General features: G+C 56.0%; 227 protein-coding genes, 5 tRNA genes, 1 pseudogene and 1 other annotated feature (2 of these 234 running past the window's edge). Of the genes and pseudogenes, 138 read left to right on the top strand and 95 right to left on the bottom strand.

Annotation, left to right across the window (positions count from 1 at the left end; all coding sequences use genetic code 11):
* The 3 genes from dgoD to IM304_RS12890 all read left to right on the top strand — a co-directional run.
* Positions 1-124, top strand: partial view of a galactonate dehydratase gene (dgoD, locus tag IM304_RS12880; RefSeq protein WP_176609130.1) — the 3' end only. It extends 1,025 nt beyond the left edge of the window; the window shows 124 of its 1,149 coding nt (coding positions 1,026-1,149); its start codon lies off the left edge, out of view; the stop codon is at positions 122-124.
* Between the two features lie 127 nt (positions 125-251).
* Positions 252-1,589 carry an MFS transporter gene (locus tag IM304_RS12885; RefSeq protein WP_161177384.1) on the top strand — a complete coding sequence of 446 codons (1,338 nt, stop codon included), beginning with the start codon at positions 252-254 and terminating at the stop codon, positions 1,587-1,589.
* A 51-nt stretch (positions 1,590-1,640) separates the two neighbouring features.
* Positions 1,641-2,870 (top strand): DUF3748 domain-containing protein, encoded by a 1,230-nt coding sequence (locus IM304_RS12890; protein ID WP_227009613.1) that lies wholly within the window; start codon positions 1,641-1,643, stop codon positions 2,868-2,870.
* On the opposite strand, the gene IM304_RS12895 is transcribed toward IM304_RS12890, so the two are convergent.
* On the bottom strand, positions 2,867-3,199 hold the full coding sequence (locus tag IM304_RS12895) for a YceK/YidQ family lipoprotein (protein WP_148420365.1): 333 nt from the start codon (positions 3,197-3,199) through the stop codon (positions 2,867-2,869). The genes IM304_RS12890 and IM304_RS12895 overlap by 4 nt on opposite strands.
* Positions 3,200-3,448: 249 nt before the next feature.
* Positions 3,449-3,522, top strand: a sequence feature (ROSE (Repression Of Heat Shock gene Expression) occurs in the 5'-region of heat shock genes and acts as an RNA thermometer to modulate expression.).
* Between IM304_RS12895 and ibpA the strand changes: the two genes are divergently transcribed.
* The 5 genes from ibpA (at position 3,516) to IM304_RS12920 (ending at position 7,083) form a co-directional block, all read left to right on the top strand.
* A complete protein-coding gene (gene ibpA, locus IM304_RS12900; RefSeq protein WP_006177605.1) occupies positions 3,516-3,926 on the top strand; it encodes a small heat shock chaperone IbpA in 411 nt (136 codons plus the stop codon). (Overlaps the previous feature by 7 nt.)
* A 136-nt stretch (positions 3,927-4,062) precedes the next feature.
* Positions 4,063-4,491 carry a small heat shock chaperone IbpB gene (ibpB, locus tag IM304_RS12905; protein WP_176609127.1) on the top strand — a complete coding sequence of 143 codons (429 nt, stop codon included), beginning with the start codon at positions 4,063-4,065 and terminating at the stop codon, positions 4,489-4,491.
* 153 nt (positions 4,492-4,644) lie between these two features.
* Entirely contained in the window at positions 4,645-6,306 is a 1,662-nt protein-coding gene (locus IM304_RS12910; RefSeq protein WP_193355445.1) for a putative transporter, read from the top strand.
* 92 nt (positions 6,307-6,398) lie between these two features.
* Positions 6,399-6,746: a YidH family protein gene (locus IM304_RS12915; protein WP_148420369.1), complete on the top strand. Its 348-nt coding sequence runs from the start codon at positions 6,399-6,401 to the stop codon at positions 6,744-6,746.
* Positions 6,736-7,083, top strand: a complete 348-nt coding sequence (locus IM304_RS12920; RefSeq protein ID WP_148420370.1) for a DUF202 domain-containing protein — start codon at positions 6,736-6,738, stop codon at positions 7,081-7,083. The genes IM304_RS12915 and IM304_RS12920 overlap by 11 nt, the downstream gene beginning before the upstream one ends.
* A 31-nt stretch (positions 7,084-7,114) precedes the next feature.
* On the opposite strand, the gene dsdA is transcribed toward IM304_RS12920, so the two are convergent.
* Positions 7,115-8,401, bottom strand: a complete 1,287-nt coding sequence (dsdA, locus tag IM304_RS12925; protein WP_193355444.1) for a D-serine ammonia-lyase — start codon at positions 8,399-8,401, stop codon at positions 7,115-7,117.
* A gap of 121 nt (positions 8,402-8,522) precedes the next feature.
* Here dsdA and dsdC point away from each other — a divergent pair, with 121 nt between their 5' ends.
* Together dsdC and IM304_RS12935 are read left to right on the top strand one after the other, a co-directional pair.
* Complete coding sequence (dsdC, locus tag IM304_RS12930; protein ID WP_255517729.1) at positions 8,523-9,437, top strand: DNA-binding transcriptional regulator DsdC; 915 nt, start codon at positions 8,523-8,525, stop codon at positions 9,435-9,437.
* An 84-nt stretch (positions 9,438-9,521) separates the two neighbouring features.
* Complete coding sequence (locus IM304_RS12935; RefSeq protein WP_193355442.1) at positions 9,522-10,610, top strand: cellulase family glycosylhydrolase; 1,089 nt, start codon at positions 9,522-9,524, stop codon at positions 10,608-10,610.
* Here the strand turns inward: IM304_RS12935 and emrD are convergent.
* From emrD to tisB, 4 genes are all read right to left on the bottom strand, one after another.
* Positions 10,513-11,697: a multidrug efflux MFS transporter EmrD gene (emrD, locus tag IM304_RS12940; protein WP_193355441.1), complete on the bottom strand. Its 1,185-nt coding sequence runs from the start codon at positions 11,695-11,697 to the stop codon at positions 10,513-10,515. The genes IM304_RS12935 and emrD overlap by 98 nt on opposite strands.
* Before the next feature lie 175 nt (positions 11,698-11,872).
* Positions 11,873-12,706 carry a DMT family transporter gene (locus IM304_RS12945; protein WP_193355440.1) on the bottom strand — a complete coding sequence of 278 codons (834 nt, stop codon included), beginning with the start codon at positions 12,704-12,706 and terminating at the stop codon, positions 11,873-11,875.
* 62 nt (positions 12,707-12,768) lie between these two features.
* The gene (locus IM304_RS12950) at positions 12,769-13,215 is read right to left on the bottom strand and encodes a GNAT family N-acetyltransferase (protein ID WP_193355439.1); all 447 of its coding nucleotides are present in this window, start codon (positions 13,213-13,215) and stop codon (positions 12,769-12,771) included.
* 64 nt (positions 13,216-13,279) lie between these two features.
* The gene (gene tisB, locus IM304_RS22425) at positions 13,280-13,369 is read right to left on the bottom strand and encodes a type I toxin-antitoxin system toxin TisB (RefSeq protein ID WP_047347446.1); all 90 of its coding nucleotides are present in this window, start codon (positions 13,367-13,369) and stop codon (positions 13,280-13,282) included.
* A 724-nt stretch (positions 13,370-14,093) separates the two neighbouring features.
* On the opposite strand from tisB, the gene IM304_RS12960 reads away from it, so the two are divergent.
* The 10 genes from IM304_RS12960 to IM304_RS13005 all read left to right on the top strand — a co-directional run bounded on the left by IM304_RS12960 (position 14,094) and on the right by IM304_RS13005 (position 23,949).
* Entirely contained in the window at positions 14,094-14,807 is a 714-nt protein-coding gene (locus IM304_RS12960; RefSeq protein WP_193355438.1) for a hypothetical protein, read from the top strand.
* A 196-nt stretch (positions 14,808-15,003) separates the two neighbouring features.
* The gene (locus tag IM304_RS12965) at positions 15,004-15,483 is read left to right on the top strand and encodes a type VI secretion system tube protein TssD (protein ID WP_193355437.1); all 480 of its coding nucleotides are present in this window, start codon (positions 15,004-15,006) and stop codon (positions 15,481-15,483) included.
* A gap of 107 nt (positions 15,484-15,590) precedes the next feature.
* Positions 15,591-15,689 (top strand): ilvB operon leader peptide IvbL, encoded by a 99-nt coding sequence (gene ivbL / locus IM304_RS12970; protein ID WP_071830013.1) that lies wholly within the window; start codon positions 15,591-15,593, stop codon positions 15,687-15,689.
* 104 nt (positions 15,690-15,793) lie between these two features.
* Entirely contained in the window at positions 15,794-17,482 is a 1,689-nt protein-coding gene (ilvB, locus tag IM304_RS12975) for an acetolactate synthase large subunit (protein ID WP_193355436.1), read from the top strand.
* Between the two features lie 3 nt (positions 17,483-17,485).
* Entirely contained in the window at positions 17,486-17,773 is a 288-nt protein-coding gene (ilvN, locus tag IM304_RS12980; RefSeq protein ID WP_148420378.1) for an acetolactate synthase small subunit, read from the top strand.
* A gap of 77 nt (positions 17,774-17,850) precedes the next feature.
* Positions 17,851-18,444 (top strand): transcriptional regulator UhpA, encoded by a 594-nt coding sequence (gene uhpA, locus IM304_RS12985; protein ID WP_176609115.1) that lies wholly within the window; start codon positions 17,851-17,853, stop codon positions 18,442-18,444.
* Positions 18,441-19,946 (top strand): signal transduction histidine-protein kinase/phosphatase UhpB, encoded by a 1,506-nt coding sequence (gene uhpB / locus IM304_RS12990; RefSeq protein ID WP_193355435.1) that lies wholly within the window; start codon positions 18,441-18,443, stop codon positions 19,944-19,946. The genes uhpA and uhpB overlap by 4 nt, the downstream gene beginning before the upstream one ends.
* Positions 19,939-21,258 carry an MFS transporter gene (locus IM304_RS12995; RefSeq protein ID WP_193355434.1) on the top strand — a complete coding sequence of 440 codons (1,320 nt, stop codon included), beginning with the start codon at positions 19,939-19,941 and terminating at the stop codon, positions 21,256-21,258. The genes uhpB and IM304_RS12995 overlap by 8 nt, the downstream gene beginning before the upstream one ends.
* Positions 21,259-21,390: 132 nt before the next feature.
* The gene (gene uhpT, locus IM304_RS13000; RefSeq protein ID WP_193355433.1) at positions 21,391-22,782 is read left to right on the top strand and encodes a hexose-6-phosphate:phosphate antiporter; all 1,392 of its coding nucleotides are present in this window, start codon (positions 21,391-21,393) and stop codon (positions 22,780-22,782) included.
* A gap of 162 nt (positions 22,783-22,944) precedes the next feature.
* Entirely contained in the window at positions 22,945-23,949 is a 1,005-nt protein-coding gene (locus IM304_RS13005) for an alpha/beta fold hydrolase (RefSeq protein WP_193355432.1), read from the top strand.
* On the opposite strand, the gene IM304_RS13010 is transcribed toward IM304_RS13005, so the two are convergent.
* Positions 23,937-24,839, bottom strand: coding sequence for a LysR family transcriptional regulator (locus tag IM304_RS13010; protein WP_193355431.1), 903 nt, complete (start codon positions 24,837-24,839; stop codon positions 23,937-23,939). The two genes, IM304_RS13005 and IM304_RS13010, sit on opposite strands and share 13 nt — an antisense overlap.
* Positions 24,840-24,938: 99 nt before the next feature.
* On the opposite strand from IM304_RS13010, the gene IM304_RS13015 reads away from it, so the two are divergent.
* The 3 genes from IM304_RS13015 (at position 24,939) to nepI (ending at position 27,274) form a co-directional block, all read left to right on the top strand.
* Complete coding sequence (locus IM304_RS13015) at positions 24,939-25,391, top strand: DUF1198 domain-containing protein (protein WP_193355430.1); 453 nt, start codon at positions 24,939-24,941, stop codon at positions 25,389-25,391.
* A gap of 97 nt (positions 25,392-25,488) precedes the next feature.
* The gene (locus IM304_RS13020; protein ID WP_003861040.1) at positions 25,489-26,016 is read left to right on the top strand and encodes an SRPBCC domain-containing protein; all 528 of its coding nucleotides are present in this window, start codon (positions 25,489-25,491) and stop codon (positions 26,014-26,016) included.
* A gap of 64 nt (positions 26,017-26,080) precedes the next feature.
* On the top strand, positions 26,081-27,274 hold the full coding sequence (gene nepI, locus IM304_RS13025) for a purine ribonucleoside efflux pump NepI (protein WP_193355429.1): 1,194 nt from the start codon (positions 26,081-26,083) through the stop codon (positions 27,272-27,274).
* 109 nt (positions 27,275-27,383) lie between these two features.
* On the opposite strand, the gene IM304_RS13030 is transcribed toward nepI, so the two are convergent.
* The 6 genes from IM304_RS13030 to IM304_RS13055 all read right to left on the bottom strand — a co-directional run bounded on the left by IM304_RS13030 (position 27,384) and on the right by IM304_RS13055 (position 33,287).
* On the bottom strand, positions 27,384-28,289 hold the full coding sequence (locus IM304_RS13030; RefSeq protein WP_193355428.1) for a DMT family transporter: 906 nt from the start codon (positions 28,287-28,289) through the stop codon (positions 27,384-27,386).
* A 124-nt stretch (positions 28,290-28,413) separates the two neighbouring features.
* Complete coding sequence (locus tag IM304_RS13035; protein ID WP_148420388.1) at positions 28,414-29,793, bottom strand: carbohydrate porin; 1,380 nt, start codon at positions 29,791-29,793, stop codon at positions 28,414-28,416.
* 140 nt (positions 29,794-29,933) lie between these two features.
* Positions 29,934-30,236 carry a PTS lactose/cellobiose transporter subunit IIA gene (locus IM304_RS13040; protein ID WP_014168006.1) on the bottom strand — a complete coding sequence of 101 codons (303 nt, stop codon included), beginning with the start codon at positions 30,234-30,236 and terminating at the stop codon, positions 29,934-29,936.
* A 5-nt stretch (positions 30,237-30,241) separates the two neighbouring features.
* Positions 30,242-31,618 carry a glycoside hydrolase family 1 protein gene (locus IM304_RS13045; protein WP_193355427.1) on the bottom strand — a complete coding sequence of 459 codons (1,377 nt, stop codon included), beginning with the start codon at positions 31,616-31,618 and terminating at the stop codon, positions 30,242-30,244.
* A 17-nt stretch (positions 31,619-31,635) separates the two neighbouring features.
* Positions 31,636-32,961, bottom strand: a complete 1,326-nt coding sequence (locus tag IM304_RS13050; RefSeq protein ID WP_176609107.1) for a PTS sugar transporter subunit IIC — start codon at positions 32,959-32,961, stop codon at positions 31,636-31,638.
* An 11-nt stretch (positions 32,962-32,972) separates the two neighbouring features.
* The gene (locus tag IM304_RS13055) at positions 32,973-33,287 is read right to left on the bottom strand and encodes a PTS sugar transporter subunit IIB (RefSeq protein WP_148386083.1); all 315 of its coding nucleotides are present in this window, start codon (positions 33,285-33,287) and stop codon (positions 32,973-32,975) included.
* Positions 33,288-33,580: 293 nt separating this feature from the next.
* Here IM304_RS13055 and IM304_RS13060 point away from each other — a divergent pair, with 293 nt between their 5' ends.
* Positions 33,581-34,531, top strand: a complete 951-nt coding sequence (locus tag IM304_RS13060) for a LacI family DNA-binding transcriptional regulator (RefSeq protein WP_148420391.1) — start codon at positions 33,581-33,583, stop codon at positions 34,529-34,531.
* Between the two features lie 85 nt (positions 34,532-34,616).
* On the opposite strand, the gene IM304_RS13065 is transcribed toward IM304_RS13060, so the two are convergent.
* The 4 genes from IM304_RS13065 to IM304_RS13080 all read right to left on the bottom strand — a co-directional run bounded on the left by IM304_RS13065 (position 34,617) and on the right by IM304_RS13080 (position 40,931).
* Positions 34,617-35,981, bottom strand: coding sequence for an efflux transporter outer membrane subunit (locus IM304_RS13065; protein ID WP_193355426.1), 1,365 nt, complete (start codon positions 35,979-35,981; stop codon positions 34,617-34,619).
* Complete coding sequence (locus IM304_RS13070) at positions 35,981-39,091, bottom strand: efflux RND transporter permease subunit (protein WP_193355425.1); 3,111 nt, start codon at positions 39,089-39,091, stop codon at positions 35,981-35,983. Before IM304_RS13070 ends, IM304_RS13065 begins: the two co-directional genes overlap by 1 nt.
* Positions 39,091-40,212, bottom strand: a complete 1,122-nt coding sequence (locus IM304_RS13075) for an efflux RND transporter periplasmic adaptor subunit (RefSeq protein WP_193355424.1) — start codon at positions 40,210-40,212, stop codon at positions 39,091-39,093. The genes IM304_RS13070 and IM304_RS13075 overlap by 1 nt, the downstream gene beginning before the upstream one ends.
* A 149-nt stretch (positions 40,213-40,361) precedes the next feature.
* The gene (locus IM304_RS13080; protein ID WP_193355423.1) at positions 40,362-40,931 is read right to left on the bottom strand and encodes a TetR/AcrR family transcriptional regulator; all 570 of its coding nucleotides are present in this window, start codon (positions 40,929-40,931) and stop codon (positions 40,362-40,364) included.
* Between the two features lie 186 nt (positions 40,932-41,117).
* On the opposite strand from IM304_RS13080, the gene IM304_RS13085 reads away from it, so the two are divergent.
* From IM304_RS13085 to nlpA, 4 genes are all read left to right on the top strand, one after another.
* The gene (locus tag IM304_RS13085) at positions 41,118-41,537 is read left to right on the top strand and encodes a GNAT family N-acetyltransferase (RefSeq protein ID WP_148420396.1); all 420 of its coding nucleotides are present in this window, start codon (positions 41,118-41,120) and stop codon (positions 41,535-41,537) included.
* A 179-nt stretch (positions 41,538-41,716) separates the two neighbouring features.
* A complete protein-coding gene (locus IM304_RS13090) occupies positions 41,717-41,977 on the top strand; it encodes an antitoxin (protein ID WP_148420397.1) in 261 nt (86 codons plus the stop codon).
* Positions 41,978-41,980: 3 nt separating this feature from the next.
* On the top strand, positions 41,981-42,379 hold the full coding sequence (locus IM304_RS13095; protein ID WP_176609103.1) for a type II toxin-antitoxin system VapC family toxin: 399 nt from the start codon (positions 41,981-41,983) through the stop codon (positions 42,377-42,379).
* A gap of 162 nt (positions 42,380-42,541) precedes the next feature.
* Positions 42,542-43,342: a lipoprotein NlpA gene (gene nlpA, locus IM304_RS13100; protein WP_193355422.1), complete on the top strand. Its 801-nt coding sequence runs from the start codon at positions 42,542-42,544 to the stop codon at positions 43,340-43,342.
* Positions 43,343-43,375: 33 nt separating this feature from the next.
* On the opposite strand, the gene IM304_RS13105 is transcribed toward nlpA, so the two are convergent.
* Both IM304_RS13105 and IM304_RS13110 read right to left on the bottom strand, forming a co-directional pair.
* On the bottom strand, positions 43,376-44,056 hold the full coding sequence (locus IM304_RS13105; protein WP_193355421.1) for an EAL domain-containing protein: 681 nt from the start codon (positions 44,054-44,056) through the stop codon (positions 43,376-43,378).
* A 73-nt stretch (positions 44,057-44,129) separates the two neighbouring features.
* Positions 44,130-44,750, bottom strand: a complete 621-nt coding sequence (locus tag IM304_RS13110) for a LuxR C-terminal-related transcriptional regulator (RefSeq protein ID WP_148420400.1) — start codon at positions 44,748-44,750, stop codon at positions 44,130-44,132.
* A 573-nt stretch (positions 44,751-45,323) separates the two neighbouring features.
* Here IM304_RS13110 and IM304_RS13115 point away from each other — a divergent pair.
* Positions 45,324-45,959, top strand: coding sequence for a LuxR C-terminal-related transcriptional regulator (locus IM304_RS13115; protein WP_193355467.1), 636 nt, complete (start codon positions 45,324-45,326; stop codon positions 45,957-45,959).
* Positions 45,960-45,978: 19 nt separating this feature from the next.
* Here IM304_RS13115 and IM304_RS13120 read toward each other — a convergent pair whose 3' ends face one another.
* From IM304_RS13120 to IM304_RS13135, 4 genes are read right to left on the bottom strand one after another with little or no spacing between them, the layout of a single operon-like run.
* On the bottom strand, positions 45,979-47,043 hold the full coding sequence (locus IM304_RS13120) for a fimbrial protein (protein WP_176609100.1): 1,065 nt from the start codon (positions 47,041-47,043) through the stop codon (positions 45,979-45,981).
* Positions 47,044-47,058: 15 nt separating this feature from the next.
* Entirely contained in the window at positions 47,059-49,551 is a 2,493-nt protein-coding gene (locus tag IM304_RS13125; RefSeq protein WP_193355420.1) for a fimbria/pilus outer membrane usher protein, read from the bottom strand.
* Between the two features lie 15 nt (positions 49,552-49,566).
* Positions 49,567-50,259, bottom strand: coding sequence for a molecular chaperone (locus tag IM304_RS13130; RefSeq protein ID WP_193355419.1), 693 nt, complete (start codon positions 50,257-50,259; stop codon positions 49,567-49,569).
* A gap of 52 nt (positions 50,260-50,311) precedes the next feature.
* Entirely contained in the window at positions 50,312-50,896 is a 585-nt protein-coding gene (locus IM304_RS13135; protein ID WP_148420404.1) for a fimbrial protein, read from the bottom strand.
* A gap of 374 nt (positions 50,897-51,270) precedes the next feature.
* Here IM304_RS13135 and IM304_RS13140 point away from each other — a divergent pair, with 374 nt between their 5' ends.
* The 14 genes from IM304_RS13140 (at position 51,271) to IM304_RS13205 (ending at position 65,472) form a co-directional block, all read left to right on the top strand.
* Positions 51,271-52,083 (top strand): winged helix-turn-helix domain-containing protein, encoded by an 813-nt coding sequence (locus IM304_RS13140; protein WP_193355418.1) that lies wholly within the window; start codon positions 51,271-51,273, stop codon positions 52,081-52,083.
* Between the two features lie 18 nt (positions 52,084-52,101).
* Positions 52,102-52,572: a hypothetical protein gene (locus IM304_RS13145; RefSeq protein ID WP_148420406.1), complete on the top strand. Its 471-nt coding sequence runs from the start codon at positions 52,102-52,104 to the stop codon at positions 52,570-52,572.
* A 227-nt stretch (positions 52,573-52,799) separates the two neighbouring features.
* Positions 52,800-53,423, top strand: coding sequence for a common pilus major fimbrillin subunit EcpA (locus IM304_RS13150; RefSeq protein WP_148420407.1), 624 nt, complete (start codon positions 52,800-52,802; stop codon positions 53,421-53,423).
* 45 nt (positions 53,424-53,468) lie between these two features.
* Complete coding sequence (locus IM304_RS13155) at positions 53,469-54,146, top strand: pilus assembly protein (protein WP_176609095.1); 678 nt, start codon at positions 53,469-53,471, stop codon at positions 54,144-54,146.
* Between the two features lie 6 nt (positions 54,147-54,152).
* Complete coding sequence (locus IM304_RS13160; RefSeq protein WP_193355417.1) at positions 54,153-56,747, top strand: CS1-pili formation C-terminal domain-containing protein; 2,595 nt, start codon at positions 54,153-54,155, stop codon at positions 56,745-56,747.
* A complete protein-coding gene (locus IM304_RS13165; protein WP_193355416.1) occupies positions 56,725-58,320 on the top strand; it encodes a receptor in 1,596 nt (531 codons plus the stop codon). Before IM304_RS13160 ends, IM304_RS13165 begins: the two co-directional genes overlap by 23 nt.
* Before the next feature lie 6 nt (positions 58,321-58,326).
* A complete protein-coding gene (locus IM304_RS13170; protein ID WP_148420411.1) occupies positions 58,327-58,980 on the top strand; it encodes a hypothetical protein in 654 nt (217 codons plus the stop codon).
* 73 nt (positions 58,981-59,053) lie between these two features.
* Entirely contained in the window at positions 59,054-59,248 is a 195-nt protein-coding gene (locus IM304_RS13175; protein WP_013094846.1) for a hypothetical protein, read from the top strand.
* A gap of 23 nt (positions 59,249-59,271) precedes the next feature.
* Positions 59,272-59,457: a hypothetical protein gene (locus IM304_RS13180; RefSeq protein WP_148420412.1), complete on the top strand. Its 186-nt coding sequence runs from the start codon at positions 59,272-59,274 to the stop codon at positions 59,455-59,457.
* A 67-nt stretch (positions 59,458-59,524) separates the two neighbouring features.
* Positions 59,525-61,621 (top strand): peptidase domain-containing ABC transporter, encoded by a 2,097-nt coding sequence (locus IM304_RS13185; RefSeq protein WP_193355415.1) that lies wholly within the window; start codon positions 59,525-59,527, stop codon positions 61,619-61,621.
* Positions 61,618-62,367: a hypothetical protein gene (locus IM304_RS13190; protein WP_193355414.1), complete on the top strand. Its 750-nt coding sequence runs from the start codon at positions 61,618-61,620 to the stop codon at positions 62,365-62,367. Before IM304_RS13185 ends, IM304_RS13190 begins: the two co-directional genes overlap by 4 nt.
* A gap of 6 nt (positions 62,368-62,373) precedes the next feature.
* Positions 62,374-63,624: an HlyD family secretion protein gene (locus IM304_RS13195; protein WP_148420415.1), complete on the top strand. Its 1,251-nt coding sequence runs from the start codon at positions 62,374-62,376 to the stop codon at positions 63,622-63,624.
* An 89-nt stretch (positions 63,625-63,713) separates the two neighbouring features.
* The gene (locus IM304_RS13200; protein WP_193355413.1) at positions 63,714-64,493 is read left to right on the top strand and encodes an MBL fold metallo-hydrolase; all 780 of its coding nucleotides are present in this window, start codon (positions 63,714-63,716) and stop codon (positions 64,491-64,493) included.
* A gap of 25 nt (positions 64,494-64,518) precedes the next feature.
* A complete protein-coding gene (locus tag IM304_RS13205) occupies positions 64,519-65,472 on the top strand; it encodes a GlxA family transcriptional regulator (RefSeq protein WP_193355412.1) in 954 nt (317 codons plus the stop codon).
* Between the two features lie 28 nt (positions 65,473-65,500).
* On the opposite strand, the gene IM304_RS13210 is transcribed toward IM304_RS13205, so the two are convergent.
* From IM304_RS13210 to IM304_RS13225, 4 genes are all read right to left on the bottom strand, one after another.
* The gene (locus IM304_RS13210; protein WP_176609088.1) at positions 65,501-66,589 is read right to left on the bottom strand and encodes an AAA family ATPase; all 1,089 of its coding nucleotides are present in this window, start codon (positions 66,587-66,589) and stop codon (positions 65,501-65,503) included.
* 145 nt (positions 66,590-66,734) lie between these two features.
* A complete protein-coding gene (locus IM304_RS13215; RefSeq protein WP_176609087.1) occupies positions 66,735-67,694 on the bottom strand; it encodes a DUF523 and DUF1722 domain-containing protein in 960 nt (319 codons plus the stop codon).
* A 102-nt stretch (positions 67,695-67,796) separates the two neighbouring features.
* Positions 67,797-68,207, bottom strand: a complete 411-nt coding sequence (gene uraH, locus IM304_RS13220) for a hydroxyisourate hydrolase (protein WP_148420420.1) — start codon at positions 68,205-68,207, stop codon at positions 67,797-67,799.
* Between the two features lie 101 nt (positions 68,208-68,308).
* Entirely contained in the window at positions 68,309-69,034 is a 726-nt protein-coding gene (locus tag IM304_RS13225; RefSeq protein ID WP_148420421.1) for a MerR family transcriptional regulator, read from the bottom strand.
* Between the two features lie 117 nt (positions 69,035-69,151).
* Between IM304_RS13225 and IM304_RS13230 the strand changes: the two genes are divergently transcribed.
* Positions 69,152-69,676 carry a lipocalin family protein gene (locus IM304_RS13230; RefSeq protein WP_148420422.1) on the top strand — a complete coding sequence of 175 codons (525 nt, stop codon included), beginning with the start codon at positions 69,152-69,154 and terminating at the stop codon, positions 69,674-69,676.
* A gap of 2 nt (positions 69,677-69,678) precedes the next feature.
* Here IM304_RS13230 and IM304_RS13235 read toward each other — a convergent pair whose 3' ends face one another.
* From IM304_RS13235 to IM304_RS13260, 6 genes are read right to left on the bottom strand one after another with little or no spacing between them, the layout of a single operon-like run.
* Positions 69,679-70,689 carry a fimbrial protein gene (locus IM304_RS13235; protein ID WP_193355411.1) on the bottom strand — a complete coding sequence of 337 codons (1,011 nt, stop codon included), beginning with the start codon at positions 70,687-70,689 and terminating at the stop codon, positions 69,679-69,681.
* Positions 70,689-71,207 (bottom strand): fimbrial protein, encoded by a 519-nt coding sequence (locus IM304_RS13240; RefSeq protein ID WP_193355410.1) that lies wholly within the window; start codon positions 71,205-71,207, stop codon positions 70,689-70,691. The genes IM304_RS13235 and IM304_RS13240 overlap by 1 nt, the downstream gene beginning before the upstream one ends.
* Complete coding sequence (locus IM304_RS13245; protein WP_193355409.1) at positions 71,198-73,723, bottom strand: fimbria/pilus outer membrane usher protein; 2,526 nt, start codon at positions 73,721-73,723, stop codon at positions 71,198-71,200. The genes IM304_RS13240 and IM304_RS13245 overlap by 10 nt, the downstream gene beginning before the upstream one ends.
* 23 nt (positions 73,724-73,746) lie before the next feature.
* A complete protein-coding gene (locus IM304_RS13250; RefSeq protein WP_193355408.1) occupies positions 73,747-74,424 on the bottom strand; it encodes a molecular chaperone in 678 nt (225 codons plus the stop codon).
* Between the two features lie 53 nt (positions 74,425-74,477).
* Positions 74,478-75,062: a fimbrial protein gene (locus tag IM304_RS13255; RefSeq protein ID WP_176609082.1), complete on the bottom strand. Its 585-nt coding sequence runs from the start codon at positions 75,060-75,062 to the stop codon at positions 74,478-74,480.
* Between the two features lie 53 nt (positions 75,063-75,115).
* A complete protein-coding gene (locus tag IM304_RS13260) occupies positions 75,116-75,718 on the bottom strand; it encodes a helix-turn-helix transcriptional regulator (RefSeq protein WP_148420428.1) in 603 nt (200 codons plus the stop codon).
* Positions 75,719-76,553: 835 nt separating this feature from the next.
* Between IM304_RS13260 and IM304_RS13265 the strand changes: the two genes are divergently transcribed.
* From IM304_RS13265 to IM304_RS13275, 3 genes are all read left to right on the top strand, one after another.
* Positions 76,554-77,357 (top strand): winged helix-turn-helix domain-containing protein, encoded by an 804-nt coding sequence (locus IM304_RS13265; protein ID WP_193355407.1) that lies wholly within the window; start codon positions 76,554-76,556, stop codon positions 77,355-77,357.
* A gap of 1 nt (position 77,358) precedes the next feature.
* Entirely contained in the window at positions 77,359-77,838 is a 480-nt protein-coding gene (locus IM304_RS13270; protein WP_193355406.1) for a hypothetical protein, read from the top strand.
* A gap of 352 nt (positions 77,839-78,190) precedes the next feature.
* Positions 78,191-78,961, top strand: a complete 771-nt coding sequence (locus IM304_RS13275) for a GlxA family transcriptional regulator (RefSeq protein WP_255517727.1) — start codon at positions 78,191-78,193, stop codon at positions 78,959-78,961.
* Between the two features lie 64 nt (positions 78,962-79,025).
* Here IM304_RS13275 and IM304_RS13280 read toward each other — a convergent pair whose 3' ends face one another.
* The 4 genes and pseudogenes from IM304_RS13280 to IM304_RS13290 form a co-directional block, all read right to left on the bottom strand.
* The gene (locus IM304_RS13280; protein WP_045335986.1) at positions 79,026-79,325 is read right to left on the bottom strand and encodes an XRE family transcriptional regulator; all 300 of its coding nucleotides are present in this window, start codon (positions 79,323-79,325) and stop codon (positions 79,026-79,028) included.
* Positions 79,322-79,672, bottom strand: a complete 351-nt coding sequence (locus IM304_RS13285; protein WP_176611153.1) for a type II toxin-antitoxin system RelE/ParE family toxin — start codon at positions 79,670-79,672, stop codon at positions 79,322-79,324. Before IM304_RS13285 ends, IM304_RS13280 begins: the two co-directional genes overlap by 4 nt.
* Before the next feature lie 148 nt (positions 79,673-79,820).
* A pseudogene (locus IM304_RS22280) lies at positions 79,821-80,239 on the bottom strand (hydroxyacid dehydrogenase); the annotation flags it as partial.
* Between the two features lie 59 nt (positions 80,240-80,298).
* Entirely contained in the window at positions 80,299-80,640 is a 342-nt protein-coding gene (locus IM304_RS13290) for a SymE family type I addiction module toxin (RefSeq protein WP_193355405.1), read from the bottom strand.
* Positions 80,641-80,765: 125 nt separating this feature from the next.
* On the opposite strand from IM304_RS13290, the gene IM304_RS13295 reads away from it, so the two are divergent.
* The gene (locus IM304_RS13295) at positions 80,766-80,957 is read left to right on the top strand and encodes a toxin-antitoxin system HicB family antitoxin (RefSeq protein WP_061066867.1); all 192 of its coding nucleotides are present in this window, start codon (positions 80,766-80,768) and stop codon (positions 80,955-80,957) included.
* A gap of 12 nt (positions 80,958-80,969) precedes the next feature.
* Here the strand turns inward: IM304_RS13295 and IM304_RS13300 are convergent, their stop codons facing one another.
* Complete coding sequence (locus tag IM304_RS13300) at positions 80,970-81,827, bottom strand: WYL domain-containing protein (protein WP_227009610.1); 858 nt, start codon at positions 81,825-81,827, stop codon at positions 80,970-80,972.
* 179 nt (positions 81,828-82,006) lie between these two features.
* On the opposite strand from IM304_RS13300, the gene IM304_RS13305 reads away from it, so the two are divergent.
* On the top strand, positions 82,007-82,177 hold the full coding sequence (locus IM304_RS13305; RefSeq protein ID WP_164725120.1) for a hypothetical protein: 171 nt from the start codon (positions 82,007-82,009) through the stop codon (positions 82,175-82,177).
* A 362-nt stretch (positions 82,178-82,539) separates the two neighbouring features.
* Here the strand turns inward: IM304_RS13305 and IM304_RS13310 are convergent.
* Positions 82,540-82,634 (bottom strand) — tRNA-Sec (locus tag IM304_RS13310).
* A gap of 288 nt (positions 82,635-82,922) precedes the next feature.
* On the opposite strand from IM304_RS13310, the gene IM304_RS13315 reads away from it, so the two are divergent.
* Positions 82,923-84,314 (top strand): glycoside-pentoside-hexuronide family transporter, encoded by a 1,392-nt coding sequence (locus IM304_RS13315; protein ID WP_193355404.1) that lies wholly within the window; start codon positions 82,923-82,925, stop codon positions 84,312-84,314.
* 12 nt (positions 84,315-84,326) lie between these two features.
* The gene (gene yicI, locus IM304_RS13320) at positions 84,327-86,645 is read left to right on the top strand and encodes an alpha-xylosidase (RefSeq protein ID WP_193355403.1); all 2,319 of its coding nucleotides are present in this window, start codon (positions 84,327-84,329) and stop codon (positions 86,643-86,645) included.
* A 61-nt stretch (positions 86,646-86,706) separates the two neighbouring features.
* Here the strand turns inward: yicI and IM304_RS13325 are convergent, their stop codons facing one another.
* Together IM304_RS13325 and xanP are read right to left on the bottom strand one after the other, a co-directional pair.
* Complete coding sequence (locus IM304_RS13325) at positions 86,707-88,410, bottom strand: AsmA family protein (protein ID WP_193355402.1); 1,704 nt, start codon at positions 88,408-88,410, stop codon at positions 86,707-86,709.
* Positions 88,411-88,529: 119 nt separating this feature from the next.
* On the bottom strand, positions 88,530-89,921 hold the full coding sequence (gene xanP, locus IM304_RS13330) for a xanthine/proton symporter XanP (RefSeq protein ID WP_176609074.1): 1,392 nt from the start codon (positions 89,919-89,921) through the stop codon (positions 88,530-88,532).
* A 225-nt stretch (positions 89,922-90,146) separates the two neighbouring features.
* Here xanP and gltS point away from each other — a divergent pair, with 225 nt between their 5' ends.
* The gene (gene gltS / locus IM304_RS13335) at positions 90,147-91,349 is read left to right on the top strand and encodes a sodium/glutamate symporter (protein WP_193355401.1); all 1,203 of its coding nucleotides are present in this window, start codon (positions 90,147-90,149) and stop codon (positions 91,347-91,349) included.
* A 3-nt stretch (positions 91,350-91,352) separates the two neighbouring features.
* On the opposite strand, the gene recG is transcribed toward gltS, so the two are convergent.
* The 5 genes from recG to gmk are packed head-to-tail and all read right to left on the bottom strand — an operon-like array spanning position 91,353 to position 97,219.
* Positions 91,353-93,434: an ATP-dependent DNA helicase RecG gene (gene recG, locus IM304_RS13340; protein ID WP_193355400.1), complete on the bottom strand. Its 2,082-nt coding sequence runs from the start codon at positions 93,432-93,434 to the stop codon at positions 91,353-91,355.
* 3 nt (positions 93,435-93,437) lie between these two features.
* Positions 93,438-94,127 carry a tRNA (guanosine(18)-2'-O)-methyltransferase TrmH gene (gene trmH / locus IM304_RS13345; RefSeq protein ID WP_193355399.1) on the bottom strand — a complete coding sequence of 230 codons (690 nt, stop codon included), beginning with the start codon at positions 94,125-94,127 and terminating at the stop codon, positions 93,438-93,440.
* Positions 94,128-94,131: 4 nt separating this feature from the next.
* Positions 94,132-96,246, bottom strand: coding sequence for a bifunctional GTP diphosphokinase/guanosine-3',5'-bis pyrophosphate 3'-pyrophosphohydrolase (gene spoT / locus IM304_RS13350; protein ID WP_148420441.1), 2,115 nt, complete (start codon positions 96,244-96,246; stop codon positions 94,132-94,134).
* Between the two features lie 19 nt (positions 96,247-96,265).
* A complete protein-coding gene (gene rpoZ, locus IM304_RS13355) occupies positions 96,266-96,541 on the bottom strand; it encodes a DNA-directed RNA polymerase subunit omega (RefSeq protein WP_000135058.1) in 276 nt (91 codons plus the stop codon).
* Between the two features lie 54 nt (positions 96,542-96,595).
* Positions 96,596-97,219 (bottom strand): guanylate kinase, encoded by a 624-nt coding sequence (gene gmk, locus IM304_RS13360; protein ID WP_148420442.1) that lies wholly within the window; start codon positions 97,217-97,219, stop codon positions 96,596-96,598.
* Positions 97,220-97,470: 251 nt separating this feature from the next.
* Here gmk and ligB point away from each other — a divergent pair, with 251 nt between their 5' ends.
* The gene (gene ligB / locus IM304_RS13365) at positions 97,471-99,141 is read left to right on the top strand and encodes an NAD-dependent DNA ligase LigB (RefSeq protein ID WP_193355464.1); all 1,671 of its coding nucleotides are present in this window, start codon (positions 97,471-97,473) and stop codon (positions 99,139-99,141) included.
* 2 nt (positions 99,142-99,143) lie between these two features.
* On the opposite strand, the gene IM304_RS13370 is transcribed toward ligB, so the two are convergent.
* The gene (locus IM304_RS13370) at positions 99,144-99,761 is read right to left on the bottom strand and encodes a trimeric intracellular cation channel family protein (RefSeq protein ID WP_023299016.1); all 618 of its coding nucleotides are present in this window, start codon (positions 99,759-99,761) and stop codon (positions 99,144-99,146) included.
* Positions 99,762-100,390: 629 nt separating this feature from the next.
* Here IM304_RS13370 and IM304_RS13375 point away from each other — a divergent pair.
* Positions 100,391-101,236, top strand: a complete 846-nt coding sequence (locus tag IM304_RS13375; protein ID WP_227009609.1) for a hypothetical protein — start codon at positions 100,391-100,393, stop codon at positions 101,234-101,236.
* Position 101,237: 1 nt separating this feature from the next.
* Here the strand turns inward: IM304_RS13375 and IM304_RS13380 are convergent, their stop codons facing one another.
* Genes IM304_RS13380 through IM304_RS13410 form a run of 7 tightly spaced genes read right to left on the bottom strand, consistent with a single transcriptional unit; the run spans position 101,238 to position 107,425 of the window.
* Complete coding sequence (locus IM304_RS13380) at positions 101,238-103,334, bottom strand: flagellar biosynthesis protein FlhA (RefSeq protein WP_148420444.1); 2,097 nt, start codon at positions 103,332-103,334, stop codon at positions 101,238-101,240.
* Positions 103,327-104,454: a flagellar biosynthesis protein FlhB gene (gene flhB, locus IM304_RS13385; protein ID WP_193355398.1), complete on the bottom strand. Its 1,128-nt coding sequence runs from the start codon at positions 104,452-104,454 to the stop codon at positions 103,327-103,329. Before flhB ends, IM304_RS13380 begins: the two co-directional genes overlap by 8 nt.
* Positions 104,454-105,227, bottom strand: coding sequence for a flagellar biosynthetic protein FliR (locus tag IM304_RS13390; protein ID WP_148420446.1), 774 nt, complete (start codon positions 105,225-105,227; stop codon positions 104,454-104,456). The genes flhB and IM304_RS13390 overlap by 1 nt, the downstream gene beginning before the upstream one ends.
* A 6-nt stretch (positions 105,228-105,233) precedes the next feature.
* Positions 105,234-105,506 (bottom strand): flagellar biosynthesis protein FliQ, encoded by a 273-nt coding sequence (fliQ, locus tag IM304_RS13395; protein WP_047347521.1) that lies wholly within the window; start codon positions 105,504-105,506, stop codon positions 105,234-105,236.
* A 2-nt stretch (positions 105,507-105,508) separates the two neighbouring features.
* Complete coding sequence (gene fliP, locus IM304_RS13400; RefSeq protein WP_193355397.1) at positions 105,509-106,264, bottom strand: flagellar type III secretion system pore protein FliP; 756 nt, start codon at positions 106,262-106,264, stop codon at positions 105,509-105,511.
* Entirely contained in the window at positions 106,261-106,659 is a 399-nt protein-coding gene (fliN, locus tag IM304_RS13405) for a flagellar motor switch protein FliN (protein WP_148420448.1), read from the bottom strand. The genes fliP and fliN overlap by 4 nt, the downstream gene beginning before the upstream one ends.
* Positions 106,652-107,425, bottom strand: a complete 774-nt coding sequence (locus tag IM304_RS13410; protein WP_227009608.1) for a FliM/FliN family flagellar motor C-terminal domain-containing protein — start codon at positions 107,423-107,425, stop codon at positions 106,652-106,654. The genes fliN and IM304_RS13410 overlap by 8 nt, the downstream gene beginning before the upstream one ends.
* A 630-nt stretch (positions 107,426-108,055) precedes the next feature.
* Between IM304_RS13410 and IM304_RS13415 the strand changes: the two genes are divergently transcribed.
* The 9 genes from IM304_RS13415 to IM304_RS13455 are packed head-to-tail and all read left to right on the top strand — an operon-like array spanning position 108,056 to position 117,070.
* Entirely contained in the window at positions 108,056-109,084 is a 1,029-nt protein-coding gene (locus IM304_RS13415; RefSeq protein ID WP_193355395.1) for a sigma-54-dependent Fis family transcriptional regulator, read from the top strand.
* A 19-nt stretch (positions 109,085-109,103) separates the two neighbouring features.
* Positions 109,104-109,472, top strand: a complete 369-nt coding sequence (locus IM304_RS13420; protein ID WP_193355394.1) for a flagellar hook-basal body complex protein FliE — start codon at positions 109,104-109,106, stop codon at positions 109,470-109,472.
* A 10-nt stretch (positions 109,473-109,482) separates the two neighbouring features.
* Entirely contained in the window at positions 109,483-111,162 is a 1,680-nt protein-coding gene (fliF, locus tag IM304_RS13425) for a flagellar basal-body MS-ring/collar protein FliF (protein WP_193355393.1), read from the top strand.
* Entirely contained in the window at positions 111,131-112,156 is a 1,026-nt protein-coding gene (locus tag IM304_RS13430) for a flagellar motor switch protein FliG (RefSeq protein WP_148420453.1), read from the top strand. Before fliF ends, IM304_RS13430 begins: the two co-directional genes overlap by 32 nt.
* Positions 112,157-112,159: 3 nt before the next feature.
* Entirely contained in the window at positions 112,160-112,918 is a 759-nt protein-coding gene (gene fliH / locus IM304_RS13435) for a flagellar assembly protein FliH (protein WP_193355392.1), read from the top strand.
* Complete coding sequence (fliI, locus tag IM304_RS13440) at positions 112,905-114,224, top strand: flagellar protein export ATPase FliI (RefSeq protein WP_193355391.1); 1,320 nt, start codon at positions 112,905-112,907, stop codon at positions 114,222-114,224. The genes fliH and fliI overlap by 14 nt, the downstream gene beginning before the upstream one ends.
* Positions 114,225-114,227: 3 nt before the next feature.
* Positions 114,228-114,674, top strand: coding sequence for a flagellar export protein FliJ (fliJ, locus tag IM304_RS13445; protein ID WP_193355390.1), 447 nt, complete (start codon positions 114,228-114,230; stop codon positions 114,672-114,674).
* A 5-nt stretch (positions 114,675-114,679) separates the two neighbouring features.
* Positions 114,680-116,101 (top strand): glycosyltransferase family 2 protein, encoded by a 1,422-nt coding sequence (locus IM304_RS13450; protein ID WP_193355389.1) that lies wholly within the window; start codon positions 114,680-114,682, stop codon positions 116,099-116,101.
* 27 nt (positions 116,102-116,128) lie between these two features.
* The gene (locus IM304_RS13455) at positions 116,129-117,070 is read left to right on the top strand and encodes a hypothetical protein (RefSeq protein ID WP_193355388.1); all 942 of its coding nucleotides are present in this window, start codon (positions 116,129-116,131) and stop codon (positions 117,068-117,070) included.
* 100 nt (positions 117,071-117,170) lie between these two features.
* Here the strand turns inward: IM304_RS13455 and IM304_RS13460 are convergent, their stop codons facing one another.
* The 5 genes from IM304_RS13460 to flgA form a co-directional block, all read right to left on the bottom strand.
* Positions 117,171-118,001 (bottom strand): FkbM family methyltransferase, encoded by an 831-nt coding sequence (locus IM304_RS13460; protein WP_193355387.1) that lies wholly within the window; start codon positions 117,999-118,001, stop codon positions 117,171-117,173.
* On the bottom strand, positions 117,998-120,475 hold the full coding sequence (locus tag IM304_RS13465) for a glycosyltransferase (RefSeq protein ID WP_193355386.1): 2,478 nt from the start codon (positions 120,473-120,475) through the stop codon (positions 117,998-118,000). Before IM304_RS13465 ends, IM304_RS13460 begins: the two co-directional genes overlap by 4 nt.
* Positions 120,476-120,518: 43 nt before the next feature.
* Positions 120,519-120,956, bottom strand: a complete 438-nt coding sequence (locus tag IM304_RS13470; protein WP_193355385.1) for a flagellar protein FlgN — start codon at positions 120,954-120,956, stop codon at positions 120,519-120,521.
* Between the two features lie 2 nt (positions 120,957-120,958).
* Positions 120,959-121,231: a flagellar biosynthesis anti-sigma factor FlgM gene (gene flgM / locus IM304_RS13475; protein WP_193355384.1), complete on the bottom strand. Its 273-nt coding sequence runs from the start codon at positions 121,229-121,231 to the stop codon at positions 120,959-120,961.
* 131 nt (positions 121,232-121,362) lie between these two features.
* Positions 121,363-122,148: a flagellar basal body P-ring formation chaperone FlgA gene (gene flgA, locus IM304_RS13480; RefSeq protein WP_193355383.1), complete on the bottom strand. Its 786-nt coding sequence runs from the start codon at positions 122,146-122,148 to the stop codon at positions 121,363-121,365.
* Positions 122,149-122,224: 76 nt separating this feature from the next.
* Here flgA and flgB point away from each other — a divergent pair, with 76 nt between their 5' ends.
* The 12 genes from flgB to IM304_RS13540 are packed head-to-tail and all read left to right on the top strand — an operon-like array spanning position 122,225 to position 131,993.
* Entirely contained in the window at positions 122,225-122,575 is a 351-nt protein-coding gene (gene flgB, locus IM304_RS13485; RefSeq protein WP_176609057.1) for a flagellar basal body rod protein FlgB, read from the top strand.
* Between the two features lie 23 nt (positions 122,576-122,598).
* Entirely contained in the window at positions 122,599-123,024 is a 426-nt protein-coding gene (gene flgC, locus IM304_RS13490; RefSeq protein WP_059310347.1) for a flagellar basal body rod protein FlgC, read from the top strand.
* Between the two features lie 8 nt (positions 123,025-123,032).
* Positions 123,033-123,707 carry a flagellar hook assembly protein FlgD gene (gene flgD / locus IM304_RS13495; RefSeq protein WP_148420487.1) on the top strand — a complete coding sequence of 225 codons (675 nt, stop codon included), beginning with the start codon at positions 123,033-123,035 and terminating at the stop codon, positions 123,705-123,707.
* Positions 123,708-123,741: 34 nt separating this feature from the next.
* Positions 123,742-124,944: a flagellar hook protein FlgE gene (gene flgE, locus IM304_RS13500; RefSeq protein ID WP_193355382.1), complete on the top strand. Its 1,203-nt coding sequence runs from the start codon at positions 123,742-123,744 to the stop codon at positions 124,942-124,944.
* A gap of 3 nt (positions 124,945-124,947) precedes the next feature.
* On the top strand, positions 124,948-125,679 hold the full coding sequence (locus IM304_RS13505) for a flagellar basal body rod protein FlgF (RefSeq protein ID WP_193355381.1): 732 nt from the start codon (positions 124,948-124,950) through the stop codon (positions 125,677-125,679).
* Positions 125,680-125,700: 21 nt separating this feature from the next.
* Positions 125,701-126,486, top strand: a complete 786-nt coding sequence (flgG, locus tag IM304_RS13510) for a flagellar basal-body rod protein FlgG (protein WP_148420467.1) — start codon at positions 125,701-125,703, stop codon at positions 126,484-126,486.
* A gap of 24 nt (positions 126,487-126,510) precedes the next feature.
* Positions 126,511-127,176 (top strand): flagellar basal body L-ring protein FlgH, encoded by a 666-nt coding sequence (flgH, locus tag IM304_RS13515; RefSeq protein WP_193355380.1) that lies wholly within the window; start codon positions 126,511-126,513, stop codon positions 127,174-127,176.
* A gap of 11 nt (positions 127,177-127,187) precedes the next feature.
* Positions 127,188-128,279 (top strand): flagellar basal body P-ring protein FlgI, encoded by a 1,092-nt coding sequence (locus IM304_RS13520; protein WP_176609053.1) that lies wholly within the window; start codon positions 127,188-127,190, stop codon positions 128,277-128,279.
* A complete protein-coding gene (locus IM304_RS13525; RefSeq protein WP_176609052.1) occupies positions 128,279-128,668 on the top strand; it encodes a rod-binding protein in 390 nt (129 codons plus the stop codon). The genes IM304_RS13520 and IM304_RS13525 overlap by 1 nt, the downstream gene beginning before the upstream one ends.
* A gap of 3 nt (positions 128,669-128,671) precedes the next feature.
* Complete coding sequence (flgK, locus tag IM304_RS13530; protein WP_193355379.1) at positions 128,672-130,039, top strand: flagellar hook-associated protein FlgK; 1,368 nt, start codon at positions 128,672-128,674, stop codon at positions 130,037-130,039.
* Between the two features lie 22 nt (positions 130,040-130,061).
* The gene (gene flgL / locus IM304_RS13535) at positions 130,062-130,976 is read left to right on the top strand and encodes a flagellar hook-associated protein FlgL (protein WP_193355378.1); all 915 of its coding nucleotides are present in this window, start codon (positions 130,062-130,064) and stop codon (positions 130,974-130,976) included.
* Positions 130,977-130,982: 6 nt separating this feature from the next.
* Entirely contained in the window at positions 130,983-131,993 is a 1,011-nt protein-coding gene (locus IM304_RS13540; RefSeq protein WP_193355377.1) for a hypothetical protein, read from the top strand.
* 25 nt (positions 131,994-132,018) lie between these two features.
* Here the strand turns inward: IM304_RS13540 and IM304_RS13545 are convergent, their stop codons facing one another.
* A complete protein-coding gene (locus IM304_RS13545) occupies positions 132,019-132,486 on the bottom strand; it encodes a hypothetical protein (protein WP_176609048.1) in 468 nt (155 codons plus the stop codon).
* Complete coding sequence (locus tag IM304_RS13550; RefSeq protein ID WP_193355376.1) at positions 132,458-133,390, bottom strand: transcriptional regulator; 933 nt, start codon at positions 133,388-133,390, stop codon at positions 132,458-132,460. Before IM304_RS13550 ends, IM304_RS13545 begins: the two co-directional genes overlap by 29 nt.
* 775 nt (positions 133,391-134,165) lie before the next feature.
* On the opposite strand from IM304_RS13550, the gene IM304_RS13555 reads away from it, so the two are divergent.
* The 12 genes from IM304_RS13555 (at position 134,166) to IM304_RS13610 (ending at position 143,903) form a co-directional block, all read left to right on the top strand.
* The gene (locus tag IM304_RS13555) at positions 134,166-135,050 is read left to right on the top strand and encodes a flagellin (protein WP_193355375.1); all 885 of its coding nucleotides are present in this window, start codon (positions 134,166-134,168) and stop codon (positions 135,048-135,050) included.
* A gap of 203 nt (positions 135,051-135,253) precedes the next feature.
* Positions 135,254-136,588: a flagellar filament capping protein FliD gene (gene fliD / locus IM304_RS13560; protein WP_193355374.1), complete on the top strand. Its 1,335-nt coding sequence runs from the start codon at positions 135,254-135,256 to the stop codon at positions 136,586-136,588.
* A 21-nt stretch (positions 136,589-136,609) separates the two neighbouring features.
* Complete coding sequence (fliS, locus tag IM304_RS13565) at positions 136,610-137,002, top strand: flagellar export chaperone FliS (protein WP_176609044.1); 393 nt, start codon at positions 136,610-136,612, stop codon at positions 137,000-137,002.
* 2 nt (positions 137,003-137,004) lie between these two features.
* Positions 137,005-137,304 carry a hypothetical protein gene (locus tag IM304_RS13570; RefSeq protein ID WP_227009605.1) on the top strand — a complete coding sequence of 100 codons (300 nt, stop codon included), beginning with the start codon at positions 137,005-137,007 and terminating at the stop codon, positions 137,302-137,304.
* On the top strand, positions 137,304-138,380 hold the full coding sequence (locus tag IM304_RS13575) for a flagellar hook-length control protein FliK (protein ID WP_193355373.1): 1,077 nt from the start codon (positions 137,304-137,306) through the stop codon (positions 138,378-138,380). Before IM304_RS13570 ends, IM304_RS13575 begins: the two co-directional genes overlap by 1 nt.
* 11 nt (positions 138,381-138,391) lie before the next feature.
* Entirely contained in the window at positions 138,392-138,862 is a 471-nt protein-coding gene (locus tag IM304_RS13580; protein ID WP_176609042.1) for a flagellar basal body-associated FliL family protein, read from the top strand.
* Positions 138,863-138,875: 13 nt separating this feature from the next.
* A complete protein-coding gene (locus tag IM304_RS13585) occupies positions 138,876-139,577 on the top strand; it encodes a FliA/WhiG family RNA polymerase sigma factor (protein ID WP_148420471.1) in 702 nt (233 codons plus the stop codon).
* A gap of 7 nt (positions 139,578-139,584) precedes the next feature.
* On the top strand, positions 139,585-140,448 hold the full coding sequence (gene motA / locus IM304_RS13590; RefSeq protein WP_193355372.1) for a flagellar motor stator protein MotA: 864 nt from the start codon (positions 139,585-139,587) through the stop codon (positions 140,446-140,448).
* A complete protein-coding gene (gene lafU / locus IM304_RS13595; protein ID WP_193355371.1) occupies positions 140,448-141,377 on the top strand; it encodes a putative lateral flagellar export/assembly protein LafU in 930 nt (309 codons plus the stop codon). Before motA ends, lafU begins: the two co-directional genes overlap by 1 nt.
* Before the next feature lie 207 nt (positions 141,378-141,584).
* Positions 141,585-142,181: a C40 family peptidase gene (locus IM304_RS13600; RefSeq protein WP_193355370.1), complete on the top strand. Its 597-nt coding sequence runs from the start codon at positions 141,585-141,587 to the stop codon at positions 142,179-142,181.
* Between the two features lie 41 nt (positions 142,182-142,222).
* Complete coding sequence (parM, locus tag IM304_RS13605) at positions 142,223-143,272, top strand: plasmid segregation protein ParM domain-containing protein (protein WP_193355369.1); 1,050 nt, start codon at positions 142,223-142,225, stop codon at positions 143,270-143,272.
* Entirely contained in the window at positions 143,265-143,903 is a 639-nt protein-coding gene (locus tag IM304_RS13610; RefSeq protein ID WP_176609039.1) for a hypothetical protein, read from the top strand. Before parM ends, IM304_RS13610 begins: the two co-directional genes overlap by 8 nt.
* A gap of 83 nt (positions 143,904-143,986) precedes the next feature.
* Here the strand turns inward: IM304_RS13610 and IM304_RS13615 are convergent, their stop codons facing one another.
* Positions 143,987-144,850 carry a YicC/YloC family endoribonuclease gene (locus tag IM304_RS13615; RefSeq protein ID WP_148421678.1) on the bottom strand — a complete coding sequence of 288 codons (864 nt, stop codon included), beginning with the start codon at positions 144,848-144,850 and terminating at the stop codon, positions 143,987-143,989.
* A gap of 125 nt (positions 144,851-144,975) precedes the next feature.
* On the opposite strand from IM304_RS13615, the gene rph reads away from it, so the two are divergent.
* Complete coding sequence (rph, locus tag IM304_RS13620) at positions 144,976-145,692, top strand: ribonuclease PH (protein WP_148421677.1); 717 nt, start codon at positions 144,976-144,978, stop codon at positions 145,690-145,692.
* Positions 145,693-145,758: 66 nt separating this feature from the next.
* The gene (pyrE, locus tag IM304_RS13625) at positions 145,759-146,400 is read left to right on the top strand and encodes an orotate phosphoribosyltransferase (protein WP_148421676.1); all 642 of its coding nucleotides are present in this window, start codon (positions 145,759-145,761) and stop codon (positions 146,398-146,400) included.
* 68 nt (positions 146,401-146,468) lie between these two features.
* Here pyrE and slmA read toward each other — a convergent pair whose 3' ends face one another.
* The 3 genes from slmA to coaBC all read right to left on the bottom strand — a co-directional run bounded on the left by slmA (position 146,469) and on the right by coaBC (position 148,833).
* Entirely contained in the window at positions 146,469-147,065 is a 597-nt protein-coding gene (slmA, locus tag IM304_RS13630) for a nucleoid occlusion factor SlmA (protein WP_063868771.1), read from the bottom strand.
* Positions 147,066-147,185: 120 nt separating this feature from the next.
* Entirely contained in the window at positions 147,186-147,644 is a 459-nt protein-coding gene (gene dut / locus IM304_RS13635; RefSeq protein ID WP_015570042.1) for a dUTP diphosphatase, read from the bottom strand.
* Positions 147,622-148,833, bottom strand: coding sequence for a bifunctional phosphopantothenoylcysteine decarboxylase/phosphopantothenate--cysteine ligase CoaBC (coaBC, locus tag IM304_RS13640; protein WP_148421692.1), 1,212 nt, complete (start codon positions 148,831-148,833; stop codon positions 147,622-147,624). Before coaBC ends, dut begins: the two co-directional genes overlap by 23 nt.
* 173 nt (positions 148,834-149,006) lie before the next feature.
* On the opposite strand from coaBC, the gene radC reads away from it, so the two are divergent.
* The 4 genes from radC (at position 149,007) to mutM (ending at position 151,198) form a co-directional block, all read left to right on the top strand.
* Positions 149,007-149,672 carry a DNA repair protein RadC gene (radC, locus tag IM304_RS13645; protein ID WP_148421675.1) on the top strand — a complete coding sequence of 222 codons (666 nt, stop codon included), beginning with the start codon at positions 149,007-149,009 and terminating at the stop codon, positions 149,670-149,672.
* A gap of 217 nt (positions 149,673-149,889) precedes the next feature.
* Positions 149,890-150,126 (top strand): 50S ribosomal protein L28, encoded by a 237-nt coding sequence (gene rpmB / locus IM304_RS13650; protein ID WP_002436699.1) that lies wholly within the window; start codon positions 149,890-149,892, stop codon positions 150,124-150,126.
* A 22-nt stretch (positions 150,127-150,148) separates the two neighbouring features.
* A complete protein-coding gene (gene rpmG, locus IM304_RS13655; protein ID WP_003024094.1) occupies positions 150,149-150,316 on the top strand; it encodes a 50S ribosomal protein L33 in 168 nt (55 codons plus the stop codon).
* A 72-nt stretch (positions 150,317-150,388) separates the two neighbouring features.
* Entirely contained in the window at positions 150,389-151,198 is an 810-nt protein-coding gene (gene mutM, locus IM304_RS13660; protein ID WP_176609037.1) for a bifunctional DNA-formamidopyrimidine glycosylase/DNA-(apurinic or apyrimidinic site) lyase, read from the top strand.
* A 2-nt stretch (positions 151,199-151,200) separates the two neighbouring features.
* Here mutM and coaD read toward each other — a convergent pair whose 3' ends face one another.
* The 7 genes from coaD to rfaQ all read right to left on the bottom strand — a co-directional run bounded on the left by coaD (position 151,201) and on the right by rfaQ (position 158,093).
* The gene (coaD, locus tag IM304_RS13665; protein WP_148421673.1) at positions 151,201-151,680 is read right to left on the bottom strand and encodes a pantetheine-phosphate adenylyltransferase; all 480 of its coding nucleotides are present in this window, start codon (positions 151,678-151,680) and stop codon (positions 151,201-151,203) included.
* A 3-nt stretch (positions 151,681-151,683) separates the two neighbouring features.
* The gene (locus IM304_RS13670; protein WP_193355368.1) at positions 151,684-152,454 is read right to left on the bottom strand and encodes a glycosyltransferase family 2 protein; all 771 of its coding nucleotides are present in this window, start codon (positions 152,452-152,454) and stop codon (positions 151,684-151,686) included.
* Positions 152,454-153,728 (bottom strand): lipid IV(A) 3-deoxy-D-manno-octulosonic acid transferase, encoded by a 1,275-nt coding sequence (gene waaA / locus IM304_RS13675; RefSeq protein WP_148421671.1) that lies wholly within the window; start codon positions 153,726-153,728, stop codon positions 152,454-152,456. The genes IM304_RS13670 and waaA overlap by 1 nt, the downstream gene beginning before the upstream one ends.
* Positions 153,729-153,794: 66 nt before the next feature.
* On the bottom strand, positions 153,795-154,784 hold the full coding sequence (locus IM304_RS13680; protein ID WP_148421670.1) for a glycosyltransferase: 990 nt from the start codon (positions 154,782-154,784) through the stop codon (positions 153,795-153,797).
* An 11-nt stretch (positions 154,785-154,795) separates the two neighbouring features.
* Positions 154,796-155,896 (bottom strand): glycosyltransferase, encoded by a 1,101-nt coding sequence (locus tag IM304_RS13685; protein WP_193355367.1) that lies wholly within the window; start codon positions 155,894-155,896, stop codon positions 154,796-154,798.
* Positions 155,897-155,898: 2 nt separating this feature from the next.
* The gene (locus IM304_RS13690; protein WP_193355463.1) at positions 155,899-157,026 is read right to left on the bottom strand and encodes a glycosyltransferase family 4 protein; all 1,128 of its coding nucleotides are present in this window, start codon (positions 157,024-157,026) and stop codon (positions 155,899-155,901) included.
* Positions 157,026-158,093: a putative lipopolysaccharide heptosyltransferase III gene (gene rfaQ, locus IM304_RS13695; RefSeq protein WP_176609034.1), complete on the bottom strand. Its 1,068-nt coding sequence runs from the start codon at positions 158,091-158,093 to the stop codon at positions 157,026-157,028. The genes IM304_RS13690 and rfaQ overlap by 1 nt, the downstream gene beginning before the upstream one ends.
* Before the next feature lie 150 nt (positions 158,094-158,243).
* Here rfaQ and IM304_RS13700 point away from each other — a divergent pair, with 150 nt between their 5' ends.
* Positions 158,244-159,218, top strand: coding sequence for a polysaccharide deacetylase family protein (locus tag IM304_RS13700; protein WP_193355366.1), 975 nt, complete (start codon positions 158,244-158,246; stop codon positions 159,216-159,218).
* Positions 159,219-159,220: 2 nt separating this feature from the next.
* On the opposite strand, the gene IM304_RS13705 is transcribed toward IM304_RS13700, so the two are convergent.
* Genes IM304_RS13705 through rfaD form a run of 6 tightly spaced genes read right to left on the bottom strand, consistent with a single transcriptional unit; the run spans position 159,221 to position 165,342 of the window.
* Positions 159,221-160,384 carry an O-antigen ligase gene (locus IM304_RS13705; RefSeq protein ID WP_176609032.1) on the bottom strand — a complete coding sequence of 388 codons (1,164 nt, stop codon included), beginning with the start codon at positions 160,382-160,384 and terminating at the stop codon, positions 159,221-159,223.
* Entirely contained in the window at positions 160,371-161,228 is an 858-nt protein-coding gene (locus IM304_RS13710) for a sugar glycosyltransferase (RefSeq protein ID WP_227009604.1), read from the bottom strand. The genes IM304_RS13705 and IM304_RS13710 overlap by 14 nt, the downstream gene beginning before the upstream one ends.
* A 56-nt stretch (positions 161,229-161,284) precedes the next feature.
* Positions 161,285-162,373, bottom strand: a complete 1,089-nt coding sequence (locus tag IM304_RS13715) for a glycosyltransferase family 9 protein (RefSeq protein WP_193355364.1) — start codon at positions 162,371-162,373, stop codon at positions 161,285-161,287.
* A gap of 3 nt (positions 162,374-162,376) precedes the next feature.
* The gene (gene rfaC, locus IM304_RS13720; RefSeq protein WP_193355363.1) at positions 162,377-163,357 is read right to left on the bottom strand and encodes a lipopolysaccharide heptosyltransferase RfaC; all 981 of its coding nucleotides are present in this window, start codon (positions 163,355-163,357) and stop codon (positions 162,377-162,379) included.
* 3 nt (positions 163,358-163,360) lie between these two features.
* Positions 163,361-164,407 carry an ADP-heptose--LPS heptosyltransferase RfaF gene (gene rfaF, locus IM304_RS13725; protein WP_193355362.1) on the bottom strand — a complete coding sequence of 349 codons (1,047 nt, stop codon included), beginning with the start codon at positions 164,405-164,407 and terminating at the stop codon, positions 163,361-163,363.
* Between the two features lie 2 nt (positions 164,408-164,409).
* A complete protein-coding gene (gene rfaD, locus IM304_RS13730; RefSeq protein ID WP_148421661.1) occupies positions 164,410-165,342 on the bottom strand; it encodes an ADP-glyceromanno-heptose 6-epimerase in 933 nt (310 codons plus the stop codon).
* A gap of 215 nt (positions 165,343-165,557) precedes the next feature.
* Here rfaD and kbl point away from each other — a divergent pair, with 215 nt between their 5' ends.
* Both kbl and tdh read left to right on the top strand, forming a co-directional pair.
* Complete coding sequence (gene kbl, locus IM304_RS13735) at positions 165,558-166,754, top strand: glycine C-acetyltransferase (RefSeq protein WP_193355361.1); 1,197 nt, start codon at positions 165,558-165,560, stop codon at positions 166,752-166,754.
* 9 nt (positions 166,755-166,763) lie between these two features.
* A complete protein-coding gene (tdh, locus tag IM304_RS13740; protein WP_148421660.1) occupies positions 166,764-167,792 on the top strand; it encodes an L-threonine 3-dehydrogenase in 1,029 nt (342 codons plus the stop codon).
* A gap of 28 nt (positions 167,793-167,820) precedes the next feature.
* Here the strand turns inward: tdh and IM304_RS13745 are convergent, their stop codons facing one another.
* A complete protein-coding gene (locus IM304_RS13745; protein WP_193355360.1) occupies positions 167,821-168,918 on the bottom strand; it encodes a glycosyltransferase family 9 protein in 1,098 nt (365 codons plus the stop codon).
* 287 nt (positions 168,919-169,205) lie between these two features.
* Here IM304_RS13745 and IM304_RS13750 point away from each other — a divergent pair, with 287 nt between their 5' ends.
* Positions 169,206-170,006 carry a glycosyltransferase family 2 protein gene (locus IM304_RS13750; RefSeq protein WP_193355359.1) on the top strand — a complete coding sequence of 267 codons (801 nt, stop codon included), beginning with the start codon at positions 169,206-169,208 and terminating at the stop codon, positions 170,004-170,006.
* On the opposite strand, the gene IM304_RS13755 is transcribed toward IM304_RS13750, so the two are convergent.
* The 3 genes from IM304_RS13755 to gpmM are packed head-to-tail and all read right to left on the bottom strand — an operon-like array spanning position 170,007 to position 173,780.
* A complete protein-coding gene (locus IM304_RS13755) occupies positions 170,007-170,939 on the bottom strand; it encodes a divergent polysaccharide deacetylase family protein (protein WP_148421657.1) in 933 nt (310 codons plus the stop codon).
* A gap of 3 nt (positions 170,940-170,942) precedes the next feature.
* Positions 170,943-172,202, bottom strand: a complete 1,260-nt coding sequence (gene envC / locus IM304_RS13760; protein ID WP_242174457.1) for a murein hydrolase activator EnvC — start codon at positions 172,200-172,202, stop codon at positions 170,943-170,945.
* A gap of 33 nt (positions 172,203-172,235) precedes the next feature.
* Positions 172,236-173,780: a 2,3-bisphosphoglycerate-independent phosphoglycerate mutase gene (gpmM, locus tag IM304_RS13765; protein WP_193355357.1), complete on the bottom strand. Its 1,545-nt coding sequence runs from the start codon at positions 173,778-173,780 to the stop codon at positions 172,236-172,238.
* 250 nt (positions 173,781-174,030) lie between these two features.
* Between gpmM and IM304_RS13770 the strand changes: the two genes are divergently transcribed.
* The 5 genes from IM304_RS13770 (at position 174,031) to cysE (ending at position 177,141) form a co-directional block, all read left to right on the top strand.
* Positions 174,031-174,462 carry a rhodanese-like domain-containing protein gene (locus IM304_RS13770; RefSeq protein ID WP_003860840.1) on the top strand — a complete coding sequence of 144 codons (432 nt, stop codon included), beginning with the start codon at positions 174,031-174,033 and terminating at the stop codon, positions 174,460-174,462.
* An 11-nt stretch (positions 174,463-174,473) separates the two neighbouring features.
* The gene (grxC, locus tag IM304_RS13775; RefSeq protein ID WP_148421654.1) at positions 174,474-174,725 is read left to right on the top strand and encodes a glutaredoxin 3; all 252 of its coding nucleotides are present in this window, start codon (positions 174,474-174,476) and stop codon (positions 174,723-174,725) included.
* Between the two features lie 32 nt (positions 174,726-174,757).
* Positions 174,758-175,225: a protein-export chaperone SecB gene (gene secB / locus IM304_RS13780; protein WP_003860835.1), complete on the top strand. Its 468-nt coding sequence runs from the start codon at positions 174,758-174,760 to the stop codon at positions 175,223-175,225.
* The gene (gene gpsA, locus IM304_RS13785) at positions 175,225-176,244 is read left to right on the top strand and encodes an NAD(P)H-dependent glycerol-3-phosphate dehydrogenase (RefSeq protein ID WP_148421653.1); all 1,020 of its coding nucleotides are present in this window, start codon (positions 175,225-175,227) and stop codon (positions 176,242-176,244) included. The genes secB and gpsA overlap by 1 nt, the downstream gene beginning before the upstream one ends.
* 75 nt (positions 176,245-176,319) lie before the next feature.
* Positions 176,320-177,141 (top strand): serine O-acetyltransferase, encoded by an 822-nt coding sequence (cysE, locus tag IM304_RS13790; protein WP_012908151.1) that lies wholly within the window; start codon positions 176,320-176,322, stop codon positions 177,139-177,141.
* A gap of 52 nt (positions 177,142-177,193) precedes the next feature.
* Here the strand turns inward: cysE and ppiC are convergent, their stop codons facing one another.
* Entirely contained in the window at positions 177,194-177,475 is a 282-nt protein-coding gene (gene ppiC / locus IM304_RS13795) for a peptidylprolyl isomerase PpiC (RefSeq protein ID WP_006812396.1), read from the bottom strand.
* An 85-nt stretch (positions 177,476-177,560) separates the two neighbouring features.
* Between ppiC and rep the strand changes: the two genes are divergently transcribed.
* Complete coding sequence (rep, locus tag IM304_RS13800; protein WP_193355356.1) at positions 177,561-179,585, top strand: DNA helicase Rep; 2,025 nt, start codon at positions 177,561-177,563, stop codon at positions 179,583-179,585.
* Positions 179,586-179,627: 42 nt separating this feature from the next.
* On the opposite strand, the gene gppA is transcribed toward rep, so the two are convergent.
* Together gppA and rhlB are read right to left on the bottom strand one after the other, a co-directional pair.
* Positions 179,628-181,112: a guanosine-5'-triphosphate,3'-diphosphate diphosphatase gene (gppA, locus tag IM304_RS13805; protein WP_193355355.1), complete on the bottom strand. Its 1,485-nt coding sequence runs from the start codon at positions 181,110-181,112 to the stop codon at positions 179,628-179,630.
* A 6-nt stretch (positions 181,113-181,118) separates the two neighbouring features.
* A complete protein-coding gene (gene rhlB, locus IM304_RS13810) occupies positions 181,119-182,387 on the bottom strand; it encodes an ATP-dependent RNA helicase RhlB (RefSeq protein WP_148421650.1) in 1,269 nt (422 codons plus the stop codon).
* Between the two features lie 144 nt (positions 182,388-182,531).
* On the opposite strand from rhlB, the gene trxA reads away from it, so the two are divergent.
* The 17 genes from trxA (at position 182,532) to IM304_RS13895 (ending at position 197,689) form a co-directional block, all read left to right on the top strand.
* Positions 182,532-182,861, top strand: a complete 330-nt coding sequence (gene trxA, locus IM304_RS13815) for a thioredoxin TrxA (RefSeq protein ID WP_006812392.1) — start codon at positions 182,532-182,534, stop codon at positions 182,859-182,861.
* A gap of 341 nt (positions 182,862-183,202) precedes the next feature.
* Positions 183,203-184,462, top strand: coding sequence for a transcription termination factor Rho (rho, locus tag IM304_RS13820; protein ID WP_001054528.1), 1,260 nt, complete (start codon positions 183,203-183,205; stop codon positions 184,460-184,462).
* 242 nt (positions 184,463-184,704) lie between these two features.
* On the top strand, positions 184,705-185,808 hold the full coding sequence (gene wecA, locus IM304_RS13825) for a UDP-N-acetylglucosamine--undecaprenyl-phosphate N-acetylglucosaminephosphotransferase (protein ID WP_001050933.1): 1,104 nt from the start codon (positions 184,705-184,707) through the stop codon (positions 185,806-185,808).
* 13 nt (positions 185,809-185,821) lie between these two features.
* Entirely contained in the window at positions 185,822-186,868 is a 1,047-nt protein-coding gene (wzzE, locus tag IM304_RS13830; protein ID WP_148421649.1) for an ECA polysaccharide chain length modulation protein, read from the top strand.
* A gap of 56 nt (positions 186,869-186,924) precedes the next feature.
* Positions 186,925-188,055, top strand: coding sequence for a non-hydrolyzing UDP-N-acetylglucosamine 2-epimerase (gene wecB / locus IM304_RS13835; RefSeq protein WP_176609020.1), 1,131 nt, complete (start codon positions 186,925-186,927; stop codon positions 188,053-188,055).
* Entirely contained in the window at positions 188,052-189,314 is a 1,263-nt protein-coding gene (gene wecC / locus IM304_RS13840) for a UDP-N-acetyl-D-mannosamine dehydrogenase (RefSeq protein ID WP_193355354.1), read from the top strand. The genes wecB and wecC overlap by 4 nt, the downstream gene beginning before the upstream one ends.
* Positions 189,311-189,988 carry a dTDP-4-amino-4,6-dideoxy-D-galactose acyltransferase gene (rffC, locus tag IM304_RS13845; RefSeq protein ID WP_193355353.1) on the top strand — a complete coding sequence of 226 codons (678 nt, stop codon included), beginning with the start codon at positions 189,311-189,313 and terminating at the stop codon, positions 189,986-189,988. Before wecC ends, rffC begins: the two co-directional genes overlap by 4 nt.
* 4 nt (positions 189,989-189,992) lie before the next feature.
* Positions 189,993-191,123 (top strand): dTDP-4-amino-4,6-dideoxygalactose transaminase, encoded by a 1,131-nt coding sequence (rffA, locus tag IM304_RS13850; RefSeq protein ID WP_193355352.1) that lies wholly within the window; start codon positions 189,993-189,995, stop codon positions 191,121-191,123.
* A gap of 1 nt (position 191,124) precedes the next feature.
* The gene (wzxE, locus tag IM304_RS13855) at positions 191,125-192,375 is read left to right on the top strand and encodes a lipid III flippase WzxE (protein ID WP_148421644.1); all 1,251 of its coding nucleotides are present in this window, start codon (positions 191,125-191,127) and stop codon (positions 192,373-192,375) included.
* Positions 192,372-193,451 carry a TDP-N-acetylfucosamine:lipid II N-acetylfucosaminyltransferase gene (locus IM304_RS13860; RefSeq protein WP_193355351.1) on the top strand — a complete coding sequence of 360 codons (1,080 nt, stop codon included), beginning with the start codon at positions 192,372-192,374 and terminating at the stop codon, positions 193,449-193,451. Before wzxE ends, IM304_RS13860 begins: the two co-directional genes overlap by 4 nt.
* Positions 193,448-194,800 (top strand): ECA oligosaccharide polymerase, encoded by a 1,353-nt coding sequence (gene wzyE / locus IM304_RS13865; RefSeq protein ID WP_193355350.1) that lies wholly within the window; start codon positions 193,448-193,450, stop codon positions 194,798-194,800. Before IM304_RS13860 ends, wzyE begins: the two co-directional genes overlap by 4 nt.
* A gap of 12 nt (positions 194,801-194,812) precedes the next feature.
* Positions 194,813-195,553 carry a lipopolysaccharide N-acetylmannosaminouronosyltransferase gene (gene wecG / locus IM304_RS13870; RefSeq protein ID WP_148421641.1) on the top strand — a complete coding sequence of 247 codons (741 nt, stop codon included), beginning with the start codon at positions 194,813-194,815 and terminating at the stop codon, positions 195,551-195,553.
* A 198-nt stretch (positions 195,554-195,751) separates the two neighbouring features.
* Positions 195,752-197,137 carry an amino acid permease gene (locus IM304_RS13875; protein ID WP_176609013.1) on the top strand — a complete coding sequence of 462 codons (1,386 nt, stop codon included), beginning with the start codon at positions 195,752-195,754 and terminating at the stop codon, positions 197,135-197,137.
* 102 nt (positions 197,138-197,239) lie between these two features.
* Positions 197,240-197,316, top strand: a tRNA-Arg gene (locus tag IM304_RS13880).
* Positions 197,317-197,383: 67 nt separating this feature from the next.
* Positions 197,384-197,459 (top strand) — tRNA-His (locus IM304_RS13885).
* A 21-nt stretch (positions 197,460-197,480) separates the two neighbouring features.
* Positions 197,481-197,567, top strand: a tRNA-Leu gene (locus IM304_RS13890).
* A 45-nt stretch (positions 197,568-197,612) separates the two neighbouring features.
* A tRNA-Pro gene (locus IM304_RS13895) sits at positions 197,613-197,689 on the top strand.
* 538 nt (positions 197,690-198,227) lie between these two features.
* Here IM304_RS13895 and hemY read toward each other — a convergent pair.
* Genes hemY through hemC form a run of 4 tightly spaced genes read right to left on the bottom strand, consistent with a single transcriptional unit; the run spans position 198,228 to position 202,322 of the window.
* Positions 198,228-199,427 (bottom strand): protoheme IX biogenesis protein HemY, encoded by a 1,200-nt coding sequence (hemY, locus tag IM304_RS13900; protein ID WP_148421690.1) that lies wholly within the window; start codon positions 199,425-199,427, stop codon positions 198,228-198,230.
* A gap of 2 nt (positions 199,428-199,429) precedes the next feature.
* The gene (hemX, locus tag IM304_RS13905) at positions 199,430-200,623 is read right to left on the bottom strand and encodes a uroporphyrinogen-III C-methyltransferase (protein ID WP_148421637.1); all 1,194 of its coding nucleotides are present in this window, start codon (positions 200,621-200,623) and stop codon (positions 199,430-199,432) included.
* Between the two features lie 20 nt (positions 200,624-200,643).
* Positions 200,644-201,384, bottom strand: a complete 741-nt coding sequence (gene hemD / locus IM304_RS13910) for a uroporphyrinogen-III synthase (protein ID WP_193355349.1) — start codon at positions 201,382-201,384, stop codon at positions 200,644-200,646.
* The gene (hemC, locus tag IM304_RS13915; protein WP_148421633.1) at positions 201,381-202,322 is read right to left on the bottom strand and encodes a hydroxymethylbilane synthase; all 942 of its coding nucleotides are present in this window, start codon (positions 202,320-202,322) and stop codon (positions 201,381-201,383) included. Before hemC ends, hemD begins: the two co-directional genes overlap by 4 nt.
* Before the next feature lie 350 nt (positions 202,323-202,672).
* On the opposite strand from hemC, the gene cyaA reads away from it, so the two are divergent.
* Entirely contained in the window at positions 202,673-205,216 is a 2,544-nt protein-coding gene (cyaA, locus tag IM304_RS13920) for a class I adenylate cyclase (RefSeq protein WP_148421631.1), read from the top strand.
* Positions 205,217-205,293: 77 nt separating this feature from the next.
* Here cyaA and cyaY read toward each other — a convergent pair whose 3' ends face one another.
* On the bottom strand, positions 205,294-205,614 hold the full coding sequence (cyaY, locus tag IM304_RS13925; RefSeq protein WP_148421629.1) for an iron donor protein CyaY: 321 nt from the start codon (positions 205,612-205,614) through the stop codon (positions 205,294-205,296).
* Between the two features lie 135 nt (positions 205,615-205,749).
* Between cyaY and IM304_RS13930 the strand changes: the two genes are divergently transcribed.
* From IM304_RS13930 to corA, 8 genes are all read left to right on the top strand, one after another.
* Positions 205,750-205,953: a lipoprotein gene (locus IM304_RS13930; RefSeq protein ID WP_148421627.1), complete on the top strand. Its 204-nt coding sequence runs from the start codon at positions 205,750-205,752 to the stop codon at positions 205,951-205,953.
* A gap of 35 nt (positions 205,954-205,988) precedes the next feature.
* Entirely contained in the window at positions 205,989-206,813 is an 825-nt protein-coding gene (gene dapF / locus IM304_RS13935) for a diaminopimelate epimerase (protein ID WP_148421689.1), read from the top strand.
* Entirely contained in the window at positions 206,810-207,517 is a 708-nt protein-coding gene (locus IM304_RS13940) for a DUF484 domain-containing protein (RefSeq protein ID WP_148421625.1), read from the top strand. The genes dapF and IM304_RS13940 overlap by 4 nt, the downstream gene beginning before the upstream one ends.
* Complete coding sequence (gene xerC, locus IM304_RS13945; RefSeq protein ID WP_148421623.1) at positions 207,514-208,416, top strand: tyrosine recombinase XerC; 903 nt, start codon at positions 207,514-207,516, stop codon at positions 208,414-208,416. Before IM304_RS13940 ends, xerC begins: the two co-directional genes overlap by 4 nt.
* Positions 208,416-209,132 (top strand): 5-amino-6-(5-phospho-D-ribitylamino)uracil phosphatase YigB, encoded by a 717-nt coding sequence (yigB, locus tag IM304_RS13950; RefSeq protein WP_148421621.1) that lies wholly within the window; start codon positions 208,416-208,418, stop codon positions 209,130-209,132. Before xerC ends, yigB begins: the two co-directional genes overlap by 1 nt.
* A gap of 79 nt (positions 209,133-209,211) precedes the next feature.
* On the top strand, positions 209,212-211,374 hold the full coding sequence (gene uvrD, locus IM304_RS13955) for a DNA helicase II (protein WP_148421619.1): 2,163 nt from the start codon (positions 209,212-209,214) through the stop codon (positions 211,372-211,374).
* Between the two features lie 149 nt (positions 211,375-211,523).
* A complete protein-coding gene (gene ysgD / locus IM304_RS22285) occupies positions 211,524-211,580 on the top strand; it encodes a YsgD/CorL family protein (RefSeq protein ID WP_212743980.1) in 57 nt (18 codons plus the stop codon).
* 150 nt (positions 211,581-211,730) lie between these two features.
* Entirely contained in the window at positions 211,731-212,681 is a 951-nt protein-coding gene (corA, locus tag IM304_RS13960; RefSeq protein ID WP_003860807.1) for a magnesium/cobalt transporter CorA, read from the top strand.
* Between the two features lie 46 nt (positions 212,682-212,727).
* On the opposite strand, the gene rarD is transcribed toward corA, so the two are convergent.
* Positions 212,728-213,624, bottom strand: coding sequence for an EamA family transporter RarD (gene rarD, locus IM304_RS13965; protein ID WP_193355348.1), 897 nt, complete (start codon positions 213,622-213,624; stop codon positions 212,728-212,730).
* A gap of 51 nt (positions 213,625-213,675) precedes the next feature.
* Positions 213,676-214,143, bottom strand: a complete 468-nt coding sequence (gene yigI / locus IM304_RS13970; protein ID WP_006812366.1) for an acyl-CoA thioesterase YigI — start codon at positions 214,141-214,143, stop codon at positions 213,676-213,678.
* A 160-nt stretch (positions 214,144-214,303) separates the two neighbouring features.
* Between yigI and pldA the strand changes: the two genes are divergently transcribed.
* The 3 genes from pldA (at position 214,304) to rhtC (ending at position 217,775) form a co-directional block, all read left to right on the top strand.
* Complete coding sequence (pldA, locus tag IM304_RS13975) at positions 214,304-215,173, top strand: phospholipase A (RefSeq protein ID WP_148421615.1); 870 nt, start codon at positions 214,304-214,306, stop codon at positions 215,171-215,173.
* A gap of 90 nt (positions 215,174-215,263) precedes the next feature.
* Complete coding sequence (recQ, locus tag IM304_RS13980; protein WP_148421613.1) at positions 215,264-217,093, top strand: ATP-dependent DNA helicase RecQ; 1,830 nt, start codon at positions 215,264-215,266, stop codon at positions 217,091-217,093.
* A 61-nt stretch (positions 217,094-217,154) separates the two neighbouring features.
* Positions 217,155-217,775 (top strand): threonine export protein RhtC, encoded by a 621-nt coding sequence (rhtC, locus tag IM304_RS13985; protein WP_148421611.1) that lies wholly within the window; start codon positions 217,155-217,157, stop codon positions 217,773-217,775.
* On the opposite strand, the gene rhtB is transcribed toward rhtC, so the two are convergent.
* Positions 217,772-218,392, bottom strand: coding sequence for a homoserine/homoserine lactone efflux protein (rhtB, locus tag IM304_RS13990; protein ID WP_148421609.1), 621 nt, complete (start codon positions 218,390-218,392; stop codon positions 217,772-217,774). The genes rhtC and rhtB overlap by 4 nt on opposite strands.
* A gap of 110 nt (positions 218,393-218,502) precedes the next feature.
* Here rhtB and pldB point away from each other — a divergent pair, with 110 nt between their 5' ends.
* The 3 genes from pldB (at position 218,503) to IM304_RS14005 (ending at position 221,308) form a co-directional block, all read left to right on the top strand.
* Positions 218,503-219,495, top strand: a complete 993-nt coding sequence (gene pldB, locus IM304_RS13995) for a lysophospholipase L2 (RefSeq protein ID WP_193355347.1) — start codon at positions 218,503-218,505, stop codon at positions 219,493-219,495.
* Positions 219,496-219,525: 30 nt separating this feature from the next.
* Complete coding sequence (yigL, locus tag IM304_RS14000; RefSeq protein WP_148421605.1) at positions 219,526-220,326, top strand: sugar/pyridoxal phosphate phosphatase YigL; 801 nt, start codon at positions 219,526-219,528, stop codon at positions 220,324-220,326.
* Positions 220,327-220,408: 82 nt separating this feature from the next.
* A complete protein-coding gene (locus tag IM304_RS14005) occupies positions 220,409-221,308 on the top strand; it encodes a carboxylate/amino acid/amine transporter (RefSeq protein ID WP_193355346.1) in 900 nt (299 codons plus the stop codon).
* Here IM304_RS14005 and metR read toward each other — a convergent pair.
* Positions 221,196-222,149, bottom strand: a complete 954-nt coding sequence (gene metR / locus IM304_RS14010) for an HTH-type transcriptional regulator MetR (RefSeq protein ID WP_063868862.1) — start codon at positions 222,147-222,149, stop codon at positions 221,196-221,198. The genes IM304_RS14005 and metR overlap by 113 nt on opposite strands.
* Before the next feature lie 116 nt (positions 222,150-222,265).
* Between metR and metE the strand changes: the two genes are divergently transcribed.
* Complete coding sequence (gene metE / locus IM304_RS14015) at positions 222,266-224,527, top strand: 5-methyltetrahydropteroyltriglutamate--homocysteine S-methyltransferase (protein WP_193355345.1); 2,262 nt, start codon at positions 222,266-222,268, stop codon at positions 224,525-224,527.
* 53 nt (positions 224,528-224,580) lie between these two features.
* Here metE and IM304_RS14020 read toward each other — a convergent pair whose 3' ends face one another.
* Positions 224,581-225,387, bottom strand: a complete 807-nt coding sequence (locus IM304_RS14020) for a dienelactone hydrolase family protein (protein WP_176609002.1) — start codon at positions 225,385-225,387, stop codon at positions 224,581-224,583.
* 259 nt (positions 225,388-225,646) lie between these two features.
* Between IM304_RS14020 and udp the strand changes: the two genes are divergently transcribed.
* The gene (gene udp / locus IM304_RS14025; RefSeq protein WP_003860792.1) at positions 225,647-226,408 is read left to right on the top strand and encodes a uridine phosphorylase; all 762 of its coding nucleotides are present in this window, start codon (positions 225,647-225,649) and stop codon (positions 226,406-226,408) included.
* Positions 226,409-226,547: 139 nt separating this feature from the next.
* A protein-coding gene (rmuC, locus tag IM304_RS14030) for a DNA recombination protein RmuC (RefSeq protein ID WP_176609001.1) crosses the window boundary here: on the top strand, positions 226,548-227,634 show its 5' portion. Its footprint extends 371 nt past the window's final position; only the first 1,087 of its 1,458 coding nucleotides appear in the window; the start codon lies at positions 226,548-226,550; the stop codon falls past the right edge of the window.

A 227,634-nucleotide genomic window follows, 5' to 3' on the forward strand; every position in this document is an offset into this window, starting at 1 on the left:
GTTAACGAAGCCGGGCCTTGGCGTGGAAGTTGACGAAGCCAAAGTCATTGAGCTGAGTAAAAATACGCCGGACTGGCGTAACCCGCTGTGGCGTCATGAAGATGGCAGCGTAGCGGAATGGTAAATGCGCGTCATACTTCGCGCTGGTGATGCGTTGGCTGCGTTTTCTTACCCCAGCACGAATTACTTAGCGCATTCTGTTTACGTTTTTAATTAAAAAAACCAAATACACCCTCTGTAAATTACAGGGCATGGTGAGCGGCTTCGCTATGCCCAAAATCTGGAGACAGATTGCGATGGATATTCCAGTTACTGCTACAAAGACCGGGCGTCGCCGCTACCTGACGCTAATTATGATTTTTATTACCGTGGTCATTTGCTATGTAGATCGCGCCAACCTTGCCGTGGCATCGGCCCATATTCAGGAAGAGTTTGGGATCACCAAAGCGGAAATGGGCTATGTCTTTTCGGCGTTTGCCTGGCTTTATACGCTCTGCCAGATCCCCGGAGGCTGGTTCCTTGACCGCGTGGGGTCGCGTCTGACCTACTTCATCGCTATTTTAGGCTGGTCCGTGGCGACCCTGTTCCAGGGCTTCGCGACCGGGCTGATGTCGCTGATTGGCCTGCGCGCCATCACCGGGGTGTTTGAAGCGCCTGCGTTCCCGACCAACAACCGCATGGTGACCAGCTGGTTCCCGGAGCATGAGCGTGCCTCTGCCGTGGGCTTCTACACCTCCGGGCAGTTTGTTGGCCTGGCGTTCCTGACGCCGCTGCTAATCTGGATCCAGGAGCTGTTGAGCTGGCACTGGGTGTTTATCGTCACCGGCGGGATCGGCATTATCTGGTCGCTTATCTGGTTTAAGGTCTATCAGCCGCCGCGTCTGACCAAAAGCATCACCAAAGCCGAGCTGGACTACATCCGCGACGGTGGCGGTCTGGTGGACGGCGATGCCCCGGTGAAAAAAGAGGCGCGTCAGCCGCTAACCCGCGCGGACTGGAAGCTGGTCTTCCATCGTAAGCTGGTGGGCGTGTATCTGGGCCAGTTTGCGGTCACGTCGACGCTGTGGTTCTTCCTCACCTGGTTCCCGAACTACCTGACCCAGGAGAAGGGGATTACCGCGCTGAAGGCGGGCTTTATGACCACCGTGCCGTTCCTGGCGGCCTTCTTCGGGGTGCTGCTTTCGGGCTGGCTGGCGGACAAGCTGGTGAAAAAAGGTTTCTCACTGGGCGTTGCGCGTAAAACGCCGATTATCTGCGGGCTGCTGATCTCTACCTGCATCATGGGCGCTAACTACACCAACGATCCGGTATGGATTATGACCCTGATGGCGGTGGCGTTCTTCGGAAACGGTTTTGCCTCCATCACCTGGTCGCTGGTGTCGTCTCTGGCGCCGATGCGTCTGATCGGCCTGACCGGGGGCGTGTTCAACTTCGTAGGCGGTCTGGGCGGGATCACCGTGCCGCTGGTCATCGGCTACCTGGCGCAGGACTACGGCTTTGGTCCGGCTCTGGTCTACATCTCCGCCGTGGCGCTGATCGGTGCGCTCTCCTATATCCTGCTGGTGGGCGACGTGAAACGAGTAGGCTAATCCCTTCGGATGTTTTACCCTGATGCGAAAACCGCGCATCAGGGTACGTCCATGAAACAAATCACCTTCGCTTCCCGCAACCACCAGCTCACCAATACCAATACCTGGACACCGGACAGCCAGTGGCTTGCTTATGATGTGCGCCCGTCAGGCGCGTCGTTCACCGGTGAAACCATCGAGCGGGTAAACGTCTTTACGGGCGAGGTTGACGTGATCTACCGGGCCACTGACGGCGCGCACGTTGGCGTGGTGACCGTTCATCCGGCACAGGAGAAATACGTTTTTATCCACGGCCCGAAAAACCCGGACGCAGAGTGGCAGTATGATTTTCATCATCGTCAGGGGGTGATTGCGCACAATGGCCAGGTGAGCAACCTTGATGCGATGGATATCACCGCGCCTTACACGGCCGGCGCGCTGCGCGGCGGCAGTCACGTCCACGTCTTCAGCCCGAACGGGCAGTTCGTCAGCTTTACCTATAACGACCACGTGCTGCACGAGCGCGATCCGAAGCTGGATTTGCGTAACGTCGGGGTGGCAACGCCTTTTGGCCCGGTGCACCCGCAGGGGAACCATCCGCGGGAATATGCCGGCACATTCTGGAGCGTGCTGGTGAGCCGCACCACGCCGGATCCGAAACCGGGCAGCGATGAGATCGGCCGCGCCTATGAAGAGGGCTGGGTGGGCAACGGCAGGCTGGCGTTTATTGGCGATACCCTGTCTTCGAAAGGCGATAAGGTACCGGAACTGTTTATTGTCGATCTGCCCAAGGACGAGCAGGGCTGGAAGCGGGCGGGCGATGCGCCATTGCAGGGAACGCCGGAAACAATGCCCGCGCCTCCTGCGGGCATAACGCAGCGCCGCTTAACCTTCACCCATCACAAGGCGTATCCGGGGCTGGTTAACGTGCCGCGTCACTGGGTGCGCAGCAACCCGCAGGGGACGCAGATTGCGTTTTTAATGCGCGACGATAGCGGCGTTGTGCAGCTGTGGCTTATCGCACCTGATGGCGGCGAGCCGCGCCAGTTAACCCACAATGAGAGCGACATTCAGTCGGCGTTCAACTGGCATCCTTCCGGCAACGCGCTGGGTTTTGTGCTTGAAGGCCGCATTGCCTGCTGCGATGCGCGGACCGGAGAGGTCACGTTTTTGACGTCCGATCATGGCAACCCGCCGTCTGCTGACGCCGTCGTGTTTTCGCCGGACGGGCGTTTTATTGCGTGGATGGAGGATAAAGCGGGTTTCCGCCAGCTGTGGCTAACGGAAACCGCACGGGACTAGCGTGGAGGCATCGCGGCGGGCGGAATGACGGAGTTGGTCGCCAGATTTTCCTGCTCGCTTTTCTCCACGCGCGAGCGCACGGAGCTGTCGGTGCGGAACATGTCCCACGGCAGCAGAAGCGTATCGGCAACCGCAGTAAATGGCATATCAAGAATCGCCAGAGATTTGGTGCCCCAGTTCGTCTCATCGTCAGAGATCATTGCGGCGCTGGCGCGCGTCCCTGGATATGTTCCTTCTTTACCGCCGGTGTGAGACATCACGCTCGAACACCCGCAAAGTAAAACAACCCCGCTGAACGTCGCCAGCTTAATCAGAACATTTCTCATCATCACTCAGTCATCATTATTAGCACGGCATTGACCTGCAACTCAGGGTTATAGCGAGGCTGGTACAAAATGGACAGCGCAAAACGTCCGCACTGTGGAGGCCATCGCAATTTAACCCTTTGTGCTGTTGCCCCTGAGTCTATGCGACAACCAGCAAAGTGCAAAAAAATCTCACATAAATACGCTTGAAAAGCCCGTAACCAGACCCATTTTAAGAATGTAACCCGATAACGAACACGCCTGATGGGTGTTCGGGGAAACAGAAGCCTGTCCATGGTGGAAGGCTACATTTTCTCGCTGATTTCAGGAGTTTTAATCTATGCGTAATTTCGATCTCTCTCCGCTATACCGTTCTGCCATTGGTTTCGATCGCCTGTTCAACCACTTAGAAAACAATCAGAGCCAGAGCAACGGCTATCCTCCCTACAACGTTGAACTGGTAGACGAAAACCATTATCGCATCGCGATCGCTGTTGCCGGTTTCGCAGAGAGCGAACTGGAGATCACCGCGCAGGATAACCTGCTGGTGGTGAAAGGCTCCCATACGGCCGAGCAGAAAGAACGTACCTACCTTTACCAGGGCATTGCCGAGCGCAACTTTGAACGCAAGTTCCAGCTCGCTGAAAACATTCACGTTAAAGGCGCGAACCTGGTCAACGGCCTGCTGTTTATCGAACTGGAACGTGTGATTCCGGAAGAGAAAAAACCGCGCCGTATCGAAATCAACTAATTGTGCGGGTCGCGAAAGCGGCCCATCTGAAACTGCTTGCCGTAACGGGAGCATATGCGAATCCATAAGGATTTGCAGGAACAATTGTGCACAAAATTAAACTGTGCCGAACTCGCTTCTCAGAAGGAGATTTAGTATGCGTAACTATGATTTTTCCCCTCTGCTGCGTCAGTGGATTGGTTTTGACAAACTGGCTAACGCCCTGCAAAGCGCGACCGAACAGCAGACGTTTCCGCCGTACAACATCGAAAAAAGCGACGATAACCACTACCGCATCACGCTTGCGCTGGCCGGATTCCGTCAGGAAGATCTCGACATTCAGCTTGAGGGCACGCGCCTGACCGTGAAAGGGTCGCCGGAAAAACAGGAAACCGAGACCAAATGGCTGCACCAGGGGCTGGTAACTCAGCCGTTTAGCCTGAGCTTTACCCTGGCAGACCATATGGAAGTTTCTGGCGCGACGTTCACTAACGGGCTGCTGAACATCGATCTTACCCGTAACGTGCCGGAAGCCATTGCGCCCCAGCGCATCGCCATTAGCGAGCGTCCGGCGCTGAACAGCTAATAGCTGTGTCACACTGACCCTCTCCCCCAGGGAGAGGGTGAAAAGTTAAAGCCCTGCCCCGGCAGGGCTTTTTTGTGCGCCATCGCCCATACAGCCGCCGCCAGCTCTGAGAGAATCCTTGGTATACCTATGGTTATACACAGGAAGTGGATCATGAGTGATATCGCGTTAACCGTCAGCGTGTTGGCCCTTGTCGCGGTAGTGGGGCTGTGGCTGGGGAATATCAAAATCCGCGGCGTCGGGTTTGGCATCGGAGGAGTGCTGTTTGGCGGGATTTTCGTCGGCCATTTTGCCGACCAGCTTGGGTGGGTGCTCAGCGCCGATATGCTGCATTTCATCCAGGAGTTCGGCCTGATCCTCTTTGTGTATACCATCGGCATTCAGGTGGGCCCGGGTTTCTTCGCTTCGCTGCGCGTCTCCGGTTTACGGCTCAACCTCTTTGCTTTCGGCATTGTCGTGATGGGTGGGCTGGTCACCGCCATTCTGCATAAGCTCTTCGCCATCCCGCTGCCCGTGGTGCTGGGCATCTTCTCCGGGGCCGTCACCAACACGCCCGCGCTCGGGGCGGGGCAGCAAATTCTGCGCGATTTGGGTATCCCTTCCGACGTCGTCGATCAGATGGGCATGAGCTACGCCATGGCCTATCCGTTCGGCATCTGCGGCATTTTGCTCTCGATGTGGCTGGTGCGCGTGCTGTTTCGCGTTAACGTTGAGCAGGAGGCAAAGGACCATGAAAGCACGCTGACCAACGGCCATACGCTGATCAAAACCATAAACATCCGCGTCGAAAACCCTAACCTTAATAATATGGCGATTCAGGACGTACCCATCCTGAACAGCGCAACCATTATTTGCTCGCGTCTGAAACGCGATGAAACGCTGATGGTGCCCTCGCCCGGCACCCTTATTCAGCACGGCGATCTCCTCCACCTGGTAGGACAGCCGGCAGATTTAAACAACGCGCGGCTAGTGATTGGCCAGGAGGTGGATACCTCGCTCTCTACCCGCGGTACGGACATGCGCGTGGAGCGCGTGGTGGTCACAAACGAGAAAGTGTTAGGCAAGAAAATCCGCGATTTGCAGGTAAAAGAGCGCTATGACGTCGTGATCTCCCGGCTTAATCGCGCCGGCGTCGAGCTGGTCGCAAGCCAGGATGCCAGCCTGCAGTTTGGTGATATTCTCAACCTGGTCGGGCGTCCGGCCTCCATTGATGCGGTCGCGGACATGGTGGGCAACGCGCAGCAGAAGCTTCAGCAGGTGCAGATGCTGCCGGTATTTATCGGCGTCGGGCTTGGCGTCATGCTTGGCTCCATTCCGCTGTACGTGCCCGGCTTCCCGGTCGCGCTCAAGCTGGGTCTGGCGGGCGGACCGCTGATAATGGCGCTGATCCTTGGGCGTATCGGATCCATCGGTAAGCTTTACTGGTTTATGCCCCCGAGCGCTAACCTGGCGCTGCGCGAGTTAGGCATTGTGCTGTTCCTGGCGGTGGTAGGGTTGAAATCGGGCGGCGATTTTGTTGATACCCTGGTGAACGGCGACGGGATCAGCTGGGTAGGATACGGCATCTTTATCACCGCTATCCCGCTGCTAACGGTCGGGATACTGGCGCGAATGTTCGCTAAAATGAACTATCTGACGCTGTGCGGCATGCTGGCGGGCTCGATGACCGACCCGCCGGCGCTGGCTTTTGCAAATAATCTGCACGCCACCAGCGGCGCGGCGGCGCTGTCGTATGCCACGGTCTATCCGCTGGTGATGTTCCTGCGCATCATCACCCCGCAGCTACTGGCGGTGCTGTTCTGGGGAATAGGCTAGTTTCGCTGACCGGCATCGCCCGATGCCGGTCTCCTTGTCCCTGCCATTTTACGCTATGCTGAAGCCTGCCCGCAGCAAGACAAGGAGCCTTCATGAAACTTTCCCGCCTCGGTGAAGCACCGGACTATCGCTTCTCTCTGGCAAACGAGCGTACCTTTTTAGCGTGGATCCGCACGGCGCTGGGCTTTCTGGCCGCAGGCGTTGGGCTTGACCAGCTCGCTCCCGATTTTGCTACCCCGGCGATCCGCGAAGTACTCGCCCTGCTGCTGTGCCTGTTTGCGGGCGTACTGGCGATTTATGGTTATTTGCGCTGGCTGCGAAATGAAAAGGCGATGCGTCTGAAGCAGGATCTCCCCTATACGCGAGGCCTGCTCATCATCAGTACGATACTGCTGGCCGTCGCTGGCGTAGTGATGGTGCTGGTGTTCTATGCCGGATAGCCGCAAAGCGCGCCGCGAAGCCGATCCCGGCCTGCAGCCGGAGCGTACCTCGCTCGCGTGGTTGCGGACCCTGCTGGGATATGGAGCGCTCATCGCCCTGGCGATAAAGCATAACTGGCACCGCACGGGAGGGCCATTCTGGATCGCGCTGGTGGTGCTGGCGCTGGTGGCCCTCGTTTTATGGCGCTACACCCGCAGCCGTAACCTGATGGACGTGGCCCAGAGCGATTTTGTGCAGCCGAAGGCCGTGCGGGACAAGTTCCTGATCGCGCTGGCGGTATTGTTGCTGTCACTGCTGTTTGCGGTGACGCATATTCAGCAAATAGTGAGCCTGTAAGCCCGGTGGCTATGCCTTACCGGGCCTGCGATTATCGGCCTTTTGCTAAATATTTCGCCATCTCATCTTCCGGCACCATGCCGCCGCCGGTTGCCCATACCAGATGGGTAAAGCCGGCATCAGACTGCACGCGCAGCGGCCCGGCCATCCCCGCCAGCGCCGACGGCTCCAGACGGATCCCCTCCTCCTGTGCCAGCCAGCCGAGCATGTCGTACATGCTTTGATCGGACAGGGTATAGAACCCGTCAAGCAGGCGCTCCATCGCGCGGCCGACAAAACCGGACGCCCGACCTACCGCCAGCCCGTCAGCCGCCGTGACGTTGTCGATGCCCAGATCCTGCACGGCGATCTCGTCATGCAGGCCGGTATAAACCCCCAGCAGCATGCACGGCGAGTGGGTCGGCTCGGCAAAGAAGCAGTGCACGTTATCGCCAAAAGCCAGCTTGAGGCCAAACGCCACGCCGCCCGGGCCGCCGCCAACGCCGCACGGCAGATAGACGTTCAGCGGATGCTCCGCATCCACCACGCGTCCCTGTGCGGCAAACTGCGCCTTCAGGCGCTCGCCCGCCACCGCATAGCCCAGGAACAGGGTGCGTGAATTCTCATCGTCAATAAAGAAGCAGTTCGGATCGCTTTCCGCTGCTTTACGACCCTGCTCCACCGCCACGCCGTAATCCTGCTCGTACTCTACGACGGTCACGCCGTGGCCGCGCAGCCTGGCCTTCTTCCACTCGCGGGCGTCGGCAGACATATGCACCGTCACCCTAAAGCCAATGCGCGCGCTCATGATCCCGATGGACATCCCCAGATTGCCGGTTGAGCCTACCGCAATGCTGTACTGGCTGAAGAAGTCCTTAAAGCACGGCTCCAGCAGGATGCTGTAATCGTCTTCCACGCTCAGCAACCCGGCTTCCAGCGCCAGCTTCTCCGCGTGGGCCAGCACCTCATAAATGCCGCCGCGCGCTTTAATCGAGCCGGAGATCGGCAGATGACTGTCTTTTTTTAGCAGCAGCGTGCCGGGAACGGATTTGCCAGATTCTTTCTCCAGCCGCGCCTGCATTGCCGGAATGGCGACCAGCTCAGATTCAATAATCCCCTTCGTGGCGGCCGTCTCCGGGAAGGCTTTCGCCAGATACGGCGCAAAGCGGTTAAGGCGAGCGTGCGCGTCGTCCACGTCGGCTTTGGTCAGCCCGACGTAGGGCAACCCTTCGGCAAGCGTGGTGGTTTTCGGGTTTAGCCAGGTGGTCTCTTTCAGGGCAATCAGGTCCTCAACCAGAGGAAACTGTGCGGTTAACGCGTTGATCGTTGCGCTTTTCATCGTCCATCTCTTCGCAAGGGGTTTCATCCGGTATTAAGCAAAAAAAAGAGGCATACTGACAAATGATATAAATTACGTTTCAGGTGAACCAGATTGAACCAACCACGAAGAGATGAGGGCGATGGAGGAAGATAAGCGACGGCTAAACGGCTGGCAGCTGTCAAAAATGCACACCTTTGAAGCGGCGGCCCGGTATGAATCTTTTGCGCTGGCTGCCGCTGAGCTGTCCCTGACACCCAGCGCGGTGAGCCACCGCATCAGCCTGCTGGAAGAGGAGCTGGGCATTCAGCTGTTTATCCGCTCGCACCGTAAGGTGGAGCTGACGCAGGAGGGAAAGCGCGTTTACTGGACCCTTAAATCGTCCCTCGACACCCTGAATCAGGAGATCCTGGATATTAAAAACCAGGCGCTCTCCGGCACGCTGACGGTCTATTCACGGCCGTCCATCGCCCAGTGCTGGCTGGTACCCATGCTGGGCGACTTTACCCGCCGCTACCCGTCGATTTCGCTCACCGTCCTGACCGGCAATGATTACGTTAATATGCAGCGAACGGGGATCGATCTGGCGCTCTACTTCGACGATACGCCGCCAAACCACGTCTCTCATCACTTTTTGATGGACGAAGAGATTATGCCCGTCTGCTCGCCGACCTACGCCCGCGAGCATGCGCTGCAGGAAAACCCGGCGCAGCTCGGCCACTGCACGCTGCTGCACGACCGCCAGGCCTGGAGCAATGATACCGGCACGGATGAATGGCTAAGCTGGGCGCAGCATTTTGCGGTGAATATACCGCCATCGTCGGGGATGGGTTTCGATCGCTCAGACTTAGCGATTATCGCGGCCGTTAATCACCTGGGCGTGGCGATGGGCAGAAAGCGGCTGGTGCAAAAGCGGCTTGAGCGGGGCGAGCTCATCGCCCCGTTTGGCAGCAAGGCTCTCAAATGCCATCAGCACTATTACATCTCCACGCTTCCCGGCCGCCAGTGGCCGAAAATCGATGCCTTTATCGGCTGGCTGAGGGAGCAGGCAGGCTGAAGAATTATTACGCTTTGGCGCTACACCAAATGTGAAAAAGCGTGCTAAATACAGGTAATGCTATTGATGTGTCCTGGATAAACCGTGCTAAAGGCTTTTATTGTCACCCTGTTAGCGATCGCTTCCGGCTGGGCCTGTGCCGCTGAGCCGCCCCTCACGGCTGCCCGATACGCGCAGTTGCTGGGCGTGGGGATGGACGTGGACTGGGCGCGCACCGAGCGCGGCATCCGGGAGTTCGACCCGCTGGTGGTCCGCGATTTTCGGGTGAAGGGCATAACGCACGTGCGTATTCGTGTGGCGGGCGAGCCGACGGAAGCGCGGCTGATTCACCTGCGCAAGCTGGTGGAGGCCTGCAGGCAGTACGGCGTGATCCCGATCGTTGCTTATCAGGCCGATGAATATAAAAATGACCCGAAAGCCGATACCGAGAAAGAGACGATCGGCTGGTGGATTGCCGTGGCGCACTATTTTAGCCACAGCTACCCGCTGCTCGGTTTTGACCTCATTTACGAGCCAACCGACAGGCTGAACCACAACCTCGCGTCGTTAAACCGCGTCTATGAAAAAAGCATTAAGGCAATCCACGACATCGACCCGCAGCGCATGATCTTCATCGCACCGCGCCTGCGGGCCGCGCCGGAGGATTTATCCAGCCTGAAGCTGCCTGCCCATAGTCAGAACTACCTGCTGGCGGAGTGGCATATTTTTCCGTGGGGGCCGCTGAAAATTAACGGCAGATACCCGTGGACCTCCGGCACGGCGGCGGAGAAAGCGGCGATCCGTAACCGCATCACTACCGCGCTGCGCTGGCAGCAAAAAACCGGGCACGTCAGCTGGGTTGGCGGCTGGGGCGTGGGAGAATCACAAAGCCTGTCGCCAACCGCCTCGCAAATGGCGTTCGCGACGTTTATGGCCTGCGAGCTGCAGCAGGCGAAAATTCCGTATGCGCTGAACGCCGATTTCCAGTTTTACGACGGGGAAGAGGGTGCCTGGCGGCCTGCGCCAGAGCCGTTATTACAGGCGATGATTGCGCCCGTCTGTGAAAAGCCCGGCGAGAAGCCGGGCCATCGTGCGGTTAAACCGGCTGCTCGTGATGCGAAACACGCGACGCCAGCGGCAGCCAGCACAGCAAAATCAGCAGCCCCATCAGGGTCATCAGCAAACCTAAACTAGCCTGCCCGGTCTGCGGCATCATTGCCGACAGCCAGGCCAGCGCGCCGGAACCGATGTTCTGCAAACCGCCCACCAGCGCGCCCGCGGTGCCCGCCAGGAACGGGAACGGCTCCATCGCGCCGCTGGTGGCGAGCGGGAACAGCATGCCCGCGCCGAAGAAGAACAGCGCCGCCGGGACGAGTAGCGTCCAGACCGACATGACGTCAAACAGCCCCGGGATCCACATCATCAGCCCGGCCAGCAGGCAGCTAATGACCGATTGCCACATCAGCGTGGAGAAGCGCTTGTTCGGGCGACCGGCGAACCATGCCCCGAAGAACGCCGCCGGGATCGGCAGAATAAACAGAATGCTTACCACCATGCTGCTCAGGCCCAGACCCGCCCCCAGCAGCACGCCGGAGCAGGCCTCGAATACCGCGATACCCGCCAGTCCGCCGATCAGCATCAGCAGGTAGCACGTAAACGCCCCGTTGCCGAACAGCGTTTTGTAGCTGGTGATGAGCCGGGTGCGCGGCGCGTCCTGCGGCCGCGTTTCCGGCATCCAGCGCGCCATGCTGAAGGTGACAATCACGCACAGCACCAGCAGGAAGGCGTAGCAGGCGCGCCAGGACCATACGGTATCCAGCAGCCCCCCAATCAGCGGCGCGAGGAGCGGGCTGACCAGAATGCCCATGTTTAACAGGCTGTTGGCGTGACGAAGCTGGGTGCCCTGGTACATATCGCGCGGCAGGGTACGCGCCATGACTCCGCCGACGCCCGTGCCCACGCCCTGAAGGGCGCTGGCGGCAATCAGTACGGTCAGGCTATGGGTAGCAATGGCAATCACCGTCGCCACCATGAAAATGCTCATACCCACCAGGATCACCGGGCGACGCCCGACGCGATCGGAGAGCGGGCCGTAGATGAGTTGCGAAACGCCGTAGGTCAGCAGGTAGGCTGCCATCACGCTCTGAACCGCGCCTTCGCGAACGTTCAGGTCTTTTGCCATGTCGGCAATAGCCGGAATGTAGATCGTTTGCGCCATCTGACCGACGGCCACGAGTAACACCAGCATCAACAATAGGTTCACGTTCCGTTGCTTTTTCATGTCGCTGAATACTTTTGCCAAAAGAGAGAAATGAAGAATAAGTGACTACGCATTCCCATAAATGCGCGAGGAATCTACCACAGAGAGATGACAATTTAAGCATTGTCGTGGTGAATGGGAAAAGCGGAAAAGGCAGGATTTGTAAACAATATCGGCAACTAATGTTGCCAGTGGATTACGCGAGGCGTAACAGGATCGCGCCAGCGGCAATTCCCAGCGCCGCCGCGACGCGCAGGCCGCTAACCTTCTCTTTTAAAAGCACAAATGCAATGGCTGTGCCAAAGAGAATTGAGGTTTCACGCAGCGCCGCGACCACGGCCAGGGGCGCCTGCGTCATCGCCCAGAGCGCCAGGCCGTAAGAACCCATGGTGGCAATGCCGCCGGGCAATCCTTTTTTCCAGTGCAGGCGCAGGTAGCCGGACGCTTCACGGCGGCGCGCCACCATCGCCCAGCCCAGCAGGCAGGCGCCGTTCATGAAGAAGGTCCAGAGCGTGTAGCCCAGCGCGGAATCCGCTAACCGCACCCCGGTACCGTCCACCAGCGTATACCCGGCGATAAAACAGGCGTTCAGCAGGGCAAGCCAGATCCCCTTGCGTGAGTGCACGCGCCCATGCATCGACATCGCCAGAATAGAAAGGCAGATCGTGCCAATACCGGTCCAGGCGAGCCAGGAGAGGCTATCCCCGAGCATCAGCACGCTGGCCAGCGCCACCAGCAGCGGGGCGGTTCCGCGCATCAGCGGGTAGGTCTGGCTCATGTCGGAGACCTGATAGGTTTTTGCCACCAGCACCGTGTACACCACCTGTAAGGCGCAGGAGACGAACAAATATGGCCAGCTGGCGGCGGAAGGCTGCGCAGAGAAAGGCAGTAAAATCAGGGCAATAAGCGCGGCGGAGCCGCTGACGCTAATGGCGGAATAGAGCTTGTCCGTTCCGGCTTTTACAATGGCGTTCCAGCTGGCATGCAGCAGTGCGGCGAACAGCAGAATGCAGAAAACGGTGATGGTCATGGCGTACCGGATGGCGAAATGTCATCCAACTGTAACATTCACCCGTCGATGCTGCTACCCGTCTACACCGCGCAAAACAGGCGGTGCGTTACCCGGGGTTCGTCCGAGACCAGCGTAAAACCCGCCCGGTGATAGAACCCGAACGCAGCGTCCGGCGCATGGGTATTCAGAAAATCAAACCAGATGCTGGCGTCGGCCATCACCACGGTTAAAAGCTGTTTACCAATCCCCATCCCGCGGTACTTCTCGCTGACGTAGAGATGCCGAATGCGTCCGGCGCGCGGCTGCTGGCTGAACGGATCGCGGTTAAGGCCGCACACGCCCACCAGCCTGCCGTTGAGAAACGCGCCCAGCAGCTTTTCGCCCGGCGCGTTAAAACGATTTTCACCACGCTGCCAGTTTTCTTCCAGCCTGCGCAGCATGCTGAAATTTAAGGCGATACTCTCGGCCTTCAGGGCAATATACCCCGGCTCGTCCGGTGTGACAGGCTCAATTAACAGACGCGACATAGCATTCCCTCGTTATTAAAGAGGGGCGGTTGCCCGCCCCTCTCAGGTGCGACTTGAACCTGAATCACCGAATGAATTTCAGGACAGCATCAAGCAGTTGCAGTACAGCAACAATGAGTTTGAGGATAAGTATGACCATATCCACGACGCTCATACGCGTCTCCTTTTGGTTAAAAGGAGCACGATGCTGGCGTACCTTTCCGCCGCCTGTGGCCAGCACCTGGATTGACGTAACACAGTGTGCTCACTTCAGGGGTTAAGGCACTGACGGCACCACCCGTTTCAGCCAGGACTTCGTTGCGCCGGTAGAACTGCGGCCCCCTCGCTCACTGCGAACATACTCAGTATAGATAAATACTGTATGTATGAACAGTATTTTGTGGACAAAAAGTGGAAGGCAATCCATACTCAAAAACGTCAAAATCCGTGCCGGAATTGCGCGTTCGTGTTCGATCGCGTATACTTTTCGCGTTGACGTAACACAGTGTGTTCTGCGGCGACCAACCGCAAAACCCTGAAAAAAAACCTCGCTTAGGCGGGGTTTTTTGTTTTCTGGTCTGCTCAAAAAAGATGTCTGTTGACTTATTGGCAATGGACGCGGCTGGCATGCGATTTACTACAAATATATATTTTATAAATCCAAACTGTATATTATATATTTATTGCTCATGATTATAAGTTAACACCACTAACTGTGTAGCTTTATATAAATATTAATGTCCTGCGGGAAATTAAATTCCCTCTCATATAATCGATATAAATATAAATTAGCCAACTTATTTCTCATGTAAATATTTATATAAGTTCATCTTGCTAGTTTGAAATCCAGGATTTTTCAATGTATATTTTTTGTAGCCAACATATCGTATGGATACATTATGCAAGCATCTGATTATTTAAAGATGAAGTTTCAGAGTGACAGGCAGTTAGCTCTTTATGGACAGCAAGGCGTTGCAGGGACATGGAAAGCATTAAAGGGGATCGGTTCTGATATTTATTCAGGAATGGAGCGAGTAAGTTGGTACTCTTCATGCTTAATCCCCGGCTATCAAGATGTGTGTGATGAGCTTCTCTCAGAAGAAAAGAGAATGTACCTCTCAATTCTCTCGCTTTACCGTTATCGCGATGTAATAGCACATATGCTATACCTTTATTTTGAATGTGTTATTACCGATTCTGAAAATGGAAATGAAAAAAATCGCGTTCGTAAGATGGATTCAAAAGTAACGGGGCTTGTTAACAACATACCGACAAGCAAGGCCGCGCGTTTGGCGATAGCATGGGGGCTGGCCAAATTCCTTTCCGAATCTGGCATACTCTCTGAAATCGTCGTCGAACGGCTTGCACGCCGCGTACCTAATGTTGTCATGGCGCTTCAACTGATTGGAACGGAACAGAAGTGCGCTCTTGCTGCTCGTCGCCTGAAAACATTGGATTCTAAGTATTATGCCACCCTCTATGCCGCACAACTGGAGATGCTTTACTACTTTTTTGAGCCTTTCCTGTCTGAACTCATTAAGAAGGTGCAGATGGGATTCTATCAGGATTTCGATGCAATTTATAACGACTTAAAGGGTAAAGGGCATGTTTAAGAGCTTGTTGTCAATTCTGTTCTCGGATGTTTTATTCCCCTTTTATATTTTTGCGTGCGCCTCTTTGTTCCTGTGGTTGGTGCCTAACCACTGGGTATTACTAACATTCATTTCTATCATTGTATTTATTATTCTTCATCCGATAATTTTTGGCCGATTTGATAAGTACGATTAAATAGTATAAAAAGGATTTTTTATGTCAAACCCAGCTTATTTGTTTCTAACCGATGAAAACGGTTCTCCTATGGTTGGTCCTTGCCTTGTGTCAGGACGTGAAGGTGCAATTGAACTCAAATCGTTCACTCATAATGTCAACATCCCAGTCGACGGGAATACCGGGAAATTAACGGGCACGCGAATACACATGCCCATCATGTTCCAGAAAGAATTTGATCGTGTAACCCCACTTCTTTTTCGCGCACTGAGTACAGGAAGAACGCTCCAGTCAGCCACCATTAAGATGTATGAGATTAATGAGGTGGGTTTAGAGCAGGAATATTTTAATATTCTTCTGGAGAATGTGAAAATAACCTCAATCACACCAGACCTGTATCCTGGCGCAAACACCGGAACACACCTTGAAACGGTTCTTATACGCTACGAGAAAATCACCTGGAAGCATTGCGATGGGAATGTCATCTATAGTGACTCCTGGAATGAGCGAGCAACGTACTGAAACGTGATCCCTGACGCATTTTTGCGCAGATGAAAATATTTCCATTGTCACGTACGAAAACCTGTGTTTGTATAAATTCAATCAATGATTCCAAACACAGGTCCCCCATGACTGCATCCATGAACACCGCGACCCTACTAAAAACTGCGCAACCAGCCGCAGTGGTCGTCGTGCGTGTGGTGGTGGTCGTCGGCAATGCGCCGTAGGGACTGGATCAACACACGAATCCAAAACCCCGCCGGCGCAAACCGGGCGGGGTTTTTCGTTTAGGACCCCTCCCCGGAAAGTCGGCCCATAAAAGGACTGGAGCATGGCAAGTTCGGGCACAACATCCTTAAAGACGCGCTTTACAGGCGCGCAGCTGATTGTTCATTTACTGGAACGACAGGGCATTACCACGGTTGCGGGCATCCCTGGCGGCACGGTGCTGCCGCTGTACGATGCGTTAAGCCAGAGCACGCAGATCCGCCACGTGCTGGCGCGCCACGAGCAGGGGGCAGGCTTTATCGCTCAGGGCATGGCGCGTACGCAGGGCAAACCGGCGGTCTGCATGGCCTGTAGCGGGCCGGGCGCAACCAACCTGGTGACCGCCATCGCCGACGCGCGGCTCGACTCCATTCCGCTGATCTGCATTACCGGTCAGGTGCCGTCGTCGATGATCGGTACCGACGCGTTCCAGGAAGTGGATACCTACGGCATCTCTATCCCCATCACCAAACATAACTATTTAGTTCGCGATATCAGCGAGCTTCCTCAGGTTATCAGCGATGCGTTCCGCATTGCGCAGTCTGGCCGCCCGGGCCCGGTGTGGATAGACATTCCTAAGGATGTCCAGACCGCAGAAATTGAGATCGACGTGCTGCCGGAGCCGGGCGACCGCGCGCCCGCGCCCGAATTCAGCGCTGAATGCGTGCGCGACGCCGCGGCCATGATTAACGCAGCCAAACGTCCGGTGCTCTATCTGGGCGGCGGGGCAATCAACGCCGCGGATGAAATCCGTCAGTTCGCTGAAAAAGCTAACCTGCCCACCACCATGACCCTGATGGCGCTGGGCATGCTGCCCAAAGCGCACCCGCTCTCTCTGGGGATGCTGGGCATGCACGGCGCGCGCAGCACCAACTATATTCTGCAGGAGGCTGATTTGCTGATCGTGATGGGCGCGCGTTTTGATGACCGGGCGATCGGCAAAACCGAGCAGTTCTGCCCGAACGCGAAAATCATTCACGTGGATATCGACCGCGCCGAGCTGGGTAAAATCAAGCAGCCGCACGTGGCGATTCAGGGCGACGTGGCCGACGTGCTGGCGCAGCTGATCCCGCAGACGGACGCGACCGACCGCGCCGGGTGGCGTCAGCTGGTGGCCGATCTGCAGCGCGAGTTCCCGGGCGCCATCCCGTCCGAAGGCGACCCGCTGAGCCACTATGGCCTCATCAACGCCGTTGCCGCCTGCGTGGACGACAGCGCGATTATTACCACCGACGTGGGGCAACACCAGATGTGGACCGCGCAGGCCTATCCGCTGAACCGCCCGCGCCAGTGGCTGACTTCCGGTGGTCTGGGGACCATGGGCTTTGGCCTGCCAGCGGCAGTAGGGGCGGCGCTCGCCAACCCTGACCGCAAGGTGATCTGCTTCTCCGGCGACGGCAGCCTGATGATGAATATTCAGGAGATGGCCACCGCGGCGGAAAACCAGCTGGACGTCAAAATCATCCTGATGAACAACGAGGCGCTGGGGCTGGTGCACCAGCAGCAGAGTCTGTTCTACAAGCAGGGCGTGTTTGCCGCGACCTATCCGGGGACGATCAACTTTATGCAGATTGCCGCCGGTTTTGGCCTGCATACCTGCGATCTGAACGCGGAAGAGGACGCCCACGCGGCGCTGCAGGCGGCGATCTCCCGCCCTGGCCCGGCGCTGATCCACGTGCGTATCGACGCGCAGCAAAAAGTGTATCCAATGGTGCCGCCGGGTGCGGCAAATACTGAGATGGTGGGGGAATAAGCCATGCAGAAACAACATGAAAACGTCATTCTGGAACTCACCGTCCGCAACCACCCTGGCGTCATGACGCACGTCTGCGGGCTGTTTGCCCGCCGCGCGTTTAACGTGGAAGGTATTCTCTGTCTGCCGATTCAGGGCAGCGAGCACAGCCGCATCTGGCTGCTGGTCAACGATGACCAGCGTCTGGAGCAGATGATGGCGCAAATCGACAAGCTGGAAGACGTCACCAGAGTGGTGCGCAACCAGTCCGATCCCACCATGTTTAACAAAATTGCGGTGTTCTTCGAATAAATCGCTCATTGCTTGAACACCCGTGCGCTTATCGTTAAGGTAAGCGCGTTTTTTTATCCGCCCGCCAGGAACGCGCCATGACCACCATCGCCCTTATCGACGATCACCTAATCGTCCGCTCCGGATTTGCCCAGCTTTTAAACCTCGAACCGGATTTTCAGGTGGTGGCCGAGTTCGGCTCCGGGCGCGAGGCGCTGGCGGGCCTGCCGGGGCGCGGGGTACAGGTGTGCATCTGCGATATCTCCATGCCGGATCTCTCCGGGCTGGAGCTGTTAAGCCAGCTGCCAAAAGGGATGGCGACCATCATGCTCTCGGTTCACGACAGCCCGGCGCTGGTGGAGCAGGCGCTCAACGCGGGCGCGCGCGGGTTCCTTTCCAAACGCTGCAGCCCGGACGAGCTGATTGCCGCCGTGCGCACCGTCTCTACCGGCGGCTGCTACCTGACGCCGGATATCGCCATCAAGCTGGCGGCCGGACGGCAGGATCCGCTGACAAAACGCGAGCGTCAGGTGGCGGAAAAGCTTGCCCAGGGGATGACGGTGAAAGAGATTGCCGTAGAGCTTGGCCTGTCGCCAAAAACCGTTCACGTTCACCGCGCCAACCTGATGGAAAAACTGAACGTCAGCAACGACGTTGAGCTGGCGCGCCGCATGTTTGACGGCTGGCAATGAACCCGCTGATTTCGCGGCTGATCGCCGTCGTTGCCAGCTTTTTTATCTTCTCCGCCGCGTGGTTTTGCCTGTGGAGCATCAGCCTGCATCTGGTGGAGCGCCCGGAGCTGGCGGTGCTGCTGTTCCCCTTCGGCCTGCGTCTTGGATTAATGCTGCAATGCCCGCGCGGCTACTGGCCGGTGCTGCTTGGCGCGGAGTGGCTGATGCTGATCTGGCTGGCGCGGGAGGTGGCGCTGGCGCATCTGCCGTTATTGACGATCGGGAGCGTGCTCACGCTCCTCCCGGTTGCGCTTATCTCCCGCTACCGCCACCAGCGCGACTGGCGCACGCTGCTGCGTCAGGGTGCGGCGCTAATTGCCGCCGCGCTGCTGCAGTCCCTGCCGTGGGTGGGCGACAAGGAGATGCTCAACGCCCTGCTGCTGACCCTGACCGGCGGCCTGACGCTGGCGCCGACCTGTCTGGTTTTCTGGCACTACCTCACCAGCACCGTCTGGCAGCCGCTCGGCCCGGCGCTGGTGTCACAGCCCGTCAACTGGCGCGCCCGGCACCTCATCTGGTATCTGCTGCTGTTTGTGGTTAGCCTCTGGCTACAGCTTGGCCTGCCCGCTGAACTATCGCGCTTCACGCCGTTTTGTCTGGCGCTGCCGATCGTTGCCCTTGCCTGGCACTACGGCTGGCAGGGAGCGCTGATTGCGACCCTGATGAACGCCATCGCGCTGATCGCCAGCCAGACCTGGCACGACCATCCGGTGGATTTACTGCTCTCGCTGCTGGCGCAAAGCCTGACCGGGCTGCTGCTCGGGGCGGGCATTCAGCGTCTGCGCGAGCTGAACCTCTCCCTGCAAACCGAGCTGGCGCGCAACCGCCGTCTGGCTGAACGCCTGCTGGAGACCGAAGAGAGCGTGCGGCAGGAGGTTGCCCGCGAGCTGCACGATGATATCGGCCAGACCATTACCGCCATCCGCACGCAGGCGGGCATCGTCCAGCGTCTGGCGGCGGAAAACGCGGGCGTGAAGCAGGGCGGGGCGCATATCGAACAGCTTTCGTTAGGCGTATATGACTCGGTGCGCCGGCTGTTAGGGCGGCTGCGCCCGCGCCAGCTCGACGACCTTTCGCTGGCGCAGGCGGTGCGCTCCCTGATGCGCGAGATGGAGCTGGAAAGCCGCGGGATTGTCAGCCACCTCGACTGGCGCATTGATGAACCTGCGCTGAGCGAAGGCCAGCGCGTGACGCTGTTCCGCGTCTGTCAGGAAGGGCTGAACAATATCGTCAAACACGCCAGCGCCAGCGCGGTGACGATACAGGGCTGGCAGCAGGACGAGCGCCTGATGCTGGTGATTGAAGATGACGGCTGCGGCCTGCCGCCGGGCTCCGGCCAGCAGGGATTTGGCCTGGCGGGCATGCGCGAGCGCGTCAAGGCGCTGGGCGGCACGCTGAACATCTCCTGCACCCACGGGACGCGCGTCAGCGTCAGCTTGCCGCTTCGGAGTCACCATGTTTAACACCCCTGTCGACGCAGCCCCGATACGCGATAAGGCGGAAATCGACGCCCGCTACCGCTACTGGCGACGCCATATCCTCGTCACTATCTGGCTCGGCTACGCGCTGTTCTACTTCACCCGCAAAAGCTTCAACGCCGCCGCGCCGGAGATCCTCGCCAGCGGCGTGATGGCGCGCACCGATATCGGCCTGCTGGCGACGCTGTTTTATATCACCTACGGCCTGTCGAAGTTTTTCTCCGGCATCGTCAGCGACCGCTCCAACGCGCGCTATTTTATGGGATTCGGGCTGATCGCCACCGGCGTGGTGAACATCCTGTTTGGCTTCTCTACCTCGCTGTGGGCCTTTGCCCTGCTGTGGGCGCTGAACGCCTTTTTCCAGGGATGGGGCGCGCCGGTGTGTGCCCGCCTGCTCACCGCCTGGTACTCGCGCAACGAGCGCGGCGGCTGGTGGGCCATCTGGAACACCGCGCATAACGTCGGCGGGGCGCTGATCCCGATGGTGGTGGGCGCGGCAGCGCTGCACTACGGCTGGCGCGCGGGGATGATGATTGCCGGCTGTCTCGCGATCCTCGCCGGGCTGTTCCTCTGCTGGCGGCTGCGCGACAGGCCGCAAACCGTGGGGCTTCCGCCGGTAGGCGACTGGCGGCACGACGAGATGGAGATTGCCCAGCAGCAGGAGGGGGCGGGGCTGTCCCGCAAGGAGATCCTTACCAAATACGTGCTGAAAAACCCGTACATCTGGCTGCTGTCGCTCTGCTACGTGCTGGTCTACGTGGTGCGCGCGGCCATCAACGACTGGGGCAATCTGTACATGTCCGAGACGCTGGGTGTGGATCTGGTGACCGCCAACTCGGCGGTGACCATGTTCGAGCTGGGCGGGTTTATCGGCGCGCTGGTGGCGGGCTGGGGCTCGGACAAACTGTTCAACGGCAACCGCGGCCCGATGAACCTCATTTTTGCCGCCGGGATCCTACTCTCCGTCGGCTCGCTGTGGCTGATGCCGTTCGCCAGCTACGTGATGCAGGCGGCGTGCTTCTTCACCACCGGCTTCTTCGTGTTCGGCCCGCAGATGCTGATCGGCATGGCGGCGGCGGAGTGTTCGCACAAAGAGGCGGCAGGGGCGGCGACGGGCTTTGTCGGCCTGTTCGCCTACCTGGGGGCGTCGCTCTCCGGCTGGCCGCTGGCGCGAATAATCGACATCTGGCACTGGAGCGGATTCTTCGCGGTGATCGCCATCGCGGCGGGGATTTCGGCCCTGCTGCTGCTGCCGTTTTTGCATGCGCAGGCGCCGCGCGAGGTAAACGAAGCGTGATGCGCTTCACCTTTTGGTGCCGGGTGGCGCAAAACTAAGACATTTTCCCGGTTTTACCTGGACGCTGTCTCAGGCATCTCTCCCGGCTGATTTTTACAATGCGGTAAAAATCAGCTCAGGAGTAAACCAACCATGCTGGCCTTTCTCAATCAGGTGCGCAAGCCGACCCTGGATCTGCCGCTCGACGTGCGGCGCAAGATGTGGTTCAAACCGTTCATGCAGTCTTATCTGGTGGTCTTTATCGGCTACCTGACCATGTACCTGATCCGCAAAAACTTTAACATCGCCCAGAACGACATGATCTCAACCTACGGGCTGAGCATGACGCAGCTGGGGATGATTGGCCTGGGCTTCTCCATCACCTACGGGGTGGGGAAAACGGTTGTGTCCTACTACGCGGACGGCAAAAACACCAAGCAGTTCCTGCCGTTTATGCTGATCCTCTCCGCCATCTGTATGCTTGGCTTCAGCGCCAGCATGGGCGCAGGCTCCGTTAGCCTGTTCCTGATGATCGCCTTCTACGCCCTGAGCGGTTTCTTCCAGAGTACCGGCGGGTCGTGCAGCTACTCCACCATCACCAAATGGACCCCGCGGCGCAAGCGCGGTTCGTACCTCGGCCTGTGGAATATCTCCCACAACCTCGGCGGTGCCGGTGCGGCAGGCGTGGCGCTGTTCGGCGCGAACGTCCTGTTCGACGGCCACGTGATCGGCATGTTTATCTTCCCGTCGATTATCGCCCTGATCGTTGGCTTTATCGGCCTGCGCTACGGCAGCGACTCCCCGGAATCTTACGGCCTCGGCAAAGCCGAAGAGCTGTTCGGGGAGGAGATCAGCGAAGAGGACAAAGAGACTGAAGAGAACGAGATGTCCAAATGGCAGATCTTTGTTGAATACGTGCTGAAAAACAAAGTGATCTGGCTGCTGTGCTTCTCAAATATCTTCCTGTATGTGGTGCGCATCGGTATCGACCAGTGGTCAACCGTGTATGCCTTCCAGGAGCTGAAGCTCTCGAAAGAGGTGGCGATTCAGGGCTTCACCCTGTTCGAAGTGGGCGCGCTGGTCGGCACCCTGCTGTGGGGCTGGCTCTCGGATCTCGCCAACGGCCGTCGCGCGCTGGTGGCCTGCGTTGCGCTGGCGCTGATTATCGCCACGCTCGGCGTGTACCAGCACGCCAGCAACCAGTACGTCTACCTGGCGTCCCTGTTCGCGCTCGGCTTCCTGGTGTTTGGCCCGCAGCTGCTGATTGGCGTGGCGGCGGTCGGCTTCGTGCCGAAAAAAGCGATCGGTGCCGCCGACGGGATCAAAGGCACCTTCGCCTACCTGATCGGCGACAGCTTTGCCAAGCTGGGCCTGGGGATGATCGCCGACGGCACGCCGATTTTCGGCCTCACTGGCTGGGCGGGCACCTTCGCGGCGCTGGATGCGGCAGCGATTGGCTGTATCGTACTGATGGCGATGGTGGCGGTACTGGAAGAACGTAAAATTCGCCGTGAAAATCGTGCGCAGAAATTAAAAGCGGCCTGAGTGTGCAGGTAACTTCTTTGCCCGGCGTGTGATGCCGGGCTTTTTTGTTTTGAATCTCCAGTCTTTACCCCGCTTTACACACCCATTCCTCTCCTTGCTCTACAGTGTTTTTGCTGCCGCCTTTCGCGCAGCCTTAGCCCTTTTTGCTATTGGAGAGCTTGCATGTTGACCCGACGATTATCCTGCCTGGCGCTGCTGGTGGCGCTGTCAGCCCCCGCATTGGCTGCGGATGCCCCTACCTACGGCGAGAAGCTGGAAGGTTTCGACTACGGCTGGCCGGTAAAACACTTTACGTTTACCTCGCAAAACCAGTCTCTGGATATGGCTTATCTGGACGTGAAGCCGGAAAAACCCAACGGCCGCACCGCGGTGCTGATGCACGGCAAAAACTTCTGCGCCGGCACCTGGGACGGTACTATCCGCGCGCTGTCGGCGAGCGGATATCGGGTGATCGCCCCCGACCAGATCGGCTTCTGTAAATCCACCAAGCCGGAGCGGTATCAGTACACCTTCCAGCAGCTGGCGGATAACACCCACGCCTTGCTGAAAACCCTCGGCGTCGATCGCGTGACGGTTATCGGCCACTCGACCGGCGGCATGCTGGCGACCCGCTACGCGCTGATGTGGCCGCAGCAGGTGGAGCAGCTGGTGATGGTCAACCCGATAGGCCTGGAGGACTGGAAAGCGCGCGGCGTGCCGCATATTACGGTCGACCAGTGGTACCAGCGCGAGCTGAAGGTCAGCGCCGACGGCATTCGTCAGTACGAGAAAAATACCTACTATGCCGGAGAGTGGAAGCCGGAGTATGAGCGTTGGGTCACCATGCTCGCCGGGCTGAACAACGGGCCGGGAAAAAAACGTGTGGCCTGGAACTCGGCGCTGCTCTACGACATGATCTACACCCAGCCGGTGATCTACGAATTTAGTGAACTGAAGATGCCGGTATTATTGATGATCGGCACGAAGGACAACACCGCCATCGGGAAAGATCTCGCCCCGCCTGAGATCCGCAAAACGCTCGGCAACTATGCGGTGCTGGGAAAGGAGACGGCGAAGCGCATCCCGCACGCGACGCTGGTCGAGTTCAACGACATGGGCCACGCGCCGCAGATGCAGGATCCTGAGCGCTTCCACGAGGCGCTGCTTAAGGGACTTCAGGCCCGCTGACTGGTTTGCAGTAACAGCCCGCGCAGCCACGCCTGCGCGGGATTGCGGTGCGTTCTGCCGTGCCAGGCCATACTTTTGGTAAAGCCTGGCACGGGAACTGGCGTCTCGCAGATGAACATCCCCGTCTGATTTTCCGCGATGCGTGACGGCACGACGGCAATCATATCGCTGAGGGCCAGCACGTCCGGCAGAACCAAAAAGTGGCTCACCGAGAGACCCACGTGCCGCGTCCGGCCAATTTTCTCCAGCGCGCTATCGGTTACCCCGCGAAAGCCGTCTCCCTCGTAAGAGACCAGCACATGCTCAAGGGCGCAAAATCGCTCTAACGTCATTGGCTCTCCGGCGTTTGGATGGTCGGCGCGCATCATGCATACGTACCGTTCATCATAAAGCGCACGGCTGTGAAGCTCATCGGGCGTGGTGTGGGGGGTGATAAGCGCTACGTCAATAGCGCCCTGCTCAAGCTGGCTGACAAGGCTACCGGGGGTAACGGGCACCACGCGCACGCGTATGCCAGGCGCCTGTGTTTTAAGGGCGGCGATAAACGGCACAGCAACCGCCCGAAGTGCATAATCCGTAGCGGCAAGAGTGAAGGTGAGGCGAGCGGTATTAGGGTCAAAGGCAACGGGCTGAAGCAGCACGTCGATATCCGCGAGAATGCGCTTCACCGGAGCGGCCAGCGCTTCAGCGCGCGTGGTTGGCACCATGCCGTGCGGGGCGCGGATAAAGAGCGGATCGTCGAAGTAGTCCCGCAGGCGGTTGAGCATGCCGCTCACGGCGGGCTGGGTCAGAGCAAGACGCGCCGCCGCGCGGGTGACGCTGCGTTCATCCAGCAGAGCGTCGAGCGTTTTCAGCAGGTTTAGATCCAGCGTGCGCAGATCCGCTTTCATGGTGTTTTGCTACCTCTTTTCCGTTCACTATTATGGCGCTGCCCGCTGTCGACGCGTTGCGTTTCCCGCTATGATGGGCGGCTAGTCTAAGGAGAACGCATGGTCTGGATAATGCTGGCAACGCTTGCCGTGGTGTTTGTGGTTGGGTTTCGTGTCCTGACCTCGGATTCCCGCCGCGCCATCAAACGTTTAAGCGAGCGTCTGGGTATCACCCCGATGCCGGTAGAATCGATGATCGACCAGTTCGGTAAAACGCCGGGCAATGAGTTTATCCGCTACCTTGAGCGCCCAGACGAAGCGCATCTGCAAAACGCCGCCCAGGTCCTGCTTATCTGGCAGGTCTGCATCGTCGACGGGAGCGAGGAGAATCTGCATACCTGGCACCGCATGCTGCGTAAAGCCCGCCTGGCCGCACCGATCACCGATGCGCAAATCCGCCTCGCGCTCGGCTTCATGCGCGAGATAGAGCCCGATCCGCAGGATCTTAACGCCTTCCAGCTGCGCTATAACCAGCTTTTCCTCCCGGAAGAGGGCGTGTTTTATCTGCACTGATATCACGAAACGTGATGAAGAGTATAAAGCATCGTCATTAGATTTATATCTGCCGCAGGCGCACCATCACTTCATCCACTCGCTGATGAGGTGAACCATGAAACAATCCGCCATTATCTGGCCAAACGACTACCTGCCAGGCACAACCGATAACTTTGCATCCAACGAAATCATCGTCGCCGGGCTGAGCGCAAAAGAGATTTGGGCGCAGCTTAACGACACTACCCTGTGGCCGAACTACTACAGCAACGCCGAAGATATTCGTTTTCACGACGGCAGCGGTCCGGAACTGAGCGCCAACGCCCGCTTCCGCTTCACGACCTTTGGCTTCCCGGTTGAGGCGCAGGTCACGGAGTATGTTCCGCCCGTTGACGGCGAAGCCGCACGGATCGCCTGGCACGGCTGGGTGGAGGGCGATGCCAGCTCGCGTCTGGATGTGATCCACGCCTGGCTGTTTGAGGACTTGCCGGGAAATCGCGTCCGTATTCTGACTCAGGAGTCGCAGAAAGGCGTTCCTGCACAGGAACTTGCTCGCACCGTGCCGAATCCAATGATCAACGGGCACCAGGAGTGGATCGTCGGTCTGGCGAATGCAGCGATGCAAGAAAAGTTGTCGAAACGTTAAATTCGTCACACTTTTGATGATAAACTGCGCGACTTTTCCGCACGTTTTTATCTCAGGTGACGCCATGACAGAACATATCCAGCCCACGACCCCGCCGCAGGCCAAAGAGGTTTCACGCCCCAACTGGTCGGCGGTTTTCTCCGTGGCGTTTTGCGTAGCCTGCCTGATTACCGTTGAGTTTCTGCCGGTCAGCCTGCTGACGCCGATGGCGCAGGATCTGGGCATCTCCGAAGGCGTGGCGGGGCAGTCTGTCACCGTCACCGCGTTTGTAGCGATGTTCGCCAGCCTGTTTATCACCCAGGCTATTGGCGCGATTGATCGCCGTAAAGTGGTCATTCTGTTCAGCGTGCTGCTGACGCTCTCCTGCCTGCTGGTCTCCTTCGCTGAAAGCTTCACCCTGCTGCTGCTCGGCCGTGCCTGTCTGGGTCTTGGGCTTGGCGGCTTCTGGGCGATGTCGGCCTCGCTGACCATGCGCCTGGTGCCCGCGCGCACCGTGCCGAAAGCGCTGTCCGTTATCTTCGGTGCCGTCTCCATCGCGCTGGTGATTGCCGCGCCGCTGGGCAGCTTCCTCGGCGGGATTATCGGCTGGCGTAACGTCTTTAACGCGGCGGCGGTGATGGGCGTGCTGTGCATTATCTGGGTGTGGAAGGCGCTGCCGTCCCTGCCGGGTGAGGCGGCGCACCACAAACAGAACATGTTCAGCCTGCTTAAACGCCCGGGCGTGCTGGCGGGGATGACCGCCATCTTTATGGCCTTTGCCGGGCAGTTTGCCTTCTTTACCTATATTCGCCCGGTGTATATGACCATGGCGGGCTTTGACGTGGACGGCCTGACGCTGGTGCTGTTGAGCTTCGGTATCGCCAGCTTTGTCGGCACCTCGCTGTCGTCCCAGTTCCTGAAGCGCTCCCTGAAGGTGGCGCTGGCGGGTGCGCCGCTGGTGCTGGCGATAAGCGCGGCGGTACTGGTGCTGTGGGGCAGCGATAAGTGGGTGGCGTCTGCCATCGCGATTATCTGGGGCTTTGCCTTTGCGCTGGTGCCGGTGGGCTGGTCGACGTGGATCACCCGCTCGCTTGCCGATCAGGCGGAAAAAGCCGGGTCGATTCAGGTGGCGGTGATCCAGCTGGCGAACACCTGCGGTGCGGCAGTGGGCGGCGTTGCGCTTGACCACCTGGGGCTGACGTCACCGCTGGTCATCTCCGGCACGCTGATGCTGCTGACCGCGCTGCTGGTGGCGGGGAAGGTGAAGGCGAAGTCGTAAATTCCCCCCCTCACCCCGGCCCTCTCCCCAAAGGGGCGAGGGTGAAAAGACTGCACCGAGCCGTCCCCTCTCCCCTATGGGGAGAGGGTTAGGGTGAGGGGACATTCGCTTATGCCGATGTCTGAACCCGACTTCTCGAATCCATCGAAATCAACACCACCGACGACACGATCAGCAGCGTGCCCAGCCAGTCCGGCAGGGTAAACGCTACGCCAAGCAAAATCACCGACAGCAGCGCGCTGCTCAGCGGCTCGGCGCAGCTCAGAATGCTTGCCTTCGGCCCGCCGATCATCTGCGCGCCTTTCAGGTACAGGCTGAACGTCAGCGCGGTGCCGATCACCACCAGGTAAAAAAACGCCAGCAGCAGGCTGCCGTCAATGACGAAGGTGGTGCCGCGCCCGGCGTAGAACGGCGTCAGCATCACTCCCGCAATCAGCATACTCCAGCCGACAATCGGCAGCGTGCCGTAGCGGGCGATCAGGGTTGACGGATACGTCGTGTAAAACGCCGCGGCAAAGGCCGAGGCAATGCCGAAGAACAAAGCCGCAGGCGAGATGGAGAGTGAAGTGGGGTCGCCGTGGGTGACCAGCAGGAAGGTGCCGACCAGTGACGTCAAAATCGCCGACAGGACAAACACGCCGGGACGCTTCTTCCGCGCCAGGGCGAACCACGCCACGATAATTGTCGGAGACAGAAACTGAAGCACGGTCGCCGTAGCGGCGTTGGATTTTTCAATCGTCAGCAGGAAGGTGAGCTGCACGGTAAGCGCGCCGACCAGCGAGAAAAACAGCAGGCTGATGGCGTCTTTGCGGTTTTTGATGACCGAAAAAATCTTATCGCCGTGAACGAAGGAAAGCGTCAGGAGGATCACGCCGGTAAACAGCAGGCGAATCATGGTCAGGTAAGGCGAAGAAATGTGGCTTTTCTCCATGATGTACTGCGCGCAAACCCCGGAACTGCCCCATAAAACGGCGGCGATCAGGACGTTTAGCATCCCTTTACGTGTGGACCCCATGTTCTCCCCTGCGATGTTGTCGTTCATTGGCCAACAGCATAGCATGGTTGTGTGCGGCCTGATGCCCTCACCCCGACCCTCTCCCACGGGGAGAGGGGGAAACACCGTTTTGCTTCTACCTTGCTTAGAACCACGCCTCCCACATAGCCCCGACGTTGAAGTCGTCGAGCGTTTCGTCTTTGGTGTTGTTCACGCGCGCGGTGCGTTCGTTATCCACCTTGCCGCCGGTCACGTAGAAGCGCAGCATCGGACGGAACTCCGGCCCCATGGCGATAGACATGTTCTGGGATAGAGTCAGCTTCCAGCCCTTGTTGTCGCCGCCGTTATCGTAGTCAACGTGCTGCCAGCCCGCTTCCAGCCAGGTGGAGTGAACGTCGTTCCACCAGTGCATCGGGCGCACAATCGCGTTGTAGTTCTTACGATTGTCGGCGTCATCGCGGCTGTTGTCATAGTCGTGGAAGGCGAGAATGTACTCCACCTGCGTGGCCTGGGTGAATTTATACAGCCCTTCGAAGCTGGCGTAGACCGTGGTCAGATCCTCGGTCTTGTTGAAGACGCTGTTGTCCGCGTTATCAGAGTAACGGGCGATCACCTTGTTCACGCCGCTGTCGTTGGTGTGGCTCAGCACCACGCCGCCCTGCCAGGCATTCAGGCGCTCGTCGCTCTCGATCGCCTTAGAGTCGAAGCCGTAGTTGGCGTAAAGCTCCATGTCGATGGGGCCGAGCTTCATGCCGTGGATTTTAGAGGTGGCGGCGTAGTTGCCTTTATCGCCCGTGCCGGAACCGCCGGTACAGGTGATGCGCGACGGGTTCGCTTCGTCCTCCATCACTTCCGGGCTACAGGATTCCACCGCCGCCACGGCAGCGACGTCAAACTGCACGCCGCCGATGTCGAAGTTTTTCACCCCGGCGCCCTGGCCGTCGTGGTTCATCCAGAAGTAATCGTTAATGCCCTGCTGCGGACGCTGGTGGAAGTCACGACCGGCCCAGAAGTAGGCGTTCGGGTTAGACGCCATAATATTGGTCACCCCGGCGTAGGCTTTTTTCAGGTTAACTTCGTCACCCCAGTGGTCGATCATCACGTTGATGTCCCAGATGGCGCCGTTTTCACCCTTGAAGGCCTTGGAGAGCTGGAATTCGCCGCCGTTGCCTTCGTTACCCAGACGACCAATCGCGGAGGCGCCGTTGTAGGAGCCGTCTACCGCCACGTATTTCTGATCGGCGGCCTGGAAGTGCGCGCCGTAGCGGGCGTAGCCGGTAAATTTAACCCCGAACGGAATCGCCATATCCGGGGACTGCGCCGCGCTTTGCGGTTCGGTTACCACGTCCGCTTTTTTCGCGATCGCCGCGTCCATTTTCGCCTGCCGTTCGGCCAGCGCTTTATCCACCGCTTTCGCCACAATGGCGTCGATTTGCTCCTGCGTGAATTCTTGTGCGAGCACGGAAATTGGGCAAAGCGCGGCGATAACCGCCATGGTTAATGGAAGTTTTTTACTGTTTTTCATTGTCGTCTCTATTAATTTACATTTTATTCAGACAATAATCCTCTCGTTCCGATTAGACAGAATATGTCGCTATCATCAGAAACAGAGTGATTTATATTTTCAGGTACAGAGGTCTTACGGTAACGTTATTTCGTCATAGGCTATCTCTGATATAAATGAATAATCTCTTCGGATAATTCACGCGCCAGCAGGGAGTTCATTAAATGATCCTGCGCGTGCACCATGATTAACGTCATCGGCTGGCGGGCTTCGCCCGCGTCCTGCTCGATCAGTTTGGTCTGCATCTTGTGCGCCTGGCGCGCGTAGCCGTCGGCTTCGCGCAGCAGGCTTTTGGCTTCGTCAAGGTTGCCCTGGCGCGCCGCGTGCAGGGCTTCAAAGCACAGGCTGCGGGACTGACCGGCGTTGACGATAATTTCCATTACGGCTTCTTCTAGTGCGATCATCATGGTTACTCTTTATCAAAGCTATTATTTAAGGCGGTGGCGGCAAACCACTCTCCGCTTTTCTTTATGGTGCGCTGCTGCGTCTCCAGATCGAGCTGGATAAAACCGTAGCGGTTTTTATAGGCATTACACCATGACCAGTTATCAATAAACGTCCACATATGGTAGCCAAGGCAATTGCACCCTTCGCTAATGCCTTTATGCAGCCACGCTAAATGCCCGGAAATAAAATCGATGCGGTACCGATCGTTAATCTGGCCATTTTCAATAAAGCGCTGCTCATTTTCGACGCCCATGCCGTTTTCGGAAATAAAGCAGCGCGGGTTGCCGTAATTGTCGCGCAGGTTAACCAGAATATCGTAAATACCCGGCTCGTATATTTCCCAGCCACGGTACGGGTTCATCTTGCGGCCCGGCATCTCGTAATTATCGAAGAACCACTCCGGCATAAACGGCGCCTGCGGGTTTACCGCGCTGTCGCGACACTTGACGCGACGCGGCTGATAGTAGTTCACGCCGAGCAGGTCGATTTTCCCCTCCGCAATCAGGAAACCGTCTTCCGGTTTACAGGCGGGTAATTGATCGTAGGATTTCAGCAGCGCCACCAGATCCGCCGGATATTCACCGCGCAGGACCGGGTCCAGGAAGCTGCGGTTAAACATCAGGTCTGCGATGTGCGCCGCCTTCACGTCCGCCGGGTTCTGCGAGCGCGGATAGGATGGCGTCAGGTTCAGTACGATGCCGATCTCCCCCGCGTAATGCCCGGCGCGGTAAGCCTGAACGGCCTTCGCATGGGCCAATACGGTGTGATAGGCCACGGTCGCTGCCCGACGAAAATCCACCACGTTCGGATAGTGAAAATCGTACAGATAACCGCCCTCAACCGGCACAATCGGCTCGTTGAAGGTAAACCAGTGCAGCACGCGATCGCCAAACAGCTCGAAGCAAATCTGCGCATAGCGGGCGTAAGCGTCCACCACGTCACGATTTTCCCAGCCGCCGATCTCCTGCATCGCCATCGGCATGTCGAAATGGAACAGGGTAATAAACGGCGTGATGCCCTGTTCATTCAGCTCATCAATGACCTGATTGTAAAAATCGACCGCTTCCGGGTTCACTTCACCGATACCGTCGGGGATCAGGCGCGCCCAGCTAATCGAGGTACGAAAGCTGTTGTGGTTCAGCTGCTTTAACAGCTGAATATCCGTTTTCCAGTGCTGATAAAACGTGGAGGTGTGCTGCGGCCCCACGCCGTTGTGAAAACGGTTCGGCTCGCGGGCAAACCAGTAATCCCACGTGGTTTCGCCCTCTCGTGTCCCTTCGGTCTGGAGCGCGGAGCTTGCGCTGCCCCACCAGAAATTATCGGGAAATGCGTATTTCATGTCCTTTCCTCTTTGACTTATTGGCTTACGGTTTCAGCTGCACCGACGGTTGCCTGGGCTTTCTGCTCTTCGTTTTTCATCAGCGTACGCTCATAGGCGCGCAGGAACGGCAGGTACATCAGCGCGGACATCACCATACACACCAGGCACATAATCACCGGGCTGAGCGCCCAGTTTGCCGCCCACGAGGCGCCAATCGGCGCGGGCGTGGTCCACGGCGTTAACGAGACGACCTGTGCCAGCCAGCCGAGCTTTGTTGCGCCGTACGCCAGGCAGGCGTTGACCAGCGGAACGAACACGAATGGAATAAAGAGCATCGGGTTCATGATGATCGGCGCGCCAAACAGAATCGGTTCGTTAATGTTAAAGAAGCTGGGCACGACGCCCATTTTGCCGATGGTGCGCAGGTGCGTGGCGCGGCTGCGCAGCAGCAGGAACGCCAGCGGCAGCGTGGAGCCTACGCCGCCAATCAGCAGGTAGTGATCCCAGAAGCCTTGCAGATAAACGTGCGGGAGCGCTGCGCCAGCGGCCAGCGCCGCCTGGTTAGCAGAGAGGTTCGCCATCCAGAACGGGTTCATGATGCCGGTAACAATCAGCGACCCGTGAATACCGGCGAACCAGAAGATCTGGCACAGCAGTACGGAGAGCAGGATTGCGGGCAGGGAGTCTGACGCAGACACCAGCGGCTCCAGCAGGTGCATGATCGCCTGCGGGATAATCATTCCGGTTTGCGCTTCAATGAACAGGTTCAGCGGATGCAGCGTGCCGATCACCACCATTACCGGAATCAGGATCTCGAACGAACGCGCCACGCCGGTCGGGACTTCTTTCGGCAGGCGGATGGTCACGTTGTTCTGCTTCAGCCACGCATAGACGCGGGTGGAGTAGATAGCGGTAATCAGCGCGGTGAAGATGCCCTGGCCGGACAGATACTGCGTTGAGATCTTGCCGTCGGCATACGGCGCCGCCACCAGCAGGAAGGCCATAAAGGCCAGCAGGCCAGACATCACCGGGTCGAGGTTAAACTGACGCCCCAGGCTCGCCCCAATCCCCACCGAAATGAAGAAGGTCATGACGCCCATGCTGAGGTTAAACGGCAGCATCAGCTGCTCGCGGTAGGTCTCGGAGAAGTCCAGCCAGCCGCGGGCGAAGCTGTTGGTGGTATCCGCCGAGAACGGCGGGAAGATGAACACCAGCATAAACGAGCCGATGATCATAAACGGCAGCGCGGCGGTAAAGCCGTCGCGGATGGCAATCACATACTTTTGCTGGCCAAGCTTTGCGGCCAGCGGGGTAATTGACTGCTCAATAACCGCGACCATGGATTGATATAACGAACTCATGTGAACACCTTTTAGTGTGCCGCTTCGATGAGCGACAGAGCATAGTCCAGTACTTTATCGCCACGCTGCATGCCGTAGTCCATCATGTCGATGGGCTGCACCGGAATACCCTGCGTCGCCGCCTTGTCTGAGAGTGTCTTTAACATGTATTTCACCTGCGGTCCGAGAAGAACCACCTGGTATTGCGGAAACTGCGTATCAAATTCGGACACGCCGTACGCATCAATCTTCACGGGCAAGCCCCGCTCTTTAGCAACATCGATCATTTTGCTGACCAGCAGGCTGGTGGACATCCCGGCAGAACAGCACAGCATAATCTTGAACATCGACAACCATCCTCAAAATGTAAAAAGTTATTGCGAGGATGATTGGACATGATACGGAAACCGGTTTCCATTCATAAAAGACAGAAGTGTGACAACCATCAATATCCACTACTTATGACGCTAATTAACCGGATGTGGGTCACATAATTTGGCTGTTTTAACGTCAATTTGAGTGGAAACGGAAAATCGGTTTCCATGGAAAACGGAAACGGATATACTCCGTTCTGGCTATAATGTGAGCCGTAGCGGTTATGGAATTTGCAGGCGCGAGGATGGCCTGCCAGGGGAAAAAGATGTCGACAATCAATGATGTATCACGTCTGGCCGGGGTGTCTAAAGCCACGGTATCGCGAGTGTTGAGTGGGTCACGTGGCGTAAAAGAGGCCAGCCGTCAGGCCGTGCTGAAAGCGGTGGATGAGCTGAACTATCGTCCCAACGTGATTGCGCAGTCGCTGCTCAGTCAGTCGACGGGGTGCATTGGGGTGATTTGCGCGCAGGAAAATATTAACCAGACCACCGGTTACCTGTATGCGCTGGAAAAACACCTCAGCCAGCATCAAAAACACCTGCTGCTGCGTTTCGCGCACACCAAAACGGAAGTGATGAACGCCCTTGAAGAGCTCTCCTGCGGGCTCTGCGATGACATCCTGGTCATTGGCGCGCGTTTCCCGCTGGACGTCGACATGGACAACGTCATTCTGGTCGACTGTATGGAAGCCGATAACGCCAACAGCATCCAGTTCGATCACGCTTTCGCTGCTGAAACGGCGTGTAACTACCTCACCAGCCAGGGGCGTCGCCAGATTGCGCTGATCCACCCCCACGGCAGCGGGTTTGCCGACCAGGTGCTGCTCGGTTACAAACACGCGCTGGAGAAGAACTTCCTGCCCTTTAATCGCAACCTCGTGTTCATGGACGCAACCTCGTCGTCCGTTGCGCTTCAGGAGTTGCTCAACAACGCGTCGACGCTGAACTTCAACGCGCTGCTGGTGGCGGACGAGCAGGAGGCCCAGAGGGTGATCCCGCAGCTTCAGGCGTTTAATAAATCGGTACCGGAAGACATCATGGTGTTTAGCCTGGCCGGGTCGCTGCATCTGCCGGGAATTCCGGTGATCCCGGCTATCGAGTATTCCATGGACGCCATGGCTGCGCGCATCGTGACCTGGCTGAATCAAAAAACGCAGATGCTGGGATCTTACGTGCTGCGTGGGGATTTAATTATTCCGGACGTGCGGAAACGTTAAACGTGTGATGTAGGCCGGGTAAGCGCAGCGCCACCCGGCGAAAACTCAATAATCCTCCATATAATCCACTCGCCGCGTATCCGGTTTATTCAATCCCGCCGCCCAGCGACTGCCACAGCGTGATGCGGTTTTCCAGGTCGGTTTGCCGTAAGGCAATCAGTGATTCCTGCGCCGACCACAGCGACCGCTGCGCGGTGAGCACCGTCAGATAATCCCCGGCGCCCGCCTTATAGCTGCGGGTCGCCACGTCCAGCGTTTTTTGCTCCGCCGCCACGTATTCACGCTGGGCATCCAGCTGCTCGCTCAGGGTTTCACGGCGCGCCAGCGCGTCCGCCACGTCCTTAAACGCGCTCTGGATGGTCTTCTCATAGGTGGCGATCAGCCCCTTCTTCTCCGCTTCCGCGTAGCGCAGCTGTGCCATATTGTTGCCACCGCTAAACAGCGGCAGGGTGATGGACGGCGCGAACGACCAGACCTTCATGCCGTGGCTGAACAGGGATGACAGCGAATCGCTGCCGACGCCCGCGCTGGCGGTGAGCGAAATCGACGGGAAGAAGTTGGCTCGCGCCGCGCCGATACTGGCGTTGGCGCTCAGCAGGTTATGTTCCGCCTCCTGAATATCCGGACGACGCAGCAGCGCGCTGGAGCTGACCCCCGCCGGGATCGGCGTGATGGCGTTGTCGCCCAGGCTTTCCAGCGTGCCTGGCAGCAGGTTGTCCGGCACCGTGTCGCCCGCCAGCAGGTTGAGGGCGTTTTTATCCTGCATTACCAGCGTCTGGTAGCTCGCCACGCTGGCGCGCGCCTGCTGGTAAACCGCCATCGCCTCGCTGACGTCCGTGGCGGCCGCCACGCCCACCTCCTGCTGGCGCTTCACAATCCTGAGCGAGTTCGCCGCGCTCTCCATGGTGGATTTCGCCAGCGCCAGGTTGCTGTTATCCGCCGCCAGCGTCACCCAAGCCGTGGTCAGCTCGCTGACCATCGTCAGGCGCGTGTTCTGGGCGGTGAACTCGCTGGCAAGCCAGGTTTCACGCGCGGCGCGCGAGAGGCTCTGGTTACGGCCAAACAGATCCAGCTCGAAGCTGGAGACCGCGCCGTTGGCCTCGTCGCTTGTGGCGACGCCGCTTGCCAGCGTGCGGCTGCGGGTGTGGCTCAGGCCTGCGTCCACCGTCGGGAAGAGTGACGAGCGCGTTTCGCCATACTGGGCGCGGGCGGCGTCGATATCGGCAATCGCTTTTTGCACGTCGCGGTTGCTGTTCAGCGCCATCGTTACCACGCTTTTCAGCCGCGCATCGTTCATCACCTCCTGCCACTGGCTTACTACGGTGGTGGCTTCGCCGTGCGCGCCGGGCAAGGTTGCCGGAACGGGAGCGTCCGGGCGCTGATACGTTGGATCTAAAGACACGCAGCCTGCGCTCAGCAGCGCTAACGTTAATACGGTTACACGAAACATTATGACCTCCGGTTTGCGTGCTTACCGGAGAACAGACGTTTCACCAGTACGAAGAATAAGGGAACGAAGAAGATCGCCAGCAGCGTCGCGGCCAGCGTTCCGCCGATAATGCCGGTACCGATCGCCACGCGGCTGTTGGCCCCCGCGCCGGTGGCAATCGCCAGCGGCGTTACGCCTGCAATAAACGCCAGCGAGGTCATGATGATGGGACGCAGACGCGTCTGGGCGGCACGCAGGGCGGCGCGCGTCAGGGAGTAACCTTCGGCGACTTTGGCTTCGGCAAATTCAACAATCAGGATGGCGTTCTTCGACGACAGGCCGATGGTGGTCAGCAGCGCCACCTGGAAGTAGACGTCGTTGTTCAGGCCGCGCAGGGAGGCGGCCACGGCCGCGCCCAGCACGCCAAGCGGGATCACCAGGATGACCGAAATCGGTACTGACCAGCTCTCATACAGCGCCGCCAGACACAGGAACACCACGAGGATGGAAAGGGCGTAGAGGCTCATCGCCTGGCCGCTCGCCAGTTTCTCCTGTAAGGACAAACCGCTCCAGGCCCAGGTGCTGCCGGACGGCAGACTGTTTGCCAGCTGCTCCATTTTGCTCATTGCCGTGCCGGAGCTGGCCCCGCTGGCGTTTTCGCCCTGAATCTCATATGCCGCCGATCCGTTGTAGCGCACCAGGCTTTCCGGACCGTACTCCCAGCGCGTGGTAGCGAAGGCGGAGAATGGGGTCATGGTGCTGTCGCTGCCGCGCACGTACCATTTGTTAAGATCCGACGGGACGGCGCGATAGTCGCTGTCGCCCTGGATGTAGACCTTCTTCACGCGGCCGCGATCGATAAAGTCGTTCACGTAGGTACCGCCCCAGGCGCTGGAGAGGGTATCGGTGACGTCGCTCAGGGACAGCCCCAGCGACACCGCTTTGTTGTTATCAATATCGACCTGAAGCTGCGGCATCTGCGGCAGATCGTTGGCGCGCACCGCGTGCAGCGAGCTATCCTGATTAGCCCTGGCAATCAGCTGATTACGCATTTTCAGCAGCGTGTCACGGTCGGTGCCGCCGCTAGCCATGAGCTCAAAGGTAAAGCCGTTACTCTGGCCAAGGCCGTCTACCGCTGGCGGCGTCATCGCAAATATAGTGGCATCGCGGATGGCGCTCAGCTCCTGCGTGGCGCGCAGGGCAATGGCCTGGGCGGTGTTTTCATCACCCTTACGTTCGGACCAGTTTTTCAGGGAGACAAACGCCATCCCGGCGTTCTGGCCGCTGCCGCTGAAGCTGAAGCCCTCAATGGTGAAGATAACGTTGGTGTTATCTTTCTCTTTGGTGAGGAACCACTCTCGCACCTGACGGCTAACTTCGGCAGTACGTACCGCCGTTGCGCCGGCTGGGAGAGTGTACTGCACCATGATTTCGCCCTGGTCTTCCGTCGGCAGGAAGCTGCCCGGCAGCTTCAGCATGGCGAAGCCCATCGCGCCGCAGAGCAGAGCGTAGATGACCAGCATGCCGCCGGAGCGTCGCAGGGCGCGCAGCACCTTGTTCTGATAGCCATGCTCGGTTCTGCTGTAGAAGCGGTTAAACGCGCCGAAGAAACCTTTCTTGTGCGGGGGCGTGTGTCTCAGAATTGAGCCGCACAGCGCGGGCGTCAGGGTCAACGCCACGACCACGGAAAGGAACATCGCCGAAATAATGGTAACCGAGAACTGACGGTAAATTACCCCGGTCGAGCCGCCGAAAAAGGCCATCGGCAGGAATACCGCAGAGAGCACCAGCGCAATGGCGATCAGCGCGCCGGAGATTTCGCCCATCGATTTTTCGGTGGCCTCCCGGGCGGGCAGCCCTTCGTCGCGCATAATACGCTCGACGTTTTCCACCACCACGATGGCGTCATCCACCAGCAGGCCGATGGCCAGCACCATTGCAAACAGCGTCAGGGTGTTAATGGAGTAGCCGAACAGCGCCAGCACGCCGAAGGTGCCCAGCAGAACCACCGGAACGGCCAGCGCCGGGATCAGCGTGGCGCGGATGTTTTGCAGGAACAGGTACATCACTACGACCACGAGGATAATGGCTTCGAACAGGGTCTGAATCACGTCTTCAACGGAAATCTTAATGAACTCGGTGCTGTCCTTCGGGTAGGCCACGTCGTAGCCTTCCGGCATCGACTTTTTGAACTCGGCGATTTTATCCTTCACCGCCGTCGCGGTGTTGAGCGCGTTCGCGCCAGGTGAAAGCATCACCGCCATACCCGCCGCCGGGTGGCCGTTCAGCTTCGCGGTGGAGGTGTAATCCTCGCTGCCCATCTCCACGCGGGCGACGTCGCTGATGCGCACCACCGCACCGCTGGACTGGCTCTTCACGATGATGTTTTTAAACTGATCGACCGTCTGCAGGCGCGACTGGGCGCGCACGGTGGCGGTCAGCTGCTGGGCGTTCGACGAGGGCAGCGCGCCGATCTTACCGGCGGAGACCTGCACGTTTTGCGCTTCAATTGCGCTCTGCACGTCTGAAGGCATCAGCGAGTAAGAGGCCAGTTTTGCCGGATCGAGCCAGATACGCATCGCGTATTCCGCGCCAAACACCTGCAAACTCCCGACGCCATCCACGCGCGCCAGCGGATCCTGCATATTGCTCACCAGCCAGTCGGCGATGTCCGAGCTGCTGGCGGTGTCGGTTTTGTCATACACGCCCATGATCAGCAGAAAGTTGCTCTGGGACTTTTCAACGGTGATCCCGGACTGCTGCACCTCGGTCGGCAGGCGCGATTCCGCCTGCTGGACTTTGTTCTGTACCTGCACCTGCGCGGTGTCCGGGTCGGTTCCCTGCTCGAAGGTGACGGAGATGCTCACCGACCCGTCCGAACTGCTGGTAGAGGTGAAGTAGAGCAGGTTATCCAGCCCGGTGAGCTGCTGCTCGATCACCTGCGTTACGCTATTTTCCAGCGTCTGCGCGGAGGCGCCGGTGTAGGTGGCCGAGATTTTAATCGACGGCGGGGCAACGTCCGGGTACTGCGCCACCGGCAGCGTGCGGATCGCCAGTACACCGGCGAGCATGATGAGAATGGCGATCACCCAGGCAAAAACCGGGCGACGCACGAAGAAACGGGAAAACATCAGGCGTTCCCTCCGGCGTTTTTCATCTCTTCGGCCTTCACTTCCTGCCCGGCGGTGACTTTGTCTGTGCCTTCCACTATCAGCCTGTCACCGGCCTTCAGGCCGCTCAGCACCAGCCATTTGTCGCCGTAGGTCTCGCCCGTTTCGAGCTGGCGCTGCTCTACCTTGTTGCTGGCGTTCACTACCAGCGCGGTGGCGGTGCCTTTGGCGTCGCGGGTGATGCCCTGCTGTGGCGCGAGGATTGCGTCATTCATGATGCCTTCATCCACTCTGGCGCGGACGAACATGCCCGGCAGAAGCTGGTGCTGCGGGTTCGGGAAGACGGCGCGCAGGGTAACCGAGCCGGTAGACTCATCCACTGCCACTTCGGTCAGCGCCAGGCGGCCCTTTTCGCTGTAGGTGCTGCCGTCTTCGAGAATTAAGGACACGTTCAGCGTATCGCTGTTGCTGGCGAGGGTTTGCTTGCGTAATTGCAGCAGGTCGGCGCTGGAGCGGGTTAAATCAACGTACATGCTGTCCAGCCCGCGAATGGTCGCCAGCGCGGTATCCTGCTGGGCCGTTACCAGCGCGCCGGGGGTAACGGACGAGATCCCGATGCGTCCGGCAATCGGCGCGGTGATGGTGGTCCAGCTGAGGTTAATGCGCGCGCTCTCCTGCGCGGCCTTCTTTGACGCGACGCTGGCCTTGTCCTGCGCGCAGGTGGATTTAGCGTCTTCCGCATCCTGACGCGATACGCCGTCGTCTTTCACCAGCTGCGCATAGCGCTGGGCTTTCTGGCAGTCGGCCTGGACCAGTGCCTGCGCCTGCTTCAGCGCGGCGGCGGCTTCATCGTAAGCGGCGCGGTAGCTGGCAGGATCGATTTGATACAGCGCCTGCCCGGCTTTAACGGTATCGCCTTCGGTAAAAAGCCGCTTCTGGATAATGCCGCCCACCTGCGGGCGCACTTCGGCGCTCATCGCGGCGGTAGTGCGGCCGGTCAGCTCGCTGACGACGGACACGGGCTGGCTCATGAGCGTGACAATCCCCACTTCCGGTAGAGGATGCTGGGGAGCAGACGTTTGTGCATTATCGCACCCGGTCAGGAGGAGTAATGCTGCGATGGAGGTTGTTATGGTTTTCATAATCTTTTTCCAGGGTGAACGAAGCCTGCCCTGTTAAATGCTTAACAGGGAGGAGGGCTATTTAAAGGCACAGCGATACCGCATCTCTGGCTAAGCCAGAAATGTTAAAAACGAGAAATTACTTATCTCGTTTAATTATTCACATACGATTACTTCGCAGAGAAAAGCATATTTAAAATGTTCTGATAAATCGGCTCTAATTGTTCTGACGGTACTTTTAACGGCGTGAGCCGACGATAAATGGTGCCTTCGATCATCACGGCGGTAATCTCCACGCAGCAGCGAATATGTTCATCGCTCAGGTGGGGAAACTGCTTTTTCAGGTGCGCACAGGCGTTGGCGAACATACGTGATTCGGCTTCTGTCAGCATGGCGGCAACATGAGGGTTTCGCGTGGCCTCGGCGGACATTTCAAGCATTAGCGCATCGTCGTCTTCGTTGAGCGTCTGTCGCCAGGCAAGTGCCTGCGGCATCCCCTCTACCAGCGTTTTACCCTGCATCTCCTGGATGCGCGAGTCGATGATACGGCGGATCATCTCTTCAATAATCGCGTCTTTGTTACTGAAATAGCGGTAAATCTGCCCGACGCTGAGCTTCGCCTCGCTGGCGATCTGCGACATGCTGGCCGCGTGAAACCCGCTGGCGCGAAAGCAGCGGCGCGCGGCGGTGATGATCTCGTCCTGGCGCAGTTTTTGTCGTTCTTCCAGCGTTTTGCTCATCGTGTGCTACCGTGTAAAAGTGAGAATGATCGTTCTCATTATACGTTTCAGGAGTCTATTGGAAAGGCTTTTTTTATTTACATATTGAATAAATATTTCCTGGTATAAACAATGGAGAAAATAAGGAGTTTTTATGAACTTTAAACTGTGAGATATTCAGATTGCGCTGAAAATAAGGAGAGTATTATGCACCTGAGTATTACAGATAACGTTACTTCTGAAGAAAAAGAAGAATTATTAACGGGGCTGCGCGCCTATAACGCGCAGTTTTTAGATCTCTCGAACTTCAGCGGCGATACAGGCGTTTATGTACGAGACGATAACGGCGTTATGCTGGGTGGGCTGATCGGCGTGCGTAAAGGCGACTGGCTGAATATCGATTATCTGTGGGTCAGCGAGAGCGTGCGCGGTTCCGGCGTTGGCAGCCAGCTTATCAAGGCGGCCGAAGACGACGCCCGCCGCAAAGGATGCAGGCATGCGCTGGTGGATACGGTCAGCTTCCAGGCGCGTCCGTTCTATGAGAAACAGGGCTACCGTCTACAAATGTCTTTGCAGGACTACCCTTATGAGGGGATGCAAAGACACTATCTGACGAAAAACCTTTAGCCGCCGATCCCGTTGTCCATCACGGCCAGCGCGAGGCGCCGCTGCGAAAGCACCACCAGTAACGTTAGCGATACCGCTAATTATTGCGAGTCGCTTTCTGAATTTGAGATGTCTCCCTTGTCGCCTCCCGGGACGTTAGCGCATGCTGTGGGCTGGTCAAGAAACCTACAGAGGTTGCCATGGAGCGCACAGCGAAACTCGTTAAAAAAGGGCGAAACCAGGTCGTGGTCTTGCCGACGGAATTTGCGTTTGAAACGGAGAGTGTCTACATCAAACGGGATGCAGAGGGGAATGTGGTTTTGACGGCGAGGTCTGAGAAAGAACGGCACAGGGATAACTTTTTACGTATGCTCAAACAAACGCATGTGCCTGATTCTTTTCTAAGTAAAGAGGAGCGCAATCAAAGCTATACGACAAGAGATCCTCTCGAAGGGCTGTAGAAGATGCTGCATATGCTGGACACTAACATCGTAAGCCATCTGGTGAGGCAGCATCCTGAGGTTGTAAACCGATATTCGCACATCACGCCAGAAAAGATGTGTATTTCAAGCGTAACGGAGGCTGAATTGCTTTATGGCGTAGCCAAAAAGCAAAACAACAAGCTGCACGAAACCATAATGGAATTTCTTAAAACCATCACTATCTGCGACTGGGATAGCGCAGCCGCGGCCACCTACGGTGAACTTCGTGCAGCAATGGAAAAAAAAGGGAAAGTAATGGGCGATTTGGATCAGCTTATTGCGGCACATGCCATCAGCCGTGGCACAACGATTGTTACGAACGACCGCGCGTTCGGGATGGTGCAAAACCTTACCGTAGAAGACTGGACGGTAGCTTCGTAAGCGTCATCGCCCGGAGGCGCTACGCTTACCGGGCCTGCATCCTTCCTAATACGTTGCAAAAACACATATAACTTATCCCTCTTACTGATTCCTTTTCGTTTTTTAGCCTGCCGCCTCGTTGTCGATATAGTCTTTAAAACGTTTATCAAAAGGAACTGTCTCGTGAAACTTCGACTGGGTGCGCTTCTCCTGACTGGCCTGCTGCTCGCGGGCTGCGATCAAAGCAGCAGTGATGCCAGACACATTAAGGTCGGCGTAATTAACGGCGCCGAGCAGGACGTGGCGGAAGTCGCCAAAAAGGTGGCGAAAGAGAAATACGGTCTGGACGTGGAGCTGGTAGGCTTTAGCGGCTCGCTGCTGCCCAACGATGCCACCAGTCAGGGGGAACTGGATGCCAACGTCTTTCAGCATCGCCCGTTCCTCGCGCAAGATAATAAGGCGCATAACTACAGGCTGGTTGCCGTGGCGAACACCTTTGTCTTTCCGATGGCAGGCTATTCCCGCAAGATTAAATCGGTTTCTGAACTGAAGGACGGCGCCACCATTGCCATTCCCAACGATCCGACAAACCTTGGCCGCGCGCTGCTGCTGCTGCAAAAAGAGAAGCTGATTAGCCTGAAGCCGGACGTGGGCCTGCTGCCGACGGCGCTGGATATTACCGCGAATCCTAAGCGCCTGAACATTATGGAGCTGGAAGGGGCGCAGCTGCCGCGTGTGCTGGACGATCCGAAGGTGGATGTGGCCATCATCAGCACCACCTATCTCCAGCAAACCGGGCTTTCTCCGGTGCATGACAGCGTCTTTATTGAAGATAAAAACTCGCCTTACGTGAACATTATCGTCACGCGTGAAGACAACAAAGACGCCGGGAACGTGAAGGCGTTTATTCAGTCCTATCAGTCGCCTGAAGTGGCAAAAGCGGCAGAGACGATTTTCAACGGCGGAGCGGTGCCGGGCTGGTAATACGCGAGTTGAAGGCCCGCGATCCGCTGGCCTTCATCGCGTTACGCTGGCGTCCGTTCGGCCTTCGGGCCACAGGAAACCCTGTCCAAGCTGCGCACCGGACGCGCGGGCGCGCGCCAGATCCCGCGAGTTCTCAATGCCTTCAATAAGTACAGACCGAGCGATACCGGCCCTGATGTCCTTCACCAGCGGGGCAAGCGGTGCATCACCGCTCAGCGCTGAGCGGTCGATCTTCACGCCGTCCAGCGGAAGGGCGAGGCGCCGGTACTCCTCTGCCAGGTCCCGGGTCAGATCGTCCAGCCAGATTTTCCAGCCCGCCTCTTTTAGCCGAACAAGCGTGGCGCAGAGGCGACGTTGCTCCGCCTCACTCAGCCGCGTGGGGGCAAGGGGATCCTGAATTTCAATCGTTAACCGCTGCTGATGACGTAACGCGAGCAATAGCCGGATGGCGCGTTCGTCGAGAAGATGTTCTGCCGGGAGGTTAAGCCAGTAGGCGTCCCGGCCGGGTATCTGTAAAAGGGTGCTGGCCTGCCAGAAGAAGATTTGCAGCGCGCTGCGCGAAGGCAGCGAGGCAAACAACACCTCAAGATTGACGTTCGGGATCTCCACGAGAACTTCATGCGCAACAACCTGTCCCGACCGGAGATCGACAAGCGGCTGGAATCGCAGCCCTGAGATACGTTGCAATACGGGGGAGGGAAGAACGGTATACATGGAGCAGCCTTCAGAAACAAAAAAGGTTCCCGCGGACGCGGGAACAAAAGGCAAACGACACACGGTCACACACTTAATTCAGGATCCAGCGAATGCTTTGATAAAACGACGGGCCGCGCACGGCTTTCAGCTTATTCATGGCATTGTTTTTATAGAAATAAACGAGCCTGACGTTGCAGCCCAGCTGCCGGGCAATTTGCTTGGTTTTAAGATTACAGGAGTAGCCGCGCAGTACGCTGGCTTCCTCGCTGGACAGCCTTGCCGGCGTGCGTAAACGGGTTGTCATGCCGACGTTATAGCGGCCTGATTCCTGTGGCGTCTGGCTCATCAGTATTTGCCACAGCGCTTTGATATCGCCCAGGGAAACCCTTTTGCTGATGACGCCATCAACGTGCTTGAATTTTAAATAGCCCGCAGACAGCGAATAAATATAGATCTTCGCCGTTTTTTGCTGTTGTTTAATACAGAGAATGTCGTCATTGGTTGTCACCCTGAAATGACGCGTATTCAATGGATCATAAATGATGATATCAAAAAGCTGTTCGCAATTTGCAAGCTCTTCGATATGGGTGAATCCATGGAAAATAACATCGTGTTTTTCATCAGGCTCACGCTTTCCAAGCGATTGCAGGCCAATCATCGTGAATTCGCAGCTGTCGACAACAGCAACATGAATTGTTTTTTTATTTTGCATTGGCATTCTCCTTTCGCTGAGTAAACAGTCCGTATAAGAGAAACTGGCGGACGCGCAATTTCTTATTACACAAAGAGTAGTGAACACCGTTTAAATAGTGTTGTGCGATGGCATCAATGTAAGCCAATACAAACTGTTGAGTAAAGCTACTGCCTGTTATTAACAAAAGATAAAATTGAAAAGCGGTTTTAATGATAAATGTAATTCTTTTAATCTTCTAATAATATTCACGGCAGCTTTTTATTCTGAAAATTAGAGCTTAATAACCATTGGGGTGGTTTTTAATATGGATAACCCACGGTTTTTAAACGGTTTTGATACCATCCTTGTACGTGGTTCTGTGATCCCGGCAGGATTATTTGCAGGTCTGGCCATTCAGGCATGAGAAGCTTGCAGAATAAAATAGAATATTTTCTATAAATTTAATGTACTCGTTCAGATTTTTAGTCATGAGAAGGATAAAATCCTGGCGCGTAGAGGTTGAGAGTGGTGAGGACATAAACTATTATCCTTTTCCTCCGGTCACGATAATTTAGAAATGACATGATTAATACTGAACGTATCGTAAGAGTAATGGTGTTTTACAAAATAAATATCTTTAAAGAGATAATATTCCAGGCGCTGCATGACCTTTTACCCGATTACGTGTTGAAAATTAATCTGGTCGATTCCACTGAACAGGCACTGGCAGCCGTTGCTGATAATGGTGTGGATATTTTTTTAACCGAATTTAATTATCTGCTGAATCATAAGGAGTGGAGCACTGAAGTCAGCAGCCGTTTCACCACCTTATGCAAAACGCATAACGTCAGGCGGGTGCTTCTGGTGCCCGAACTGCCGTACGGGCTGTTAAAAAAAGTGCTACAGATGAAATTTGAGCTGACCATCAGCCAGCAGGATGAGTTTTCAGAACTGAAGAAGGAGATACCCGCGTTACTCATGACGGAAATGCCAAAACCGCTGATCTCTTCCTGGCTCAGGCAGGCAATGCGGGCAGGTTCGCGATCGCGTTCCATTCTTTCAGCCAGAGAGTGGGAGGTACTTCATCTTATCGTGGAGGGTTTTTCAACGACTGAAATTGCACGTCATCGCAACCGCTCCGTCAGCACTATTGCCACGCAGAAGCACAATGCGATGAAAAAGCTGAATCTTTCCAACCATAGCGAACTGATTAAGTATCTGCATACGGTTGGAAAAATGGAGGAGTAGCCTGCCCGCACGGGTCCCGTCAGGGATAGATAATATTCAGCGTAGCCGAGGTATTGATCTTGCCCTGGCTTGCCTGAGCGGGTGCCCACGCGTAATAGTACGCCGCCATAGGTATAGTGAAATGTTCGCTCAGGGCCGCGCCGGCCGCCACGCTGAACAGCATCGTGGCGTTACCGCGGCTGGTGGTGGAGGTGGAGAAGGTGACCGGCGTTTGTGGGGCATCACGTTTGATCAGCCGTAGCCCAACGCCCTGCGCCGCGCCGCTGCTGCCGTCAATCAGCACCGAATTGTCGGTTGACAGCAGCTGCGTGCTGGAGAGGAACATCTCGATTGTCCGGTCGGAATTTCCGTTAACCCCCACGTTCTGGCAGCTCATGTTGAGTGAAAAAGGCGTCAGCCCCGGCTGGGAGGATGCGCTGAGCTGGGGAATGCCGAGCGTCGGAAGCGCCACGGTCAGTCCCGCGTTATCAAACGAACAGGTGGTCAGCTTCGGCGCATATTTGATGATCATCGGCTGACCGAACATATCGCGATTGTCGTAAGGCCACTTGAACCCGCTGAATAGCCACTGGGCGATTTTGATGACCTGATTGATTGGCCAGAGGACGATTTCCAGAAACGACAATCCGCTCATATCGCTGACGAACAGAACGTCGCTCATGTTCGCCGTATCGCCCGTAAGCGTGGTGCCGCTCTGGCTAACGAGGGTGAAGCGAACCGTAAACGGCGTGTTCAGCTCAGCCGCCGTATGGCTTCCGCTGGCGGCCAGCGTTTTATTGGCCGGAGGATTGGTGATCTCCGCCCGCACCATATACTTGTTATTGCTGAACCCGAGTATGGTGGCGTATTGGCTGTCGGTCGACAGGATCGGCGTGTATGAAAACTGGCTGTTGCCCGTCGTGCAGTTGAACGTGCCGCTGTACTGCGTGGTAAAGCTTCCGGTCCAGGTCGGCGTGGCGGGGCTCAGCTTATCCGATAAATCGACCGAAATGGGCGTGCCATAGACGATGCTGCTGCCGGAGCAGGTGGCATAGCTCAATCCGCTGATACTGGAAAGAAGCAGGAAAACAAATAAACGTATCATATTGATAATCCGTAATTATTGGCAGACCGATGGCGGGCCGTCCAGCCCCCATGCCGGCGCGGAAATTTCGCATTTACCGCCGCGAAGATGCACGTTGAGCGCGCGTGGCGGCTGTTCAGCGCGGATATAAAGCACGCTGGCCTGGCCGACATACCCGACGGATCCACCGTGCTCGTCCAGGACTTCGGTCCCGAATGGCAGGGGCTTACCGTCGGCACGCGCTGCGCGAAGCACCCACGACTGGCGTTTGTCGGTTTCGAAGCGGACATAGCTCACCGCCCCGTCGTAGGGAGCCACGTTCGCCATGTTGCCGATCACTTCCGCGCCAGCGCTGTTTTCCGTTTCAGTTAACGTAATGGCGTTCTTACGATACGGGGTGGCGTAAGGCACCAGCGCTACGCCGTCGCGGTTGGTCACAATACTTTCATCGCCGTTCACCATCAGCCCCTCGGCCTTAGGCGCATCGACAATAGTCATGGTTGTGCCGGTTTCGTTTGAGGCGAGAACGTGCCACGGGAAGGCCACCAGGCTTCCGCGCCCGCTGAGCCCGGTCTGGCGATAGTCGGAAGATTCGCTGTAAGAGCCGCCCAGCGTCGCAAAGTTAGAACGATACGCCGCGTTCACGCTCGCTGCGTTTTTTCCACCGCGCGCGTTGCTGCCGGAGAGGGTATAGCTCAGGCGGTTCGACGCCATCGCGTTTCCGCTCATGCTGATATTGCTCTGCTCGTAATGCGAATCGCTGGCCGTCAGGCTGGAGGTGATCCACGCATTGTTATCAAACAGCGAGAACGGCAGGCTGAGGGAGAGGTAAACGCGGGTCTCTTGTTCGCTATCATTATTACGTACCCGGCTGGCCGATACGGTGTAGCTGGCGCGGCCAATCGCGTTGGAATAGCCCATTTGATATTCGCGTGAGGTTTGCTGCGAATTCCAGTAATCGCGCTGCGTGCCGGAGATAAACACCGTGCCCCAGTTGTCGAGCAGGCGCTGGTTAAGGTTAAGCGTGAAGGTGTTTTTGGGCTGCGCCGCGCGCAGGGCATCCCAGGTGCTCAGCGACATGTCGGGCGCAACGCCAAACCGCTCTTCATAATTGTCGTACTGCGCTCTCAGGCGCTGATAACCTTCACGTGAATAGAGCGCGTCGCTGAAGCTGTAATAGCCTTTAGTGGAATAGCGATAGGCCGCCAGCGTGAAGTTGGTGGCGGTGGTATCGATAAATTTGCTGTACGACACGCGATAGCTCTGACCGCTGCTGGAGCGATCCTGTAGGGTCGTTTTTGCGTGGGTGACGTCGAACGAGACGGCACCAAAGGGAAGGTTCCACCCGGTACCGACAAGCCCGGCCTGGTAGTTATCGCTAAAAATCGTCCCGGTATACCCGGTGATGAGGTTGTTAAACCCGTAGCGCAGCGTGGCCTGCAGAAAGGCGGGTTCGGCGTCGAGCGTGTTTTGATGCACCTTGCCCGCCACCACGCTGTACTGGCTCACGCCCTCTTTTAGCATGCCGGGCACGGCGGAAAACGGCACCGTGAAGGACTGCCGGGAACCATCGGCTTCGCGTACCACGACCAGCAGATCGCCCGCGGAACCGGTAGGCTGAATGCTGTCGAGCGTAAACTGGCCCGGCGGAACGTTTTCCTGATAGATCACGTTGCCGTTCTGGATAACCTTCACCAGGGCGTTAGTCCGCGCAACGCCGTGGACCACCGGCGAAAATCCCTGCTGTGAATTTGGGCGCATCTTCATGTCCGATGCCAGCGACGCGCCGCGTACGCGAAGCGAATCAAACAGATCGCCTGGAATATAAAAATCACCCAGCGTCAGGTTGGACTTCAGCGAGGCCAGGGGACGGCGCAGATAGCGGGTATTGTTCTGCCAGCTGCTCTCTCCGCTGGCCGTTTTCCGCCAGGTGCTGCTGTCGCGAAACTGCCAGCCGAACAGGTTGGCGCCGGAATCCAGCCCGGCATAAAAATCATCGTTTGTGTCTTTCGCCGCGCCCTTGGCGCGGGTGTTGTACCAGGTCGTGTTCCACGACAGCATCAGCGCCGGTATCCCCTCATCCCAGAATTGCGGGGCAATGTACCCTTCTTCAGTATGTAGTACCGCCGCCTGGGGAACGGTGAGCGCCAGGCTCAGGGTGCCGGTATCGGTTTTCACGTCGCCGCCCTGAACCAAATCGCGCAGCTGGACCTGCCCATTCGCAATGGCGGGCGCGGGAACGGACGCGGTGTTGATGCCAAGCGTCCGGGCATCTTTCCAGGCGAGGCGGATGTCATCACGCTGCTCGCCGTAGACCACGGTATATCGCCCCTTCCAGCTGCCGTTCACGTAGATATCCATCTCCTGATTGCCGGCAGGCATGACGTTGTTTTCGGAAAAGCGAGACAGATCGGACTCACCGGATGCGCCAGCAAGCAGGGAGGGATCAAACGAGACGGCCCCTGATTTATGCGTAAGCAGAAGCGAGCAGACTGCCAGCAGACAGAGTCTGTTTTGTTTCATTTTCATGGTGAGTCTTTCCGATCACTGACTGGTGATAGTCCGGGTTTTATACGCGCCGAGATCGTCTACATACATCAGCTGGAAGCGCTGTCCGCGCTTAACCGTCTGCTTTGCGGTAACCGTCAGCTGCCCGAACGGGGAAACCATCGGGGACTCCTGGAGTAATTTCGTTTTACCCAGTGAAATATTGGCGACGGTAATATGGTACGGACTGTTATTCGTAATGCGGAAGCGATCCCCGTCGGCGGCGAGCGTCAGTTTTGCCACCGCGTCTTCCAGCGTGCCGTTGAGCGCAGAGGGCCGATAAAACAGCTTGATGCGCGATTTAATGGCCAGCTGTACGGTATTCTGATTTTGCAAATTTTCAGGCTTTGGCGGAATGTCGAGAACGTTCAGGAAAAAGACGGATTCGCGATCCGCAGGCAAGCTGGACGGCAGCTTCATAATGCGAAGCTGTTGACCATTATGTTCGCTGACCTTTATTACCGGTGGCGAAAGCAGAAACGGCACGTTTGCTGTTTCCGGCGTTGAATTAATATCGCCATCGTCTATCCAGGACTGTACCAGAGCGGGCGCATCGCCCGTATTCATTAACTGGACAATTACCTCTTTATTATTTTCTGGATAAAGGACACGGGTGCCATTAATGACAATATTGGCCCATGAGTGACCCGTGCTGAGCAGCAGGCCCGCCAGCAAAATTGCCTTACGCATGATTGCAACCTTCAATACAGGCTCTGCGAAAACAGAGCCTGAATAATTAATATTACAGGTAGGAAATGGTATAGGTAACGTTGGAGCTTAATTCACCCACCGTTGCGGCAGCCGCGTTGGTTTTGTAGTAATAAACGTCCAGCGTCAGGGTTTCAGAATCCGGCGCGGTCGCCGTACCCATAATATCGGTGGTGTAAGCCTGGTTCAGGGCAATAGGCGTAGACGACCCTGGCTTCACTAACGCAAAACCAACGTTACGCGCAACGCTGGTATCGTTTTCGTTAACCGTGTTATTCAACAGGTATTTGCCGTCGGTAGAGATATTATCCGCGCTTGAGAAATAGACTTTCAGCGGCGTGCCGGTGGTGCCCGCGGCAGGTGAACAACCTGAGAACGTCAGCGCAATGGATTTTTTATTTTTAGTGATCAGGCCAACCGTCGTGCCTGCGTCTTTTACCGAAATAGGAGAAAGCGCAACGGTAAAGTCCGCGCTTTTTCCGCCGTTAATGGTACAGGTTGTATCGGTAATTGCGCCGGTAAAGTTAATGACACCACCCGCAGAATTGTCTGCAGCCACAGCGCTGGTAGAAGCGATTGCTGCGGCCAGCATAGATACGGTCATGATCGATTTGAACATGATAAACTCCATAAAGATTTGTTTTATTTAAAAAGAATGTTCATCGGCTGCACATCTCCCTGACACACCGGCCAGACGCTTAGCGACTCGGGAGGATGCTTTGACGATATTATGTTGCACTAAAAATGTACATAGCGAAACATTATTCCAACATATTCTAATATTTAAGATTATAATCTTGAGGATTCGTTTTTCTTAAAGTTTTAACCTAAATGTTCATGTTGGAAGAAATTTATTAATGATTTAATAATCGTTAATTAATGAAGCTTTATGAATTCGTCTCTCAATTAATATCACGCGACTTGACCACACAAACTTTAGACTTATTATTGCCTGGCAAATGCACAAAAATTTAACAATGGCGTAATAATAATATGAAGTATCTCATTGATCTCACAATGCTTTATGAAGTAGACACCGGCATGATCATGATTAATGGAGAAGAGGAGTCTTCCATTAAGTTATCTAACCAGGCGGGACGTCTGCTTTATGAACTTATTATCAATAATGGTAAAACGCTCGACAGAGACGACCTGATAAAAAAGGTTTGGGAGGATCACGGTTTCTCCGGCTCTTCAGTGAGCCTGAATGTTGCCATAAGTGAAATCAGAAAAGCCTTTCGTACGTTAGGGTGCGATCCTTTACTGATAAAAACCATACGCGGCAAGGGCTTCAGCCTTGCCGCGCATATTGAGCATCACACGGTCAGGCCGCCGGTTGTTCCCGCTCTTAACGAACAATCTGCATCTGAAGTGAACGACGCTTTACTGCATAAGAAAGATGCGGATCCGCCTAAGCGAATAATAACGGTGCCCGCGCTCTTAATTTCGCTGGGAATGCTGTTGCTGGTGCTGGTTATCGGCGCCGTCATATTCCTGCTGCACCAGCGCGTGTCCTATGCTGACAGCATGAATGATTCTGATATGCATCTGCTCGGTAAAGTGGACCGGTGTACGGTATACCTTATCGATAAGAATATGTTCCAGCCGCGACAGCACTACTTTAATCACGTAAAAGAGGTCATTGCGAAGCAGCATATCGACTGCCAGCATCAAGTTGCGGACGCTTACTATTCCAGGTTTAAAAAGTCGCAGATGGAAAATTATTTTCTGGCTATCTGTTATCAACAGGACAGTATCGACGATTATAAGAATTGCATTTCTTACAGAAGCCTGACCGGGAGTTAAAATATGTCAAGGACTAAAATGAGTGTAATGTTCGGTATCGTACTACTGCTGTCTGTTATCACGCTGGTATGGGTCTATTTAACGAGAACCCAGGACGAAGGATTTGGCTGCCAGTCAGATACGATTTCCTGGAAAACCTATTCCACGGGTGATTCAACCGATATGTCATTAACCACGCTCTTCTTGTTTAACAGTAAAGATATGGTGACGGTTATCCATAAAGGCGTACTGAAGAAAGAGGGCAAAAGCTATCTGATCGACAGGAATTACACGCTCAGCGTGGAAAAGGTCGACGGAAGTAATATTTTTTATATCAAGGATAAAAAGCTGAATAAATCTGAAGACGATATGGCACCCGACGGTGTTGTAAACGAAATGTTACTTGATAATATCAACTTCTTCTATATTACCAGCGTCAAAAAACAAGCGTGGTTAATTAAGGGGCTGGTTTTACCTGTAATGATGTGCGTGGCCGTGCCAACATCCTGATATTTTGCTTCGATGAAAAAATCGATATTTATCTATCGCCAAAAAAAAGACTAATTTACTCAATATGTAACAATAAGATACGGGGAATTTATTTCTCTTTTTATTGTTGCTTATCGCCGAGTGAATTTTTCTGTATTGCCTCGTTATTTTGCGGCTGTCTATACTCCGCCTCGAAAAAGGGGCTCCCCTTTTTATACATGTGGATTCTTTTTTGAAGGACTAAATAAATGAACAAACTGAACGCTATCGTTCTGGGCTCCCTGCTGTCTGTTTCTGCCCTGAGTGCAGTTAATGCTGCAGAAACGACGGCTTCTGCCACCTGGCAGGCAACCGCAACTAAAGACAGCGAATCCGATCTGGTGGTTACGCCAACGCGTGCTTTGAACTTTGTTTACAGCGCCAATACCAAATCTTTCAACACCGATACCGGTCTTTTTGACGTGGCTATCCGTGGCGATCACTCTACGGCGACCAGCTTCAAGCTTGAAGCCATCCTCGACGATTCAAACAACACCCTGTTCAGCGTGGGCGGTGAAGCGACCAAGCTGAAAGTGGGCGCGCGTTGGGGCGGTAACGACCTGGGCTCTATCGGTGGCACCGTGGGCGCAAAATCTACCTCATGGACCACGCTGGTTGATTCTTCTTCCAACACCGGCGTGTCTTCTGGCCTGTGGAACCTGACCACCAGCGCTGGCGCTGTGGCTGATACCGAAATCACCGGCCAGGACAAATTCGTCTTCTACGTTGACTCCGCTCAGGACAACGCGGGTACCGCGAAAGAGTTCAAAGACCTGACCAACAGCCTGTGGGAAGGTACCGTTTCTGTTGCGTTCCGCGCAACCTGGGGCTAAGGCCTGATCGATCCAGGGGCGCAAGCCCCTGTTTAGGGAAATAGCATGTTTAACCTCAAATCCGCCTTCTTATTTTTATTGTTTATTTCTTCCTCCGCGCTGGCCATTAATGTGGGAAAAGTCACCACCATTATTCCAGCGAACGCTGACTCCACCGCCAAGGAAATAAAAAACGAAGCAGACAGCGTGCGTATTGTTTCTGTTCGCGCACAGCGGATCAGCAGCCCGATGGATGAAGGTGTTGTGATTAACCCGGAGAAAGTGGACGAGCTGTTGCTGACGCCGACACGCATGGTGATGCCCGCCGGTACCAGCAATATTGTCAAATTTTACTATCACGGTAATGCCGACAATAAAGAGCGTTACTACCGTATCACCTTCACGGATGAGGGGGTGAGCGAAGAGGTGGACAACGGTTCGCCAAAATACGGCACGGGCATGACGCGCGCGGTGGTGAGCACCATTCTGGTGGTACAGCCCCGGGATAAAAAGATCGATTTCGTCTACGTGGCGGGAAAAATAACCAATAAAGGTAACACCTCTTTTCGCGTCAACGCGACCGGGACCTGCCTGAAGCCGAACCCGGAATCCCCGACAACGCCGTGTACCAAAAACTTCTACCTGATGCCGGAAACCTCGCGCGCTATCGAGGATATCAACATTACGGATAACCATTTTCATCTCGGAATATGGGACCTGAAACAGTTCATTCCTGTTAAGTAAGGATGCATGGTGAAAAATAAATTAGTGTTGCCGGTAATGATGGCTTGCGCATCCGGCACGCTGCCCGCGCTCGCGTACGCAGCCTCAAGCTCCGTGGTTATCGCTAATTACCGTTTTCCCGACTCGCTTTATGGATTGCTGGAGCAGGGGATCAAAATTCCCGTCTATCTGGTGAATGCGCGTCCTCATGCAGCGCAACAAGGGAATCGCGAAGGCACGGCGAGCGAATACGTTCGTATCGGTGACGTGACGCTCTTTGCAAAAGATCGCAAGCTGGGGCTGAGGGACGTTCAGGTTCAGGAGTCTGATAACGGCATCCGCCTGTCAAAAGAGATGCGGACGCTGCTGCAAAGCATTAACGATAAGCAGTTTGATGACCAGATGCGCATTCCGGTAAGCGCGGGTTCAGCGTTCCAGCTGGATCAGAAAAAAATGCGCCTGCTGCTGAACCTGTCGAAGAGCGACTACGGGGTGAATATTCGTCCGCGTGAGGTGGATACTGATGCCCCGACGTCCGACGACCTGAGCGGGACATTCTCCTACAACCTTGGGGCGTATCACACCGAGAGCGGCTACGGCGAAAGCTGGTCATCCGGCTATCTGAATGCCAAAAACTGGATCTCGATGGGCGTCGATCACCTGCTGATCGACGGCTCTGGCTACGTCAACGAGAGCAGCAGCGACACCCAGATGAACGCGGTCATGTGGGAGCGCGACTATCAGGGGATGCGCTACGCCGCAGGCATGCTGAACGGCTGGGCAATGCAGTCCCTGGCAAGCGTCAGCGGTATTTCCGGCGGTGAGGTCTACGGCGTTTCCATGGGCAACCAGGCCAACTCGCGCAAGCGCGATAACACGCTCTCCCTGACGCCGGTAGTGGTCTACTTCCCTACGGCGGGGGAGGCCCGCATTCGTCGGGACGGGCAGCTTATCGGCATCCAGCGCTTTGACGTCGGCAACCATGAAATTGACACCAGCAGCCTGCCCTACGGGATCTACAGCATCGAAGTCGAAGTGGTAAGCGGCAGCCGCACCGTGTCGCGCAGCATGTACACCGTAAATAAGCCGTTCTCCAGCAACGTGTCGGAAACGCTGCGCTGGCAGATGTGGGGCGGGATGTATAGCCGCGATAAGTCCGTCGTTAACTATAAGAAATACGCGAAACGCAAAAACGAGCAGGACAACACGTACTACTACGATTACGACACCAAACATAAAGACACCATGTCGCTGGTGGGGGCCTCGTTCAGCAAGCGCAGCGGGATGGTCGACTGGAACGCCTCCACCTACATGATGCGGGAACACATCGTCGGCGAGATGTGGGCCTCCCTGAACCTGACGGGCTATTTCTCGGTTAATACCCAGACCATGGCCGCGTCCGACGGGACGTACCGCGCCAACTACGGCGCGAACCTCAGCCTGCCGTGGCAAATCGGTTCGGTCTGGTACTCACATGAACAGCTCTCCAGCGGTAAGTTCCTCGACATCTATGAGAGCAAGGGCAACACCTGGGGCGCCTCGTTCAGCCTGCCGTCGTTCGGGCTGCCCTCTGCGGGCAACCTGAGCGTGATGCGCCAGGAAGACGACCTTTATCGCTATAAACGCTACCAGCTGGATTACTCCCAGGGGCTTTACGCCGGTCGCTACGGCACGGCGCGCCTGCGCGTGGGGATGTCGCGGAACAAATACGACGGCTATTACGAAGAGAAAGATCGTTATGTGATGCTCGATTTCGCCATACCGATCGGAAACACCGTGTCGGTTGGGGTCTCCCACAATCGTGATACCGGTACGGCGCTGAACGTCAGCGCCAGCCGCCAGTTTGAGGGCGATTACCTGAAGTCGGCCACGGCCAACGTCTCGAAGGCCTTCAACAGCCGCCAGGATCGCAGCGTAAGCGGCGGCGGCAGCGTGAATTTCGACACGCCGTGGAACAGCAACATTCTTAGCGTCCAGAGCGGCTTGAGCAAAGGCTGGAACTCCACGCTGACCAGCGACGGCAGCGTGGGCTGGTCCAAAGAGGCGATCGCCGCCGGGAAAGGCACCGAAAGCGCAGGGGTGATCGTCAGCACCGGCCTTAAGTCGGATGAAGCCCTGACGCTGAAGCTTAATGGACGTGCGGAACGCATCAAAGGGGATAAAACCTGGCTGTCGCTGCCGGCATACCAGGCTTATGACCTGGAGGTGATGAACAGTGAAACCGGTACGGAAAGCTATGAGATTGGCGCGAACGCGCGTCGCCATATCACCGTCTATCCAGGCAATACGGTGGTGATGAAGCCGCAGGTGAAGAAAATCGTCACCCTGTTTGGTCGTCTCGTTGATGCAAACGGTAACCCAATTGGCGCCACGCAAATCAAAAACCACGTCGGTCTGACCCGTACGGAAAACGACGGACGCTTTGTGATTGACGTTGATAAGAACAACCCTGTCCTGAGTATTGCCACACCGGACGACAGCGTCTGCGAGGTGCGTCTGGATATCGAGTCTAACCGCGGCGCGCTGTGGCTCGGGGACATCTCCTGTAATAAAGGCGATTTCGTCTGGCAGGAAGCAAAAGGAACGCTGGAACGTGACGATGAAAAAGATATTCGCTCTTAATTTGCTGCTGATGAGCGCGGCGGCCTGTGCGCAGGAGTTGCCCTACTTCGCCATCAATAACCCGGATAACGACGGCACGGGAAACAGCGCCGGGCTGTTTAGCCTGAACAGCACCTCGACCGCGTTTTTACACGGTTCGCGCGAGTGGCCGACGCTGAGCGCGAAAACGAATAACGGGATCGCCACCTACATACCGGACAACAGCTTCAACGGCCCGGCAGGCAGCGCGCTGACCATCGACTTTTCGGTGACCGGCTCAAGCGCCTCGCCGTTCTTTAAGGGGACAGCGTGTTCGTCCTGCGGCACCGCGGGCTACACCCCGACGACCAGCTATACCGACACGTCGATGGTGGTGAAGCCTCCGGTGATGGAGCCCGGCACGTCTTATGGACGCTGGGTATTGGGCGATCCGTTCTTCAACTATCTGCTCAACGCCGCGCCAGGCGATGAGGTGACCATCACCTCCACGCCGCAAATCAGCTCCATCAACAAGGTCACCACCACCAATACGCTTCACAAGGTGGGCACGCTGACGATGACCAACTCCAGGGCGCTTAACCTGGGGATTGACCCGATCAGCGGCGAAGTGACGATTATCGATGGATCGACGGGGGCCACCTGCACTAAATACACGCGTAACACGGTGTCTGGCGTGCTGTGCGACCTGCTCGAGTACACCTTTATTGGTGAAGATATCTCCGGCTACAACGGGGGGCTGGCGCTCACCTCCTCCCGCGTAAACAGCGTGCTGCAAACGCACATGAACGGCGGTACCGGGCTTGCCGCGGAGCTGACCTTCGATGAAAAGACCTGGTACAGCATCTCCGGCGGCATCCTGAGCGATACGCGCGTGCTGGCGAACACGTTCCTCGCGGCGCCGCAGAAAAACGGCGGCAAAGCGTACCTTAAGATCTTTTTGCCAAAGGCGTTGATTTTGAGCGTGGCGCAGGCGGGGGACGGCAGCAGCATCGGCAATATCGTCAGCCTGTGCCTGACGCCAGGCAACAGCTCGCTGGCGGCGGATTTCTGCTTCCAGCCCGGAGGCGGACTGGTGATTAACCCTATCGAGCCGGGTCTGGAAATTGTGCCCGATAACCCGGACTACACCCTCGATCCTGACGGTCTGGGCGGCTCCGGAAAAGGCACCATAGGCGAAACGCCGATTGAGATCCCCTACACCATCACCTACAGCGGCGCGCAAAAAGATGCGGCGATCGCGGTGACGGTAAAAGTAACCGGGCCAACCCAAAGCCTGAACGGGGTGGACTACTGCGCCTTCAGCGGCAACGGTTTTACGGTTCCCATTCCGGGCAACGTGCTGGTGGGGAAAAGCCAGGCGAGCATGGCGCATAACTGTAAGGGCGAAGTGCTGCCGATCCCCGCGCCTGCTACGCACCCGGATGAGTGGGACAAAATGAGCTCCGGCGTGACCGATATGTGGCTATGGAAAACGCCGCTGGTGTTGCAGTTTGTTATGGACAACCCGGTCTCGAAAACCACCTACGACGGAAATAGCTGGTTTGGCGAAGTTACCGCGCAGGGAAGAATAGATGTTAGTGCATCCTGGAATTAATCAACCATGACTGCAAAATTCCTAGCTATTTTTGCAATAAATTGCTTCATTTCCACAGGGGCAAATGCTTTAATTATCGAAAGTCTGAATATTGATTTTCTGCCTGAGAAAGAAGTTGTTTTTCAGCCCATAAAAAATGATACCAGCGAGCGCCAGAATTATACCGTCTCGCTTATCCAGGTAGACGTTCCCAAAGAGAAGGGAAAAGAAACTGAAATAAAAGATGGCGAAGTCATGTATTCGCCAAAGCAATTAACGTTGGGGAGCGGCGAGCGGGCAGGGTTTAAATTTTACTATACCGGCCCGCACGACAATAAAGAGCGATATTATCGCGTAAAATTCACCGAGACGCCGCTCCAGGCAAAGGTTGTCACGCGCAAAGGCCAGCGCATCCAGTCGGATGTGGTGGTCTCGCTTGAGGCGATTTTGATTGTTCGTCCATGGACCCGACATTTTGATTATGCGTTTAGCAACGGGGTGGTGAGTAATACCGGGAATACCTATTTTAAATATGTTTCCTCGGTCGGATGCAGCACGCAATATAACAATTCAAAATATATCCCTCCGGGACACCGGCTGGAAATAGATAATGCCGGACAGGCCGCAAAGCGGATGATTATTTATGGAAATAAAATCATTCCGCTTACCACCTGCCCGTAGCAACCGCTTTCCTTCATAAAAGGAAATTAGCCTTTAGCAACACGCTAAAGATCCATAACTACAGGAGAAAAAAATGAAAGCGATTTCATTCGTAGAAGCGAAAGATATTATCGGTGGCGCGTTAAACCCGTTCGCTGGTCTGGTTAAGGGTGCACAGCTGGGTTACGACACCGGCGCGAGCATCATGGGCATGGTTGGCGGTGTGGTTGGCGGAATTCTGGGTGGCGCAATGGGCTTCCTGGGCGCGCTGGTTGGTAGCTACAACTAATTCACGTTTACAGGAAAAGTATCATGCAAGTTATCGATTTCAAAAAAGCACAGGACATCATCGGTGGTTGGGATCCGTTTGCGGCCGCTATTCAGGGCGCAAGCGCAGGCTATAACGCGGGCAGCCAGATGTTAGGCGCGCTGGGCGGCACCATCGGCGGCGTATTCGGCCTGGTGGGCGGCTTCATCGGCGGTTTCTTCAGCGCATAAGCGTGAAGAACGTTGTACGCATGGCCCGCATTGCCGGGCCATTTTTTTATTTCAGCCACGGATAATTATGTTTTCGCTCTTTCAGTATAAAAAGCAGGGTAAGACTCCTGTTATTCGCCAGCATGAATTTACCGAATGTGGGCTGGCCTGCCTGGCGATGGTGCTGGGGCACTACGAGCACCATGTCTCTGTCAGCCAGCTGCGCCGGGAGATTTCCGTTTCCGCCGATGCGGGAACCTCAATGGCGGAATTGATGACCCTTGCCAGCGATAAAAATATGTCCGGCCGGGTGCTAAAAGGCGAAATCACTGAAATAGAAACGTCTGAGCTGCCGCTCATCGCCTTCTGGCGCGGTAACCATTTCGTGGTGATCGTGAAGATCGACAGCCGCAGCGTGACCGTCCACGATCCCGCCATCGGCGTGCGCCGCTACCGTCTGAAAGAGGCGGAAAAACTCTTTTCCGGCTATGTCCTTGAGCTTAAGCCCACGCCGTGTTTCGAAAAGAAATCTCCGGATGAAAAGCTGACCCTCGGGCGCCTGGCCAATAAATCTCCGAGCCTGTTCCAGCGCCAGCTGCTGCTGTTTGTGCTCTGTATTTTTACCCTCATCACCATGCTGGCGAGCCCCACCTACGTACAGCTGATCATGGATGAGGCTATTTCCCGCAGCGACAGCGATCTGGTGATATTGCTCACCGCTATCTTCGCTATCGTCTTTATCTTTGAAGTCATCGGTAAATTCCTCAAGCAGCTGCTTGAGATCCTGATGCGTAACATTGCTTATGACGACTTGAGCCAGTCCGTGCGGCACTACATGCTACGCACCCAGACCAGCTGGTTCCGCTCGCGTCCGCCGGGCATCGTGCTGGCCATTGAAAAATCGCTCCACGCCTGCGCGGAGTTCATCAGCAATGGCTACGTGCAAATTCTCTTTTCCAGCCTGATCGCCGTCACCAGCCTGCTGTTTATGCTGCTCTATAACGTCAAAATTGCGGTGCTGACGATGCTGCTGATGGGCGTGTTTTTCCTGATCCGCTTTTCGCTGATTGGCCCTTACCAGCGCGCGGTGGACGACTCCATCGAGCGCACCGCCCAGTATGAATCCCTGCTGGTGGAGACGCAGAAAGGGATCATCACGCTCAAGGCGAACAACATGGAGCAGGCCCGGGACGCGGTGATGGACAAATCCCAGCGCGAACACATCGCCGGGCTGATGCGAAAAGAGCGGCTGCTGGCCCGCTTTGACGTGGCCTCGCTGCTGGTGATCAATGCCGAACAGCTGCTGGTGGTCTGCTTTGGTGCGTGGCTGATTCTGGAAGGGCAGATGAGTATCGGGATGCTGTACGCCTATATCAGCTACAAACGCTATTTTTCAGACGCCATGGTGCAGGTGGCGCAAAAGCTGCTGGACAAAAATGCCCTGAAGGGGCCGCTGGATCGCGTGGGCGACCTGCTGTTCGCCCCTTCAGAGACCAGCCAGTTTGGTAAGCGGATAGTGACCTCGCCGGTCTGTCTGCAGTTTGAGGACGTGTCATTTGCCTATCCTGGCCGGGAGGCCACGCTACAGCATATCAATATGACCCTGCAGCAGGGCGAAGAGGCGGTCATTGTCGGCCAGAGCGGGTCGGGGAAAACCACGCTGCTGCGTTTGATCTCCGGCATGCTGCTGGCGTCGTCAGGCACGCTGCGGATCAATAAGATCCCCGTTGAGGAGTGCGATCTCTCCTCGCTGCGCCAGCATATCCGCATCGTACATGCGGACGATATTCTCTTCACCGGCTCGATTCTGGACAACATCGCCTGCTTTGACAGCGCGCCGGATAAAGATCAGGTCATTGCCGCGTGCCGGCTGGCTGAGGTGGACCACGTCGTTGCCCGTCTGCCGCACGGCTACGAAACGGAAATGCTGCCGGGGAACACCTTTTTCTCCGCCGGGGAGATGCAGCGGCTGGTTCTGGCGCGCGCCCTGTACAGCCAGCCTAAGCTGCTGCTCTGCGACGAAGTGACGGCGAACCTGGATAAGACGACCGCGCAAAAGGTGCTGGCGAACCTGCGAAGCCTGGGGATTGGCCTGGTGTTTGTCACCCACTCGCCGGATGTGGTGGGCTGCCACGGGCGTCTCTATACCATGGAAAACGGAACCCTGCGGGAGAGTGAGCAATGATGTTTCTGCCGCGCCTCTATGCCCGGCTCTGCGCGCGCCAGGCCGGGCGCACCCTACTGGCAAACCGGATCGCCCAAAACTACAGCCAGTTTATGCGCCGCCCGGAGGCCGACGTCCCGGCTGATTTCCTGCACCAGAACGCCCATGAGCTGAGCGGTTTTAACTTCGTGGAGCAGATCTTTCCGCCCGCGCTATGGCGGCGCAACGTCCGCTTCGATCTGCACGCCTATGTCGCGCAGTGGACGCAGGCGCAGGCGTTCTACAGCTCGCCCCGCACCCTGCTTCTGGGGATGCGCTGGGCGGGCTTTGGTCTGATCGTGGATGCGCTGCTCGCCACCGCGCCAGAGGATGTACGCTTTCAGTTTATTACCCGCCACCCCGCGCTGCATAAGCTCATGGCGGCACATGAAGAACGGCGCGCCGGTTCGTTTTTCGCCCCCCATCGCCTGGTGACGGTGCTGTTGATGGACGAACGCCTGCCGGACGCGCCGCTGTTTATGACTCAGGCGGGCGATCAAAAGGCAGGGTTAACGGATGTCTCAACGCGTTTTTTATCGCGCTATGGCTACCGTATCCGCACGCTTCTGCCCGTCTGCTCGCTGCACTCGGCGGAATTTGCGCTGGAAAGCCAGGCGTATGCGCCGGAGGATTACCGTCAGGCGGCCACCGACACGCTAAACGCGCTGCGCAAAACCCCCACGCTCTGGAGTGCCTGGGACGATCTTTCAGTGATTTATCATGGATGACATATCGTGAAATTAAAAAACCGAAGCCGACAGCGTCGGGCGCTGATCCCGCACCACTTCTCAAAAAGTTACCACATCAACGCGCCGCGGCTGAAAACCGTGCTGGCGCTGTTCATCTCCTTTTTCCTCTGCCTGCTGGTCTTTGCGATTGTCTTTAATTTTTCGGAAACCACGCTGGCTCGCGGTGTGCTGATCCCGGCGCAGGGCGATGTCGAAGTGCGCGCCCGGGAGTCCGGTACGCTGGTTGATTTTGCCGTACGCCCGGGCCAGTACGTGAAGGAAAACGATCCGCTGTTCACCGTGTCGCAGGACTACGGCGGCAAGCAGGGCTCGGTGGTGCAGTTTGACCGCCAGCAGATGGAAGCCGAGAAAAAGCGCAGCGAGCAGCGCATTCAGGCTATTGAGGATTCTATTGCGTCGTACCGCAAAAACCTGGCCCAGCAGCTGAGCCTTACCGACCGGCAGATAGCCGTTTCACGCGATAAGGTGAAAAAGCTGCGCGCGCTGCTTAAAAACAGCACCGACACCTACCAGGCGTGGAAATCCGTCTCCGGAAAGGGCTATGTTTCTAAAGTGGACCTCGATAAAAGCCACAACGATGTGCTCAACGCGCAGCTCAACCTGACGCTGGAGGAGAGCACGATCCTTGAGCTTGAGGCGCGCAAAACCAGCCTGACCGACAGTACCCAGTCGCAAATCGACTCCCTGAGCGAGGAGCAGCTGTACGTGAAAAACCGCATCAGCGAAATCGACCGTAACCTGTCCAGCCGGGGCAGTTCGACCATGGCCATGCTTGCCCCTGCGGATGGCTACGTGGTGGCGATTAACTTCCCGCCCGGCCGGGCCATTACGCAAAACAGCGAGGTGGTGGTGGTGATCCGTAAAAATACCGCGGCCACGATGGAGGGGTACCTTTATGTTCCGGCAACGGGGGTGGGGCGCGTGGCGAAAGGCGATAAGGTCAAGCTGCGCTTTGACTCCTGGCCCGTGGACAAATACGGATCGGTGGAGGCAACGCTGTCCGATTTCTATGAGGTAAACATTGATGCCCATTCGGCGCTGATCCCGCTGCAGGAAGGGCAAAACTACTACCTGGCCAAAGTGCGCGTTCCCTCCTGGTTTACCGATCCGGACAAGAAAAAGCGCATGCTGATGGGCGGGATGACGGTTAACGCCGATATCGTTATCGATCGTAAGCCGCTTATCAATCTGCTGATTGCTCCGCTGGAAAGGGTGCGCAAGCGGTTTATCGATTGACCCGATTTCATCGATCATCGCCCTGTAACCCACATTTTAAACGACAGCATGCGGCTATTCTCCTTCTCATACCAACCGGAGGATAGCCCATGAACATCACCCAAATACGCAATGCCACCCAGCTGATTACCTATGCGGGAAAACGTTTTTTAATCGATCCGATGCTGGCCCCGAAGGGCGCTTATCCGGGCTTTCCCGGCACGGCGCGCGCGGATATTCGCAACCCGATGGTCGAGCTTCCGGTCGACGTTCATACGCTGCTGGATGCCGACGCCGTGATCGTCACCCATACTCATGACGATCACTGGGATCGGCACGCCGTTGAGCTGATCGCCAAAGATAAGCCGATCTACGTGCAAAATGATAGCGACGCCGCGCTGCTGCGCGGCCAGGGATTTAACAACCTGACGGTCATGACCGATGAAACGTCGTTTGGCGATATCCGCATAGCGAAAACCCACGGCGGCCAGCACGGAACCGATCGCGCCTACGCCGTTCCGGAGCTGGCGGAACGGCTGGGCGAAGCCTGCGGAGTGGTATTACGCCATCCCGACGAAAAAACGCTCTATATTGCCGGAGATACGATCTGGCGCGATGAGGTTGCGGCCGATCTGCAAAAGCACCAGCCGGATGTCGTCGTGCTCAACGCCGGTTATGCCCACGTCATCGGCTTTGGGCCGATCATCATGGGGCAGGAAGACCTGCTTAACGTGCATTTTCTGCTGCCTCAGGCGAAAATTGTGGCGACCCATATGGAGGCCATCAACCATTGCCTGCTGACCCGCCGCGCGCTGCGCGAGTACGCTGAAGCCAATCAGATCGGTGACGCGGTAAGCATTCCCCAGGACGGCGAAACCGTTATATTCTGAGCCTCTTAAGGGAAAGGAGAGACAGATGCCACTCATCAACGTTGCTATCGTCGCGGTGGACGGGTTTAGTCCGTTCCACTACTCCGTTCCCTGCATTCTGTTCGGCGATACGGTGTCGGGTGAAAAGCGCTTTAACGTGACAATTTGCGCCGAAAAACCCGGCATGTTGACCTCAAATGACGGTTTTGCACTGAATGCGACGCAGGATTTTACTGCCCTGGGGCAAGCGGATATCGTGGTGGTGCCTTACTGGCAGCACGTTCTTGAACGTCCGCCCCAGGCCTTGATCGACAGCCTGATTCAGGCCCGAAACAACGGGGCAGAAATCGTCGGGCTGTGCCTGGGCGCGTTCGTGCTGGGCTATGCGGGCATCCTTGATGGCAAGCGGGCCGCCACCCACTGGGAGTTTGAACGCCAGTTTCAGTCGCTCTTTCCGCAGGTCCGGCTGGATATCAACGCCCTCTATGTTGCTGACGGCAATATTATTACCTCTGCGGGTACCGCCGCCGCGCTGGACTGCTGTTTGTATATCATCCGCCAGCGCTTTGGCAGCGTGGTCGCCAATCAGATTGCCCGCCGGATGATCGTGCCGCCGCACCGCGAGGGCGGGCAGGCGCAGTTTATTGCGCAGCCGGTGCCGAAGGATACCCGCGACGGGCGGATCAACTGTCTGATTGACTACCTCCAGCAGCACATTGCCGAACCGCACAATCTGGATTCGCTGGCGGAAATCGTCTCGATGAGCCGCCGGACGCTGACCCGCCATTTCAGCAAGGCCACGGGGATGAGCGTGGCCGACTGGCTTACCGCCGAGCGCCTGCGGCGCAGCCAGATCCTGCTGGAGTCCGGCAATCTGCCCATCGAAAACGTCGCCGAGCAGGTAGGGTTTTTATCCGCGGTGACGTACCGGCAGCAGTTTAAGGCGCGCTTTGGCGTCAGTCCGGCGGAGTGGCGTAAGACGTTCCGCACTCGCCTGTAGGCCAGGTAAACGTAACGTCTCCTGGCAACTACCCCAACCGCTCCATCCGCGTTTCGCCCTCCACCATCGACAGCTGATACAGCGAAAATGACCGGTGCTTTTCAATTAACTGTGCCAGCTGCGGCGAGTGGCTGGTGAGCCAGATCTGCGAGTAGCGGCTGGCCTCGGCAATGAGGCTTGCCAGCGCGGGCAGCATTTGCGGGTGAAGGCTGTTTTCCGGCTCGTTGAGGGCGATAAAGGCCGGTGGCCGCGGGCTGAGTAACGCCACCGCCAGGCACAGGAAGCGCAGGGTGCCGTCGGAAAACTCTGCCGGTTCCAGCGGGCGGCTTAAGCCCTCGCGCTGCATCATCATGCGAAAGCGTCCGCCGGTGTTGTCGCTGTAAAACACACAGCCGGGGAAGGCCTGGTCGAGGATGCGCATCAGCAGCAGTTCGTCGCCGATTTCGACAATGGTCTGAAACGCGGCGGCAAGGTTCGCGCCGTCGCTGGCCAGCACCGGGGAGCGGAAGCCCACCTGCGGCGCGCGGATCGCCGAGCCGGATGAGACGGAAAACTCATGATAAAAGCGCCAGTTACGCAGGGACTCGCGCATCTGCGACACTTCCGGGTAGAGGTGCGGTTCACCGAGCTGCCCGAATACCGATTCGTTCTCATACAGCGTGCCGCTGTGGGTCACTTTTTCATGATGAACGTTATTGAGGAAGACCGCCTGATTTCTGCGCTTCATCAGCTGTGACGACGGGCGACGGTGCTGGCCGCTCAGCCAGATAGACTCCTCTTTGATCACCGGATCGAGCTGAAACTGCGAGGGGTAAGGCAGCTTTTCCACAAACCCGACCTGGAGTTCGTACTCATAGGTTTCGGTTTCCACCGCCAGGTTCATGCGCCGCAGCCGATCGCTACGGGTTTGACCCGCCCAGAACACCTTCAAAATGCCCCCCTCGTTCGCCAGTGCCTGGGAAAATTGCCCCTGCGCCGCGCTGTGCATCAGGTAAATCGCCTTATAAATATTGGATTTCCCGGTGCCGTTGGGGCCGAAAACAATGTTGAGCTGCTCCAGCTCCAGCGACATGTCGCGAATCGAGCGGTAGTTTTGAATATGCAGGGTGTTGATCATCGGTTTACTCCGCGGTGCTGTCTTAACCTGTATATAGTTACAGTGTTTTGCGCGGAGTGCAAAAAAAAGACGACAATGAGGTGTCGTCTAAACGGGGTACGGCTTTGGGCCTCTGTGGGTCAACGGGGCCTTCGCTTCTTTATTATCAGGTTACGGCCAGACGCAGACCCAAATCATCAGGATAGGGATCAAAGTAGTTTTGCGTCATCAGATACCGGTCAGGGTATTCGGCCAGATAATGTTTCAGCAGCGTTAGCGGCGCGAGGATCGGCAGCAGTCCGTCGCGGTAGTGCAGGATCACGTCACGCAGCTCACCGCGCTGGCGGCTGTTCAGCTGGTTACGGAAATAGCCCTGAATGTGCATCAGCACGTTAGTGTGATTTTTACGTGACGCGGGCTTTTTCAGGATCGTCATCAGCTTTTCGCGATACGCCACGAAAAACGCGTCCAGATCGTCCCACTCGTGCAGCGATGCCACAAACGGGCCAATTTCACGGTAGCCTGCCTGATGATGCGCCAGAAGCTGAAGCTTATAGCGGCTGTGGAAGTCCAGCAGGGCGCGGCGCGTCAGGCCATTTTTACGCAGCACGTTCAGCTCGTGGAGGGCGAAGACGCGCTCAACAAAGTTTTCCCGCAGCACCGGATCGTGCAGTCGACCATCCTCCTCCACGGGCAGCCACGGCCAGGATTCAAGGAGAGCGGCGGTGAACAGCCCGACGCCCTCCTTGCGGCCCCGGTTGCCGTTTTCATCATACAGCCGCACGCGCTCCATGCCGCAGCTCGGTGATTTTGCACAGACGATAAAACCGGACAAATCGCCGATTTTTGGCAGATAATCGCGCGTGAAGTCGGCCATTTTTTGCGTAACGTCATCGTGCGGCGCTTTGCTAAAACGCATTTCTGTCTCGCCGCTAGTGGTCATGATCAGGCGCAGCGCCGGACGAGGCGTAGGCAGACCGATGGCCATCTCGGGGCAAACGGGGCGGAAAGTGACCCACTGGGCCAGCTCGTCCATTACAAAGCCCATACGCTTATGCCCGCCGTCAAAGCGAACGGCGGAGCCGGTCAAACATCCGCTAATACCCAGCACAGGTTTTGTTGTCATGGTGTGCACCTCCCGATCTCATATCTAAAAGTTACACAACAATGAGTATTTGTCCAAGTATTGGCGGAATTATTTTTTAATAGCCTTTAAAATCAAAGGCAATTAGCTGCCCTTGTAGGTCGAGTAACCGTACTGGCTGAGCAGAAGCGGGATGTGCAGCTTTTCGTTAGTACGCGTCACGGTGAACAGAACCGGAACTTCCGGGAAGAACGTTTCCAGCTTTTTACCGTGGAAGTAATCGGCGGTTTTGAAGGTCACTTTATACACGCCAGGCTCCATATCCCGATCCTGCGGATAGAGTGATTTGATACGGCCGTCGTGGTCGGTTTTACCGCTGGCAATCGGGGTCCACTTGTCCTGCTGCTGCTTCTCAAGCGTGACGGTAACGTCCGATGGCGGCATACCGGTTTGCTGGTCAAGGACGTGCACGCTGAGCGTGCCTGCCGGGGCGCTGAAGGCGGCAGGGGCGAAGGCCAGGGTAGAAAGCATCAGCAGTGGGAGTGTTTTTTTCATCGCGTTTTCCTGTTGTGTGTAATGGGTGACAGGAAAACGTTAGCACTCGCTGCGCGGAAAAATATTCAACTTTTCGTGAAGTTTGCCACAGCAGAAAATAATCAGAGGATAATTACCTCAAGGGAAACCTGCTGTTGCCACTGCGCGACCTGTTTTTTCCGCGCGGCGGTGAGTTTGCCGCTGGTGACCAGCAGCCATTTGCGATCCGGGAAAATTTCCGGTGCCAGCGCGGCAGGGGGAACCGGCAGGATGTCGATGCGGTGGCCCTGGCCGGTGCGCGTTAACGCTTCGAGCCAGATTTCACACGGGTCGTTGAGGTACCAGCCGCTGATGAGAACGTTATCGCCCGGCGCTTTTTTGTCGCCCTCAAGGCAAAACGAGGTGTAGGCGATGATAATCCCGTCGAGGATCTCGCGCAGGGTCATGGCGGCGGCGACGTTGGCTGATATCTGGCTGCGCAACGGACGCAGCACGTTAGCCACCAGCTCCGGCCGAGGGTATTCGCGTCCGGCGTCGTAAATCATCTGACGCAGGGATTCGATTTTTCCCTCCTGCAATTTTTGCATCATGGTCTGTTGCAGGGTTTGCCAGTTGTTGGCGCGACGCGGGACGGGGCGCTCCAGCAGCGATTTTACCTGGCCGATGGGGACGCCTTTTTTCACCCAGTCGAGGATTTTTAACGCCTGCTGAACGTCCTCGTCGCTGTACTGGCGATGGCCGCCGTCCGTGCGCTCTGGCTTGAGTAAACCATAGCGGCGCTGCCACGCCCGCAGCGTGGTGGCGGTGATGCCGCTGAGTCTGGCGAATTCGCCGATGGAGTAAGCCATGTCTGCATCCGAAGAGAAGGAATAATCTCAATATACTACGAATATTTGATGATGAGATGAAGCACCGCACCGGTGCACTACACTTAACTTCCAACCGCGTAAAAGAAAGGAGCTCTCATGAGGCTATGGCCTGTTGTTACCGGTGTCGCCATTGCGCTGACGCTGGTTGCCTGTAAATCTCCCACGCCGCCGAAAGGCGTGCAGCCCATCTCAGGCTTCGATGCCAGCCGCTATCTCGGCAAATGGTATGAAGTCGCCCGACTGGAAAACCGCTTCGAGCGCGGTCTGGAACAGGTCACTGCGACTTACGGCAAGCGCAGCGACGGCGGCATCAGCGTGCTTAACCGCGGCTACGATCCGGTGAAGAACAAGTGGAACGAGAGCGAAGGTAAAGCCTACTTTACCGGCGAGCCGACCACGGCCGCGCTGAAGGTATCGTTCTTCGGCCCGTTCTACGGCGGCTATAACGTGATCAGGCTGGACGATAAGTACCAGTATGCGCTGGTCAGCGGCCCGAACCGCGACTACCTGTGGATTTTATCGCGCACCCCGACCATCCCGGATGCGGTAAAACAGGACTACCTGAATACCGCACGCAGTCTGGGCTTCCGGGTCGATCAGCTGGTGTGGGTTAAGCACTGAGCCTACTGATACGAAAAGGTGATGCTCGCCAGCGCGTTAGCCGAGCCGGGGACCAGTTCTCCGGTTCGGATATACTGCGCCTGGAACGGCAGCGACAGCGTTTGTGCCGCACCGGTGGTCTGGATATAAAACTGCCCCACCGTGCCCGCGGCCGAGCTGTCCGGCCCCATCGTCAGCGGCCCGGTGCCGTTATAGTAAAACTGCACCCCGATGCCGGAGGCCGTGGAGTCTCCGGTCAACGACACGACCGATGAGGTGTTTGACGGCGTGGTCTGATCGGTCATGACGGCGTTAACCGCCACGTTCTCATCGCAGCTCAGGCTGACGGTAAACTCCCCCGACGGCGAGGTGCTGCCAACCACGGGCAGGGTGTGGACGTCAATGGCGCCCAGCTCAACGTTGGCGCTTTTTGCCCCCACCGTGCAGCCGCTTGCCGTCACCGTGATGGTGGTAGGGTTGATGATCACCTGCGCGGTTTTCACTTCGTTGTTGTAGGCCGTCAGGATCGCCGCGTTGAGGGTGCCGGTCTGATAAACGCCGGATTTCAGGGCGGTACCGGTCTTGATAAAGGTCACTTTTGCCGACCAGCCCAAAGAGGTGGCATAGCCGTTGGTGCCGTCTGCGGGATAGCTCTGGGTGACGCCGGTTTGCAGCGGTACCCAGGTGGTACCGTTGAAGTCCTTCAGCCCGATGATGTACCCCACGCCGGGCACGCCGGTTTCAAAAATGGTGTAATTTGCCCCGTCCACGGTGACCGTCATGCCGCTTGATATGGCGCCACTTCCCGGCTCCAGCGTGCCTTTGTTACAGGTAAACACCAGTCCACACCAGAAGACCTCCTGGACATTCGCCGTGGCGCTCCACGTTGAGCCGATGATTTTACCCGGCGTGATGGAGTCCGCCGGGCCGCTGTAGGTCATCGGCTGGGGCGACAGCACGATATCTGATTTCCACTCCATTGCGAGCGCGCTGGTCGACGCCAGCAGCCAGCCGATCGTCAGAAAAATACGCATTATTGATACTCCGTAGTCCAGGTAGCCACGGCGGAAACGTCGCCGACCGTTACGGGGGCGCCGGTCGCGACCAGCCGTGCATAAAACGTCATGTTCACGCTTTCATCGCCCGCCGCGCCGTAGGTGCGGGTTTGCGTGTCCAGCGGGATCGGTACGCCGTCGCGGTCGAGGATCTGCACCGCCACGCCGGTCGCGCCGCCGTCGGCAATCTTCAACAGCTGCGGGTTCTCGCTATCCGGGCTGCCGCTGAAGCGAATTTTTACTCCGGCAAAGGTCGGCCCGCACTCCTCAAGCCTGAGCGCGAAGGGCGTTTTGACGTTGCTGACCGCGCCCGTCTCGCTGAACTGTTTGATGCCGGGAGTGCCCAGCGGCACGTTTTGCTCCTTCGACGCTTCCGCGACGATGCAGGTATTACCGATGACGCTGCCGGTAACGGAGACCAGCACGTCATAGCCGCGCACCGGAACGGCGATCGGCAGCATCAGGGCCAGATAAATAAACCGGACGGTTACTGACATACCACCTCCTGTGAATAAAGCCCGGTGCGGGCGTTATAATTCTGCGCGTTCAGCGCGTAGTGAATGGTGCAGCGCTGGCCGCTGCCGCGTCCCCACGCGGCGTTTAAGGTTCCTTTTGCTGACAGGCCGGTCAGATACAGGCTGCCGCCATCGCCGACGATACCGCTGGCGTAGTTATCCTCTGATGAGACCAGCGTGCCGAACGGGAGCACGTCCTTCGCATGGCGCACGATCAGCATCGCTTTAGCCCCCTGACGCGTGGTGAGGGTGGCGCGAACCAGCGCCCCGTCGGTCGGCGTTTTGTTGACGATGGCGTTCTCCAGCTCCACGTCGCTGCCAGCGGTTGTGACATCCAGCGCAACCTGATTGACGCGGTACGGCGTGGCGTAGGGGATCACCGCATAGCCCCGGCTGTCGGTTTTAATGCCCCTGTGGTTGAGCACGGTGACGTTGCCGGCTCCCGGTGCTTTCACCAGAATATTGGTGTTCCCGAGCGGCTGGCTTAGCGTCAGACCATCTTCATGCAGTACCGCGCCGCCGCGCATTCCGTAGCTGAGGTTGCGGGAGTCGCCGGCGTAGCTGTAGCCCAGGTTATAGTCTCCCCATGCGCCTTCATACTGCAGCGCGGCATCGCCGCCGTAGTGCTGCTGCGCGCTGTAGCGCTGGTTGACGCTATAAAAGAGGTTCTCCTGCCCCGGCAGATATCCGCTCACGCCTGTACTGGCGGTAGTGCCGGCCGGGTCCGCATGGGTGGCGGTAAAGCGAAGACGCGTCGACAGCGCCGGGTTGCCCAGCGGTACCGAAAGGGACAGCGCCAGGAGGTTATCTTTCCTGCTGTCGTACAGGCTCGAGCTTCGCTGAGCGCTGATGCCAAGCGACAGGTTACGAAACGTAGCGTTCCACGCGAACTGCAAACTTTGCGTGGTTTTCGACGTGTTCCAGTAGGTTTGTTGATCCCATGACAGCGACAGCGAGCCGTACTCGCCCATCGGCTGCGACACCAGCAGCTGGTTTTTGGCTTTACGCGCCATATGCAGGTTGTACACCGAATCGTAGTGGGTGGTGACGGTGCCATCCGCTTCCACGGTCTGCTTCGGCGCTCCCCCCGCCATGCTCTTCCACGCGGTATCGCTGAGGGTATAAAACCCTTCCGTTGAGTACCGCAGCGAGAAGAAGTTGATCCGCGTACCGGTATTGTTCAGCAGCTTGCTGTACCGCAGGCGCACCGAATCGCCGGTGTAGCGCTGATTATCGGCAAGCTGGCTCCTGGCATGGGTCAGATCGAGAGAGTACGCGCCAAAGCGGCCAAGGTTCTGCCCGATCCCGAAGGCCAGGCCGCGATAGCGATCGGAAAACTGCGCCCCGCCATAAAACGTGAGGCCATATCGCCAGCCCAAAAACAGCTCGCCCTGGCCGAAGGAGGGCGAGATCTGATTGCCCACCGGACGGTATTTCCCCGCTCCCAGGGCATATTTCACCTGACCGTTACGCACCAGATTTGGCACGCTGGCAAAGGGCAGGGTATACCGCGTCTGGCTGCCGTCGCTCTCCTGAATGGTGACCGCGAGATCGCCGCCGGAAGAGGTCGGATAGAGATCTTTCAGCACAAAGGCCCCCGGCGGAACGGAGGTTTGATAGATGATGTTGCCGTTCTGGCGAACCGTCACCGTGGCGTTGCTGCGCGCGATGCCGCGCACTTCAGGGGCGTACCCGCTCAGGCTGGCGGGTAGCATATTGTCATCGGTCTTCAGGGCTACCCCACGCAGGCCAACGGCGTCGAACACCTGCGATGAGGTGTACGTTTCCCCCGCATAGATCTGAGCGCGCAGGGCGCGGATATCCCGCTGTAGCCAGGTCTGCACGTGGGTCAGTTCGTTACCCTCTTTGGTCCACGTGGTGAAATCACGCAGCCGCCATGCGCCAAGGTTGGCGCCGCTGTTGAGGCTGACGAACAGCTGCTGTTCCCGCGTGCGCGTCTCGCCCCGGTATTCATTATTCGCGCCGTTGACCACGTAGTTCAGCCATGCGGCAGGGATTCCTGATTCCCAGCTCTCGGGGCTGACGTACCCGCGCGGCACGTTGCGCATCGCGCTTTGCGGCACGGTAAAGCTGAGGGTGAGGGTTTTCTGGTCAAAATCGAACCGGGCATCGGCAACTGACCGGGTGACAAAAATGCAGCCCCGGGCAGGCGAAGGCGCATCCCCTTTTTCCTGAAGGCTTTCAATCCCAAGCGCGGCGAACTGCTCTGGCGTAAGGCACGGCAGAGCTTCGCCCGATCTGTTTTCAGCAGCACGGAACGTGACATTCCCTGTGAAGGCGTACCGGGTGTTGATATACACGTTGAGGTTGTAATCGCCCGGAGGCAGCGCGCTGCCGGCGTTCACCCAGGCGAGATCGGCGCCGTTTGCGCTCTCGCCGTTGAGAAACGCGGGGTTAAACTGCAGCTCGCTTTCAGCAGCCGCGGCTTGCCGAATCACCAGGGCGATTACCGTGGCGCACAGGATTTTTGTTTTCATGTGGTCACGCCTTACTGTTTTTATTATTGGGATAACGTGGTGCGGGTCACAGGCGTCCATGCCCCATAATCGTTAATGGTCTGATAGCTCATGCTGCTCGCGTGGCTGAAGGTTTCCGCCAGCATCACGCTGGCCTTCGGCGGCACCATGACGGGCTTCACCGGCCTGCCGTCGATTTTCACGTTAATGGTGGTGAGGTAGTACGGCGTCGGGTTGGTAAGCGTGACCTTCCCCGCGCGATACGCACCGGCCAGCTTTTTCCAGCCATCACCAACGCCTTCAGCCAGCCCTTCCGGGCGATAAAAAACCTTGATGCGGTTGGCCGACGCAAATTGCAGCGAGTTGCCGGAGCCGTTTTTTACCTGCTGTGGGATAGCTTTAACCGTCATCCAGTAAAGCGTTTCGCGATCAGCAGGCAGGGCGTTGCCGTTAAACATGATTTTCACCGCGCTTTCGCTGGCGGGCTTCATGACGTACAGCGGAGGCGTGATGACGAAATCGCGGGTACGGCTGCCTTTTTCGTCCTCCATCCACGACTGGATCAGGAACGTGGCGTCAGGATGGGTATTTCTCACCTGCAGCATTGTCTGCGTTGCCGCGCCGGAGTAGACCAGTCGCGTTGCGCCTAATCCCACGCCGCCGGCATACGCGGCGGTTGAACATAACGTTCCAGCCAGGCAAATCCATGTGTTTACGCGCATTGTGCGTCTCCTGAAAGCTGAGTCAGGCCCGGCCAGCAGGCCGGGCCTGAAGGTCACGAATAGGTAACGGTGTAGGTGGCGACAGCGCTGGCATCACCCGCCGTGGCTCCGCCCTGCGGGGAGTAATACTTCGCGCTGAAGTTCAGGGTGTTTTCTCCTTTACGCAGCGGGATCGCGGCCGCGGGCTCACCGAGCCTCACCACGTTGCCCTGTTCGTCATAAAGTCGAATAGCGACATGCTGCGCCGAGCCGGCACCGCCGTTTATCCCTGCCGCCAGGCTATTGGTATCCGTGGTGTCCGGCGTACCGGTAAAGGTGACGGCCACGGTCGTTGCGGCAATCGGGTTTTCTGGCGTGGAGGCTGAGGTATCGGCGATTTCACAGTCTTCCAGCGTGATGGAGAAGGCCTTCGCGGTACTGGCTTCGCTGCCCGCCGCAGCAAGCGTTGCGGTACGCACTTCACCCATGTCGACGTCAATATTGGCGCTACCGGCGCTGATGGCACAGGCAGAGGTCACCACTTTCCCGCTAAAGTTAACCGTGCCGCCGCTGGTGGTGGCGGCGAGTGCAGAGCCTGCTGGCAGCAGAGCGGCGATGGTTAATGCCAGCAGAGAAGTGCGTGTCATACGTGCTTTCATTTCACTATTCCTTCATTTTTTTTATTACGAGATTTGCTCTGAAAGCGGCAGGTCTAACTGGTTAAAAAGACCAGCAAATCTGTCTTATTCCTGAGCCCGAGTTTTCGTATCGCTGAGCTTTTTAAGGCGCTCACCCGGCGATATGAAAGTTTCTCCAGTTCTGCGATGTAACGTATATCCAGTCCGTTCCTGAGTTCCTTTAATACCCTCCTTTCTCCTGGCGTCAGCGATAACGCCGCTGGCTGCTTTTGCGGTCGATAATGTTTATCCACCATCTTTGCTAACTTGCTTCGCCACTGATAAACCGTGTTTTGAAGCGAGATATAGGCATCAATATTTTCCCGGACCCATAACAGCGAATGGGCAGACGTTGAATACAGGCAGATAATCACGTCGGGATGCATGGCCTTAATTTTTTTTAAATATTTCAGCGAACCATATCCCGTATGGTATTTCTCTGCGCCGGATATAAATAAGATATCGAGGCGCGTCAACGACAGCACGTTATCAAGCTGCTCATAACCCCCTTCGATGATATTGATTTGAAGATCGTTATTAATGCTTCTTAATAGCGTTTTAATACCGTTTCTTGCATAACGATCGCCGCCCATCAAGGCAATGGTAATATGCTGTGTTGTCTGGGTTGTATTCGTCATATTATTCCCTCGATTTATAATAGTAATCAGGCGAATTATTTACCGTGTTATCGCCAGTATTCTCGAAGCAATGACGCATTGCATAGTGTAGGCCTACTATACGACGGCCAATAAAGAGGTAATCTGAATTAATCTAAATTTGTATTAATTGCTACGATCGAGGCCGGTTACGACGTTTCCTCTGATTGGCCTAATTCCGCTTTGCTTTCTGTAAATTATGATAACCGCTGTTTTTCATGAAAATTTAGCTTTGATAAATGTTTTGTAAGGATTTTGTCTGCTGGTGTCAGTGCGGGTGTGAAGTTACTGACGGGGCATAACAATTTACGAGCGTTATCATCGGTAAAAACTGATGCATTGATGCACAAAATATAGGCGGGTAAGCGCAAAATGGTTGATAGTTAAGAGGTTAAGAAAAGATGAGGTTTCACGTTTCTGAATATTTTGGACATGCTTGTCCGCGGCGTACAATCTTTTTTTGTGTATGTTTTTGTCAATGTCAAGGGTGTCAGGAACGGTTCAGGAGGAGGATTCATGATTAACGAGTAATTTACTGATTCAGGATAATTCGGGAGGCGAAATGTCGCTTCATAAAAGTTCAGAAATCAGGGCCATGGCTTATGTCTCAACCCCGCAAGCCGCATCGCGCAAGGGCTGCGTTCTTATGCAGGTTCAGTGAAGCTGCAGGAGGGTAATATGAATTAAGATTTTTCGCCAATTGCTGAGATATACAGCCTGCCGTTTATCGTTCACATTAAACACGACGAGGTTGTCTTCTCAGTCATACGGTGATTCAGGTTCAATATGCGTTAACCGGAGAATTCATACAGCCCCTATGCATAAGCATTACATAATTAATAATATCGTCGAATTTCATCCTGCGGCCAGCACGTTACGTGATATCAACAATCCTGACCGTGTGGTTGTGTTAAATTCGCCAGCAGGCCGATGCCTGCTGTTATTAATCGACAGAGCGGGGTCGATTGTCACTCAACAGGAATTCCTTGATATTGTCTGGCAAAGCCGTGGCATGCTCGTCTCTCCCAATACCTATTACCAGAACATTTCAATTCTGCGCAAAGGGTTAAAAAAGATTGGTTTTGAAACCGATCCTATCGTCACGATCCCCCGTATTGGGTTGACGCTGGCAAGCGATACGCAGATCGCCATCAGAGAACCTTTGCCCGGCGCGGCTCCGGCAGCAGATGAAAAGTGTTCTGAGGTACTCGAGCCCGAGGAACCGTCAGCGCCTTCTCTGGAGGCTGCGGAGCCAGCAGCCCCCGTCTCTGTGAAGCCTACCCGCTGGGCGGCTGTGGTTCTGGGAATGCTGCTTATCATACTGGCCGGTGCAGGCGTGACGGGCTACATGAGCGCAACGGAAAACCGCTTCGTTGAGGATTACCATTTTGCGGCCTCCATCGGGGCCTGTCGCGTCTATCTGGCTAACGATATTCAGACTCAGAACGAGCGCGCCTCTGCGCTGGCTTACGTGGAACCCTTTAAGGCTGACTGCGCGAAGTACCCGTGGGTTTATATCAGCTGGTACGCGCTGCTTCCCCGCGCTTCCGTTATTCGCTGCGATCGGCCTATGAAGGAACCCAACCGCTGTATATCTGATTATTTTCTTAAGGACAGCTAGCATGACTCGTTTTAAGCAGATGCTGTACATCCTCGCGACCTGCCTCGTTACGATGGGGGTAATGACGGGCTATTACCTGTGGCACCGATCCTACGTCCACCCTTTTACATGCCAGGCGAACCTGTTTCAGCACCATCCGGATGAGACGTTAGGGGTCTGGCTGAACTATACCTTCGACGGCAAATTCGGCACCCTGAGCATGAACGCCCGGTCGCAGAACGATCCAAATAAAATTATCGATCGGAAAATTTCATTTCAGGTGGAGCGAAAGGATCGCCTGTATTTGCTGACGTCAGATAAGAATATGATTTTCCCGGATGATAATGTCGAAGATAGCTGGCTGGAAGAATATTTACCGCAATTTTTCGTCTATCCGGGGAAAAGTATTTATATGCGCATCAATGAACAACATAACGGTAACTATATCTTTACCTTAGGAACATTGCCGACATATGTGTGTCGGGGTTCAAAAAAAGAATGATAGCCGTAAAAAAAGACTATAAATTCTCCCACACTCATTTATGCTTAATTTAAAATTATAGAATTATCTTAAGAATATAAAATGCGACATATTGTGTTGCGATAATGTAATTAATTTTAAATTTGGCAAGTAAATGAAAAACATATTTGATCCAGCCGGCAGCGGAAAATCAGCGCCGGGAAAGCCGCTTCATATTGGGTTGATACTGTGGCCCCGTTATTCACTCCTGGCAGTCTCGGGATTGCTGGAGGCGCTGCGTTATGCCGCGAAAGCGCAGGATAAAATAGCATTCAGAATCAGTTTGATAAGCGAATTTCCCGACATCCCCATCCCCAGCAATGCGGGGATAATCATGAGGCCTGACTCCCCCCATGCACCACCCGAACGATTTAACTATATTGCGGTGATTGGCGGTGAACTACAGTATCTGGATTTAGGCTATCGGGGTGATAAAGCGTATCTGGCGCATGCCCACCATGCCGGAGTGCCGCTCATTGGCATTGGCACCGGCAGTTTTGTGCTGGCGCAGGAGGGGTTACTCAACGAACGAAGAGCCTCGATACATCCTTTTCATCTGGACACATTCCGACAGGCTTTCCCACAGGTATATGCCGAGCAGGGGTTTGATTTCATTGATGATGGCGATGTGCTGACCTGCCCGGGCGGCATTTCGACCCTTACGCTTGCCACGGAGCTCATCCGCGCGCATGCCGGAAAAGAGCTCGCCAGCACCACCTGTCAGCGTTTGTCGCTCGTTCCGCATGAAATGGCCACGCCCCGCCCGGCAAACATTGCCCTGATACCGGACTCGCGGCTGCGTCGCGCCGTTATGCTAATTGAACAGTTTCTGACCCGTCCCCTGACCACCGCCGGGCTGGCCAGCGAAGTGGCCTTAAGCGAGCGCCAGCTCAACCGGCTATTCAACGCTGAGTTTGGTAAAACGACCCGTGAGTTTATCCGCAGCGCCAGGCTACGGTATGCCTGCTGGCTGCTTAAAAATTCACAGCAAAGCGTTACCGAGATTGCAGAACGGATGGGGTTCAGCGACTGTGCGCACTTTATTCGCCATTTCCAGACAGAGTACGGCTGTACGCCTGGCGTATGGCGCACGTCGCAGAGCTGAATTTCTTACATGGATGTAAAATGTGGCATATGTGGTTGCACCATTAACTGCGGATACCATCGCGCTAGAGATGAAACGCTACTCGCTTGCCAGTGGGAAGTTCCACGTTAATGGAAAGTTTTCCGCCCATCGCTTCGATGTAACGCTTAAGAGTAGCAATCTTCAGATCGTTTCCACGTTGCTCCAGCTGTGTAACCGCAGGCTGACTTACGCCCATAAGATCGGCGACATGTTTTTGCGAAAGCTGGAGCTCTTCACGCAGAAGTTGCAGACCGGTTTCGAGGAACATTTCCTCTGCCATCTCCTGAATGCGCTGTTGGCTTTCCGGTGAGCGTGACGCAATTACTTCATTTAAGGTTTTCACTTGGATGCCTCCAGGCTTGTCAGATGAAGAGTGAATTCAGCATCCGCAATGCGAATCAGTTTTCCATAAAAGGCTTTGTCGTTACGCTTATCGCCCGCGCAAAGCACAATGGCCTGACGTACAGGATCAAACGCGAAGAACGCACGAACCGGGCGACCGGCATATTGAATACGTAACTCTTTCATATTCTTATATTGTGAGCCCTTAACGGTATCTGCATAGGGACGAGGAAGACGAGGTCCATAATTCTGTAGATTTAACAGGTCTGCCAGTACCTTTTCCTGCAACCCATCTTCCTGTTCAAGCAACCATTGCTCGAATACCTTACTAAACACTACGGTCCACATGTTTTCATCCATGATAAGCTGTAGCTTATAAAAACAATATAAGCTGTAGTTAATAAATGCAATAGCTGCGCGTTGCAGCCAGGCCATAAGTGGCAGGAGTATGACAAAGATGGGATATCAAACGGATGGTGCAACAGAGAAACTGCGAGACGCTTTCCAGCATTTCTTCGAAATAAACATTTAGGGCGGATGATCCGACTGGGAGATTCTTTAGGCACTTGTTATCCATAACGAAGCCATTTACCAGGTATTCCTGAAGCGCCTGGCCTGCCCTAACCGATAGCGAGGAAGCCGGGAAGGCAATAGTGAAATGTGTTGCGATTGACCTTCTTGCTGAACCTGTAAGTAAGCCTTACAAGTTGCTTTTTATTCAAGTTCACCCTCTTCATAAATTGCTTTGATATGCTGAGTTATGGCTTGCGGTGTGACCTGAAAAGAACCGCTCTGGCTGCTTGCGACAGCCAGAGTGTTTCATGTTTAAAGCGACATGTAATGCGAACCGTTCCGTCATCACAGGCAAACATAACAAATCACCTGTCGGAGATTGGATTATGTCTTATCAGCCATGTCGCCTCCATATCTTAAATGCCTATTGCACAAGACGGTTTGCGCGCCAGAAACAGCCGCTAAGCCAGGTGGTTTGTATTTGATTTTTCGAGGCGCTTTCCAGCATGTGGAATTTGAATCGCTGCAAGCGCATCCTCTATCTCAATAAGCTTTGCCTTCGTACGTTTATAATCATCCTGTAACCGCTGCTCCTGCTCGTTATACGCCACCAGAACGATGCATCTTTTCATGACTTTTATCGTGACCTGCTGTCCGGTATCAAAACCTGCAGCGCGTAGCCATTTGCCGGAAAGGATGATTTTCGGCGTGGATTTGTCGAAAACATTCGGGCGGTATCCCACAATTAGCGAACGCTCGGTTCCGGATTGGTCTATGTCTGAGGTAGAATGCGAATCAGCCATAATCAACTCCTTGATAGTTGGTGAGGTTAGACGCTCCGGCTGTGTTCCCGCACATCGGGGCGTTGCTAGTAGAGGAGGTTTAGGTGGCCTCCTATGTGACTCAGAGTAGATGGATAGGTGGCCTCATGTCAATCATATCGCGCGAAAAAAAACCAAAAGGCGGCGGGCAGTCTCCGCAGTTTAAGATGCGAATTGATCCGGCATTGAAGGAACAACTGGATGCTGTGGCTGCTGAGGAAGGGGTGAGTCTCGCCAGCTGGTTGAAGGAACTGGCGAGGGAGGCTTTGCGTGCGAAAGGGATAAAACCTTTGGGCTAGTAAAAATTTAATTCATTCTGTAGGAGCCAGAAACATGAAATCTTTTTTAGCATATTGAGCATGATTTTTTAGATGCAATTGGTAGATCTCAGAATTTAATATTGCATCAAAAGAACAGTCAACGTTCCATGCTCTTAAATAGAATCCTGCCGTCGCTTCGCGTACTTTCACAATTAAAGAGCCCCTAATCATTCTGTATTCATATTCGATCGTATCCTTGAATTTTATTCTTGGGTGTGGAACTATTTCTAGTTCGACAATATTATTCCACTCAATGTCATCACTTATAGTTTCTCCTTTTTCAGCTATAACATTCAATAAGTTAGCTTTTGTTATTCGAGATGGGGAGAGACTAATGAACTTCTTATGTTTGCTATCATAAGCGCGCACATATATTTTTAAGCCATCATCGAACAGACTATGTGGAGTAATAATCCTTTTTGATTTTCCACTCGTAACAGAAAGATACTCAATTTCAACTTTCTTTCTTTGTGTAATAGCTCGAGTTATTGGAGAAAATGCTTCTTTACTAGGTATATTAAGACGCTGGCATCTATAAATATAATTAATATCTGTTTTCTCTATTTTTTCAGATTTTATCCAGCAAAGGACATCAATATCGCTTAAATTATAATATGGAGAAAAAATCTCATCATTTATAATATGTTTTTTTGTTTTTGAATCGAAGTAACTGTTTTTACCTTCAGTAATCTCATTATATTTATTAATATCTCTTGTGGCTGATGCTTCTTTTATATTAAAGGCCTCCATTAATGAAGAGCGGGACACCTCACCTTTATATATTAAGGAAAATTCAATGTATCTCAGCCGATCATTATCGTGCGGTATAAAAGTTGATATCGGATTCATGTTACCCTCTGTAGAACGTGTTATGCTAGCAATCTACTACATATGGTGTCTATGATAGAGCAAAGATCAGATTGAGGCCATAGGTGCGATCAAAATGATCTTACTTCTACTTGATCCTTCGACGATCCAAGGTATAATCCTAAAAGCTGGCAAAAAGTCAGTATTTTGAGGAAATGAAAATGGCAGTTAACAAACCATACGGTGATGGCAAGCGAATCGGTGCTGTACGTGAGCGTAGCCAGTGTCAAACTCCAAGCGGCCATTGGGTCAAGCGTGATACAGAAACTGGGCGTTTTATGGATGTGAAGGCAGACAAAACCCCGTTTAAAGGAGTCCGAAAAGAAAAATAGCCGTTACCGGTGGAACGATAACAGCTACATGTGGTGCTAGTCACTAAAGGTGGTGGAACACCTTAGTGAGGATGCTATACGGGAGGTCTCCATCCCGGAGCATAATTCTAAAGCTAAAAAATTATACTCTTTTAGCACCATTTTATCCAGAGATCCCTCCCTAACATACTTGGGAGATTTTGATGAATCGTTCAAAGATTGTTCGTGTTTGCGCTTACGTCCGTTTTCGTTTAGGTCGTTTTGAACATGTGTGTGCGCATTGGCGTTCATTGCCACATTAAAGTAATGAGAAAGGGAGGAGAGAAATCTCTTCCTTTTTTTATCAGCAAAGTAAAAAAAGATTTCTAAAAAGAGTGAGTCATTGGCGGAAGATCACAGGAGTCGAACCTGCCCGGGAACGCTGGCGTCCCCAACTGGATTTGAAGTCCAGCCACCTCACCGGAGATGACGATCTTCCGCGCCTGCATTGCTACATGGAGGCGGGGCGCATTATAGCTACTTTCAGACATTTACCACATACCCCACACCACTTTTTTCACCTCTCTTTTGACCTGAATCCCCCTGTTTCAGTTAATTCTTAAGAAAATCCTCAGGTTAGCATTTCGTGCTCATCAACTTTTATCTCGATCACAAAAAACAAGAAACGTAATCTGCTAACCAGAAAACGCAATACTCGCATCTGAAACAATGGTTTAAAACCAATGCAACCGGTCTCAGCGCCTCCTACAGCGTGAAGGATAAGAAGATGAGCGAAGTATTGTCAGTAAAAGAGAAGATTGGCTACGGCATGGGAGACGCCGCCAGCCATATCATTTTTGATAACGTCATGCTGTACATGATGTTTTTTTACACCGATATTTTCGGCATTCCCGCCGGGTTTGTCGGCACCATGTTCCTGCTGGCGCGTGCGCTGGACGCAATCTCCGACCCCTGCATGGGGCTGATTGCCGACCGCACCCGCAGCCGCTGGGGCAAGTTCCGCCCGTGGATTTTGTTCGGCGCTATCCCGTTCGGCATCGTCTGCGTGCTGGCCTACACCACGCCGGACCTCAGCCTCAACGGCAAAATGGTTTACGCCGCCATTACCTACACGCTGCTGACCCTGCTCTATACCGTGGTCAACATCCCTTACTGCGCGCTGGGCGGGGTGATCACCAACGACCCGACGCAGCGCATCTCCCTGCAATCCTGGCGCTTTGTGCTGGCGACGGCGGGCGGCATGCTCTCCACGGTGCTGATGATGCCGCTGGTGAACCTGATTGGCGGCGAGGATAAGGCGTTCGGCTTCCAGGGCGGCATCGCCGTGCTGTCGGTGGTCGCGTTCCTGATGCTGGCGTTCTGCTTCTTCACCACCAAAGAGCGCATCCAGGTGCCGCCGAGCACCACCTCCATGCGTGAAGACCTGCGCGACATCTGGCACAACGACCAGTGGCGCATCGTCGGCGTGCTGACCATCCTCAACATCCTTGCCGTCTGCGTGCGCGGCGGCGCGATGATGTACTACTGCACCTGGATAATGGGCTCGCCGGAGGTGTTCGTCGCGTTCCTCACCACCTACTGCGTCGGCAACCTGATCGGCTCCGCGCTGGCGAAACCGCTCACCGACTGGAAGTGCAAGGTCAGCATCTTCTGGTGGACCAACGCCGCGCTGGCCGTGGTCAGCGTCGCGATGTTCTTCGTGCCGATGCATGCCACGGTGCTGATGTTCGCCTTTATCTTCGTCATCGGCGTGCTGCACCAGCTGGTGACGCCGATTCAGTGGGTGATGATGTCCGATACCGTCGACTACGGCGAATGGACCAACGGCAAACGCCTGACCGGCATCAGCTTCGCGGGCACGCTGTTCGTGCTGAAGCTCGGCCTCGCGCTGGGCGGCGCGACGATCGGCTGGATGCTGGCCGGCGGCGGCTACGACGCGGCAGCCAGTACGCAGAACAGTACGACCATCAGCATCATTATCGGCCTGTTTACGCTGGCGCCGGCGATCTGCTACGTGCTGAGCGCCATTATCGCCAAACGCTACTACACGCTGAAAACCCCCTTCCTGACCAAAATCCTGAGCGAGCTGGCACACGGTGCGCGCCGCAATCAGCAGGAGTTTGAAAACCTGCCGACCAGCAAAGAATTACAGAACTAAGAGGACGAAAGCATGAAAATCAGTGATGGAAACTGGCTTATTCAACCGGGGCTGAACGTGACGTATCCGGTTCAGGTGTTCGACGTGGAGCGGCAGGGCAATGACCTGGTGGCGTATATCGCCCCGCGTGACGTGCGCGAACGTACCTGGCAGCTCGACACGTTAATGTTCACGGTGCGCCTGTTTGCTCCGCAGGAAGGCATTGTCGGGGTGCGCATCGAGCACTTCCAGGGCGCGCTGTACAACGGCCCGCACTATCCGCTCAACGTGCTGAAGGACGTAGAGGTAGAGATTGAAAACAACGCCGACTTTGCCGAGCTGAAGAGCGGCAGCGTCAGCGTGCGCGTCACCAAAGGGGAGTTCTGGGCGCTGGATTTCCTGCGCAACGGCCAGCGCATAACCGGCAGCCAGCTGAAAAACAACGGTTACGTGCAGGATACCAATACCGATCGCAATTACGTGTTTGAACGTCTGGATCTGGGCGTGGGGGAAACGGTTTACGGCCTGGGCGAGCGCTTTACCGCCCTGGTGCGCAACGGCCAGCGGGTCGATACCTGGAACCGCGACGGCGGCACCAGCACCGAGCAGTCCTACAAAAACATCCCGTTCTACCTGACCAACCGCGGCTACGGCGTGCTGGTGAACCATCCGGAAAACGTCTCGTTTGAAATCGGCTCGGAGAAAGTCTCCAAAGTGCAGTTCAGCGTGGAAGGGGAATATCTTGAGTATTTCGTGATCGACGGTCCGACGCCGAAAGAGGTGCTGAACCGCTATACGCAGTTCACCGGGCGTCCGGCGCTGCCGCCGGCGTGGTCGTTCGGCCTGTGGCTGACCACCTCGTTCACCACCAACTACGACGAAGCGACGGTAAACAGCTTCATCGACGGCATGGCCGAGCGCGACCTGCCGCTGCACGTTTTCCACTTCGACTGCTTCTGGATGAAGGCCTTCCAGTGGTGCGACTTCGAGTGGGACCCGGCGACCTTCCCGGACCCGGAAGGCATGATCCGCCGCCTGAAGGAGAAAGGGCTGAAGGTCTGCGTGTGGATTAACCCGTATATCGGCCAGAAATCGCCGGTATTTCAGGAGCTGAAAGCGAAGGGCTACCTGCTTAAGCGGCCGGACGGCTCCCTGTGGCAGTGGGACAAATGGCAGCCTGGGCTCGCGATTTACGACTTCACCAACCCGGAAGCGTGCCGGTGGTATGCCGATAAGCTGAAAGGCCTGGTAGATATCGGCGTTGACTGCTTCAAAACCGACTTCGGCGAGCGGATCCCGACGGATGTCCGGTGGTTCGACGGGGCCGATCCGCAGAAAATGCATAACCATTACGCCTACATCTACAACGAACTGGTGTGGAACGTGCTGAAAGAGACGGTGGGCGAAGAGGAGGCGGTGCTGTTTGCCCGTTCTGCCTCCGTCGGCGCGCAGCAGTTCCCGGTGCACTGGGGCGGGGACTGCTACGCCAACTACGAATCCATGGCGGAAAGCCTGCGCGGCGGGCTGTCGATTGGCCTGTCCGGCTTCGGGTTCTGGAGTCACGATATCGGCGGATTCGAAAACACCGCCCCGGCGCACGTCTACAAACGCTGGTGCGCGTTCGGGCTGCTCTCCAGCCACAGCCGCCTGCACGGCAGCAAATCCTACCGGGTGCCGTGGGCGTACGATGACGAATCCTGCGACGTGGTGCGCCACTTTACGCAGCTGAAATGCCGGATGATGCCTTACCTGTACCGTCAGGCGACGCTGGCTCGCGAGTGCGGCACGCCGATGCTGCGGGCGATGATGCTGGAATTCCCGGACGATCCGGCGTGCGATTATCTCGACCGGCAGTACATGCTGGGGGATTCCGTGATGGTGGCGCCGGTGTTCTCCGAGGCGGGCGACGTGCAGTTCTATCTGCCGGAAGGCCGCTGGACGCACCTGTGGCATAACGACGACGTTGAGGGCAGCCGCTGGCATAAGCAGCAGCACGATTTCCAGAGCCTGCCGGTGTATGTGCGCGACAACACGCTGCTGGCGCTGGGCAACAATAGCCAGAAACCGGACTACGCGTGGAACGAGGGGACGGCCTTCCAGCTGTTTAACCTGAGCGATGGCGCAACGGCGGTAAGCGAAGTGCCTGCGGCGGACGGTTCGGTGGTATTTACGCTGAAGGCGGCACGCCAGGGCGACACCGTGACCCTTACCGGTGCGGGTGAAGCGCGGAACTGGTCGGTATGCTTGCGCAACGTGCAGAAGGTAGGCGGCGTGAAGGGCGGAACGCACGCGGGCAGCGAGTGGGGCGTGGTGGTGAAAGCGGAGGGGGATGAGGTGGTGGTGCACCTTTAATTCCCCCTCACCCTAACCCTCTCCCCAAAGGGGCGAGGGAATGGTTTGCTCCCTCTCCCTTTCAGGGAGAGGGCTGGGGTGAGGGCAGTGTCGATACCACACCAGCCGTCATCGTCTGCTGCACCTGCTGTTTATCCATATTTACCGCGCTCAGCTTGCCGTTGACCGTTGGCTTCAGGGGCGCATTCGCCTGCACGCTACCGCTGGCAGTCAACTGAATATTGCCGTCACCCGCAATCGGCAGGGCTGGCCAGCCCCACTGCTGCAACACGTTGAGCGGCACGCCGCGCCCGTTCAGGCTAACGGTGGTCTGCCGCTGCGGCAGCTGTGAAACCGTGGCGGTCGCCTCCAGGATCCCTTTCTCGGTAAACGCGCTCAGGTCAGTAATATTCACCGTCGCGGCGTTGGCGTTCAGCGCGAGCGACGGGCGGCGCACATCGACGCGGTTAAAGGTTGCCGCCGCGCCGTTCAGGGTCGCACTGCCGCCCCATACGCCCCACTTATGGTCTTTCGCCAGCTGCAGGTTGGCGCCGTAACCGTCGAGGGAGGTGATCTGCCACGGGAAAGCAGGATCGATGTCGATCACCAGATTGCGGCTCAGGCCGAATTTTTTCAGCGTCACGCTGTTCAGCCACGCCGGCAGCGGATCCATCCACAACGTTTTCCAGTTTTCCGGAAGCGTATACTCCAGCCCGGCAACGGCGACATCATCCAGCACCAGGGCTTTACCCTCGCGCAGCCAGTTACCGGACGTGCGCACCATACCGCCTTCCCAGCGGGAGGTGAACTGGCGCAGCGCCATACCCTGCGGGGAAAATTCCGCATTCATAATCGGGTCGTACAGGTGCAGCGAGCCGTAGATAAATTCGCTGGCGTTCATGGATAAGCGACCCTCCTGGCTTTGCCAGTCGCCTTTGCTCAGCGTCAGGTTGCGCAGGCTCAAATCCAGGTCGGTCACCGCCCAGTCTGGCCCCTGCAGGCGGGCATCGGTCACGTCCAGCCGCCCGATCCGTAACGAAGGCAGCGTGGCGAGAGGGGCGAAGAAATCCAGCAGCGGTTTATCGCTTTGCAGGCGGATCTCGTTCAGACGCAGGGTATTAATTACCCAGCTGCCGTCGGCGTTACGCAGGGCCGAGCCCGTAAGCGAGCCGCGCGCCATATCGGCACCGATAGTGTTCAGCGCCACCTCATTACCGTTGAGTTGCCCCTGGATCAGCACGTTGTTGGCCGGTATGCCGTTGAGGGTGAGCGAGCCGGCGCTCATCTGGATTTGCGCCTTTTTCCCCAGCACGTTCCCCGCCTCTGGCTGCCACGGGCTGACGCCGCCGGTGACCTTTTGCGCACTCAGATCCCACGCCGTATTCGGGCTGTTAAAGGCCATGTTGTTGAGCTGCAAACGGTCGGCCTGGAACGGCAGCGGCGCCGTCTGCGGCGATAAATTCAGCGTGCCGTCGAACAGGGTGATGGTGTCCATATGCAGCGGGTCGGTGATTTGACGGCTGCTTAAGCCAATGTCCACCGTTTTGGCGACCAGCGTGGCCGGTTGGCCATCGCGTCCGAAGGTGACGTTCTCCAGAAGGATGTGGGAAGGGGATGAAAACCGGTGATCCATCTGGTCGAAGCTGAGCTCGTAATCGGTATTCACCGTGATCCAGCTGCTAGCCTGTGACGCGCCCCAGCGGGTCTGGAGCAGAAAATAGAAGGCGAGCACTACAATAAGCAGGGCTACCAGAAGATAGATGAGCAGCTTTCCAATAAATTTCATGGTCTTCCCTCCCGCGAAACGCATATAGAGGAGTTATGCACGATTTATGCGCAATGCTCAAGGCGGGAATGGTGTAAAGAGATGTCACGGCAGGCATTGACAGCCTGCCGTGAGGAGGATCAGTTCTTTTCAGGCGGGAATACGAGGTTCAGCACGATAGCCGTGATGCCGCCCGCGGCAATGCCGGAGGAGAGCAGGTTCTTCACCCAGTCCGGGGCAAACTGCAGAATCAGTGGCTGCTGGGACACGCCAAGACCCACGGCGAGAGACAGCGCGATAATCATGATTGCGCGGCGGTTCAGCGGCTCGCGTGAAACGATACGCACGCCGGAGGCGGCGATGGTGCCAAACATGACCAGCGTCGCGCCGCCCAGGACCGGCTCAGGGATGTGCTGCACGAATCCGCTCACCGCCGGGAACAGGCCGAGAACGACCAGCATCAGCGCCACCACGAAGCCAACGTAGCGGCTGGCGACGCCGGTCAGCTGGATCACGCCGTTGTTCTGGCCGAAGCAGGAGTTCGGGAAAGTGTTGAACACCGCAGAGACGAAGGAGTTCAGGCCGTTCGCCAGCACGCCGCCTTTCAGGCGTTTCATATACAGCGGGCCAGACACCGGCTGCTCGGAAACGTCGGAGGTGGCAGTGATATCGCCAATGGTCTCCAGCGAGGTGATCATAAAGACCAGCATCAGCGGCAGCAGCAGGCTCCAGTCAATGCCCAGGCCGTAATAGAGCGGGGTAGGGACGGTTATCAGCGCCGCGTTCGCTGGCGCGGTGTTTTCAGGCAACATGCCCAGTGCCCATGCGAGCAGGTAACCGGCCGCCATGGCGATCACCAGCGACGCAACGCGCAGGTAAGGGTTACGCTGGCGGTTAAGCAGAATAATGATCGCCAGCACGACGCCAGCCAGCAGCAGGTTTTTCGGGGCGCCAAAGGTATGGTCGCTCATTGCCGCGTAGCCGCCTCCGATGGAGGTCAGGCCCACCTGAATCAGCGACAGGCCGATAATCATCACCACCACGCCGGAGACCAGCGGGGTGATCACGCGGCGCGCCAGGTGCAGCACGCGGGAAATAATCATCTCTGTGCAGCTTGCCAGCATCAGGGTGCCGAACAGCGCTGCCATCATCGTCGGGACATCTGCGCCGCCGGTTTTCAGTGCCGTACCGCCCATGATCAGCGGCGCCACGAAGTTGAAGCTGGTGCCCTGAATCGACAATAAACCCGAACCCACCGGACCCCATGCTTTAATTTGAATAATGGAGGCCACACCGGAAGCGAACAGAGACATACTGATGATATGTTGCGTATCCTGTGCCGGTAATCCCAGCGCCTGACAAATCAGCAGAGCAGGCGTGATGACCGCAACGAACATCGCCAGCAGGTGCTGACAGGCGGCAAACAGGGTTTGTGGCAGCGGGGGACGATCTTCAAGGCGGTAAATCAGTTCGCTGTTTTGCTTCTGCGCAATCGGTTGCGCATCAGAAGACTCCAGAGTATTAACAGACATCGGCGGCAATCCCACGGTGGAAAAGCGGGCATTTTATCTGACCACCTGGTAAAAGCAAACGATTGCCAGCAAAAAAAAGAGAGAAAATCTGCCGATGTGAGCAGGTTTTCTACAACGCAGAGGGAAAAAAAATTACACTTTTCGCGCCGGTGGCTCATGACGAGCATAACCCGGCCCAGGATAACGCCGCGTGTGTATGGAACACGCGCATAACAGGAGCCTCTTATGATTCATCTCGATACGTTGTCGACCCTTGTTGCCGCAACGCTGGTTCTTCTGCTTGGTCGCAAGCTGGTACACAGTGTTTCCTTTCTGAAAAAGTACACCATTCCTGAACCTGTCGCCGGTGGGTTGCTGGTGGCGCTGGCCCTGCTGGTGCTGAAAAAAAGCATGGGTTGGGAAATCGATTTTGACATGTCCCTCAAAGATCCGCTGATGCTGGCCTTCTTTGCCACTATCGGCCTGAACGCCAACCTGGCGAGCCTGCGCTCGGGCGGCAAGGTGCTGGGCGTGTTCCTGATCGTCGTGGTTGGGCTGCTGCTGATGCAAAACGCCATCGGCATCGGTATGGCGTCGTTGCTGGGGCTGGATCCGCTGATGGGTCTGCTGGCGGGCTCAATCACCCTGTCAGGCGGCCACGGCACGGGGGCGGCGTGGAGCAAGCTGTTTATCGAACGCTATGGCTTTGAAAACGCAACGGAAGTGGCGATGGCCTGCGCGACCTTTGGTCTGGTGCTTGGCGGCCTGATTGGCGGCCCGGTAGCGCGTTACCTGGTGAAGCACTCCACCACGCCGGAAGGCAGACCGGATGATGAAATGGTGCCAACGGCGTTCGAAAAACCGGACGTTGGCCGCAGCATCACCTCGCTGGTGATGATTGAAACCATCGCCATGATTGCGATCTGCCTCACCGTGGGCAAAATCGTTGCGCAATGGCTGGCGGGAACGGCCTTCGAGTTGCCAACGTTCGTTTGCGTGCTGTTTATCGGGGTGATCCTGAGCAACGGTCTGGCGCAGATGGGCTTCTACCGCGTCTTTGAACTCGCGGTGTCCGTGCTGGGTAACGTCAGTCTGTCGCTGTTCCTGGCGATGGCGCTGATGAGCCTCAAGCTGTGGGAGCTGGCGTCGCTGGCGCTGCCGATGGTGGCGATTCTGGCGGTTCAGGCCGTGTTTATGGCGCTGTATGCCATCTTTGTCACCTGGCGCATGATGGGCAAAAACTATGATGCGGCGGTACTGGCAGCGGGTCACTGTGGGTTTGGGCTGGGGGCAACGCCTACGGCCATCGCCAACATGCAGGCGATCACTGAACGATTCGGCCCGTCGCACATGGCGTTTCTGGTGGTTCCGATGGTTGGCGCGTTCTTCATCGATATCGTCAACGCGCTGGTCATTAAGCTGTACCTGATGCTGCCGATGTTTGGCTGATCGTCAGGCGTTGGAATACCGTTCGGTTTCCGGCATCCAGCGTTCGATTAACGCTGCCGCCTGTTCGGGGTAGCGTTCATGAATATGGCGCGCCAGGCGCTGAACCTCGGGGATCATGGCCTGATCGCGCAGCAAGTCTGCCACTTTAAATTCGGCGTTACCCGTCTGACGCGTGCCCAGCAGTTCGCCCGGGCCGCGGATCTCCAGATCTTTTTGCGCAATCACGAAGCCGTCGTTGCTGTCGCGTAATACCTGCAAACGCATCTGCGCGGTTTTCGACAGCGGCGCTTTGTAGAGCAGCACGCAGTGGGAGGCGATCGCGCCACGCCCCACGCGGCCCCGCAGCTGGTGGAGCTGCGCCAGGCCCAGACGCTCCGGGTTCTCGATAATCATCAGGCTGGAGTTTGGCACGTCCACACCTACCTCGATGACCGTAGTCGCAACAAGTAAATGCAGCTCGCCCTGCTTGAACGACTGCATCACCGCCTGCTTCTCGGCGGGCTTCATGCGGCCGTGAACAAGACCGACGTTCAGCTCCGGCAGGGCGAGCTTTAGCTCTTCCCACGTGGCTTCGGCTGCCTGCGCTTCCAGAAGCTCTGACTCTTCAATCAGGGTGCAGACCCAGTACGCCTGACGGCCTTCCTGAGTGCAGGCGTTGCGCACCCGGTCAATGATGTCGCTGCGGCGCGTGTCCGGTATGGCGACCGTGGTCACCGGCGTACGGCCCGGCGGCAGTTCATCGATGGTGGAGGTATCCAGGTCGGCGTAGGCCGTCATTGCCAGGGTGCGCGGGATAGGGGTGGCGGTCATGATCAGCTGATGCGGGTGGAAGCCCTGCTGCAGGCCTTTCTCCCACAGCGCCAGACGCTGATGCACGCCAAAGCGGTGTTGCTCGTCGATAATGACCAGCGCCAGGCCGTTAAACTGCACCTGTTCCTGGAAAATGGCGTGCGTACCGACAATCATCTGCACCTGCCCGCTGGCTATCGCCTCCTGCTGCGCAAGGCGCGCTTTGCCCTTCTGTTTCCCGGCCAGCCAGCCCACTTCGATGCCCAGCGGCGCGAACCAGCTGCGGAAATTACTGGCGTGCTGCTCGGCCAGCAGCTCAGTCGGTGCCATCAGCGCCACCTGCCTGCCGTGGGCGATGGCGCGTAGCGCGGCCAGCGCTGCAACCAGCGTTTTACCGGAACCCACGTCGCCCTGCACCAGGCGCATCATCGGCACGTCAAGCGTCATATCGCGTTCAATCTCGGCGGTAACCCGCGCCTGTGCGCCGGTGGGTTTAAACGGGAGTGAGGCCAGCAGCTTATCTTTGAGTTCATCACGCTGGCCTAAAGGCTGAGCGTGGAAACGCTGCGCACCGGCGCGCAGTGCCAGCATGCTCAGGTTATGGGCCAGTAACTCCTCAAGGATAAGTCGCCGCTGTGCGGGGTGTTTACCGCTTTCTAAGTCTGTGAGCTGAAGCGTTGGCGGCGGACGGTGCAGGGTGCGCAGCGCTTCCGGCAGGCTCATCATGCCTTGCGCCAGCTCCGGGGGCAGCAGCTCGGAAATGGCGCAGGTATCGAGCAGCTCCAGCGCCTGATCGGTGAGCTTGCGCAACGTTGCCTGCTTCACGCCCTCGGTGGTCGGATAGACCGGCGTGAGCGTCTCCTGCAGCTCTGGCGAGCTGAGATCGCCCTGTATGCGGTATTCCGGGTGGATCATCTCCGCACCGTATTTACCACGTTTGGCTTCACCGTACGCGAGCACGCGTCGGCCTGCGGCAAGGCTGTTTTTCATCGCCGCGCTGAAGTTGAAAAAGCGCATGGTGAGAATGCCGGTCCCGTCGCTGATCTGACAGGTCATCATCCTGCGGCCGCCAAAGGTGATATTGCAGTTCAGCACTTCGCCTTCAACGGTGGCGTAGATAGCGGGCAGCAGATCGCCAATTTTATAAAGCTGGGTACGATCTTCGTAACGCAGGGGGAGGTGGAGCAGGAGATCCTGCACGGTGTGCAGGCCAATCTTCGCCAGTTTGCTGCTTTGTGCCGCGCCCACGCCCGTCAGGCTGTTGAGCGGGATGGCGTCCAGCAGGCGGCCTTTCATGGTTTACCCGGCGTACTGCATGGTAGACCACCACTCGGCATCGGCTTCAATTTCGCCCTGCGCGTTGACGTGGGGGTAAGGCAGTTTTTTCTGCTTCGCAACGCGAGCCAGCACCGGATAGCCACCTTCAAACAGCAGGCGCTGCTGTTCATCTTCCGGAAGCATGCTGTTGCTGCGCTCGTACATGCCGGCGTTCTGACGCTGGCGCTGTGCTTCATACAGAATAAGCGCAGAGGCGACCGACACGTTCAGTGACTGGACCATGCCGACCATCGGGATGATGATGTCCCGATCTGCCAAATCCAGCGCTTCCTGGGTGATCCCCGTTTTCTCCTGACCCATCAAAATGCAGGTCGGGCGGGTGTAGTCGATCTCACGGAAATCTACGGCTTTGTCGGAGAGGTTGGTTGCCAGAACCTGCATGCCGCGCCCCTTCAGGTGCGAGACCGCTTCACCAATAGTCTGGTGAGTTTTCACGGATACCCAGCTGTTACTGCCTGCGGCAGTCGAGGCCATGGTGCGCATGCGTGCGCCCGGCCAGACGGCGTGTACTTCATGTACGCCGACGGCATCTGCGGTGCGAACGATAGCAGAGACGTTATGAGGTTTATGGACCTGCTCCATGCAGACCGTCAGATCAGGCTGACGCCTGGCGAGCATTTCGCAGATTCGCTCGTAACGTTTTGAATTCATAATGCTAGTTTCGGTTACGGGTGACTTTAATGACGTCCGGCATTACGCGGATCTTGCGCATAATATTTGCCAGATGCACGCGGTCACGGGCGGTCAGGCGAATAAAGGCGCTGTAAACGCGGCCGTCTTTCTCTTCCGTATTCAGGCTCTGAATATTGGACGAGGCCGTGTTGATCGCTGCCGTCAGGTTTGCCAGTGCGCCCTGGTGGTTGAACATATCCACCTTGATTTCGGTAATAAATTCCTGCGCCGTCTCTTTATCCCACTCGACCGCCATGAACTTCTCTGGCTCTTTCTGGTAGCCACGGATGTTACGACAGGATTCGTGGTGGATCACCAGCCCTTTACCCGGGCTGACGTGCGCAATAATCGGGTCGCCAGGGATCGGACGGCAGCATTTGGCAAAGGTGATCAGCACCCCGTCAGCGCCTTTGATCGGCAGATGACCATGATTTTGCGCGGTGGCAGGAACGGCTGTCGTTTCGCCTTGTTGCAGGTTCTTGGCCACCACCACGCTCATGGCGTTGCCGAGGCCGATCTCTGCCAGCAGGTCATCCAGCGAAGCGAGCTTCATGCGCTCCAGCTCATGCTGAATATTCTCTGGCGGGATCTCAGCCAGCTTGCGGCTGCCACCCAGGGCGTGGTTAAGCAGACGACGCCCCAGGCTGACGGAGTCGTCGCGCTTGAGGTTTTTCAGCAGCTGGCGGATTTTCGCACGCGCTTTAGAGCTCACGACAAAGTTCAGCCAGGCTGCGTTGGGACGGGCGCCCGGCGCGGTGATGATCTCCACCGTTTGCCCACTGAAGAGCGGCTGAGACAGCGGATAAGGCTGTCTGTCGACGCGGGCGCCCACGCAGGCATGGCCGATATCGGTATGCACGGCGTAAGCGAAGTCGACCGGTGTCGCACCCGCAGGCAGTTCGACAATGCGCCCTTCAGGTGTGAAAACGTAAATCTCATCCGGGAAGAGATCGGATTTAACGCTCTCGATAAATTCAAACGAGCTGCCTGCGCTTTGCTGTAGCTCCAGCAGGCTCTGCATCCAGCGCTGAGCGCGGATTTGCGCGGTAGTGCTGCTTTCGCCACCGTGCTCTTTATAAGCCCAGTGTGCCGCGACACCCATCTCCGCCATCTGATCCATGTCTTCGGTACGAATTTGCACCTCAACCGGAACGCCGTGCGGGCCAATCATCGAGGTGTGCAAAGACTGGTATCCGTTCGCTTTTGGAATGGCGATGTAATCTTTGACGCGCCCCGGGCGTGGCTTGTACAGGCTATGCATCTGCCCCAGCACGCGGTAGCAGGTGTCCGAGTCGTGGACGATTACGCGGAATGCGTAAATATCCATGATCGAGTGAAAACGCTGCTCTTTGAGCACCATTTTACAGTAGATAGAGTACAAATGCTTTTCGCGACCGCTGACGCGGCACGGAATGCCGGCTTCCTGCAAGCGCCCTTCGATTTCAGAGAGGATTTTTTGAATCATCTCTTTACGGTTGCCTCGTGCGGCTTTCACCACCTCTTTAATCACGCGATAGCGGTTTGGGTATAACGCTTCAAAACCCAGCTCTTCCAGCTCGGTTTTAATGTGGTGAATACCTAAACGGTGCGCCAGCGGACTGTAGATTTCGAGGGTTTCACGGGCGATGCGGCGACGTTTATCCGGGCGAAGTGAGCCCAGCGTGCGCATGTTGTGGGTACGGTCAGCGAGCTTGATGAGAATGACGCGGATATCCTGCACCATCGCCATGATCATCTTGCGAAAGTTTTCGGCTTGCGCCTCTTTCTTGTCGCGGAATTTCAGCTTATCAAGCTTAGAGACCCCCTCCACCAGCTCGGCAACGCTTTTGCCAAACAGCTGTTCCATATCCTGGTAGGTGGCAGGGGTATCTTCGATCACGTCATGCAGCAGGGCGGCCATCAGCGTTTCGTAGTCGAGTTTCATCTCGGCCAGAATGCAGGCCACCGCCACCGGGTGCGTGATGTAGGGTTCACCGCTTGAACGTGTCTGGCCCTCGTGAGCGTCACGTGCAACGAGATACGCCTGCTGAAGACGCTTAATCTGGTCTTCAGGCAGGTAGGTTTGAATCAGTTGATTCAGGCTTTCAAACAGATACAAGGGCGACCCGCAGGTTTAATTAACGACGACCTTCAGCAATGGCGGTTACGGCCTGCAGTTCTGCGGCTTCCTGCTCTTGCTGCTCCTGGCGCTCACGCACGTCGAGGATCTGGTTGTTGATCAGACCTTCTTCGATTTCGCGAAGTGCAATAACGGTGGTTTTATCGTTTTCTTCCGGTACCAGCGGATCTTTACCGCCTACCTGCATCTGACGAGCGCGACGCGCGGCGACCAGTACCAGGTCAAAACGGTTACCAATTTTCTCTACAGCGTCCTGAACAGTTACGCGTGCCATACTTAAAATGCTCCACAGGTGAAGAAATGACTGGGCATGATACTGAAAGTGGGTTCAGTCTGCCAACAGTTTGGTGATTAATGCGTCATGTCGCTGCTTCTGGCGGCTCATACGCAGACGTTCTGCGCGAAGGATAGTTTTGAGATCGCTCAGCGCGGCATCAAAATCATCATTCACAATAAGGTAATCATATTCCGCGTAATGGCTCATTTCTGCAACAGCCTGTGCCATACGCTTCGCGATAACTTCTTCGCTGTCCTGACCGCGGCCACGCAGGCGGCGATCCAGTTCATCTTTCGATGGCGGTAAAATAAAGATACTGCGCGAATCAGGCATTTTCTTACGAATTTGCTGCGCGCCCTGCCAGTCGATATCCAGGAACACGTTCACACCCGTAGCCAGTACCTGCTCAATGGTTTCACGCGAGGTTCCGTAGTAGTTACCGAAAACTTCCGCGTGTTCAAGAAACGCGTCTCTGGCAATCATCGCTCTGAATTCGTCGTGATTTACAAAGAAATAGTGTTCACCGTGCACCTCACCCGGACGCGGTGCCCGCGTGGTGTGAGAAACAGAAACCTGTGTATCGTACAGCGGTTGGGTTTTTAACAGTGCCTGAATAAGGCTGGATTTACCCGCGCCACTAGGGGCAGAAACAATATAAAGCGTGCCTTGAGCCATGAGAGTCTTTTGTATGTGTTAGCGAAGAAGTCCTACATACGGGCTTATTATACACGTCGCCGCTGTGTGACGTAGCCTTTGTCACACTTTTTCCCCTGGATTATTGATTTTTGCGTGCCGTTTTCAGGTTTTATCTGCGGTTTGCAGCAATAAAAAGAAACGCTGGATAACGCCTCGCAAAGCGTAACGTTGCCATTCGCGTAGTTTTCAACGCCGGGTTATACCTCCTCCAACGCAAAGGAGGGGTAATGATGTGGCGATGGATAAGCGGATTAGCGCTGTTGTGGTGTGGCACCGGGTTAGCGGTGTGCCCGGTATGGTCGCAGGCAAAAGCAGAGAAGGAAATTGCAGCGCTGAGCGCGCAGATCAAACGCTGGGACGATGCTTACTGGAAGCAGGGAAAAAGTGACGTTGATGACGGCGTGTACGACCAGCTTAACGCGCGGTTGAATCAGTGGCAGCGCTGTTTTGGTCATACCTCTGCCGGGGAGAAGCTGCCCCCTCTTACGGGCAGTGTGAAACACCCGGTTGCGCATACGGGCGTGCATAAGGTTGCCGGTAAGGCTGAGCTCAGCCGGTGGATGCAAGCCCGGCAGCATCTCTGGATGCAGCCCAAGGTGGATGGTGTGGCTGTGACGCTGGTGTACCAGAGCGGGAAGCTTGCCCGGGCCATTAGCCGTGGCAACGGTGTAAAAGGCGAAGACTGGACGGCGCAGGTTCGCTCGATCCCCTCTGTTCCGCAAAACCTGTCCGGCCCCCTGGCAAACAGCGTCTTACAGGGCGAACTGTTCTGGATCCGTGAAAAACACATCCAGCGTCAGATGGGGGGGATGAACATGCGGGCAAAAGTGGCGGGCGCCATGATGCGTCAAAACGATAGCGCACTGCTCAGACAAATAGGCGTGTTTATCTGGGCCTGGCCGGATGGACCGAAAGAGATGCAGGCCTCTCTGGATGCGTTGTCAAAAGCCGGGTTCGCCCTGACGGCGCGTTATACGCTGCCCGCCGCGTCTGTGGATGCGGTCGAAGCGCAGCGTTCAGCGTGGCATACAGCAGCACTGCCCTTTGCCACGGACGGCATTGTGGTGCGCTCAGCGGATGAACCCGCGGGCGATGGTTGGTTACCCGGTGAAGGGCGCTGGGTTGTCGCATGGAAATATACGCCTGTCGCTCAGGTTGCTGAGGTGCGAGGGATACAGTTTGGCGTCGGGCGAACGGGTAAGGTGTCCGTGGTAGCCGAGCTGGAGCCGGTAAAGCTTGACGATAAACAGGTGCGGCGGGTGAGCCTGGGGTCGGTTGCCCGCTGGCAGCGGCTGGACGTTGTTCCCGGCGATCAGGTTCTGATAAGCCTTGCCGGACAGGGGATCCCCCGGTTCGACCGGGTTGTCTGGCGGGGAGCGGACAGGAAAAAACCCGAACCTCCGGCCCCGCAGTATCATTCACTGACCTGTTTTTATGCCTCACCGGCGTGTATGGAACAGTTCTTTGCCCGGCTGACGTGGCTTAGCTCGAAGCAGGGGCTGGGGATCGAGGGGTTAGGCGAGGCGGGCTGGCGGACGCTTCATCAGACGCATCGTTTCGAGCATATTTTTTCGTGGTTAACACTGACGCAGGAACAGCTACAGTCCACGCCGGGCTTTTCCGCCGGGCGCGGGCTATCGCTCTGGCATCGTTTTAATCGGGTGCGTAAACAACCCTTTATTCGCTGGGTCACAGCGATGGGGATCCCGCTGACAAAAGCCACGCTGAATGCGGTTGGGGCGGCGTCGTGGCAGGCGCTGAATCAGCGGAGCGCCGCTGACTGGCAGGCTTTGCCGGGAACAGGTGAAGAGAAGGCGCAGCAGATCGTGAGCTGGCTGCATGCGCCTCCCGTTGATGGGCTGGCAAGATGGCTGGCTGAGCAGCACATTAACGGGTTCTGAATTTAATGCGCGTTGTGCTTGTAGTGAAAAACGGGCAGGCCGAGCTTCAGGCGCAACGCGAGCATACGCGCGGTAAACCCAAACAGCAGGGTAGAGATAACCACCACGTCGTGATTGGTTACATAGTGCTGTAAGGCAACATAGAGCACCGCGGCGGCAAAGGAGATGCCAGCATACAGCTCCTTCTGAAAGACCAGAGGAATGCGTTTGCAGAACATATCGCGCAGCACGCCGCCAAACACGCCCGTTATCACGGCTGCGATGGTGGCGATTACCGGGCCTTCCCCCATATCGAGCGCGATTTGCGCGCCAATGATGGAAAAGACGATAAGCCCAAGCGCATCCAGCACCAGGAACAGGCGGCGCAGGTGAGGCATGACGGGCGCCACGATGGTGGTCAATACGGCGGCAGTCGCGACGATAATGACGTATTCAGGGTTTTTGACCCAGCCGAGCGGATAATGACCAAGCAGGATATCGCGCACGGACCCGCCGCCCAGCGCGGTGGCAGTGGCAATAATGATCACGCCGAAGGTATCCATACGGCGACGTCCGGCGGCGAGCGCGCCGGTCATGGCTTCTGCGGTAATGCCAATAAGATAAAGAATGTGAAGCAGCATAAAACCTCCGGTATGAAGGCGTGGAGGTTAGCGATTTGTGCGGAAGATCACGATTGAGATTTTCTAAAGTGACTCATTTCGGATAAGAAATAATAATGAGAATGTGTAATATTTTATAAGTTTAATATATTGTTTTAATTGGATAATTTATTGATATTTATCTCGGTTATTAGCAGCGCAAGGTTGGCTTCTGCCTTAAAAAAGCTAAAGCGTGAAAGCAGCCCGTTGCAGCATTCTGCTGCGCAGGGTTTGGCGAGATCGTTACATGCTCAAGAAAAGCCCTGTAAGGGCACTTACTTTACCGACGATTATTCTTTATAACAAAATAGTCGATATTACATTTATAAAATAAATAAATGACAAAATTGAGCAACATTAAAAACAAATATTTAAATATTGATTATGTGAATTATTTATAACGTTTTATTGCATTAAAAAAATGTTTTAGACAAAATATGCGCCCTTTTTGATTAAAAAATATCCTAATGGTTAAGTGTTTGATTAAATATCTTATTTTTGCAGCTGCACTGACGAGTACCAGTGTTTACGCGGTGAATTGCCAGCGTGCCGTTACTCCGCTCCAGAATACGGTCTGTAATAATGCTAATCTTCACTGGCTGGATGACACCATGACCAACGTCTACCGGGCGATGCTGGTCGCTCGCGATGCCGGCCGGGTGCATCAGGAGTTTGAGGAGTGGGAAAAATCGCTCGGTGAGTGCGCTTCGGACGACTGCATTGAGCGGGCTTACTATAGCGGAATCAGTCGGATAGCCGACGTGCCGTCTGGCTTCTCCTGGGAGGGGCGCTGGTGGAATACCAGTGCCGCCAACGTCAGCGGTGGGGTGATCCAGTTCAGCCATAGCGCGGACTGGTCCATCGTCGCCGATATACGCATCTGGGCGGGACTGAATAAAGATGAGTTTACCGCCGAAGCCCGAAAAATAAACGGCATGGTGCTGATCGATAATATGGTTGATAGCAAACATTGTAAGGTGCTATTTATTCCGCGAATTAGCGGCGCAATACAGGCCTACAGCAACGCGGACTGGGGCTGTCGCCTCTTAATGCCGAGCGGGGCATTTATCGATGGGCGCTACCTGAAGTCAGAGCAGGATCCGCGGCCGAAAGCGACGCTGCGTACCCTGGAAATCTTCCCAAATGCGGAGGTGGACGAACGTTTCCGCGCGCTGGTGGGTGACGATTATCAAAAATTCGTTGATACCGCTAATATCTATATTTATCAGGATGATATGGATAACGTTGGCGCAACGGTGGTATCAATGTGGGTCCGCGGTGCCGCGAATACCCGTACGGCAATCATTATGTACACCGCCCACGACATCTGGGCGGCGCGGATCGAACCGAACGGCAAAGGTAAGCTAACGTTTTCTTACTTCAGTACCCAGGGCAACGACGCCGTCAAAATGCCGCGTACCCTGGCGGAGTGGAAGCTGCGTTATTTGGCGCAATAAATCAGGCGAGGGTTCCCACCACGTTCAGATCGGCGTCGTCCGGCACTTCATTATAGGAAAGCACGTGTAGGCCGCTGGCAAACAATCTGCCGTAACGTGAAATGACCGGACGCAGCTGCGGGGTGACCAGCAGCAGCGGCGGCAGGCCTTTCGCTTTCATCTGCTCGTAAATCATCGGCATCGTATTTTGCAGCTGCGTCAGAATGTTTGGATCGACCGGGAAGCTGTCCAGCGCCACTTTTCCTGCCTGCTGAGCCTGGTTGAGCGCGCTCAACAGCATATTTTCCAGCTGGCTATCAATGGTGTAGGCCGCAAGCTGCGGACGATCGCCATTGATGCTGTGGACGATGGCGCGACGCAGCGCGTAACGCACGTCTGACGTAAGTAATATCGGATCTTTGGTAACCGCCGAGCTTTCAAGTAGCGTCGAGGCGATGGTGACAATATCCTTGAGCGACACCTGCTCCAGCAGCAGCTGGCGGTAAATGCGCAGCAGCTGACTATAGTTTAGCGCGGCGTTTAAATCTTCTGCCAGCTTCGGCGCCTGCTGTGCCAGGCGGGCATGCAGATGGGTGATGTCATCGTAATTAAACAGCTCCGGCAGATGTTCACGGGCAACTTTATTAATATGCGTAGCCACTACGCTTGCGCAGTCGACGACCTGGTAGCCCAGATTCAGCGCTTTAGCCTTCTGCTCCGGGTCAATCCATACAATTGCCATACCGTAGGCCGGATCGGTGTCCAGCACCCCATCGATTTCCCCATAAAGCTCTGTTCCGGGTATGGCCATCAGCTTTTCGGCGTTAACGTCCCCCATCGCCGTGCGGATGCCGTTAATGTGAATAGCGTACTGAGCAGGCTTGAGGCGGAAATTTTCGCGGATGCGGATTTCGGGCAAAAGCACGCCGCACAGTTCGGAGATCACCTGACGAACCCCGCGCACGCGCAGCGATAGCGGGCTGCCTTTGGATTCATCGACCATAGAGACCAGCTTATAGCCGAGGTTCAGGCCAATCGGTTCCACGAGCGGAATGCTGTCCCAGGTAATCGGCGGGTTGGCGTCGGGTGCCAGCGCGTCGCCAATCGCCTCCATATCCGTCTCTTTTGGCGCAGGCTGCACTGCTTTGCTTTGTCGCCAGGCGGCAAACAGCAGCAGCGCCGTAAAGCTCAGGAAGGCAACGTGGGGCATCCCCGGCACGATCGCAAGAATAAACATGACGAACGCGGCGGTGTAAAGCACCCTCGGTCTGGAGAGCAGCTGGCTTTTAATTTCATCGCTGATGTCGTTACCTTCACTGACGCGGGTAACGATGATGGCGGCAGCGGTTGCCAGCAGCAGCGACGGGATTTGGGCGACCAGGCCGTCACCAATCGTCAGCAGCACGTACTGGCGGAAGGCGTGGCTGGCGTCGAGATCGTATTTAAAGATACCGATACAGATACCGCCGATCACGTTGATGATCAGCACCATAATCCCGGCGATGGCGTCGCCGCGAACGAACTTCGACGCACCGTCCATCGCGCCGTAGAAGTCTGCTTCCTTCGCCACCTCCTGTCGACGGTTCCGTGCCTGCTGCTGATTGATAAGCCCGGCATTCATGTCGGCGTCAATCGCCATCTGTTTGCCCGGCAGCGCGTCCAGCGTAAAGCGCGCGGAGACTTCTGAAATACGTTCCGCCCCTTTGGTGACCACCACGAAGTTAATGATCATCAGGATGATAAATACGACGAAGCCGACGACGAAATCGCCGCCAATCACCACCTGGCCGAAGGCCTCGATCACCTTACCGGCCGCCCCCTCGCCCAGATGACCGTTCAGCAGCACGACGCGCGTCGACGCCACGTTCAGCGTCAGGCGCATCAGCGTGGTGATCAGCAGCAGGGTCGGGAAAACGGCAAAATCCAGTGGGCGCTGCATGTTTACCGCCACCAGCAGCACGATGACCGCCAGCACGATATTGAACGTAAACAGGATGTCCAGCATCAGCGGCGACAGCGGCAGGATAACCATCGCCAGCACGCAGAGAAGCAGGACAGGTACCGCGACTTGCCCCTTGCGGAGCACGCTCAGCACGTTGTGCAACTTACTGTTATCCATTGGATTTTAATACCTCTTGAGGAATATCTATTTGCCTGTTCAGGCGGGGTTTTTGCTCAACGCGGCCTTCGCGCCAGGATTTGAGCTGCATGACGTAGGTCAGCACGTGAGCGATGGCGCGAAACAGCTGCGCCGGAATTTGTTGATTCACCCGGGTGGTGTAGTACACCGCGCGCGCCAGCGGCGGGAACTCCACCACTTCGATGCTGTGACTGGCTCCCACTTCACGGATCCACAGCGCTACGTCATCAATCCCCTTAGCGACGATGTAGGGCGCTTCTGCCTTCTGCGGGTCGTACTTCAATGCCACCGCGTAGTGGGTCGGGTTAGTGATAATGACGTCGGCGGTGGGCACGGTGCGCGAAATCTGTCCCATCGCCATCTGGCGCTGTAGCTGGCGAATTCGCCCCTTAATCTGCGGGTTCCCGTCATTATTTTTGTACTCCTCTTTCACCTCTTGCTTAGTCATGCGCATCTTTTTGGTAAACATGAATTTGCTAAGGGGCACGTCAAGCAGGGCGAAAATGACGATAACGGCGACAAAGTAGCTGACAACGTGATGGAAAATGGTGAATCCATAGCCAATTGCCTGGTTCAGATACAGCCGTTGCAGGTGCAGCAGCTCGCTCATCTGGCTATGAACCATGGTGTAAAGTACGGCCAGAATAGTGGCGCATTTCAGCAGCATTTTGCCGACTTCCGTGTAATGGCTGGCGGAAAACATACGCTTGACGCCGCTTATGGGGCTGAGTTTTTTAAAGTCCGGCTTGAGCTTCACTGGCGTAAATAACCAGCCGCCCGGCACCAGGCTGGCGACGATGCAGGCCAGCGGAATGGGGGTTAGCGTGGCGATAAAACGCAGCAATACGCTCAGATTGAGCATCAGAAACTGGTTCAGAATGGTCGGGTTATCGAGGTCTTGCGCCATTGTGCTGGCGGCGGCGAATGACTCGCCGATGAGCTGGTGGTAATAAGGTAAAAACGCCGACAGAGTGAAAAAGGACGCCAGCAGGCCGACCGCCATCGTCAAATCTTTTGAGCGGGGAATGTCACCCTTTTCCCGCGCTTTGCGCAGCTTCCCGGGGGTAGGTTTTTCGCTCTTATCGCCGCCAGAGGCCATTACTGAACCCTTATGGCGTCAAGTTTCGCCAGAATTTCATTGGTCAGATTGAGGTAGTGATCCGGAATGTTGGTCACCAGCATTGAGATACACAGCAGCCCAAACAGCATGCTGATAGGGAAACCAAGGGAGAACAGGTTAAGCGTCGGCGACACCCGGTTGAGCAGGCCGAATCCGCCCTGGACGATCAGCATCACGAAGGTGGTTGGCAGCGCAATCAGCGTGGCGGAGGCCATAATCCAGCCCAGCCCCTGCACGACCAGCATCAGCGACGGCTGGTTAATGGCCTGTCCGATGGGCCAGTAGCTGAAGCCTTTGAACAGAATGGTGACCAGCAATAAATGGCCGTCCATAATGAAAAACAGCAGTCCGCAGAAGATATAGATAATTTGCGAGATAACCGTGGTGGAGCTGCCGTTAACGGGGTCGTTCATCATCGCCATCCCGAGCCCCATATTCATCGACAGAATATGCCCCGCCGTCTGTAGCGCGACGAATACCAGCTGCAGCCCCGTAGCGAAGAGAAATCCCCACAGCAGCTGTTCGCCAATCAGCAGTATGCTGCGCATGGATAGCAGTTCGTTAAGCACCACGTTGTGGTGCAGCATAGGCGTAATGATGATGGCCAGCGCCAGCGCGGTCCCGATTTTGATGCGTCGTGAAAAGACGCGGTTATCGAGTACCGGCGCAAATTGTAAAAAGGCGAGAATGCGGAAGAAGGGCAGAACCAGCGCCATTATCGGCGTCAACAGCGCCTGAATATCGATTCCCATTACGCGTTAACCCACCAGCGCCGCCGCCTGATGAAAAATCTGGACGGTAAAATCTACCAGCTGGGTCAGCATCCATTTTCCGGCAAAAATCAGTACGCCCAGCGTCACGACCAGCCGCGGCAGGAAGCTCAGCGTCTGTTCGTTAATCTGGGTCGTGGCCTGAAAAATACTGACGCACAGGCCGACAATCAGGCTGGGAATAATCGCCACGGCGGAGATCACCAGCACCAGGTGGATGCCGGAGGCCATGATGTCGCCCGCCGTGTCCATGTTCATCATCGCTACAGCCCCTGCACGCTGGAGGTGAGCGTGCCGACGATAAGCGTCCAGCCGTCGCACAGCACGAACAGCATCAGCTTAAACGGCAGCGAGACGATAAGCGGCGACAGCATCATCATCCCCATCGCCATCAGGATACTGGCGACGATCAGGTCGATAACCAGGAAAGGGATGTAGATCATAAAGCCGATCTGGAAGGCCGTTTTAAGCTCGCTCAGCAGATAGGCCGGGGTGACGATGGTCAAATCCTGCTCGCGGGCATCGCCTTCAACCCCGGCGATGGTCATGATCTGCGCCATCGCTTTGGTGTTAGTTTGTGCCAGCATGTACTTCTTCAGCGGCGCTTCGGCGTTAACCAGCGCCTGCTTAAGGGTGATCTGGTCATTCTGGAACGGCTCGACGGCATCGGCGTAAATCGTGGTCCAAACCGGACGCATCACCAGCAGCGTCAGGGCCAGCGCAATGCCGGTAAGGATCTTGTTGGGCGGACTCTGCTGCAGGCCCAGCGCCTGACGCAGGATCGCCAGCACGATGATAAAGCGGGTAAAGCAGGTCATCATCAGCACCATGATCGGCAGCAGGCCGAGCAGGGTCATCAGAATGAGGATTTCAATTTTGACATTGTAATCCTGTCCTGCGCCGTTCGCCGTAGTGCTAAACAGCGTGATATCGCCATTAGCCGCCAGAGCGGGTGGAGCAAACAGCAGGCCAGCCACCAGCAGCAGCGTCAAGCCGTTGCGGTAAAACGTGCGGTTCATCGGGTGAGCTCGCCCAGTTCTTTTGCATTGAACTCGATAATGCGCAGGCCGTATTTGTCGTTCAGGACCACCACTTCCGCTTTGCCGAAGGCAATGCCGTTCACTTTAATATCCAGCGGCTCACCGGCCATTTTGTCCAGCTCGATCACGGAATCGCTATTCACCGACATCAGTTCAGCCAGCGAGATATCCACGGAGGATACTTCCAGGGTAAGCGTGACCGGAATGCGGCTGAACAGCGCCATGCGGCGTTCGTCGGTTTGTGGCGCATGGCGGATTTCAGGCTGAATATCAAGGCGGATATTGCCTTCAACGGTCTCTTCCTGCGGCATATCGCTCAGGTTCAGGTCGTCCAGGTCCAGAGACTGGCTCAGCTCATGTTGCAAATCACTCATAGTGCTTCTCGGTTGTCTTGTCATGGATATCGCATAAGAAAAGCTTGCTGCGATCTTCGGCGATTGCGGCTTCAAAAATCTGTTCTTTACCGATAAAAACCGGCACCGGTTCGTTAATTGCGATCGGAATAATGTCCCCGGGTTTGATGTCGGCAATCTGCGCGACGGTCAGGTTCAGGCTGGCGAGGCGGCCGGTCAGCTTCAGCGGCAGGCTGTCGAACAGGCGTTCGATCTGGGCCGGGCTTAGGGTCACGCTTTTCTCAGTGGCCCGCGCGTGATGATCCGGCGTGCGCAGCGTGGCGAGCATCTGATCGACGTGATGATTGTCCAGCAGGACGGTAAAACTGCCGTGGCTATAGCCGGCCAGAGTAAAGGTGATGCCCCAGGTCCACTGATTAATGACGGCGGAATAATCCACCTTGATATCCAGATCTTCGCCAAAGGTTTCTTTGCAGATAATCAGCGACGTGAGCTCTTGCCCCAGCTTACTTTTAAGGCGTTCTTCCGTTTTGGTTATCGGTAATGACTCATCGGGCGCTATCTGATTGGTATCTTTACTCAGGCCGTAATAATCATGAAGCACGTTAAGTAATAAAATACGGTCAATAACAAAACCGATATTCCCGTAAGGCGTAGAGAATATTTGTGCATTCTTATAATGCTTATCAATGACAAAGGTCATTGATTCCAGCGCGGCATTAACCCGTAGTTTTTTCAGAAAGTAAATGCTCAGGCGCGCATCAAGAATATCAAAGCTATCATTCATTAACTTAGGTAGCTTATGCCATGGTCGGCCGAGTTTACTCACATCAAGCTTTACCAGATCAGGAAGGTTATTCTGCTGGTGGATTCTGATTCGTTCTGAAGCAGGGTACATGTTTATTCCGCTTTGATAACAATTCCTGGTATGACCATAACGTAAGGGTGAAGACCTGTATGACCCATCACGAAAATTTCTTCTGCCAGCATTTGAGTTTTGAAATCGTTGTGACGCTTATCACTGGCACCAAAGGCGCGTTGCCTGTCGAAAACCCATATGCCTTTTTATTCAGGCTGAGAATTAGACCTTTCTCTTCATTTTATTGCAAGAGTGCGTGGTTTATTAATCCATTATTTTTCCGGTTGGAACTAGATTAATGTTATTCATAACTACATGATTTTAAATGGTTAATTTTTTAATATGCATTAAAGATAAGACAATTCTTAGGCGGTGCGTATACTAGGCAACATATTTTCCAGGAAGATTCCTTTCCTCGGGATAATAAATCTAAGTTCTAATCTTTTTTAACATTATTTAAACGTTTTAATTATCCATCCTGCAATGGAAGGACAATTGTGGATGTTAATAAAGGTGTGGCGAATTCTTGTTTTTAAGTTCTTTTAATGGTACTCCAGCATGAACATTATCATTGAACGTGAAGACCGTAATGGAGAAGGGTTTATTGCCGTTTCCCCTGCCAGTGTGGGTGTGATGTCATTAGCCCGCCGCGTTGCTAAATATAATGTGTCAGTCTTGGTCACCGGCGAGACGGGAACAGGTAAAGAGTGCGTCGCCAAATATATTCATGAGCATGCCTGCGCCAATGGTGCGCCGTATGTTGGCGTTAATTGTGCCGCGATCCCGGAAAGCATGCTGGAAGCCATTTTATTCGGCTATGAAAAAGGGGCTTTTACCGGGGCGGTCGCCAGCGTGGCCGGAAAATTCGAGCAGGCTAATGGCGGAACGCTGCTGCTGGATGAAATTGGCGATATGCCTTTAGCACTACAGGCAAAGTTATTACGCGTATTGCAGGAGCAGGAAGTTGAACGTCTGGGAAGCCATAAGCGTATCCCTCTCGATATTCGTCTGATTGCCTCCACCAATAAAGATCTGCAACAGGAAATCGCCGAAGGCCGTTTTCGTCAGGATCTGTTTTACCGTATTTCGGTCGTGCCGATCCATATTACGCCGCTGCGCGAACGCAAGCAGGATATTTTGCCGTTGGTTCAGCGTTTTATTACCAAATATCGCGCCTTCCACAAGGGCAATGTTCGTCTGAGCGACGATGCCCGCCACGCGCTGCTGAACTATGACTGGCCGGGCAACGTGCGTGAACTTGAGAACGTGATCCAGCGGGGCATGATCCTCGGCAACGGTGATGAAATCAAAGCCGCCGATCTCGGGCTGGTTGCGTGCGCACCCCTGCCGGCAAACCCGGCTGTCGGGGTGATGCCCGCCTATCGGGAGCAGGACAACAGCTCAGCCATACGCGACGTTAAGCTGCACGGCCGCATGGCGGAATATCAGTACATCATCGACCTGTTAAAACGCCACAAAGGCAACAAATCTAAAACGGCAGCGTTTCTTGGCATTACGCCTCGCGCGCTGCGTTATCGCCTTGCGTCCATGCGTGACGAAGGTATTGATATTGAATGTTATTCCTGAGGCCAGAAAGGAAAAAATCATGGACAAAATAGCTGCCGCAGGTATTAACAGCGCGCAACAGGCGCTTCTGGATCGTATGCAGCGCACGGCCTCGCTGGCCTCTTCCGGCGCGGTTAACCTTTCCCCCACGATAGCGCCGGCCGGCGACGCGTTTACCCGTACGGCGCCGGTCTCTTTCGCGCGCGTGCTGAACAGCGCTATCAATAACGTCGATGCATTGCAGCACAGCGCCAGCGCAAAGCAAACCGCAATCGATATGGGGCAAAGCGACGACTTAGCCGGCGCAATGATTGAGAGCCAGAAAGCCAGCGTGGCCTTTTCGGCCATGATGCAGGTGCGCAATAAGCTCAACAGCGCGCTGGACGAAGTGATGAACATCTCGCTGTAAGGTTTGTACCGTGTTAAACAAAATCAAAGCTCGTCTCCCCGCTCTCTCTCTGCCCTCCGGCACTAACGCACCTAAACTGCTGGCGATTGCCGGTGGCGCCGTGCTGGCGCTCGGGATCGTCGCCTCGCTGTGGAACCACAATCAGGGCTATGTAGCCCTGTACGGCGCGCAGGAACAGATCCCTGTTTCGCAGGTGGTGGAAGTGCTGGGTGCAGAAAACATTCCTTATCGCGTTAACCCCGATAACGGCCAGATCCTGGTCAGTGAAGGTAAGCTGCCGCAGGCGCGTATGGCGCTGGCGGCGAAAGGTATTAGCGCCGCGACGCCGGACGGCTACGAGCTGATGGATAAAGAAGAGATGCTCGGCAGCAGCCAGTTCATTCAGAACGTGCGCTATAAGCGCAGCCTGGAAGGCGAGCTGGCGAAGAGCATCATGGCGCTGGATCCGGTGGAACACGCCCGCGTGCATCTCGGCCTGAGCGAGTCCAGCTCGTTTGTTTTGACCAACAAGCCAAACAGCAGCGCGTCGGTGATCGTGCAGCTGCGCTACGGCAAACGGCTGGATGAACAGCAGGTGGCCTCGATTGTGCAGCTGGTCTCCGGCTCCGTGCCGGGCATGGCCGCAGGCAGCGTACGCGTGGTTGACCAGGCGGGTAACCTGCTCTCAGACGGTATTGAAGGCCCTGAGGGCAAACGCCCCGGCAACGAGGTTGTGCAGCACATCCGCGACGATACCCGCAAGAACATCACCACGCTGTTGACCTCCCTGGTGGGCGAGGGGAACTTCCGCATCAGCGTTGCCCCGACCGTAGATTTGAGCCGCGTTGAAGAGACGCAGGAGCGTCTGGGCAAAGATCCGCGCGTGAGCGATGAGCAGATAAGCCACGAAAACAGCACCAACGAAATGGCGTTTGGTATCCCCGGCTCGCTAAGCAACCGTCCGGTGAACCAAAATCCACAGGCGGCAGCGGCTCAGGCCGCGGGCCAGGCAGCGCCTGCCGCGACGAATACGACGGAAACAACCACCCGGGATCCGCGTTCCCTGAGCAACCGTAGCCAGGAGCAGCGCAAGTATGCGTTCGACCGCGACATCCGCCATATCCGCTATCCCGGCTATAAGCTGGAGAAGCTGAGCGTGGCCGTGGCGTTGAACCAGAGCGCACCCGCGCTGGCTAAGATCACGCCCGAGCAGCTGACCTCAATTACCCGCCTGGTGGAAAGCGCCGCCGGGATCGATAAACAGCGCGGTGATGCGTTAACCCTGGACGTGCTGACCTTTACCCCTCCGGTCAGCCAGGACCCGGTAGTCGGGAAATGGTGGAAAGATCCGGATATGCAGTACTGGGCGCAGAAGGGCGGTATTGGCCTGCTGCTTCTGCTGACGCTGCTGTTCGGCGTGCGGCCGCTGGCCCAGCGATTGGGACGCCGCGAGCGCGTGGTAAACGCGGTCGAGCAGGACGATTCAATGCTGCTGACAGACGATTCTCCTGTGTCGGAAAACGGGCTTTCCACGCTGTCGAAAGCGGGCTTTAACAATAATGACGATCTGCTGCCGCCGCAAAGCTCCGGCCTGGAAACCAAGGTGGAGTATCTCCAGGTTCTGGCCCAGAGCGAAACAGAGCGCGTGGCAGAAGTTCTGAAACAATGGATTAACAGCAATGACCGAAGCAACAGCAAACCGGACCAGTAACGCCAAAGGGCGTAGCCGCCTGGAGCAGGCGGCGATCTTGCTGATGAGCGTGGGCGAAGAGGCCGCTGCGCAGGTTATGCAGAAACTCACCCGTGAAGAGGTGGTTTTGCTGAGTGAAACCATGGCGCGTCTGCATGACGTGAAGGTGAGCCAGGCGCGTCAGGCGATGAACAATTTCTTTTCCGACTACAGCGAGCAGAGCGGCATCAACGGCGCGTCGCGCTCCTACCTGCGCAGCATTCTGGAAAAGGCGCTGGGGGGTGAAATTGCCCGCAGCGTCATTAACGGTATTTACGGCGATGAGATCCGCTATCGCATGGCGCGCCTGCAGTGGGTTGATATTCCCCAGCTGGCGGCGCTGATCGATCAGGAGCACCTGCAGCTGCAGGCGGTTTTCCTCGCTTTCCTGCCGCCAGACATCGCCGCCAGCGTGCTGAGCGTGCTGCCGCGCGAACGTCAGGATGAAATCATATACCGCGTTGCCCGGCTCGACGATGTCAACCGCGACGTAATCGACGAGCTCGATCGCCTGATCGATCGCGGTATCGCGGTGCTTTCGGAGCATGGTTCTAAGGTGGCGGGCATCAAGCACGCCGCCAATATCGTCAACCGTATTCCCAGCAACCAGCAGGAGCTGCTGGAGCAGCTGCGCGAGCGCGACGAAAGCGTGGTCGACGATTTGCAGGACGAAATGTACGAGTTCTTCATTCTCAGCCGCCAGACGCCAGCCACGCTGCAGCGCCTGATGGAAGAAGTGCCGATTGAAGAGTGGGCCGTGGCGCTGAAGGGCACCGAGCCGGTGCTGCGCCAGGCGATTTTCAACGTCATGCCGAAGCGTCAGGTGACCCTGCTGCAAAGCACCACCAGCCGCCTGGGTCCCGTGCCGGTCAGCCGTATTGAGCAGGTGCGAAAAGAGATTATGCAGACCCTGCGTCAGCTGGTGGAAGAGGGTGAGATTCAGGTGCAGCTCTTCGCCGAACAGACGGTGGAATAAACCATGTTCAAGAAAAGGAGTCCCGCGCTCGAGGCACTGACCTCCCGGCGTCAGGCGGTGGTTAAACCCCGGCTGCATAAATTCCCACCGCTGCGCAAACGCCGGGCGACGCCGCACGCGGACGGCGAGAGCGAGGCGTCCGTCATGCAGGATCCCGGCGAGCATCAGCGGCAGAGCGAAGCCGGCTTCCGCGAAGGCATGAACCAGGGCTTTGCCCAGGGCATGGAAGAGGGCAAGCAGGAGGGCTACCAGGAAGGGGTGCGCCTCGGCTTTGACGAAGGGATGCGCAAAGGCCTGACGGAAGGTAAGCAGCAGGCTCGCCAGCAGTTTCTGGAGGCGGCGGCGCCGTTTGAACGCCTCACCGCCGACGTGCAGCGTTTCCTCGAAAGCTATGAACAGCGCCGTCGTGAAGAGTTAATGCAGCTGGTGGAAAAAGTAACCCGCCAGGTGATCCGCAGCGAGCTGGCGCTGCACCCGACCCAGCTGCTAGCGCTGGTGGAAGAGGCGCTGACCAGCCTGCCGCAGCCGCCAGAGCAGATGCGCGTGGTGCTGAACAGCGAAGAGTTCCGCCGCATCAGCGAAGCGGAGCCGGAAAAAGCGCGTGAGTGGGGGCTGACCTCCGACCCGGCGCTGGAGCCAGGCGAATGCCGCGTGATCACCGAAACCACCGAAATGGATGTGGGCTGCCAGCACCGTCTCGACCAGTGCGTGGCGGTGCTGAAAGACAACCTGTTGCCGGACGCATCCCATGAGCAGCCTTGATTTCGAACAGGCGTTACGCTCCATCGAAGAGATTGACCTGGCACGCGTCGCGGGCCGTCTGGTGCGGGTGAACGGCATTCTGCTGGAGTGCGTGGGCTGTCGACTGGCGATAGGCCAGTTGTGCTACGTAGAAAGCGTTGAGCAAGAGATGATGGAAGCCCAGGTGGTGGGATTTGACCGTGAGGTTACCTACCTGATGCCGTTCAAACAGCCGTCCGGACTGATTGCCGGGGCGCGCGTCTTCCCTGCCGGTAAAAGCGAAGGGGTGATGGTGGGTGACCAGTGGCTTGGCCGCGTTGTTAACGGCCTCGGTGAACCGCTGGACGATAAGGGCAAGCTGACCGGTGACACGCTGCTGCCACAGCAGCTGCCGCAGATCCACCCACTCCGACGGCAGCCGGTTGAAACACCGCTGGACGTGGGCGTGCGGGCGATCAACGGCCTGCTGACCGTTGGTAAAGGCCAGCGCGTAGGGCTTATGGCGGGCAGTGGGGTGGGTAAAAGCGTCCTGCTGGGGATGATCACCCGCTATACCCAGGCCGAAGTGGTGGTCGTGGGGCTGATTGGCGAGCGTGGACGTGAGGTTAAAGAATTTATTGAGAATTCGCTCCAGGCTGAAGGCCTGGCAAAGTCGGTGATCGTCGCCGCACCGGCGGATGAGTCGCCGCTGATGCGCATCAAGGCCACCGAGCTGTGCCATACCATCGCCAGTTACTATCGCGACAAGGGCAAAGATGTGCTGCTGCTGGTGGATTCCCTGACCCGCTACGCCATGGCCCAGCGCGAGATAGCCCTCTCGCTCGGCGAGCCGCCCGCAACGAAAGGGTATCCACCCTCCGCGTTCAGCATGATCCCCCGCCTGGTCGAAAGCGCCGGTAACAGCGGGAGTAACGGATCGATGACGGCGATTTATACCGTGCTGGCGGAGGGGGACGATCAGCAGGATCCCATCGTTGACTGCGCGCGCGCGGTGCTTGATGGACATATCGTGTTGTCGCGCCATCTGGCGGAGGCCGGGCACTATCCGGCCATCGACATCGGCCAGTCGATCAGCCGCTGCATGAGCCAGGTGACGACCCGTGAGCACCAGCTCGCCGCGCGTACCCTTAAGCAGCTGTACGCCGAATACCAGAATATTAAGCCGTTGATACCGCTGGGCGGCTATGTCGCGGGGGCCGATCCGCTGGCGGATAAGGCGGTACGCCTTTCTCCGGCCATCACGCATTTCTTACAGCAGGAAGTGCACGACGCGGCGTTGATTGACGCCACCGTAACGGATTTGTGTGCGCTGGCGCAGGCAGGATAACCGATGAGCAAACTCATTTCGACACTGGAACAGCTACAGCTGATGCGTACTCGCGCGGTTGATGACCTGACCGTAAAGCTGGCCTCGCAAAAACAGCTCTGCCAGCGCTTTGAGAAGAACATTGATGCATTGACCTCGCTGGCATCAGGCCTCGTCACGCAGAGCGCGAACAGCGCCGTGCTGATGATCAACCAGTCAAAATATAAGCAAAATATTCAGCGGGTTATCGACTGGCAGAAGCAGGAGCAGGCGCTGGCTTCGCTGGAAGCGGCAAAGATTCAGGATAACCTGCTGGCCGAAGCAAAGCGGGAAAAAAGCCTTGCGATGGTGCTGGATGCCAAACGCAGCGACCAGCGGATGGCGTTAAGCCGACGCGATCAAAAAGTAACCGATTCTGTTTCTGTTCAGTGCTGGCTGCGCCAACGGCAGGCCGCCGCTCGCCAACGATAAATGTTATGACCACAACCTCTAAAAACACTCAGTCTTCCCTGATCTCAGCCCTGCTGGCGCGCCAGCAGCGTTCGCAGCCGCGGTCGACGCCGTTTGTCAGCGTTATCTGCCCGACCTACAACCGCCGCGAGTTTTTGCCTTACTTACTCTATATCTGGCAGTACCAGGACTACCCGGCGGACAGGCGCGAACTGGTGATCCTCGACGATTCGCCGGCCAGCAACGCCGATCTCATCGATATGATGGTCGATCCGTCGCAGCCGAACGTACGGTATATCCACAGCCCGGAGCGGCTGACGCTGGGCAATAAACGTAACCGGCTCAACGCGCTGGCGAAGGGTGAATACATCATCTGTTTCGATGATGATGACTATTATGCGCCGGATAAGATTTCCCATCAGGTGGCGCAGATGCAGACCCACCGGGCGCTGTTTTCCGGCAGCGACCAGATTTATATCTGGTACAGCCATCTGGATAAAATCTATCTGACCCACTCCTTCGGGGCCCGCCACGCCCTGAACGGCACGTTCGGCTATCATCGTAACCTCCTGAAAAATCATCGTTATGATGATGAAGCGATGCAGGCGGAAGAGGTGGGATTTCTGAATAATTTCACCACGCCGGTGCAGCAGATTGACCCGAAGCGAACCATCCTCTGTATTTCGCACAGCAGCAACACCTACGACAAAGATTTCATTCTCGATAGCTCAACGCCGGTCGATCTTACGCTGGAGGACTTTGTCAGCGATCCCAACCTGCTGGCGCACTACCGCCGGCTTAGCACCGCGCCGCTCAGTACGCGGGTGAACTGGTCGGTATTCGAGAAAATCGCCGTTCTGTATGACCCGCAGCAGGAAGCAACGCTGCCGACGCGATGTGAAGCGCTGCTGGCGCTGGGGGTGGAAGCCGGACAAATCTGGCCGGTGGCAAAAGTGCAGACGGGAACGCCGGAGGCCGCCGAATTGGCAACCCATATGCAGGTGCTGTCCCATGCCCAACAGCAGGGCTGGAAAAACGTGGTGCTGCTGGATGCCGGGCTGCGCTTTGTCAGAAAAGAGAATGCGATCCAGAACGTCAACAAACTGCTCGATGGACTGGACCAGCTGGACTGGCAGGTGCTGCTGCTGGGTGGACGTTATGAAAACTTTACGCCAACCCGATCTTTAAAAGGAGTGGCACGTATCTTTAATGCGGGCTGCGCGTGCGCCTGTGCGGTGAATGCCGATTACTACCCTGTGCTGCTGGATGCCTATCGTCAGGCGATGGAGCAGAACGTCAGCATCGATCGCTGCTGGGCGGTATTAATGAGCAAAAACGCGCTGTGGCTGGGATTCAGCCCAAGCTTCGCCTTCCTGCAACACTACCCGGACCCCAAAAGCGGCGAGCCTGTTGACTGTACGCACTGGTTCTTCCGTAAACACCGTTAACCCGCGACAGCCCGAAAGAGAACGAACATGGAACTGACTGAACACTACCAACCTGAATTTGTGTCACGTTTTGATGCGCGCGAGACCGCGTGTGAATGCCCGGCCTGCCGGAACGGCGATGAGGGCTGGCCGCATATCAGCGTGAAGATGAAAAACCAGCAGCGTGAGAGCCTGGATATCGTTTGTGAAACGGCGGCCAAAGAGATGCTGTTCAATCCGGACGCGTTTATTTTGCACACCACGCAGAGGGCAGCGCAGGGCGAAGAGATGCTCTCTCCATGGAGCGAGACCCTCAATCAGCAGTGCGTTAACCTCGCCATTCATCCGGCGCTGGCGCTGGAAGTGAGTCTGTACAGCATTGGCGTGCTGCTCAGTAAAGCGCAGCAATATCGGGATAACGGTGAGTGCGACCCGGCACTGCTGGTAAATATGGGAGAACAGCTGGCCGCGCTGGCGGAGCAGGGAGTGTTAACGCAGCAATTCGCGATGCTGCCTCCGATTATTGAGAACCGCGTGGCCACGCTGAAAGAGATGGGCACTCTGCGCCTTAATCTCAACCTGCCGATGGTGGAGAAGATGGGTATGTCGCTGAAGCTGAGCGAGCTGTCGATCATGCAGCCTTCGCGCCTGGCGGAACGTCTGCAAACGCTGGAAGCGGTATGGGCGGATATCAGCCTGTTTAACGAGCAGCCGCACATCCTTCGCAATGTGTTGATTTATCCGCTGTATAACGATGTATTTCCCGGCGTGAACTGCAGCAACTATGGCGAAGCCCTGCTGGGGCTGGCGCGACAGTTCTTCCACCTCAAAATGCTGTGCGCCATGCGCGCCGAGCAGGGCGCGTTTACTCAGGACGACGCGGCGTTGCTGATCGGTGCGCTACGCGGCTGGCAGCAGGAGAATCCATTTACGACCGACGCGGCAAATACGGCGGATTACAGCCTGCTGTGCGGGCTGTCGCTGTTGTAAATTAAACAGCATTTCTTCTTACTTCCTAAAAAAGAAAAGGGAAGAGCAGTATAAGCACGTTATTGCAGGAAGCCCTCAGTATTTAAACTGAGGGCTAACGTCATGCATAGCGGGTATGACGTTTCAGAAGAGTCTGGTGACGCACGTACTCGCTGAGTTTTTCCATATGCAGAGCGTTGTATTTATTCAGCCAGATAAACGTGGGCGTATAATTCATCACCTCGATTGGGAAATAGCCCCAGGGGGCGATCAGCGCTTCCAGCTCGCCTAATTCATCCAGCGTGGCGCACTCCAGCGCCAGCACAGGTTGAAAACGCTGTAGCGTTTCACAGGCACCTTTGAGGACGTTGAGCTCCATACCCTCAACATCAATTTTGATTAACGATACTGGCTGCTCCGGATGCGTCTGTTCCAGCAAACGGTCAAGGGGGGTAACGCGTACCTTAATACAGTTATCCTCATCTCCACCGTGGATTGACCAGGTGCCCATATTCTTCTGCTGCGTCATTCCTATTGCCAGTTCACCCTCCTGATTATCCAGAGCGATATGGAACAAACGAACAGAATCCTTCACATGATTCATCTCCATATTTACGCAGTGAATAAGGGCATTGACTTCAACCGGTTCAAACGCCCAGACCCTGGCCCCCATTATTTTGGAAAACCACAGGCTGTGGTTACCAATATTTGCGCCGATATCAAATACTAGCCCCTTACGATCCCAGAAAAAGCTGAGCGTTTGCAAAAATTCAGCTTCGTAAAAGCTACGATGCTTCTGGATTTGCTGAGGGATAAAATCTTGTTTTAAATGGAAAACAGAAATTGTTTCTTCCAGGAAAGTAAACGATAAATTATCAAAATTTTCTTCGTCGGCCAGCGTAAATAGCTGAGTGAGTTTTTCAGCGAGTGGCAAAGCCATTATTTTGTTCATAGTAATACCTGTGGAGCGGTGCGCAGGCAAATAAACCCTGTCGGCAACGCATGAGTCTTTGTCAGGATGTGTAATTTGAGCTGGCTAATCGCATCTGATGTTAACGTTTCGTCGGGCTGCAAAGCATAGACATAGCTGTAGCATGTGGGGCACTGGGCCGTAAGCTCCCGAACTATCGCTTGTGGATCGTATCGTTCATGTCGCAGTGTCGGCACTGAGAGGAAGCTGAGGTCGTGATCTGAGACCACCCAGGTGGTAAAAGCGCGATCCTGTTGCTTACCCAGCGCCAAAAACGCCGAATCCAGTTTTTCCAGTTGTTCGCCCATTGCGGGAATGACAATTGCCAGATTTTCCAGCCCACACAATTTTTCTCGCTGCTCATGGAGTTGGGCGATGATTTTTTTTGCCTGCCCGGATGTTATTCCCGGAAAAAGCAAGCTGACCGGGTAACGCGCGATAATACGGGTGAAAATGCGATATTCGTAGGTTTGATCAACGGGTCCACCCATTCCCGTCAGGTTATTACCATGCAGGCGATACTGTACGTTATTCCGGGCCGTAAACAGTACGTTTGCGCTGCCTAATGCACGTGACCAGAATTCGTAGTCATGCGCGCGCAGAAAATGTTCGTCGTAGCCGCCAACGGTGTCATAGACCGTTTTTCTTACGCAGCAGCCAGGATTGGTAATCGGGCATCCCCATACAATTTGTGATAACAGATTCGCAGGAGGCAATGCCTGTTCGTTTCGGTAAAAGCGTTTCTGCGTGCTGCCAAACTGGCTGATACCACAGGAAATAATATCGGATGTTGGCCAGCGTCTGAGCAGCGCGTCATAGTGGCGCAGCGTTGAACGGTGCAGGATATCATCGCTGTCCAGCCAGACGATGAACTCACCTTTAGCGTGCTGTATACCCAGGTTGCGGGTATCCGGTGCGTTAGTGTGCGTTTTCGCGATCGCGCGAAGACGCGGGTCATCAAAAGTGTCAGCAATACATGCTAACGTGTCATCGCTGGAGCCGTCATCGACGACCAGGACGTCAAAATGCGGGTAGTCTACATTGAGCGCGGAGGCGATTGCCGATACGATCATTTCCTGCCGGTTGTAGCATGGAATGATAATGGTGAAACGGTACATTGGCGCGTCTGGCGTCCAGCGCTGTCGATATGCGCTGGCAACGCTTTGCTGATTGAGCAGCTCCACCGCCCGTTGTGCGTAAAAATCGGCAGACGCCGGCGGCGTTAGCAACTGTTCCACCGCTTCATCCAGGTTTGTAAAGCACCACTCTGCGGGGAGGTATTCTTGTAATCCGCCGGTTGCCGCAAAGACAACGGGTTTGACGCCCGCCAGCATCGCTTCAAAAATCGCCATCCCTTGAGATTCGATGTAACTCGTAGAGAGCAGATACGATTTGCGGCTATACCATTGCGCCATTTTATTGGCAGGGAGCGGACTTTCAATCCGGACGTATTTGGACATTCCCGTCTGTTCCAGGATCTCTTTGAAGGATTCATAGAGACAGCGATCCTCCACGCGTCCAACGATCGCAAGGCGATAGCGTGTATCGCGTTTGATCAGCATTTGCATTACATGAATTAACTGAAAGAGATTTTTTGCCCCAACAAAGCGCGTAACGCAGCCAATTTGGAAGGGATCGCGTTTGGCCTTCGGCAGCGTGGCGACGGGCTGGTGATTGGTTAAATTGCCGATGACCGTCAAGAGCAAGGTAGGAGGGAGCTTATCGCCCAGTAGCGTAACAAATCGCCTTTTCATGGCCTCTGAAACGAAAATAACTTCGTCAAAAATATGCCAGTTGGCGTCTAAAAAAGCGTTATCGTACAACTCATAACGATGGATCCTGCAAACCATGCGGCAGGTTTTTTGCAAGCGGCTGGCGGCTATCGCCGCGCTATCTCCCCACTCAAACCAGGCAACATCGCAGTGTTGCAGCCAGCCTTGCAGCATTTCCACGGTTAACCCATTGAGCGATAGCGGCGTCACCAGATGGCCTTCCTGACGGGCAAGGTCGATTAGCGGATTGGCGAAGTGGTAATTGTCGGCAGTGGCGGTCATCACAATATGCTGGCGTGAACCTGGCAGTACGGTGAAATAGAAATCGTTGCCATTCGCGGACTGACATACGCACCGGTAACCTTTGCGGCCGAGCCAGTAAGCGGCCTGGGCAAACCGATCCTCATTGGCACCACAGAGAAGCAAATCGCTGCGCGCGGGCACCTTGTCCAGCCATGTCTTTAATAATTCCAGACTTTCTCTACCCGCCTGCACCAGAAGAAAATCAAACTGTTTCGCGAGTAGCGAATCGTTATGCTCAACGAACTCATCTACATGCTGGATACCTAAAATTTTTCGGGCATCGCTGATGCATTCGGCTGGTGGATGGCCGAATTTTAGTAATGAATGAAAGGCTTTTGCATGGACTGCGACTAACTGGCGAAGCATGGTGGATGTTGGCATTCGAAATACTCAGAGGGAAATGCAAAATAAAAAAGCAGGGGCATCACCCCTCCTGATACAACCAGTTCTCCGGCGCGCTGCTGTTCAGCAAATTCCCCAGGATCTCCTGCTGCATATTTATCAGCGTACCGTTGTAGTCGTTGGCGCGTTGACAGGCGGTGGCCTGCTGCTGGAGACCTTTCCAGAGGGCTGAAACGGTTGGCCGGTGGGTGGTGGGCAGCCGGGCGATCAGCGATTTTATGCCTTCGGCATTCGGAGTGACACCCAGTTCATTTAAAAGCTTATAGCGCTGTTGGCTATTTTTTGATAGCTGCTGGTAAATCGCCATCAGCTGCGCGTTGAGCGTTTCCAGCGCCGCGCTATCGCGGGCGACAATATGGCGGCGCTGTGTGTCGAGCAGGGCGGTCAGGGCACTGTAGTGCTTGCGATCTTCCGCCATATCCTGAATCAGGGTTTTAACGCGCTGGGCGGCGTTGGTCATAATTACCTCAGGAAATACTTCTGCATCGCCTCGGCCAGCGAATCAATATTGATGCTGATTTTGCCGCTGCTAATGGCTTCCTTCATTTCGGCGACACGCGCCATGTCCACTTCTGGCAGCGTGCTTAACTGCGTCTGCGCATCGCCCAGGACCGGATCGATGGCGGCGCTGCGCATCACGCGGGTACCCTCCTGCGCCACGGTGCACGTTTGTTCCGCGCTGCTGGCTTTATTAATTGCAGTGGTCAGGTTGTACTGCGGTGCTGCTACTTTCATCGCTTTGCCCTTTTACCTATCGTCTGTTCTGGTTGCGTATGAACCTTGCCCTGCGGAAGTCCTGCTTCCTGTGCCGTTATGTGTAAAGAGCGGCTATGGCGTGCGGTAACTTAAACAGGGAGGTAAGTTTTTTACCTGCCGCTGGCATACACCATATTCACCACGCCAACGTCGGCAACAATAGCGCTGACGATCCGTCCGCTGGTCTCGTTTTTGACCTTAATGATCTCGCCTTTGCGTCCCTTCTTCATGGCCTCACCCATCGTTCTGGCTTCCACGCCGTTTTGTCCGGCAATCATCAGCACGCGCTGGCCGCGTTCTACCAGCAGCGGCGCTTCCAGCTGTTGAAGCGTAATTGCCTGCCGATCGCGTATGCGGCGCCTGACGGTCATCCCGATGATGTCGTCTGGCTGGGTCAGATATTCACCGCGCATATTGCTGACGTTGAGCTTTTTAATGGCGATGCTGTCGGGAGTGATGACGTGACCGCGTTCCAGCGTGGCGCTGGCGACGATTGCCGGCAGGTAAATTTCTGGCTTTACGGTAACCGGAATATCCCAGCCTCCGGGGCCCGCGCAGCGCACGTCAAAGCGCAGGCGATTGATGTCAAGGCGGTCGCCGCCGGAAAGAGAAACGGCCAGTTTTTCAGGGCATGCCGCGTACTGTGAAACTTCACCTGGAATAAACAGATTCATTTTCGCCTGATAGTCAGGCCAGCGACGGCGCTTTGCCTCCTGGCGAATGAGATCCGACGCGTGGTGCTGGACGGTGGCAAAAACTTGCTTGCGGGCGCTGATGGCAGGGGCGACATCGGCCAGCGCGGTAACTGAAAACGACAGCAGGAAAAACGCCATCAGAAAGCGGAAATACCGTTTCACCCTGAGGCTTAAAAAAAGAGGAAAAACACTGTAAATCATAAGCTTAAAACCTTGGCATGAAAGTTGCTATGAAAACGCAGAGCATGCAGGTTTAAGCATCACGAGGGTGTGAATTGTGAGTATTACTTTTGACAAAGCATTGGGCGTTCATCCACAGGCTGTAGCACTTCGACTTTCCCGAGCAGAGCTGCTTTCAGCCAATCTGGCAAACGTTGATACCCCTAACTTCCAGGCTAAAGATATTGATTTTGCCTCCGAGATGCAACGTTCACGGTCGAGTTTTTCCTTTTCGTCTGCCCCGCAGGAGATGTATCGGGTGCCTTACCAACCGTCTTCCGACGGCAATACCGTTTCACTGAACGTCGAGCAGGCGGAGTTCGCGAAGAACACCCAGGACTATCAGATGAGCCTTGCCTTTTTAAACATGAAGTTCACTGGCCTTAAAAAGGCCATTGACGGTAAGTAACCCAACGCAGGTAACCACGAAATATGGCTTTTTCGGATATTTATCGCGTTTCGGGATCGGCGATGACGGCGCAAACCGTTCGTCTTAATACCATCGCCAGTAATCTCGCCAACGCAGAAACCGCCTCTGCTACCGAAGACGGCACCTATAAAGCGCGCCGTCCGGTATTTGCTGCGGTGTATAAAAATGACGAGTTGATGAACCATCAGGCCTTAACCGGTGCGCGCGTGCAGGTGATGGACGTCGTTGAGACCGGTAACGCGGTACAGCGCTATGAGCCGCACAACCCGATGGCCAATCCCGACGGCTATGTCTACTACCCGGACGTCAACGTGGTGGAAGAGATGGCGGATATGATGTCGGCATCACGCGGTTTTGAAACCAACGTGGATGTGCTGAACAGTGTGAAAAGCATGCAGCAAAGCCTGCTGCGACTTGGAGAAGCATAAGCATGGATATGAACGTAGACGGCGCTTACGCCAAAAGCCGTTCCGGCAGTACAACGGACGGCATTGCCAGCAACCAGTCCGCCTCCGGCATGAACACCATGTTTATGCAGCTTCTGGTCGCGCAGATCCAGAACCAGGATCCGCTCAACCCTACCGACGGTACCGAGTACGTGAGCCAGCTGGCCCAGCTTACCCAGGTGCAATCAATGGAAACCATGTCGCAGCTGATGGCGAACAATTCCGTGCTGATGGACAACCTGCAAACGCTGACTACCGGCAACCTGGTGGGACAGCACGTGATGGTGCAGACCGATTCGGTGAACAGCGATGGCGAGAGCGTGCTTGACGGACGTCTGACGCTGGAGCATGCCGCCGGCGTGGTGACGGTGATTGCCAAAGATGCCGCCGGTATTGAACACAAAATTGAGCTGGGCAAGCAGGAAGCGGGGCAGGTGGATTTCACCTTCGACCCGGAAGCGCTGGGGCTGAGCGAAGGCAAATACACCCTGAGCGTGGTGACCGATACCGGTGAAGAGAAAGTGCCGCTCGAAATGGGCGGGGTGGTAAACAACGTGCGCATTCCTCTCGACGGTAGCCCGACGGTACTCAATATCGACGGTCTTGGCGAAGTCGCCTACAACAACATCAGCCAGTTTGGCACTGCCTCCAGGAACAAAGCCTGAAGTGAATCAGGATATTAATTAAACAGGAACGATTATGAGCTTTAGTATTGCAACGTCCGGTCTGAATGCGATTACCGAGCAGCTGAGTGCTATCTCTAACAACATTGCCAACTCCGGTACCGTGGGGTTTAAATCCGGGCGCGCGGAGTTTTCCGCGCTGTACGCGGAAAGCCAGCCGCTGGGCGTGGGCGTAACTGCCGTTACCCAGAGCATTACCAAAGGGGGAAGTATTACTTCCACCGGTACCGCGCTGGATCTGGCCATCAACGGTAATGGCTTTTTTATGGTTCGCGATAGCGCAGGTACTACCGCCTATACCCGCGCGGGCTACTTCGGCACCGACAGCAACGGTCATCTTGTCAACAACAAAGGGATGTATCTTCAGGGGTATCCCGTTGATGCCAGCGGTACGCTCCAGGTGGGCACTATCGGCAACCTGACGATCAGCAGCGGTTCGATTCCGGCAAAAGCGACGGAAAGTATCGCTTTTACCGCCAACATGGACGCGCGCGCGGACGTTCCGGCCACTACGCCATTCAATCCTAAAGACAACACCTCCTATAACAACTCCTACACCACTCAGGTTTATGACTCGCTGGGCCGTGAGCACACCCTGAACCAGTACTTCGTGAAAACCGGCGAAAACGCCTGGGAAGTGCACTACTACATGGACGATACGCCGGTGACCAGCGGCGGTACGGAGCAGGTACAGAAGCTGACCTTTAACAGCCAGGGCGTGCTTACCGATCCGAGCGGAGCAGTCACGCTGACCGCGGATGTTGCGGGCGCTAATCCCATTACGCTTGACATGACCTACGGCGGCACCAGCCAGTATGGTTCTGATTTCTCCGTCAGCAAAAACAAAGGTGACGGCTATGCCTCCGGCGAACGCACGGGCCAGGCAATCGATCAGGACGGCTGCGTTTATGCCACCTTCTCTAACGGCGAGCGTTTGCTGCAGGGGCAGCTGGTGCTGGCGAACTTCGCTAATCCGAACGGCCTGTCCGCGCAGGACGGTACAACCTGGTCACAAACCGCCAGCTCTGGCGCGCCGCTGACCGGCACGCCGGGTACCGGCCTGCTGGGTTCTGTTGTTTCCGGGGCGCTGGAGTCGTCAAACGTCGATCTGACCGCCGAACTGGTCGGGCTGATGACCGCCCAGCGAAACTATCAGGCGAATACCAAGGTGATCAGCACCAACGACAGCATGATGACCTCGCTCTTCCAGGCGGTGTAATCGATGGATCGCCTACTGTTCACCGCCGTCAGCGGCGCCTCGCGAAGCCTGACGCAGCAGGAAATCCACGCGAATAACCTGGCGAACGTTAATACCCAGGGGTTTCGTAGCGATCTCGACAAAGCGCTCACGCAGCAGATCGGCGGCGAGGGTTATGCCTCGCGTTATCTGGCGCAGCCCACTCAGGGCGGCGTCGATATGACGCCGGGAGCCATGCGTGAAACCGGGCGTGACCTGGATATTGCCGTGAAGGGCGACGGCCTGATTACGCTGCGCAGCGGCACTCGTGAGGTCTATACGCGTAACGGCCAAATCGACATCAACGCTGATGGCGAGCTGTCAGTCAGCGGCCTGCCGCTGGAGGGCGATAACGGCCCGATCGTGCTGCCGCCTTACTCCTCCATCTCAATCGGCGAGGATGGGGTAATCACTATCGTGCCGGAGGACGGCGACATCGCCGCCCCGATGGATATTGACCGCGTGAAGCTGGTGAATATCCCCGCCAGCGAGCTCAGCAAAAACGAAGCCGGTTTCTTGATCACCAGCGCGGCGTTTAATCCGCGTGACGAAGAGGTGAAGGTGGCCGCCGGACATCTTGAATCCGCCAACGTGTCGGCCATCAGCGAAATGGTCTCCAGCATTGCGCTCAATCGCCAGTTTGAAGCGCAGATCAAGATGATGAAAGCCGCTGAAGATCTCGCAAACGCTGGTAACCGCCTGATTCGCGGCACCTGACAACACATTTGAGGAATACAGATGAATCCCGCTTTATGGATCAGTAAAACTGGGCTAGCGGCGCAGGACGCCAAAATGACCGCCATCTCCAACAACCTGGCGAACGTCAATACCACCAGTTTTAAACGTGACCGCGCCATGTTCGCCGATCTGTTCTACCAGAATCAGCGCACCCCGGGCGGCCAGCTCGATCAGGACACTATCTCACCGACGGGCATCCAGTTCGGTACCGGCGTCAAGATTGTCGGTACCCAGAAAGAGTTCACCGTCGGCAACATTCAGAACACCGGGCAGAGCCTGGACGTGGCGATTACCGGGCAGGGCTTTTTCCAGGTGGAAACGGCCAACGGTGATATCGCCTATACCCGCGCCGGTAACCTGCAAAAATCGCCTGAAGGCGTGCTGACGAACGCGCAGGGGCTGCCGCTGATCCCGCAAATCGAACTGCCGGATAACGTGAAGGATATTCAGATCGGCAAAGACGGCACCATCACCGCGACGGTCGCGGGTGAAACCGATCCGATTGAACTGGGGCAGCTGACGCTGGTGAATTTTGTCAATCCGGCCGGTCTCGAGGCTGTTGGCGGCAACCTCTATCGTGAAACGGCCGCCAGCGGTGAAGCGGTGGAAGGCGTTCCCGGTGAAGAGGCCTTCGGTCAGCTGGAGCAGGGATCGCTGGAAGGCTCTAACGTGCAGGTCGTTGAGGAGATGGTCGACATGATCACCGTCCAGCGCGCCTATGAAATGAACGCCAAGATGGTTTCTGCCGCAGACGACATGCTGAAGTTTGTTACGCAGTCGATGTAACGGCAGAGCCGTAAAGTGAAAGAGATGAAAAAGCAGGTAGCGATCGGTTTACTGGCGCTGGTGCTGTCGGGCTGCGAAAGCCCGGCACTGCTGGTGCACAAAGACGATGCGGCGTACGCGCCGCCGGAAGATTTCGCCATGCCGGAGACGCACGTCCGCGGCGGTGGCGTCTATAACAGCGGCTATAACTGGTCGCTTATTCAGGATCGCCGCGCCTATCGCATCGGCGACATCCTGACCGTAAAGCTGGACGAATCCACCCAGGCGAGCAAGCAGGCGCGAACGAACTTTGGCAAGAAGAATGACGTCTCGCTCGGCATCCCGGAGGCCTTTGGCCACTCGGTGGATAAGCTGTCCGGGTCGGTAGATGGTAACCGTAACTTCAACGGTAGCGCCACGTCGCAGCAGCAAAACAGCCTGCGCGGAGCGATCACCGTGGCGGTTTATAAAGTCTTGCCCAACGGCGTGCTGGCAATCCGCGGCGAAAAATGGCTCACCCTCAATCAGGGAGATGAGTACATGCGGGTCACCGGCCTCGTAAGAGCCGACGATATTGAGCGCGATAACTCCGTCTCCTCACAGCGTATCGCCAACGCGCGTATCTCCTACGCCGGACGCGGCGCGCTGAGTGATGCAAACGCGGCCGGCTGGCTGGTGCGCTTCTTTAACCATCCCCTGTTCCCTATCTGACGGAGTCGAGCGTGTTTAGACGAATTTTACTGCTCCTGTGCCTGTACAGCCTTGGCGTTGCTGCCCAGCCTTTGCGCGATGTGGTGGACATTCAGGGAGTGCGTGGTAACCAGCTGATCGGCTATAGCCTGGTAGTGGGTCTGGACGGAACCGGGGATAAAAACCAGGTGAAGTTCACCAGCCAGTCGGTCACCAATATGCTGCGCCAGTTTGGTGTCCAGCTGCCGGCCAAAATTGACCCGAAGGTGAAAAACGTCGCGGCCGTCGCCATTAGCGCCACGCTGCCGCCGGGCTACTCGCTCGGACAAACCATTGACGTCACCGTCTCTTCCATCGGCGATGCCAAAAGCCTGCGCGGTGGAACGCTGCTCCTGACTCAGCTTCGCGGTGCCGACGGTGAGGTGTATGCCCTGGCGCAGGGTAATGTGGTCGTGGGCGGCGTGAAGGCGGAAGGCAATAGCGGTTCCAGCGTTACCATCAATACGCCAACGGTAGGCCGCGTACCGAACGGCGGTTCGGTGGAACGTGAAATCCCGAGCGATTTCCAGCAGGAGCCGACGGTGATGCTGAACCTCAAGCGGCCGAGCTTTAAAACCGCCAACGCGGTAGCGGTAGCGCTGAATAACGCGTTTGGGGCAGGAACGGCGACGGCCCAGAGCGCCACCAATGTCTCCGTGCGTGCCCCAATGGGGGCAGGCGAGCGGGTGGCTTTTATGTCGTCGCTTGAAGATGTCCAGATCAACGCCGGCAAGCAGCCGCCGCGGGTGGTGTTTAACGCCCGGACCGGCACGGTGGTGATCGGCGATGGGGTGATCGTCCGCGCCGCGGCGGTTTCTCACGGCAATCTGACGGTCACCATTCGCGAATCCGCAAACGTCAGCCAGCCCAATGCCTTTGGCCGTGGACAGACGGTGGTGACCCCGCAGAGCGACGTTGACGTTAATCGTGGACGTGGGCAGATGGTGACCATCTCAGCCGGCACCAGCCTGCGCAGTATCGTCAATACCCTCAACAGCCTGGGGGCAGCCCCGGATGACACGATGGCTATCCTGCAGGCGCTGCACGAAGCCGGGGCGCTGGATGCTGAACTGGTGGTGATGTAATGCTGAATGCGATTAACCGACAAACCGCTATTCTGCCGGGTGATATTACCGGCCAGGTAAAGCCGCAAACGCTTGAACAGGCCGCCGGGCAGTTTGAGGCGCTGATGCTGCGCTCAATGCTATCGCAAATGCGTAAGGCCTCCGACGTGCTGGGGGAAGATAACCCCTTCAACAGCAAACAGCAGCGCATGATGCGCGATTTCTATGATGACAAAATGGCGTCAGAGCTGGCCTCCCAGCGCAGCACCGGCATTGCTCAGATGATTATTAACCAGCTTTCCCCGCAGGTGACGGCCCCGCTTAAGAATCAGGTGGAAGCGGCCGCTTTACAGGGACAACCGCAGGAACGCCATTTGCAGTCGTTCCAGATAACCGAAGGACAGGAGTAAGCCATGAGTATGTTTGATATCGCCTACAGCGGACTGCAGGCAGCTAACATGGGGATGCTCGTCTCGTCGATGAATGCGAATAATCTGCTGACGCCAGGCTATACCCGTCAGGGGATTGTTCAGAGCGCCATCGGCCCGATGGGCGAGGCCGGACTCTCGCCGGGTAACGGCGTTCAGGTGAACAGTATTCGCAGGCTCTCCAGTCAGTACCTCGTCAACCAGGTCTGGCAGACCAACACCAAAGCCGCCTATTTCAGCATGGGTAACGAGTACGTCAGCTCCCTGGAGAAGGTCATCGGCACCGACTCGACGAGCCTCGGAAATGGCCTGGACGATTTTTTTAGCGCCCTGAACGCCCTGACGCAGCAGCCTGAATCTCAGGCGCTGCGCCAGCAGCTGTTGAACCAGGCAAACACGCTCTCTACCCGCTTCAACAGCATGAATGATTTTATCTCCAGCCAGAAAGAGTCCATCAACACGCAGCGTGGGGCGATGGTGGAGCAGATCAACACCCTGAGCGGCAACATTGCAGAATACAACAAGAAGATTGCTGCGATGGAATCCACGGGCGGCAACAGCAGCGTATTGCGCGATCAGCGTGACGAGCTGGTGAAGACGCTGAGCTCAATGGCTGACGTCAAAGTAACCGACGATAGCAACGGCTACACCGTCTCGTTAAGTAACGGTCAGCCGCTGGTGAGCGGCAAGACGGCGGGCAAGCTTAGCACCGGTAAGGACAGCAACGGTAATACCACGCTGACGCTGGCGTTTTCGACCAGCGAGTTTTCCCTCAATCCCTCAACGGGCGGTCAGCTGGGGGCGCTTTATGACTATGAAACCGGCACGCTGAAGCAGATGGGCGACTCCGTGCAGGGCATGGCGCAAGCCGTGGCGGATATGTTCAACGCGCAGCTGGCGCAGGGCTACGATCTGAACGGCAAGCAGGGGAAACCGTTGTTCACCTTCGATGCGTCGAACCCGGCGGGCATGCTACAGGTAAACGATCTGGCTCCCGACGAGCTGGCGCTTTCCGGCGACCCGAAGGAGCCGGGCAATGGCGACAACCTTAACGCCCTGCTTGAGCTGAAGAATCAGAAAGCCGACATTCCGGGGATGGGCAACATGAGCCTGAACGAAGGGGCGGCAGCCATTATTTCGACCATCGGTATTGCCAGCAAGCAGAGTAAAACCGAAATGGATGCGGCCGTCGCGGTAAGGGACGACGCGCAAAAGCAGCGTGATGACCTGAGCGGCGTGAATCAGGATCGTGAGGCGATGAATCTGCAAGCCTACATGCAGGCCTACCAGGCGAGTATGAAGGTGATTTCCACGGGTAATCAGGTTTTTAGCGATCTGCTAAGTATGTTTTAAGCGCAACCACGGGATCTGAAATATGCAAGTAAGCAGCCTTTTTCTCTATAACGCCATGATGTCGCAAATGGGCGTTAATAGTTACCAGATGGGCAAACTCACGGAACAACTGTCGACGCAAAAGCGTATTAACGTACCGTCGGACGATCCGGTTATCGCCAGCCGTCTGGTGCAGCTCAATCGCGAGCAGTCAGCCATTAAGCAATATCAAAGCAACATCACCAGCCTGAGCGGCGCGCTGTCGATACAGGAGTCCCATATCAACGCCCTCAGCAACGAGGTGATGTCCGTGAGCGATAAGCTTAAGCTGGCGAATAACGGTTCGCTGAGTCAGAAAGATCTGGCGAGCTACGGTGCGGAGCTGGGATCTATGCTGGACTCGCTGGTGGCGACGATGAACAGTAAAAACGAAAACGGGAGCTACCTGTTCTCCGGCACCATGACCGACAGCAAAACCGTCACGCTGGACGAAAACGGCCAGTACGTATTCGGCGGCAATGAGAAGACCCGGGAAACGACGGTGGCCAACGGCGTGAGCATTACCGAAAACACCAATATTTCCCACGCGTTTTCCAGCTCAGGTAACGATCTGGAGATGCTGAACAAGCTCAAAGCGCTGAGTGAGAAAATGCAGGATCCGAACGCCAGCCTGACGGATTACCAGGACGACCTGACGGCGATGATCGATATGACCCAGACGACCAGCGATAGCCTGGGGGCGCTGTTTACCGATCTCGGTGGCCGTCAGAACCGCCTGACGCTGATTAACGATGCGCATACCGACGTCAGCCTGTCGAACGGCCAGCTAGAAACTGACCTTAATGAGGCTCCGACGGCGGAGTCTTACACGAAACTCCAGCTGTACAATACCTCGGTCCAGATCTCGTATAAGGCCTACAGTATGGTCAGCAACCTCAACCTTTTCAGCATGTTGTAAAGTAAAATGCAAGTCGGTTTAAAAACATCCTCACCGCTCGCCAGCGCACCGGCACCCGCCGGGCGCGGGAATATCGATGCACCGCAGACCGTCGGGCGGGTACATTTGCCCGACGCTGAATTTACCCGTCATTCATTTCCTGAATCCGCCCTGCTGTCGCGCCGGCCGATGCGCTATAACGTCCAGCTCAATCAGCAGCTGACCGCCGTGCAGCAGGCGGACAGCTATCTGGCGAAAACCGAAACGCAGCTGCTCCAGCTGCGCCAGACTTCCGGTCGCAGCGGGGATGCCAGCGTGCAGGCTGCTGCGCTGCAAAAGCACCTTTCACGCCGTATGCAGCTTTCCGGCGGTACGATCGATCGCCATCTCAACGCCTCGCTGGAGAAGAAGAACGCGGTTAATTTCACCCTGCCGGGCAGCGAAAAATTAGTGCAGTTCCCGGCCGGGGAAACGCTGATCTTCGCGCTTGGAGGCACCCGACGGGAGATGGCCGCCGTTGCGCTGCCGGAAGAGGCGACGCCGCGACAGACGCTGACAAAGCTGAATGTGGGTCTGGGGCGCTTGGGGATCCATGCCAGCCAGACGGACAGCGGCCAGCTGCTGTTCAGCGTTGATGAGAGCAGGTGGGAGCAGGTGAAGCAGCACTTTTCAGTGCGTGGCGAAGGTAAACTCTATCCAGCCGATGCCTTCACCCTGCTGGCCCCGCAGGCGGAAAGCGCGAACAGCGATGAGATGATGGCGCTCTCCGCGCGGCGGGAGCGAGAGGGGCAAATGAAGTTGCAGGATACCCTTAATCACATCACCAGCCAGCGCAGCAAACTGCGCCAGCAGCAGGACCGCGTCAGCGCCCGTATAAACGATATGGCGACGGTGTACAGCTCACAGCAGGCGCTGCATGCTTCACGCCGCCTGGGTGAGGGGCTGGCTCGCAGCGCCGACAGTTTTAGCCAGCTGTCGCAGGCGCTGGGTGCTCAGGCCAACGTCCGGCTGGCAACGGTTAAAAACCTGCTGGGCTAAGGGCCATTAATGCCGGACAGCCACGTTAACGGGACGCCGGGTAGAGGAATATCGCGCCGTTTTGTCCCACCACCAGCGACTTGTGATTAAAAGAGAGCGGCTCCATCCAGTAGTTGGAGTACATGAGCTGGTCGACAAGGCCATCTATCATTAGCCCCTTCTGCTCGGTGCTGTAGTAAATTGGGGTGAGCGTAAAGTAGATTCGCCCGTGTTTTTTCTGCGTCGGCGTAAACTTTCCCTTCAGGACAAAGCGGTTGTCGTCCGGGCTGGTGATATTGGCCATCAGTACGCCGCGCGTGGTTTTCAGGCTCACATCGTAAATCTCTTTTTGCTGTGACATCAGGTCGTAAAAGCCCATCTGGAAGTCATCTTCCACATTGCCGTACTGTAGCGTTGAGGTCGTGGTGAAATACTTAAACGCCAGAACGACGAGCGTCGCCAGAACGGCGATGACGATCGCCACGTTAAGGCGTTTTGCACGTAGCCAGTTCATGAAGCTTCCTTCGGGTTTCTCGCAGGATCAGGTTGTTGAGTTGGTCCGTATCGGTACGCCAGTGGTAAATGGACATCGCCAGCTGTTTATTGTCGCATTTATTGGACAGCGTGAAGCTGTAGTTCAGCGACGAATTGGTGCTGTGAAAGAAGATCTGCATCGTGGCGGACTGCATCTGGATCTGCTGGTTGATGGCATACAGCGAGTCTTTTAACTTGCCGTACAGGTTCACGGAGATATAGGGCGGATCGCCTGCCGTTTCGACGGCATAAATGTGGATATTGCTGTAAACGCCCGGCTGGATCTCCCGTGAAACCAGATGTTCGCTGTAGCCGCCCAGCAGGTACCAGCAGGCGGCTGCCGTAAAGAGGGCGGTGGCGGCCATCACCAGTAAAAAGCTAACGATGCCATGAAGACGCCTTTCCGGCTTCAGCACCGGGACGGGCTCCATTACCGGTGCAGGATCGTCGTTACCTTCAGGCTGCTCCGGTTCAGTCAGAGGCTCAGCGTTAAGCGACGCCTCGACAGGCGGAACGTCAGCCTCTGCATCTTTCCCATCGCAAGGCTCATCGGTTTCGATCAGACGACAATACTCGGGCTCAATCAGATAGCCCTTGCGCGGAATAGTCTTGATGATGCGCTGGTTTTTACCATCATCCTCTAATGCGGTGCGCAATGCGTGAATGGCATTCGGCAAGCTATTATTGCCGATGACCCGGCGTTCCCAGACCAGGGTCGTTAACTCTTCGCGGGTAAATATTTTACCCGCATCCTGAACCAGAATATCCAGCAGCTTGAGCTGATATTCACCCAGGCGCTTACGTTCCCCTGTGGTTAAATGGAGAATAGAGCCTGAAGCGACGTCAACCAGCCAATTATTTACGGAGCAATAACGTTTATTCATTTATATGTTATGGATTCAACCACCCCATTATTATGGCGATAACCTGTTGAACACCCGGAGGGATCAGAGGTTATCCGATTGAGTTGTTAACTCCATTTAGAATTCTTAATGAATGCCGCATGCCTGCGGAGATTAAAAGAGGACGTAGTCTTCCCTGTTGTTGCTCGATTTTATGCTACAGCGGGAAGGTTTTCATCTGTTTTACGCCCATAAGGGAAGGAATGATCGTTTCCTGCCCTCTTTTTACGCGATTAAAATGTGATGCGCAACACCATTTTTAACTCAGCGGGCAGGAAGAAATGAAGCAGTTTGTTTTATGGTTAACAAGAATCATTAAATAAAACTTATGTTATTTAGATGATTAAAAAGTGAAGGTGTTGTGTTATTGTTGTGATCTGTTTGATAATGATCATTGTTTCTGTGGCGAACTTAAAAAAATAATAATTCCCATTTAATTTATTGAATTTTTGGCCGCTTTAATAAAGCTTTTATATTTGTTTCCGAATGAAACCGGATAAATAAGAACGTTACTTTTATATTAAATATTATTAATAAAGATACCAAAATGCCCCTGTCCTGCCGGTGAAAAGTCGCGATGAAAAAAGATCGGTGGCGTGAGCCTTTTAGCAATTTTTTAATCCTTAGAAATCAAGCTGCTATTTCTATGGCTGCGTAAAAAATAAGCATTCGGTAATCGTTGATTTAATCTTCGCGCCTGCCGTGTCGTCTTTACTGAATACACCATCTGTATCACCAGGACGAAAAAGGAATCCTTATGTCATTCTCAATCTTTACCAGCTCTTCCTCCATGGCATCTACCAATGCGATGAATAAAGCCAACAACATGCTGTCCACCGCAATGGAGCGCCTGGGTACCGGTAAACGCATTAACTCCGCTGCTGACGATGCGGCAGGTCTGCAGATCGCGACCCGTCTGCAGGGCCAGACCAACGGTATGGACGTTGCAAAGCGTAACATCGCCGATGCGACCGCGCTGCTGCAAACCTCTGAAGGCGCGTTCGATGAGGTGAGCAACATCATGTACCGCATGAAAGACCTCGCAACGCAGGCAGCGAACGACACCAACACTCAGAAAGACCGTGACGCGATCAACTCCGAGCTGAACGACCTGAACGCTGAGCTGGGCAACATCATGAACAACACCTCTTACGCGGGTGACAAACTGTTCGGCGCATCCGGTAAGTTCGCTAAAGAGCTGAACTTCCAGATCGGTTCTTCTACTGATGAAACCATGAAGGTTGACCTGTCTGCTGAGCTGAAAGGTGCGTCCGGCAGCCTGATTAACGATAAGGGGCAGTTTGATAAAATTCAGAAACTGGCTAACGCGAGCAGCGGTAAGCTGAACCTGACTTCCGCCAGCGATGCAAAAGATCTGATGACCGCGCTGGAAGGTTCTCTGGATGACGTAGGTGCCGTTCGTTCCAAAATGGGTGCGAGCATTAACCGTCTGAGCCACACGGCGGCGAACCTGGCGAACATGAAAGACAACACCGATCTGGCGCTGAGCAATATCCGCGATGCTGACATGGCCTCCGAAGCGTCAAGCATGACCCGTAACCAGATGCTGGCGCAAACCAGTATGTCCATGCTGAAGCAGTCCAACAGCATGTCCGGCATGGTTATGTCTCTGCTGGGCTAATCCACTCTGGATAAAAGCTGAAAAAACACCGCTGTATGGCGGTGTTTTTGTATCCGGCTTCGCCTTTCCCCCGGGCGGAAAAAGCGGAAGTCCTCCTTCCAGCTTGTGCATAACCACCTGAAAAACCACAAATAAAAAATTGGCACGATAGTTGCTATGTCTGAAGCATACCGAATTACATTTGCGTGCCAGGAGAACCAATAATGTCTGATTTCGATCCAAAACAGATGGCGACAACACTGGCGACCTACGACGTCCTTGCACTGCAAAACGCGATCGCCACCCAGACAAAAACCTATGAAGCCCAGTCGTCAGCCCTTTCGTCGCTGCGTACCGCGCTAACGACTTTCCGCACGTCAATTAATGCCCTGAATTCCACCAGCGCCAGCGTCCTGAAAAATATCGCCACCATGAACCAGGAGGGGATTGCGACGATTAACGCCAGCGCCAGCGCGCGTAAAGGGACCTACAGCCTGAACGTCACCCAGCTGGCCACCGCTCAGCAGATCGGTTTCGACAAGCTGGACGATGACGCGATTAAAAATGCGAGCGGAACCCTGAAGATCAATCTCAATGGCGAGAGCATGGAGATTGATATGGATGGTCTGGACAGCCTTGCTGATTTTGCCGATGCGATTAATAAAACTGACTTCCCGAGCGCGTCGGATCCCACTTCCACCACGGCGGCCAGCGGGCAGAACGGAGTTACCGCTTCACTGATGCGAATTGACGGCAAAGTCTCGCTCATGCTGAGCAGTGACCAGAGTGGCGCGAAGTACAAAATCGAGATGGATACCAGCGGCATGTCTGCCGGACAGGATATTTTTGCAGACCAACAAACGATTACTGACGGAAAAGACGCGCTCTTCACGCTCGGCGATTCCACCAGACAGTATGCCAGCAGTTCCAACACCCTGGACGATCTGGTCGATGGCGTCTCTATTAAGCTGACCGGCACTACCGAAAAGAACAAACCGCTGGTGATTTCGATCGACACCGATAACACCGAAACGAAAAACCAGATCCAGGCGTTTCTCGATGCCTATAACACCCTGCGCGATACCCTCACCGGCATGACGAAAAGCGGCAGCAGCTCGGAAACGCGCGGCGCGTTTGCCGGTGATGCCACGATGTCCTCGCTCGGCACCGATATTGGCAATTTGCTGCGCGGCACCTTTGGTGACCAGAACATGAGTAAGTTCGGCATCTCCGCCGATAAAGACGGCAAGCTCACCCTCGATGCTGACGTGCTGGAGAAGCAGCTCAAAAACGATCCGCAGACCGTCGCGCAATTCTTCAACGGCAACGACGGCATGCTCAAGGCGATGGATAAATCGCTGGATAAATACCTCAGCACCAGCAGCGGCATGCTGAAGGGACGCCAGGAGATCCTGGACCGCCAAAAATCTGATATCGATACCAAAACCGAAAAAATGAATACGCGTTATGACGCCTCCTACAGCCGCTACTACAAGCAGTTTACGCAGCTGCAAAAAGTCATGACGCAGATGAACAACACCATGAGCATGTTTGTTTAATTCTAAGGGAACCGACTTTCAATGTACGGAAATGATCAGGAAGGCTACGGCCTGTATCAACAATCCGATCTGGCTATTCAGGCCTCGGCGGCGAATCCGCATCAGCTGGTGCTGATGCTGTTTAACGGCCTGATGGATGAGCTTGTTCGTGCCAAAAGCCATATTGTTGCCCGTCGCTACGAGCGTAAGGCCCAGAGCATCAATAAGTGCATCGACATTCTCAACGCGCTAACCAGCGCGCTGGATTTTGAAAAGGGCGGCGAACTGGCGCTGAGCCTGGCGAACCTGTACGACTACTGCGTTTATCGCCTGTATGACGCCAGCCATAAGCTTTCGGTCGACATCATTGACGAAGTGGAAACGATCCTTGGCAACATCCAGGACGGCTGGCAGCGAATGGGTCAGGGGGCATGAGGATGCTGCACGTCATTCAGGCCCTGACGCGGGGTTTACGCCAGGCGACGGAGGATCATAACTGGTCCGCCGTCATGAACGTTGACGCCAAAATCGCCGAGCTACTGACCGCGATTCAGGGGAAAACGCTGGAGGTGGACGAGCGACAGGCGCTGGATAACCTGAAAAAGATCCACCTTCAGGCGCGTGATTACTGCCAGGTAGAGAGCGACAGGCTGGCCGTCAAGCTTAACCTGACGATGCGCAATCGTGAAGGGGCGGCCGCGTATGCCCAGTTTGCTGACGATGAAGGAATGCGCTGATGGATATCCTCAACCTGGCGCAGGGCCTGGTTAACGGTTCTGGCCTGCCGATGCAGGCCGAACCCATTGCAGGCCCGAAAGCGGTAACGCATACCACACAAACCCCGGCGGCGTTTAACGACGCGCTGCTGAACGTGATTGATTCACTCATGATCGGACAGGGGAAGGCGACACGCGATATTGCCGTAAGCGCGGTGCCGCTCCCGCAAGGCAGTGACGATGACGAGGAAACCGCTAACGAGCCGGTGCCGGGAGATTCACTGCTCAGGGCTGATGCGCCGCAGCAGCTGCTGGAAGCGCTGCTGATGACCAGCCAGATTCCGGTGCACGCTTCTGCTGGCTTTCCCGGTAAAGCGCAGCCCGTCGATGATGTCATGCTGAAAAACCTGCAGCCGCAGGGGGTGACGCAGGGAGCGGCGAAGGGAGTGCCGATGGGCATCTCTGCCTCGCTTTCGCATCAGTATCCGGTGCCGTCACCGGTGAGTCCCACCGATTCCGCGGCGAGCCCGCAGCCCGTTCTTCATAGCGTCGCTCCAGCGCTGATAACGGCGATGGTTCCGGCGGCTCAGACGAACACCTTTGCGCCGCTGCCGGCAAGCGATATTACCGCCACGCCGGCGGCCGCACCGGCAACGACCACCACCACCCTGAAAATGGATCCGGAGCCTTCGCGCTGGGGTGAACAGCTACAGCGTGCGCTGGGCGAGCGTTTGCAGGTCCAGGTAAAACAGCAGGTCCAGCATGCCACCATCCGTCTCGATCCGCCGGATATGGGCAAAATTGATATTTCCATGCAGGTCGAAAGCGGACGCGTGCAGGTGCAGATCAACGCCAGCCATGCTGAGGTCTATCGCGCCCTGCAGCAAACGAGCAACGACCTTCGTCAGAGCCTGACGGAGCAACATTTTGTCCAGGTCAACGTGCAGGTGTCATCCCAGTCCGGGGGGCAGCAGCAGGGCAGAGGACAATCCTTCACCGGGCAACATAACGCCATTCTGGCGGGAGCGGAAATCGCGACCCATACGACGGCGTCGCAGAATCTTCGCAGCGATGACTCGGTACTACTGACGGTTTAAGACAAGACTATATGAACGTAAAAACACTCTCTTTCGGCCTCGTTATCGCGCTCTTCACCGCCATGCTGGCGGCGGGAATGACGGTAGTGGGTACTCATCTGCTGCGCATGGATGAAGCAACAGGCAGCAGTTTCTTATCCGGGATATTCACCAGCTCTGACAAAGAGACCGTGGAGTTTGTGGAGATTAAAAACGTCGTTATCACCTTGAAAGGAAACGGGGACACGGAACGCTATCTGTTGCTGGAGCTGAACCTGGCGACCAGCAGTACGGAAGACGCGAGTAAAGCGAGAGACATGATCCCCGCGGTGCGTGGCGCCACGGTGAGCCTGCTTTCCGATCTCGACTACGACGACGTGCGCGCAATGAGCGTTAACCAGCTGCACGATAAGCTGCAGGCAGCCTACGTCGAACGGTTCAAAAGCCTGAAGATGGATGTCCCCTTTGAGGACGTCATCATCAGCAAAATGGTCTTCCAGTGACGGTTAAGCCGTAATGGAAATGATGGACTTTATCGCCAGCGACACCCTGACGGCGGCAGATGAAGCGCGCTATGTCAGCGCGTATTTGCCGCTGGTCAACAAAGTGGTCAAACAGCTCTCGTATCAGACCAGCAGCGTGATCGATCGGGAAGATATGGAGCAGATTGCCCTGATGGGGCTGTTGACCTCGCTGCGCCGCTACGGGCATCCGGATGCCCAGTTTGCCGCCTACGCCGTACAGCGCATTCGCGGGGCGGTACTGGACGAGCTGCGTCTGCTGGACTGGCGCCCCCGTCGCCTGCGGCAAAAAACGCACAAGCTAAACGACAGTATCCGCGATATTGCGCGCCAGCTTGGGCGGACGCCCACGTTTGAAGATATTAGCCGCCATCTGTCCATCTCCGCGGAGGAGTATCAGGAATATTTATTGCTGGACTGCGCCAAAACGATAGAGAGCCTGGATGAACTGTTAGGCAATGACGCCCTTACGGGTGCGCTGGATAGCCGAAAGCTGGAGGACGAAATCGTCACCAGCCGGACGCTGCGCAGCGCGCTGGCAGCGCTGGACGAGCGTGAACAGCTGATCATGACGCTCTATTACCAGCACGAGATGAGCCTGAAAGAAATTGCTCTGGTTCTTGATTTAACGGAAGCCAGAGTGTGTCAGCTCAATAAAAAAATCGCCCAAAAAATTCAGTCTTTTTTCCAGAAGTGAAAGGTGTATGCAGAAATTCTTCGGTATCGTAATTATCCTGGGCTGCGTGGTTGGCGGCTTTCTCATGTCCGGCGGCCATCTCGCCTCGTTCTGGCAGCCCGGTGAAATTATCATCATTCTTGGCGCGGGCTTAGGCGCCATGGTGCTTGCCAACCCTCGCGCCGTTCTGTCGGAAATGTACCGCCAGTTTCGCGGCATTATGCGCAAAAACGAATACACCAGTGAATATCAGCGCCAGCTGCTGATGCTGTTATATGAGCTGCTGGAGCTGGTGCAGGACGGCGGCCTGAAGGTGCTGGATGAGCACATCGAGGCGCCAGAAAACAGCGAGCTGTTCCAGCGATACCCGCTCATGCTGCACGATAAGGCGCTGGTGACGTTTATCTCGGATAACTTCCGCCTGATGGCAATGGGCAAGATTAACGAACACGAGCTGGAAGGCATTCTTGAGCAGGAGCTGGTTGCCATGGAAGAGAACCTTCTCCAGCCGTCCCGTTCCCTGCAGCGTACCGCTGAAGCGATGCCGGGCTTCGGTATCTGCGCCGCGGTGTTGGGCATCATCATTACCATGCAGTCCATCGACGGTTCCATTGCGGTGATTGGGGTGAAAGTGGCCGCTGCGCTGGTGGGGACGTTTCTCGGCGTCTTCTTCTGCTATTGCTTAATGGATCCTGTTGCGAACGCGATGGAGCAGCGCACAAAAAAACAGCTCGCGGTACTGGAGTGCGTGCGTACGGTGCTGGTTAATCACGTGGCCGGTAAGCCGACGCTACTGGCGGTGGATGCGGGCCGCAAAATGCTGCCAATGGATTCCAAGCCTACGTTTACCACCCCTGACGGTTGGGTAGAACAGATGACGGGTGGATCCTGATGCGTAACAGCAAAAAAGGACATACCACCATCATCAAACGCTCCTCGCGCAAAAGCCATGACGCTTTTCACGGCGGCGCGTGGAAGGTTGCCTTCGCCGATTTTACGCTGGCGATGATGGCGCTGTTTATGGTGCTTTGGATTATGGGCGCGGTGACGGAAGAGGAACGTAAAGAGATTGTCTCGCTTCTGAACGGCGAGTCTATTTTTGAAGGTAATACGTTAACTCCTGTCACCCAAAAAGAGGGGAACGGCGGCGAAATTTCGCTGTTTGACACGCGTCACGCCAGAAAAAAAGATCGGCCTGAAACGCAGGCGAAGAAAGAAGTCACGCCAGCGGTTCAGAGTGAGAAGACGGAGAGCCTAGAAGAGGTTAACGCGCGGTCTAAAAGCGAGATTGAGGATCTGGCGCGCATCATTATGAAGATCACCTCGGCCTATGATGCACAGGCCAACCTGAAGATGGAGATTGTGCCGCAGGGGCTGCGCATCCTCATCACCGACGATCGCAAACGCGAGATGTTCCAGCGCAGCAGCGCCATCCTGACGCCATTCTTTAAGCGCTTGCTCACCGAGTTTGCGCCCGAACTGAACAAAATTAATAACAAAATCATCATCACGGGACATACCGATGCCACGCGCTTTCGCGATCAGGTGCTTTATAACAACTGGAATCTCTCCGGTGAGCGCGCCATGCAGGCGCGCTCGGTGCTGACCCGCAGCGGCCTGGATCCCAATAAAGTTTTGCAGGTCAGCGGCATGGCTGACCAGATGCTGCTCGATCCTGAGCATCCGCTGAGTTCGGCTAACCGCCGTATTGAAATCATGGTGTTGACACACTCGGCCAGTGATTCGCTGTATCAATTTTTCGGTCAGCACGGTGAAAAAGTCATTAAGCCACTGACCGAAAAAATCACTCAAGACCATTAACCCGATTGTTGTGCTGTGAACCTTTTCCTCCTTACCACTGCATTTGTACCTGGGCGGACTGCCTCCCACCAGGTACGTTTTTTTTACTTTTTTTTGCTGCTGCTGTTGTTGCCGGGGCACGCCAGCGCAGCCCCTTTACAGGCAAAAATCCCGGAGTCCAGCGCTCACAGTGACGCGCAAAAGCGCAAGCAAAATCGTCTGCGGCTGATGGCAAAAGCGAAAAAGCGTGTCGCCGTGGTGCCGCCGACGCCAGAGCAGAAGCGTCTTGAGATTGCGCGGCAGCAGGCCGAGCGCGCCCGAAATCGGGAGATGCTGGCGATGCACGCCCGCTGGGCTCCTGGCAACCTGGGCGGCTCCGAAGCGCTCTGGGATGAGGTGCAGGATGGCGCAGTGACGACGCGCTCCCCGCAAAAGACGCTCATCAAGCTGCGAACGGTGATACATCGCCTGGAGAGCCAGCTTGGTAAACCCTATCTGTGGGGCGGCGATAGCCCGAGCGACGGCTTCGACTGTAGCGGGCTGGTCTTCTACGCCTTTAATCATGTACTGGATCGCAAGCTGCCGCGCACCGCCAACGGCATGTTTCAGGACAACGCCCTGAAGCCCGTCAAACAGCAAAAGCTCCGGCGTGGCGATCTCGTCTTTTTCAACATTAACCAGCGACCCGGCGCGGATCACGTTGGTGTGTATCTCGGTGATGGCCGTTTTATTGAAGCGCCACGTACCGGACTGAAGATCCGTATCAGCCAGCTTTCTGACAATTTCTGGCAATCCCGTTATTTGGGTGCCCGGCGCGTTCTGTAGCCTGGCCTGACCTCTAAACTCCCTTTTGGACTGAGAAAATCATGACCGTAACCCGTATGAAATTCGCCATTGATGATGGATCTACAAACGTAAAAATTAGCTGGATTGAGAACGGCACGCTGAAGACGGTGGTATCACCGAACTCCTTCCGCAAGGACTGGAAAAGTGCGGCACTGCTGCGCGGTCAGTCGGTCTACAACTACACCATCGGCACCACCAAATATACCTATGATGCGACTTCCGATAAGGCGTTATCCACCACCCATATTGACTATCAATATGACGATCTTAACCTGCTGGCGGTACACCATGCGCTGCTGCTGACCGGCATCGCGCCGTGTGACGTGGAGGTGATCGTCACGTTGCCGATTACCCAGTTCTACAACCCGGATGACTGCCAGCGCAACGAAAGCCGCATCGAGGCTAAGCGCCGTAACCTGATGCGGGATATCTCTCTCAATAAAGGTGAGCTGTTCCGTATCGTCGATGTTCAGGTGATGCCGGAAAGCCTGCCCGCCGCGCTTTCGCATCTTCTTAACTCCAGCGTTACCGAATTCACCCGCTCGCTGGTCATTGACTGCGGCGGCACCACGCTGGATATGGGGGTTATTGTCGGCGAGTTCGACGATGTCTCCGCGATTTACGGGAACAACGAGATTGGCGTAGCGATGGTGACCGACGCTACCCGCAAGCTGCTGGCGGCGGCCGACAGCGACTCCAGCTATCTGGTAGCGAATGAGCTGATTAAACGCCGCCACGATATGGATTTTGTCAAAAGCGTCATCAACGATGAGTCGCGTATTGAAGAGATCCTGGAGCGGGTGGAAATTAAGATCCAGGAGTTGGGTGACCAGGTGGCTTATGAAGCGAAGAAATTCGCCAAAAACCCTAACCGGGTTTATCTGGTCGGGGGCGGTGCGCACCTGGTGGAATCCGCCGTTCGCGAGGCTTATGCGACGCTCGGCGACCGGGTGATTGCGATTGATAACCCGCAGAGCGCGCTGTCCCGCGAGATATGCCTCTATCACGCCGAGAGCGGCGTGGAGACGATAGCCGAGCCGCGCATGGCCGAGGTGGGCGAAGATGAGTAACAGGCGCATTCGCCGCGTTGATCTATCGCTGCATTTGTCGCCAGAGCAGTCGCGCGCGGACCTGCGCGCGATGCTACAGCTGAAAAAGTGGCATCAGGCGCTTAGCCAGGCGGGCAGTAACCCGGGTGACATCAGCATGGAAATGCGTCGTTTCCATCGCAACGTTTACCTTGCCGGGCTACAGCTACAGCTGCTGAGCCCGCCGCTGTGCAGCCACATTGCCGAGTCGCTGGGGCGCGAAGCGTTAACCCTGGAGGCGCTGTGCAGCGAGCTGGCAAGCGGCGAACTCCTGCCAGCCGCTACGGCGTCCGCGCCAGAAGCGCCCGCGTCGAGCGGTGAGTTTAGCAAGCAGCAGTTGCGACAGATGCGCGCGCTGATGTCGGACGCACTACAGCGACAGAGCGCGCCGGATGAAGCCTCACGCCAGGCGCTGGAGCAGTTACATAGCGAAGTGGCGCAGCTTAAGGCCCTGCTCGACCAGCAAAACGTGCTGCTACAACAGCTACGGATGTCCGGCCGTGCCGCCGAGGCCGAAACGGCTAAAAAAGGGCTTACGGAAACGCTGGACGTGAATGCCCTGAATGCGCCAACGGAAAAAATGAAGCAAATCCGCAAGAAAGGCATTTTTTAGGGTCGGGGAAGCGACGGACGATGCGCAAAAAAAAAGACCATAAATTACAATGGTCTTTTTTATGAACGAGTATACGCGGAACGTTACTCGATATTCTGAATCTGCTCGCGCATCTGCTCAATCAGGACCTTCAGCTCAATCGCTGAATTGGTCACCTCGGCATTGATAGACTTAGACGCCAGCGTGTTCGACTCGCGGTTGAACTCCTGCATCATAAAGTCGAGGCGGCGGCCTACGGCTTCTTTCTTCTTCAGAATGTTGTAGGTTTCTTTAACGTGCGCTTCCAGACGATCCAGCTCTTCAGCCACGTCCACGCGCTGTGCCATCAGCACCAGCTCCTGCTCCAGCCGGTTGTTTTCGAGCTGGACTTCGGCCTCTTCAAGCTTAGCGACAAGGCGCTCGCGCTGCCACTGCAGCACTTCTGGCATATGGGCGCGAACTTTCGCCACTTCGGCGCTCACGCCTTCAAGACGCTGCTCAATCATCGCCTTCAGCGCCTGGCCTTCGGTTTCGCGGGCTACGATAAAGTCATCCAGCGTGCCGTCGAGCGCCGCCAGGATTTCAGCGGCGATCGCGTCCAGATCCTGCTCTCCTGCGGCCATTACGCCAGGCCAGCGCAGAATATCAACCGGGTTGATCTCGCCTTCATCGCTTTGCATTTTGACCCAGTTCGCCGCATTCACGAGCTGTTTCGCCAGCTTTTCGTTGAGGATCAGCTCGCCCTGCGCGCTGGCATCGGGCTCAAAGCGCAGGTTACATTCCACCTTTCCGCGGGTCAGACGCGTACGGATACGCTCACGCACCACAGGCTCAAGGCTGCGGAACTGTTCCGGCATACGGAAATATGTTTCCAGATAGCGCTGGTTTACCGAGCGCATTTCCCAGGTAGCGCTACCCCAGCTACCCTTGATTTCACGCCGGGCGTAGGCGGTCATACTGCGGATCATAGACATTCCCGTTTTTAAAGGAGAGATGGGGGGATTATAGCTTTCGGGGGCTTCTCAGGATAGGAATAAGCGTCCTTTATCCGTATAATGCGCAGCCACATTCGTTTCAAGCCGGAGAATCCATCATGCGTCCATCAGGTCGTAGCGCCAATCAGGTGCGTCCCGTCATCCTGACCCGTAACTATACAAAACACGCTGAAGGCTCCGTGCTGGTTGAGTTTGGTGACACCAAAGTGCTTTGCACCGCGTCTATCGAAGAGGGCGTGCCTCGCTTCCTGAAAGGTCAGGGCCAGGGTTGGATCACCGCCGAATACGGCATGTTGCCGCGCGCAACCCATACCCGTAATGCCCGTGAAGCGGCGAAGGGTAAGCAGGGCGGTCGCACTATGGAGATCCAGCGCCTGATCGCGCGTGCGCTCCGTGCCGCGGTTGATCTGAAAACGCTGGGTGAGTTCACCATCACGCTGGACTGCGACGTGATCCAGGCCGATGGCGGCACGCGTACGGCCTCCATTACCGGAGCCTGCGTGGCGCTGGCAGACGCGCTGAACAAGCTGGTGGCCGCCGGTAAGCTGAAAACCAACCCGATGAAAGGGATGGTTGCCGCGGTTTCCGTCGGTATCGTTAACGGCGAAGCGCTTTGCGATCTGGAGTACGTTGAAGATTCTGCCGCAGAAACCGACATGAACGTGGTGATGACCGAAGATGGTCGCATCATTGAGGTGCAGGGCACGGCAGAAGGCGAGCCATTCACCCATGAAGAGCTTCTTACCCTGCTGGCGCTGGCCCGAGGGGGAATCGAATCTATTGTAGCGACGCAGAAAGCGGCGTTAGAAAATTGATTTTAAGGCGACCGATGAGTCGCCTTTTTTTTGCCCGTAAGACAGAAAAGACAAAGGAGCAAATCCATGAAATCGTATCAGCGCCAGTTTATTGAGTTTGCGCTTAACAAACAGGTACTCAAGTTTGGCGAGTTTACGCTGAAATCCGGGCGTAAAAGCCCCTATTTCTTCAACGCCGGGCTGTTTAATACCGGGCGCGATCTGGCACTGTTAGGCCGCTTCTATGCCGAAGCGCTGGTGGATGCCGGGATTGATTTCGACCTGCTGTTTGGCCCTGCCTACAAAGGCATTCCGATTGCGACGACCACCGCAGTGGCGCTGGCGGAGCACCATGACCGCGACGTGCCGTACTGCTTTAACCGTAAAGAGGCCAAAACTCACGGCGAGGGCGGGAATCTGGTCGGCAGCGCGCTGCAGGGCCGCGTGATGCTGGTGGATGACGTGATCACCGCAGGCACCGCGATTCGTGAATCAATGGAAATTATCCAGGCAAATGGCGCAACGCTTGCGGGCGTGCTGATTTCGCTCGATCGTCAGGAGCGCGGGCGCGGCGAAATCTCCGCTATTCAGGAAGTGGAACGCGATTACGGCTGCAGGGTAACGTCGATTATCACCCTGAAGGACCTGATTGCGTATCTGGAAGAGAAGCCTGAGATGGCGGATCATCTGGCGGCGGTACGGGCATACCGGGAAGCGTACGGGGTGTAACTGCATTGCCCGATGGCGTCAGGCTTATCGGGCAATGCACTCTGTAGACCGGATAACCGGCAGCGGGGTTACTGCAACTGAGCTGCCACTAACGGCCAGCGGGCGTCAAAATCGTCCGTTGGGCGGTATTTAAACTCGCTGCGCACAAAACGAGAGAGCATCCCTTCGCAAAACGCCAGGATCTGGCTTGCCAGCAATGTCTCATCCGTGGTGTAACCTTCGCCTTCACGCATTTTCTTCTCGCGCAGTACCTGTCGCAGCTGGGCTTCAATACGCTCAAAAAGCTGGTTTATACGGCCCTGCAGGCGATCCTGTTCGAACATCAGCGCGTGGCCGGTGAGAATACGGGTCAAACCCGGATTACGTTCACCAAAGCCCAGAATCAGCAGCACAATCAGACGCAGACGCGCGCTGGTGTCTTTTTCGTCCTTCAGAATCAGGTTGATGCGCGTAATCAGGCTATCTTCGATAAACTCGATCAGGCTGTCGAACATCCGGGTTTTGCTCGGAAAATGTCGATACAGCGCCGCTTCTGACACGCCTACAGAGGCCGCCAGTTTTGCGGTGGTGATGCGTTGACTGCCGTCGCTGGATTCAAGCATCAGAGCCAGAGATTGAAGTATTTCTTCGCGACGATTCCTTTTCGCGGTTTGTTTTTCTGCCATGTTACAAAATACCCCTGAAAATAAGCACTTGTCAGGCCGTCATCCACACAGCGACCGCAAACTGGCGTTTGCGGTTTGTTATTGCATTATGGCGCTGTGAAATGCGTGTCTGTCGGGCGGTTATTTGCGCCCGGAATGGCCGAAGCCGCCTTCGCCACGGTCGGTAGCATCAAAGTCTGCCACCAGGTTAAATTCTGCCTGCACCACCGGGACAAATACCATCTGCGCGATACGCTCGCCCGGTTCAATGGTGAAGCTGTCCTGGCCACGGTTCCAGACGGATACCATCAGCTGACCCTGATAGTCAGAGTCAATCAGGCCAACCAGGTTACCCAGCACGACGCCATGCTTATGGCCCAGGCCAGAGCGCGGCAGGATCACCGCAGCCAGCGACGGGTCAGCAATGTGGATCGCCAGTCCGGTCGGGATCAGGGTAGTTGCACCCGGGGCCAGTTCTACGGCGTCATCGAGACAGGCGCGCAGGTCAAGACCGGCAGAGCCGGAGGTGGCATACGTTGGCAGCGGAAATTGCTCGCCAACGCGCGGGTCCAGAATCTTAACGTCGATTTTTTTCATCATAACGGGTAACGATCTCGTCCAGTAATTGTTGGCCCAGGAGTTCTTTGCGCTCAAGCGGTAAGACTTTATCTCCATCCTGCCAGAAAAGGTGCAATGCGTTGCTGTCGCTGTTAAATCCTTGCGTGGACAGCGATACGTCGTTCGCGCAAATCAAATCGAGGTTTTTGCGGGTACGTTTTTGCCGGGCATATTCTTCCACATTATTCGTTTCGGCGGCAAACCCAACAACGTAAGGACGATGCGTTTTTAGCGCGGCCACACCGGCAACGATATCCGGGTTTTTGACCATTTTTATCGTTAATTCATCGCCTTGCTTTTTAATTTTGGCGTCAGCAATGGTTTCTGCCCGGTAATCCGCCACGGCAGCACAGCCAATAAAAATATGCTGCTGTTGTGCATGCGCCTGTACGGCGGCTTCCATTTCCAGTGCGGTGGTGACATCAATACGCTGCACCGACGCAGGCGCGGTAAGCGACACCGGGCCGCTCACCAGCGTGACGTTCGCACCGCGCCTGGCCGCCGCGGCAGCAATTGCATAGCCCATTTTGCCGGAGCTATGGTTAGTAATGTAACGCACCGGATCCAGCGGCTCGCGCGTTGGACCCGCGGTAATCATGATGTTGAGATGTTGCAGATCGTTGACAGGCGAGAAATGGGCCGCGGCCATATCAACAATCGTTAGCGGGTCGAGCATTCGGCCCGGACCCACGTCGCCGCAGGCCTGGCTGCCGCTGTCGGGGCCCCAGATCAGCAGGCCGCGCGAGGCCAGCGTTTCCAGATTATGCCGGGTAGCGGCGTTGCGGTACATCTGCTGGTTCATGGCGGGCACGACCGCGACGGGCGCCGGGGTGGCGAGGCAAATGGTTGAAACCAGATCGTTCGCCATACCTGCCGCCACGCGGGCAATTAAATCCGCCGTGGCGGGGGCAAGAATAACCAGATCGGCCCATTTACCCAGCTCAATGTGGCCCATTGCGGCTTCGGCCGCCGGATCAAGAAGGCTGTCGGATACCGGGTATCCCGATACGGCCTGCAGGCTCAGCGGAGTGATAAAGGCTTTGCCGCCTTCGGTGATCGCGACCCGCACATCGGCCCCGCGCTCGCGCAAACGGCGCACCAGGTCCGGCGTTTTATAGGCAGCAATACCGCCGCTTACGCCAAGAACGATTTTTTTACCGGCCAGGCTCATCATGATTCTTTCCTGTTGGGTTTCACCAGAGAGCGGGCATTTTATCACAATCCCAAAAACGGGGTGATGAAGTCCGTTATTCACTTTGCGAGGCGTTACGCAAGAACGAAACGCGAGCGTCGAGCCCGGGAGGTGCCTGTGGCAGCATAGTGGCAAACAGAAGGAGGGCGGGCATGGAAGAGACTGAACTGCTGCTACCGCGCGAAAAAATGCTGCGCCATGGCGTCACGTTATTAAAAGACGACGAGCTGCTGGCGCTCTTTTTACGCACGGGCACGCCGGGAAAAACGGTTTTTACCCTGGCGAAGGATTTAATAGACCATTTTGGTTCACTGTATGGTTTGCTGACCGCGGACCTGGCGGAATTTACGCACGTAGAGGGCATCGGCGTGGCGAAATATGCCCAGCTGCGGGGAATTGCAGAACTTGCCCGACGATTTTATAACGTGCGTATGGAGGAGGAAGACCCCATTCTTACTCCTGACATGACCCGCGAATTTCTGCAAAGCCAGCTGTCCGATCTGGAGCGGGAGATCTTTATGGTGATCTTTCTCGACAACAAAAATCGGGTGATTAAACATACCCGCCTTTTTTCGGGGACGTTAAGCCACGTTGAGGTGCATCCGCGTGAAATTGTGCGGGAAGCGATAAAAGTGAATGCAGCCGGCGTGATCCTCGCGCATAATCACCCCTCTGGCTGTGCAGAACCAAGCAGAGCTGACAAAGCTATTACCGAACGTATTATCAAATGCTGTCAATTCATGGACATTCGTGTGCTGGACCATCTGATAATTGGCCGCGGAGAGTACATATCTTTTGCCGAACGCGGCTGGATTTAGGCCTTTTCTCGCGATCCATCGGGATCTTTGTCTGTTCGGGACTTGAGCACACCGCCGAGTCAGCGTATACTACGCCACCTTTGAGAATCTCGGGTTTGGCATTTGGGCCTGGCAATCGAGAGTTCAATAGAACTATGCGATGACCGGGCTGTAAAGCCTGACGAGGCGCCGATACCCCATACGAAGCTCGAGCTAATTTGATTTTTGGAGAATAGACATGTCCCGAGTCTGCCAAGTTACTGGCAAGCGTCCGGTGACCGGTAACAACCGTTCCCACGCACTGAACGCGACTAAACGCCGTTTCCTGCCGAACCTGCACTCTCACCGTTTCTGGGTTGAGAGCGAGAAGCGTTTTGTCACCCTGCGCGTATCTGCTAAAGGTATGCGTGTAATCGATAAGAAAGGCATCGATACAGTTCTGTCCGAACTGCGTGCCCGTGGCGAAAAGTACTAAGTACTTAAAGAGGAAATAAATCATGGCTAAAGGTATTCGCGAGAAAATCAAGCTGGTTTCTTCTGCTGGTACAGGTCACTTCTACACCACCACGAAGAACAAACGTACTAAGCCGGAAAAACTGGAACTGAAAAAATTCGATCCAGTTGTACGCCAGCACGTACTGTACAAAGAAGCTAAAATCAAATAATTTTAGTCTCCTTGTATTGAAAAACCCCGCAACTGCGGGGTTTTTTGCATTCTGCATCTCAACGGAGGAACCATGCCTGAATTACCTGAGGTAGAGACCAGCCGCCGCGGTATTGAGCCGCATCTGGTCGGCGCGACTATTCTGCATGCTGTCGTTCGCAACGGGCGTCTGCGCTGGCCGGTTTCCGATGAGATCCATGCGTTAAGCGACAAACCCGTCCTGAGCGTCCAGCGCCGCGCTAAATACCTGCTGCTGGAACTGCCTGACGGCTGGATCATCATCCATCTGGGCATGTCGGGAAGCCTGCGTATCCTCACAGAGGACCTGCCTGCGGAAAAACACGACCACGTCGATCTGGTGATGAGCAACGGCAAAGTGCTGCGTTATACCGACCCACGGCGTTTTGGCGCATGGCTGTGGGCCAAAGAGCTTGAAGGGCACAACGTGCTGGCGCATCTCGGGCCAGAGCCGCTCTCAGAGGCGTTTAACGCGGAATACCTCAAAGAGAAATGTGCCAGGAAGAAAACCCCGATTAAGCCCTGGCTGATGGATAACAGGCTGGTGGTGGGCGTGGGGAATATTTACGCCAGCGAATCGCTGTTTGCCGCCGGGATCCATCCCGATCGGCTGGCCTCTTCGCTGTCGGCGCAGGAGTGCGAGCTGCTGGTTAGCGTCATTAAAGCGGTGCTGCTGCGGTCGATTGAGCAGGGCGGGACGACGCTGAAGGATTTCCTGCAAAGCGACGGGAAGCCGGGCTATTTTGCGCAGGAGCTGCAGGTCTACGGCCGTAAAGGTGAACCGTGCAGAGCCTGCGGAACGCCGATAATTGCCACGAAGCACGCCCAGCGCGCCACGTTTTACTGCCGTCAGTGCCAGAAGTAACGTTACTTTAATTTTTCCATCAGCGCCTGGTGGACGTTATCCGGCAGGAAGTGGGTAACGTCCCCGTGATGGCGCGCGACCTCTTTCACCAGTGAAGAAGAGATAAAAGACCACTCCTTGGAGGGCATCAGGAACACGCTCTCCAGCTCCGGCATCAGATGACGGTTCATGTGCGCCAGCTGCATCTCATATTCGAAGTCCGCCACGGCACGTAAGCCGCGGATGAGTATATTGGCCTGCTGGGTGCGGGCAAAATTTGCCATCAAATCGCTGAACCCGACGACCTCAACGTTCGGCAGGTGCGCAATCGCCCCGGATGCCAGCGCCACGCGTTCGTTCAGATCGAACATTGGCTTTTTGCTGGGGCTGGCGGCAATAGCCAGAATGACCTTGTCGAACATACACGCCGCACGGGTGATGATATCAAGATGACCGTTGGTGATCGGATCGAAGGTACCCGGATAAATCGCTTTTGTGCTCATGGCTCACGTTTTCTCTGAGTAGCCGTGGTTCAGCGCCCACAGCTCGGTGTATTTGTTGAAAGTATACTGGGCATTCACCACCGCCAGTAGCCAGCCCTGCTTGCCGTCCAGCACGCCGCCGCGCAGCAGCAGCGTTTTCAGAAACGCGCCCAGCGTGTGGGTGAAAATCCCGGTAAGCGAGGCTTTCTTGCCGCGCGCATGCCGCTCCTGTGCCCAGGCGGTGGCATAGTTCAGCTGTTTACGCTGGAAGCTGGCGAAATCCCGGCAGGTCAGGTGAAGCAGATCGCCCGTCAGGGAAATGACCCTGGCGTTGTCACAGGCCAGAGACTCATGAACCAGGCTGTCGTTGTACTGGTAGCGTTCGCGCTCGTAGAGACGCATCACGCGGTCGGGATACCAGCCGCTGTGGCGCATAAAGCGCCCAAGAAAATAGTTACGACGCGCGATGCTGTAGACCGCGCCAGGCTGGGGAGCGGCAAGTACCGTTTGAATGGCCTGTCGGAGTTCCGGGGTGACGCGCTCGTCGGTGTCGACCATCAGCACGTAATCGCCCGTGGCGTAACCCTGCGCGCGCTGACGCTGAATGCCGTAGCCCTGCCAGTCGGTGTCGGTATAGACGGTTGCACCCGCTGCACGGGCCACGTCTGGCGTGTTGTCCGTACTGCCGGAATCAAGAAGTATTATCTCGTCAGCCCAGGCTACAGACGCCAGGCAATCCGGAAGCAGGTCGGCGGCGTTTTTGGCGATCATCACCACCGACAGACGCGTTGACATTAGTGGCTCCGCTGAGGCAGATAGGGTTGCAGAAGCTGCAGCAGACGGGTCAGCGCGCCCTGGTTCTGGTGCAGAACCTCAACGGCATGACGACCGTACCACAGGCGGTAATCTTCGTCGGTCAGAAGGGTGGAGACCTCTTTGACCACCGAATCTGCGTCGGTGACGGTGATTAAGCCATCGGCCTGCTGCAATTTCGCGCAGATATCTTTGAAGTTAAACGTGTGTGGCCCCATCAGTACCGGAATGGCGTGCGCGGCCGGCTCGAGCGGGTTATGACCGCCGCGCTCTACCAGGCTGCCGCCGACAAAGGCGAGATCCGCAATGCCGTACAGCAGCATCAGTTCACCCATCGTATCGCCAATGACGACCTGCGTGCTGCCAGAGGGGATTTCGCCGCTGCTGCGCAGGGTAAAGCTAAAACCGCCTTTTTGCACCATTTCGCGGGCATCTTTAAAACGCTCCGGATGGCGAGGAACCAGAATCAGCAGCAGGTCCGGGAAGGTTTCCAGCAGCTTGCGGTGGGCCTGCAAAATAATCTCTTCTTCACCGTCGTGGGTGCTGGTGGCAATCCAGACCTGACGGCGCGGCGCCCACTGTCGACGCAGCGTCACCGCACGGGCGGCGAGTTCAGGCGTGACGGAAATATCGAATTTCAGGCTACCCGTTACCGCAAGCTGGTTGCGTTTCAGGCCCAGGGCGATAAAGCGCGCGGCATCTTCTTCATTTTGCGCGGCGATCAGCGTGATTTTGCTGAGCAGGCGACGCATAAATTTACCCAGCTTGCCGTAGCCTTTCGCCGAACGCTCTGACAGACGCGCGTTCGCGATAACTAAAGGAATTTTACGGGCATGCAGGGCGGAAATCATGTTCGGCCACAGCTCGGTTTCCATCACGATCACCAGTTTGGGGCGAACGGTGTTCAGGAAACGGTTCATGGCGCAGGGGAGATCGTACGGGAGGTAAACGTGATGGACATCTTTACCGAATGCGGACATCACGCGTTCTGAGCCCGTCGGCGTCATGGTGGTGACGGTGATCGGCAGTGACGGATAACGGTGGCGCAGGGCGCGCACCAGCGGAATGGCCGCCAGCGTTTCCCCGACGGATACGGAATGCAGCAGAATACCGTCCGGCGCGACTTTATTGCGGCAGAAGCCATAGCGTTCGGCCCAGCGTTTACGGTACGCAGGCGCTTTACGGCTACGAAGCAACAGTCGCAGCCACACCAGTGGCTGAATGATGTAGAGCAGGGCGGTATACAACAATTCCAAGCGATTATCCGTTTTTTTAGTTTCGGCCGGGAAATTCTAAGCATTTAAGCGTGCTAAAGCTATCTCTTATGCCAGATACCGTTTTAAACGGAAGTAGCGTCGGCCCAGGCGCCAGCGCAAACGCGGGCTTTTGGCACTTTTCCAGATAAGCTTCCAGATCCCGGTGTCGAAGAACTCTTTGATTATCATTGCTTTCTTCGCCTCATCCTTCATGTTATCGAAGGTATGAATAATCCCCAGCCCCTCTTTAGCGATTTGCCAGTGGCAGGCAGGGATATTTTTCACTTTATCCGGATAGCGCTGATTAATGGCATCGAGCATCTTCAGGATCTTCATGTAATGGCGCGCTGAGCGGATAAGCGTGTCGTCGTTATCCGGAGTGTGCGATACCGAAGCGGAGTGAATGTAGTAGTCATAAAAGCGTTCGCTGGTGTACTGAACGCGTTCCGCGGCAAGCAGCACCTCGGTAGTCCACGGGATATCCTGATGGCGCAGGCCGGGCTCGAAGCGGAAGCCGTTCTGGCGAATGAAATCGTGGCGATAGATATTCAGCCAGGTAACGTGCAGGAACTTACGCGAGTCCAGCGCCTTTTTTAGCCATGCCGCGCCATTCATAACGCCCGTTGAGGCGAGCTTGTCTTCCGGGAAGATGGGGCGAGACGGTTTCTTGTTATTTTCCCAGACGTAGTTGCCGTTGCAGGTGGCGACGTCCAGATTCTGCGTGACGGCCATATCCAGCAGGCGCTGATACATGCCGGGTCTGAAAACATCATCAATATCCGGGAAGGAGAGATAGCGGCCGGTCGCAACGGCCAGGCCGGTATTACGCGCGATGGAAACGCCCTGATTAGGCTGTTCAATGACCTGCATATCCGGCAGCTTTTCGCGCCAGTTATCGACGATCTGCATCGAACGGTCGGTGGAGCCGTCATTGACGATGATGACTTCCATACTGTCAATGTTTTGATTTACAAGGCAGGTAAAGAACTGATCAAGAAAAGCTTCACCGTTATAAACGGCAACCACCACGCTTAATAATGGCGCTGAATTTTGCATATGAAACCTGATTATTTTTGGGTGTCGACCAAAGCAATGTATTGCCGGCAAATGGCGTTGATACCGAACGAGGCAATCGTGTCGCGATCAACCACCGGCGGAGAGGCATACAGTTCTGCCAGCGTTTTCGCCAGTGATTCGTCTGTTAACGCCGTCAGACCGCGGGCCAGGGGGCCGGTGAGGATCTCAGCAGGGCCGCCAGGGCAGTTTGTACTGACCGGTGGAGTCTGACAGATAATCGACTCCACGAGTACATTACCAAAACCTTCGCAGTCGGAACTTAACACTAAAAGGCGTGCTCCTTTGATCCACGGGTAGGGATTGGCTTCGAACGGGCGGAAAATGATCTTGTTTTCGATGCCAAGCCCGGCGGCAAGCTGCCTGAGCTGGCCTATTTTCGTTGCGGAGCCGTTGCCCATCATCACCAGGGTTGTGTCGAGCTTGCTTAGCGCGAACGCCCGCAGCAGGCGGTCATGACGTTTGTGCTCATGAAAACGGCCAACGTGGATAATGTAATTCTGCCCCTGCATCTCAAAAGGCGCTTCTGCCAGACGCTGAATTTCAGGAATATCAAAGGGGTTATGGATCACCGCTTTGCGTCGCAGGGGGATAGCGAGCGTCTCTGAGAGATCGTGCAGTACGGCTTCGGATACCGCGACAACGTTGCGGTTTTCGTAGGTATGTCGAATTTTAGAATGTTTAAACCAGCGGGAAAGGCCGCTGCGATGGCGTAAATAGGAGAACGAGAACATCCCGTGTACGCAGAACCACACCTTGTCCCGATCCAGCACCCGGCTGTGCGCCACGATACGATCGGTTTTATGGAGGTGCGAGAAGACCACGTCAAATTTACCGTTGCGCTCAGCCCGCTCAATAGCGCGATCCAGTAAGCGGGCGCGCCGCGGGATCTCTGTCAGCTTGCGCCAGGGTTTTTTACACGTATCCTGCACAACCTGAAAATCGATGCCTTCCGGAATGGCGTAGTCGCACACCTTCCGCAGGGAGAAAAGGGTAACCTGATGTCCCAGTTCCGTCAGTCCGCTGGAGAGGGTGAGAACCGTTTTTTCGGCTCCTCCACCGGGTAAACCATCAATAATCATTAGGATGCGCATTATTAATCCAGTAATTTTTGATAAAGCGAAATAAGCTGACTTGACAGTTTTTCTGGCGTTGCTTCTCTGACGCGTTCGCGCGCCGCAAGCCCCATATTGTTATTCTTTTCCAGAGAAGGAATGGACACGACGGCCTCCTTCAGGGTGCGAATATCAAGTGCATCACAGTAAAACCCGTTCTGGCCTTGCTCAATAAATTCTGACCCACCGCAGCTCTCTGACGTAATGACGGGTAATCCACAGGCCATTGCTTCAAGTATGACGTTAGGGAAAGGATCATACAGCGTCGGCAGCAGTAAACCATCGGAAAGCTGATAAAACGGCAGCGTCTCTTTTTGCATCCCCAGGAAACGGATTTGCCTCTCACAGCCTAATGAGCGGGCGAGGTCGCGATAGCGGCTTTCCGCTTTATCCTGACCGACCACAATCAGCCATGCCGATGTCCCTGCAATAGCCTGGATAGCGCTCGCCAGCCCCTTGCGTTCAAACCCTGACCCCACGAAGCAGAAAATGACGGCATCAGCGGGTAGCCCAAATTGCTGACGCAGTACGGCGCGCTGTCTCTCTTCTGCCGGAACGAAGCGGCTGGAATCTATTGAATTATAAATCACATGTATCTTTTTTGCGTCAATATCAAAGTCTTCGACGATTTCGCGCTTGATCATCTCCGCATTACAGATAACCGCCTTTAGCTCGGGAGCCTGATACATTTCACGTTCCGCGTTCATCACGTAGCGGTGATAGCGATCGTGCATAAGCAGCTTCGCGCGCCAGGCGGGAAGTATACGCGTACGCTGTAGCAGCCAGCGGCGATGCACTCCGTCGCCGGCACGGTAAATGTCGCAGCCCGGGATACGCTCGTGGCTCTGTACAATATCAAACTGCTGCTGTTGCCACAGGGCGCGCGCGGCGTGCGCAAAGCCGCGCTCGCGGCTGATGCGACCCCATTTCCGGGGATCGCAGATATGAATATGCCAGTCGTCCTGTTTTTCGCCTTGCCACTCGCGGGTGATGACGTTCAGCTCAAGGTTCTGATTGCTCAGCGCAGCGAGTGCCCTGGAGACAAAACGTTCTGCTCCGCCATCCGGGCGATATTTTTGACGCACAATGGCCAGGCGATGAGGCTTCATCACAGGTATCTCCTTGCGGCAGAGACGACAGCATCAACGGGAATGGCGTCGAGATAGCGTTCTGTGGTTTTCGTATCAATGGCGTCAGGGTTGGGAAGCGGGCCGTAATTCCCGGCCCAGATAACCTCGCCGTTTACCTGCCATGGCGACCAGAACGTCAATTTTGATGGGCCAAATAGCGCCACGCAGGGCGTCTGCAGGGCGGCGGCCATGTGCATAGGAACAGAGTCAACGCCAATGAACAGGCTGGCGTGGTCGATAAGCGAGGCCAGCTGGCGCAGGGTTAACTGTCCTGCCAGCGAAACAACACCCGTTTTCGGGGAGGCGGCAAGGATGCGGTCTACCATCGCCAGCTCTTTCTTATCCGGTCCCGCCGTCAGGACGACAGTGTGGCCGTCCTGCTGTAACGCGGCGATAGTTTGCGCCATTTTCCCTTCATCCCAGCACTTAAAGAACCAGCGTGAGGTGGGCTGGATAACGATGTAGCGCTCTCCCACACCCTGTTGCGTTAGCTTTTGCTGTGCATGGTGCCAGTCATCCGCGCGGTAAGCCATGGTGACGGCGGATTTGGCGACAACCGGTAACGGTGCCAGTATCGAAAGGTTTTGTTCAACGGTGTGCAGTGACTGATGGCTGGCGACAGAAACCAGTTCGCTATGACAAAAACGCCAGAACGCATTGTTGCGCTTGTTAAAGGCAAACCCGAGCCGAACGGGGGCACCCGTGAGGCGGGTGACAATCGCGCTGCGCCACTGATCGGCAAGATTAATCACCAGATGGTAATGCTGCGCGCGCAGCGTACGCAGCAACTGCCACTCTTTTTGCAGGTGCTTCAGCGTGCCCAGCTGCTTCCACTTACGGTCGATGCCATAAATCGTATTGATTGCCGGGTGCGCGGCGAGCATGTCTCGCGTCTCTTCATACAGGAGCACGTCGATTTGGGCTTCTGGCCATTTTTGGCGTAGCGAATTGATGACGGGAGTGGTGAGTAACATGTCGCCATGATGGCGAAGTTTGATCAGTAAAATGCGCAAATCAGGCGTGTCGGGTAAGTTATTCATCATCATCTTATCGGCGTTGTACTAATGGCAATTCTAATAGACCTGGTAGCGACTTGCACTCTTTCTCCATAATGTCAGGAATTTCCCTGGAAGGGTTTACTCCTGCTTTCGGGAGTGCGTAACATAGCGCTAACTATTTTGTATTGCGGGCTCATTATGAAAAAACCGGCGTTTATCATCACGATCGATACCGAAGGGGATAATCTCTGGCAAAACCACCGGGTGATCAAAACGGAAAATGCGCGCTATCTGGCACGGTTCCAGACGCTTTGTGAGCGTTTCGGCTTCAAACCCGTCTGGCTGACCAACTACGAGATGGCGGTTGAGCCGGTGTTCATTGAGTTCGCTAAAGATGTAATCGCCCGGGGCCAGGGCGAGGTGGGAATGCATCTCCATGCCTGGAACAGCCCTCCTGAGCACGATCTGACCGGTGATGACTGGCGCTGGCAGCCTTATCTGATTGAGTTTTCAGACGAGGTCATGCGTGAGAAAGTGGTATTTATGACCCGCTTACTGGAAGAGACCTTCCAGACTAAAATGCTTAGCCATCGCGCCGGGCGCTGGGCGTTTGATAGCCGTTACGCCAGGCTGCTGATTGAACTGGGCTATCAGGTCGACTGCTCCGTCACGCCGCGCGTGAACTGGCGTAACGCGAAAGGCGCTCCCCAGGGAAGTGGCGGGACGAATTACCAGCATTTCCCCGATCGCGCTTACTTCTTAGATGCAGATAATATTTCCCGTCCGGGAAACAGCCCTTTACTCGAAGTGCCGATGAGCATCCAGTACAAACATCCGGCATGGCTGAATTCGCTTAAGCAGGGTTACGATCGTCTTCGCGGTAAATACCGCTCTCCTTCAGTTAACTGGTTACGCCCGTCCGGCGGTAACGCCCAGGAGATGATTAAGGTAGCGCAGCAATGCCTGTCCCAGGGAAATGACTATGTGGAGTTTATGCTTCATTCGTCGGAATTTATGCCTGGCGGAAGCCCTGCGTTTAAAGATGACGCCGCGATTGAAGGGCTGTATCAGGATCTTGAGCAGCTGTTTAGCTGGTTATCAGATAAGACAGTGGGAATGACGCTGGCGGAGTTTTATTCTTATAAAAAAGGCGCCGAAACATCGGCGCCTTAACGTTATTTTTGCAGCGCCGTTTTTATCGGCGCACTAAAAATAATGGCAAAAGGAAGCCAGAACAACACCCAATATTCTCGTGGGTTGCTGATAACAAACATGCCCTGCGTCACGTAGAACATCAGCGCAAATACGATAACCGCGATTTCAGCTTTATGATTAGCTGCAAGGTGGCGAAGGCTTTGTCTGGCGGCAAATAAAATCATGCCTAAAAGCAGCAGCAGTCCTACCGCACCTCCCTTTAGAAAGGTTGCTAAATAGAGGCTATGCGTCGTGGTGACATGCTGACCAAAACCATTAATGAACTGAAGTTCTTTATTGAAACCCCATCCGAAGAGTGCTTTCTGTTTTGCCACTTCAAAAGCATGCTGCCAAATACCGAAACGGACGGATCCTGCTCGTGAAGAATCTTCTACGCGTTTGAAGAACATATCGAGCGAGCCACTAAAATAGAGGCTTGCACCTATGATCGCCAGTAGAATAAGTGAACCTGTCAGCAGCTTAATATCCCATTTCGGTTTACAGAGGAAAGCGACAACCGCGGCGACAACAAGTGAAAGGAGTGGCCCTCGACTTTGGGTCAGAATCAAGCAGACCAAAAGCAGAGGAACTGGAATATAAAACCAGAAGTTACGCGTTTCACGAACCAGTATGGCGCTCAATAAAATACCCAGCGCCATGTATCCTCCAAGATCAATTACGTTATCCGGAGAGAAAGGAAAAGCTCGCGATAGTCTGTTTTGAAATATGTGCTCTTTATTGACATAAATTAGCGTTAAAATCGTTAAAGCCACAATGCCGAAATATGCTGCACCTATGATATATTTTTTTCTGTCCTGTAGTTCACATTGGCGATACAGGCAGATAAAAATAAACAAATAAAATGAATGGGTTAGCGCAGACCTGAGGTGGGACGAATCAGCCCAAAAATTAGTTAATGAGAAATATAATAAAAATGCACCAGTAAAGCCCAGTGCGGGTAGAAAGTCACGATCGCTAATAAAACGCGTTCTTACCTCATGATTTATCATCATAGCGATGATAAACAGTGCAAGGGCAATGTGAAAGAAAATATTTACTTTTGAAACGCCACAAAAAATCATGCTCAAAAAGATAAAGAGCATAAAAGGATAGAATATAAAACGTTGAAGATTAGTTGAAGACATCAGTAAAATCCTTTCTGGGGAAAACAGAGTCAGGTATTGCGCTTTGAGGAGATAGATTGATGACAGTGATCTTATTTTTTTTGAAAACAGTACTTGCCAGCATCAACGCCGGAATGACAATATTATTCACCTTTTTATCAAGGAAAGTTGGTAACATTGTACTATTGGTTTCATAAAAGCGAGGTTGATTGAAATTATTCATATCGAGCCCCGCAATATATATTTTTTTAAAGCCCAGAAAATAGAGTACCTGGAGAGCCCAATACATTACGGTTCCGGCATCTACGACCCCGTGACGAACATCACAACTAAAGGCTGTATTAGGATGTGTCTCTGAAAATATGATACCTGGCGTACCCGCTAGAGCCTCGCGTAAATCAGCTTGCTTAATAGAGGGTTTATAGGTCTCATAACAAATATCTTCAATAATGCATAATTCACACTGGATTTTGTCGTATGAAAAACGCTCTATAAGTTTAACGATGCCCATAACCGTAGTAAAGAGAATGACATCTTTACAGCTTACAATACGCTTCAACAATGCAGTCTGACGATCGATAAACGTCATATCAACGACGAAATAGAGAGAAAAACTTAGCGCGTGGTGAAGGTGCCAGGCACCGTTCACGCCCGCCGTGATTACCGTCGATGGTAGAGTCTTGAAATCGATAGCTTTGATTGAAGGGCCAGTCGCCGCAATAAGTATATCGCCATCGAACCGATGGTGAAGTGAGGAGAGCGGGATCAGATCGATACTGCGTCCCTTATACTTTAATTCTGATATTTCACCGGTTTCAGCACGCGATATTTTAACGAAGGGCCATAAATTTTCATTATGTCGCATATTGCGCTTATGCGTATACCGATACAGTTGCTTGGTCAACGAGTTCATTTTACGCCTCAGGAAATTATTTTTTTATTTTTATTCACGGTCGTTAATAAACTCACAATGTTATCCAAATCCGCGTCGCTTACTGCAAACAACTCTTCTTTCGGTTGGCTGAAGTAGTAACGCGTTTCAAAAACGTAAGAGTTAATATTTTCATCGTTACCAATCAACAGAACCTCGCCGAGAGGACGCTGCTCGTAATGACAGCATGGGCCAAATAACATGATTACCGGCACGCCCACAGCATCTGCGATGTAAATATTCCCCGAATCAGACGCGATATAGCAGTCCATCTTCGAAATGGCCCAGGGAAGCTCTTCGAGCGAAATTTTACCAATGAGATTGATAAAATTCGGGATCTCACCGTAAAGGCGGGTGATATCGTCCATCCACGACTGTTCATTTGGGGCACCGAAAACATAAAACTCGCAGGGTAAGCCGGCGAGGCGATCGACAATTCGCTTCCAGATAACCGGCGGCACCGTTTTAGCTTTATTGCCTGCCGCAATACTGATACCGATGCGGATAACGTCAGGTTTGTCGAGAATGGCCGGATAGGTCGCCGGTTTAAACAGCGGCTTTGTGGCATGTTTGGGAGAGTCCTGCCACGTGAGTGAACGGTCGGCCAGCTTCAGGTAGTTGGTTACTGATAGCGTTTTTTTGCCGTGCTCAACGATACCGTCGGCGGTGAGATAAAATATCCCGTGATACCACCTGCGGGTGTAAATGCTTAAAAATTGTTTGTTTTTTGCATTACAGACGGCGGCAAAGAAGAGATTCACGCTATTCGGCTGTAGCAGGTAGACATTATCGTAACGGTTCATGATCCTGCAGGCGAAGCAGAGCTTACGCCACAGGTTGCGCTTATGCTGTTCGATGAAGTAGATCTGTTCGATGTTCTCGTCATGCTTCGCCAGCGCGCCGACGCTGCGGCTGATCAGCACATCGCTTTTTTGCAGATGTGCCAGGAGGGGCGTCGCATTGATAAAGTCACCGATTTTGGCCGTCTGAATGACAAGGTTCCTGCCCGTGTCTTTTCGAAACAGCTTCCGGAAGAGCTTCACCGGAAAGAGTAAAATCAGCAGAAATACGTAACTCATGGGTTAAATATCCCTGTTGGAAAGCAGTTGGCTGCCCTGTAAAAATGAAAAAATAGCATCTGCGCTGATATCCTTCGTTTGTTGCGTCGGGCTGACCATCTGATGCTGGTTTTTACCGTAACCCCCGATCAGCCCGGGGTCTGTCGGGCCGAAAATCGTGATATTAGGACGATCCAGTGCGGCGGTTAAATGGCTTAGCCCCGTATCCACGGAAACGACGGCATTCGCGCCCGCCAGCTGCGCGGCAACCTGCGCCAGCGTAAGTTTGGGTAAAACCTCGACGTGGGTAAAGCCTGCGGCCAGACGCTCCGCACGCTGACGCTCATGTTCAGCACCCCACGGGAGTTTAATATGGATACCGCAAGGTTGCATTAGTTCAATCAGCCTTCGCCAGTGCGTTTCCGGCCAGTGCTTATCGTCGCGCGTTGTGGCATGCAGGAACACCAGATACGGCTCGGCATGCTCCGTCTCGCGCAAAAAATGCTGTGCGATAGCGTAGTCACCCTGAGTTTCAGGTTTTGCATAGCCCAGGCTTTTCGCGAACAGCTCGCGGGTGCGCTCCACGGCGTGCTGCTGCTTCGCAATATGGTGGCGACGGTTATAGAAAAGGCTCGCCAGCGGTTCGCGTGCGGTTTGCCAGTCCATACCGTGCTTTACGCCGTGTGCCAGACGCGTCACCAGCGCCGCGCTTTTGACCAGCCCCTGGGCGTCGACGATCGCGTCGTAACGCTGCGCCTGCACCGCTTCGCGGAAGGCTTTACGTTCGGCTTTAATCGGTGCGGAGAACCACGCTTTGCGCCAGCGGCGAATCGCCACCGGGATCGCGCGATCGACCGCCTCATGCCAGGTGGGGATTTGCGCGAAGCCTTCTTCCACCACCCAGTCAAAACGGATGCCGGGAATGGCCCGCATGGCGTCCGTCAGCGACGGCAGCGTATGCAGGACATCACCCATCGAGGAGGTTTTAACGATCAATACCCGCATCCGTTATCCTTCTTCGCTCAACAGCAGTTCGTTGAGTTCTTCGAGAACGCGCTGCGGCGTGATGTCGATCAGACTCTGATGATAGCCCTCTGCGGCATCGCCTTTGCGAACCTTATGGTAGCCGGTGATTAGCCGGATAACGCGCGCTTTGTGTGACAGAGGCGGCGTGAAGTCCGGGCTGCTGGGGCCATACAGCGCGACCAGCGGGCGGTCCAGCGCGGCGGCGACGTGCATTAGACCGGAATCGTTAGTGACCACGGCTTTACAGGCGGCAATCAAAATTACGGCCTGCTCAAGCTGGGTTTCTCCCGCAAGGTTCCGGCACCAGGCCTGCTGATCGATGCTCAGCGCGGCGAGAATTTCATTGCCCGCCTCGTGGTCTTTCGCTGAGCCAAACAGCACAATCTGATAGCCTTCGTCGATCAGCTGTTTCGCCAGTTCGGCGTAGTGATAGTGCGGCCAGCGTTTTGCCGGACCAAATTCCGCACCAGGGCAAAAACCAATCATCGGACGCTCGGACGACATGCCAAACGCGTTGCAGGTGTGGGACTTCTCCCCATCGTTGACCTGAAGCTGCGGCCACAGCAGCGGCTGCGGCAGGTCTTTCGCGCTGCGCATTACGCCTTTGTCATAGGCCAGCGCCACATAGCGCTCAACCATCAGCGGCCAGGCCTCTTTATCCAGCACGCGGGCGTCGTTCAGCAGGCCGTAGCGCATTTCGCCTCGCCAGCCGGTACGGTGCGGCACGCCAGCAAAGAAGGGCACAAGGGCGGATTTGAAGGAATTAGGTAGCACATAGGCACGGTCATAGCGTTTTTCGCGCAGGCTATGGCCGAGCCTGCGACGCTCGCCAATTTCCAGCGCACCGTGGCCGAGCGGCATTGGGATCGCCTCGTTCACTTCTGGCATACGCGATAACAGCGGACGGCACCACGCGGGTGCCATCACGTCGATTATCGCCTGGGGATAACGCGCCTTGAGCGTGCGATAGAGACTTTGCGACATCATCATGTCGCCCACCCATGACGGGCCGATCACCAGAATTTTCATACTTATGCGTCGCGGTTCAGCCAGGCCATGTATTCCGTTACGCCTTCGGCAACGGTCTTGAACGGCTTGTCGTAGCCTGCGGCACGCAGGTTGGTCAGGTCAGCCTGCGTGAACGCCTGGTAGCGGCCCTTCAGCTTATCCGGGAAAGGAATGTACTCAATGCTGCCTTTTTTATGGTACGCCAGCGTTGCGTCAGCCACGGCCTGGAAGGATTCCGCGCGGCCTGTGCCCAGGTTGAAAATACCGGATACGCCATTTTCCAGGAACCACAGGTTGACGGCCGCCACGTCGCCTACGTAGACGAAGTCACGCTTGAAGCCGTCGCTGCCTTCAAACAGTTTCGGGCTTTCGCCATTATTCAGCTGGGTGTTCAGGTGGAACGCCACGCTCGCCATGCTGCCTTTGTGGCCTTCGCGCGGACCGTAAACGTTGAAGTAGCGGAAGCCAACAATCTGGGAGTTCGCTTCAGGCAGGATCTGGCGCACGTACTCATCAAACAGGAACTTGGAATAGCCGTAAACGTTCAGCGGCTGCTCATATTCGCGGGATTCGATGAAATCAGAGGTGCGGCCGCCGTAGGTTGCCGCAGAGGAGGCGTACAGGAACGGAATTTCACGCTCCAGGCAGTAGTGCAGGATCTCTTTGGAGTACTGATAGTTGTTGTCCATCATGTACTTGCCGTCCCACTCGGTGGTGGATGAGCATGCACCTTCGTGGAAGATGGCTTCGATCTCGCCGAACTCTTCGCCTGCCATAATCTGGATAAGGAAGTCCTCTTTATCCATATAATCAGCGATGTTCAGATCCACCAGGTTGACGAACTTGGTGCCGTCTTTCAGGTTATCCACCACCAGAATGTCGGTGATGCCTTTGTCATTGAGAGCTTTAACAATATTGCTGCCGATAAAGCCCGCGCCGCCGGTAACGATGATCATAACTGTAACCTTTGAAGTGTTGAGTCCGGGGACAATCCCGGACGCTAATGTCTTTATCATATCATCACAATGCCCGGTCTTCAGCCATTCACCGATATGCAGCAGGGGTACACGTGATTTATGCTGCAAAAACGAGAAGAGATACTGCGTCATCTCGTCATGAACTATAGGTTTGGGTAATATGTGCCGAAATTTGCCGAGTCTGGAGAATTGCAATGCGTGGTGATTTTTACAAACAGTTAAACAGCGACCTCGATACCGCCCGTGCGGAAGGGTTGTTCAAGGAAGAGCGTATTATCACGTCTGCTCAGCAGGCGGACATCACCGTTGCCGATGGCAGCCATGTGATCAACTTTTGTGCGAACAACTACCTGGGTCTTGCGAATCACCCTGAGCTGATTGCCGCAGCGAAAAACGGCATGGATACCCACGGCTTCGGCATGGCCTCCGTGCGCTTTATCTGCGGCACCCAGGACAGCCACAAGCAGCTTGAACAAAAGCTGGCGAACTTCCTTGGAATGGAAGACGCGATCCTCTACTCCTCCTGCTTCGACGCCAACGGCGGTCTGTTTGAGACGCTGCTGGGTGCAGAAGACGCAATTATCTCCGACGCTCTGAACCACGCCTCTATTATCGACGGCGTCCGCCTGTGTAAAGCGAAGCGTTTCCGCTACGCCAACAACGACATGATTGAGCTGGAAGCCCGCCTGAAAGAGGCCCGCGAAGCCGGCGCGCGTCATGTGCTCATCGCCACCGATGGCGTGTTCTCTATGGACGGCGTGATCGCTAACCTGAAGGGCGTGTGCGATCTGGCCGACAAATACGACGCGCTGGTGATGGTAGACGACTCGCACGCGGTTGGTTTTGTGGGCGAAAATGGCCGTGGCTCCCACGAATACTGTGACGTGATGGGCCGCGTGGACATCATCACCGGTACGCTGGGCAAAGCGCTTGGCGGTGCTTCCGGCGGCTATACCGCCGCGCGTAAAGAGGTGGTTGAGTGGCTGCGTCAGCGCTCCCGCCCGTATCTGTTCTCCAACTCCCTGGCGCCAGCGATCGTGGCCGCCTCCATTAAAGTGCTGGAGATGGTGGAATCCGGTGCTGAGCTGCGCGACCGCCTGTGGGCTAACGCCCGCCTGTTCCGCGAAAAAATGAGTGCCGCAGGGTTTACCCTGGCCGGCGCTGACCACGCGATCATTCCGGTGATGCTGGGCGATGCGGTCGTCGCGCAGAAATTTGCTCGCGAGCTGCAGAAAGAAGGGATTTACGTGACCGGGTTCTTCTTCCCGGTGGTACCAAAAGGTCAGGCGCGTATCCGCACTCAGATGTCTGCGGCGCACTCGCCTGAACAAATTGAACGTGCGGTGGAAGCCTTTACCCGCATCGGTAAACAGCTGGGCGTAATTGCCTGAGGACGTGTGATGAAAGCGTTATCCAAACTGAAAGCGGAAGAAGGGATTTGGATGACCGACGTGCCGGAGCCGGAAGTCGGTCATAACGATCTGCTGATCAAAATTCGTAAAACCGCCATCTGCGGTACTGACGTTCACATCTACAACTGGGACCAGTGGTCACAGAAAACCATTCCTGTCCCGATGGTGGTCGGCCATGAATATGTGGGTGAAGTGGTTGGCATCGGCCAGGAAGTAAAAGGGTTCAACATCGGCGATCGCGTCTCCGGTGAAGGCCATATTACCTGCGGTCACTGCCGTAACTGCCGCGGTGGCCGTACGCACCTGTGCCGCAACACCGTCGGCGTGGGCGTAAACCGTCCGGGCTGCTTCGCGGAATATCTGGTGATCCCGGCGTTCAACGCGTTCAAAATTCCGGACAATATCTCTGACGACCTGGCCTCCATCTTTGACCCGTTCGGCAATGCGGTACATACGGCGCTCTCCTTCGACCTGGTGGGTGAAGACGTGCTGGTCTCCGGTGCGGGCCCAATCGGTATTATGGCGGCAGCGGTGGCGAAGCACGTGGGTGCGCGTAACGTCGTGATCACCGACGTCAACGAATACCGTCTGTCGCTGGCACGTAAAATGGGCGTTACCCGCGCGGTGGACGTCTCTAAGGAGAGCCTGACCGACGTGATGGAAGAGCTGGGCATGACTGAAGGCTTCGACGTGGGTCTGGAGATGTCCGGTGCGCCACCGGCGTTCCGCACCATGCTTGACACCATGAACCACGGCGGGCGTATCGCGATGCTGGGTATTCCGCCGTCAGATATGTCTATCGACTGGAATAAAGTGATCTTCAAGGGGCTGTTCATTAAAGGCATCTATGGCCGTGAAATGTTCGAAACCTGGTACAAGATGGCGGCATTAATTCAGTCTGGCCTGGATCTGTCCCCGATTATTACCCATCGATTCTCTGTCGATGAGTTCCAGCAGGGCTTTGACGCTATGCGTTCTGGCCAGTCCGGGAAAGTGATTCTGAGCTGGGGTAAATAATGAGAAAGGGGCCGAGGGCCCCTTTTACTTATGCAGCAGTTCTTTCGCAACCAAGCTTGATGAGTACTTTTGCAGCAATAGACTGGATATCAAGTCTGTTGTGGTGTTTATCGAATATTAGCTGCTCTGAGTTATTTCCAACAGGCGCGAAAATGGTATTGCCTTCGAATTTTTTATTATGATCCAGCAGCATGGAAAAATAGATAGCAATAAGTTTTTTATCAAAGGCGCAGGCGATATGTACGATGGCTGTATCTACAGAGACAATCAAATCGGCTTTTTTGATAAGTGTTATGGCATCCCAGAGCGAGTTGAAACGACAAATGGTGACCTGGCTATTTTCAATGTGGAGGCCAGCAAGTTTCTTACCTTCACCAATGATAAACACATGAACATCTGGGTTTTGTGTAATCTCATTCGCCAATTTTTCTAACTGTGAAGGCGAGAGGCTGCGCTCTGCAACGCTTGCGAATGGATTGAGGACAACGCACGTTTTACCAGAATGCGATTGCAGATAACTGTCAATAAAGACATCGTGCTCCGGCAAAACGGGTAACGAATAACGAAGGAATTCAGGCTTAACATTCAATATGTTAAGTATTTCTTTTTGAGGATGGGTAATGTGGAACTCGGAATCAATTGGCAACATTAAGTTATAGGGCTTATCCAGCCAGCCGCCAAATCCAACGGCATATTTATAATGCGCTTTACGCAGGAGAAGCGTATTGAACAATTCTTTTCTTTTCATCCATGCGTAATGGCTAATGACTAAATCTGTCTCGATGGTGTTCATTGCATCGATGTTATTGATATCAACAATATAAACTTCATCAATATCCGTCATTTTTTCGAATAAATCGCGATTTCGTTCCTCGACGATGACCTGCAGCGTATACCCTGCCTCTTTTAAACTATGCCAGGTCCCGGTGTGGCAAACAGCATCACCAATTCCAAGGTCTACAAAAGGGAAAAGGATGCGCTTCACACGGGAAACATCAATTTTTTCCTGCCGCTTATCATGGAGCTGGCGCGCTACTGAAAGTAGCTTTAACCGTCTTTTTAATTCTTTCGTTTTATGGTTTCGTTGCCTGTTAATTTCCTTCAGGTAACTAATAATTTTCTTCATGTTCGCGCCAAACCAACTTAAGCAGTATATTGACGATAGTATAATCTTAACGTCTGCCAAAAGGAATGATTGCGATGCCAGAGAATGGTTTGCATCATTTTATTGTTACTTAACAAGTAGTTAAATTATATGCTCTCTGGTTTATCCCGTTTCTGACGTGCGTCACCCCTACTCGCTAATGCCAGCACCGTTTTGTAAATAAAAATTATGGTTCAGACCCGGATATGACAGTGGTAATGGCTGAAGCTATCCTCTCATGATCGAATTGATTAAGATCAGGGGACAATATGTTCAAGCTAACCGTATGCCTTTTGACGTACAACTCTGCTCGTTTGTTACATCAGGTTTTACCTCCTTTGATACGTATTGCGGATGAGATTGTTGTGGTTGATTCCGGGAGCCATGATGAAACGTTATCTGTTCTCGAAGAATATGGAATCTCACCAATTTATCATCCCTATGCAATGCATGGTGAACAGATGAATATAGCCATTTCTCGGTCAAGTAACGATTGGGTTTTATGCATGGACAGTGATGAAATACTGGATGAAGATACCCTGGAATATATCATCGCGCTAAAATCCAGAGAGGAACCTCCAGCAGACTGGGGGTGGAGTCTGTCTCGTTACTGGTATGTATTAGGCGAGCGCACCCGAACAATCTACCCGGTTTCTTCCCCTGACTATCCCTTGAGGTTATTCAATCGTCGTTATGTCACATTTAACAGTCGACCAGTAGATGATAAAGCCGTTGGTGCAGGGCAGGTGATGCGAATACCGGGTCATGTCCGACACGATACCTTTTATTCCCTGCATGAAGTGTTTGATAAGTTAAATACGTATACATCGCGAGTGGTAAAGTATCAGGCACCCAGACCTTCAATCGTACGCGGTATCGTCAGTGCTATTGGTGCCTTCTTTAAATGGTATTTATTTAGCGGTGCATGGAGACAGGGAAAAGTTGGGGTGGTTACGGGACTCTATGCAACCTTGTACAGTTTTTTAAAATATTTCAAAGCCTGGTATCGCCATCAGGATGAAGGGGAATCCGCAGCCCGAAAGCATACGGATTCACATCTTATTAGATAGTTACGACTTTTTCCCCCAGCCCTGCCACTGATGCTGGAAATACTGCACCAGCGTACTCTGGCTCACGCTTTCGCTGATTACCGTGAAGAAGCGGGTTGCATGCACCGGTTCAGGCGGCTGTTTCAGCGTGCAGTGCTTCACGCCGCGGAACGGATTACGCGGTTGTGTTGCTGGTGGCTGCGCGCTACCCGGACGAGACGTATCCACCTGAGGTTCATTGAGCAGATCGCCCGGACGCACCAGCGTAATATCGGCAGGTAAGGTCGGCAGCATTTGCTGCAACACGCGTACGGTAGACGGATGCGGATGGCCGATGGCAATCGCCGACCCGTTACGGCGCGCCAGCTGTACCGCACGGTTGAACTGCACGCGGATATCCGCCTCGTTCTGGGAGTCGTCCAGGAAGACCTTGCGCTTGATGACCTTCACGCCCGTCCCCTGAGCGGCACGCATTGCCTGGCTGTTGCCGATGGTCATGCTGTCGAGGAAATAGAGATTGTAACGCTCCAGCGCCTGCATCACTTTCAGCATGCCGTACAGGCTGGAGGTCATCGCGCTGCCCATATGGTTATTCAGGCCCACGGCATACGGCACTTTGTTGTAGGCGTCGCGGATGATGCGATCGATCTCGTCGCTGCTCATATCCGGACGAAGCGTGTCTTTTTCCAGCGGCTGTTTGCTAAGCGGTGCCATTGGCAGGTGGATGAGGACCTGATGGCCGCTATTGTGGGCTTTCGTCGCCATTTCACGGGCATGTGGCGCGTTAGGAAGAACGGCGACGGAGATGGCTGACGGCATCGCCAGCACCTGATTTTCGTAGTGTGGGCGATAACCGAAGTCATCGATCACTATCGCGAGTTTGCCTGCATAAACCGGTGCAGCCAGCGCCAGCGCGCTGACGACGGAGAGAATAATTCGACGAAATTGAAGCAAAACTTATCTTCCCAACCACGGCTGTGGATTGACCGCCTGACCCTGGCGACGAATTTCGAAATAGAGTGACGGGCGGCCCTGACCGCCACTGCTGCCCACAAGGGCAATGGGTTGGCCGGCGCGCACCTGAGTGCCGACGCTGACCAGCGCGCTCTGGTTGTAGCCGTAAAGGCTCATGTCGCCTTTACCGTGTTCAACCACCACCACAAGTCCGTAACCCTGCAGCCAGTCGGCCAGAATAACGCGACCATCGGCGATGGCTTTCACTTCGCTACCTTCAGACGCACCGATAACGATCCCCTTCCAACGTAGCTCACCCTGCAACTGTTCGCCATAGCGATGCAGAATCGTACCGCGAACGGGCCAGTAGGCCTGGCCACGAGGTGAACCGAGGCCGCCGGTACGCGACATCAGGGAACGTTCATTTTCAGTAGGCTTATAGGTGGTGCCTTTACGGGAGGCTTCCTGCTGCTTATTACGCACGGCCTGTGCTTCACGCGCCTCTTTTTCAGCGCGCGCTTTGGCCGCGGCTTCCGCACGGGCGATGCTGTTACGCAGCTTCGATTCGTTGGCGCGCATTTCGCTCAACTGGCTTTGTCCTGCCTGAATAGAGGACTCCAGTCCGGCGAGCGTCTTTTTACGTTCATTCCGTGCCTGCTCAAGCTTCGCCTGCTGGGCCTGCTGTTCGTAGAGCAGCGTCTGCTGCTGGCTCTGCTTCTCTTCCAGCTCGGCTTTTTGCATGGTGACCTCTTCGCGCGTCTGTTTGAGCTGCGCGATAGTCTCCTGACGCGCCTGGTTCAGGTAGCCAAAGTAGGCTTGCAGGCGCTGCCCGCGCTGGCTCTCTTCACCGCTGAGGATCAGCTGTAGGCCGGTGTGCTCACCCTGGCGGAAGGCGGCATCAAGCTGTGCAGCAAGGTTGCGCTCCTGTGCGTCACGCTGACGCTCCAGTTTCGCAATCGACGCGTTCATTTCATCGATTTGCTTATTGAGCTGAGCAAGGATGTTTTGCGTTTCACGCAGCTTACGCGCGGCGGCGGAGATGGCCTCTTCCTGCTTTTTAAGCTGGGCAAGCAGGGCTGAACGCTGCTGCTGCTGCTGGCGTACGGCGCGCTCTTTAGCGGCGATATCAGCCTGAATGGATTTAAGCTGGTCGCGGTCATCCGCGTGGGCGGATGCGGCGCACAGCAATACGCCAGCGCTGAGTGCGCTGGCGTAAAGCAGAGGTCTGACTGATAACCTAAGCGGCTTCACGACCCATGTGATTGAAAAAATCGCCTTTCCCCTCATGGGGAGCGATTATTCCACGATGAACAGCGGCTTGCCAGTCATCTCTTTAGGGATTTCCATACCCATCAGCGACAACATGGTTGGCGCGATGTCGGAAAGCTTGCCGCCTTCCACTGCTTTTACTGATTTATCACCTACATAAATCAGCGGAACAGGCAGGTTGGTATGTGCGGTATGCGCCTGTCCCGTTGCCGGATCGCGCATCTGTTCCGCGTTGCCGTGGTCGGCGGTGATCAGCAGCTGGCCACCTACGGATTCGACCGCTTTCGCAACCTGCTCAACGCAGCGATCCAGCGCTTCAACCGCTTTCACCGCGGCTTCCATCACGCCGGTGTGGCCTACCATATCGCCATTCGGGTAGTTACAAATGATGGTGTCGTATTTACCGCTTTCGATCGCGGCCACCAGTTTTTCGGTCAGCTCCGCGGAGCTCATCTCCGGCTGCAGATCGTACGTCGCAACTTTCGGTGAGTTAATCAGAATGCGGTCTTCGCCTTTGAACGGCTCTTCCACGCCACCGTTAAAGAAGAAGGTCACGTGTGCATACTTTTCAGTTTCAGAAATACGCAGCTGGGTTTTATCGTTTTTCGCCATCCACTCACCGAAGGTATTTTCCAGCGACGCGGGCGGATAAGCGCAAGGGGCTTTGATATCCGCTGCGTACTCGGTCAGCTGGATGAAATCGATCTTCACCACCTTCTTACGGGCGAAACCGTCGAAATCGGCGTTGACGAAGGCGCGGGTGATTTCACGCGCGCGGTCAGCACGGAAGTTCATGAAGATCAGCGCATCGCCATCTTCCATGGCGGCATCGGCCTGGCCTTCAGCGCGAATAACGGTCGCCTTCACGAACTCGTCGTTTTCATCGCGCGCGTAAGCGGCTTCCAGGCCTTCAACGGCGGTCGCGTACTGGAACTCGCCTTTTGCCAGGGTCAGCAGGTCATAGGCCTGCTCTACGCGATCCCAGCGGTTGTCGCGGTCCATGGCATAGTAACGGCCAATGATGGACGCCACGCGGCCTTTGCCCAGCGCGGCGAATTTGTTTTCAAACGCTTCCAGAGAACCTTTAGCGCTGCGCGGAGGCGTATCACGGCCATCCAGGAACGCGTGCAGATAGATTTTTTCTGCACCGCGCTCGGCGGCCAGCTCTACCATCGCCATGATGTGATCTTCGTGGCTGTGAACGCCGCCCGCAGAGAGCAGGCCCATAATGTGAACGGCTTTACCTGCGGCAACGGCTTTATCAACCGCCCCGGTGAGCGTTGGGTTGGCAAAGAAGGTACGTTCTTTGATTTCAACGTCCAGACGCGTCAGGTCCTGATAAACGATACGGCCCGCGCCAAGGTTAACGTGACCCACTTCAGAGTTACCCATCTGGCGATCTGGCAGACCCACTTCCAGGCCAGACGCATCAATCAGCGTGTGGGGACGTTTTGCCCATAGCGCATCCATAACCGGGGTTTTGGCGTTGAAAATGGCATTATCCTGTTGATCTTCACGGTAGCCATAGCCATCCAGAATCACCAGTACCATAGGTTTTTTAGACACCGACATTGCGACAACCTCATGCTCAAGAGACAAAAATTTTGCGTAATTTTACTACAGCTGAATCGATAAAATAGCCGCAGAAGATCAAAGAAAGCGTGGAGGCAATGCTGTTCTCTGGACATTTTGAGGCTTTTTTTTACGTGGCATGCCGCAGAAAATAGATTAGCTTTATGTCGCTGGCTGTATTTGCCACAACGCACAGGTATACTCCTGTCCTGGTTTTTTTTAATCACTACGTCGGGAGTAGTTACCCCCCATGCAAGAAATTATGCAATTCGTTAGCCGCCATCCGGTCCTGAGCATCGCGTGGATTGGCCTGCTGGTCGCTGTACTGTTCACCACATTTAAGGGACTGACGTCTAAAATTAAGGTGATCACCCGCGGTGAAGCGACTCGTCTGATCAACAAAGAGGACGCCGTTGTGGTTGATCTGCGTCAGCGCGACGATTTCCGTAAGGGCCACATTGCAGGTGCTATCAACCTGCTGCCTGCGGAAATCAAAGCAAACAACATTGGTGAGCTGGAGAAGCATAAAGCCCAGCCGATTATCGTTGTTGACGGCACCGGCATGCAGGCGCAGGAATCTGCCAACGCACTGCATAAAGCAGGTTTTGAAAACGTAACGGTACTGAAAGAAGGCATTTCCGGCTGGAGCGGGGAGAATCTTCCTTTAGTGCGCGGCAAATAAGGAGTTAAGTGATGGCCAATATTGAGATCTACACCAAAGCAACGTGCCCGTTCTGCCACCGGGCGAAAGCGCTGCTGACCAGCAAAGGCGTAACGTTCAAGGAACTGCCGATCGATGGTGACGCGATTAAACGCGAAGAGATGATCCAACGCAGTGGCCGCACGACGGTTCCACAGATTTTTATTGATGCGCAGCACATTGGCGGCTGTGATGACTTGTATGCGCTCGACGCGCGTGGTGGACTCGATCCGCTGCTGCGCTAAGAGACTTTAGGACAATTAAAAAGGGTTTTTCCATGTCAGAACAAAACAACACCGAAATGACTTTCCAGATCCAGCGCATCTACACTAAGGATGTCTCTTTCGAAGCGCCAAATGCGCCGCACGTTTTCCAGAAAGACTGGCAGCCAGAGGTTAAACTTGATCTGGATACCGCATCCACCCAGCTGGCGGATGACGTGTATGAAGTCGTACTGCGTGTAACCGTAACCGCTTCTCTGGGCGAAGAAACTGCATTCCTGTGCGAAGTACAGCAGGGCGGCATCTTCTCCATCGGCGGTATTGAAGGCAACCAGATGGCGCATTGCCTGGGTGCATACTGCCCGAACATCCTGTTCCCGTATGCACGTGAATGCATCACCAGCCTGGTTTCTCGCGGTACGTTCCCACAGCTGAACCTTGCGCCAGTGAACTTTGATGCGCTGTTCATGAACTACCTGCAACAGCAGGCTGGCGAAGGTGCCGAACAACATCAGGATGCCTGATGAGCACTGTTAATGCGTCAATGACTGTGATCGGTGCCGGCTCTTACGGCACCGCTCTTGCCATCACGCTGGCAAGAAATGGTCACGACGTGGTCCTGTGGGGCCACGATCCAAAACATATCGCGACGTTGCAACACGACCGCTGCAACGTGGCGTTTCTCCCGGACGTTCCGTTCCCTGATTCCCTGCATCTGGAAAGCGACCTTGCGACCGCGCTGGCCGCCAGCCGCAATATTCTGATTGTGGTGCCGAGCCATGTGTTTGGCGAAGTGCTGCGTCAGATTAAGCCGCTGATGCGTGCGGATGCGCGCGTAGTGTGGGCGACGAAGGGACTGGAAGCCGAAACCGGACGTCTGTTGCAGGACGTTGCCCGCGAAGCGCTGGGTACGGAGATCCCCCTGGCGGTGATCTCCGGGCCGACCTTTGCCAAAGAGCTGGCTGCTGGCCTGCCGACAGCGATTTCGCTGGCATCCACCGACCAGGCCTTCTCCGACGATCTCCAGCAGCTGCTGCACTGCGGCAAGAGCTTCCGCGTGTACAGTAACCCCGATTTTATCGGCGTGCAGCTGGGCGGTGCGGTGAAGAACGTCATTGCTATTGGCGCCGGGATGTCCGACGGCATCGGTTTCGGCGCGAATGCGCGTACGGCGCTGATCACCCGCGGGCTGACCGAAATGTCCCGCCTTGGCGAAGCGCTGGGTGCCGATCCGGCCACCTTTATGGGGATGGCGGGCCTGGGCGACCTGGTGCTGACCTGCACCGACAACCAGTCGCGTAACCGCCGCTTTGGCATGATGCTCGGACAGGGCAGCGATGTTAAAAGCGCGCAGGAGAAGATTGGTCAGGTGGTTGAAGGCTATCGCAATACCAAAGAAGTTCGCGAATTGGCGCACCGTTTTGGTGTCGAAATGCCAATAACCGAGGAAATTTATCAGGTATTGTATTGCGGAAAAAATGCGCGCGAGGCAGCATTGACCTTATTAGGTCGTGCGCGCAAGGACGAGCGCAGCAGCAATTAGCCGGGAAATATCGTCACCTGAATGACCCAGCCAGCGCAGAACTGGCTGGTCATTAACTATCGTCTGGAGCAAGCAATGCCGTGTGAAGAACTGGATATCGTCTGGAACAATATTAAAGCCGAAGCGCGAGCTTTGGCAGACTGTGAGCCTATGCTGGCCAGTTTCTATCACGCGACGCTACTCAAGCACGAAAATCTCGGCAGCGCCCTGAGCTATATGCTTGCCAATAAGCTGGCTTCCCCTATCATGCCTGCTATCGCTATCCGCGAAGTGGTGGAAGAAGCCTACGCCGCAGATCCGGAGATGATCGCCTCTGCCGCCTGTGATATCCAGGCCGTGCGCACGCGTGACCCGGCCGTCGATAAATATTCCACGCCGCTGCTGTATCTTAAAGGCTTTCACGCCTTACAGGCGTACCGCATCGGTCACTGGTTATGGAAAGAGGGCCGCCGCGCGCTGGCTATCTTCCTTCAAAACCAGGTCTCCGTGACCTTCCAGGTGGATATCCATCCGGCGGCTAAGATTGGTCGCGGGATCATGCTCGATCACGCCACCGGCATTGTCGTCGGGGAAACGGCGGTGATTGAGGATGACGTGTCGATCCTGCAATCCGTTACGCTGGGCGGTACCGGTAAAACCAGCGGCGATCGCCATCCGAAAATTCGTGAAGGGGTGATGATTGGCGCAGGCGCTAAAATCCTGGGCAATATCGAAGTCGGACGCGGAGCGAAGATTGGCGCGGGGTCGGTTGTGCTACAGCCGGTACCGCCGCATACCACTGCCGCTGGCGTTCCGGCGCGCATCGTCGGTAAGCCAGACAGCGATAAACCGTCGATGGATATGGATCAGCACTTCAACGGGATCCACCACACCTTCGAATACGGCGATGGAATTTAAGCGCCGGCAATCCTGAAAAAAAGCCCGGTGAGTGAATGCACCGGGCTTTGGATTAGTTGCGGTATAACACTTTGATAATGTGATATCCGAACTGCGTGTGCAGCGGGCCGGTTGGCTCCAGCACCGGGCAGGAGAAGACCACTTTATCAAATGCCGGAACCATCTGGCCCTGGCGGAACTCGCCTAAATCACCACCGCGTTTGCCTGACGGGCAAATAGAGTGCTTCTTCGCCAGCTTGCCGAAGTCGGCGCCGTTTTTGATCTGCTCCAGAAGATCCTGTGCCAGTTTCTCTTCTTTAACAAGGATATGCAGTGCTGCTGCTGTTTTTGCCATGATCGTGCCTTGAGTCGACTAGTTTACGATCGGTATACTACCACGCGTTTTTCCTCCTCTCCCTACTTTCATTGAGCGATCGTTTATGCGTTTAAACCCCGGACAACAACAAGCTGTCGAATTCGTCACCGGACCATGCCTGGTGCTGGCGGGGGCGGGATCCGGTAAAACACGCGTGATCACCAACAAAATCGCCCATCTGATTCGCGGCTGCGGATACCAGGCGCGCCATATCGCGGCGGTCACCTTTACCAACAAAGCGGCGCGCGAAATGAAAGAGCGCGTGGGCCAGACGCTGGGCCGTAAAGAGGCGCGCGGGCTGATGATCTCCACCTTCCACACGCTGGGTCTGGATATCATCAAGCGTGAATACGCGGCGCTGGGGATGAAGTCCAACTTTTCGTTATTCGATGACACTGACCAGGTGGCGCTGCTTAAAGAGCTGACGGAAGGGCTGATTGAGGACGACAAGGTTCTGCTGCAACAGCTGATCTCGACGATCTCCAACTGGAAAAACGATCTGATGACGCCAGCCCAGGCGGCGGCGAGCGCCAAAGGCGAGCGCGATCGCATTTTCGCCCACTGCTACGGGCTGTACGACGCGCATATGAAAGCGTGTAACGTGCTGGATTTCGACGATCTGATCCTGCTGCCGACGCTGCTGCTCCAGCGTAACGAAGAGGTGCGCGAGCGCTGGCAGAACAAAATCCGCTACCTGCTGGTGGATGAATATCAGGATACCAACACCAGCCAGTACGAGCTGGTTAAGCTGCTGGTAGGACAGCGGGCTCGCTTTACCGTCGTAGGCGACGACGACCAGTCCATTTACTCCTGGCGCGGCGCGCGTCCGCAAAACCTGGTGCTGCTGAGCAAAGACTTTCCGGCGTTGCAGGTGATTAAACTGGAGCAGAACTACCGTTCCTCCGGACGCATTCTGAAGGCGGCGAACATCCTGATTGCCAATAACCCGCACGTGTTTGAGAAGCGTCTGTTTTCCGAGCTGGGCTACGGTACCGAACTGAAAGTGCTTAGCGCCAATAACGAAGAGCACGAAGCGGAGCGCGTAACGGGGGAGCTGATTGCCCACCACTTCGTCAACAAAACCGAATACAAGGATTATGCGATCCTCTATCGCGGTAACCACCAGTCCCGCGTCTTTGAAAAGATGCTGATGCAGAACCGCATTCCGTACAAAATTTCTGGCGGCACGTCGTTCTTCTCACGTCCTGAAATCAAGGATCTGCTGGCCTATCTGCGCGTGCTGACGAATCCGGACGACGACAGCGCCTTTCTGCGTATCGTGAACACGCCGAAGCGCGAGATTGGCCCTGCGACGCTGCAAAAGCTGGGCGAATGGGCGATGACCCGCAACAAGAGCCTGTTTACCGCCAGCTTCGACATGGGGCTGAGCCAGACCCTGACCGGGCGCGGTTATGACTCCTTGACCCGCTTCACCCACTGGCTGGGTGAGGTGCAGCGCCTGGCCGAGCGCGAGCCCGTGGCGGCGGTACGCGATCTGATCCACGGCATTGACTATGAATCCTGGCTGTACGAAACCTCCGCCAGCCCGAAAGCGGCAGAGATGCGTATGAAAAACGTTAACCAGCTCTTCAGCTGGATGACCGAAATGCTGGAGGGTTCTGAGATAGACGAGCCAATGACCCTGACGCAGGTGGTCACCCGCTTCACGCTGCGCGATATGATGGAGCGCGGCGAAACTGAAGAAGAGGCCGATCAGGTTCAGCTGATGACGCTGCATGCGTCGAAAGGGCTGGAGTTCCCGTATGTCTATCTGGTGGGTATGGAAGAGGGGTTACTGCCGCACCAGAGCAGCATCGATGAAGATAACGTCGACGAAGAGCGCCGTCTGGCCTACGTGGGGATCACCCGTGCGCAGAAAGAGCTGACGTTCACGCTGTGCAAAGAGCGCCGCCAGTACGGCGAGCTGGTGCGCCCGGAGCCGAGCCGTTTCCTGCTGGAGTTGCCGCAGGACGATCTTATCTGGGAGCAGGAACGCAAAGTCATTACCGCTGAAGAGCGCATGCACAAAGGCCAGGCAAACGTGGCAAACATACGCGCGATGCTGGCAAAAGCCAAAGAGAAAGGATAATTTTTGCAGGCCGGGTAAGCGCACCCGGCACTGTACGGACGATTACTTCACCTCAAGCGCCCAGTGCACATAGCTTTGCCACTGGAACTCCTGCTCAACCAGTTCTGCGCCAAGCGGGTGATCTTCAAGCCAGTTTTTTGGCAGCGTCAGCGTCAGTTTCTCGTCGTCTGCCTCCAGCGTAATGTCCGGCAGCAAATCATCGCGACGGCGGCTGGCAAACAGAATGGCCAGGCGCAGCAGGCGGCAAAGATGCTCTGCCACGCGCGGGGGCACAGCGTTCTGCTGATGAAGCGAAGAGAGATCGACGGCGTTGGTCTGGTTCAGCAACAGGGTGGCCAGCAGCTTCTTCTGCGCGGGCGTAAAGCCCGGCAAATCGAGATTGCGCACCAGCCAGGCCGCGTGCAGCGGCGCCTGCTTGTACTCCACGCTCAAACCAATTTCATGTAACGCGCAGGCGCTAAGCAGCAGATCGCGGCTTAAAGGTTCAATATCCCAGCTTTTCTTTACCTGATCGGCAAACAATGAGGCCAGCTGGCTCACCCGCTGCGCCTGGTCGGTATCGACGATAAAGCGGCGCTGAACGTTACGCAGCGTGCGGCTACGGATGTCCTGATCGACAGACTGGTGCAGCATTCCGTAAACCAGACCTTCGCGCAGCGCGCCGCCTGCAAGCGTCATACACTGGATATTGAGCTCGGTGAAAATGGCGATCAGAATGGCGAGCCCGCTTGGGAAAACCAGCGCGCGTTCGAGCGTCAGCCCCTCAATTTCAAGCTCTTCCAGGCGACCACACTGGATGGCGCGCTGTTTCAGCTGCTGGAGCTTGGCAAGCGTGATCCGCTCGTCCATCCCCTGCGCCATCATGATCTCCTGCAACGCCTGTACGGTTCCGGATGCCCCTACGCAGACTTTCCAGCCGTGATAGCGCAGTTCGTCCATGACCGGGCGCAGCACTTCACGTGCAGCGTTTTCCGCTTCATCGAAGTTTTCTTTCGCCAGGTTGCGGTCGGTAAAGTAACGCTCCAGCCAGGTCACGCAGCCCATCGACAGGCTGAAAAGCGACGTCGCCTGTGCGCCCGTGCCGGTCACCAGTTCGGTGCTGGCACCGCCAATATCCACGACCAGACGGCGATCGTCGCCGCCGGTAGTGTGCGCTACACCCTGATAGATCAGGCGCGCTTCTTCTTCACCGCTGATGACCTGCACCGGGCAGCCCAGAATGTCCTGCGCTCTGGCTATGAAATCGCCAGCGTTAACCGCCAGACGAAGGGTTGCCGTGGCAACAACGCGAATTTGACTGAGGGGGATATCCTGCAGACGTTCGGCAAACAGACGCAGGCACTGCCAGCCACGTTCCATGGCTTCAGGAGAGAGGTGGTTATCGCTGCTCAGGCCCGCCGCGAGGCGGACCTTGCGCTTGATGCGCGTCAGCGTTTGTATGCTTCCTGCCACCTCGCGCACAACCAGCATATGAAAGCTATTCGAACCGAGATCGATTGCCGCATAAAGCGAGGTGGAGCTGAGCATATTTTCTTAACCTGAACGACGACGATTACGCGGTGCGCCGCCGGAACGACGCGGGCCATTGCCGGAGCGCGGGCGGGTCAGGCGCTTAGGCGGCGGCAGCTCGCTTAACAGCGCGTCCGGGTTGTATTTGCTCTGCGGAATAGAGTGACCGATATAGGTCTCAATGGCCGGAAGATTCAGCGCATACTCTTCACACGCGAGGCTAATAGAGTGACCGCTTGCGCCCGCACGACCGGTACGACCGATACGGTGTACATAGTCTTCGCAGTCATCTGGCAGGTCGTAGTTAAAGACGTGCGTCACGGCTGGAATATGCAGGCCACGGGCCGCCACGTCGGTTGCGACCAGAATATCGAGGTCGCCGCGGGTAAATTCTTCGAGAATACGCAGGCGTTTTTTCTGCGCAACGTCGCCGGTCAGCAGGCCTACGCGGTGACCATCTGCCGCCAGGTGGCCCCAGATATCTTCACAGCGGTGCTTGGTGTTCGCAAAGATAATGGCGCGATCCGGCCACTCTTCTTCGATCAGCGTTTGCAGCAGGCGCATTTTCTCTTCATTAGATGGATAGAAGAGCTCTTCTTTAATGCGGTGACCGGTTTTCTGCTCCGGTTCCACTTCTACATATTCGGCGTTGTTCATCTGCTCGAATGCGAGTTCACGCACGCGGTATGACAGGGTTGCAGAGAACAGCATGTTCAGACGCTGGTCTGCGGCAGGCATACGGCGGAACAGCCAGCGGATGTCTTTGATGAAGCCCAGATCGTACATGCGGTCTGCTTCATCCAACACCACCACCTGGATTGCGCCGAGGTTGATATGGTTCTGTTTGGCGTAGTCGATAAGACGGCCAGTGGTCCCAATCAGGATATCCACGCCGCTTTCCAGCACCTTCAGCTGCTTATCGTAGCCGTCCCCGCCATAGGCCAGGCCGAGTTTCAGGCCGGTGGCTTGCGCCAGAGGCTCAGCGTCTGCGTGGATCTGTACCGCCAGTTCTCGCGTCGGGGCCATAATTAGCGCGCGCGGCTGGTTAACTTTGCGGTCTGCAATCGCCGGATGAGAAAGTAAATAATGAAACGTTGACGTTAAAAACGCCATCGTTTTGCCGGTACCGGTTTGCGCCTGCCCTGCAACGTCGCGACCGGCCAGCGTCAGCGGCAGGGCGAGAGCCTGAATGGGCGTGCAGTTATGAAACCCTTTTGTTTCAAGGGCTTCGATCACCTTCGGGTGCAGGGCGAAGTCGGAAAACTTCTGTTCTGTTAAATGTGTTTTGCTCATAGTGTGGTAGAATATCAGCTTACTATTGCTTTACGAAAGCGTATCCGGTGAAATAAAGTCAACCTTTAGTTGGTTAATGCGACATCAACACGTCGTTGGTGGAGATAAAACCAACGTACCAGGCTTATTCCTGTGGAGTTATATATGAGCGATAAAATTATTCACCTGACTGACGACAGTTTTGACACGGACGTACTTAAAGCTGACGGGCTGATCCTCGTTGATTTCTGGGCTGAATGGTGTGGTCCTTGCAAAATGATCGCTCCGATTCTGGATGAAATCGCTGACGAATATCAGGGCAAACTGACCGTTGCCAAGCTGAACATCGACCAGAACCCGGGCACCGCGCCAAAATACGGTATCCGTGGCATTCCGACCCTGCTGCTGTTCAAAAACGGCGACGTGGCGGCGACCAAAGTGGGCGCACTGTCCAAAGGTCAACTGAAAGAGTTCCTGGACGCTAACCTGGCGTAAGGTTTCTCAGCCGAGCGTCCAGATCGCCTAATTAATGGTGAACTCTGGACGCCCGGCTTTAGTCGTGCTAAGTTAGCTATGACTACGTTTTAAACATATCTTGTTGTTTGAATCTTGTTTTACCCGATACTTCCCGTTGTTAACATAAACAGTGCGTGAAGTTGCTAGATTCCGGGCTTGTCACTCAATCCGTCTTGTCGTTTCAGTTCTGCGTTCTTTCCCTGTGACCAGACAGCGAACAGACATGAGGTGATGGCCGCTAAACAGGCATGGATGACCCTGCCATACCATTCACAACATTAAGTTCGAGAATCACCCCGAGTTTAAGAACCCACACCATTATGAATCTTACCGAATTAAAGAATACGCCGGTTTCTGAGCTGATCACTCTCGGCGAAAATATGGGACTGGAAAACCAGGCTCGTATGCGCAAGCAGGACATCATTTTCGCCATCCTGAAGCAGCACGCTAAGAGTGGCGAAGATATCTTTGGCGACGGTGTGCTGGAGATATTGCAAGACGGATTTGGTTTCCTCCGCTCTGCAGACAGCTCCTACCTCGCCGGCCCTGACGACATCTACGTATCCCCTAGCCAAATCCGCCGTTTCAACCTCCGCACTGGTGACACCATTTCAGGTAAGATTCGTCCTCCAAAAGAGGGTGAACGCTACTTTGCGCTGTTGAAGGTTAACGAAGTTAACTACGACAAACCGGAAAACTCGCGCAATAAGATCCTGTTCGAGAACTTAACGCCGCTGCACGCGAACTCTCGCCTGCGCATGGAGCGTGGTAACGGCTCTACTGAAGACTTAACCGCTCGCGTTCTGGATCTGGCCTCGCCAATCGGTCGTGGTCAGCGTGGTCTGATTGTGGCACCGCCAAAAGCGGGTAAAACCATGCTGCTGCAAAACATCGCGCAGAGCATTGCCTACAACCACCCAGACTGCGTGCTGATGGTGCTGCTGATTGACGAACGTCCTGAAGAAGTGACCGAGATGCAGCGTCTGGTGAAAGGTGAAGTGGTTGCGTCTACCTTCGACGAACCGGCATCTCGCCACGTTCAGGTTGCCGAAATGGTTATCGAGAAGGCAAAACGCCTGGTTGAGCACAAAAAAGACGTGATCATCCTCCTCGACTCCATTACGCGTCTGGCGCGTGCCTACAACACCGTGGTGCCGGCTTCCGGTAAAGTACTGACCGGTGGCGTGGACGCCAACGCCCTGCATCGTCCGAAGCGTTTCTTCGGTGCGGCGCGTAACGTGGAAGAGGGCGGTAGCCTGACCATTATCGCGACGGCGCTGATCGATACGGGCTCCAAAATGGACGAAGTTATCTACGAAGAGTTTAAAGGGACAGGCAACATGGAGCTGCACCTTTCTCGTAAGATCGCAGAAAAACGCGTCTTCCCGGCTATCGACTACAACCGTTCCGGTACCCGTAAAGAAGAGCTGCTTACCACTCAGGAAGAGCTACAGAAAATGTGGATCCTGCGCAAAATCATTCACCCAATGGGTGAGATCGACGCCATGGAATTCCTCATTAACAAACTGGCGATGACCAAAACGAACGACGATTTCTTCGACATGATGAAACGCTCGTAACGCAAATAATCCCAGTAAACGCCACGTTTTTACGTGGCGTTTTTTATTTATGGACTATACGCTATTACCACACACTCCCAATTTTGACCGGTCGGTGCGACAATAAGCAGGTTTGTACAGTCAAAGAAATAATTGATTGAAAAATATACAAAGGGAGTTGTGAGAGGCCGTCTTTAATCCTTCTGAGGCAGAGGCTTCATGGTTATACTTCCGGGACTAACATTTGTTGAGAGCAATCCATTGTGAATCTACTCACTGCAGTAACTGAGCTGATCAGTATTTTTTTATTCACAACCTGTTTTTTGTTCATTGCGCGCAAGGTAGCAAAAAGAATTGGGTTAGTGGACAAACCGAATTTCCGTAAACGCCATCAGGGGCTTATTCCGCTGGTGGGTGGTATTTCGGTGTACGCAGGCATCTGTTTCACATTCGGGATCGCGGATTACTACATTCCTCATGCCGCGCTCTACCTGGCATGTGCAGGCGTGCTGGTGTTAGTCGGCGCCCTTGATGACCGTTTTGATATCAGCGTGAAGTTCCGCGCCACGGTACAGGCGGCTATCGGCATCATTATGATGGTGGTAGGCGGTCTCTATCTCAGAAGCCTGGGCTACGTGTTTGGTCCCTGGGAGCTTGTGCTTGGGCCATTCGGCTTCTTCCTGACGCTGTTTGCCGTCTGGGCCGCCATCAATGCCTTCAACATGGTTGACGGTATAGACGGCCTGCTCGGCGGGTTGTCCTCTGTTTCGTTTGGCGCTATCGGCATCATTTTATGGTTTGACGGCCAGTACAGCCTGTCAATGTGGTGCTTTGCCATGATTGCCGCCATCCTGCCTTACATCTGCCTCAACCTGGGTGTGTTAGGACGTCGCTATAAGGTCTTTATGGGCGATGCGGGCAGTACGCTGATTGGCTTTACGGTTATCTGGGTGCTGCTGGAGACCACTCAGGGTAAAACGCATCCTATTAGCCCGGTAACGGCGCTCTGGATTATTGCAATCCCGCTGATGGACATGGTTGCCATTATGTACCGCCGTCTGCGTAAAGGGATGAGCCCATTCTCCCCCGACCGTCAGCATATTCACCATCTGATTATGCGCGCCGGTTTCACGTCCCGTCAGGCATTTGTGCTGATTACGCTTGCGGCTGCCATTCTGGCTGCCATCGGCGTTGCTGCGGAATACGCACATTTCATTCCTGAATGGGTAATGTTGGTATTATTCTTGCTAGCATTTTTCATGTACGGTTACTGCATCAAGCGTGCATGGAAAGTCGCGCGTTTCATTAAACGTTTAAAACGCAGGATGCGTCGTAACAGTGGCAAAAACACAACATTAACTAAGTAAAACCGGGACTATGATGACTCAACCGTTGGCGGGAGCGAAATCAGTGGTAACTGAGAACGAGCTGGATATTCGTGGTTTGTTTCGAGTGCTTTGGCGAGGCAAGCTGTGGATTGTGGGGATCGCGTTGGGGTTCGCACTGTTGGCGCTAGCCTACACCTTCTTCGCAAAACAGGAGTGGAGCGCCACGGCGATCACGGACCGACCAACGGTAAATATGCTCGGAGGATACTACTCCCAGCAGCAGTTCCTGCGTAATCTTGATATCAAGGCCAATCTGGCGACCCCGGATCAGGCCTCGGTCATGGATGAATCCTACAAAGAGTTCGTGATGCAGCTGGCGTCATGGGATACGCGCCGTGATTTCTGGTCCCAGACGGACTACTACAAGCAGCGCATGGTCGGTAACAGCAAAGCGGATGCCGCGCTGCTGGATGATTTAATCAACAACATTCAGTTTATGCCTGGTGATGCGCTCCGTAATGTCAGCGACAGCGTAAAGCTGATCGCGGAAACGGCGCCGGATGCCAATAATCTTCTGCGTCAGTATGTCGCGTTTGCCAGCCAGCGCGCGGCGAGTCATCTGAATGACGAACTTAAAGGCGCCTGGGCTGCGCGTACTATCCAGATGAAAGCGCAGGTGAAACGTCAGGAAGAGGTCGCAAAAGCCATCTTCGCTCGACGCGTGCATAACATTGAGCAGGCGCTAAAAATTGCGGAACAGCACAATATTTCCCGTAGCGAAACGGATGTTCCCGCTGATGAACTCCCTGACTCAGAAATGTTCCTCCTTGGTCGTCCAATGCTTCAGGCCCGGCTGGAAAATATCCAGGCCGTTGGCCCTGATTTCGATCTTGATTACGACCAAAACCGCGCCATGCTCAACACGCTCAACGTCGGTCCAACGCTGGATCCGCGTTTTCAGACCTATCGTTATTTGAGAACGCCTGAAGAACCTGTAAAACGCGATAGTCCGCGTCGCGCATTCCTGATGATCATGTGGGGGATTGTGGGCGCACTGACTGGCGCTGGCGTGGCGTTAATGCGTCGCCGCACAAACTAAGAACGCCGTCTACGATGAAGGCTGCGGCCTTCATCGTCTAATCGAAGAGAATCGATGTGAAAGTACTAACCGTATTTGGCACCAGGCCGGAGGCCATTAAGATGGCGCCTCTGGTTCATGCGCTGGCCAGAGATCCTGATATTGAAGCGAAAGTCTGCGTGACTGCCCAGCACCGCGAGATGCTCGATCAGGTTTTAACCCTCTTTTCTATCGTCCCGGATTACGATCTAAATATTATGAAACCGGGGCAGGGACTGACGGAAATTACCTGCCGTATCTTGCAAGAGTTAAAGCCTATCCTTGAGTCGTTCAGGCCAGATGTGGTGCTGGTGCACGGCGACACCACCACCACCGTGGCGACCAGCCTGGCCGCGTTCTACCAGCGTATCCCTGTTGGCCATGTTGAAGCGGGTCTGCGTACCGGCAATCTTTATTCCCCGTGGCCGGAAGAGGCCAACCGCACGCTCACAGGCCACCTGGCGATGTACCATTTTGCGCCAACCGAAAACTCACGTCAGAACCTGCTGCGAGAAAACATCAGCGACAGCAAAATCTTTGTTACCGGCAATACGGTTATTGACGCGCTGATTTGGGTGCGTGACCGCGTGCTGGCTAACAGCGAGCTTCAGGCTGAACTTGCTGCACGCTATCCGTTCCTGAACAACGGCAAGAAAACGATTCTGGTAACGGGGCACCGCCGCGAAAGTTTTGGTCGTGGCTTTGAGCACATCTGCCATGCGCTGGCTGAAATCGCCGCGCAGAACGACGATGTGCAGATTGTCTATCCGGTGCACCTCAACCCTAACGTCAGCGAACCGGTCAACCGTATCCTGGGCCACGTGGAGAACGTGCTCCTCATTGAGCCGCAGGACTATATGCCGTTTGTCTGGCTGATGAACCACGCCTGGCTGATCCTGACCGATTCCGGCGGTATTCAGGAAGAAGCGCCTTCCCTCGGCAAACCGGTGCTGGTAATGCGTGAAACCACCGAACGTCCGGAAGCGGTGACTGCCGGTACGGTACGTCTGGTGGGAACGGATCCGCGTCGTATCGTCGAAGAGGTCACGCGCTTACTGCATGACGAAGAAGAGTATCAGGCGATGAGCCGGGCCCATAACCCGTACGGTGATGGCCAGGCTTGTGGTCGTATTTTGCACGCACTTAAACACAATCGGGTAACGCTATGAGTTTTACTACCATCTCTGTCGTTGGTCTTGGCTATATCGGGCTGCCTACCGCCGCGGCCTTTGCCTCTCGTCAAAAGCAGGTTGTCGGCGTTGATATCAACGCGCGCGCGGTGGAAACCATCAACCGTGGCGAAATTCATATCGTGGAGCCCGATCTCGATCGCGTGGTGAAAAAGGCGGTGGAAGGTGGCTTCCTGCGTGCCAGCACTACGCCGGTGGAAGCCGATGCGTACCTGATTGCTGTTCCCACCCCGTTTAAAGGCGATCATGAGCCAGACATGGCTTACGTCGAGGCGGCAGCAAAATCAATTGCGCCCGTGCTCAGGAAAGGCGCGCTGGTAATCCTTGAGTCCACTTCGCCTGTTGGGGCAACCGAGCAAATGGCGCAGTGGCTGGCCGAGGCGCGTCCCGACCTCAGCTTCCCGCAGCAGGCGGGAGAAGAGGCCGACATCAATATCGCCTACTGCCCTGAGCGCGTGCTGCCGGGCCAGGTGATGGTGGAACTGATTAAAAATGACCGCGTGATTGGCGGCATGACGCCAGTCTGCTCCGCGCGCGCCAGCGAGCTGTATAAGATCTTCCTTGAAGGCGAATGCGTGGTGACCAACTCCCGCACCGCCGAAATGTGCAAACTGACGGAAAACAGCTTCCGCGACGTCAACATTGCGTTTGCAAACGAGCTGTCGCTGATTTGCGCCGATCGGGGGATTAACGTCTGGGAACTGATTAGCCTTGCTAACCGCCATCCGCGCGTGAATATTCTTCAGCCGGGACCGGGCGTAGGCGGGCACTGTATTGCGGTCGACCCGTGGTTTATCGTAGCGCAAAACCCGGAACAGGCGCGCCTGATCCGTACCGCGCGCGAAGTGAACGACTACAAGCCTCAGTGGGTGCTTAATCAGGTTAAAGCCACGGTTGCCGATTGCCTGGCCGAGAGCGGCAAGCGCGCGAGCGAGCTGAAAATTGCCTGCTTTGGTCTGGCATTCAAACCGAATATTGACGATCTGCGCGAAAGCCCGGCGATGGCCATTGCCGAAACGATCGCCCACTGGCACAGCGGTGAAACGCTGGTGGTTGAGCCGAATATTCACGAGCTGCCGGCAAAACTTGCGGGTCACTGCACCCTTACCGCACTGGATAACGCGCTGGCGACGGCGGATGTGCTGGTGCTGCTGGTGGATCACAACGCGTTTAAAGCCGTTTCCGGTGATGCCGTATCCCAGAAGTATATTGTTGATACTAAAGGCGTGTGGCGTTGAGTACGCTCAACGGCGTGCTGGAATCGCTTGAGTGGGAAAGCGCATTTTTTTCCCGCCCTTCGGCGATAGTACGTTTGCGCGAGAATGCCCCCGCGTTGCAGGACGCAGACTTCAGCGCCTGGCAGCGCGTACAGGCGAAGATCCCGGCGGACCGCGCCGATCTGCTGGACGCGCTCCAGCAGCACGGATTCCGGCTGGTTGAAGGTGAGGTCGATCTCTCCATTAACGTGACCCTTCACGGCACCCCGGGCGCGGAAGTGGCATCAGAGCAGGACATTCCAGCGCTGCGCCAGATGGCGGCACGGGCCTTCGCTCAGAGCCGCTTTCGTGTTCCCTGGTATGGACCTGATGACAGCGGTCGTTTTTATGCCCAGTGGATTGAGAATGCGGTTAAAGGCACGTTTGACCACGTTTGTCTGGTGTTCCGCGCTGCGGAGGGGCAGATTCAGGGCTTTGTTTCGCTTCGCAAGCTCAACGAGCGCGAAGCGCGCATCGGTTTGTTAGCCGGTCGCGGCATGGGCGCGAAACTCATGCAGGCGGCGCTGCACTGGGCGCATCAACAACAGGTTTCGACGCTGCGGGTAGCGACCCAGATGGGCAACACCGCTGCGCTTAAACGTTATATCGCGAGTGGTGCCAGCATCAACGCCACCGCCTACTGGTTATACAGGTGACAAAATGATTCCATTTAACGCGCCTCCCGTCGTGGGCACTGAACTTGATTATATGCAGTCCGCTATGGGCAGCGGCAAGCTCTGCGGCGACGGCGGTTTTACCCGTCGCTGCCAGCAGTGGATGGAGCAACGTTTTCAGAGTGCTAAGGTACTGCTGACGCCGTCCTGCACCGCTTCGCTCGAAATGGCGGCGCTGCTGCTGGATATTCAGCCCGGCGATGAAGTGATTATGCCGAGCTACACCTTCGTCTCCACGGCAAACGCGTTCGTCCTGCGCGGCGCAAAAATTGTGTTTGTGGATATCCGTCCGGATACGATGAATATCGACGAAACGCTGATTGAAGCGGCGATCACCGACAAAACGCGGGCGATTGTCCCGGTGCATTACGCGGGCGTGGCCTGTGAAATGGACACCATCATGGCGATCGCCAAAAAGCACAACCTGTTCGTGGTGGAAGACGCCGCGCAGGGCGTGATGTCCACCTACAAAGGTCGCGCGCTGGGAACCATCGGCCATATCGGCTGCTTTAGCTTCCACGAAACCAAAAACTACACCGCAGGCGGTGAGGGTGGCGCGACGCTGATTAACGATCGTGCGCTGGTTGAGCGTGCGGAAGTGATCCGTGAAAAAGGGACTAACCGCAGCCAGTTCTTCCGTGGTCAGGTGGATAAATACACCTGGCGCGATATCGGCTCAAGCTACCTGATGGCAGATCTGCAGGCCGCGTACCTGTGGGCGCAGCTTGAAGCGGCAGAGCGTATCAATCTGCAACGCCTCTCCCTGTGGCAAACCTACTACGACGCGCTGCAGCCGCTGGCGAAAGCGGGGCGTATTGAGCTGCCGACCATTCCGGCAGACTGCGTCCACAATGCCCATATGTTCTACATCAAGCTGCGCGATAACGACGATCGCAGCAAGCTGATCGCCTGGCTGAAAGAGGCGGAAATTATGGCGGTATTCCACTATATCCCGCTGCACTCCAGCCCGGCTGGAGAAGCGTTTGGGACGTTTGCCGGTGAGGACCGCTACACCACCAAAGAGAGCGAACGCCTGCTCCGCCTGCCTCTGTTCTACAACCTCGCGCCGGTGAACCAGCGTACGGTAATCAATACGCTTCTGAGTTATTTCGGCTGATATGTCTCTGGCAAAAGCGTCGGTGTGGACGGCAGCGTCCACGCTTGTAAAAATTGGCGCCGGGCTGCTGGTCGTCAAGCTGCTGGCCGTCTCATTTGGCCCTTCAGGTGTTGGTCTGGCGGGAAATTTCCGCCAGCTGGTCACGGTGCTTGGCGTTCTGGCAGGCGCCGGGATATTCAACGGCGTGACCAAATACGTCGCCCAGCATCGCGACGATGCCGAAAAGCTCCGGACCGTGGTGGGCACCTCTTCCGCCATGGTGCTGGGCTTTTCCACGCTGCTGGCTGCGGTATTTTTGCTGGCGGCAGCACCGATTAGCCAGGGGCTGTTCGGACACACGCACTATCAGGGGCTGGTGCGTCTGGTGGCGCTCGTTCAGATGGGCATCGCCTGGGCGAACCTGCTGCTGGCGCTGATGAAAGGCTTCCGCGATGCCGCCGGGAATGCGCTGGCGCTCATCCTCGGCAGCGTCATCGGCGTGATTGCCTACTATTTTTGCTACCGGCTGGGCGGCTATGAAGGGGCACTGCTGGGACTGGCGCTGGTGCCTGCCCTGGTGGTCATTCCGGCGGCGTTCATGGTGATGCGCAGGGGCGACGTCCCGCTGAGCTACCTGAAGCCGCAGTGGGACAAGATGCTGGCGGGGCAGCTGGCGAAATTTACGCTGATGGCCCTCATCACTTCCGTCACGATTCCGGTGGCCTACGTGATGATGCGAAACCTGCTGGCGGCGCATTACAGCTGGGACGAGGTCGGAATCTGGCAGGGCGTAAGCAGCATTTCCGATGCCTACCTACAGTTTATTACGGCTTCCTTTAGCGTCTATTTGCTGCCAACCTTATCGCGCCTGACTTCCAGGCAGGATATTACCCGCGAGATTTTTCGCTCCCTGCGTTTTGTGCTGCCAGCTGTTGCTGTCGCCAGCTTTACCGTCTGGCTATTGCGTGATGTCGCCATCTGGCTGCTGTTCTCGGCGAAGTTTACCGCCATGCGCGACCTGTTTGCCTGGCAGCTGGTCGGCGATGTGCTGAAAGTAGGGGCTTACGTTTTCGGCTATCTGGTGATTGCGAAGGCGTCGCTGCGGCTGTATATCCTGGCAGAGATTAGCCAGTTTGCGCTGCTGACGGCGTTTTCTCACTGGCTGATCCCTGCCCACGGCGCGCTGGGAGCGGCTCAGGCCTATATGGCAACCTATATCGTTTATTTCGCTGCCTGCTGCGGCGTATTTTTACTTTGGCGTAAACGCGCATGACTGCACTGATTCACATACTGGGATCGGACATTCCGCATCATAACCAGACCGTACTTCGCTTCTTCAACGATGAGCTGGCATCCGGCACGCCCGATGCGCGCGAGTTTATGGTCGCTGGAAAGGATAACGGCCTGAGCGCGGCGTGTCCGGCGCTGAACATCACGTTCTGGCCAGACAAAGCGGCACTGAAGAAGGCCGTCGTGGCTAAAGCCAAAGCGGATCGTACCCAGCGTTTCTTCTTCCACGGACAGTTCAACGCCGGGCTGTGGCTGGCGCTGTTAAGCGGTGGGATTAAGCCTTCCCAGTTCAGCTGGCACATCTGGGGGGCCGATCTCTACGAAGTTTCCCGGGGCTGGAAATTCCGTCTTTTCTATCCGCTGCGTCGTCTGGCGCAGGCGCGCGTGGGCTGTGTTTTTGCCACCCGGGGCGATCTCAACTACTTTGCCAGGCAGCACCCGAAGGTTCGCGGGGAGCTGCTTTATTTTCCAACCCGTATGGATCCGGCGCTGAACGGCATGGCGAATGACGCGGTTCGTGAGGGCAAGCTGACCATCCTGGTGGGGAATTCCGGCGATCGCAGTAACGAGCATGTCGCGGCGCTCCGGGCGGTGCATCAGCAGTTTGGCGATACGGTAAGCGTAGTGGTGCCGATGGGCTATCCCGCCAACAACGACGCCTATATCGACGAGGTCCGCCAGCAGGGACTTGCGCTGTTTAGCGCGGAAAACCTGCACATTCTCAGCGACAGGCTGGAATTTAATGACTACCTCGCACTGCTGCGAAAATGCGATCTGGGCTATTTCATCTTTGCCCGTCAGCAGGGGATTGGCACGCTGTGTCTGCTGATTCAGGCGGGTGTGCCGTGCGTGCTCAACCGCGAAAACCCGTTCTGGCAGGACATGACCGAGCAGCATATTCCGGTGCTGTTTACCTCCGACACGCTAAATGTCGACGTCGTGCGGGAAGCACAGCGCCAGCTCGCGCTGGTGGATAAAAATAGCATCGACTTTTTCAGCCCGAACTACCTTACGCCGTGGCACCGCGCGCTGCGTATTGCTTCAGGAGACAACGCATGAGCCAGTTGCAGTTTAGCGGCCTGCTGGTGGTCTGGCTGCTGAGCACGCTGTTTATCGCCACGCTCACCTGGTTTGAGTTCCGGCGCGTACGTTTTAACTTCAACGTATTCTTCTCGCTGCTGTTTTTGCTGACCTTTTTCTTTGGCTTCCCGCTGACCAGCATCCTCGTGTTCCGCTTTGATGTTGGCGTCGCGCCACCGGACATTTTGCTTCAGGCGCTGCTCTCTGCCGCCTGCTTCTACGCGGTGTACTACGTCACCTACAAAACGCGCCTGCGGGCTGCGAAAGACGCTACGCCCCGTCGCCCGCTTTTTACCATGAACCGGGTAGAAACCCATCTGACGTGGGTCATGCTGATGACCATCGCCCTGGTCAGCGTGGCGATTTTCTTCATGCATAACGGCTTCCTGCTTTTTAAGCTCCAGTCCTACAGCCAGATATTCTCCGCCGAGGTCTCCGGAGTCGCGCTTAAGCGTTTCTTCTACTTCTTCATTCCGGCGATGCTGGTGGTCTTTTTCCTGCGTCAGGACAGCAAAGCCTGGCTGTTCTTCCTGGTCAGCACGGTCGCGTTTGGCATTCTGACCTATATGATAGTCGGCGGTACGCGCGCCAACATCATTATCGCCTTCGCGATTTTCCTGTTTATCGGCATTATTCGCGGCTGGATCTCCCTGTGGATGCTGGTGGCGGCAGGGGTCTTTGGCATTGTGGGGATGTTCTGGCTGGCGCTGAAGCGCTATGGGCTGAACGTGGCCGGTGACGAAGCGTTTTACACTTTCCTGTACCTCACGCGCGATACCTTCTCTCCGTGGGAAAACCTGGCGCTACTGCTGCAAAACTACGACAAGATCGAATTCCAGGGGCTGGCGCCGATTGTGCGCGATTTTTACGTCTTTATCCCGTCGTGGCTGTGGCCCGATCGCCCCGGTATTGTCCTCAACACGGCGAACTATTTCACCTGGGAAGTGCTGAACAACCATTCCGGTCTGGCGATTTCGCCAACCCTGATCGGCTCGCTGGTGGTGATGGGCGGTAACTGGTTTATCCTGCCTGGCGCGATCGCGGTAGGGCTGATAATAAAATGGTTCGACTGGCTATACACGCTGGGCAATGAAGAGACCAACCGCTACAAAGCCGCTGTTTTGCACAGTTTCTGTTTCGGTGCCATTTTCAATATGATCGTTCTGGCGCGCGAGGGGCTGGATTCGTTCGTCTCACGCGTGGTGTTCTTTATGGTCGTTTTCGGCATCTGTCTGCTGCTGGCAAAACTCCTGTACTGGCTGTTTGAAAGTGCAGGGCTTGTGCACAGACGTGAGCCACAGGGCAGCACAACGCTGCCGCAAGTCTGAGTAGGGATTATCATGACGGATACAACTTCAGCACCGCGTTATGCGCTGCGTGGTCTACAGCTTATCGGCTGGCGCGATATGCAACATGCGCTGGATTTTCTGTTCGCGGACGGGCAGATGAAATCGGGCACGCTGGTGGCCATCAACGCAGAAAAAATGCTGGCGGTTGAGGACAATGCGGAAGTGAAAGGCCTGATTGAGGCCGCGGAGTTCAAATACGCAGACGGTATAAGCGTGGTGCGTTCAATCCGGAAAAAGTTTCCTGGCGCTAATGTTTCTCGCGTGGCGGGAGCCGATCTCTGGGAGCGGCTTATGGAGCGCGCAGGGGCTGAAGGCACGCCAGTGTTTCTTATAGGCGGTAAGCCCGAGGTGCTGGCGCAGACGGAACAAAAGCTGCGCAGCCAGTGGAACGTTAACATCGTGGGCAGCCAGGATGGCTACTTCAGGCCGGAAGACCGCCAGGCGCTCTTTGAGCGCGTGCGCGACAGCGGGGCGAAAATTGTCACCGTTGCCATGGGATCACCGCGCCAGGAGATCCTGATGCGTGATTGCCGTCTGGTCAGCCCGGATGCGCTTTATATGGGCGTTGGCGGCACCTACGACGTCTTTACCGGCCACGTTAAGCGTGCGCCAAAGGTCTGGCAAAACCTGGGGCTGGAGTGGCTGTACCGCCTGCTTTCCCAGCCGACGCGTATCAAACGACAGATTCGTCTGCTGCGCTACCTCGCCTGGCACTACACCGGAAAAATGTAACCACAAGGCAGCGCGATCTGCTGTTCGCGCTGCAATGCCTCCCGCAAAACTGCTGAGTTTATGCGCAATGCATTCATTTTTTTAATGCATTGTTTGCCATTTGCCAGAATTTAAGAAACCATTCGCTCCGTATTTCAGTACCCCTCAAAAATAATAACCGGCAGCAAGTCGGGAAACAGCAAACACAACCGAGGATTTATGGCAGAGAAAAAACCGGAGCTTCAGCGTGGGCTGGAAGCTCGACATATTGAACTGATCGCGCTGGGCGGAACTATCGGCGTTGGCCTGTTTATGGGTTCGGCAAGCACGCTGAAGTGGGCGGGGCCTTCCGTCCTGCTGGCCTATATCATTGCCGGGCTGTTCGTCTTCTTCATCATGCGCTCCATGGGCGAAATGCTGTTCCTGGAGCCGGTGACGGGCTCTTTCGCCGTTTACGCCCACCGTTATATGAGCCCGTTTTTCGGCTATCTCACGGCCTGGTCGTACTGGTTTATGTGGATGGCCGTCGGCATTTCAGAGATCACCGCCATCGGGGTCTACGTGCAGTTCTGGTTCCCGGAGATGGCCCAGTGGATACCCGCGCTTATCGCCGTAGGGCTGGTAGCGCTGGCGAACCTTGCCGCCGTTCGTCTTTACGGCGAAATCGAGTTCTGGTTTGCGATGATCAAAGTCACCACTATCATCGTGATGATTGTCGTGGGCCTCGGCGTCATCTTCTTTGGCTTCGGTAACGGCGGGCACGCCATCGGTTTTGGTAACCTGACAGAGCACGGCGGCTTCTTTGCGGGCGGCTGGAAGGGCTTCCTGACGGCGCTCTGTATCGTGGTGGCATCCTATCAGGGCGTTGAGCTGATCGGCATTACCGCGGGTGAGGCGAAAAACCCGCAGGTCACGCTGCGTAGCGCGGTTGGCAAGGTGCTGTGGCGTATCCTGATTTTCTACGTGGGTGCGATCTTCGTTATCGTCACCATATTCCCCTGGAACGAGATCGGCACCACCGGCAGCCCGTTTGTCTTAACCTTCGCTAAGATTGGCATCACGGCGGCAGCCGCCATTATCAACTTTGTGGTGCTGACGGCGGCGCTCTCGGGCTGTAACAGCGGGATGTACAGCTGCGGACGCATGCTTTACGCGCTTTCGCAAAACAAACAGCTGCCGGCAGCGATGGGCAAAGTCTCCCGCGTGGGGGTCCCCGTGGCGGGCGTGGCGGTGTCGATTGTGATCCTGCTGATTGGCTCTTGCCTGAACTACATCATCCCGAATCCGCAGCGCGTATTCGTTTATGTTTATAGCGCCAGCGTGCTGCCGGGGATGGTGCCGTGGTTTGTTATTCTGATTAGCCAGCTGCGTTTTCGTCAGGCGCACAAACAGGCGATTGCCAGCCATCCGTTTCGCTCCATTCTGTTCCCGTATGCGAACTATTTAACGATGGCGTTCCTGATTTGCGTATTAATTGGAATGTACTTTAATGAAGATACCCGCATGTCGCTGTTTGTCGGGATGATCTTCCTGGCCGCCGTGACGGCTGCCTATAAACTTTTTGGCCTGGGCCGCCGTGGCTCCGCCCAGAAAGTGGAGGAATAAGCGGCAAAATGTGCAAACCATAACCAAACGCGCATTTTTTTCAAAAAAGCACTAGACAGCGGGGACGGAGGTACGTAATATCCAGCCCCGCAACGGCGCTAAGCGCCCGTAGCTCAGCTGGATAGAGCGCTGCCCTCCGGAGGCAGAGGTCTCAGGTTCGAATCCTGTCGGGCGCGCCATTTTAGTCCCGGCGCTAGAGCTGCGGTGGTCTGAGAAGTAGTCAGAACCGCGTGAAAGAATACAGTGGTGGCTATAGCTCAGTTGGTAGAGCCCTGGATTGTGATTCCAGTTGTCGTGGGTTCGAATCCCATTAGCCACCCCATTATTGAAAGAGTTGTGAATTGCGAAGGTGGCGGAATTGGTAGACGCGCTAGCTTCAGGTGTTAGTGTTCTTACGGACGTGGGGGTTCAAGTCCCCCCCCTCGCACCACGACTTTTTAATGAATTGAACTAAAAATTCAAAAAAGCAGTACATCGGCGAGTAGCGCAGCTTGGTAGCGCAACTGGTTTGGGACCAGTGGGTCGGAGGTTCGAATCCTCTCTCGCCGACCAATTTTGAACCCCGCTTCGGCGGGGTTTTTTGTTTTCTGCGCTTTTACATCCTGTAGTTCTTCCCCGACAGCACCCTTTTTCATTGTCGCGATTCAGCGACATTTAACCTGTTAATATTAAAAGCTTTTTAATTTTATCGCTCTGGCTGTCTCCTGATGGCGACAAATTACCGCCTGCGGCGCTACGTTGTGCGGCTTCAGACGGCGCTTAACAGCATAATTTCCTTTAATCTTAAAATGTTGCGCGATGTAAAAGTTCTGCGTGTAAACCTGGCACATTACGTGCAATAATATACGCGTAGATGCTCATTCCATCTCATATGTTCGCCTTAGTGCCTCATATACTCAGGAATGACGCAGAGCCGTTTACGGTGCTTATCGTCCACTGACAGATGTCGCTTCGGCCTCATCAGACACCATGGGCATAACGTTGAGTGAAGCACCAAATATGTTGTCTTACAGACCTGTTTTAACGCCTGCTTTTATAGCAGGCGTTTTTTTATGCGTAAAAAAAGGAGGCCGTCTGGCCTCCTTGATAATTACTGCTGCGTTCCGTTGTTCTGTAGCGTTAGCAAAAGCCCATCGCGTCGCATGGCGGCGGCCTCCTCCGGCTTGTGCTGCTTGTCCAGCGAATCGGCAAGCCAGGCATAATCAAACGCGTCCGGGCGCTGTTTCAGCGCCGCGCGGAAGGCGAGGCTCGCCTCCTGCCATTCGCCGTGCTTCATCAGGGACTGGCCCAGTGTGCTCCACAGCAGCGGACGATCGCCGACGGTTTTAATCTGCTGGCGCAGCACTTTTTCGATCTGCTCAGGATTATTGGTCTTCAGGCGCGGGATCACCATCACCAGGCGATCGTCATACTGGCGCTTCAGGCCGTCGAGGAGGATCTCCTGCGCGGTGTCGTGGTCGTCACACTCGATCAGATGTTCCGCCATCGCTACCTGCAATGGAACCTGCTGGCGCGTTTTGCGGCTCTGGTTTTTCCACCAGGTTTTCAGGCCGTCGCTGCCGAGATCGGCACGCGCCTGATCCATCAGACCAATCCAGGCCAGACGCTGAAGCTCATCACGATGTTCGTCATCGCCCACGTCGGCTTTCGCCATGGAAGGGATAATGTCCAGCAGCGAGCCCCAGGCACCGGTGCGAATGTACGCCTGTTCGGCTAGACGCAGCACTTCCGGATGGCGGGGGGTAATTTCCAGCAGGCGATCGACGCCGTGACGCGCCGCATGGTTCTCATTCCGCGCCAGCTGCAGGCGTACGCGGGTGATCTCAACCGGAATAGGATCCTTAGTAGAGAGCTCAGACGCGCGCTCAAGATGCTGATTCGCGCGCGCTTCATCGCCGCGCTGCTGTGCCGCTTCCGCCGCCAGCAGGTAGTTCACCACCGGCTGTTCGGCGTGGTCGGCATTTTTCGACATCAGCTTTTCAACCTGCTGATAGTCGCCCTCGGCCAGCTTCAGCAGCGCCTGCTCGGTCTGTTTACGGGCGCGACGGCGCTTACGACCAACGAACCAGCCGCGGGTATGGGCCCCGGTGCGGAAAATACGGCGCAGGATCCATTCCACCGCCAGCAGCACGACAACGCCCAGGATGAGGATAATCACAAGCCCGGTAACGCTGGTTTCAATATTGTAGTTATCGGTCTGGATCAGCACATAGCCCTGGTGCCCCGCGAGCATTGGCCCCAGCACGATCCCGGCGATAAGCAGGATGAAGAGCAAGAATACTTTTAGCATCATTACTCTCCTTGCGGCGCGCTTTCAGGCGCTGGCGCGGCGGCAGGGGTTTCAGCCGGGCGCTCCGCCGGAACGCCCGGCTGGGCCAGCAGGTTACGCACGCGCGTCTGCATGATCTTCTCAAGAATCGGCTGGCTTTCCAGCTTGTCCGGCACGTTCATGGTGATATTTTGCTGGCTCAGCTTGTCGATATCCTCAAGGAACGCGGTAGTGGTGGCGTCATTGGTATCGTAATAAGCCCGAACCCAGGTTGATACGTTATCCAGCGCCTGTTTGTAAGTCTCTTCCTGATGACGCGGCACGGCCTGAGCCGCCACCAGCAGGCGGGAGCGAATGTTTTCGCGCAGATAGACGTCCTGGTTCGGCGCTAACAGCGGCACGGCAGTTTCGTCGCGGCGGCGAATGGTAATAAAGCTGTCCATAAAGTTCTGCCAGCTCTTTTGCAGGTTAATACGCCACTCGCTCAGGGAGCTGGACAGCTCGGTACCGTCGGAATCCATCGGGGAGTCGTCGTCGTTATTATCGGCAAGCTGAAGGTTATCAATCTGGTTTGAGAGCTGATTCACCTTAAGAATGATGCCGTCGTAATCGACCTGAGACACCGCCGACAGGCTGGCGATATCTTCCGTAATGGCGCGACGCGCGCCGATCAGGCTTGGATCGTTCATGTCGGCCAGGCTTGCGTCGGCGCTTTTCAGCAGCGCGGCGGCGGTGGTGACATCCTGATCGCTCCAGAGCTTACGTCCGGCCAGCTTCACCAGAAAATCGGCCTGCGAGAGCAGCCAGGTTTTGGCATCGGTCCCGGAAATCGTGGCGACTTTTTCCTGCACTTCGCTCAGCTGTTTGGTCAACGCTTCACGCTTGCTGTTCGCGTCGGCGAGGGCGGCGGCCTGCTGCTTAATCACGCCTTCCAGCTCGGCCTTTTGCGTCTCCTGCGCTTTTTGCAGGGCCGTGATTTGGTTCACCAGCGCGTCGCTGGTGGCCGTCTGGTTCGTGCCCTGTTTTTTCACCAGCCCGTAAAGACCCACGCCTGCGGCCAGCGCAATCGCGATGGCAATAACGCTCAGCGTAAGGCTGGTTTTGTTGCTGCCGTTTTTCTTCTCAACGGTTTTGTCTGTCGTCTCTGGCTGTGACGTGGTGTCCACAGTCTCCCTGGTCTCTTCAACCACGGCGGAGGATTTTTCGTGTTCCGTCATTATGGCTTCCCATTTGAGAGTTATTGTAATGCGCGCAGCAGCGCATCGTTGTCGGCGTTATCAGCGATCCGAATATCCTGCCAGCCCAGTTCCCGGGCGTGGTTCGCCAGACGCTCGCTGACGACCAGAAGCCGACAGCGGAGTAACCAGTTTTCGCGATACCAGAGCGGTATCAGCGACCAAAGCTGTTGTAACATTTCACCGCTGGTGACGACCAGCGTATTAATTCCGCGCGCCTGCCAGCGCATCGCTTCTTCCGCACCATCATAATGTTTTGCACAACGCTGATAGCACTCAACAAACGTCACGTCCGCACCGCGTTCCCGCAGCGTTTCGCCCAGCAGCTCGCGGCCACCGTTGCCGCGCAAAATGAGCGCGCGCTTTCCGGCAATAGTTTGTAATTCAGGTAATTGTAGCAAGACTTCGCTGATTTCCCGATCTAACGGGTAACGAACATCTATTCCGCTGGCGGTATGTAAGGCCAGCGCGGTGGTGCGCCCGATGGCGAAATAGTGCGGGGCCTGGGGCCAGTTAACGGCCTGCTGTTGCAGCTGCGCATGGGCAAACTCCACGGCATGCTGCGACAGGGCAAAGAGCAGATCTCCTTCGCGGAGGATATTCATCTGGTTCGTGAGCGTGGACAGCTCGCGACCGGGGGAGAATTCAATCAGCGGAAAACTCCAGGCCACCTGCCCCAGTGTGCGCAGACGGCTCACTAACTGCTCTCCTGCGGGAGAAGGGCGGGTGACAAGAATACTCATGCAGGGGGCTCTCCGTTATAGACCTCGGCCAGAATTTCACGTGCGCCGTTATTCAGCAGTTCTTCCGCCAGCGACACGCCAAGCTGCTCGGCATCCTGCGGCGTGCCGCGGCGTTCACCGCGCACCATCCGTGAACCGTCCGGCGCGCCGACCAGCGCACGCAGCCACAGTTCACCCTCGGTTAATTCAGCATAGCTGCCAATTGGCACCTGGCAGCCACCTTCAAGGCGAGTATTCATTGCGCGCTCGGCTTTTACGCGAACGGCGGTGTCGTCATGATTCAGCGGCGCGAGCAGTTCCTGAGTGCGCGCATCGTCCAGACGGCACTCAATGCCGACGGCACCCTGACCGACGGCGGGCAGCGACAGCTCGGGCGGCAGCGCCACGCGAATGCGCGACTCCAGCCCCAGGCGTTTCAGACCTGCAACCGCAAGGATAATGGCATCGTAGTCGCCGTTATCCAGCTTGCCAAGGCGCGTGCCGACGTTACCCCGCAGCGAACGAATCACCAGGTCAGGGCGACGTTCAGCCAGCTGACACTGGCGGCGTAAGCTTGACGTGCCGACCACGCTGCCCTCTGGCAAAGCGTCGAGCGACGCATAGCGGTTAGAGACAAACGCATCGCGAGGATCCTCGCGCTCGCAGATGGTCACCAGCCCCAGCCCTTCCGGGAACTCAACGGGCACATCCTTCATCGAATGCACGGCGATATCGGCGCGGTTCTCAAGCAATGCCAGTTCCAGCTCTTTGACAAACAGGCCCTTCCCACCGACCTTGGCCAGCGGCGTATCAAGAATGACATCGCCACGCGTAACCATAGGCACCAGCTCAACGCGTAATCCGGTGTGGCAGGCTTCCAGGCGCTGCTTAACATAATGTGCCTGCCAGAGCGCAAGAGGACTTTGGCGTGTGGCAATTCTCAAAACATTGTCTAACATGCTTGTTACCGTCATTATCAATCGCTAACCATCCTAACATTGTTGACACTCGGATGGCAGTTTTACGGTTGATGAAGAGTGAGAGGGACGGGCGGCGTTCTTGTCAGCCACAGCCGTATTCAGGAATTTACACGTGCAGAACGGTGCTACACTTGTATGTAGCGCATCTTTCTTTACGGTCAACCGGCAAGGTGTTAAATTGATCACGTTTTAGACCATTTTTTCGTCTGTACCACCAGAAAAGCAAAAGGCGAAAGAAGGGTAACGGTTATCTTTTTGAAATACTGCGGGTCCGCTGCTTTTTCTGTTTTGACTGGCGTGCGACACCCGGAAACATCAGGCGATACGTCTTGTACCTCTATATTGAGACTCTGAAACAGAGACTGGATGCCATCAACCAACTGCGTGTCGATCGCGCGCTTGCTGCCATGGGCCCTGCTTTCCAGCAGGTATACAGTCTACTGCCGACATTGTTGCACTATCACCATCCGCTAATGCCGGGTTACCTCGATGGTAACGTTCCCCAGGGCATTTGCCTCTTCACGCCTGATGAAACCCAACAGCATTACCTGACTGAACTTGAGCTTTACCGCGGCATGCCGCCGCAGGTCTCGCCGAAAGGTGAGCTGCCGATCACCGGGGTTTACTCCATGGGCAGTACGTCCTCGGTTGGGCAAAGCTGTTCGTCTGACCTGGATATTTGGGTCTGCCATCAGTCATGGCTCGATAACGAAGAGCGCCAGCTGCTGCAGCGTAAATGCAGCCTGCTGGAGAGCTGGGCGGCGTCGCTCGGCGTGGAAGTGAGCTTCTTCCTCATTGATGAAAACCGTTTCCGCCATAATGAAAGCGGCAGTCTGGGTGGTGAAGACTGCGGCTCGACTCAGCACATCCTGCTGCTGGATGAATTTTACCGTACTGCCGTTCGTCTGGCCGGGAAGCGTATTCTGTGGAATATGGTGCCGTGCGATGAAGAAGAGCATTACGACGACTACGTTATGTCGCTCTACTCGCAGGGCGTCCTGACGCCAAACGAGTGGCTGGATCTGGGCGGCCTTAGCTCCCTGTCCGCCGAAGAGTACTTTGGCGCAAGCCTCTGGCAGCTCTATAAAAGTATTGATTCGCCGTACAAAGCGGTGCTGAAAACCCTGCTGCTGGAAGCCTATTCCTGGGAATACCCAACGCCGCGCCTGCTGGCGAAAGATATCAAGCAGCGTCTGCACGACGGAGAGATTGTCTCCTACGGGCTTGATGCCTACTGCATGATGCTGGAACGCGTTACCGAATACCTGACGGCCATTGATGACACCACGCGTCTTGACCTGGTGCGCCGGTGTTTCTACCTCAAAGTCTGTGAAAAACTGAGCCGCGAGCGCGCCTGCGTTGGCTGGCGTCGTGAAGTGGTGAGCCAGCTGGTAAAAGAGTGGGGATGGGACGAAGAGCGCCTCTCTATGCTCGACAACCGCGCCAACTGGAAGATCGATCAGGTGCGTGAAGCGCACAACGAATTGCTCGATGCGATGATGCAGAGCTACCGTAACCTGATCCGCTTTGCTCGCCGAAACAACCTGAGCGTTTCCGCCAGCCCGCAGGATATCGGGGTGTTGACCCGTAAGCTGTACGCCGCGTTTGAAGCGCTGCCGGGCAAAGTTACCCTGGTGAACCCGCAGATTTCGCCTGACCTGTCTGAGCCGAATCTGACCTTTATCTACGTGCCGCCGGGCCGCGCTAACCGCACCGGATGGTATCTGTACAACCGTGCGCCAAGCATGGACTCGATCATCAGCCATCAGCCGCTGGAGTATAATCGCTACCTGAACAAGCTGGTGGCCTGGGCCTGGTTTAACGGCCTGCTGACCTCGCGCACCCGCCTGTTTATCAAAGGCAACGAGGTGGTCGATTTAGCCAAATTGCAGGAGATGGTGGCGGATGTCTCCCACCACTTCCCGCTGCGCCTGCCGGCGCCAACGCCGAAAGCGCTCTATAGCCCATGCGAGATTCGCCACCTGGCGATCATCGTCAACCTGGAATATGACCCGACGGCGGCCTTCCGCAATCAGGTGGTCCATTTCGACTTCCGCAAGCTGGACGTCTTTAGCTTCGGCGAGCAGCAAAACTGCCTGGTGGGTAGCGTGGATCTGCTGTACCGCAACTCGTGGAACGAAGTGCGTACCCTGCACTTCAACGGCGAGCAGGCGATGATCGAAGCGCTGAAAACCATCCTCGGCAAGATGCATCAGGACGCCGCGCCGCCGGACAGCGTGGAAGTGTTCTGCTACAGCCAGCACCTGCGCGGCCTGATTCGTACCCGCGTACAGCAGCTGGTTTCAGAGTGCATCGAGCTGCGCCTCTCCAGCACCCGTCAGGAAACCGGGCGTTTCAAAGCGCTGCGCGTCTCCGGTCAGACCTGGGGCCTGTTCTTTGAACGTCTGAACGTGTCGGTGCAGAAGCTGGAAAACGCCATTGAGTTCTACGGCGCGATTTCGCACAACAAGCTGCATGGCTTGTCCGTTCAGGTGGAAACCAACCACGTCAAGCTGCCGCAGGTGGTGGACGGCTTTGCGAGTGAAGGGATTATTCAGTTCTTCTTCGAAGAGTCGGGCGACAACGCCGGATTTAACATCTACATTCTGGATGAAACCAACCGCGCCGAGGTGTATCACCACTGTGAAGGCAGCAAAGAGGAGCTGGTGCGCGACGTCAGCCGCTTCTATTCGTCCTCGCACGACCGCTTCACCTACGGCTCAAGCTTCATCAACTTCAACCTGCCGCAGTTCTACCAGATTGTGAACGTCGACGGGCGCGCGCAGGTGATCCCGTTCCGTACGCAGGCGATTACGCCCGCCGTGCCTGCTAATCAGGATACCGCACCGCTGTTGCAGCAGTATTTCTCCTGAGTCTTTTAGCCGGGTGGCGCTTGCGCTTTTCGAGCCGTTGCAGGCCCGGTGCGTAGCCGCCACCGGGCAGCAAAAAACTACCTGAAACTCACGTCCTCGCCCGCCTGCGCCGTCGCTGCCTGCTCCAGCAGATCCCAGAACGTTTCGCCGCTGCGGTCGCAAATCCACTCGTCACCTTTCAGATCAAAGTGATAGCCGCCCTGTTTGGCCGCCAGCCATACCTGGTGAAGTGGCTCCTGGCGGTTAATAATGATTTTGCTGCCGTTTTCAAAACTCAGGGTCAGGATCCCGCCGTTGATTTCACAATCGATATCGCTGTCGCCGTCCCAGTCGTCCAGACGCTCTTCGATGGTCATCCACAGGGTGTCGGCGAGGCGATGAAATTCACTGTCGTTCATGGTGTTGTTCCTGTTTTTCGTGATGGCGGCAGTATAACGCTAAATAATTCCCGTTGCAGGAAAGCGGCAAACTCTTGCTTTTGTGTCTTCTCCTGCGATGATAGAAACAGATTTGAACTTACGGGCAACCTCTACATGAAAAACGTCTTTCGAACGCTTGCCGTTCTTGTCACTCTGTTTAGCCTGACCGGCTGTGGACTGAAAGGGCCGCTGTACTTCCCGCCAGAGGATAAAAACGCACCACCGCCGACGAAACCGGTGCAAAGTGGTATCGAGTCATCAACGCCGAATACTAACGATCGCGGCAACAACGGTGGCCCGACTCAGGTCAATCTCTGACGATTACGTTCTGTACCCGCGCAATGGAGCAAATGATGCAGTTCTCTAAGATGCATGGCCTTGGCAACGATTTTATGGTCGTCGACGCGGTAACGCAGAATGTTTTTTTCTCCCCGGAGCTGATCCGTCGTCTGGCGGATCGACACGTGGGGGTGGGGTTTGATCAGCTGCTGGTGGTGGAACCTCCTTACGATCCTGACCTGGACTTCCACTATCGCATTTTTAACGCCGACGGCAGTGAAGTCTCCCAGTGCGGCAACGGCGCGCGCTGTTTTGCCCGCTTTGTTCGCCTGAAAGGGCTGACCAACAAGCGCGATATCCGCGTCAGCACGGCCAATGGCCGGATGGTGCTCAGCGTCACTGACGACGAGCTGGTGCGCGTGAACATGGGCGAGCCGAACTTCGAACCGTCTGCCGTGCCGTTTCGCGCCAACAAAGCGGAAAAGACCTATATCATGCGTGCCGCCGAGCAGACAGTATTGTGCGGCGTCGTCTCGATGGGTAACCCGCACTGCGTAATTCAGGTGGATGATGTTGCCACCGCTGCGGTTGAAACGCTTGGCCCGGTGCTTGAAGGCCATGAACGCTTTCCTGAGCGGGCGAACATCGGCTTCATGCAGGTGGTGAAGCGTGAACACATTCGCCTGCGGGTTTACGAGCGCGGCGCGGGCGAAACCCAGGCCTGCGGAAGCGGTGCCTGTGCGGCCGTGGCTGTTGGTATCTCCCAGGGGTTACTGGCGGAAGAGGTTCGCGTGGAATTGCCAGGCGGGCGGCTTGATATCGCCTGGAAAGGACCGGGTCATCCACTGTACATGACTGGCCCGGCGACACATGTTTATGACGGGTTTATCCATCTATGAAGCAACCAGGGGAAGAACTGCAGGAACCCGTAACGGAGCTGGACGATAGCGCAGTTGTGGATTACCTGCTGAACAATCCTGAGTTTTTTATCCGCAATGCACGCGTCGTCGAACGGATGCGCGTGCCGCATCCGGTTCGCGAGACCGTGTCGCTGGTCGAATGGCACATGGCGCGCTCGCGCAACCACATCAGCCAGCTCGAAGAGAACATGACGCTGCTGATGGAGCAGGCCAGCACTAACGAAAGCCTGTTCTACCGCCTTCTGCACCTGCAGGCGCGCCTGGCTTCTGCGCACAGCCTCGAAGAGTTCCTCAACCGCTTCCATCGCTGGGCGCGCGAGCTGGGGCTGGCAGGCGCAACTATCCGCCTGTTCCCTGACCGCTGGCGTATTGGTGCGCCGTCCGGTTTTACCCACCTGGCGCTGAGCCGTCAGGCGTTTGAGCCGCTGCGCATTCAGCGTCTGGGCCACGAGCACCATTATCTGGGGCCGCTGAACGGGCCAGAGCTGCTGGTGGTGCTGCCTGAAGCTAAAGCCATCGGCTCGGTGGCGATGTCGCTGATGGGGCGCGACGGCGATCTGGGCGTGATGTTATTTACCAGCCGCGACGCGCATCACTATGAGCAAGGGCAGGGCACGCAGCTGTTGCAGGAGGTAGCACTGATGCTGCCCGAGCTGCTGGAGCGCTGGATCGAGCGCGTATGATGGACGATCTCCTCGCCGCTGACGTCACGCGCTTTCTGCGTTACCTGAGCGTGGAACGCCAGCTCAGCCCCGTCACGCTGCTGAACTATCGGCGCCAGCTTGAAGCCATCATGCAGATTGCCGGCGACATCGGCCTTAAAAGCTGGCAGCAGTGCGACGCCGCGACGGTACGCGGCTTCGTGGTGCGTAGCCGTAAAAAAAACTTAAGCCCGGCGAGCCTGGCGCTCCGGCTCTCTGCGCTGCGCAGCTTCTTCGACTGGCTGGTCAGCCAGGGCAGCCTGAAAGCCAACCCGGCAAAGGGTATTGCCACGCCAAAGGCTCCGCGCCATCTGCCTAAAAATATCGACGTTGACGACGTAAACCGCCTGCTGGATATCGATCTTAACGATCCGCTGGCCGTGCGCGACCGCGCGATGCTGGAAGTAATGTACGGTGCCGGGCTGCGTCTGTCAGAGCTGGTCAATCTCGACATAAAACACCTCGATCTGGAAACGGGTGAAGTTTGGGTAATGGGCAAGGGCAGCAAAGAGCGCCGCCTGCCGATTGGCCGCAACGCCGTCTCGTGGATCGAGCACTGGCTGGATCTGCGCGGGTTGTTTGGCGCGGAAGACGATGCGCTGTTCTTATCGAAGCTCGGCAAGCGGATCTCGGCGCGTAACGTGCAGAAGCGCTTTGCGGAGTGGGGGATCAAACAGGGGCTGAACAGCCACGTTCACCCGCACAAGCTGCGCCACTCCTTTGCGACGCACATGCTGGAATCGAGCGGCGACCTGCGCGGCGTGCAGGAACTTCTTGGTCACGCGAATCTGTCGACCACTCAAATCTATACCCACTTAGACTTCCAACACCTTGCCTCGGTGTATGACGCGGCGCATCCACGCGCCAAACGGGGGAAATAATGCGTTTTTACCGCCCACTCGGTCAGATCTCAGCCCTGACGTTTGATCTTGATGACACTCTTTACGACAACCGCCCGGTGATCGTGCGCACCGAGCAGGAGTCGCTGGCGTTTGTGCAGAACTATCATCCTGCGCTGAAAGCGATGCAGAACAAAGACTTCCAGCTGCTGCGCCAGTCCCTGCGGGAAACCGAACCGGAGATTTACCACGACGTAACCGAATGGCGTCGTCGTGCTGTTGAGCAGGCAATGCTCAACGCGGGCCTGAGCGCGCAGGAAGCGGCCGTGGGTGCCGAAGCGGCCATGGAAAACTTCGCCAGATGGCGTAGCCGCATCGACGTGCCGCAGGAAACCCACGACACGCTGGCTAAACTGGCCGCGAAATGGCCGCTGGTGGCAATAACAAACGGCAATGCCCAGCCAGAACTGTTTGGCCTGGGGAATTATTTTCAGTTCGTGCTGCGCGCGGGCCCGCACGGACGCTCGAAGCCGTTCAACGATATGTATCATCTGGCGGCGGAAAAGCTGGGCTTACCGCTCGGTGAAATTCTGCACGTGGGCGATGACCTGACCACGGACGTTGCCGGGGCGATCCGCTGCGGCATGCAGGCCTGCTGGATCAAGCCGGAAAACGCCGACCTGATGACCACATCCGACAGCCGTCTTCTGCCGCACGTGGAAATTTCACGGTTGGCATCCCTCACGACGCTGATATAATCATCAATTGTTCTGTATAAATTAACAGGGTTTTGGCGAGTGGAAACATTCGCCTGCCCGACATGACGTGACGGTGCCAATGGACGTTTCTTACCTGCTCGACAGCCTTAATGACAAACAGCGTGACGCGGTTGCCGCCTCGCGTACAAACCTGCTGGTACTGGCTGGAGCGGGCAGTGGTAAGACGCGCGTGCTGGTTCACCGTATCGCCTGGCTCCAGAGCGTGGAGAACTGTTCGCCGTACTCCATCATGGCGGTGACGTTTACCAACAAGGCGGCGGCAGAGATGCGCCACCGTATCGCACAGCTGATGGGCACCAGCCAGGGCGGCATGTGGGTTGGCACCTTCCACGGCCTGGCGCACCGTCTGCTGCGCGCACATCACATGGACGCCAACCTGCCGCAGGATTTCCAGATCCTCGACAGTGAAGACCAGCTTCGCCTGCTTAAACGCCTGATTAAGGCGATGAACCTCGACGAGAAGCAGTGGCCGCCGCGTCAGGCGATGTGGTACATCAACGGTCAGAAAGACGAGGGGCTGCGCCCGCACCACATTCAGAGCTTCGGCAACCCGGTCGAGCAGACCTGGCAGAACGTGTACAAGGCCTATCAGGAAGCGTGCGACCGCGCCGGCCTGGTCGATTTTGCCGAGCTGCTGCTGCGCGCCCACGAGCTGTGGCTGAATAAGCCGCATATCCTGCAACATTACCGCGAGCGCTTCACCAACATCCTGGTGGACGAATTCCAGGATACCAACAACATCCAGTACGCCTGGATCCGCCTGCTGGCGGGGGATACCGGCAAGGTGATGATCGTAGGGGATGACGACCAGTCTATCTACGGCTGGCGCGGGGCGCAGGTAGAGAACATCCAGCGCTTCCTCAACGATTTCCCCGGCGCGCAAACCATCCGACTGGAGCAGAACTATCGTTCAACCAGCAACATTCTGAGCGCGGCCAACGCCCTGATTGAAAACAACAACGGGCGTCTGGGTAAAAAGCTGTGGACGGACGGCGTCGACGGCGAACCTATTTCGATTTACTGCGCCTTCAACGAGCTCGACGAAGCGCGCTTCGTGGTGAACCGTATCAAAACCTGGCAGGACAACGGCGGCGCGCTGGAGCAGTGTGCCATTCTCTATCGCAGCAACGCCCAGTCGCGCGTGCTGGAAGAGGCGCTGTTACAGGTGAGCATGCCGTACCGTATTTATGGCGGTATGCGCTTCTTCGAACGTCAGGAAATCAAAGATGCCCTTTCGTATCTGCGCCTGATTGCCAACCGTAACGACGATGCGGCGTTTGAGCGCGTGGTAAACACGCCGACGCGCGGCATCGGTGACCGTACGCTGGACGTGGTGCGCCAGGCCTCGCGCGATCGCCAGCTCACGCTCTGGCAGGCGTGCCGCGAGCTGTTACAGGAAAAAGCCCTCGCCGGGCGCGCCGCGAGCGCGCTGCAGCGCTTCCTGGAGCTAATTGACGCGCTGGCGCAGGAAACCGCCGACATGCCGCTGCACGTGCAGACCGACCGGGTGATCAAAGACTCCGGCCTGCGCACCATGTACGAGCAGGAAAAAGGCGAGAAGGGCCAGACCCGTATTGAGAACTTAGAGGAACTGGTGACGGCAACGCGCCAGTTCAGCTACAACGAAGAAGATGAAGACCTGATGCCGTTGCAGGCATTCCTCTCTCACGCCGCGCTTGAGGCGGGTGAAGGGCAGGCCGATACCTGGCAGGATGCGGTTCAGCTGATGACCCTGCACTCCGCGAAAGGTCTGGAGTTCCCGCAGGTGTTTATCGTCGGGATGGAAGAAGGCATGTTCCCGAGCCAGATGTCGCTGGATGAGGGCGGACGGCTGGAAGAGGAGCGTCGTCTGGCCTACGTGGGCGTGACCCGTGCGATGCAGAAGCTGACGCTGACCTACGCCGAAACCCGCCGTCTGTACGGGAAAGAGGTGTATCACCGTCCGTCGCGCTTTATCGGCGAGCTGCCGGAAGAGTGCGTGGAAGAGGTGCGTCTGCGCGCCAGCATCAGCCGTCCGGTCAGCCATCAGCGTATGGGGTCGCCAATCTCTGAAACCGACACCGGCTACAAGCTGGGCCAGCGCGTTCGCCATTCGAAGTTTGGCGAAGGAACCATCGTAAACCTGGAAGGCAGCGGCGAGCACAGCCGTTTGCAGGTCGCGTTCCAGGGGCAGGGGATCAAATGGCTGGTAGCGGCCTATGCGAAGCTGGAAAGTGTGTAACTTTCAGAAAAATATCACTATTTTGTAATAATCTGCTAGCCTTATACGTTGAAGGTCAATTAATGCCCTTCAGCGTTCCGTTGCGTGTTGACGCCACAGTTATTGCTGGCGTAACATGCGCGCACGATTACGCTAAGAGGACATTCGCCTTGGACACACCCAGTAGATACTGGCTCAATTCCCTGTCATCCAGGAACAACTCCTAAGGCTATCTCCTCTTGCTGATGGCCTTAGTGGTTGTCAGCGACTGCATCATTCCCGTCGCGCTGAGTCAGGCTGTTTAATGGTCTGAAACCCAATTTGTTTCTGTGTGCCCACCGAACTGTCCGATATTTTTTGCATTGGGAGTCCCGGTCATGTTGAGCGCATTTCAACTCGAAAATAACCGACTGACTCGGCTTGAAGCCGAAGAGTCACAGCCCCTCATTGATGCCGTATGGGTGGATCTGGTCGAGCCGGACGACGATGAACGCCTTCGCGTACAATCTGAACTGGGGCAAAGCCTGGCGACACGCCCGGAACTGGAAGACATCGAAGCATCCGCCCGTTTTTTTGAAGACGAAGACGGCCTGCACATTCACTCCTTCTTCTTCTTTGAAGATGCCGAAGACCACGCGGGGAACTCCACCGTGGCGTTCACCATCCGTGATGGCCGCCTGTTTACCCTGCGCGAGCGCGAACTGCCTGCGTTTCGTCTCTACCGCATGCGCGCCCGCAGCCAGGCGATGATGGACGGCAACGCCTACGAGCTGCTGCTGGACCTGTTTGAAACCAAAATCGAACAGCTGGCGGATGAAATTGAAAACATCTACAGCGATCTGGAAAAGCTGAGCCGGGTGATCATGGAAGGCCATCAGGGCGATGAGTACGACGAAGCGTTGTCCACGCTGGCGGAGCTGGAAGATATCGGCTGGAAGGTGCGCCTGTGTCTGATGGATACCCAGCGCGCGCTGAACTTCCTGGTGCGCAAGGCGCGTCTGCCGGGCGGCCAGCTGGAGCAGGCGCGTGAGATCTTACGCGATATCGAATCCCTGCTGCCGCACAACGAATCCCTGTTCCAGAAGGTGAACTTCCTGATGCAGGCGGCGATGGGCTTTATCAACATCGAGCAGAACCGCATTATCAAGATCTTCTCGGTGGTATCCGTGGTGTTCCTGCCGCCGACGCTGGTGGCATCCAGCTACGGGATGAACTTTGAGTTTATGCCGGAGCTGAAGTGGAGCTTTGGCTACCCGGGGGCGATTATCTTTATGATCCTCGCGGGGCTGGCGCCGTATCTGTACTTCAAGCGGAAGAACTGGCTGTAAGATCCAGGCGAATTCCCTCTCCCGGTGGGAGAGGGTGAGGGCAGCATCACAACCCTTTACGCACCCGGCGCTGGGTATAAATCGCATCGGCGACAAATATCGCCAGCGCCACCCAGATAAACGCGAACGTGACCATCTTATCTGCCCCCGGCACTTCGCCGTAAAACACCACTGCCAGCAGGAACATTAGCGTCGGGCCAATGTACTGGAAGAAGCCCAGCGTGGAGAGGCGAAGACGCGTTGCCGCGCCGGTGAAGCACAGAAGGGGGATCGTCGTGACCACGCCTGCGGCCATCAGCATCAGGTTCAGCGTCCACGGGTTGCTGCCCATGTGGCTCGTCGCGCTGTCGGCAATGCCAAACAGGTAGATCGCGGCAACCGGCAGCAGCCACAGGGTTTCAAACAGCATTCCCGTCTGCGCTTCTACGGCAATTTTCTTACGCACCAGGCCGTAAAACGCAAAGCTGAATGCCAGCCCCAGGGCGATAACCGGCAGCGAGCCGAAGGTCCACAACTGCACCAGCACGCCGCAGAAGGCCAGAATCACGGCCACCCACTGCATGCGGCGGAACCGCTCGCCGAGGAAAATCATCCCCAGCAAAATATTCACCAGCGGATTAATAAAGTAGCCAAGGCTCGCTTCGAGCATGTGGTGGTTATTTACCGCCCAGATAAACAGCAGCCAGTTTCCGCCAATCAGCACCGCGGAGAGCGCAAGCAGGAACACCTTCTTCGGGGTTTTGAGCAGCGTTTTGACGCCTGACCACTGGCGGCTAATGCTCATCAGCGCGATCATAAAGAAAAACGACCAGATGACGCGGTGGGTGAGGATCTCGTCCGCCGGTACATAGGCGATAAGCTTGAAGTACGCTGGTGCAATACCCCAAATAAAATAAGCGGCAAGGGCGAGTAAAACGCCCTGCCGCGTCTGTTTAGCATCCATCGGGAAAATCCGTTACAAAAAAGTGAAGTAATTTTACCCGATTTTGCCGCCTCAACCCACCATATAAGTGGCGGTTGCGCTGGCGATATAAACCTGCTCTTCGTTATGCAGCTCAACGCGGGCAACGGCAACTTTATTCCCGGCGCGCAGCAGGCTGCTGGTGCAGGTAAAGCGATTTCCACGCCCCGGACGCAGGTAGTCGACGCGTAAATCGATGGTGCCCATGCGTGAAAGGCGCTGGCGCAGCTCATCTTCGTTGATGGTATCGTGGCGCGTCAGCGTGCTGCCCACGCAGACCAGCCCTGCCGCCACGTCCAGCGCAGAGGCAATAACGCCGCCGTGTAAAATGCTTTGCGCCCAGTTACCCACCATCATTGGCTGGTTATTGAAGCTCAGCTGGGCAAAGTCTTTTTCGTATCGCTCCAGCTCAAGACCGAGCGCTCGGTTGAACGGCATGTGGTACACAAAAATCTCGCCCACGAGTTTTAAGGTTTCTTCGGCAGTTAGCGTGGCTGACATGAGACGCGGCATCCTTGTTGTTAACAAAATGTTGATTTTATGCTTCAGGATTAAGGAATGCCACTTTAAGAAACGAGGTAGCGGAAGTTATCGCAGAAGTCTGTAGAATGCCCGGACAAAACTATTCATTAAATGTCACCATTTCAGGAGAACACCACCGATGCGGACGTATCTGGGTTGGTTACTGGCGGCGGTTGCGCTGCCCCTCACAGCATATGCGCAGGAAGCGACGATCAAAGAGGTGCATGATAAGCCTGCCGTTCAGGGCAGCATCATCGCCAATATGCTTCAGGAGCATGACAATCCGTTCACGCTTTACCCTTACGACACGAACTACGTGATTTACACCCAGACCAGCGATCTCAACAAAGAGGCGATAAGCTCCTATAACTGGTCTGATAATGCGCGTAAAGATGAGGTGAAGTTCCAGCTCAGCCTCGCCTTCCCGTTCTGGCGTGGGATTTTAGGGCCTAACTCGGTGCTTGGCGCGTCGTACACCCAGAAGTCCTGGTGGCAGCTCTCCAACAGCGGCGAATCTTCACCGTTCCGCGAAACCAACTATGAACCGCAGCTGTTCCTCGGTTTCGCCACCGATTATGAGTTTGCAGGCTGGACGCTGCGCGACGTTGAGGTGGGCTTCAACCATGATTCCAACGGTCGTTCCGACCCAACCTCACGCAGCTGGAACCGCGCCTATACGCGTCTGATGGCGCAGAACGGCAATTTCATGGTGGAAGTGAAGCCGTGGTATGTGGTGGGCGATACCGATGACAACCCGGATATCACCAAATACATGGGTTACTACCAGCTTAAGGTGGGCTATCAGCTGGGTGACGCGGTGCTGAGCGCCAAAGGTCAGTACAACTGGAATACCGGATACGGCGGCGCTGAGCTGGGCCTGAGCTACCCGGTAACGAAACACGTACGCCTTTATACTCAGGTATATAGCGGCTACGGCGAATCGCTGATCGACTATAACTTCAACCAGACCCGCGTCGGCGTGGGCGTGATGCTGAACGATATTTTCTAAGCTGCTCGAATGTTTTTTCGTTAAACGTTGAAGTTTCTCTCTCAGGCGCTGAAAATAGCGCCTGTTTCATTTCTGGCATATGGGGTTAACGTGGCGCAGGCGGAAGTATTGAATCAGGAATCGCTGGCTAAACAGGTTTTGCATGAAACCTTTGGCTATCAGCAGTTCCGCCCTGGCCAGGAAACCATCATTGAAACCGTGCTGGAAGGGCGCGATTGCCTGGTGGTGATGCCGACCGGCGGCGGGAAATCGCTCTGCTATCAGGTGCCCGCGCTGGTGCTTAACGGCCTGACGGTCGTGGTATCCCCGCTTATTTCCCTGATGAAAGACCAGGTCGACCAGCTGCTCGCCAACGGCGTAGCTGCCGCCTGTCTTAACTCAACCCAGACCCGCGAGCAGCAGCAAGAGGTGATGGCCGGGTGCCGTACCGGGCAGGTTCGCCTGCTGTATATTGCGCCAGAGCGCCTGATGCTGGACAACTTCCTCGATCACCTGGCGCACTGGAATCCGGTGCTGCTGGCGGTGGATGAAGCGCACTGTATCTCACAGTGGGGGCATGACTTCCGCCCCGAATATGCCGCTCTCGGCCAGCTGCGTCAGCGCTTCCCTGAGCTGCCGTTTATGGCGCTTACCGCCACGGCGGATGACACCACGCGTCTGGATATCGTTCGCCTGCTGGGGCTGAACGACCCCTACATTCAGGTCAGCAGCTTCGACCGCCCGAACATCCGCTACATGCTGATGGAAAAATTCAAGCCGCTGGACCAGCTCTTACGCTACGTGCAGGAGCAGCGCGGCAAGTCCGGCATCATCTACTGCAACAGCCGCGCGAAGGTGGAAGACACCGCCGCGCGTCTGCAAAACCGCGGCTTTAGCGCCGCGGCCTATCACGCCGGGCTGGAGAACCACATCCGCGCCGACGTGCAGGAGAAATTCCAGCGCGACGATTTGCAAATCGTGGTGGCGACGGTGGCGTTCGGCATGGGTATCAACAAGCCCAACGTCCGCTTCGTGGTGCATTTCGACATCCCGCGCAACATCGAATCTTACTATCAGGAAACCGGCCGCGCGGGGCGCGACGGCCTGCCTGCGGAAGCGATGCTGTTTTACGATCCGGCCGACATGGCGTGGCTGCGCCGCTGCCTGGAAGAGAAACCGCAGGGTCAATTGCAGGATATCGAGCGCCACAAGCTCAACGCGATGGGCGCGTTTGCCGAAGCGCAGACCTGCCGCCGCCTGGTGCTGCTCAACTACTTTGGGGAAGGGCGCCAGGAGCCGTGCGGCAACTGTGATATCTGCCTTGACCCGCCGAAGCAGTACGACGGCCTGATGGACGCGCGTAAAGCGCTCTCGACTATCGGACGCGTGAACCAGCGCTTCGGGATGGGCTACGTGGTAGAAGTGCTGCGCGGTGCCAACAACCAGCGTATCCGCGACATGGGCCACGACAAGCTGCCGGTTTACGGCATCGGTAAAGACCAGAGCCACGAGCACTGGGTGAGTATCATCCGCCAGCTGATCCACCTTGGCTTTGCCACGCAAAACATTGCCCAGCACTCTGCGCTTCAGCTAACCGAAGCCGCGCGACCGGTCCTGCGCGGTGAAGTTGAACTGAAGCTCGCCGTTCCGCGCGTCATCGCCCTGAAGCCGCGCGTGATGCAGAAATCCTACGGCGGCAACTACGACCGCAAGCTGTTCGCCAAGCTGCGCAAGCTGCGTAAAGCCATAGCTGATGAAGAGAACATCCCGCCATACGTGGTGTTCAACGACGCGACGCTGATTGAGATGGCCGAACAGATGCCCCTCAGCGCCAGCGAGATGCTCAGCGTCAACGGCGTCGGCACGCGTAAGCTGGAGCGCTTTGGTAAAGAGTTTATGGCGCTTATCCGTTCCCACGCTGATGGTGATGATGAGGAGTAGTCAGCCGGGCTAAAAAGTGCCAGGATGATGACTCACTGAATTATTTCCCCGCGAGCTAATTATGTTAATGCTATTTCTCACCGTGGCGTTAGTGCACATCGTTGCGCTGATGAGTCCTGGCCCTGACTTTTTCTTCGTGTCGCAAACGGCCGTCAGCCGCTCCCGCAAAGAGGCGATGATGGGCGTGCTCGGTATTACCATGGGCGTCATGGTCTGGGCAGCGGTTGCGCTGCTCGGTCTGAACCTGATCCTGGCGAAGATGGCGTGGCTGCATAACATCATCATGGTCGGTGGCGGTCTGTACCTGTGCTGGATGGGCTACCAGATGCTGCGCGGGGCCTTAAAGAAAGAAGCGAAAAAACCGGAAGCGCCAAAGGTAGAGCTGGCCACCGGAGGCCGTAGCTTTGTGAAAGGGCTGCTGACCAACCTGGCGAACCCGAAAGCGATCATCTACTTCGGCTCTGTGTTCTCGCTGTTTGTCGGCGACAGCGTCGGCGCAGGCGCACGCTGGGGGATATTCCTGCTGATCGTTGTTGAGACGTTTGCCTGGTTCACTATCGTTGCCAGCCTGTTCGCCTTACCGGCGATGCGCCGCGGCTACCAGCGCATCGCTAAGTGGATCGACGGCTTTGCCGGCGCGCTGTTCGCCGGCTTCGGCATTCATCTTATCCTCTCTCGCTAAGCATGACGCGCTGACGCAAGCAGCGCGCCAACCAGCATAAACAGCGAACCAAAGACTTTATTCAGGGCCTTCATCTGCTTAGGCCCTTTGATCCACGCCGCAATTCGCTGCGCCAGCGTTGCGTAACCAATCATCACGATGATGTCGACAATGATAGTGGTCGCGCCCAGCACCACGTACTGCATCACCTGCGGCTGATGCGGCACGATGAACTGCGGAAACAGGGCGGCAAGGAACACAATGCTTTTCGGATTGGTCAGGTTAACGAATACCGCGCGCTTAAACAGGTGCCCGCGGGTTTGCGTCCGGGAGAGCGTGTTCAGGTCAATCGAGCCTGCCGCCCGCCACTGCTGAATACCGAGCCAAATCAGATACGCCGCACCTGCCCATTTCAGCACCTCAAAGGCCAGCACCGAGCGGGAGAACAGCGTCCCCAGGCCAATCCCCACCAGCACAATGTGAATGCCGAGCCCGGTCTGTAAGCCGGCAATCGACGCCACCGCACCGCGATAGCCATGGTTGATGGAGGTGGTCATGGTGTTAATTGCGCCAGAGCCAGGTGAAAGGCTGAGGATGATGGATGTCAGCAGGTAAGCGAACCACCACTCGAAGGTCATTTGAAGCTCCCGGAACGTCTGTTTTTATGCCACAATACGCTATTGTTGAGTCATTTTGTGACCGGTGACGAAAAAAACAATATTCCCTGAAAACGGGGGGTGGAAACCCGATGTTGCAGCAGAAAAAGGACTGGGAAACGCGAGAAAACGCATTTGCTGCTTTCTCCATGGGGCCGCTGACCGATTTCTGGCGCCAGCGTGAGGAAGATGAGTTTACGGGCGTCGGGGATATCCCGGTACGCTTCGTTCGTTTCCGTGATGAAAAAAATGACCGGGTGATTGTGGTCTGCCCCGGGCGTATCGAAAGCTACATCAAATATGCCGAGCTGGCGTATGACCTGTTCCATCTGGGTTTTGACGTGTTAATTATCGACCATCGCGGGCAGGGACTCTCCGGCCGGATGTTGCCGGATACCCATCGCGGACACGTGGATAACTTCAGCGATTACGTCGACGATCTGGCCGCCTTCTGGCAGCAGGAAGTGCAGCCCGGCCCGTGGCGCAAGCGCTATATTCTGGCGCACTCCATGGGCGGCGCCATTTCTACGCTCTTTTTGCAGCGCTACGATCACCAGTGCGATGCCATTGCGCTTACCGCGCCGATGTATGGCATCGTGATACGTTTTCCGGACTGGATGGTGCGCCATCTTCTCGACTGGGCTGAGGGCCATCAGCGCATTCGCGAAGGTTACGCCATCGGAACGGGGCGCTGGCGGGCTTTGCCGTTTGCCATCAACGTCTTAACCCACAGCCGGCAGCGTTATCGCCGCAACCTGCGCTTCTATGCCGACGAGCCGCGCCTGCGCGTTGGCGGCCCCACCTGGCACTGGGTGCGGGAAGGTATTCATGCCGGTGAGCAGGTGCTGGCTGGCGTTGGTGATGATGACACGCCGACGCTCCTGATTCAGGCAGAAGAAGAGCGTGTGGTAGATAACCGCATGCACGACCGCTATTGTGAACTGCGCGCCGCCGCGGGCCATCCCTGTGAAGGGGGTAAACCGCTGGTCATCAACGGCGCGTACCATGAGATCCTTTTTGAAAAGGACGCTATGCGCTCAGTCGCGCTCAACGCCATTGTTGAATTTTTCAACAGGCATAACTGATTCTTGCTTTTACCAGAGGTTTAAATCCCTATGTACCAGGTTGTTGCATCTGATTTAGATGGCACGCTGCTTTCTCCCGACCACACCCTGTCGCCTTACGCGAAAGAGACCTTAAAACTCCTGACTGCCCGCGGCGTGAACTTTGTGTTCGCCACGGGCCGCCACCACGTGGACGTGGGGCAGATCCGCGATAACCTGGAGATCAGGTCGTACATGATCACCTCCAACGGCGCGCGCGTGCATGACACGGACGGCAACCTGATTTTCACCCACAACCTGGATCGCGATATTGCTACCGATCTGTTTGGCGTGGTGCATAACAACCCGGATATCGTTACCAACGTTTACCGCGACGACGAATGGTTTATGAACCGTCATCGTCCGGACGAAATGCGCTTCTTCAAGGAAGCGGTGTTCAGCTATTCCCTGTATGAGCCGGGTTTGCTGGATCCTGAAGGGATCAGCAAGGTGTTCTTTACCTGTGAAAGCCACGAAGCCCTGCTGCCGCTGGAGCAGGCGATTAACGCGCGCTGGGGCGACCGCGTAAACGTGAGCTTCTCCACGCTGACCTGTCTGGAAGTGATGGCGGGCGGGGTGTCCAAAGGCCATGCGCTGGAAGCGGTAGCAAAACGCCTGGGCTTTGATCTGAAAGACTGCATCGCCTTTGGCGACGGCATGAACGATGCCGAGATGCTCTCTATGGCGGGCAAAGGCTGCATCATGCAGAACGCGCACCAGCGCCTGAAGGATCTGCACCCGGAGCTGGAGGTCATCGGCACCAACGGCGACAACGCGGTACCAAAATACCTGCGCAAGCTGTTCCTTGAATAATCTTCATTCGGTTGTTTATTGTTCAGATGTCAACTAAAGAGTTCGCTACAATGCCTCTCCTTCTTTCTCAGAGACAAGCATTGTGGCGCTACTCATTATCACCACTATCCTGTGGGCCTTCTCCTTTAGCCTGATTGGCGAATACCTTGCCGGATCGGTCGACAGCTACTTCTCGGTGCTGATGCGCGTAGGGCTGGCGGCGCTGGTATTCCTGCCGTTCCTGCGCACCCGCGGGCAAACGCTGAAAACCATTCTGCTGTACATGCTGGTGGGCGCGATGCAGCTCGGCATCATGTATCTGTTCAGCTTCAGGGCTTACGTTTACCTGTCCGTCTCGGAGTTTCTGCTCTTTACCGTGCTTACGCCGCTCTATATCACGCTGATTTACGATCTGCTGAGCAAGCGCCGCCTGCGCTGGGGATATCTGCTGAGCGCCGCGCTGGCGGTGGTTGGCGCGGCGATCATTCGCTACGACAAGGTGAGCGATCACTTCTGGACCGGGCTGATGTTCGTCCAGCTCGCCAATATCAGCTTCGCCATCGGTATGGTGGGCTACAAGCGCCTGATGGAAACCCGCCCGATGCCGCAGCACAACGCCTTTGCGTGGTTCTATACGGGCGCGGCGATCGTCGCGGTGGCGGCGTGGTTTCTGCTCGGCAACCCGCAAAAGCTGCCGACCACCTCCGTGCAGTGGGGAGTGCTGGTCTGGCTGGGCGTGGTGGCGTCAGGGCTGGGATATTTCATGTGGAACTACGGCGCTACGCAGGTAGACGCCGGTACGCTTGGGATCATGAACAACGTGCACGTGCCGGCGGGGCTGCTGGTGAACCTCGCCATCTGGCAGGAACAGCCGCACTGGCCGAGTTTCCTTATTGGGGGAACGGTGATCCTGGCTTCGCTGTGGGTACATCGCCGCTGGGTCGCTCCGCGCTCCGCACAAACGGAAGATGGTCGCACGCGTGGTTCCGCGCTGAGCGAATAAACGCTTCCGTAATCGGCTGACGCTGCTCGCCGTCGCGCACGGCGGCGTACAGCCGGCTCCACAGTCCTTCACCCAGGGTTTTGGTCACGACAAGACCCTGGCGTTCAACGGTCTCGACCACCCAGTGCGGCAGCGCCGCGATCCCCATTCTGGCCGCCACCATCTGGATCAGCAGCAGGGTATTGTCCACGCTTTTCAGCTGTGGGCTAATGCCAGCGGGCTGCAGGAAGTGACGCCAGATATCCAGGCGACTGCGCTGCACCGGGTAAATCAGCAGCGTTTCGCTGGCAAGATCTTCCGGCGTAATGCGCGTTTTGGCGGCCAGCGGGTGATCCGGCGCCAGTACCAGACGCACCTCAAAATCAAACATCGGCGAATAGTGCAGGCCGCTGCGCGGCAGAATGTCCGAGGTCATCACCAGATCCAGCTCGCCCTGCTGGAGCGACGGCTGCGGATCAAACGTGACGCCGGATTTGAAGTCCATCTCCACCTGCGGCCACTTCTGGCGGAAGTTCTCAAGCGCGGGGGTCAGCCACTGAATACAGCTGTGACACTCAATAGCGATGCGCAGCGTGGTCTGCTGCGGCTCGTTGCAGGACTGCAGCGCGCTGGCAATTTGCGGCAGTACCTGGTTAGCCAGCTGAAGCAGAATTTCGCCCTGCGGCGTAAAGCGCAGCGGCTGGCTCTTACGCACGAAAAGACGGAAGCCGAGGCGTTGTTCCAGATCGCTGAACTGGTGCGAAAGGGCAGACTGGGTCTGGTGCAGCGTGGCCGCTGCCGCCGCAAGAGAACCGCAGTTCCGCAACGCTTGTAGCGTTTTCAGGTGTTTAATCTCGATCATGAAAGTCCTTCACTTCGCCATGAACATTTTGCGCTTGAGGAATATACAGTACCTGCCAATTATAGAAGTGTAAACATCTGGACGTCTAAATAACGAATTTCTACAAGGGGTATGCCATGACAATCCGCAATCACACTCTCGGTTTCCCTCGCGTTGGCCTGCGTCGCGAGCTGAAAAAAGCGCAAGAAAGCTACTGGGCGGGTAATACCACCCGTGAAGAACTGCTGGCGGTGGGGCGTGAGCTTCGTGCACGTCACTGGGAGCAGCAAAAGCAGGCGGGCATTGACCTGCTGCCGGTGGGCGATTTTGCCTGGTACGACCATGTTCTGACGACCAGCCTGCTGCTTGGCAACGTGCCGGCTCGTCATCAGAACAACGATGGGTCGGTAGATATCGATACCCTGTTCCGCATTGGCCGTGGCCGTGCGCCAACGGGTGAGCCAGCGGCGGCGGCGGAAATGACCAAATGGTTTAACACCAACTATCACTATATGGTGCCGGAGTTTGTAAAAGGTCAGCAGTTCAGGCTGACCTGGACCCAGCTTCTGGATGAAGTGGACGAAGCGCTGGCGCTGGGCCACCAGGTAAAACCGGTGCTGCTGGGGCCGGTAACGTACCTGTGGCTCGGCAAAGTGAAAGGCGAGCAGTTCGATCGTCTGAGCCTGCTGAAGGACATTCTGCCGGTCTACAAACAGGTGCTGATTGAGCTGGGCAAACGCGGCATTCAGTGGGTGCAAATCGACGAGCCGGCGCTGGTGCTCGAGCTGCCCCAGGTTTGGCTCGACGCCTTCAGGCCGGCGTATGACGCGCTCACAGGGCAGGTGAAGCTGCTGCTGACGACCTATTTCGAGGGCGTGACGCCGAACCTCGCCACCATCGCCAGACTGCCGGTGCAGGGCCTGCACGTTGACCTCGTACACGGTAAGGACGATGTCGCGGAACTGCACAAGCGACTGCCCGCAGACTGGCTGCTCTCCGCTGGCCTGATTAACGGCCGTAACGTCTGGCGCGCCGATCTGACGGAGAAATATGCGCAAATCAAAGATATCGTCGGCAAACGTGAGCTGTGGGTGGCCTCCTCCTGTTCACTGCTGCACAGCCCGATCGACCTGAGCGTAGAGACCCGACTGGATGCCGAGGTAAAAAGCTGGTTTGCCTTCGCCCTGCAAAAATGTGAAGAGCTGGCCCTGCTGCGCGACGCCCTGAACAGCGGCGATACGGCGGCGATTGCCGACTGGAGCGCACCGATCCAGGCACGTCGCCACTCGGCGCGCGTGCACAACCCGGCGGTGGAGAAACGTCTGGCGACCATCACCGGCCAGGACAGCCAGCGTCAAAGCCCGTATGAGGTGCGCGCCGAAGCCCAGCGCGCCCGCTTCAACCTGCCCGCGTGGCCGACCACGACCATCGGCTCTTTCCCGCAAACGACGGAGATCCGCAGCCTGCGCCTGGACTTCAAAAAGGGCAACCTCGATGCGAACCACTACCGCACCGGTATCGCCGAACACATCAAGCAGGCGATCGTCGAGCAGGAACGCCTCGGGCTGGACGTGCTGGTACACGGCGAGGCCGAGCGTAACGACATGGTGGAATACTTTGGTGAACACCTGGACGGCTTCGTCTTTACCCAGAACGGCTGGGTGCAGAGCTACGGATCCCGCTGCGTGAAGCCGCCGGTAGTCATTGGCGACGTCAGCCGCCCCGAAGCGATCACGGTTGAGTGGGCGAAGTATGCCCAGTCGCTGACCGAAAGGCCGGTAAAAGGCATGCTGACCGGGCCGGTGACGATCCTCTGCTGGTCCTTCCCGCGCGAAGACGTGACCCGCGAAACCATCGCCAAACAGATAGCGCTGGCGCTGCGGGATGAAGTGGCGGATCTGGAGGCGGCGGGCATTGGCATCATTCAGATCGACGAGCCGGCGCTGCGCGAAGGTCTGCCGCTGCGCCGCAGCGACTGGGATGCCTATTTACGGTGGGGCGTGGAAGCGTTCCGCATCAGCGCCGCCGTCGCTAAGGACGACACGCAGATCCACACCCACATGTGCTACTGCGAATTTAACGACATCATGGATTCGATTGCCGCGCTGGATGCCGACGTTATTACCATCGAGACCTCGCGTTCAGACATGGAACTGCTGGAGTCGTTTGAAGAGTTCGACTACCCGAATGAAATAGGGCCGGGCGTGTATGACATTCACTCCCCGAACGTGCCAAGCGTGGAGTGGATTGAGGCCCTGCTGCAAAAAGCAGCCCAGCGCATCCCCGCGGAACGCCTGTGGGTGAACCCGGACTGCGGCCTGAAAACCCGCGGCTGGCCGGAGACGCGCGCGGCGCTGGCGAACATGGTGAAGGCGGCGCAGAACTTGCGTCAGGGTTAAGACATTTGGTTGATGTAGGCCCGGTAAGGCGTAGCCGCCGCCGGGCTTTTACTTTACGCTTTCTTCCCGCCGTACTGGCTGAACCACGCCAGCATTCTCTGCCAGCCATCTTTCGCGGATTCGGCGTGATAGCTCGGACGATAGTCGGCGTTAAACGCGTGTCCGGCATCCGGATACACCACAATCTCCGCCTTCGCATTCGCCGCGCGTAGGGCATGGCGCATGGTCTCGACGGTATCAAGCGGGATCCCCGTATCCTGGCCACCATACAGGCCTAATACCGGTGCATTTAAATCCGTGGCGATATCCACCGGATATTTCGGTGAGTTCAGGGTCTTTTCCCCCACCAGTTTGCCGTACCAGGCGACGGCGGCTTTGAGCTGTGGATTATGCGCGGCATACAGCCAGCTAATACGTCCACCCCAGCAGAAACCCGTTATCATCAGTCGATGCGCATCACCGCCGTTGCGCGCCGCCCAGTTGGCAACATGATCCAGATCGGCCAGCACCTGCGCATCCGGCACTTTGCTGACCAGGTTGCTGAACAGCGTCGGGATGTCGCTGTAATCGTTAGGATCGCCCTGACGGAAATAGAGCTCTGGCGCAACGGCCAGATAGCCCTCCAGCGCCAGACGGCGGCACAGGTCGCGAATATGTTCATGAACGCCAAATATTTCCTGAACCACAATCACGATGGGCAGCGGGCCCTCGGCGGATTTTGGCCGCGCGTGGTACGCCGGCATGTTCTCTCCCTGCGAGGGAATGGAGGTCTCGCCCGCGGTAATAGCCTCTTCAGGAGTTGAGACGATGGTTGAAGCATGCGGGGCAGCAGCAGGTGCAAAACCGGTTTTTTCAGTCATGGCATTCTCCGTACCAATGAATGGATTAGCGCAAAGATAAATATAGACACCAGGTTAACAACCCACAGTGCCTCATAGCGTCTATCTTTTGTGCAGCACCCTACGTTATAACTTGTTAATGTGATGTAAATCACTATTTTGTGGAAATTAACTGCAACCATTTTCATTCATGGTGAGGTGTGTCACGAAATGATGCGTGTTGCTTCTGTAAAGTACCGTTTTACTTCTTCTGACTAACCGACCCACAGAGGAGTCACCTATGTCTAAGTCTGATGTTTTTCATCTCGGCCTCACTAAAAACGATTTACAAGGGGCTACGCTTGCTATCGTCCCCGGCGATCCTGAGCGTGTGGAAAAGATCGCCGCGCTGATGGATAAGCCGGTTAAGCTGGCAGCCCATCGCGAATTCACCACCTGGCGCGCGGAGCTGGACGGTAAAGCGGTGATCGTGTGCTCTACCGGTATTGGTGGCCCGTCTACCTCTATCGCCGTTGAAGAGCTGGCGCAGCTGGGCATTCGTACTTTCCTGCGTATCGGCACCACTGGCGCCATTCAGCCGCACATCAACGTGGGCGACGTGCTGGTGACGACGGCATCCGTCCGTCTGGACGGCGCAAGCCTGCACTTTGCGCCGATGGAGTTCCCGGCAGTGGCTGATTTCGAATGCACCACCGCGCTGGTTGAAGCGGCGAAATCCGTGGGTGCCACCACTCACGTGGGCGTCACGGCATCCTCCGATACCTTCTACCCGGGCCAGGAGCGTTACGACACCTTCTCAGGTCGCGTGGTCAGCCGCTTCAAAGGCTCTATGGAAGAGTGGCAGTCCATGGGCGTGATGAACTACGAAATGGAATCCGCGACGCTGTTGACCATGTGCGCGAGCCAGGGTCTGCGTGCCGGTATGGTGGCGGGCGTTATCGTCAACCGTACCCAGCAGGAGATCCCGAACGCCGAAACCATGAAGCAGACTGAAAGCCATGCGGTGAAAATCGTGGTAGAAGCGGCTCGCCGCCTGATCTAATCCTCTCTTCTGAGAGTAAAGGCCGACGCGTTCGGCCTTTATTTTTTGCGTAGCGCCTCGCAGGAAAACCCTTTCAAACTGGACGTTTATACAGCACAATTCTATTTTGTGCGGGTAATACGTGGATGCAGGGGGCATTGTGGATATCTCAATCCTGATTTATGCGGTAGTTGCGCTGGCGAGTGCGGGGATTGGCTGGCTCATCTCCAGCTATCAGCACGCGCAGCAGAAAGCCGAGCAGCTGGCAGAGCGCGAGGAGATCGTCGCCGAGCTCAGCGCAACGAAGCAGCAGCTTTCGTTAAGCGCTCACTGGCGCGACGAGTGCGAACTGCTCAATAACGAACTGCGTAACCTGCGGGATATCAACACCTCGCTGGAGGCCGATCTTCGCGAAGTAACCACCCGCCTCGAATCCACCCAGCTGCACGCCGAAGACAAAATCCGCCAGATGATCAACAGCGAGCAGCGCCTTAGCGAGCAGTTTGAGAACCTCGCGAACCGTATTTTTGAACACAGCAACCGCCGCGTGGATGAACAGAATCGCCAGAGCCTGAACAGCCTGCTGACGCCGCTGCGCGAACAGCTGGACGGCTTTCGCCGCCAGGTGCAGGACAGCTTTGGTCAGGAGGCACGCGAGCGCCACACGCTGGCGCATGAAATTCGTAATCTCCAGCAGCTGAATGCCCAGATGGCGCAAGAGGCGGTTAACCTGACGCGCGCCCTCAAAGGCGATAACAAAGCGCAGGGGAACTGGGGCGAAGTCGTTTTAACCCGCGTGCTGGAAGCCTCTGGCCTGCGCGAGGGATACGAATATGAGACGCAGGTCAGCATCGAGACTGACGCGCGCTCGCGAATGCAGCCGGACGTGATTGTGCGTCTGCCGCAGGGCAAAGATGTGGTCATTGATGCGAAAATGACGCTGGTGGCCTATGAACGCTACTTCAACGCCGAGGATGACTACACCCGCGAATCGGCGCTGCAGGAGCATATTGCTTCCGTACGTAACCATATTCGTCAGCTTGGCAGAAAAGACTATCAGCAGTTGCCGGGGCTGCGATCGCTGGATTACGTGCTGATGTTTATTCCGGTCGAGCCGGCCTTTCTGCTGGCGCTAGACAGACAGCCCGAACTGATCACCGAAGCGCTGAAAAATAACATTATGCTGGTCAGCCCCACCACGCTGCTGGTGGCATTACGCACCATTGCCAACCTGTGGCGCTATGAAC

Source organism: Enterobacter cloacae complex sp. P40C2 (assembly GCF_014930695.1).
GTDB classification, from domain to species: domain Bacteria; phylum Pseudomonadota; class Gammaproteobacteria; order Enterobacterales; family Enterobacteriaceae; genus Enterobacter; species Enterobacter pasteurii.

Excerpts from the sequence above, each read along its gene's own strand:
- IM304_RS13045 (WP_193355427.1), bottom strand. The coding sequence starts at position 31,618 with ATGAAATACGCATTTCCCGATAATTTCTGGTGGGGCAGCGCAAGCTCC.
- IM304_RS13185 (WP_193355415.1), top strand. The coding sequence starts at position 59,525 with ATGTTTTCGCTCTTTCAGTATAAAAAGCAGGGTAAGACTCCTGTTATT.
- IM304_RS13750 (WP_193355359.1), top strand. The coding sequence starts at position 169,206 with ATGTTCAAGCTAACCGTATGCCTTTTGACGTACAACTCTGCTCGTTTG.
- IM304_RS13135 (WP_148420404.1), bottom strand. The coding sequence starts at position 50,896 with ATGTTCAAATCGATCATGACCGTATCTATGCTGGCCGCAGCAATCGCT.
- flhB (WP_193355398.1), bottom strand. The coding sequence starts at position 104,454 with ATGGCCTCTGGCGGCGATAAGAGCGAAAAACCTACCCCCGGGAAGCTG.
- IM304_RS13175 (WP_013094846.1), top strand. The coding sequence starts at position 59,054 with ATGAAAGCGATTTCATTCGTAGAAGCGAAAGATATTATCGGTGGCGCG.
- IM304_RS13040 (WP_014168006.1), bottom strand. The coding sequence starts at position 30,236 with ATGATCGCACTAGAAGAAGCCGTAATGGAAATTATCGTCAACGCCGGT.
- IM304_RS13700 (WP_193355366.1), top strand. The coding sequence starts at position 158,244 with ATGAAAAAACCGGCGTTTATCATCACGATCGATACCGAAGGGGATAAT.
- coaBC (WP_148421692.1), bottom strand. The coding sequence starts at position 148,833 with ATGAGCCTGGCCGGTAAAAAAATCGTTCTTGGCGTAAGCGGCGGTATT.
- fliS (WP_176609044.1), top strand. The coding sequence starts at position 136,610 with ATGTACGGAAATGATCAGGAAGGCTACGGCCTGTATCAACAATCCGAT.
- IM304_RS13875 (WP_176609013.1), top strand. The coding sequence starts at position 195,752 with ATGGCAGAGAAAAAACCGGAGCTTCAGCGTGGGCTGGAAGCTCGACAT.
- IM304_RS13295 (WP_061066867.1), top strand. The coding sequence starts at position 80,766 with ATGTCAATCATATCGCGCGAAAAAAAACCAAAAGGCGGCGGGCAGTCT.
- IM304_RS13545 (WP_176609048.1), bottom strand. The coding sequence starts at position 132,486 with ATGAACTGGCTACGTGCAAAACGCCTTAACGTGGCGATCGTCATCGCC.
- IM304_RS13260 (WP_148420428.1), bottom strand. The coding sequence starts at position 75,718 with ATGACGAATACAACCCAGACAACACAGCATATTACCATTGCCTTGATG.
- IM304_RS13325 (WP_193355402.1), bottom strand. The coding sequence starts at position 88,410 with ATGAAATTTATTGGAAAGCTGCTCATCTATCTTCTGGTAGCCCTGCTT.
- fliJ (WP_193355390.1), top strand. The coding sequence starts at position 114,228 with ATGAGCAAACTCATTTCGACACTGGAACAGCTACAGCTGATGCGTACT.
- uhpA (WP_176609115.1), top strand. The coding sequence starts at position 17,851 with ATGACCACCATCGCCCTTATCGACGATCACCTAATCGTCCGCTCCGGA.
- IM304_RS13005 (WP_193355432.1), top strand. The coding sequence starts at position 22,945 with ATGTTGACCCGACGATTATCCTGCCTGGCGCTGCTGGTGGCGCTGTCA.
- pldA (WP_148421615.1), top strand. The coding sequence starts at position 214,304 with ATGCGGACGTATCTGGGTTGGTTACTGGCGGCGGTTGCGCTGCCCCTC.
- gpsA (WP_148421653.1), top strand. The coding sequence starts at position 175,225 with ATGAGCACTGTTAATGCGTCAATGACTGTGATCGGTGCCGGCTCTTAC.
- IM304_RS13705 (WP_176609032.1), bottom strand. The coding sequence starts at position 160,384 with ATGTCTTCAACTAATCTTCAACGTTTTATATTCTATCCTTTTATGCTC.
- IM304_RS13585 (WP_148420471.1), top strand. The coding sequence starts at position 138,876 with ATGGAAATGATGGACTTTATCGCCAGCGACACCCTGACGGCGGCAGAT.
- IM304_RS13615 (WP_148421678.1), bottom strand. The coding sequence starts at position 144,850 with ATGATCCGCAGTATGACCGCCTACGCCCGGCGTGAAATCAAGGGTAGC.
- xanP (WP_176609074.1), bottom strand. The coding sequence starts at position 89,921 with ATGTCTGTTAATACTCTGGAGTCTTCTGATGCGCAACCGATTGCGCAG.
- dapF (WP_148421689.1), top strand. The coding sequence starts at position 205,989 with ATGCAGTTCTCTAAGATGCATGGCCTTGGCAACGATTTTATGGTCGTC.
- uhpB (WP_193355435.1), top strand. The coding sequence starts at position 18,441 with ATGAACCCGCTGATTTCGCGGCTGATCGCCGTCGTTGCCAGCTTTTTT.
- gppA (WP_193355355.1), bottom strand. The coding sequence starts at position 181,112 with ATGCTCAGCTCCACCTCGCTTTATGCGGCAATCGATCTCGGTTCGAAT.
- IM304_RS13570 (WP_227009605.1), top strand. The coding sequence starts at position 137,005 with ATGCTGCACGTCATTCAGGCCCTGACGCGGGGTTTACGCCAGGCGACG.
- tdh (WP_148421660.1), top strand. The coding sequence starts at position 166,764 with ATGAAAGCGTTATCCAAACTGAAAGCGGAAGAAGGGATTTGGATGACC.
- uvrD (WP_148421619.1), top strand. The coding sequence starts at position 209,212 with ATGGACGTTTCTTACCTGCTCGACAGCCTTAATGACAAACAGCGTGAC.
- pldB (WP_193355347.1), top strand. The coding sequence starts at position 218,503 with ATGTTGCAGCAGAAAAAGGACTGGGAAACGCGAGAAAACGCATTTGCT.
- ibpB (WP_176609127.1), top strand. The coding sequence starts at position 4,063 with ATGCGTAACTATGATTTTTCCCCTCTGCTGCGTCAGTGGATTGGTTTT.
- IM304_RS13255 (WP_176609082.1), bottom strand. The coding sequence starts at position 75,062 with ATGAAAGCACGTATGACACGCACTTCTCTGCTGGCATTAACCATCGCC.
- rfaF (WP_193355362.1), bottom strand. The coding sequence starts at position 164,407 with ATGAAAATTCTGGTGATCGGCCCGTCATGGGTGGGCGACATGATGATG.
- IM304_RS13505 (WP_193355381.1), top strand. The coding sequence starts at position 124,948 with ATGGATCGCCTACTGTTCACCGCCGTCAGCGGCGCCTCGCGAAGCCTG.
- IM304_RS13450 (WP_193355389.1), top strand. The coding sequence starts at position 114,680 with ATGACCACAACCTCTAAAAACACTCAGTCTTCCCTGATCTCAGCCCTG.
- rhtC (WP_148421611.1), top strand. The coding sequence starts at position 217,155 with ATGTTAATGCTATTTCTCACCGTGGCGTTAGTGCACATCGTTGCGCTG.
- flgA (WP_193355383.1), bottom strand. The coding sequence starts at position 122,148 with ATGATTTACAGTGTTTTTCCTCTTTTTTTAAGCCTCAGGGTGAAACGG.
- IM304_RS13060 (WP_148420391.1), top strand. The coding sequence starts at position 33,581 with ATGTCGACAATCAATGATGTATCACGTCTGGCCGGGGTGTCTAAAGCC.
- dsdC (WP_255517729.1), top strand. The coding sequence starts at position 8,523 with ATGGAGGAAGATAAGCGACGGCTAAACGGCTGGCAGCTGTCAAAAATG.
- IM304_RS13105 (WP_193355421.1), bottom strand. The coding sequence starts at position 44,056 with ATGTATACCGTTCTTCCCTCCCCCGTATTGCAACGTATCTCAGGGCTG.
- IM304_RS13285 (WP_176611153.1), bottom strand. The coding sequence starts at position 79,672 with ATGTGGACCGTAGTGTTTAGTAAGGTATTCGAGCAATGGTTGCTTGAA.
- rfaQ (WP_176609034.1), bottom strand. The coding sequence starts at position 158,093 with ATGATGATGAATAACTTACCCGACACGCCTGATTTGCGCATTTTACTG.
- rpoZ (WP_000135058.1), bottom strand. The coding sequence starts at position 96,541 with ATGGCACGCGTAACTGTTCAGGACGCTGTAGAGAAAATTGGTAACCGT.
- coaD (WP_148421673.1), bottom strand. The coding sequence starts at position 151,680 with ATGAGCACAAAAGCGATTTATCCGGGTACCTTCGATCCGATCACCAAC.
- parM (WP_193355369.1), top strand. The coding sequence starts at position 142,223 with ATGACCGTAACCCGTATGAAATTCGCCATTGATGATGGATCTACAAAC.
- IM304_RS12965 (WP_193355437.1), top strand. The coding sequence starts at position 15,004 with ATGTCAAACCCAGCTTATTTGTTTCTAACCGATGAAAACGGTTCTCCT.
- flgK (WP_193355379.1), top strand. The coding sequence starts at position 128,672 with ATGAGTATGTTTGATATCGCCTACAGCGGACTGCAGGCAGCTAACATG.
- IM304_RS14020 (WP_176609002.1), bottom strand. The coding sequence starts at position 225,387 with ATGACTGAAAAAACCGGTTTTGCACCTGCTGCTGCCCCGCATGCTTCA.
- ivbL (WP_071830013.1), top strand. The coding sequence starts at position 15,591 with ATGACTGCATCCATGAACACCGCGACCCTACTAAAAACTGCGCAACCA.
- recG (WP_193355400.1), bottom strand. The coding sequence starts at position 93,434 with ATGAAAGGCCGCCTGCTGGACGCCATCCCGCTCAACAGCCTGACGGGC.
- grxC (WP_148421654.1), top strand. The coding sequence starts at position 174,474 with ATGGCCAATATTGAGATCTACACCAAAGCAACGTGCCCGTTCTGCCAC.
- IM304_RS13015 (WP_193355430.1), top strand. The coding sequence starts at position 24,939 with ATGGTCTGGATAATGCTGGCAACGCTTGCCGTGGTGTTTGTGGTTGGG.
- IM304_RS13460 (WP_193355387.1), bottom strand. The coding sequence starts at position 118,001 with ATGAACAAAATAATGGCTTTGCCACTCGCTGAAAAACTCACTCAGCTA.
- IM304_RS13210 (WP_176609088.1), bottom strand. The coding sequence starts at position 66,589 with ATGATCAACACCCTGCATATTCAAAACTACCGCTCGATTCGCGACATG.
- kbl (WP_193355361.1), top strand. The coding sequence starts at position 165,558 with ATGCGTGGTGATTTTTACAAACAGTTAAACAGCGACCTCGATACCGCC.
- radC (WP_148421675.1), top strand. The coding sequence starts at position 149,007 with ATGGAAGAGACTGAACTGCTGCTACCGCGCGAAAAAATGCTGCGCCAT.
- trmH (WP_193355399.1), bottom strand. The coding sequence starts at position 94,127 with ATGAATTCAAAACGTTACGAGCGAATCTGCGAAATGCTCGCCAGGCGT.
- yicI (WP_193355403.1), top strand. The coding sequence starts at position 84,327 with ATGAAAATCAGTGATGGAAACTGGCTTATTCAACCGGGGCTGAACGTG.
- IM304_RS12890 (WP_227009613.1), top strand. The coding sequence starts at position 1,641 with ATGAAACAAATCACCTTCGCTTCCCGCAACCACCAGCTCACCAATACC.
- yigB (WP_148421621.1), top strand. The coding sequence starts at position 208,416 with ATGCGTTTTTACCGCCCACTCGGTCAGATCTCAGCCCTGACGTTTGAT.
- IM304_RS13120 (WP_176609100.1), bottom strand. The coding sequence starts at position 47,043 with ATGATACGTTTATTTGTTTTCCTGCTTCTTTCCAGTATCAGCGGATTG.
- IM304_RS13130 (WP_193355419.1), bottom strand. The coding sequence starts at position 50,259 with ATGCGTAAGGCAATTTTGCTGGCGGGCCTGCTGCTCAGCACGGGTCAC.
- IM304_RS13165 (WP_193355416.1), top strand. The coding sequence starts at position 56,725 with ATGAAAAAGATATTCGCTCTTAATTTGCTGCTGATGAGCGCGGCGGCC.
- IM304_RS13525 (WP_176609052.1), top strand. The coding sequence starts at position 128,279 with ATGCTGAATGCGATTAACCGACAAACCGCTATTCTGCCGGGTGATATT.
- rfaD (WP_148421661.1), bottom strand. The coding sequence starts at position 165,342 with ATGATCATCGTTACCGGCGGCGCGGGCTTTATCGGCAGCAATATTGTT.
- dsdA (WP_193355444.1), bottom strand. The coding sequence starts at position 8,401 with ATGAAAAGCGCAACGATCAACGCGTTAACCGCACAGTTTCCTCTGGTT.
- lafU (WP_193355371.1), top strand. The coding sequence starts at position 140,448 with ATGCGTAACAGCAAAAAAGGACATACCACCATCATCAAACGCTCCTCG.
- IM304_RS13215 (WP_176609087.1), bottom strand. The coding sequence starts at position 67,694 with ATGACAACAAAACCTGTGCTGGGTATTAGCGGATGTTTGACCGGCTCC.
- rho (WP_001054528.1), top strand. The coding sequence starts at position 183,203 with ATGAATCTTACCGAATTAAAGAATACGCCGGTTTCTGAGCTGATCACT.
- IM304_RS13160 (WP_193355417.1), top strand. The coding sequence starts at position 54,153 with ATGGTGAAAAATAAATTAGTGTTGCCGGTAATGATGGCTTGCGCATCC.
- rep (WP_193355356.1), top strand. The coding sequence starts at position 177,561 with ATGCGTTTAAACCCCGGACAACAACAAGCTGTCGAATTCGTCACCGGA.
- IM304_RS13230 (WP_148420422.1), top strand. The coding sequence starts at position 69,152 with ATGAGGCTATGGCCTGTTGTTACCGGTGTCGCCATTGCGCTGACGCTG.
- IM304_RS13555 (WP_193355375.1), top strand. The coding sequence starts at position 134,166 with ATGTCATTCTCAATCTTTACCAGCTCTTCCTCCATGGCATCTACCAAT.
- IM304_RS13170 (WP_148420411.1), top strand. The coding sequence starts at position 58,327 with ATGACTGCAAAATTCCTAGCTATTTTTGCAATAAATTGCTTCATTTCC.
- IM304_RS13125 (WP_193355420.1), bottom strand. The coding sequence starts at position 49,551 with ATGAAAATGAAACAAAACAGACTCTGTCTGCTGGCAGTCTGCTCGCTT.
- IM304_RS13690 (WP_193355463.1), bottom strand. The coding sequence starts at position 157,026 with ATGAAGCCTCATCGCCTGGCCATTGTGCGTCAAAAATATCGCCCGGAT.
- flgM (WP_193355384.1), bottom strand. The coding sequence starts at position 121,231 with ATGAAAGTAGCAGCACCGCAGTACAACCTGACCACTGCAATTAATAAA.
- slmA (WP_063868771.1), bottom strand. The coding sequence starts at position 147,065 with ATGGCAGAAAAACAAACCGCGAAAAGGAATCGTCGCGAAGAAATACTT.
- IM304_RS13930 (WP_148421627.1), top strand. The coding sequence starts at position 205,750 with ATGAAAAACGTCTTTCGAACGCTTGCCGTTCTTGTCACTCTGTTTAGC.
- IM304_RS13470 (WP_193355385.1), bottom strand. The coding sequence starts at position 120,956 with ATGACCAACGCCGCCCAGCGCGTTAAAACCCTGATTCAGGATATGGCG.
- emrD (WP_193355441.1), bottom strand. The coding sequence starts at position 11,697 with ATGAAAAAGCAACGGAACGTGAACCTATTGTTGATGCTGGTGTTACTC.
- gltS (WP_193355401.1), top strand. The coding sequence starts at position 90,147 with ATGATTCATCTCGATACGTTGTCGACCCTTGTTGCCGCAACGCTGGTT.
- IM304_RS12915 (WP_148420369.1), top strand. The coding sequence starts at position 6,399 with ATGAAACTTTCCCGCCTCGGTGAAGCACCGGACTATCGCTTCTCTCTG.
- ppiC (WP_006812396.1), bottom strand. The coding sequence starts at position 177,475 with ATGGCAAAAACAGCAGCAGCACTGCATATCCTTGTTAAAGAAGAGAAA.
- IM304_RS13770 (WP_003860840.1), top strand. The coding sequence starts at position 174,031 with ATGCAAGAAATTATGCAATTCGTTAGCCGCCATCCGGTCCTGAGCATC.
- IM304_RS13465 (WP_193355386.1), bottom strand. The coding sequence starts at position 120,475 with ATGCCAACATCCACCATGCTTCGCCAGTTAGTCGCAGTCCATGCAAAA.
- rph (WP_148421677.1), top strand. The coding sequence starts at position 144,976 with ATGCGTCCATCAGGTCGTAGCGCCAATCAGGTGCGTCCCGTCATCCTG.
- ilvB (WP_193355436.1), top strand. The coding sequence starts at position 15,794 with ATGGCAAGTTCGGGCACAACATCCTTAAAGACGCGCTTTACAGGCGCG.
- fliN (WP_148420448.1), bottom strand. The coding sequence starts at position 106,659 with ATGAGTGATTTGCAACATGAGCTGAGCCAGTCTCTGGACCTGGACGAC.
- fliH (WP_193355392.1), top strand. The coding sequence starts at position 112,160 with ATGTTCAAGAAAAGGAGTCCCGCGCTCGAGGCACTGACCTCCCGGCGT.
- IM304_RS13030 (WP_193355428.1), bottom strand. The coding sequence starts at position 28,289 with ATGGGGTCCACACGTAAAGGGATGCTAAACGTCCTGATCGCCGCCGTT.
- IM304_RS13300 (WP_227009610.1), bottom strand. The coding sequence starts at position 81,827 with ATGAATCCGATATCAACTTTTATACCGCACGATAATGATCGGCTGAGA.
- IM304_RS13940 (WP_148421625.1), top strand. The coding sequence starts at position 206,810 with ATGAAGCAACCAGGGGAAGAACTGCAGGAACCCGTAACGGAGCTGGAC.
- IM304_RS13430 (WP_148420453.1), top strand. The coding sequence starts at position 111,131 with ATGACCGAAGCAACAGCAAACCGGACCAGTAACGCCAAAGGGCGTAGC.
- IM304_RS13410 (WP_227009608.1), bottom strand. The coding sequence starts at position 107,425 with ATGAATGATAGCTTTGATATTCTTGATGCGCGCCTGAGCATTTACTTT.
- IM304_RS13745 (WP_193355360.1), bottom strand. The coding sequence starts at position 168,918 with ATGAAGAAAATTATTAGTTACCTGAAGGAAATTAACAGGCAACGAAAC.
- IM304_RS13010 (WP_193355431.1), bottom strand. The coding sequence starts at position 24,839 with ATGAAAGCGGATCTGCGCACGCTGGATCTAAACCTGCTGAAAACGCTC.
- IM304_RS13315 (WP_193355404.1), top strand. The coding sequence starts at position 82,923 with ATGAGCGAAGTATTGTCAGTAAAAGAGAAGATTGGCTACGGCATGGGA.
- mutM (WP_176609037.1), top strand. The coding sequence starts at position 150,389 with ATGCCTGAATTACCTGAGGTAGAGACCAGCCGCCGCGGTATTGAGCCG.
- yigI (WP_006812366.1), bottom strand. The coding sequence starts at position 214,143 with ATGTCAGCCACGCTAACTGCCGAAGAAACCTTAAAACTCGTGGGCGAG.
- rhtB (WP_148421609.1), bottom strand. The coding sequence starts at position 218,392 with ATGACCTTCGAGTGGTGGTTCGCTTACCTGCTGACATCCATCATCCTC.
- IM304_RS13240 (WP_193355410.1), bottom strand. The coding sequence starts at position 71,207 with ATGTCAGTAACCGTCCGGTTTATTTATCTGGCCCTGATGCTGCCGATC.
- IM304_RS12920 (WP_148420370.1), top strand. The coding sequence starts at position 6,736 with ATGCCGGATAGCCGCAAAGCGCGCCGCGAAGCCGATCCCGGCCTGCAG.
- rpmG (WP_003024094.1), top strand. The coding sequence starts at position 150,149 with ATGGCTAAAGGTATTCGCGAGAAAATCAAGCTGGTTTCTTCTGCTGGT.
- pyrE (WP_148421676.1), top strand. The coding sequence starts at position 145,759 with ATGAAATCGTATCAGCGCCAGTTTATTGAGTTTGCGCTTAACAAACAG.
- flgC (WP_059310347.1), top strand. The coding sequence starts at position 122,599 with ATGGCTTTTTCGGATATTTATCGCGTTTCGGGATCGGCGATGACGGCG.
- cysE (WP_012908151.1), top strand. The coding sequence starts at position 176,320 with ATGCCGTGTGAAGAACTGGATATCGTCTGGAACAATATTAAAGCCGAA.
- IM304_RS13290 (WP_193355405.1), bottom strand. The coding sequence starts at position 80,640 with ATGGCTGATTCGCATTCTACCTCAGACATAGACCAATCCGGAACCGAG.
- rarD (WP_193355348.1), bottom strand. The coding sequence starts at position 213,624 with ATGGATGCTAAACAGACGCGGCAGGGCGTTTTACTCGCCCTTGCCGCT.
- flgE (WP_193355382.1), top strand. The coding sequence starts at position 123,742 with ATGAGCTTTAGTATTGCAACGTCCGGTCTGAATGCGATTACCGAGCAG.
- IM304_RS13020 (WP_003861040.1), top strand. The coding sequence starts at position 25,489 with ATGAAACAATCCGCCATTATCTGGCCAAACGACTACCTGCCAGGCACA.
- wzyE (WP_193355350.1), top strand. The coding sequence starts at position 193,448 with ATGAGCCAGTTGCAGTTTAGCGGCCTGCTGGTGGTCTGGCTGCTGAGC.
- metE (WP_193355345.1), top strand. The coding sequence starts at position 222,266 with ATGACAATCCGCAATCACACTCTCGGTTTCCCTCGCGTTGGCCTGCGT.
- IM304_RS13110 (WP_148420400.1), bottom strand. The coding sequence starts at position 44,750 with ATGCAAAATAAAAAAACAATTCATGTTGCTGTTGTCGACAGCTGCGAA.
- IM304_RS13090 (WP_148420397.1), top strand. The coding sequence starts at position 41,717 with ATGGAGCGCACAGCGAAACTCGTTAAAAAAGGGCGAAACCAGGTCGTG.
- ibpA (WP_006177605.1), top strand. The coding sequence starts at position 3,516 with ATGCGTAATTTCGATCTCTCTCCGCTATACCGTTCTGCCATTGGTTTC.
- IM304_RS13670 (WP_193355368.1), bottom strand. The coding sequence starts at position 152,454 with ATGTCAACGCGTCTGTCGGTGGTGATGATCGCCAAAAACGCCGCCGAC.
- fliQ (WP_047347521.1), bottom strand. The coding sequence starts at position 105,506 with ATGATGAACATGGACACGGCGGGCGACATCATGGCCTCCGGCATCCAC.
- hemY (WP_148421690.1), bottom strand. The coding sequence starts at position 199,427 with ATGCTAAAAGTATTCTTGCTCTTCATCCTGCTTATCGCCGGGATCGTG.
- IM304_RS13080 (WP_193355423.1), bottom strand. The coding sequence starts at position 40,931 with ATGAGCAAAACGCTGGAAGAACGACAAAAACTGCGCCAGGACGAGATC.
- IM304_RS12885 (WP_161177384.1), top strand. The coding sequence starts at position 252 with ATGGTGAGCGGCTTCGCTATGCCCAAAATCTGGAGACAGATTGCGATG.
- IM304_RS13250 (WP_193355408.1), bottom strand. The coding sequence starts at position 74,424 with ATGCGCGTAAACACATGGATTTGCCTGGCTGGAACGTTATGTTCAACC.
- fliP (WP_193355397.1), bottom strand. The coding sequence starts at position 106,264 with ATGAACCGCACGTTTTACCGCAACGGCTTGACGCTGCTGCTGGTGGCT.
- IM304_RS13415 (WP_193355395.1), top strand. The coding sequence starts at position 108,056 with ATGAACATTATCATTGAACGTGAAGACCGTAATGGAGAAGGGTTTATT.
- ilvN (WP_148420378.1), top strand. The coding sequence starts at position 17,486 with ATGCAGAAACAACATGAAAACGTCATTCTGGAACTCACCGTCCGCAAC.
- corA (WP_003860807.1), top strand. The coding sequence starts at position 211,731 with ATGTTGAGCGCATTTCAACTCGAAAATAACCGACTGACTCGGCTTGAA.
- wzzE (WP_148421649.1), top strand. The coding sequence starts at position 185,822 with ATGACTCAACCGTTGGCGGGAGCGAAATCAGTGGTAACTGAGAACGAG.
- gpmM (WP_193355357.1), bottom strand. The coding sequence starts at position 173,780 with ATGTCGGTGTCTAAAAAACCTATGGTACTGGTGATTCTGGATGGCTAT.
- IM304_RS13180 (WP_148420412.1), top strand. The coding sequence starts at position 59,272 with ATGCAAGTTATCGATTTCAAAAAAGCACAGGACATCATCGGTGGTTGG.
- uraH (WP_148420420.1), bottom strand. The coding sequence starts at position 68,207 with ATGAAAAAAACACTCCCACTGCTGATGCTTTCTACCCTGGCCTTCGCC.
- IM304_RS13600 (WP_193355370.1), top strand. The coding sequence starts at position 141,585 with ATGGCAAAAGCGAAAAAGCGTGTCGCCGTGGTGCCGCCGACGCCAGAG.
- IM304_RS12950 (WP_193355439.1), bottom strand. The coding sequence starts at position 13,215 with ATGTCGCGTCTGTTAATTGAGCCTGTCACACCGGACGAGCCGGGGTAT.
- IM304_RS13200 (WP_193355413.1), top strand. The coding sequence starts at position 63,714 with ATGAACATCACCCAAATACGCAATGCCACCCAGCTGATTACCTATGCG.
- fliI (WP_193355391.1), top strand. The coding sequence starts at position 112,905 with ATGAGCAGCCTTGATTTCGAACAGGCGTTACGCTCCATCGAAGAGATT.
- flgD (WP_148420487.1), top strand. The coding sequence starts at position 123,033 with ATGAACGTAGACGGCGCTTACGCCAAAAGCCGTTCCGGCAGTACAACG.
- IM304_RS13540 (WP_193355377.1), top strand. The coding sequence starts at position 130,983 with ATGCAAGTCGGTTTAAAAACATCCTCACCGCTCGCCAGCGCACCGGCA.
- wecG (WP_148421641.1), top strand. The coding sequence starts at position 194,813 with ATGACGGATACAACTTCAGCACCGCGTTATGCGCTGCGTGGTCTACAG.
- flgH (WP_193355380.1), top strand. The coding sequence starts at position 126,511 with ATGAAAAAGCAGGTAGCGATCGGTTTACTGGCGCTGGTGCTGTCGGGC.
- IM304_RS12960 (WP_193355438.1), top strand. The coding sequence starts at position 14,094 with ATGCAAGCATCTGATTATTTAAAGATGAAGTTTCAGAGTGACAGGCAG.
- rhlB (WP_148421650.1), bottom strand. The coding sequence starts at position 182,387 with ATGAGCAAAACACATTTAACAGAACAGAAGTTTTCCGACTTCGCCCTG.
- wzxE (WP_148421644.1), top strand. The coding sequence starts at position 191,125 with ATGTCTCTGGCAAAAGCGTCGGTGTGGACGGCAGCGTCCACGCTTGTA.
- gmk (WP_148420442.1), bottom strand. The coding sequence starts at position 97,219 with ATGGCTCAAGGCACGCTTTATATTGTTTCTGCCCCTAGTGGCGCGGGT.
- IM304_RS13145 (WP_148420406.1), top strand. The coding sequence starts at position 52,102 with ATGAGTGTAATGTTCGGTATCGTACTACTGCTGTCTGTTATCACGCTG.
- udp (WP_003860792.1), top strand. The coding sequence starts at position 225,647 with ATGTCTAAGTCTGATGTTTTTCATCTCGGCCTCACTAAAAACGATTTA.
- yigL (WP_148421605.1), top strand. The coding sequence starts at position 219,526 with ATGTACCAGGTTGTTGCATCTGATTTAGATGGCACGCTGCTTTCTCCC.
- cyaY (WP_148421629.1), bottom strand. The coding sequence starts at position 205,614 with ATGAACGACAGTGAATTTCATCGCCTCGCCGACACCCTGTGGATGACC.
- motA (WP_193355372.1), top strand. The coding sequence starts at position 139,585 with ATGCAGAAATTCTTCGGTATCGTAATTATCCTGGGCTGCGTGGTTGGC.
- IM304_RS13575 (WP_193355373.1), top strand. The coding sequence starts at position 137,304 with ATGGATATCCTCAACCTGGCGCAGGGCCTGGTTAACGGTTCTGGCCTG.
- IM304_RS12895 (WP_148420365.1), bottom strand. The coding sequence starts at position 3,199 with ATGATGAGAAATGTTCTGATTAAGCTGGCGACGTTCAGCGGGGTTGTT.
- flgL (WP_193355378.1), top strand. The coding sequence starts at position 130,062 with ATGCAAGTAAGCAGCCTTTTTCTCTATAACGCCATGATGTCGCAAATG.
- IM304_RS13685 (WP_193355367.1), bottom strand. The coding sequence starts at position 155,896 with ATGCGCATCCTAATGATTATTGATGGTTTACCCGGTGGAGGAGCCGAA.
- IM304_RS13095 (WP_176609103.1), top strand. The coding sequence starts at position 41,981 with ATGCTGCATATGCTGGACACTAACATCGTAAGCCATCTGGTGAGGCAG.
- rfaC (WP_193355363.1), bottom strand. The coding sequence starts at position 163,357 with ATGCGGGTATTGATCGTTAAAACCTCCTCGATGGGTGATGTCCTGCAT.
- IM304_RS13610 (WP_176609039.1), top strand. The coding sequence starts at position 143,265 with ATGAGTAACAGGCGCATTCGCCGCGTTGATCTATCGCTGCATTTGTCG.
- IM304_RS13055 (WP_148386083.1), bottom strand. The coding sequence starts at position 33,287 with ATGTTCAAGATTATGCTGTGCTGTTCTGCCGGGATGTCCACCAGCCTG.
- IM304_RS13680 (WP_148421670.1), bottom strand. The coding sequence starts at position 154,784 with ATGCAAAATTCAGCGCCATTATTAAGCGTGGTGGTTGCCGTTTATAAC.
- IM304_RS13715 (WP_193355364.1), bottom strand. The coding sequence starts at position 162,373 with ATGAGTTACGTATTTCTGCTGATTTTACTCTTTCCGGTGAAGCTCTTC.
- hemD (WP_193355349.1), bottom strand. The coding sequence starts at position 201,384 with ATGAGTATTCTTGTCACCCGCCCTTCTCCCGCAGGAGAGCAGTTAGTG.
- secB (WP_003860835.1), top strand. The coding sequence starts at position 174,758 with ATGTCAGAACAAAACAACACCGAAATGACTTTCCAGATCCAGCGCATC.
- IM304_RS13155 (WP_176609095.1), top strand. The coding sequence starts at position 53,469 with ATGTTTAACCTCAAATCCGCCTTCTTATTTTTATTGTTTATTTCTTCC.
- IM304_RS13370 (WP_023299016.1), bottom strand. The coding sequence starts at position 99,761 with ATGCTGCTTCACATTCTTTATCTTATTGGCATTACCGCAGAAGCCATG.
- IM304_RS13270 (WP_193355406.1), top strand. The coding sequence starts at position 77,359 with ATGACTCGTTTTAAGCAGATGCTGTACATCCTCGCGACCTGCCTCGTT.
- uhpT (WP_193355433.1), top strand. The coding sequence starts at position 21,391 with ATGCTGGCCTTTCTCAATCAGGTGCGCAAGCCGACCCTGGATCTGCCG.
- hemX (WP_148421637.1), bottom strand. The coding sequence starts at position 200,623 with ATGACGGAACACGAAAAATCCTCCGCCGTGGTTGAAGAGACCAGGGAG.
- IM304_RS13375 (WP_227009609.1), top strand. The coding sequence starts at position 100,391 with ATGACCAACGTCTACCGGGCGATGCTGGTCGCTCGCGATGCCGGCCGG.
- rpmB (WP_002436699.1), top strand. The coding sequence starts at position 149,890 with ATGTCCCGAGTCTGCCAAGTTACTGGCAAGCGTCCGGTGACCGGTAAC.
- IM304_RS13140 (WP_193355418.1), top strand. The coding sequence starts at position 51,271 with ATGAAGTATCTCATTGATCTCACAATGCTTTATGAAGTAGACACCGGC.
- IM304_RS13550 (WP_193355376.1), bottom strand. The coding sequence starts at position 133,390 with ATGAATAAACGTTATTGCTCCGTAAATAATTGGCTGGTTGACGTCGCT.
- IM304_RS13380 (WP_148420444.1), bottom strand. The coding sequence starts at position 103,334 with ATGGATAACAGTAAGTTGCACAACGTGCTGAGCGTGCTCCGCAAGGGG.
- IM304_RS13580 (WP_176609042.1), top strand. The coding sequence starts at position 138,392 with ATGAACGTAAAAACACTCTCTTTCGGCCTCGTTATCGCGCTCTTCACC.
- IM304_RS13275 (WP_255517727.1), top strand. The coding sequence starts at position 78,191 with ATGAGGCCTGACTCCCCCCATGCACCACCCGAACGATTTAACTATATT.
- IM304_RS13710 (WP_227009604.1), bottom strand. The coding sequence starts at position 161,228 with ATGCGACATAATGAAAATTTATGGCCCTTCGTTAAAATATCGCGTGCT.
- dut (WP_015570042.1), bottom strand. The coding sequence starts at position 147,644 with ATGATGAAAAAAATCGACGTTAAGATTCTGGACCCGCGCGTTGGCGAG.
- xerC (WP_148421623.1), top strand. The coding sequence starts at position 207,514 with ATGATGGACGATCTCCTCGCCGCTGACGTCACGCGCTTTCTGCGTTAC.
- IM304_RS13390 (WP_148420446.1), bottom strand. The coding sequence starts at position 105,227 with ATGGGAATCGATATTCAGGCGCTGTTGACGCCGATAATGGCGCTGGTT.
- rffA (WP_193355352.1), top strand. The coding sequence starts at position 189,993 with ATGATTCCATTTAACGCGCCTCCCGTCGTGGGCACTGAACTTGATTAT.
- IM304_RS13035 (WP_148420388.1), bottom strand. The coding sequence starts at position 29,793 with ATGAAAAACAGTAAAAAACTTCCATTAACCATGGCGGTTATCGCCGCG.
- IM304_RS12945 (WP_193355440.1), bottom strand. The coding sequence starts at position 12,706 with ATGACCATCACCGTTTTCTGCATTCTGCTGTTCGCCGCACTGCTGCAT.
- IM304_RS13860 (WP_193355351.1), top strand. The coding sequence starts at position 192,372 with ATGACTGCACTGATTCACATACTGGGATCGGACATTCCGCATCATAAC.
- IM304_RS13115 (WP_193355467.1), top strand. The coding sequence starts at position 45,324 with ATGGTGTTTTACAAAATAAATATCTTTAAAGAGATAATATTCCAGGCG.
- tisB (WP_047347446.1), bottom strand. The coding sequence starts at position 13,369 with ATGAGCGTCGTGGATATGGTCATACTTATCCTCAAACTCATTGTTGCT.
- flgG (WP_148420467.1), top strand. The coding sequence starts at position 125,701 with ATGAATCCCGCTTTATGGATCAGTAAAACTGGGCTAGCGGCGCAGGAC.
- IM304_RS13150 (WP_148420407.1), top strand. The coding sequence starts at position 52,800 with ATGAACAAACTGAACGCTATCGTTCTGGGCTCCCTGCTGTCTGTTTCT.
- IM304_RS12910 (WP_193355445.1), top strand. The coding sequence starts at position 4,645 with ATGAGTGATATCGCGTTAACCGTCAGCGTGTTGGCCCTTGTCGCGGTA.
- metR (WP_063868862.1), bottom strand. The coding sequence starts at position 222,149 with ATGATCGAGATTAAACACCTGAAAACGCTACAAGCGTTGCGGAACTGC.
- IM304_RS13455 (WP_193355388.1), top strand. The coding sequence starts at position 116,129 with ATGGAACTGACTGAACACTACCAACCTGAATTTGTGTCACGTTTTGAT.
- IM304_RS13305 (WP_164725120.1), top strand. The coding sequence starts at position 82,007 with ATGGCAGTTAACAAACCATACGGTGATGGCAAGCGAATCGGTGCTGTA.
- fliD (WP_193355374.1), top strand. The coding sequence starts at position 135,254 with ATGTCTGATTTCGATCCAAAACAGATGGCGACAACACTGGCGACCTAC.
- IM304_RS13420 (WP_193355394.1), top strand. The coding sequence starts at position 109,104 with ATGGACAAAATAGCTGCCGCAGGTATTAACAGCGCGCAACAGGCGCTT.
- IM304_RS13070 (WP_193355425.1), bottom strand. The coding sequence starts at position 39,091 with ATGTTTTCCCGTTTCTTCGTGCGTCGCCCGGTTTTTGCCTGGGTGATC.
- IM304_RS13265 (WP_193355407.1), top strand. The coding sequence starts at position 76,554 with ATGCATAAGCATTACATAATTAATAATATCGTCGAATTTCATCCTGCG.
- ligB (WP_193355464.1), top strand. The coding sequence starts at position 97,471 with ATGTGGCGATGGATAAGCGGATTAGCGCTGTTGTGGTGTGGCACCGGG.
- hemC (WP_148421633.1), bottom strand. The coding sequence starts at position 202,322 with ATGTTAGACAATGTTTTGAGAATTGCCACACGCCAAAGTCCTCTTGCG.
- IM304_RS13205 (WP_193355412.1), top strand. The coding sequence starts at position 64,519 with ATGCCACTCATCAACGTTGCTATCGTCGCGGTGGACGGGTTTAGTCCG.
- IM304_RS13190 (WP_193355414.1), top strand. The coding sequence starts at position 61,618 with ATGATGTTTCTGCCGCGCCTCTATGCCCGGCTCTGCGCGCGCCAGGCC.
- IM304_RS13085 (WP_148420396.1), top strand. The coding sequence starts at position 41,118 with ATGCACCTGAGTATTACAGATAACGTTACTTCTGAAGAAAAAGAAGAA.
- IM304_RS13235 (WP_193355411.1), bottom strand. The coding sequence starts at position 70,689 with ATGCGTATTTTTCTGACGATCGGCTGGCTGCTGGCGTCGACCAGCGCG.
- IM304_RS12995 (WP_193355434.1), top strand. The coding sequence starts at position 19,939 with ATGTTTAACACCCCTGTCGACGCAGCCCCGATACGCGATAAGGCGGAA.
- IM304_RS13050 (WP_176609107.1), bottom strand. The coding sequence starts at position 32,961 with ATGAGTTCGTTATATCAATCCATGGTCGCGGTTATTGAGCAGTCAATT.
- IM304_RS13075 (WP_193355424.1), bottom strand. The coding sequence starts at position 40,212 with ATGAAAACCATAACAACCTCCATCGCAGCATTACTCCTCCTGACCGGG.
- nepI (WP_193355429.1), top strand. The coding sequence starts at position 26,081 with ATGACAGAACATATCCAGCCCACGACCCCGCCGCAGGCCAAAGAGGTT.
- trxA (WP_006812392.1), top strand. The coding sequence starts at position 182,532 with ATGAGCGATAAAATTATTCACCTGACTGACGACAGTTTTGACACGGAC.
- wecC (WP_193355354.1), top strand. The coding sequence starts at position 188,052 with ATGAGTTTTACTACCATCTCTGTCGTTGGTCTTGGCTATATCGGGCTG.
- IM304_RS13065 (WP_193355426.1), bottom strand. The coding sequence starts at position 35,981 with ATGTTTCGTGTAACCGTATTAACGTTAGCGCTGCTGAGCGCAGGCTGC.
- IM304_RS13245 (WP_193355409.1), bottom strand. The coding sequence starts at position 73,723 with ATGAAAACAAAAATCCTGTGCGCCACGGTAATCGCCCTGGTGATTCGG.
- IM304_RS13225 (WP_148420421.1), bottom strand. The coding sequence starts at position 69,034 with ATGGCTTACTCCATCGGCGAATTCGCCAGACTCAGCGGCATCACCGCC.